The sequence below is a fragment of the Komagataeibacter saccharivorans genome (assembly GCF_003207825.1).
In the GTDB taxonomy this organism is placed as follows: domain Bacteria; phylum Pseudomonadota; class Alphaproteobacteria; order Acetobacterales; family Acetobacteraceae; genus Komagataeibacter; species Komagataeibacter saccharivorans.
This window is the reverse complement of the sequence record NZ_NKTY01000004.1, coordinates 1-182,650: the sequence shown is the minus strand read 5'-3', so window position 1 is coordinate 182,650 and position 182,650 is coordinate 1. Positions and strand designations below refer to the sequence as shown.

At 62.0% G+C, this 182,650-nt stretch carries 161 protein-coding genes, 2 tRNA genes and 1 riboswitch; of the genes, 77 read left to right on the top strand and 86 right to left on the bottom strand.

The genetic code is table 11. The features are described 5' to 3' along the window. Positions 1–280: 280 nt before the first annotated feature. Entirely contained in the window at positions 281–838 is a 558-nt protein-coding gene (locus tag CFR79_RS04645; protein ID WP_102325689.1) for a cytochrome b, read from the bottom strand. A 377-nt stretch (positions 839–1,215) separates the two neighbouring features. Here CFR79_RS04645 and CFR79_RS04640 point away from each other — a divergent pair, with 377 nt between their 5' ends. Beyond that, entirely contained in the window at positions 1,216–1,737 is a 522-nt protein-coding gene (locus CFR79_RS04640; protein WP_110547076.1) for a hypothetical protein, read from the top strand. Positions 1,738–1,786: 49 nt separating this feature from the next. Here the strand turns inward: CFR79_RS04640 and CFR79_RS04635 are convergent, their stop codons facing one another. Both CFR79_RS04635 and CFR79_RS04630 read right to left on the bottom strand, forming a co-directional pair. Further along, the gene (locus CFR79_RS04635) at positions 1,787–2,791 is read right to left on the bottom strand and encodes a ferritin-like domain-containing protein (protein WP_102325587.1); all 1,005 of its coding nucleotides are present in this window, start codon (positions 2,789–2,791) and stop codon (positions 1,787–1,789) included. A 205-nt stretch (positions 2,792–2,996) separates the two neighbouring features. Continuing rightward, on the bottom strand, positions 2,997–3,671 hold the full coding sequence (locus CFR79_RS04630; RefSeq protein WP_102325586.1) for an ATP-dependent Clp protease proteolytic subunit: 675 nt from the start codon (positions 3,669–3,671) through the stop codon (positions 2,997–2,999). A 197-nt stretch (positions 3,672–3,868) separates the two neighbouring features. Here CFR79_RS04630 and CFR79_RS04625 point away from each other — a divergent pair, with 197 nt between their 5' ends. The 11 genes from CFR79_RS04625 to CFR79_RS04575 all read left to right on the top strand — a co-directional run bounded on the left by CFR79_RS04625 (position 3,869) and on the right by CFR79_RS04575 (position 17,934). Beyond that, positions 3,869–4,882, top strand: a complete 1,014-nt coding sequence (locus tag CFR79_RS04625; RefSeq protein WP_110547075.1) for a hypothetical protein — start codon at positions 3,869–3,871, stop codon at positions 4,880–4,882. A gap of 85 nt (positions 4,883–4,967) precedes the next feature. Next, on the top strand, positions 4,968–6,209 hold the full coding sequence (locus tag CFR79_RS04620) for an LL-diaminopimelate aminotransferase (RefSeq protein ID WP_102325584.1): 1,242 nt from the start codon (positions 4,968–4,970) through the stop codon (positions 6,207–6,209). Positions 6,210–6,235: 26 nt separating this feature from the next. After that, positions 6,236–7,570: a homoserine dehydrogenase gene (locus CFR79_RS04615; protein WP_110547074.1), complete on the top strand. Its 1,335-nt coding sequence runs from the start codon at positions 6,236–6,238 to the stop codon at positions 7,568–7,570. 57 nt (positions 7,571–7,627) lie between these two features. After that, the gene (recJ, locus tag CFR79_RS04610) at positions 7,628–9,475 is read left to right on the top strand and encodes a single-stranded-DNA-specific exonuclease RecJ (RefSeq protein ID WP_110547073.1); all 1,848 of its coding nucleotides are present in this window, start codon (positions 7,628–7,630) and stop codon (positions 9,473–9,475) included. Positions 9,476–9,543: 68 nt separating this feature from the next. Continuing rightward, positions 9,544–9,619 (top strand) — tRNA-Glu (locus tag CFR79_RS04605). A 726-nt stretch (positions 9,620–10,345) separates the two neighbouring features. After that, entirely contained in the window at positions 10,346–10,675 is a 330-nt protein-coding gene (locus CFR79_RS04600) for a hypothetical protein (protein ID WP_110547072.1), read from the top strand. A gap of 86 nt (positions 10,676–10,761) precedes the next feature. Beyond that, entirely contained in the window at positions 10,762–12,168 is a 1,407-nt protein-coding gene (locus tag CFR79_RS04595) for an amidohydrolase family protein (protein WP_110547071.1), read from the top strand. A 1-nt stretch (position 12,169) separates the two neighbouring features. After that, the gene (locus CFR79_RS04590; RefSeq protein WP_110547070.1) at positions 12,170–12,445 is read left to right on the top strand and encodes a hypothetical protein; all 276 of its coding nucleotides are present in this window, start codon (positions 12,170–12,172) and stop codon (positions 12,443–12,445) included. 286 nt (positions 12,446–12,731) lie between these two features. Beyond that, positions 12,732–14,186: an MFS transporter gene (locus CFR79_RS04585; RefSeq protein ID WP_258373420.1), complete on the top strand. Its 1,455-nt coding sequence runs from the start codon at positions 12,732–12,734 to the stop codon at positions 14,184–14,186. A gap of 769 nt (positions 14,187–14,955) precedes the next feature. Further along, on the top strand, positions 14,956–16,467 hold the full coding sequence (locus tag CFR79_RS04580; protein ID WP_102325578.1) for an aldehyde dehydrogenase family protein: 1,512 nt from the start codon (positions 14,956–14,958) through the stop codon (positions 16,465–16,467). Positions 16,468–16,653: 186 nt separating this feature from the next. Then, on the top strand, positions 16,654–17,934 hold the full coding sequence (locus CFR79_RS04575) for an NAD(P)/FAD-dependent oxidoreductase (protein ID WP_110547069.1): 1,281 nt from the start codon (positions 16,654–16,656) through the stop codon (positions 17,932–17,934). 36 nt (positions 17,935–17,970) lie between these two features. Here the strand turns inward: CFR79_RS04575 and CFR79_RS04570 are convergent, their stop codons facing one another. Then, on the bottom strand, positions 17,971–18,618 hold the full coding sequence (locus CFR79_RS04570) for a TetR/AcrR family transcriptional regulator (protein WP_102325576.1): 648 nt from the start codon (positions 18,616–18,618) through the stop codon (positions 17,971–17,973). Positions 18,619–18,922: 304 nt separating this feature from the next. Here CFR79_RS04570 and CFR79_RS04565 point away from each other — a divergent pair, with 304 nt between their 5' ends. Together CFR79_RS04565 and CFR79_RS16430 are read left to right on the top strand one after the other, a co-directional pair. Further along, complete coding sequence (locus CFR79_RS04565) at positions 18,923–19,531, top strand: SDR family NAD(P)-dependent oxidoreductase (protein ID WP_456305891.1); 609 nt, start codon at positions 18,923–18,925, stop codon at positions 19,529–19,531. Beyond that, complete coding sequence (locus tag CFR79_RS16430) at positions 19,470–19,685, top strand: SDR family oxidoreductase (RefSeq protein WP_456305890.1); 216 nt, start codon at positions 19,470–19,472, stop codon at positions 19,683–19,685. Before CFR79_RS04565 ends, CFR79_RS16430 begins: the two co-directional genes overlap by 62 nt. Positions 19,686–19,773: 88 nt before the next feature. Here CFR79_RS16430 and CFR79_RS04560 read toward each other — a convergent pair whose 3' ends face one another. Next, complete coding sequence (locus CFR79_RS04560) at positions 19,774–20,712, bottom strand: DMT family transporter (protein WP_102325574.1); 939 nt, start codon at positions 20,710–20,712, stop codon at positions 19,774–19,776. A gap of 318 nt (positions 20,713–21,030) precedes the next feature. Between CFR79_RS04560 and CFR79_RS04555 the strand changes: the two genes are divergently transcribed. Then, positions 21,031–22,932, top strand: a complete 1,902-nt coding sequence (locus CFR79_RS04555) for an FUSC family protein (protein ID WP_110547068.1) — start codon at positions 21,031–21,033, stop codon at positions 22,930–22,932. A 146-nt stretch (positions 22,933–23,078) separates the two neighbouring features. On the opposite strand, the gene CFR79_RS04550 is transcribed toward CFR79_RS04555, so the two are convergent. The 6 genes from CFR79_RS04550 to CFR79_RS15775 form a co-directional block, all read right to left on the bottom strand. Further along, a complete protein-coding gene (locus CFR79_RS04550; RefSeq protein ID WP_258373419.1) occupies positions 23,079–23,669 on the bottom strand; it encodes a hypothetical protein in 591 nt (196 codons plus the stop codon). A 303-nt stretch (positions 23,670–23,972) separates the two neighbouring features. After that, positions 23,973–25,697, bottom strand: coding sequence for a SulP family inorganic anion transporter (locus CFR79_RS04545; RefSeq protein WP_110547085.1), 1,725 nt, complete (start codon positions 25,695–25,697; stop codon positions 23,973–23,975). A 468-nt stretch (positions 25,698–26,165) separates the two neighbouring features. Then, positions 26,166–26,585, bottom strand: a complete 420-nt coding sequence (locus tag CFR79_RS04535) for a MarR family winged helix-turn-helix transcriptional regulator (RefSeq protein ID WP_110547067.1) — start codon at positions 26,583–26,585, stop codon at positions 26,166–26,168. 235 nt (positions 26,586–26,820) lie between these two features. Further along, on the bottom strand, positions 26,821–28,143 hold the full coding sequence (locus tag CFR79_RS04530; RefSeq protein WP_174234099.1) for an MFS transporter: 1,323 nt from the start codon (positions 28,141–28,143) through the stop codon (positions 26,821–26,823). 237 nt (positions 28,144–28,380) lie between these two features. Next, complete coding sequence (locus CFR79_RS04525; protein WP_102325685.1) at positions 28,381–29,157, bottom strand: maleate cis-trans isomerase family protein; 777 nt, start codon at positions 29,155–29,157, stop codon at positions 28,381–28,383. 399 nt (positions 29,158–29,556) lie between these two features. Beyond that, entirely contained in the window at positions 29,557–29,703 is a 147-nt protein-coding gene (locus tag CFR79_RS15775; protein ID WP_165927299.1) for a hypothetical protein, read from the bottom strand. A 101-nt stretch (positions 29,704–29,804) separates the two neighbouring features. On the opposite strand from CFR79_RS15775, the gene CFR79_RS04520 reads away from it, so the two are divergent. Genes CFR79_RS04520 through CFR79_RS04510 form a run of 3 tightly spaced genes read left to right on the top strand, consistent with a single transcriptional unit; the run spans position 29,805 to position 35,769 of the window. After that, positions 29,805–32,996: an efflux RND transporter permease subunit gene (locus tag CFR79_RS04520; protein ID WP_110547066.1), complete on the top strand. Its 3,192-nt coding sequence runs from the start codon at positions 29,805–29,807 to the stop codon at positions 32,994–32,996. Next, positions 32,996–34,183: an efflux RND transporter periplasmic adaptor subunit gene (locus CFR79_RS04515; RefSeq protein WP_110547065.1), complete on the top strand. Its 1,188-nt coding sequence runs from the start codon at positions 32,996–32,998 to the stop codon at positions 34,181–34,183. The genes CFR79_RS04520 and CFR79_RS04515 overlap by 1 nt, the downstream gene beginning before the upstream one ends. Next, on the top strand, positions 34,180–35,769 hold the full coding sequence (locus CFR79_RS04510; protein ID WP_102325569.1) for an efflux transporter outer membrane subunit: 1,590 nt from the start codon (positions 34,180–34,182) through the stop codon (positions 35,767–35,769). Before CFR79_RS04515 ends, CFR79_RS04510 begins: the two co-directional genes overlap by 4 nt. A gap of 82 nt (positions 35,770–35,851) precedes the next feature. Here the strand turns inward: CFR79_RS04510 and CFR79_RS04505 are convergent, their stop codons facing one another. The 8 genes from CFR79_RS04505 to CFR79_RS04470 all read right to left on the bottom strand — a co-directional run bounded on the left by CFR79_RS04505 (position 35,852) and on the right by CFR79_RS04470 (position 45,375). Next, positions 35,852–36,442, bottom strand: coding sequence for an NAD(P)H-dependent oxidoreductase (locus tag CFR79_RS04505; protein ID WP_102325568.1), 591 nt, complete (start codon positions 36,440–36,442; stop codon positions 35,852–35,854). Between the two features lie 107 nt (positions 36,443–36,549). Further along, complete coding sequence (locus tag CFR79_RS04500) at positions 36,550–38,937, bottom strand: beta-L-arabinofuranosidase domain-containing protein (protein ID WP_181417353.1); 2,388 nt, start codon at positions 38,935–38,937, stop codon at positions 36,550–36,552. Between the two features lie 349 nt (positions 38,938–39,286). Further along, positions 39,287–40,615: a type III glutamate--ammonia ligase gene (gene glnT, locus CFR79_RS04495; RefSeq protein WP_102325566.1), complete on the bottom strand. Its 1,329-nt coding sequence runs from the start codon at positions 40,613–40,615 to the stop codon at positions 39,287–39,289. A gap of 81 nt (positions 40,616–40,696) precedes the next feature. After that, on the bottom strand, positions 40,697–42,034 hold the full coding sequence (locus CFR79_RS04490) for an FMN-binding glutamate synthase family protein (protein ID WP_110547063.1): 1,338 nt from the start codon (positions 42,032–42,034) through the stop codon (positions 40,697–40,699). 7 nt (positions 42,035–42,041) lie between these two features. After that, the gene (locus CFR79_RS04485) at positions 42,042–42,728 is read right to left on the bottom strand and encodes a GltB/FmdC/FwdC-like GXGXG domain-containing protein (RefSeq protein ID WP_110547062.1); all 687 of its coding nucleotides are present in this window, start codon (positions 42,726–42,728) and stop codon (positions 42,042–42,044) included. Beyond that, positions 42,728–43,624 carry a class II glutamine amidotransferase gene (locus CFR79_RS04480; protein WP_110547061.1) on the bottom strand — a complete coding sequence of 299 codons (897 nt, stop codon included), beginning with the start codon at positions 43,622–43,624 and terminating at the stop codon, positions 42,728–42,730. Before CFR79_RS04480 ends, CFR79_RS04485 begins: the two co-directional genes overlap by 1 nt. A 104-nt stretch (positions 43,625–43,728) precedes the next feature. Further along, a complete protein-coding gene (locus CFR79_RS04475; RefSeq protein WP_102325562.1) occupies positions 43,729–44,382 on the bottom strand; it encodes a helix-turn-helix domain-containing protein in 654 nt (217 codons plus the stop codon). Positions 44,383–44,406: 24 nt separating this feature from the next. Continuing rightward, the gene (locus CFR79_RS04470) at positions 44,407–45,375 is read right to left on the bottom strand and encodes a LysR family transcriptional regulator (RefSeq protein WP_110547060.1); all 969 of its coding nucleotides are present in this window, start codon (positions 45,373–45,375) and stop codon (positions 44,407–44,409) included. A gap of 85 nt (positions 45,376–45,460) precedes the next feature. Between CFR79_RS04470 and CFR79_RS04465 the strand changes: the two genes are divergently transcribed. The 16 genes from CFR79_RS04465 (at position 45,461) to CFR79_RS04390 (ending at position 61,077) form a co-directional block, all read left to right on the top strand. Continuing rightward, entirely contained in the window at positions 45,461–46,720 is a 1,260-nt protein-coding gene (locus tag CFR79_RS04465) for a sarcosine oxidase subunit beta family protein (protein ID WP_102325560.1), read from the top strand. 7 nt (positions 46,721–46,727) lie between these two features. Further along, positions 46,728–47,015, top strand: a complete 288-nt coding sequence (locus tag CFR79_RS04460) for a sarcosine oxidase subunit delta (protein WP_102325559.1) — start codon at positions 46,728–46,730, stop codon at positions 47,013–47,015. Continuing rightward, entirely contained in the window at positions 47,012–50,047 is a 3,036-nt protein-coding gene (locus CFR79_RS04455) for a sarcosine oxidase subunit alpha family protein (protein ID WP_110547059.1), read from the top strand. The genes CFR79_RS04460 and CFR79_RS04455 overlap by 4 nt, the downstream gene beginning before the upstream one ends. Continuing rightward, on the top strand, positions 50,040–50,621 hold the full coding sequence (locus CFR79_RS04450; protein WP_110547058.1) for a sarcosine oxidase subunit gamma: 582 nt from the start codon (positions 50,040–50,042) through the stop codon (positions 50,619–50,621). Before CFR79_RS04455 ends, CFR79_RS04450 begins: the two co-directional genes overlap by 8 nt. After that, the gene (gene purU / locus CFR79_RS04445; RefSeq protein WP_110547057.1) at positions 50,618–51,496 is read left to right on the top strand and encodes a formyltetrahydrofolate deformylase; all 879 of its coding nucleotides are present in this window, start codon (positions 50,618–50,620) and stop codon (positions 51,494–51,496) included. Before CFR79_RS04450 ends, purU (CFR79_RS04445) begins: the two co-directional genes overlap by 4 nt. After that, positions 51,496–52,407 carry a bifunctional 5,10-methylenetetrahydrofolate dehydrogenase/5,10-methenyltetrahydrofolate cyclohydrolase gene (locus CFR79_RS04440; protein ID WP_102325555.1) on the top strand — a complete coding sequence of 304 codons (912 nt, stop codon included), beginning with the start codon at positions 51,496–51,498 and terminating at the stop codon, positions 52,405–52,407. The genes purU (CFR79_RS04445) and CFR79_RS04440 overlap by 1 nt, the downstream gene beginning before the upstream one ends. Beyond that, positions 52,404–52,910 carry a flavin reductase gene (locus CFR79_RS04435; protein ID WP_110547056.1) on the top strand — a complete coding sequence of 169 codons (507 nt, stop codon included), beginning with the start codon at positions 52,404–52,406 and terminating at the stop codon, positions 52,908–52,910. The genes CFR79_RS04440 and CFR79_RS04435 overlap by 4 nt, the downstream gene beginning before the upstream one ends. A gap of 133 nt (positions 52,911–53,043) precedes the next feature. Next, on the top strand, positions 53,044–53,607 hold the full coding sequence (locus tag CFR79_RS04430; protein WP_254057851.1) for an amino acid synthesis family protein: 564 nt from the start codon (positions 53,044–53,046) through the stop codon (positions 53,605–53,607). Then, a complete protein-coding gene (locus CFR79_RS04425) occupies positions 53,588–54,409 on the top strand; it encodes an alpha/beta fold hydrolase (protein WP_181417352.1) in 822 nt (273 codons plus the stop codon). The genes CFR79_RS04430 and CFR79_RS04425 overlap by 20 nt, the downstream gene beginning before the upstream one ends. Positions 54,410–54,449: 40 nt before the next feature. Further along, positions 54,450–55,484: an LLM class flavin-dependent oxidoreductase gene (locus tag CFR79_RS04420; RefSeq protein WP_102325551.1), complete on the top strand. Its 1,035-nt coding sequence runs from the start codon at positions 54,450–54,452 to the stop codon at positions 55,482–55,484. Positions 55,485–55,508: 24 nt separating this feature from the next. Then, complete coding sequence (locus CFR79_RS04415; RefSeq protein ID WP_110547054.1) at positions 55,509–56,978, top strand: aldehyde dehydrogenase; 1,470 nt, start codon at positions 55,509–55,511, stop codon at positions 56,976–56,978. 5 nt (positions 56,979–56,983) lie between these two features. Beyond that, positions 56,984–57,298, top strand: a complete 315-nt coding sequence (locus tag CFR79_RS04410; protein WP_102325549.1) for an NIPSNAP family protein — start codon at positions 56,984–56,986, stop codon at positions 57,296–57,298. Positions 57,299–57,315: 17 nt separating this feature from the next. Continuing rightward, on the top strand, positions 57,316–58,332 hold the full coding sequence (locus CFR79_RS04405; protein WP_110547053.1) for an ABC transporter substrate-binding protein: 1,017 nt from the start codon (positions 57,316–57,318) through the stop codon (positions 58,330–58,332). Between the two features lie 7 nt (positions 58,333–58,339). Next, on the top strand, positions 58,340–59,200 hold the full coding sequence (locus tag CFR79_RS04400; protein ID WP_110547052.1) for an ABC transporter permease: 861 nt from the start codon (positions 58,340–58,342) through the stop codon (positions 59,198–59,200). Positions 59,201–59,218: 18 nt separating this feature from the next. After that, positions 59,219–60,016: an ABC transporter permease gene (locus CFR79_RS04395; RefSeq protein ID WP_110547051.1), complete on the top strand. Its 798-nt coding sequence runs from the start codon at positions 59,219–59,221 to the stop codon at positions 60,014–60,016. Beyond that, the gene (locus tag CFR79_RS04390) at positions 60,013–61,077 is read left to right on the top strand and encodes an ABC transporter ATP-binding protein (protein ID WP_110547050.1); all 1,065 of its coding nucleotides are present in this window, start codon (positions 60,013–60,015) and stop codon (positions 61,075–61,077) included. The genes CFR79_RS04395 and CFR79_RS04390 overlap by 4 nt, the downstream gene beginning before the upstream one ends. A gap of 554 nt (positions 61,078–61,631) precedes the next feature. Here CFR79_RS04390 and CFR79_RS04385 read toward each other — a convergent pair. Both CFR79_RS04385 and CFR79_RS04375 read right to left on the bottom strand, forming a co-directional pair. Beyond that, entirely contained in the window at positions 61,632–64,157 is a 2,526-nt protein-coding gene (locus CFR79_RS04385; RefSeq protein WP_110547049.1) for a TonB-dependent receptor domain-containing protein, read from the bottom strand. Positions 64,158–65,014: 857 nt separating this feature from the next. Then, complete coding sequence (locus tag CFR79_RS04375) at positions 65,015–65,476, bottom strand: Lrp/AsnC family transcriptional regulator (RefSeq protein WP_102325684.1); 462 nt, start codon at positions 65,474–65,476, stop codon at positions 65,015–65,017. Between the two features lie 107 nt (positions 65,477–65,583). On the opposite strand from CFR79_RS04375, the gene CFR79_RS04370 reads away from it, so the two are divergent. Further along, positions 65,584–67,047 (top strand): aminotransferase class V-fold PLP-dependent enzyme, encoded by a 1,464-nt coding sequence (locus CFR79_RS04370; protein WP_408884558.1) that lies wholly within the window; start codon positions 65,584–65,586, stop codon positions 67,045–67,047. A gap of 44 nt (positions 67,048–67,091) precedes the next feature. Here CFR79_RS04370 and CFR79_RS04365 read toward each other — a convergent pair whose 3' ends face one another. The 4 genes from CFR79_RS04365 to CFR79_RS04350 form a co-directional block, all read right to left on the bottom strand. After that, positions 67,092–68,024 (bottom strand): LysR family transcriptional regulator, encoded by a 933-nt coding sequence (locus CFR79_RS04365; protein ID WP_110547046.1) that lies wholly within the window; start codon positions 68,022–68,024, stop codon positions 67,092–67,094. Between the two features lie 228 nt (positions 68,025–68,252). Next, a complete protein-coding gene (locus tag CFR79_RS04360) occupies positions 68,253–70,505 on the bottom strand; it encodes an MGH1-like glycoside hydrolase domain-containing protein (RefSeq protein WP_110547045.1) in 2,253 nt (750 codons plus the stop codon). Between the two features lie 109 nt (positions 70,506–70,614). Next, positions 70,615–72,045, bottom strand: coding sequence for an MFS transporter (locus CFR79_RS04355; RefSeq protein WP_110547044.1), 1,431 nt, complete (start codon positions 72,043–72,045; stop codon positions 70,615–70,617). 12 nt (positions 72,046–72,057) lie between these two features. After that, positions 72,058–73,002: a DMT family transporter gene (locus CFR79_RS04350; protein ID WP_110547043.1), complete on the bottom strand. Its 945-nt coding sequence runs from the start codon at positions 73,000–73,002 to the stop codon at positions 72,058–72,060. A gap of 265 nt (positions 73,003–73,267) precedes the next feature. Between CFR79_RS04350 and CFR79_RS04345 the strand changes: the two genes are divergently transcribed. Continuing rightward, complete coding sequence (locus CFR79_RS04345) at positions 73,268–74,296, top strand: LysR family transcriptional regulator (RefSeq protein ID WP_220030220.1); 1,029 nt, start codon at positions 73,268–73,270, stop codon at positions 74,294–74,296. Between the two features lie 16 nt (positions 74,297–74,312). Here CFR79_RS04345 and CFR79_RS04340 read toward each other — a convergent pair whose 3' ends face one another. The 9 genes from CFR79_RS04340 to CFR79_RS04300 form a co-directional block, all read right to left on the bottom strand. Continuing rightward, complete coding sequence (locus CFR79_RS04340) at positions 74,313–75,314, bottom strand: amidohydrolase family protein (RefSeq protein WP_110547042.1); 1,002 nt, start codon at positions 75,312–75,314, stop codon at positions 74,313–74,315. Further along, complete coding sequence (locus CFR79_RS04335) at positions 75,311–75,856, bottom strand: 3-hydroxyanthranilate 3,4-dioxygenase (protein WP_110547041.1); 546 nt, start codon at positions 75,854–75,856, stop codon at positions 75,311–75,313. The genes CFR79_RS04340 and CFR79_RS04335 overlap by 4 nt, the downstream gene beginning before the upstream one ends. Positions 75,857–75,866: 10 nt before the next feature. Beyond that, positions 75,867–76,289: a RidA family protein gene (locus tag CFR79_RS04330; RefSeq protein WP_110547040.1), complete on the bottom strand. Its 423-nt coding sequence runs from the start codon at positions 76,287–76,289 to the stop codon at positions 75,867–75,869. Further along, positions 76,286–77,077, bottom strand: coding sequence for a 2-keto-4-pentenoate hydratase (locus tag CFR79_RS04325; RefSeq protein ID WP_102325535.1), 792 nt, complete (start codon positions 77,075–77,077; stop codon positions 76,286–76,288). Before CFR79_RS04325 ends, CFR79_RS04330 begins: the two co-directional genes overlap by 4 nt. After that, the gene (locus CFR79_RS04320; RefSeq protein WP_220030219.1) at positions 77,067–77,888 is read right to left on the bottom strand and encodes a 2-keto-4-pentenoate hydratase; all 822 of its coding nucleotides are present in this window, start codon (positions 77,886–77,888) and stop codon (positions 77,067–77,069) included. Before CFR79_RS04320 ends, CFR79_RS04325 begins: the two co-directional genes overlap by 11 nt. A gap of 5 nt (positions 77,889–77,893) precedes the next feature. After that, positions 77,894–79,390 (bottom strand): 2-hydroxymuconic semialdehyde dehydrogenase, encoded by a 1,497-nt coding sequence (locus tag CFR79_RS04315; RefSeq protein ID WP_110547039.1) that lies wholly within the window; start codon positions 79,388–79,390, stop codon positions 77,894–77,896. A 172-nt stretch (positions 79,391–79,562) separates the two neighbouring features. After that, entirely contained in the window at positions 79,563–81,314 is a 1,752-nt protein-coding gene (locus CFR79_RS04310; protein ID WP_181417351.1) for a Hint domain-containing protein, read from the bottom strand. Positions 81,315–81,439: 125 nt separating this feature from the next. Continuing rightward, the gene (locus CFR79_RS04305) at positions 81,440–82,192 is read right to left on the bottom strand and encodes a class II aldolase/adducin family protein (RefSeq protein ID WP_110547037.1); all 753 of its coding nucleotides are present in this window, start codon (positions 82,190–82,192) and stop codon (positions 81,440–81,442) included. Further along, entirely contained in the window at positions 82,189–83,583 is a 1,395-nt protein-coding gene (locus CFR79_RS04300) for a purine-cytosine permease family protein (RefSeq protein WP_110547036.1), read from the bottom strand. Before CFR79_RS04300 ends, CFR79_RS04305 begins: the two co-directional genes overlap by 4 nt. A 222-nt stretch (positions 83,584–83,805) precedes the next feature. Here CFR79_RS04300 and CFR79_RS04295 point away from each other — a divergent pair, with 222 nt between their 5' ends. Then, positions 83,806–84,066, top strand: a complete 261-nt coding sequence (locus CFR79_RS04295; RefSeq protein WP_110547035.1) for a DUF3311 domain-containing protein — start codon at positions 83,806–83,808, stop codon at positions 84,064–84,066. After that, positions 84,063–85,520 (top strand): sodium:solute symporter family protein, encoded by a 1,458-nt coding sequence (locus tag CFR79_RS04290; RefSeq protein ID WP_110547034.1) that lies wholly within the window; start codon positions 84,063–84,065, stop codon positions 85,518–85,520. The genes CFR79_RS04295 and CFR79_RS04290 overlap by 4 nt, the downstream gene beginning before the upstream one ends. 20 nt (positions 85,521–85,540) lie before the next feature. On the opposite strand, the gene CFR79_RS04285 is transcribed toward CFR79_RS04290, so the two are convergent. The 5 genes from CFR79_RS04285 to CFR79_RS04265 are packed head-to-tail and all read right to left on the bottom strand — an operon-like array spanning position 85,541 to position 91,023. Continuing rightward, a complete protein-coding gene (locus tag CFR79_RS04285) occupies positions 85,541–86,173 on the bottom strand; it encodes a DUF1989 domain-containing protein (RefSeq protein ID WP_110547033.1) in 633 nt (210 codons plus the stop codon). A gap of 36 nt (positions 86,174–86,209) precedes the next feature. Beyond that, positions 86,210–86,716 carry a MarR family winged helix-turn-helix transcriptional regulator gene (locus CFR79_RS04280; RefSeq protein WP_181417350.1) on the bottom strand — a complete coding sequence of 169 codons (507 nt, stop codon included), beginning with the start codon at positions 86,714–86,716 and terminating at the stop codon, positions 86,210–86,212. Further along, the gene (locus tag CFR79_RS04275) at positions 86,706–87,839 is read right to left on the bottom strand and encodes a 2Fe-2S iron-sulfur cluster-binding protein (protein WP_102325527.1); all 1,134 of its coding nucleotides are present in this window, start codon (positions 87,837–87,839) and stop codon (positions 86,706–86,708) included. Before CFR79_RS04275 ends, CFR79_RS04280 begins: the two co-directional genes overlap by 11 nt. Then, complete coding sequence (locus CFR79_RS04270) at positions 87,836–88,642, bottom strand: FAD binding domain-containing protein (protein WP_110547031.1); 807 nt, start codon at positions 88,640–88,642, stop codon at positions 87,836–87,838. Before CFR79_RS04270 ends, CFR79_RS04275 begins: the two co-directional genes overlap by 4 nt. Next, a complete protein-coding gene (locus CFR79_RS04265) occupies positions 88,639–91,023 on the bottom strand; it encodes a xanthine dehydrogenase family protein molybdopterin-binding subunit (RefSeq protein ID WP_110547030.1) in 2,385 nt (794 codons plus the stop codon). The genes CFR79_RS04270 and CFR79_RS04265 overlap by 4 nt, the downstream gene beginning before the upstream one ends. Before the next feature lie 131 nt (positions 91,024–91,154). On the opposite strand from CFR79_RS04265, the gene CFR79_RS04260 reads away from it, so the two are divergent. Both CFR79_RS04260 and CFR79_RS04255 read left to right on the top strand, forming a co-directional pair. Beyond that, a complete protein-coding gene (locus CFR79_RS04260; RefSeq protein WP_110547029.1) occupies positions 91,155–92,411 on the top strand; it encodes an amidohydrolase/deacetylase family metallohydrolase in 1,257 nt (418 codons plus the stop codon). Further along, positions 92,408–93,259: an alpha/beta hydrolase gene (locus CFR79_RS04255; RefSeq protein ID WP_110547028.1), complete on the top strand. Its 852-nt coding sequence runs from the start codon at positions 92,408–92,410 to the stop codon at positions 93,257–93,259. Before CFR79_RS04260 ends, CFR79_RS04255 begins: the two co-directional genes overlap by 4 nt. Before the next feature lie 49 nt (positions 93,260–93,308). Here the strand turns inward: CFR79_RS04255 and argE are convergent, their stop codons facing one another. Genes argE through CFR79_RS04235 form a run of 4 tightly spaced genes read right to left on the bottom strand, consistent with a single transcriptional unit; the run spans position 93,309 to position 96,918 of the window. Continuing rightward, positions 93,309–94,478, bottom strand: a complete 1,170-nt coding sequence (gene argE / locus CFR79_RS04250) for an acetylornithine deacetylase (protein ID WP_102325680.1) — start codon at positions 94,476–94,478, stop codon at positions 93,309–93,311. A 24-nt stretch (positions 94,479–94,502) separates the two neighbouring features. Next, complete coding sequence (locus CFR79_RS04245; protein WP_162900523.1) at positions 94,503–94,910, bottom strand: RidA family protein; 408 nt, start codon at positions 94,908–94,910, stop codon at positions 94,503–94,505. A 28-nt stretch (positions 94,911–94,938) separates the two neighbouring features. Continuing rightward, positions 94,939–96,390 carry a 4-hydroxyphenylacetate 3-hydroxylase family protein gene (locus CFR79_RS04240; RefSeq protein ID WP_102325522.1) on the bottom strand — a complete coding sequence of 484 codons (1,452 nt, stop codon included), beginning with the start codon at positions 96,388–96,390 and terminating at the stop codon, positions 94,939–94,941. Positions 96,391–96,411: 21 nt separating this feature from the next. Further along, entirely contained in the window at positions 96,412–96,918 is a 507-nt protein-coding gene (locus CFR79_RS04235) for a flavin reductase family protein (RefSeq protein WP_110547027.1), read from the bottom strand. Positions 96,919–97,364: 446 nt separating this feature from the next. Here CFR79_RS04235 and CFR79_RS04230 point away from each other — a divergent pair, with 446 nt between their 5' ends. Next, positions 97,365–98,042: a DUF1028 domain-containing protein gene (locus CFR79_RS04230; protein WP_110547026.1), complete on the top strand. Its 678-nt coding sequence runs from the start codon at positions 97,365–97,367 to the stop codon at positions 98,040–98,042. Positions 98,043–98,112: 70 nt separating this feature from the next. Here the strand turns inward: CFR79_RS04230 and speB are convergent, their stop codons facing one another. Both speB and CFR79_RS04220 read right to left on the bottom strand, forming a co-directional pair. Continuing rightward, complete coding sequence (gene speB, locus CFR79_RS04225) at positions 98,113–99,075, bottom strand: agmatinase (RefSeq protein ID WP_102325519.1); 963 nt, start codon at positions 99,073–99,075, stop codon at positions 98,113–98,115. Positions 99,076–99,760: 685 nt separating this feature from the next. Continuing rightward, positions 99,761–100,660, bottom strand: coding sequence for a 3'-5' exonuclease (locus CFR79_RS04220; protein WP_110547025.1), 900 nt, complete (start codon positions 100,658–100,660; stop codon positions 99,761–99,763). A 156-nt stretch (positions 100,661–100,816) separates the two neighbouring features. Here CFR79_RS04220 and CFR79_RS04215 point away from each other — a divergent pair, with 156 nt between their 5' ends. Both CFR79_RS04215 and CFR79_RS04210 read left to right on the top strand, forming a co-directional pair. Further along, a complete protein-coding gene (locus CFR79_RS04215) occupies positions 100,817–101,806 on the top strand; it encodes an ion channel (RefSeq protein WP_102325517.1) in 990 nt (329 codons plus the stop codon). Continuing rightward, on the top strand, positions 101,715–102,920 hold the full coding sequence (locus CFR79_RS04210) for a retropepsin-like aspartic protease (RefSeq protein WP_258373417.1): 1,206 nt from the start codon (positions 101,715–101,717) through the stop codon (positions 102,918–102,920). Before CFR79_RS04215 ends, CFR79_RS04210 begins: the two co-directional genes overlap by 92 nt. A 10-nt stretch (positions 102,921–102,930) precedes the next feature. Here the strand turns inward: CFR79_RS04210 and CFR79_RS04205 are convergent, their stop codons facing one another. The 5 genes from CFR79_RS04205 to CFR79_RS04185 form a co-directional block, all read right to left on the bottom strand. Continuing rightward, complete coding sequence (locus CFR79_RS04205) at positions 102,931–104,760, bottom strand: ABC transporter ATP-binding protein (protein WP_110547023.1); 1,830 nt, start codon at positions 104,758–104,760, stop codon at positions 102,931–102,933. Positions 104,761–104,850: 90 nt separating this feature from the next. After that, complete coding sequence (locus CFR79_RS04200) at positions 104,851–106,188, bottom strand: DUF763 domain-containing protein (protein WP_110547022.1); 1,338 nt, start codon at positions 106,186–106,188, stop codon at positions 104,851–104,853. A 21-nt stretch (positions 106,189–106,209) separates the two neighbouring features. Further along, positions 106,210–106,665 (bottom strand): manganese-binding transcriptional regulator MntR, encoded by a 456-nt coding sequence (gene mntR / locus CFR79_RS04195; protein WP_243705146.1) that lies wholly within the window; start codon positions 106,663–106,665, stop codon positions 106,210–106,212. A 74-nt stretch (positions 106,666–106,739) separates the two neighbouring features. Then, complete coding sequence (gene purU, locus CFR79_RS04190) at positions 106,740–107,621, bottom strand: formyltetrahydrofolate deformylase (protein WP_110547021.1); 882 nt, start codon at positions 107,619–107,621, stop codon at positions 106,740–106,742. Positions 107,622–107,645: 24 nt separating this feature from the next. Continuing rightward, entirely contained in the window at positions 107,646–108,320 is a 675-nt protein-coding gene (locus CFR79_RS04185) for a peroxiredoxin (RefSeq protein WP_110547020.1), read from the bottom strand. Between the two features lie 90 nt (positions 108,321–108,410). On the opposite strand from CFR79_RS04185, the gene CFR79_RS04180 reads away from it, so the two are divergent. The 3 genes from CFR79_RS04180 (at position 108,411) to CFR79_RS04170 (ending at position 111,325) form a co-directional block, all read left to right on the top strand. Beyond that, complete coding sequence (locus CFR79_RS04180; protein ID WP_110547019.1) at positions 108,411–109,334, top strand: MBL fold metallo-hydrolase; 924 nt, start codon at positions 108,411–108,413, stop codon at positions 109,332–109,334. 55 nt (positions 109,335–109,389) lie between these two features. Beyond that, positions 109,390–110,676, top strand: a complete 1,287-nt coding sequence (locus CFR79_RS04175) for an NAD(P)/FAD-dependent oxidoreductase (RefSeq protein ID WP_110547018.1) — start codon at positions 109,390–109,392, stop codon at positions 110,674–110,676. Positions 110,677–110,755: 79 nt separating this feature from the next. Then, positions 110,756–111,325 (top strand): DUF1643 domain-containing protein, encoded by a 570-nt coding sequence (locus CFR79_RS04170; RefSeq protein WP_102325508.1) that lies wholly within the window; start codon positions 110,756–110,758, stop codon positions 111,323–111,325. A gap of 151 nt (positions 111,326–111,476) precedes the next feature. On the opposite strand, the gene dinB is transcribed toward CFR79_RS04170, so the two are convergent. Continuing rightward, on the bottom strand, positions 111,477–112,562 hold the full coding sequence (gene dinB / locus CFR79_RS04165; protein ID WP_110547017.1) for a DNA polymerase IV: 1,086 nt from the start codon (positions 112,560–112,562) through the stop codon (positions 111,477–111,479). 422 nt (positions 112,563–112,984) lie between these two features. Between dinB and CFR79_RS04160 the strand changes: the two genes are divergently transcribed. The 3 genes from CFR79_RS04160 to CFR79_RS04150 all read left to right on the top strand — a co-directional run bounded on the left by CFR79_RS04160 (position 112,985) and on the right by CFR79_RS04150 (position 114,894). Next, positions 112,985–113,674: a YfdX family protein gene (locus CFR79_RS04160; RefSeq protein WP_102325506.1), complete on the top strand. Its 690-nt coding sequence runs from the start codon at positions 112,985–112,987 to the stop codon at positions 113,672–113,674. Positions 113,675–113,787: 113 nt separating this feature from the next. Further along, positions 113,788–114,411: a hypothetical protein gene (locus CFR79_RS04155; RefSeq protein WP_110547080.1), complete on the top strand. Its 624-nt coding sequence runs from the start codon at positions 113,788–113,790 to the stop codon at positions 114,409–114,411. A 222-nt stretch (positions 114,412–114,633) separates the two neighbouring features. Next, complete coding sequence (locus CFR79_RS04150) at positions 114,634–114,894, top strand: hypothetical protein (RefSeq protein ID WP_174234098.1); 261 nt, start codon at positions 114,634–114,636, stop codon at positions 114,892–114,894. Positions 114,895–114,918: 24 nt separating this feature from the next. On the opposite strand, the gene CFR79_RS04145 is transcribed toward CFR79_RS04150, so the two are convergent. From CFR79_RS04145 to secA, 19 genes are all read right to left on the bottom strand, one after another. Then, positions 114,919–115,362 (bottom strand): hypothetical protein, encoded by a 444-nt coding sequence (locus CFR79_RS04145; RefSeq protein ID WP_258373414.1) that lies wholly within the window; start codon positions 115,360–115,362, stop codon positions 114,919–114,921. Positions 115,363–115,749: 387 nt separating this feature from the next. Continuing rightward, positions 115,750–116,475, bottom strand: coding sequence for a response regulator transcription factor (locus CFR79_RS04140; protein ID WP_102325505.1), 726 nt, complete (start codon positions 116,473–116,475; stop codon positions 115,750–115,752). A gap of 131 nt (positions 116,476–116,606) precedes the next feature. Next, positions 116,607–117,416 (bottom strand): bifunctional hydroxymethylpyrimidine kinase/phosphomethylpyrimidine kinase, encoded by an 810-nt coding sequence (gene thiD, locus CFR79_RS04135; RefSeq protein ID WP_102325504.1) that lies wholly within the window; start codon positions 117,414–117,416, stop codon positions 116,607–116,609. Positions 117,417–117,419: 3 nt separating this feature from the next. Next, positions 117,420–118,778 (bottom strand): phosphoglucosamine mutase, encoded by a 1,359-nt coding sequence (gene glmM, locus CFR79_RS04130; protein WP_102325503.1) that lies wholly within the window; start codon positions 118,776–118,778, stop codon positions 117,420–117,422. Positions 118,779–118,828: 50 nt separating this feature from the next. Further along, positions 118,829–119,866: a dihydropteroate synthase gene (gene folP, locus CFR79_RS04125; RefSeq protein ID WP_110547016.1), complete on the bottom strand. Its 1,038-nt coding sequence runs from the start codon at positions 119,864–119,866 to the stop codon at positions 118,829–118,831. A gap of 96 nt (positions 119,867–119,962) precedes the next feature. After that, entirely contained in the window at positions 119,963–121,903 is a 1,941-nt protein-coding gene (gene ftsH / locus CFR79_RS04120) for an ATP-dependent zinc metalloprotease FtsH (protein ID WP_102325501.1), read from the bottom strand. 130 nt (positions 121,904–122,033) lie between these two features. Next, positions 122,034–123,308: a tRNA lysidine(34) synthetase TilS gene (gene tilS, locus CFR79_RS04115; RefSeq protein WP_110547015.1), complete on the bottom strand. Its 1,275-nt coding sequence runs from the start codon at positions 123,306–123,308 to the stop codon at positions 122,034–122,036. Between the two features lie 20 nt (positions 123,309–123,328). Continuing rightward, the gene (locus tag CFR79_RS04110) at positions 123,329–124,090 is read right to left on the bottom strand and encodes a tol-pal system YbgF family protein (protein ID WP_110547014.1); all 762 of its coding nucleotides are present in this window, start codon (positions 124,088–124,090) and stop codon (positions 123,329–123,331) included. Between the two features lie 117 nt (positions 124,091–124,207). Next, on the bottom strand, positions 124,208–124,678 hold the full coding sequence (gene pal, locus CFR79_RS04105; protein ID WP_102325498.1) for a peptidoglycan-associated lipoprotein Pal: 471 nt from the start codon (positions 124,676–124,678) through the stop codon (positions 124,208–124,210). Positions 124,679–124,927: 249 nt separating this feature from the next. Beyond that, on the bottom strand, positions 124,928–126,292 hold the full coding sequence (gene tolB / locus CFR79_RS04100; RefSeq protein WP_102325497.1) for a Tol-Pal system beta propeller repeat protein TolB: 1,365 nt from the start codon (positions 126,290–126,292) through the stop codon (positions 124,928–124,930). A gap of 30 nt (positions 126,293–126,322) precedes the next feature. Beyond that, complete coding sequence (locus CFR79_RS04095) at positions 126,323–127,315, bottom strand: energy transducer TonB (RefSeq protein WP_110547013.1); 993 nt, start codon at positions 127,313–127,315, stop codon at positions 126,323–126,325. Between the two features lie 35 nt (positions 127,316–127,350). Next, positions 127,351–127,788: a protein TolR gene (tolR, locus tag CFR79_RS04090; protein ID WP_102325495.1), complete on the bottom strand. Its 438-nt coding sequence runs from the start codon at positions 127,786–127,788 to the stop codon at positions 127,351–127,353. A 2-nt stretch (positions 127,789–127,790) separates the two neighbouring features. Further along, on the bottom strand, positions 127,791–128,456 hold the full coding sequence (gene tolQ / locus CFR79_RS04085; protein ID WP_102325675.1) for a protein TolQ: 666 nt from the start codon (positions 128,454–128,456) through the stop codon (positions 127,791–127,793). A gap of 201 nt (positions 128,457–128,657) precedes the next feature. After that, positions 128,658–129,077, bottom strand: a complete 420-nt coding sequence (locus CFR79_RS04080; RefSeq protein WP_102325494.1) for a YbgC/FadM family acyl-CoA thioesterase — start codon at positions 129,075–129,077, stop codon at positions 128,658–128,660. Continuing rightward, positions 129,067–130,140, bottom strand: coding sequence for a Holliday junction branch migration DNA helicase RuvB (gene ruvB, locus CFR79_RS04075; protein WP_102325493.1), 1,074 nt, complete (start codon positions 130,138–130,140; stop codon positions 129,067–129,069). The genes CFR79_RS04080 and ruvB overlap by 11 nt, the downstream gene beginning before the upstream one ends. After that, the gene (ruvA, locus tag CFR79_RS04070) at positions 130,137–130,757 is read right to left on the bottom strand and encodes a Holliday junction branch migration protein RuvA (protein WP_110547012.1); all 621 of its coding nucleotides are present in this window, start codon (positions 130,755–130,757) and stop codon (positions 130,137–130,139) included. Before ruvA ends, ruvB begins: the two co-directional genes overlap by 4 nt. Next, the gene (gene ruvC / locus CFR79_RS04065; RefSeq protein WP_102325491.1) at positions 130,754–131,260 is read right to left on the bottom strand and encodes a crossover junction endodeoxyribonuclease RuvC; all 507 of its coding nucleotides are present in this window, start codon (positions 131,258–131,260) and stop codon (positions 130,754–130,756) included. Before ruvC ends, ruvA begins: the two co-directional genes overlap by 4 nt. Positions 131,261–131,268: 8 nt before the next feature. Next, complete coding sequence (locus tag CFR79_RS04060; protein ID WP_102325490.1) at positions 131,269–132,018, bottom strand: YebC/PmpR family DNA-binding transcriptional regulator; 750 nt, start codon at positions 132,016–132,018, stop codon at positions 131,269–131,271. Between the two features lie 57 nt (positions 132,019–132,075). Further along, positions 132,076–134,817 carry a preprotein translocase subunit SecA gene (secA, locus tag CFR79_RS04055; RefSeq protein ID WP_110547079.1) on the bottom strand — a complete coding sequence of 914 codons (2,742 nt, stop codon included), beginning with the start codon at positions 134,815–134,817 and terminating at the stop codon, positions 132,076–132,078. Positions 134,818–135,064: 247 nt separating this feature from the next. Between secA and CFR79_RS04050 the strand changes: the two genes are divergently transcribed. From CFR79_RS04050 to CFR79_RS04000, 11 genes are all read left to right on the top strand, one after another. Beyond that, the gene (locus CFR79_RS04050; RefSeq protein WP_254057996.1) at positions 135,065–135,970 is read left to right on the top strand and encodes a peptidylprolyl isomerase; all 906 of its coding nucleotides are present in this window, start codon (positions 135,065–135,067) and stop codon (positions 135,968–135,970) included. A gap of 97 nt (positions 135,971–136,067) precedes the next feature. Continuing rightward, positions 136,068–137,303: a bifunctional glutamate N-acetyltransferase/amino-acid acetyltransferase ArgJ gene (gene argJ, locus CFR79_RS04045; protein ID WP_110547011.1), complete on the top strand. Its 1,236-nt coding sequence runs from the start codon at positions 136,068–136,070 to the stop codon at positions 137,301–137,303. A gap of 111 nt (positions 137,304–137,414) precedes the next feature. Further along, positions 137,415–138,005 carry an RDD family protein gene (locus CFR79_RS04040; RefSeq protein WP_110547010.1) on the top strand — a complete coding sequence of 197 codons (591 nt, stop codon included), beginning with the start codon at positions 137,415–137,417 and terminating at the stop codon, positions 138,003–138,005. Between the two features lie 192 nt (positions 138,006–138,197). Further along, complete coding sequence (locus CFR79_RS04035; RefSeq protein WP_110547009.1) at positions 138,198–140,789, top strand: mechanosensitive ion channel domain-containing protein; 2,592 nt, start codon at positions 138,198–138,200, stop codon at positions 140,787–140,789. Next, a complete protein-coding gene (locus CFR79_RS04030) occupies positions 140,782–141,516 on the top strand; it encodes a 2OG-Fe dioxygenase family protein (RefSeq protein WP_102325485.1) in 735 nt (244 codons plus the stop codon). The genes CFR79_RS04035 and CFR79_RS04030 overlap by 8 nt, the downstream gene beginning before the upstream one ends. Further along, positions 141,513–142,571: a hypothetical protein gene (locus CFR79_RS04025; RefSeq protein ID WP_110547008.1), complete on the top strand. Its 1,059-nt coding sequence runs from the start codon at positions 141,513–141,515 to the stop codon at positions 142,569–142,571. Before CFR79_RS04030 ends, CFR79_RS04025 begins: the two co-directional genes overlap by 4 nt. A gap of 223 nt (positions 142,572–142,794) precedes the next feature. Next, on the top strand, positions 142,795–143,931 hold the full coding sequence (locus CFR79_RS04020; RefSeq protein ID WP_110547007.1) for an ABC transporter permease: 1,137 nt from the start codon (positions 142,795–142,797) through the stop codon (positions 143,929–143,931). Positions 143,932–143,936: 5 nt separating this feature from the next. Beyond that, the gene (locus CFR79_RS04015; protein WP_371207518.1) at positions 143,937–144,740 is read left to right on the top strand and encodes an ABC transporter ATP-binding protein; all 804 of its coding nucleotides are present in this window, start codon (positions 143,937–143,939) and stop codon (positions 144,738–144,740) included. A 5-nt stretch (positions 144,741–144,745) separates the two neighbouring features. After that, complete coding sequence (locus CFR79_RS04010; RefSeq protein ID WP_258373413.1) at positions 144,746–145,699, top strand: MlaD family protein; 954 nt, start codon at positions 144,746–144,748, stop codon at positions 145,697–145,699. Beyond that, complete coding sequence (locus tag CFR79_RS04005) at positions 145,696–146,373, top strand: PqiC family protein (RefSeq protein WP_110547005.1); 678 nt, start codon at positions 145,696–145,698, stop codon at positions 146,371–146,373. The genes CFR79_RS04010 and CFR79_RS04005 overlap by 4 nt, the downstream gene beginning before the upstream one ends. A gap of 106 nt (positions 146,374–146,479) precedes the next feature. Next, positions 146,480–146,962: a hypothetical protein gene (locus CFR79_RS04000; protein WP_243705150.1), complete on the top strand. Its 483-nt coding sequence runs from the start codon at positions 146,480–146,482 to the stop codon at positions 146,960–146,962. Positions 146,963–146,997: 35 nt separating this feature from the next. Here CFR79_RS04000 and CFR79_RS03995 read toward each other — a convergent pair. Next, positions 146,998–147,071 (bottom strand) — tRNA-Gly (locus CFR79_RS03995). A 116-nt stretch (positions 147,072–147,187) separates the two neighbouring features. After that, positions 147,188–147,268, top strand: a riboswitch (SAM riboswitch). 129 nt (positions 147,269–147,397) lie between these two features. Between CFR79_RS03995 and metZ the strand changes: the two genes are divergently transcribed. From metZ to folE, 3 genes are all read left to right on the top strand, one after another. Beyond that, the gene (gene metZ / locus CFR79_RS03990; protein WP_102325479.1) at positions 147,398–148,600 is read left to right on the top strand and encodes an O-succinylhomoserine sulfhydrylase; all 1,203 of its coding nucleotides are present in this window, start codon (positions 147,398–147,400) and stop codon (positions 148,598–148,600) included. Between the two features lie 86 nt (positions 148,601–148,686). Beyond that, entirely contained in the window at positions 148,687–149,097 is a 411-nt protein-coding gene (apaG, locus tag CFR79_RS03985) for a Co2+/Mg2+ efflux protein ApaG (protein ID WP_102325478.1), read from the top strand. A 60-nt stretch (positions 149,098–149,157) separates the two neighbouring features. Further along, positions 149,158–149,763 carry a GTP cyclohydrolase I FolE gene (gene folE, locus CFR79_RS03980; RefSeq protein ID WP_102325477.1) on the top strand — a complete coding sequence of 202 codons (606 nt, stop codon included), beginning with the start codon at positions 149,158–149,160 and terminating at the stop codon, positions 149,761–149,763. A 45-nt stretch (positions 149,764–149,808) separates the two neighbouring features. On the opposite strand, the gene CFR79_RS03975 is transcribed toward folE, so the two are convergent. Both CFR79_RS03975 and moaB read right to left on the bottom strand, forming a co-directional pair. Further along, positions 149,809–150,384 (bottom strand): DJ-1/PfpI family protein, encoded by a 576-nt coding sequence (locus CFR79_RS03975; RefSeq protein WP_110547078.1) that lies wholly within the window; start codon positions 150,382–150,384, stop codon positions 149,809–149,811. A gap of 16 nt (positions 150,385–150,400) precedes the next feature. After that, the gene (gene moaB / locus CFR79_RS03970; protein ID WP_102325475.1) at positions 150,401–150,964 is read right to left on the bottom strand and encodes a molybdenum cofactor biosynthesis protein B; all 564 of its coding nucleotides are present in this window, start codon (positions 150,962–150,964) and stop codon (positions 150,401–150,403) included. 253 nt (positions 150,965–151,217) lie between these two features. Here moaB and CFR79_RS03965 point away from each other — a divergent pair, with 253 nt between their 5' ends. From CFR79_RS03965 to CFR79_RS03955, 3 genes are all read left to right on the top strand, one after another. Further along, a complete protein-coding gene (locus CFR79_RS03965; protein ID WP_102325474.1) occupies positions 151,218–152,696 on the top strand; it encodes a carbohydrate porin in 1,479 nt (492 codons plus the stop codon). 45 nt (positions 152,697–152,741) lie between these two features. Then, positions 152,742–153,719, top strand: coding sequence for a phosphotransferase enzyme family protein (locus tag CFR79_RS03960; protein WP_110547004.1), 978 nt, complete (start codon positions 152,742–152,744; stop codon positions 153,717–153,719). 211 nt (positions 153,720–153,930) lie between these two features. After that, on the top strand, positions 153,931–154,116 hold the full coding sequence (locus tag CFR79_RS03955; RefSeq protein ID WP_110547003.1) for a hypothetical protein: 186 nt from the start codon (positions 153,931–153,933) through the stop codon (positions 154,114–154,116). A gap of 60 nt (positions 154,117–154,176) precedes the next feature. Here the strand turns inward: CFR79_RS03955 and CFR79_RS03950 are convergent, their stop codons facing one another. The 5 genes from CFR79_RS03950 to budA form a co-directional block, all read right to left on the bottom strand. Beyond that, positions 154,177–154,593, bottom strand: coding sequence for an NUDIX domain-containing protein (locus tag CFR79_RS03950; RefSeq protein ID WP_110547002.1), 417 nt, complete (start codon positions 154,591–154,593; stop codon positions 154,177–154,179). Between the two features lie 86 nt (positions 154,594–154,679). Continuing rightward, positions 154,680–156,374, bottom strand: coding sequence for an alpha-keto acid decarboxylase family protein (locus tag CFR79_RS03945; RefSeq protein WP_110547001.1), 1,695 nt, complete (start codon positions 156,372–156,374; stop codon positions 154,680–154,682). A gap of 83 nt (positions 156,375–156,457) precedes the next feature. After that, on the bottom strand, positions 156,458–158,191 hold the full coding sequence (gene dld, locus CFR79_RS03940; RefSeq protein ID WP_110547000.1) for a D-lactate dehydrogenase: 1,734 nt from the start codon (positions 158,189–158,191) through the stop codon (positions 156,458–156,460). Positions 158,192–158,387: 196 nt separating this feature from the next. Further along, on the bottom strand, positions 158,388–160,079 hold the full coding sequence (alsS, locus tag CFR79_RS03935; protein ID WP_102325468.1) for an acetolactate synthase AlsS: 1,692 nt from the start codon (positions 160,077–160,079) through the stop codon (positions 158,388–158,390). A 72-nt stretch (positions 160,080–160,151) separates the two neighbouring features. Next, entirely contained in the window at positions 160,152–160,955 is an 804-nt protein-coding gene (gene budA, locus CFR79_RS03930; protein ID WP_371207534.1) for an acetolactate decarboxylase, read from the bottom strand. A gap of 236 nt (positions 160,956–161,191) precedes the next feature. Between budA and CFR79_RS03925 the strand changes: the two genes are divergently transcribed. After that, positions 161,192–161,596 (top strand): hypothetical protein, encoded by a 405-nt coding sequence (locus CFR79_RS03925; protein WP_102325466.1) that lies wholly within the window; start codon positions 161,192–161,194, stop codon positions 161,594–161,596. An 86-nt stretch (positions 161,597–161,682) separates the two neighbouring features. On the opposite strand, the gene CFR79_RS03920 is transcribed toward CFR79_RS03925, so the two are convergent. Beyond that, entirely contained in the window at positions 161,683–162,012 is a 330-nt protein-coding gene (locus CFR79_RS03920) for a chaperone modulator CbpM (protein WP_102325465.1), read from the bottom strand. After that, a complete protein-coding gene (locus tag CFR79_RS03915) occupies positions 162,009–162,941 on the bottom strand; it encodes a DnaJ C-terminal domain-containing protein (RefSeq protein ID WP_102325464.1) in 933 nt (310 codons plus the stop codon). Before CFR79_RS03915 ends, CFR79_RS03920 begins: the two co-directional genes overlap by 4 nt. A gap of 280 nt (positions 162,942–163,221) precedes the next feature. On the opposite strand from CFR79_RS03915, the gene CFR79_RS03905 reads away from it, so the two are divergent. Next, positions 163,222–164,955 carry a Na+/H+ antiporter gene (locus tag CFR79_RS03905; protein ID WP_110546999.1) on the top strand — a complete coding sequence of 578 codons (1,734 nt, stop codon included), beginning with the start codon at positions 163,222–163,224 and terminating at the stop codon, positions 164,953–164,955. A 71-nt stretch (positions 164,956–165,026) separates the two neighbouring features. Then, positions 165,027–165,401, top strand: coding sequence for a hypothetical protein (locus tag CFR79_RS03900; protein ID WP_181417349.1), 375 nt, complete (start codon positions 165,027–165,029; stop codon positions 165,399–165,401). A 68-nt stretch (positions 165,402–165,469) separates the two neighbouring features. Here CFR79_RS03900 and CFR79_RS03895 read toward each other — a convergent pair whose 3' ends face one another. Continuing rightward, positions 165,470–166,468: an aldo/keto reductase gene (locus CFR79_RS03895; protein WP_102325461.1), complete on the bottom strand. Its 999-nt coding sequence runs from the start codon at positions 166,466–166,468 to the stop codon at positions 165,470–165,472. Positions 166,469–166,702: 234 nt separating this feature from the next. Between CFR79_RS03895 and CFR79_RS03890 the strand changes: the two genes are divergently transcribed. Continuing rightward, positions 166,703–167,596, top strand: a complete 894-nt coding sequence (locus CFR79_RS03890; protein WP_102325460.1) for a DUF2272 domain-containing protein — start codon at positions 166,703–166,705, stop codon at positions 167,594–167,596. 36 nt (positions 167,597–167,632) lie between these two features. On the opposite strand, the gene CFR79_RS03885 is transcribed toward CFR79_RS03890, so the two are convergent. Further along, on the bottom strand, positions 167,633–168,043 hold the full coding sequence (locus CFR79_RS03885; protein ID WP_102325459.1) for a rhodanese-like domain-containing protein: 411 nt from the start codon (positions 168,041–168,043) through the stop codon (positions 167,633–167,635). Between the two features lie 149 nt (positions 168,044–168,192). On the opposite strand from CFR79_RS03885, the gene CFR79_RS03880 reads away from it, so the two are divergent. The 5 genes from CFR79_RS03880 to CFR79_RS03860 all read left to right on the top strand — a co-directional run bounded on the left by CFR79_RS03880 (position 168,193) and on the right by CFR79_RS03860 (position 173,473). Further along, the gene (locus CFR79_RS03880) at positions 168,193–169,215 is read left to right on the top strand and encodes a cysteine synthase A (protein ID WP_102325458.1); all 1,023 of its coding nucleotides are present in this window, start codon (positions 168,193–168,195) and stop codon (positions 169,213–169,215) included. Positions 169,216–169,297: 82 nt separating this feature from the next. Continuing rightward, complete coding sequence (locus tag CFR79_RS03875) at positions 169,298–170,017, top strand: response regulator (protein ID WP_102325457.1); 720 nt, start codon at positions 169,298–169,300, stop codon at positions 170,015–170,017. 8 nt (positions 170,018–170,025) lie between these two features. Beyond that, entirely contained in the window at positions 170,026–171,579 is a 1,554-nt protein-coding gene (locus tag CFR79_RS03870) for an ATP-binding protein (RefSeq protein WP_102325456.1), read from the top strand. 177 nt (positions 171,580–171,756) lie between these two features. Continuing rightward, a complete protein-coding gene (locus tag CFR79_RS03865) occupies positions 171,757–172,335 on the top strand; it encodes a YqaA family protein (RefSeq protein WP_110546998.1) in 579 nt (192 codons plus the stop codon). Between the two features lie 151 nt (positions 172,336–172,486). Further along, on the top strand, positions 172,487–173,473 hold the full coding sequence (locus CFR79_RS03860) for an SDR family oxidoreductase (protein WP_110546997.1): 987 nt from the start codon (positions 172,487–172,489) through the stop codon (positions 173,471–173,473). Positions 173,474–173,511: 38 nt separating this feature from the next. Here the strand turns inward: CFR79_RS03860 and CFR79_RS03855 are convergent, their stop codons facing one another. Next, the gene (locus tag CFR79_RS03855; RefSeq protein ID WP_110546996.1) at positions 173,512–174,438 is read right to left on the bottom strand and encodes a 4-(cytidine 5'-diphospho)-2-C-methyl-D-erythritol kinase; all 927 of its coding nucleotides are present in this window, start codon (positions 174,436–174,438) and stop codon (positions 173,512–173,514) included. Further along, complete coding sequence (locus CFR79_RS03850) at positions 174,438–176,276, bottom strand: tetratricopeptide repeat protein (protein ID WP_258373412.1); 1,839 nt, start codon at positions 176,274–176,276, stop codon at positions 174,438–174,440. The genes CFR79_RS03855 and CFR79_RS03850 overlap by 1 nt, the downstream gene beginning before the upstream one ends. Before the next feature lie 105 nt (positions 176,277–176,381). Between CFR79_RS03850 and CFR79_RS03845 the strand changes: the two genes are divergently transcribed. Together CFR79_RS03845 and CFR79_RS03840 are read left to right on the top strand one after the other, a co-directional pair. After that, positions 176,382–177,236: a uracil-DNA glycosylase gene (locus CFR79_RS03845; protein ID WP_181417348.1), complete on the top strand. Its 855-nt coding sequence runs from the start codon at positions 176,382–176,384 to the stop codon at positions 177,234–177,236. Positions 177,237–177,417: 181 nt separating this feature from the next. Continuing rightward, on the top strand, positions 177,418–179,400 hold the full coding sequence (locus CFR79_RS03840) for a lytic transglycosylase domain-containing protein (protein WP_102325449.1): 1,983 nt from the start codon (positions 177,418–177,420) through the stop codon (positions 179,398–179,400). Between the two features lie 76 nt (positions 179,401–179,476). Here CFR79_RS03840 and CFR79_RS03835 read toward each other — a convergent pair whose 3' ends face one another. Both CFR79_RS03835 and hpnH read right to left on the bottom strand, forming a co-directional pair. Beyond that, a complete protein-coding gene (locus tag CFR79_RS03835) occupies positions 179,477–180,766 on the bottom strand; it encodes a hemolysin family protein (protein WP_102325448.1) in 1,290 nt (429 codons plus the stop codon). Between the two features lie 135 nt (positions 180,767–180,901). Then, positions 180,902–182,083, bottom strand: a complete 1,182-nt coding sequence (gene hpnH / locus CFR79_RS03830; protein ID WP_102325447.1) for an adenosyl-hopene transferase HpnH — start codon at positions 182,081–182,083, stop codon at positions 180,902–180,904. Between the last annotated feature and the right edge of the window lie 567 nt (positions 182,084–182,650).

The window sequence follows — 182,650 nt, the reverse complement described above, 5'->3', positions numbered from 1 at the left end:
CGCCGCATACCGTTTCCGCGTAACCTTGCCCATAAAACCCGTCCTCGTTCAGGCCAGATGATAGCTTACCGCCCTGTCCGAAAAATGGGGGCCACTTCTATATATGCTTCATCCCAATCACGTCCAAACGGATGAAAACAACAATTTTCTCGCGACTTTCAAAGGCTTGGCGAATTCGAATATATAGGCATATGTTCCTATTTTATACTTGGAATCATCTTGGAATCTGTACGGGTATTCACTTTCCTGAAACGATACCAGATCATTCCGAATTCGGTTTTCAGGGCAGCATCCGTTGAAAAACACGGTCCCGGCAGAACAGAAGGTGATAGAAACCCGCACCGGCATGAAAAAGGGCCACCCACAAAAGCAGCCAGGCATCCCAATGATGCAACCGCGAAAAAAAGACGTGGGTTGCATGGGGCATGGCCGCAAACGGCGCATTGATCGGCACGCCGAACGCCATTACGGGATGCCCGGTGGACCAGCGCGCCATGTAACCCAGCGCAATCTCGCCCCCCAGCAGCACATACAGCAGGAGATGGACGCCACGCGCGATCCGGTCCTGGACACTCACGACGGGAAAGCGGATCGCCCGCCCGCCCGTCAGTCCCCACGCGATGCGCGTTACGAATACGGCCGCGAGCAGCACCCCAAGCGACGTATGGGTGGCAACCAGCCACGGACGCAGCGGCGCGGTGCGGTCCATCAGGTGCCATCCCACCTGTCCCACGACAAACTGTTCAAGCACGAGAAGCGCAGTGATCCAGTGCAGCCAGCGGGTTTCCCGACTGTAACGGACGGGCATGGGGGATGCCGGAATATCGGACGGGGTCATGCCGGTCACCTTATGCTGCACAGGACGGGCAGACACCTGTCCGCCACGCAGGCACGAAAAAGCTGAAAAGGGTCATACCCACCTGTACCACCGACCGGTTACTGCACCCATAATCCAACATTCCGTCCCCTGCTCCGCCTTGTCTCACGGCTGAATCATTCCGCATTGCGGTCGATTGATCTATAGGGCCATCGCACACCATATCGCCAATGATATTGTGGCCAGAGCCATCAGCAGGTCCATGTCCGCCACGCGTCCGGCGCGGCCGTGCCATGCTGCATGGGAACCCCCGGCCTCCACGCGGTTGTCATGACATATAACGGAGCGCACAGTCTGCCCTGTCCGTTATTGACAGATGCCCTGATGGAGAATGAGAGATGACCACGCTCGCCACCCTTCCCCTGACACAGATGATCGTCGTGCCTGACCTGCTGGCGGCAGGGATGGGCACCGTTATGCTTGCATCGGAAATCTCACGCGATGACCAGAAACTGGTCATCCGCAGCCGCCTCGTCTCGCCGGAAGGAACCACGCCGGGCCTGATTCTCATGACAAAGGACGCACGCGGCTATTTTGCGCCGGATGAAAGCTGCGCGGAATTCGTGCGTACGGCGCTCGACGTGACCGAGGCCATGCCCCTGATCCTGACCCGGATCGTGCCCGGTTTCCGCTACAAATACGATGCGGTCGTGCGGGGGGATGTGTGGCAGCTCAAGGATGAAAGCGGCAAGCAGTTCGCCGGGCTGGCCATCGGCTCCTCATCGGAGGAGGAAAGCAAGGTATTCGGCTATGCCCGCATCACGGATGGTCGCATAGGCGACATTGTGCCTGCTACCCGCGTGGCCTATCTGGGCCAGCTTGATTTCGGGGTCGGGATCGTAACCCCTACACTGGGCTAGAAAACGACGGTCCCTCACCTCCCGGCGGGGAGTGAGGGACCAGAGCCATTCAGGCCGCGCCGGGCTGGCTTTCAAGCTGCGCGCTTTCGGGCGTGCGCTTGAGGAAGAAGCGGATGAAGCGCGCAAGGTTGGGCGCAAGCTTCGGCCGCAGCAGGCGCGGATCGTAACCCGCGAAACGGCGCTCATTTTCGATCAGGCAGATGTCGATCATGTCCCGCAGCGGAACATCGACATTCGCCACATCCTTCGTGCCGTTTACGGTGAAGTTGTTGTCCTGCTCGTGCGTGTTGCCATCCGCATCGAATGTCGTGACCATGCCCAGCCGTTCATACAGCAGGAACAGCCACACGCCGATCACCCGCAGTTCAAACCACGGGCGACGCCACAGCGGCATGACGGCACGGTGCCAGGCCAGCCAGTTGGCGAACAGCAGGATATGACGGCATTCTTCCTGCATCACCGGCTCGAACGTCTCGATCAGTTCGGGCGGGAAGAAAGCGGATTTACGGGCAATGGCGAACAGGCCGAACGCGAAGAAACTGTCCACGCATTCAGAAAAGCCGGTGACCATATAGGCCCATTCCACGTCGCGCGGCTCAATGTAAGGCGGTTCGGACGCCAGCGGGATGCCATAGGCTTCCACCATCTTGGACAGGACTTCCTTATGGCGGTTTTCCTCCCACGCATTGCGTGAAAGGGCATCCTTCATGTCGGGGTCCTCGATCAGACGGGCATAGGCGGCCATGCGCAGGCGGGCCTTGCCTTCGGTCTGGACGGCAATGTCCCAGATCGGCAGCGACGTCACGCGCTTCAGCGTTTCGGGGTCCAGCTTCGGCCATTCGATGACCGACGGCTTGTAGGGGTTGAAGGTATCGCGGAACATGTCCGCAACCGCCTTCTTATGCTCCGCCGATCCGGGCTGGAGCGGGCCGGCAACGGGACTGGACCAGTGGCGGGCGTTGAAATCGGCCCTGGCCACGGCGTCGGGCGTGGCGGTTCCCGCATCGCGGGCTTCGGGCAGGTTTGTATAGATGTCAGAAAGTGATTTCGTCATGTCGGCTCGCTGCTCGGAACGGTGTGGTTACGCCGGCCGATGTGGCATTCATCAAACAGCCTGACGTCCTCGTTGCCGGTTTAGGTATCATACTCAACAAGAAACGTAGAACTGTTATCTGGAATTCGCGGGCAAGACCAAAGCCCTGCCCGCGAAACGGAACACCAGCATTAGAAACGTGCCGAAAGGTGCGCCTTGCCCTGGATCAATGCAGATCCGAGATTTTGTCGATTACGCGCGTCACCAGCCCGTATTCGATCGCCTCGGGGGCGGACATCCAGTAGTTGCGGTCGGTATCCTTGCAGATTTTCTCGTAAGGCTGCCCGGTCACGTCAGCGAACAGACGGTTGAGGCGTTCGCGCATTTTCACGATTTCCCGCGCCTCGATATCAATATCGGTGGCGGGCCCGCGCACGCCGCCCATCGGCTGGTGCAGCAGGAATCGCGTATTGGGCAGACAGAAACGACGATCCGGATGGCCGGCTGCAAAAATCAGCGCGCCAGCGGATGCGACCCAGCCGGTGCCGATCATGTTGACCGGGGCAATCGAATCGACAAAGCGGATCATGTCGTGGATGGTGTCACCACTTTCGACATGGCCGCCGGGCGAATTGACATACACGTCGATCGGCTTGTCCGACGTACCGGCCAGCGCCAGCAGGCGGCCCGTTACGTCACGGGCGATCTTGTCGTTGATCGGGCCGAACACCAGCACCTTGCGCTGGTCGAACAGGCGGCTTTCCAGCTCCCCGATGGGGGACGAGAGCGTACGGTTACGATCAGGTTCCTCGGTTTCGGGACCCTGGGGTTCGGGGATATCGGGATCCCTGGGATCTTCATCATCCATACGGACGCGGTGTTTCGGCTGCATGCCGTTCATCGGGTTCTCCCTATTCTCCGGGACTGGCCTGGTCATGACCTTATCCTGCGCTGCCTTGCGTCCGGTGCCAAGTCCCGACCTTGCAATCGGGCAAGATGGATCAGGTGGCACGCCCCCTCTCGCTAAGATCGGGATTGCAGGCTAGTTTGCCCCGGTCATGTTGTGTACGGGCCGTGAAAGGCCACGGGAGCTAGAGATTGGGAAAGCCGGCACCATCGCCAAGTCCGGGAAGATTTTTTTTTCCACCATGCGGATTCGCCATCGCTTCACGGGTTGCCCTACTTGCCCTGCTCGGCACGGGTGTCGCGGGATGCGCACATCATCAGGATACGGTCGACACCATCAGCGACTGGTACCATGAGTATCAGGGCGGCGTGATCGGTCAGCAGCGACCGCCCCCGCCCGGCGCGCATGAAGCCTACCCCAAGGTCGGACTTGGCCCGCACAAAGCCCCCGAACTGCCATCGCAGGACCTGCGCGAAGACATTACCGCCGATCTGGAGGCGCAGCGCGAACTCAACCAGCGGCAGGACGCGATCATGGGGGACATGCCCTCGGTCGCGGATATTCCGCCCATTCCCACCGCCCGGACGAAGGGGAGCCAGTCAGCCTCCCTCAAGACCGCCGACAGGCCGCCACCCGCCGGGACAAACAGTGGCCCGCAGCCTGCAACGTCATCCGGCACGGGCGGGTCCGCGCGGGGCATGTCCCGACAGGCGGAACCCGTGCGTGACAGCGCGGGCCATCTGGTCATGCCGGAAGTCACGACCACCATCCCCGACCAGCCCGAAGCCCTGCCCGCCAACCTGCCGCAGATACCCGATGGCCCGCCGGAACTGCCCACTGTCGGGGGCATCGCCCTGCCCGACAACGCGCAACGCGATGGCATGGACCTGCCCGCCTACAACATCGCATCCCCCGATGATGGCGAATCCGTACAGTTCCTGCCCGGCTCCGACCGGATCGAGGAAGGGGAGGAAGATGTCGTCAACGCCGTGCTGAAGGGGCGTGGCAACCGGTTCGTAATCGTGAACGGCTATGGCAATGCCGCCACCGCCACGGCGCAGGGACAGGCCGCGGCCCTGAACCTTGCCATACTGCGCACGCGCACGCTGACCGGCCTGCTGCTGGCGCGCGGCGTGCCGGCCGACCGCATTGCGGTGCATGCCCATGCCTTTGGCAATGGTGCAAGAATTGCCGTCGTGCGCTAGAGTGCGATCCGGCCCCGCCTGACGGGGTCGCCATACGACCTGATTTCAACCCGGCGCGCGCCGCGTGCCCTCAACAGAGCGTCCCATGACCGAAGAATTTCATCGTATCCGCCGCCTGCCGCCCTATGTCTTCGCCGAAGTCAACAAGGCCAAGGCCCAGGCCCGAGCGCGGGGGGAGGATATTATTGATCTGGGCATGGGCAATCCGGACACCCCCACCCCGCCGCACATCGTGCAGAAGCTGGTGGAAACCGTAAGCGACCCGCGCGCCCACCGTTATTCCGTAAGCCGTGGCATTCCCGGCCTGCGCCGCGCGCTGGCGGGGTATTACGAGCGCCGCTTCAACGTGAAGCTGGACCCGGAAACCGAAGTGATCGCCACCCTCGGGTCCAAGGAAGGGCTGGCCAACCTTGCTTCCGCCATCACCAGTCCGGGCGACACCATTCTGGTGCCCAACCCGTCCTATCCCATTCACCAGTTCGGCTTCATCATCGCCGGGGCGTCCGTACGCTCGATTCCCGCGACGCCGGATGATGAGATGCTGGAAGCGCTGGACCGCGCGGTGCGCCATTCCGTGCCCAAGCCCACGGCGCTGATCGTCAATTTCCCGTCCAATCCCACGGCGTATCTGGCCGACCTTGATTTCTACCGCAAGCTTGTGGCCTTTGCCCGCAAGCACGAAATCTGGATCCTGTCCGACCTTGCCTATGCCGAGATCTATTTTGGCGACAAGGTTCCCCCTTCCATTCTGGAAGTGCCGGGTGCGAAGGACATCGCGGTGGAGTTCACCTCCCTGTCCAAGACCTATTCCATGGCGGGCTGGCGCATGGGGTTTGCTGCGGGCAATCCGCATCTGATTTCGGCGCTGACCCGGATCAAGTCCTATCTGGATTACGGCGCGTTCACCCCCATTCAGGTCGCCGCCGTCGCCGCCCTCAGCGGGCCGCAGGACTGTGTCGCGGAAATCCGCGATATTTACCGCAAGCGCCGCGATGTGCTCATTCAGGGCCTGCATTCGGCGGGCTGGGACGTGCCCTCCCCCGAAGGGTCGATGTTCGCATGGGCGCCCATTCCCGAACGCTTCCGCGAACTGGGTAGCGTCGGCTTTTCCAAGCTGCTGCTGAAAGAAGCTGGCGTCGCCGTGGCCCCCGGCCTGGGCTTTGGCGAATATGGCGAAGGTTTCGTGCGCATCGGTCTGGTGGAAAACACCCAGCGCCTGCGTCAGGCCTGCCGCTCCATCCGCCATTTCATGGCTGAGCATGGCGGCATCGCCCCCACCACGCAGCAGGCTGCCCCGCTGGCTGGCACCCAGTCCGCCCATTCATGACTGCCCTATCGGTTGACGGAAAAGAAATGACATCTCCCCATTCCACATCTGAACCCAGGCCCCTGCGTATCGGTATTGCCGGTCTGGGCACGGTTGGCGCTGGCGTTGTCAGGCTGCTGCGTGAAAACGCGGCCCTGATCCGCGCCCGCGCGGGCCGCGAACTGGTGGTGACCGCCGTCAGCGCGCGCGATCGCACGCGGGATCGCGGGATCGACCTGTCCGGTGTGGCGTGGTGCGACACGCCGGAAGAACTGGCCACCCATCCCGATGTGGATGTCGTGGCCGAACTGATCGGCGGGGCGGAAGGCCCCGCGCGCCTGACGGTCAGCCGCGCGCTGGAAAACCGCAGGCCGGTGGTCACCGCCAACAAGGCGCTGATCGCAATCCACGGCGCGGAACTGGCGTGCACGGCACAGGAAGCGGGCGTGCCGCTCATGTTCGAAGCCGCAGTGGCTGGGGGCATTCCCGCCATCAAGACCGTGCGCGAAGGACTGGCTGCCGACCGGATACTCAAGATCGGCGGCATCCTGAACGGTACGTGCAACTACATCCTGAGCGTAATGCACGAGACCGGCCGGGACTTTGCCGAAATCCTGTCGGACGCGCAGAAGCTTGGCTATGCCGAAGCTGATCCGTCCACGGATGTTGACGGTATCGACACGGCACACAAGCTGGCCATTCTGGCGGGGCTGGCCTTCGGGCGGCCCGTGGTGTTCGCTTCCGTCTATATTGAAGGCATCCGGCGTATCGGCGCGCTCGACCTGCAGTTTGCCCGCAAGATGGGCTACCGCATCAAGCTGCTGGGCATCGCCCGCCAGCATGAAAACGGGATCGAGGCGCGCGTCCATCCCTGCCTTGTGCCCCAGGATGCCTCCATCGCGCAGGTCAACGGCGTATTCAACGCCGTGGTGGCGGAAGGGGCCTTTGTGGGGCGTCTGATGCTTGAGGGGCGTGGCGCGGGCGAAGGGCCAACAGCCACCGCCGTCGCCGCCGACCTGATCGACATTGCCCGTGGCAGCGCCATTCCCGTATGGGGTTGCGACGCCGACAGCCTGACACAGGCCGTGGCCATGCCCAGCAAGTCGTTTACCGGGGAATACTACCTGCGCCTGAACGTGCAGGATCGCCCCGGCGTAATTGCCGACATCACCGCCGTACTGCGCGACAACGGGGTATCCCTGCGCAGCATGCTCCAGCATGCCGATGCGCATGAGGTCCGTCCCGATGGCACGCATGCCGTGCCGCTGGTGCTGCTGACCCACAAAACATCGGAAGCGGCGATGCAGCACGCCCTGCACCATATTGCAGAACTGGCTGCCGTTCTGGACGAACCGGCCCTGATCCGCATCGACGCGGGCTGAAACCCGCTGGCGGGCGGCCACGCGCCGTCCGCCCCCCATATCTGAAGGAAACGGCCAATGTCCGCCGCCGACCTGCTTTCCGTCCCGCCTGCCGCCATGTCCGGGTGCAACGAACCCGAACCGGTCGTGCTGGGGGTTGTCCGCAGCGTGACGGGACGGCGGTGGAACTGGCGCGAGGGCGGGCAGGCAAGCCATACCGACCGCATGGGCATGGCCATATCCCAGCAGGCCAACCTGCCGGAAATCGTGGGCCGCATGCTGGCCCTGCGCGGGATTGCACCTGATCAGGTCCAGACCTACCTGACCCCGACACTACGGGCACTAATGCCCGACCCGTCCACCTTCACGGACATGGACCGGGCTGCCGGGCGTCTGGCCGCCGCCATCCGCAATGGCGAAACGGTCGGGCTGTTTGGTGATTACGACGTGGACGGGGCCTGTTCCACAGCGCTTCTGACCGATTTCCTGCGCGGTCAGGGCTGCACGGTGCTGACCCACATTCCCGATCGCATGACGGAGGGCTACGGCCCCAATACCCCGGCCATTGCCGCCATGCAGGATCAGGGCGCAAGCCTGATCGTGTGTCTGGACTGCGGCACGGCGGCGGTGGACATTCTGGAACTGGCCAGCCAGAAAACCGATGTCATCATCCTTGACCATCATCAGGTGCAGGGCGCGTTACCGAAGGTTCTGGCCACCATCAATCCCAACCGCCCTGACTGTCCTTCGGGCCTGCATGGCATCTGTGCGGCGGCGGTGACGTTCATGACGGCTGTCGCCACGACACGTGTCTTGCGGCAGGAAGGCTGGTTCGATTCCCGCCCGGACCCACAGCTTATGAACAGCCTCGATCTGGTGGCGCTGGCCACGGTCTGCGATGTCATGCCGCTGAACGGGCTGAACCGGGCCTTTGTCGCGCAGGGGCTGAAGGTGATGGCGCGCAGGCAGCGCACCGGCCTGGCCGCCCTGCTGGATGCTGCAGGCGCGCGTGATCCGCTGTCCGCCTTCACCTGCGGCTTTGCCGTGGGGCCACGCATCAATGCAGGGGGACGCATCGCGGATTCGGGCATGGGGTTGCGCCTGCTTCTGTGCGAAGACGCCGCCGAGGCCCAGACGCTGGCCGAGCGCCTGAATTCCGTCAACCACAGCCGCCAGAGCGTTGAAGCGGGCATTCTGGACCGCGCCATGGAACTGGCCGCCGAACAGCGCGAACAGGGCCATGCCGTGCTGGTACTGAGCGGACGGGACTGGCATCCCGGCGTCGTGGGGATTGTGGCCGGGCGTATAAAGGAAAAATTCAATCGCCCCGTGCTGGTCGGCGCGGAAATGGAGGACGGCACCGTCAAAGGCTCGGCCCGATCGGTGCCGGGGCAGGATCTGGGCGGTGCCATCATCGCGGCGCGGCAGGCAGGACTGCTGTCATCCGGCGGCGGACATGCGATGGCAGCGGGTTTCGGACTGCCTGCGGAGGGAATTCCCGCCCTGCACGCTTTTCTGGACCGTCACCTTGCCACCGCCGCCAGTCTGCCCGATGCGGTGGACCTGACCATTGACGCCGTGGTGAATGTCGCCGCAGCGGACGTGGCGCTGGCCACCGACATGGACCGGCTGGCCCCGTTCGGCGCGGGCAATGACGAACCTCTGATCGCCCTGCCCCGCGTACGGGTCGCCTATGCCGAACGTATTGGCCGCGAAGGCAACACCCTGCGCCTGACCCTGCAGGGGGAAGGACGCGGCCCCCGACTGAAGGCCCTGATCTTCCGCGCCAATGAAAGCCCGCTTGCCCCCGTGCTGGAAGATCGCGACATGCCGCCGCTGCATCTGGCGGGCTGGCTGCGGGCAGAAAGCTGGAACGGGCGGACATCCGCCACATTTTTTATCCGTGACGCGGCAATCGCCCAATAATTTCAATATTTTTAAAACAGGGGGTTGACCGCCCCCCTGTGCCGGGATACACACCCCTCACGCCTTTAGTCCCGTTCGTCTAGAGGCCTAGGACACCGCCCTTTCACGGCGGCAACACGGGTTCGAATCCCGTACGGGACGCCAAGCCTTTCAAGGGCTTACACGATACGCAAAGTATCCGCAGGCTTATTCAGATAGAGAATTTGCTTTTGGAAAAGGGAATTGCCCTTTCCTAGCCCTTCTCTTCTCTCGCATGCAAAATCATGAGACAGCAGCAACTGTTTATGCCGTCTGGTTTTTACCTGCGGGCATGCGCATCAACATACCTTTCCATTCCCTGTCAGACCTTCAAAAGTCATAGTCCCGAATTTTTCGGGATATGGTTCTGTCATGCCCGTCACAGATCCCGTCACAGATAAAAAAGCGTCTCGCTTTTTTTGTTAACGCTCATCCCGACCTGCATTGCTACTTTACGGTGCAATGCGTGACCAGAAACCACGTAGGGCGCGCTGATTCGATTACCACCGCTGCTTCCGGGAATGACCGTATCAGTAGTGATCAGGCAGGCATAACCGCATCGCAGCCCTGACGATTACACGCGCGATAGCACCATGCGTATAGCAACGTCCACGCTGACCGGCATTCCGTATGGCACGCCAATTTTTTAATGACGCTGGTCCATTCCACCCGCACGAAAAGGAATTGCCATTGCAGGCGGCCTCACCAGACCGGATTTTATCCCGCCAACGACTTCACCCAAAATGATGAATGGCCGGACACCAGCTACCTGCATGCGTGATGTGCAGCCTGACGCCCCTCCCATGCTTTAGAATATGGCATACTCTGTCATCCTCAGGAGGGAACAGGCCCATGGAACCGTGGACTTCATTCACATTGTTTGGAACATCCGGTACGATTTACCAGTTCCGGCGGGTACCATCCCCCCTGCCTGCACAGGCGGGCATATTCCTGCTGACGACCGTGATGGGATCTACGGTCAAGGGTGGGTCGTGGCAGTTTCTGGAACCCGAAATTGGTATGGTCACCTCCCTTGCTGGTGAATGGGACAGCGTCATCACCCCGGCGCGTGAAGCCAAGGCGGAAAGCGACGATGTACTGATATGCTTTCCCGAAAGCGGAGACGTGCAGGATGCCTTCACCGACCTGACGGAAGGCGGCGCCACGCCCCTGCCCCGCTAGAATCCTTCATCCACCGACACAGACGTGACTGGACGCTGGGCTACACGCAATCAACACTGGGGCACCGCTGGATGGAGAGTTTCGTCATGTCCTGTTATCGCCCCGCGCTGATCGCCCTGCTGACGGGGCTGTTCACCACGCCTGCCGTCGCCCATGCCGCCACGGACAGGGCGGTGCTGCTGCGTCATGCCACTGTGATTGATGGTACCGGCAGCGCCGCGCAGGACAACACGGATATCCTGATCCGCGATGGCCACATCGCCGCGATCGGTCGCAATCTCCATGCCCCCGCCCATACCCGTAAAATAGATCTGACAGGCCAGACGGTGCTGCCGGGCCTGATTTCCGACCACAGCCATGTCGGGCAGGTCAGCGGCACCCAGAACGGGGAAGTCAATTATACCCGCGCCAATATCCTGTCCGCGCTGGCGCAGTACGAACATTACGGCGTGCTGACCGTCACCGCGCTGGGGCTGAACCGTTCCCCCCTGTTCGATGACATGCGCCGGGAGCAGCATGCGGGACTGAACCCTGGTGCCGACCTGTTCGGGGTGGATCAGGGCATTGGCGCTCCCGATGGGGTGCCGCCCGAAAACATGTTCCATCTTGGCGCGGATCAGGTCTTCCGGCCCACTACACCGGACGAAGCCCGTGCCGCAGTCAACAAGATGGCGGATGAAGACACCGACCTTATAAAATTATGGGTGGATGATTTCCGCAATGGCGTGCCCAAGGCGCACGGACTGCCCAAGATGCGGCCGGAAATCTACCGCGCGGCCATTATACAGGCCCATCTGCGCGGCAAGCGGGTGGCAGCCCATATCCATGACCTGTCGGATGCCCAGGCCCTTGTTGCCGCAGGGGTGGACATTCTGGCCCATGGCGTGCGCGACAAACCGGTCGATCCGACCCTGATCAGTGCGATGAAAAAGCAGGGGACCGGCTACGTCGCCACGCTGGATCTGGATGAAGCCAATTACATCTTTGCCGAACACCCCGAATGGCTGGACGATCCATTCCTGTCCTATGGCCTGTCGCCTGCGCTACGCCAGCAGTTTGCCGACCCGGCATGGCGTGCAAAGGTACTGGCCGCCCCGTTGACGGAAGCCTCCCGCAAGGCGCTGGCGATGAACATGCGTAATCTCATGACGCTGTACCAGGCGGGGGTCGCCATCGGGTTTGGCACGGATTCAGGCGCGACCCCTACCCGCATTCCCGGCTTTGCCGAACATAGGGAACTGCGTCTTTCGGTAATGGCGGGCCTGACGCCACTGCAGGCCATCGCACTGGCAACCAGCAATGCGGCCCGCCTCATGCAACTGTCCGACCGCGGCACCATCGCGCCGGGGCAAATGGCTGACCTTATGGTTGTTACAGGTAACCCCGCGCAGGATATTACAGCCATCGACCATCTGACGCAGGTATGGCATCGGGGCCGGCAGGTTCCCGGCCCATTGGCGGGGCAACCTGTCCCTTCAGCCCGACCGGACTGATATGCGTATCGCCTGCCCTTTCCGTACTACACCCTTTTCGCGCCTGCGCCCCGCCCTGTGCCTGCTCGTGCTGGCTGGTGCGCTTGCAGCATGCTCCGGCCCCACGGGGCCGGAACCGATGGGCATGGACGGTCCGATGATCGCCAATAATGACTGGAACGAACACGGTTACGGCATGGGCGATTATTCGGGGCCATATAATGATGGGTTTGAAGCCGAAGGGCTGGATGGCGGCCCGCCCGAATATCTGGGAGACGAGTTTTTCAGGGGACCCTGATCGCTACGGCCCTTGATTAAGCTCCGCCCCAGAATTCATGTGGAACACGATGCCCTGTCGAACTGCATGAAAAGATGAAAGCGATGGCGACCGCGCGTATTGCCATCACATGAATTCTCCTAATCCGGAAATTCCTGCGCCTGTTTGGAAAACATGCAGAAATCATAAAAACGTTTTTGGTGAAGCTTTTTTCAAAAAGCTTCGAAAGACATCCTCCTTTTGAAAGACGGCGACACCCCAAAAACTTTTGCGGATGAACAGCATCCCGCATATGGGTGGAAAAGACATGTCGTTTCGGTTACGCACTGTCACCAACAGTGCGGGCAAGGGGCGCGGCATGGGCAGTATGCAGCAGGGCAGACACGGCATTTCCTCCATGGGAGGAACGGAAAGCGCCGTACATCGCTTCGCCATCATTCCCGTCATTCTGGCGGTGGTACTGTCTGTTCTGGATTACGCCGTTGCGAATATCGCCCTGCCCACGATTTCGCGTGAACTACATGTTTCCGCCGCCGGATCGGTATGGGTGGTAAATGCATACCAGCTTGTCAACGCGATGCTGCTGCTGCCGCTGGCGGCGTGGTCGGAACGGGTTGGCCCGGCCCGATTATGCACGATCGGGCTGGTCGTCATCATGATCGGGTCCCTGATCTGCGCCAATGCGCAGTCGCTGGGCGTGCTGGTACTGGCCCGTGCCGTGCAGGGCGCGGGGGGCGCCTGCATCATGGCCGTCAATACGGCCCTGGTGCGCCTTGTCTATCCGCCCTCCCGGCTGGGGCGGGGGCTGGCGCTCAATGCGCTGGCCATCGCGGGGGGCGTGGCCCTCAGTCCGTCTGTCGCGGCCCTGATCCTTGGGGTGGCATCATGGCGCTGGCTGTTCCTGTTCAACCTGCCGGTCGGGATCGTGACACTCGCGCTGGTGGCCGGGTTCCTGCCACGCGCGGGCGGTCAGCCACGTCGACTGGACTGGGGCAGCATCGTGCTGAACATTCTGGCCTTCGGCGGCATTCTGGTTGGCTGCGACATGCTGGTCCATGGGAATGTCGATGTCCTCTCCCTCGGGCTGGCGGGAACAGGACTTGCCGCCCTGACCGGTCTGGTGCGACGTCAGCACGGACGCGCTGCCCCCCTGCTTCCGGTTGACCTGCTTGCCACTACCGCCTTCCGGACCGGATTCATCACCTGCTTTCTTGGATATATGGCCGCCAATTTCTACATGATCTCCATTCCCTTTGCGCTGACCGGAGTTTTCCACCGCTCCGCCGTGGAAACGGGACTGCTGATTACCCCATGGCCAGTGGGAATGATTGTGGCGGGACCATTTGTCGGGCGTATGGCCGACCGGTATCCGGCGGGCATCCTGTCATCGGCGGGACTGTTTATTGTTGGGCTTGGCTATCTGCTGGTGCGCCTGACACCGCTGGATGCAGGCAATTTTGATATCATGTGGCGCTTTGCTTTCGCGGGTATCGGTTTTGGGCTGTTTGTTGCACCCAACAATAAATCAATGGTCGCCGCATCTCCGCTGCACCGTTCAGGAAGCGCCAGTGGCATGATTTCCGTGGCGCGCATCCTTGGCCAGACGACAGGCGGCATGCTGGTGGCGCTGATCCTGACCGATGTCGCGCATGAGCCGACGTTACGCTGCATGGAATGTGGCGTGGCAACGGCCTGGCTGGGCGCGCTGGTCAGCGTGTCGCGGTTGCGGGGCCAGAACGCGGTAAGGATGCGCGGGAGCTGAACTGTCAGTTCCGGCTGGATTATGGTCAGCCCATGACAGGTCGCAGCCACCGGTAAGCCCAGGCCCCGCTTACTGAACCGGGCAGCCGGATGACATCCGGCATGCGGGACACGCCTGCACGCAATAGAACGTGGCCCCGCCCATCCGGATTGTCACATCCCATATGGATGCCGCGTAGAAAACCGCACCAGACGGGACGCATTACCCGGACTCGGATGGCTGACTACACAGCCGTAACTACCGCCTGCGTCATACGCATGAAACCGCCGGAATCCGGACAGGGGATCATTTCAGACCTGACCGGGCAGGAATCGGCCCTTGCGCCCCGCAAGGCGCTAAAATTCCATTCGCCGGTTTTGTGACACAGGATGTCGAAATCAATAGATATTTATTATTCATTATTATTTAACATACTGTATTTAAACGTTTTTAATTAACACATTATGGCACCAGATGCACACCTCACGGTTACGTTATAATCCGAACGCTTGCGGTACCGGACGTGTCTATATATCACCGTATATAGATTATCCCCCGATACCTTACCGGGGCGCATCAAGGTTCGGTTTGGTTTCCAGGGAGATCACGTCCACAGGTTTCAAGAAATCACACCTACGGTCCGGATCGGTCAATGCCATTACCCATGAAAGTAATGGCGGCCATATCGAACCGAAATACAGTTTTGTAGTACCCTCATTACCTCATGGAATTACATGAATCCATGTCAGGTCTATTAGGGCACGAAGCCTTATCCTGAAGGAATATTCACGTGTCAGCAGATAGCCTCACGGCGGCCCCGCCGTTCAAGTCGCGTTATGGCAACTATATCGGTGGCGAATGGGTCGCCCCGGTTGAAGGTCACTACCTGACCAATACTTCCCCCGTCGATGGGCGCGTGCTGTGTGAAGTGCCCGCTTCCACCGCAGCGGACGTGGAACTGGCACTTGATGCCGCGCACAAGGCGAAGACCGCCTGGGGCCACATGGCACCTGCCGATCGCGCGCTGATCCTGCTGCGCGCGGCAGAGCGCATGGAACAGAACCTGGACCTGCTGGCCCGCGCCGAAACATGGGATAACGGCAAGCCCATCCGCGAGACCCTGACCGCTGACATCCCGCTGGCGATCGACCATTTCCGCTATTTCGCAGGCTGCATCCGCGCACAGGAAGGCACGCTGGGCGAAATCGACGCCACCACCATCGCCTACCATTTCCACGAACCGCTTGGCGTCGTTGCCCAGATCATTCCGTGGAACTTCCCCCTGCTCATGGGTTCATGGAAGCTGGCGCCGGCACTGGCCGCAGGCAACTGCGTCGTCATGAAGCCCGCCGAAAGCACGCCCGCAAGCATGCTGGTGCTGATGGAACTGATCGGGGACCTGTTCCCGGCCGGCACACTGAACATCGTCAACGGTCTGGGCCGTGACGTGGGCGCTGCCCTGTCCAACAGCGACCGCATCGCCAAGATCGCCTTCACCGGTTCCACACCCACCGGCAAGATGATCGCGCATGCCGCGGCGGAACACCTGATCCCCGCCACGCTGGAACTGGGCGGCAAGTCGCCGAACATCTTCTTCGCCGACATCATGGATCATGATGATGCCTATCTGGACAAGGCGCTCGAAGGCTTCGCCATGTTCGCCCTGAACCAGGGCCAGATCTGTTCGTGCCCCAGCCGTGCGCTGGTTCATGAATCGATCTATGAAAAGTTCATGGAACGCGCCCTGCCCCGCATCAAGGCCATCCGTCAGGGCAACCCGCTGGACCCCAACACCATGATGGGTGCCCAGAACTCGCACGGTCATCAGGAAAAGATCCTGTCCTATATCGACATCGGCAAGGAAGAAGGCGCGCAGCTTCTGACCGGTGGCGGCCGTCCGGACCTTGGCGGCGACCTGAACAAGGGATGCTACGTGCAGCCGACCGTGTTCAAGGGCAACAACAAGATGCGCATCTTCCAGGAAGAGATCTTTGGCCCGGTTCTGGCCGTGACCACCTTCAAGACGGAAGAAGAAGCACTCGCCATCGCCAACGACACGCCGTTCGGCCTGGGTTCGGGTGTATGGAGCCGCGACGCCAACACCTGCTACCGCATGGGTCGCGGGCTGGAAGCCGGTCGCGTGTGGGTCAACTGCTATCATGTCTACCCCGCGCATGCGGCGTTCGGCGGCTACAAGAAGTCGGGCATCGGGCGTGAAACGCACAAGATGGTGCTTGAGCACTACCAGCAGACCAAGAACATGCTGGTCAGCTACAGCGAGAACAAGCGCGGTTTCTTTTGATCCGCTGACAAGCTGAAAACCGCCCTGCCCTGAAGGGCAGGCGCAGCGGCCGGACCGGTTTTTTCCGGTCCGGCCGCAGGCCGTCCTGCCCATGTGGGGCGGGCGGCCGGATATGTTTCTATTTATGCGGCAGGCTTCTCCACAGGGGCCGGGATGCTATGCGACAGGGTAATTGGGGGTTTGGGGATGGCACAAAAGTTTCGGGTCGTGATCGTTGGCGGCGGCGTGGCCGGGCTGGCGCTGGCCACCCGTCTGGGCGATTCAATTGGCAAGTCAGGCCGGGCGGAAATCACGCTGGTCGATAAAAGCTTCGCCCATGTGTGGAAGCCGATGCTGCACTGCTTCGCGGCGGGCACGGCGGCCAACGAGAACGACCGCATCAGTTTCCTGTCACAGGCCAGCCGCCACCATTTCGAGTTCTGGCCCGGCGAGATTTCGGGCATGGACCGCAAGGCCAAAACGATCACGCTGGCCCCGGTGATCGAGACGACGGGCGAGGTCATTCTGGAAGAGCGCAAGCTGGAATATGATGCGCTGGTCCTGTCCATCGGCAGCCGCGCGAACGATTTCGGCACGCCGGGCGTGGCCGAGCACTGTCTGTTCATTGACAACCTTGTCGAAGCCAACGGCTTTAACGAGCGTTTCCGCATGGAACTGCTCAAGGCATTTGGCAATAACGAGGAACTGGACATCGCCATCGTCGGCGGCGGCGCCACGGGCACCCAGCTTGCGGCCGAACTGCACAAGGCGCTTGATCTCGCCTCCCTCTACAGTTTTGGCAAGAAGCCGCCCAAGCTGAAGATCACCCTGCTGGAAGCTGGCCCGCGCATCCTGCCCGCCTTCCCTGAATCCGTATCGGCCGCCGCGACCAAGCAGCTTGAGGCCATCGGGGTCGAGGTGATGACATCGGCCATGGTCAGTGGCGCCGATGAAAAGGGCTTCATGCTCAAGGACGGCACCCGCATCCCCGCGACGCTGCGTGTCTGGGCCGCAGGCGTAAAAGCGCCCGATGTCACGCGCAAATTCGGTGAACTGAAGCTGTCGCGCTCCGGTCAGCTTGAAGTCCGTCCCACCCTGCAACTGGTGGAAGACGACAATATCTTCGCCATGGGCGATTGCGCCTTCATTGCCGAAAAGCCGGTGGCCCCCACGGCGCAGGCAGCACGCCAGCAGGCCCATCATCTGGCGCGCTACATGCCCGCATGGATCAATGGTCGCCCGCTACCGGCCTTTGCGTTCCACAACAAGGGCGCGGTCGTCGCACTGGGCGATTACAACGGCTGGGGCACTTTCCCCGGCGGTAAGGTGTTCGGTGGCGGCTGGCTGCGCGGCATTACGGCGCGACTGGTGCATATCATGCTCTATCGCCAGCATCAGTTCGAACTGTACGGCACCTTCCGCGGCACGGTGTCCTGCCTTGTGGACTGGCTGGACGTATTCGTGCGCCCCTCCGTCCGGCTGGACTGAGAACCCGCCACCATATCAATGCAATGTCCCGGCCGGTCAGGCCGGGGCATCCGTTTCGGGATCAGCAGGGTGTGACCATAGCGCGGTCTGCAGCGCATAGGTTTTCTGCAGCAGCGGCACCAGTGCGGGGCGCCCCTTCAGCCTGATCCAGTCATCCAGCGCCGTGCGGAAAATGGCGATGCCGCCACGCGCCATGAGACGGGCGGCAATCTTGCGGTTCCTGCGTACCGGCAGGCGCTTTGCCAGTCCCTCCGCCAGACAGTCTTCCCATTTGCCATATTTCTGAAGGCTGACCGTCTGCAGGGACGGCGTCTTTTCGATCAGATAGACAAAATCATACGTATCCTGCCGGTTTGCAGCGATACGGGGCACAAGGGAAATGAAGGCGTGCATCATCGCATCCCCCGCGGGCATGTCCCGGGGGCAGGCCGCGAGGGCATCGGTCAGGGTCTGGGTCATGCCCTTTGTCCATGCCAGAACGATGTCGCCCTTTGTCTCGAACATGCGGAACAGGGTACGGCGCGAGACCTCGGCCGCTTCGGCGATTTCATCCACCGTTGTCTGATCGTATCCCTGCGTGGAAAACAGCCGCATCGCTTCCGCAATCAGGGTACTGCGCACGCGGGCCTGTTTGCGTTCCCGCAATCCCTGTACCGGGGCATCTGTCATGGCGACGGGCTTCATTCCCTCTCCTCTCGTCCTTATCCATCTTGCCCCACGGCATACGGAACATTCAAGACGCGAGAAAACAGGCGCTCACGCCGGATAATGGCTTCCGGCAATGAAACCATCGTCATTATTACTGGCAACGGCTTCTGCCATGCCGTTCATGTTATGTCGAGACAGGATAGTAACTGAAAAACGACAGAAGCCCGGAAGTCAGTCCCGGATTGTTCGGAACTGGCGACAGGTGTGATCGCCAGTTCAGGGATTATTGGCCCTACCCCGTCCTGTATGCTCGCCACCATTACAGATAATGGAGAGAGACATGGCAGATACCGCACCGATCGCACTGGTTACGGGTGGGGACAGGGGACTGGGCCTGAGCATGATCCGGCATCTGGCACGCCAGGGCGTTGACATCATCCTGACCTACCGGAGCAATCTTGAAGGCGCGCAGGCCGTGGCGGCGGAACTGACGCAGCAGGGCCGCCGGGTCCGCGCACTGCAACTGGATGTGGCCGATACCGCCGGGTTCGACACATTTGCCGGTCAGGTGGCCGAAACACTGGCCCAGTGGCAGGTCAGTCACTTCAATTTTCTGGTCAATAATGCCGGGATCGGGATTCATGCGCCCCTGATGGAAACAACCGAGGCGCAGTTCGATACGCTGGTCAACATCCATCTCAAGGGCGCATTTTTCCTGACGCAGAAGCTCGTGCCACTCATGGCTGACGGGGGCCGTATCCTCAATATCTCGACCGGACTGACCCGTTTCTGCCTGCCGGGCTATGGGGCCTACGCCGCGATGAAGGGGGGGGGTCGAAGTGCTGACCCGCTATCAGGCCACGGAACTGGCGGCGCGGAAAATAACCGTGAACACGCTGGCTCCCGGCGCGATCGAAACCGATTTCGGTGGCGGGGCAGTGCGCGATAACAGCGACATCAATGGCTATGTCGCCTCGGTCACGGCGCTGGGCCGCGCGGGGCGGCCTGACGATATCGGTGGTGTGGTCGCGGCATTGCTGGGGCCGGATACCGGCTGGATCAATGCCCAGCGTATCGAAGCCTCCGGCGGGATGAAACTTTAATCCCTGCTCCGCACCACCGTCCGGCTACGGCATGTCACGTAGCCGGAGCGCCTGTGCCCGGACACCCGGCCTGCCCCTTACCGGGTGATCAGTTCCTGCTGACGACATACTGGGCCTGCGCGCGCTGTTTCGCCGCCCGTCTTTCCTTCATGGCCATGTGTCGATAGCGGATACGCTGGCGTATCCAGTTCAGCATGCCCGAAAAGGTAACGACGACGATCCCGACAAACGTCCAGCCATCCAGCGGTTGATGAAACAGGAAGTAGCTGAAGGCCACGGCCCATAGCATCTGGCTGTATTGCGGCAGCGCGACCCGGTTTGCCGGTGCCCGTTCGGTTGCCATCATCATCAGTAACTGGCCAAGGGCCGCAAGAAAACCGTAGCCGAACAGGAACGCCCATGTTTTTACCCCATGCGGCCAGTGCGCATGGGCCAGCATGAGCGCCCCGTCCCCTATCAGCGGCCCGAACAGGCTGGACCCGAACAGGGAAAGCCGGGGCGTGCTGGTACCTGCCAGCCGGTAGGCGATAACCCCCACGGCATTGGCCACCGCCGCGATCAGCGCGCACAGATGCCCCAGATGCATGGCGCGCACGCCCGGCCGCAGCACGATCAGCACGCCCACGAAGCCCAGAATGACGGCCAGCCACGCCCAGCCGGACACCTTTTCATGCAACAGGGCGACCGAAAGGATGGTGACGAACAGCGGCATGAGAAACATGAGCGAAAGCGCTTCAGGCATGGGCAGCAGCATGAAGGCTTCGACACTGGCGGCGGTGGCGGCGAAAATGGACACCGCCCGCACCAGCCACATGAGCGGGTGGGTGGTGGAGAAGATATCCCGGTAGGATTCATCGGGACGCCGGATGAAGGGAATGATCAGGAAACCGAACACGCCGCCTGAAAACGCGACCTCGAACGGGTCCAGTTGCCCGGCCAGCAGCTTTGAATACGCATCGCTGATCGAGAACGCAGAAAACGCCGCAAATGCCAGCATCATGCCGGAGGAAAGGAAGGCCGTATTCATCTGTCTTGCCTATATGGTACCGCTATTGCGGCATTATGGATAAGAGTGACCGAGAACCAGTGCCGACACAGGGCGACAGCCATGCGTGTGGATATACTGGAAATCGGGCACATTCGCCCCACTCCCGCGGGCCGAAAGCACCAGCAGGTCCGCCGCCCCTGTTCCTGCGCGATTCCGTCCGGCTTCCGGGTGAACCTGAAGGGCCCTTACGCCAAAAAAAACTTCTGATAAATCCTGCTTATGATTTTATCATTATAAAGACTTGGACGAAAAACGCCGTTTTTCGCAGCGTATGCTTTTTTGAAGGTGGAATGCGCCATGAATGCGGAGACGGATGCAGCAGGAAGCCAGACAAAGGCTTTCATCTCCGCCCTGCGCAGCCTCTTTCACAACCACGCCGGTCTGTGGCACGGAAAACTGCGCTGGCTTCTTGCCCCTTCCCCCGCCGATATGGTGTTTGCGCTGCGCACGTCGCTTGCAGCGGCGCTGTCGCTACTGATCGCGATGTGGATGGAACTGGACAGCCCGCAATGGGCGCCGCTGACGGTATGGGTCGTGGCCCAGTCCTCCCGCGGGGAATCCCTGTCCAAAGCACGCTGGCGTGTCGTGGGCACCCTGATCGGCTGTGCCGCCGCCGTGGCGCTGATCGCGGCATTCCCGCAGGCACCGGGGCTGTTTTTTCCGGGACTGGCCTTATGGATCGGCCTGTGCTGCGGCTGCGCCACCTTTTTTGACGGCTATCGTTCCTACGGCCTGCTGGTCACAAGCTTTACATCGGCCATAGTGGCCACCGGGGCCATCACGGCGCCCGATGACGTGTTCAACATCGCCATGTCACGCGGTTCCTACATCATTCTGGGTATCGTGTGTGAGGCGACGCTGGCGGCGATATTCATTCCCGCCCTGAACGAACAGGCGCGCACCCGCCTGCTTGCCCGGCTCCACGCGCTGTGGAGCGAGGTCTCGAAAGATGTCGGTCCCCTTACGCAGGGACGCATCGACGCCGAGACACAGGGCCGCCTGCTGACCGATCTGGTGGGCGCAAACAGCCGGGTGGAATACGACACGCTGGAAATGGGCCCACAGGGCGGCAGGGTCGCGGACCATGCGCGTGCCGCCCTTGCGGACATGATGATGCTGATCGCGCGCGCCCGTGGCATGGCCATTGCCGGGCAGGTGGCGGACATGACGGACAGCCACGGAATCGCGGCCGATCTGGCTGCGGCACGGACCCATATACAGACGTGTGAAACACCCGTTCCGGGCGACAGGTTCCGCTTCGCGCTGCGTTCACGCAGGCTGGCGGTGGAAGCGGTGGAAAATGGCATCCGCGCCGCAGCGGGGATCATGGCCGCGTGGTTGCTGTGGGAGGTAACGGGCTGGCCCGCCGGGGCAGGCTTCGTATCCTTTGTATCGCTGGTCTATGGGCTGCTGGCCACACGGGAAAACCCGCTTCTGGCTTCAAGCCCGTTTTTCAAGGGGGCGGTATGGTGCGCGGCTGTTGCCGCCGTGTTCGTCTTTCTGGTCATGCCTGCCGTGACGGCGCCGGAAACACTGGTGCTGCTGCTGCTGGTCCCGATGACGATTGGCGGCCTTGCGGCGCGCACGCCTGCCACTGCCGGTTACGCGTTTTCATTCAACATGTTCCTGCCGGTGCTGATCGGGCCAGCCAATCAGGGGCGGTTTGACGAGGTCTCCTTCCTCAACGGCATTTCCGCGTTCCTGGGGGCGGTCCTGTTCGCGTGGTGGACATTCCGGCTGGTGCTGCCCTTCCGACCGGACGCACATATGCGGCGCACCGAAGCCTGGACGTGGCGGCGGCTATGGGCACTGGCGGACCGGCGCAACGGGATGTCCGTATATCAATGGCTGTCGGAAAATGCGGACAGCATGGTCCGCTCGGTCCGTAATGCACACGGCGTTTCCCGTCCGGTCGTGCTGGCCCATATCCAGATGCGGCTTGACGCCATGACGGTCGGGATTGAAGTCATCACAGTGCGGGAACTGGCACGCTCGGGCTTCCTGTCCCGATGGCTGGAGCGGCGGCTGCGTGTCTTCCTGCGGGCATGGCAGGATCATGACCCGAAGGCACAGGCCATGGCACGCGCCATCCTGCACGACCGGCACTGGCAGAACCACGATGACCCCTATATTGAACGTCTGGCCGGTGCGCTGAAGGTCATTGCCCGTATGGGCGTGCCATCCGGGCAAGAGACGTAAGCCCCCCCCTGCGCCCCCACTTCTGGACCTGTCGCTCCATTCCCCTTCGCCGCATTTTCTTCCGTCCTGCCGCAACAGGGGATGATGCGGGGATCTGTGTAAGAAAACAAACGTATGGGAGCTCTTAAGAAGTTGGCGGCAACAGATTACTTTGTGGCTGAAACCGGCGTATTCGCAGGCGGCGTTTCCGCCGCCGGGGGGTGGAAGGCCGATACCGGCCCCAATATACCCTTTTTCACATGCCGCATGGACGAAAGGGGACGACGGATACACCCGCGCGTCACGATGGAACACACACCATCCACCCCGATGATTTCATCATCATCGCCACTGTAATGCAGGTCCGTGACCTTATCATTTTCAAAGCGTATGTCGGCAACACAGGTCTTGCCCGCGCCACCCAGCGCCGTTTGCGTCAGGTTCACGATCGTCTGTAACGGAAACAGCGTAGAATCATTGGCAGCGGGAATATTGAGCGTGCGCACATACTCAAATATCTGCACGTTATCATCTATTTTCTTTATTTTGTCCGGGACGCCGACGCAGGACTGTACATCCGTACTGTCCATGCCGATCATGGTCATCTGGGCGCGATGAGCGGTGCGGGAATCCGTATAACCACAGCCCGCAAGACCAGACAGGGGCAACAGCGCCATAAGAAGCGGGACAATACGCCGACCCGGAGAGGATTTCTGGACAGGGGAAATGTGGCTTTGCGTGTAGATCCCGGCTTTCATTTCATCTCTGGCATCTAGGGGTGGGGGACCTGCACCTTCTCTTGACAGGCAGGGCAGCAGACTGAACACCATAATATTCATGCCAGAATTATACGGACTGGCATTTTACAAATGGTAACGATTTCATACTTCCTTCCCTAAAACTGACTATCCACGTCGCGACAGATGCTGAAACGGGCGCACTCCCTTAATGAAAAGTATCCGGGCGGATAATCGTTCCCCTTTCAATACGCACAAAGCCGGAAACAGGTGCAAAACTGCTACGCTGGCCACGTGGAAAGGTGCCATCGCGGGTGTTCGGGTCTATCCTTGCCTGTGGATGGCAGCCTCCCCGCGTGCTTTTACGATCGCCTGCGCTGCCCCGATGGCAGTGTGCAACTGGGTATACAGGTTTTCCGCCCCCACCACCGGCGTAATGCGATGGCGGTCCATGTCCGCCCGCAGGTAGGGACTGACGCGTCCGAATACAACGCCGATATTACGCCGCCGCAGCGCCATAAACAGATCGCGCAGGTCACTGGCTGCGGAAAAGTCGATATCCGTAATCGCGCTCGCCTCCACAACCAGACAGGAAACGGGTGTGGCCGGATTATCCACCAACAGGCGGACATCCGCCACGAACCGCGCGGAATTGGCATAGAACAGGTCCGCGCTGAAACGATAGACAACCAGTCCCGGCGCGGTCTGCTGCCCCGCGGCGACGGCACCAGGTTCCAGCAGGCCGGTATGGGTATCGTAGCGCAGGACCATCGTATGGGGTTCGTAGCTGTGCCGCACATGCCGGAACAGGGACAGGGCGATGGCCAGAAATATGCCCTGTTCCACCCCGATCCCCACCACGGCGGCGGCGGTTGCCATGGCCAGTCCATATTCACCGGGGCTTTCACGCCAGATGGCTTTCATGGCCCGCAGGTCGATCATCCCCAGCGCAACGGTAAAGACGATGGAGGCCAGCACACAACGCGGCAGGTAACGCAGGGGCGCGGTCAGGAACAGCAATACCAGCATCGTAACGGCAGCAAAGGTCAACTGCGCCAGTTGTGTGCGTGCGCCGGCACGGGCGGCCATGGCCGTCTGTGTCGGACTGCCGTTGACGGTAAAGGTCCCGCTCAGTCCGGCCACCGCATTGGCCGCACACAGGCCAAGTATGTCCGCGTTATCATTCACGCGGTCGTGGAACCGCATGGCAAAGGCACGTGATGTCGCGGCACTCTGCGCAATAATCACGAACACGCATGATGTTGTCACCGGCAGAAGCGCCAGCATGTCATTCCACGAAACATGCGGCAGGCCCAGATGCGGCAGGCCACTTTCGATCGGGCCGATTGTCTCGATCCCGTAGCGCGACAGGTCGAACATCATGCTTGCGGCAATGGCCCCCACTACGGTCAGCAGACCCAGCGGCACACGGGGGGCCAGACGATCGCCCAGCATTATCAGTCCCACCACGCAGGCCGACAGCGCCATTGTCGGCATACTGAGCCGGGGCAGATGGGCCAGCATCTGGAACAGTTGCAGCAGGGGATTATGCGCGGTGACTGCAAGACCCAGCATGTCACGCAGCATGGCAAGGGCAACCTGAACGCCGACACCGGCCATGAATCCCACCAGCACCGTACGCGACAGGAAATCGGCAAGGAAGCCTAAGCGAAACAGCCGCGCAACCAGCAGGAACCCCGCACTGAGCAGCGCGACCATGCTGACCAGCGCCATATAATGCGGGCTGCCAGGCGTGGCCATGCGCCCCAGCGCACTGGAAAAGATCGCGGCAGTAGCGGAATCCGCTGCAACCACCAGATGCCGCGAACTGCCGAAACAGGCAAAGGCCACCAGCGGCAGCAGAACCGTGTACAGGCCCGTGACCGCAGGCATCGCGGCGATACGGGTATAGCCGAGCACCTGCGGAATATTCATTGAAGCAAGGGATACGCCCGCGACAACATCACGCAGTCTGGCACGCCATCCGCGCACGGCAACCGACGCGCCTCCCTTCAGCGGCAGATCCGTTCCGCCTGTTGTGCTTCCCATACTACCGGCACCGTCCATGATCCATATAACCAGACCGACAGAACCGGACCGGAAGACACCACAACATGCAGTGAACATTGCTGATTTTATCAGAAAATATACATAATCCACCACCGCCAATACAATACCGGCCGCCATGCCCGCGTGCGTCTTGACGCACTCCACACCCCGGTTCTGCTGCGGAGACCTATCACGCAGCGCCTGGGCATGATTCTTTCAGGATTGATGCGTGACTCAAGAACGCCAGCGACGAAGATTCAGTTGACGTTGAAGGGCATCCTTACTTCGCGCCGTTCTGATGCCGACAGAAAATCGTGGATATCGTCCGCCGCAGGTTCTTCGGCGGGGTCTTGCCTTTCGGACGGACTTCCCCAATCAAAGGTTCCCAGACAGACCATGCGGTATCAGAAACAGCTATGCAGTCCGTCCCATCGTTCAGGATTTAACAGAATCTATAAGTCTATACATCTATGCACCCGCCAGCTTACGCAACACATGCAGCGCGGCGATACGTTCACACGGGTCGAGCGGTTCCAGCGTCAGTTCCGTCACATGGGCGGCCTGCGGGATATACAGGCGGGCGGCTTCTTCTCCCTCTCTGGTAAGGGAGACAAGACGTTCGCGTCTGTCATCGGGGTTGCTGCGTATCCTTATCAACCCTCGCTGTTTCAGACGCAGGCTGATACCGCGCAGGGTTGCGTGATCTATTGCCGTAACCCGGCCAATATACATGAGCGACCGCTCACCCTCGCGGAAAATGGTGGCGATTACCGCCAGTTGCACCGATGTCAGATGCTCGTCGGGAATGGCGGTCTGGAACAGGTGAGTATGACGCTGATAGGCACGCCGCAAAAGATGGCCGATCTGTTTATTGAGATCATATGCCATGACCTCATCATCCCTTCTGTCATTCACCGTCCGCGACCTTTTCCATTCCCGATATCCCGCCCCATGGGCCTTTATTCACCTTCCCTAGCATAACGCGGCCACGGCTTCGCCCGCGTTGGTAGATGGTCTGAAAATAATTCATTAACATATGAAAACAGACATTTCCGGGTGCTGCCTTTTTCTTCACAAAGGCGGTGTTTCATGAAGTTTTTTGAAAAAAGCTTCACCAAAAACTTCATGTCCTGTCCCTGTCTGCGCGGGCAGCCACTTCGGGAATGGACCATACAAGAGCCGCCCCCATGGCAACAAACCCTGCGAAAATAACGAAAATTCCCCACGATCCGGGCGCCATGCTTCTTGCCCACCCAATCAGCCCCGTAGCCATGAAACCCGCCAGATTGGATATGCCGCCAATCAGCGCCAGACCCGCCGCAATGGTTGCGGTATCGGTCAGCAATAGCGAAGGCAGCGCCCAGAACGGGGCCAGCGCACCGATAATACCCATATTCGCCAGTGTAATAAGCATGATGGCCAGCGTCAGGTTGCCACGCGCCAGTGGCAGCAGCGCCATGCTCAGCGCCCCGATCAGGATGGGCACGATGATATGCCAGCGCCGTTCCCCCGTCCGGTCGGAATCCCAGCCGATCAGCATGATGGCGACTGCGGCCCCTATATTCGGTATGGCCGTCAGAATCCCGGTCCGCACAAGGGAATGCACACCTGCATCATGCAGCAGCGATGGCATCCAGAACGCGATTGTATAAAGCCCCAGCAGCAGCGCGCCATCCGCCAGCCCCAGTTTCCATATACGCCGGTCCCACAATGCCGCCTTTATACCCTGCAGCACATGGGCATGATCGGGCATGACGCGATGGGTGATGAGAAGTGTTTTCTCCCGTTCGGTCAGGAACCGGGCATTCTCCACCCGGTCGGGCAGGCAGAAGAAGACCATAAGACCCAGCAGGACCGGCGGCATGGCTTCAAGAAAAAACAGCCAGCGCCAGCCTTCAATGCCGATCGCCCCTTCCATCCGGCCAAGGATCAGACCGGAAACCGGGCCACCAATCACGCTGGCCAGTGGTATCCCGACCATGAACCACCCTGTTACCCGTGCGCGGTAGCCCGGCGGAAACCATTGCGACAGGTAAAACAGGACACCGGGCATGAACCCGGCTTCCGCCACGCCGAGAAGCAGGCGGAGCAGATAAAAGAGGCCAGCAGAATGCACGAACGCCATCGCACCGGAACAGATGCCCCATGTGATCAGGATACGGGCCAGCCAGCGCCGGGCGCCAAAACGGATCATGAGCGCGTTACTGGGTATCTCGCATAAAATATAGCCCAGAAAGAACAGCCCTGCTCCCGCGCCGTACGAAGCCTCGCTCATGGACAGGTCGGACAGCATGCGCAGCTTGGCGAAGCCGACATTCACCCGGTCAAGGTAAGACGCCAGCATACCCAGAAACAGCAGCGGCAGCAGCCGCCACGCCACGCGCGCGCACAGGCGTGGCAGGGCGGGATCGTGTTCACTCATGCCCGTGGGGGAAACAGCATTCATGGCAGTACTCACTAACGCCCATCATGTTTCCATACAGAAACGTAACGCCGCGCACCTTTTGCGTCCCGTCATACCGGACAGGAAAAAGGGGCGACTTTCAGGACCGGTGAAATCCGTTAAACACCTTCATCATGCCCGTCACAAAGAACGGGAATGCCGGGCAGGTATCGGGCAAATGGACACGCAGTTCGACGGGGCATGACGCGCCCCATCTTCACCCACGCGCAGCCGCTACGATCATTTTTCTGCCGCAGGTTGCCAGTAAGCACCTGACAGCAATGCGCCGCCGCCCGGTGCGATGGTTTCCAGCCCAAGCCGGTCCAGCATGGCGTAGGTGGTTGCAACCGCAGCACTCAGCACCGGCTTTCCGGTCAGGGCTTCGATCCGGGGGATGACCGGAAGGGAGGGCATCTGCACGCAGGCGGAGGTTACAATGGCATCCGCATCGGCATAATTCAGTCCGGCCACGATGGACGGCAGCCGCGCCGGGTCATGCCGCGCCACATCCAGGTTATCGGGAATTTCCAGCGCGATGTGGTCGATGACCTCATAACCCTCGTTCTGCAGGTAATCGACCACAAGCCGTGTCAGCGGTTTCATGTAGGGCGCGACCAGAACGATCCGCCGTGCCTTCAGGACACGCAGGCCATCCACCAGCGCGCCTGCGCTGGTTACCACCGGGGCGGGACCATCATTGGCCTGCGTGCATTCATGCAGCCGTTTTTCAGATACCCGGTGATAGCCAAGCCCCATGGACATCGTCGCGACCAGACAGGCATAGCCCAGCACATCCACATGCGCGTCACTCAGTTCCAGCGCGCAGCGGTCGGACTGCGCATCCATGGATGCCAGTTCTTCCTTACGTACGGTCTTCATCCGCATGCGCGCCGAATGAAAGGTGAAGCGTTCGGGCCGGATCAACTGACGTGCGGCCAGAAGGGCCGGGATCTCTGTTTCCATGGTCAGGTTGGAACTGGGGACGATCTGCCCGATACGATAGGGGCGGGTATTCATGGTTTTTTCCTGCTCTGCTGCCATGACCACTCACAGCGGGTTAACATTTCCATATCGTATCAAACAGGCTGCCCTGCTGCGTGGCAATAGAACAATCTGTGTCCTGTCCTGAAATCATGGTCGGACAGCGATCCTTCTGCATCCTGCCACCATACAGGACCGGGCAGGCAATACTGTAATAACCGGACCGTCCATCATGCCATGATGGCAATAATGCGTGTGGTCGTGTTTCATACCGCAACATACCCCAGGCCGCCGATATGTCATGACAAAGAACAGGTTCGACCTGATCTGCACTGTTAATTAAAACATTCAGGTTTCTTAAAAATTACTTTATTAAGTATTGGTAATTATGGAACAAATTACCTGTAATGAAAAATTATTTTAAATATTAACCGTTCATACTTTGTAAAAAAACACGGTATCTGTCGCATAAGCAGATGCCACATGAATCCATCCCGGCATGCTGCCACCAATCACGCCGGAGTGGGCCGCCATGTCTTTTCCCGTCACGATATCCTGTATTCCATAAGTCATGCGTACCATCCGGTCCGTATTCCGTAAATAATACGACAGGACCCGCGCAGATATCGCGGACCGTTCCGCAAAAAACTACGCTTATAATAACATAGGGAATTTTCCATCCCATGAATGCCATCGTAGTCACCGCACTGCGTCGGCCCTATACCTTTGTGGTGCTATCGATCCTTATCGTGGTCTTTGGCATCATGTCGGTATTCCGTACGCCGACGGACGTATTCCCCAATATCCGCATTCCGGTTGTGTCCGTTGTCTGGACCTATGGCGGCATGCTGCCGGAGGAATTCGCGGGCCGCATCATCTATAATTACGAACTGATGGTAACCTCGACTGTCGAGGGTATCGAACATATGGAAAGCAGTTCGTATTACGGGCGCGGCATCGTAAACATATACTTTCAGCCCGGAACGGATATTGGCAAGGCCGAAGCGGAAGTCACCGCCATTTCCCAGACGGTGATAAAACAGCTACCGGAAAACATTCCCTCCCCCATGGTGATGAGCCTTGATGCCTCATCCGTGCCGGTGCTGACGCTGCAGGTCACCTCCGACCGGCAGACGCCGTCCGACCTGTTCAAGCTGGCCATGATCCGCGTCCGTCCCCTGCTGGTGACCGTACCCGGCGCCGTTGTGCCGCAGGCCTATGGCGGGATGGACAGCTTCGTCATGGTATCGCTGAACCAGCAGCAGTTGCAGGCGCATCACCTCTCCGCCATGGACGTGCAGAACGCGCTGCGCGGGCAGAATATCGTCCTGCCAGCGGGCGACCAGAAAATCTCGTCCACGGACTGGATGGTCCAGACCAACGCCACCCCGCGTTCCATGAAGGAACTGGGCGATATTCCCGTCAAGCGCGTGGGCAACGCCGTAATCTACGTGCATGACGTAGCCGAGGTCTATCGCGGCGGCCATCCACAGACGAACCTCGTACTGGTCAAGGGCCAGCAGGGGGTCGAGATCGTTGTCATGAAAAGTGGCGATGCCTCGACACTGGATGTCGTGGCGGGGGCCAAGGCGCTGCTGCCGCGTATCCAGAAACTGCTGCCGCCCGATGTGAAGATCAGCATTCTGGGGGATGCGTCGATCTTCGTGAAGGATTCGATTTTCGACGTGGTACGCGAAATGCTGACCGCGGCCTTCCTGACCGGCATGATCGTGCTGCTGTTCCTTGGCTCATGGCGGCCGACCGTCATCATCGCAACATCCATCCCGCTTGCGATCCTGTGCGCCATTATCGGCCTGCACTGGGCGGGGCAGACGATCAACGTCATGACGCTGGGCGGTCTGGCGCTGGCGGTGGGCATCCTGGTCGATGACGCCACCGTCATGATCGAGAACATCGACGCGCATCTGGAAATGGGCAAGCAGCTTGAACCCGCCATTATCGACGCCGCCAACCAGATCGTCATTCCTACCTTTGTCGCCACCACCTGCATCTGCATTGTCTGGCTGCCCCTGTTCGGGCTGAGCGGCGTGGCAGGCTGGCTGTTCATGCCCATGGCGGAAGCCATCATCTTCGCCATGATCGCGTCCTTCATCCTGTCGCGCACGCTGGTGCCGACCATGGCCAAATACCTTCTGGCCGGGCACAGCGTGGCGGGACATGGGGATTCCCATCACTGCGAACCACAGGTCCACAACCTGCAATATCCCACCCGGCTGCCCGAACGCTTCCAGCAGGCGTTCGAACGCGGGTTCAACACATTCCGCGAACAGTATGCCGGCGTCCTGCGCCGGGCCATTGAACGGCGGCAGCGCTTCGTGGGCATCTTTCTGGGTGTGTCGATATGCTCGATGGGGCTTTATTTCATGGCCGGGCGCGACTTCTTTCCCGAAACCAGATCCGGCACGCTCCAGATGCACATGCGCGCCCCACTGGGCACCCGTATCGAGGTCGCGGGCCGCGAAGCTTCACTGGTGGAAGACCGCGTCAGGGCGCTGTTTCCCGGCAAGGTCGATACCATGATCGAAAACTGCGGCCTGCCTGAAGGCGCGCATAACCAGGCCTTCATTCCCACCCCAACCATCGGCACGCAGGACTGCGACATCACCATCGCCCTGAAGGACGAGGAAACGCCGGTATGGGATTACCGCGCCGTCCTGCGCCGTGACCTGTCGGCGCGTTTTCCCGGCACGGTCTTTACCTTCCAGCCTGCCGACCTTACAGCCAAGATCCTGAATTTCGGCTCGCCTTCGCCCATTGACGTGCAGATTTCGGGGCCGGACCTGCGCGACAATTACGAATACGCCCGCCAACTGGTCAACCGGCTGCGGCTGGTACCCGGTGCGGCCGACGTGACCATCCAGCAGACCATGAAAACGCCCACCCTGTTCGTGCAGGGCAACCGCACCTTCGGGCAGGCCACCGGCATGACGGAAGCCGATCTGGCCAACAACGAACTCATGACCCTGTCAGGCAGCCAGACGGTAGACCCGCAATACTGGCTGGACCCGCAGACAGGCATCACCTTCCCGCTGAATGTCTATGTGTCACAGGATCAGCTTACCCATTTCAACAACCTCATGACCATACCGGTGGATAAGGGCGATGGCGATCCGCAGGGGCGGCACATGCAGCTTCTGGGCGGGATCAGCAACGTCACGGCAACCGGCACGCCGGGACAGGTCTCGCATTTCAATTCCATGCCGGAAGTTGACATCTATGTCTCCGCCGAAGGGGCGGATCTGGGTCAGGTCACAAAGGGCGTGGAACGTGTGCTGCACGAAACACGGGGCATGGTCCCCTCCACCGCGGCGGTCGCCATCCGGGGCCAGACCGAAACCATGCAGCATTCCTATGTGGAACTGATCTTCGGGCTGGTGGTGTCGGTCATGCTGATCTACCTGCTGATCGTGGTCAATTTCCAGTCGTGGCTTGACCCCTTCATCATCATCACCGCCCTGCCCGGCGCGCTGGCGGGGATCGCATGGGCGCTGTTCCTGACCCATACGCGCCTGTCCGTGCCCGCGCTGACGGGGGCGATCATGTGCATGGGTACGGCCACGGCCAACTCCATCCTTGTCGTCTCCTTCGCACGCGAACGGATCGAGGAACATGGCGACGCCCTCCGTGCCGCGATCGAGGCGGGGTACGGCCGTATCCGTCCCGTCCTGATGACGGCGCTGGCCATGATCATCGGCATGGTGCCGATGGCGATGAGCAATTCGCAGAACGCCCCGCTGGGCCGCGCCGTAATTGGCGGGCTGCTGGTGGCCACCGTATCCACCCTTCTGTTTGTGCCGTGTGTTTACGCAATCCTGCACAACCGCCCGACCCGGAGCCGGGAGGAAATGAACTGATGTCGACCGCAAAATCATCGAAAATCATAATAATGGCTGGTGCCGCCGTGTTTCTGGGCTGGTGTGGCTACCTGCTGGTCGAACGCGTGCATCACGCGGGCGAGCTGCGCCGCGATGCAATGGCGGCTGCCGTGCCGGATGTCATGGTCATCTCGCCCCGTCCCGAAGCACGGCAGGTCAGCCTTGACCTGCCCGGCACGATCGACGCGTGGTACCAGGCGCCGATCTACCCGCAGGTGTCCGGGTATGTGCGGATGTGGTACAAGGACTACGGCGCGCATGTTTCAAGCGGCGACGTTCTGGCGGAAATCAACACGCCCGGCCTTGATGCCCAGTTCGCGCAGGCACAGGCCGACCTTCAGTCCTCGCAGGCGAAATACGACCTTGCCGTGGTAACGGCGCAGCGCTGGCGGCTTATGGGCAAGTCACAGGCCGTGTCCGGGCAGTCGGTATCGGTGCAGGACGCGAACGAAAAATCAGCCGCCGCCGATCTGGAGGCCGCGCGCCATAATCTGGACCGCTACGCGGCGTTGGAACGGTTCAAGGTGATTGTTTCCCCCTTCGATGGCGTGGTGACAGAACGCGCCATCAACGTAGGCGACTACGTGCATGAAGGGGGTGGCAACCTGAACGCCAACGGGGGGGCTAGCGAACTGTTCAGCGTGGCGGACACGCATCAGATGCGCCTGTTCGTCTCCATTCCCGAAAACATGTCCTACATCCTGCAGCCCGGCCTACGCGCGCAGGTGCATGTGCCGCAGTTTCCCGACCGGGTGTTCGAGGCCCGGTTCCTGACCGTATCAGGCGGATATGATCCCGATACCCGCACCAGCGTAAGTGAATTCATCATCGACAATACGGACCATGCACTGTGGCCCGGCACGTTTGCCGCCGTCAGCCTGAGTGCCCCGGAACAGTCAGGCCACCAGAGCATACCCACCGGGGCGCTGGTGTTTCAGGAACATGGCATGCAGGTCGCGGTGGTGGACGGACAGGATACGGCCCATTTCCGTGGTATTTCGGTCGGCCGCATGGGGGATGGGTCAACGCAGGTCCTCTCCGGCCTGTCGCCTTCCGACCGGATCATCGACAACCCGCCTGCCGACCTGCTGGAAGGCGAGAAGGTCCATGTCGTCCAGCCCGCAACCGGATACAGCAACGACGCATCTGAAAAGGACGATGAATGATGGTGCGTGACATCCGCCGTTCCGTATCGATGGGCGGGGCCTGCGTCCTGTCGCTGCTGTCACTGGCGGGGTGCGATCTCGCACCCGCCTACCATGCGCCCCATTACGTCATTCCCACCACATGGGAAGGGCAGGCCCCGTTCGGCGTGGCCCACCCCATGGATGACAGCATCCGCGCCGGATGGTGGACACGCTTTGGCGACCCGCAACTCGATACGCTTGAGGCCCAGGCGACCGACCATAACGGGGATCTGCAGGCGGCATCCGAACGCTTCCTGCAGGCCCGCTCCATCGTAAGCGAGGCCCGGTCCGACCTGCTTCCGCATTTCGGGCTGGCGTTCGGGGGAAGCAACAACAAAAGCTCCGCCGAGCGGCTGTTCCGCTACAAGGGGCCGATTACGGATTCGGATGAATTCTATGGCGGCATGGCGTCGTGGGAGCCGGATTTCTGGTCCTCCATTCGCAATCGCATAAGGCTGCAGAAAGACTTCGCACAGGAACAGGCCGCCGAATATGCGGCAGCACGTCTGAGCCTGCAATCGGAACTGGCCACCGATTATTTCACCCTGCGCGGACTGGACGCGCAGGCTGCGATCTATACCCAGTCGATCGGGTATTACGAGGAATCCCTGCGGGTCACGCGCACGCGGCTGGCGGATCAGGCGGCATCGCGGCTGGATGTGGCCCGCGCTGAAAACCAGCTTTACACCACGCAGGCCCATCTGCTGGACATTCAGGCCCAGCGTGAGGTGATGGAACATGCCATCGCGGTTCTGGTCAACGTCGCGCCCTCCGCCTTTCATCTGCCGGCGGACAGCCACCTGAACGCCACCCGTTTCGCACTCAGCCCCGCCATGCCTTCCGAACTGCTGCAACGCAGGCCGGATGTCGCCATGTCGGAACGCCAGATGGCGCAGGCCAACCGCAGTATCGGGATCGCACGGGCGGCGTTCTACCCGCATGTCTCGTTCCATATGGATGGCGGGTTTGACGATAACGGCTTCAACCTGGCCAATCTGGCCAACAGCATGTGGTCCTACGGTGCCACCGTTACCATGCCGGTATTCGAAGGCGGGCTGCGCCGCGCACAGTTGCAGCAGAGCTGGTCCGCCTATCGTGAAACACGCGACCATTACCGGGTAACCGTGCTGAACGCGTTCCGCGACGTGGAAGATGGCCTGTCGCGCACCAACCGGCTGGATGGTGAAAATGGCCGCCTGCGCGCCGCCGTGGGGGCTGCCAGCCAGACGCAGGACATTACGATGAACCTGTATAAAGGGGGGCTTGCCGCCTATCTGGACGTATTGATCGCGCAGGTCAGCACGCTTGATGCCCGCATCCAGCAGGTGGAAGTGCAGACGCGCTACCTGCAGGCCCAGATCGGCCTGATCCGGGCATGTGGCGGCGGCTGGGATGCGGCGCAGCTACCCGCGCCCAACAGCCTGTTTTCAGTCGATCCCCTGCAGTATTCCGGCCTGCATAACGCCCGTGCGACCGGCGATGTGCCTGCCCCCCATACGCATGGCGCCGACCCGGATGACAACCTGACCGGTCCCGTGCTGTCCCCCACACTGGAAAACCACTAAGGGCGCGTTTTCAGCCCCGGCTTCATCCTTCAGACCCGGTTTCCCCGCCGTTATGGCAGGGGAACCGGGCCGGTCAGGGCCGTCAGGCTGCGTTACCGAATACTTCGCCCAGATGCTGGCGGTAGCGGCTGAGCGTCATGTCAACCGCAGGCGCCTTGATCACATCAGTGGCCAGAAAAGTAGGCAGCCCGGACATGCCAAGGAATTCCAGCGCCTTGTGAAAGGGAAAGAAAACGGCATCAACGCCCCTGCCCTCAAAGAACTGGGCAGGGTCGGTAAACGCCTCCTGCGGGGCGTTCCACGTTGTGGAAATCATGTAGCGCCGGTTATCCAACAGCCCGCCGGAACCATAATGACGTTCGGGATGCGCCCGGCTACGACCGTCATTTGCATAAAGACGACCGTGTCCCGCCGTCAGGACCTCATCAAGGTATTTCTTTACCGTCCATGGCACGCCCATCCACCATGCCGGAAACTGGTGGATCAGCGCATCGGCCCACAGGTGATTTTCAATCTCCGTTTCAATATCGTATCCCGCGTCAATGGTCGTCCGGCGGATCTCGAAACCTGCGGCGGTCAGATGTTCGGCTGCAATGTCATGCAATGTGGCGTTCAGGCGGCCATGGGAATGGGCGAAAGCCTTGCCGCCGTTTATGAGAAATATCTTTTTCATTCGGTACCATTTTCCAGACAGTCACACGGCGGGGGCTTTAGATACCCCACCCGCGTTCGGGACCGGAAAGATGGCATACTGGCCGTCACCACGTAAGACGGCGACGATCAGGCGTGGATGGTCTGCACGCCAAATACCTGCCCCACCCCGCGCGCACCCGCGCCGACAAAACTGACTTCGACCTGCCGCCGTCGCGCAACAATGTCGGGCGGGATGTCATAGCGGTGCCATGCGAAAACGCCGGGGTTACGACCATCCAGATTTTCCGTCGCAATGACATGGCCGTTCACCCGCACGGTGAACAGGCGGTTGACATCATCGTCGTAATACAGGACCCGCAGCGCCACGGGATGCGTGCCCACATGCAGGTTCACACGCATGTCCGTCGCGGTAATCCATCCTGCCCGCCCCAGACGATTACACATCACCGCGCCACGCATGGCATGCGGACGCGCCGGATCGACAGCATCAACCACCTGTGCATCATCGGCATCGCGCGTTGCGGCAAGCAGTTGCTGGCGGAGCGCAGGCGTCCATGCCGCTACCGGAATGCAGGGCAGATAAGGCGCGGCCAGCCGTGCCTGCATCTGCGCAAATGGCCGCAGCACCAGTTCACCGGGCCATGCCCCCTGCCCGGCTGACAGGGCCGCCACGCGAAAGGCGATGCCATTCCCGTCATTCATCCGAACGGGCAGGGCGCACACATCATCAGCAATCAGCGCGGGCTGGGGCTGTCGCCATGGCCATTCCCCACGCGCTGACCCCAGATCAGCAGCAAGCAGGAGCGGTCCGTAGAAAAAGGCCGATGGGGCCAGCACCCCACCACCGGGGGCGGGTTCCTGCCGCAGGGTAAAAACGAGTGCCATACCCAGCGTATCCCCCGCCCGCCACACACGGCGGATGCGCACATACCCGTCCCGCTCCACGACAGCAGCAACTGGCCTGCCATTAAGCAGCAGACGCGGCTGTCCCGCCCAGCGGGGCACACGCAGCGCCAGCGTGAACGGATCGGTCCCCGTAACCTCGCGGATGGAAAGCGTCACCTGCCCATCCAGCGGATAACGCGTATCCAGCACGATCCGCGCGCCCCGTTCATGCCATTCCAGTTCGGATGGAATGAACAGGTTGAGCGTAATTTCATCCCTGCCCCGTTGCCACCAGATCGACTCCCCATGGCGGGCATGGCTTTCCATCCCCGTGCCCACACAGCACCAGAAATCATCGGCAGGCATGGAAAAATCACGCGCAGCACCCGTTCCCATCGGCAGCATATATGTAAACATGCCGGTCTGCGGATCATGCTGGGCCATGATATGGTTCAGATGGGCGCGTTCATAATAATCAAACTGCGCCGCATCAGGGGACCAGCCATGAATATGACGGGTCAGCTTGAGCATGTTGTAGGTGGCGCAGGTTTCACACGTACGGGCATTGATATGCGCGCCCATATCCCCCGGCCCATGTGGCCCCGCCGTCGTAAAATATTCGAAATCACCCGTCCCGCCGCAGGCATAGGACCGCCGGTCAGTGACTGAAGACCATAGCGTGCGCGCAGCCACCGCCGCCTGCCTGTCACCCGTGGTTTCATACACCCGCGCCGCGCCAACGGTCTTGGCGATCATTGTATTGGCGTGCAGTCCGTCCAGTTCATCCCGACCGGCACAAAGGGGCGCCATGGTGGCGCGATCGCTGATCCGCCGCACCAGCGCACGCCAGCGCATATCGCCAGTGCGGGCGTAAAGTTCGGCCATGGACTCATTCAGACCGCCATATTCACACGACAGGACCTGTTGCGTCCGCGCGTCATCCAGCGTGGCGAATATGCTGTCAATATAACCAGCCAGCCCCAGCGCCACGTCCCGCGCACCGGGGATAGCGCATAACCTGTCCACATCCAGCAGGCCCGCCAGAAGTTTGTGCCAGTTATAAAGCGGCGCCCATGCCCCGTTCAGGCTGAAGCGTTTTGCGCGGATATCGCCCCGGCGGATTTCATCAAATACATATATGCCGGGTTCAATTTTGCCCTGCGGGGTGCGCCGGGTGAACGCGCCCACAAACCCGTCACCCCGCGCGCGCTGGCATGCTGCCAGTTCCGCCACGATATAGGCGATACGCTCCCCCGCCCTGTCGCAACGCGCCTGCACGCGCACATAGCCCAGCGCACTGAGATAATGCCCCAGCGTATGCCCGGCTATCGTATCGGATTCCCAGCCGCCATAAACCGGGGCACGGGGTGCAAGTCCCGCCTGCATGCGAAAACCCGACAGCAGGCGGTCGGCATCGAGCGACAGCAGATAGCGGCGGTTTGCCTCCATCGCATCAAGCCACGGTGAAGGCAGCAGGGTCACGCGATCGGGGCCGAAGGGCATGCTGCGCGGCTGCACCCGGTCGGGCACCATTGCCGCGAGGGCGTCAAAACCCGCTGCATTACTGCCTGCCACGACCACGGCATTGCCGATGACGCGCCGCCGCGTCAGCCCTCCGCCCCCCGCCATGTCAGGCATCCGGCCCGCGGCGGGCCATGCTGCTACCAACGTGATGGCGGAAAGGGGTCAGTGCTGTCATATCGTCCTGATCCTGCGGTGCATGGCAAATGATGCGATGACAGTGCCATGCCAACCATTACGATCAAGTATCTTTTTTGTATATTACAGGGTCAGGGCGGGATCAGGGCCCATGCCGTGCAGCCTTCATCTTCCGAAGCTTTGTGAAAAAGCTGTACAAAAAACTTTCTTATGATTTCTGGATGTTTTCTGGACAGCCTTTTCAGGCAGCCTTTATGGCCGGTTGCACCGGTTATCCACGCGGCGACCGGCCATAAAGTATAAACCCTGCTTATACCATTCAGCAGTCCAGTGTCGTCTGCCGCTCCCATTCCGACAGATGACCGCAATGGGCGTTCCATTCCGCCATTTTCAGCCGTGCATACGGCTCGACCAGTCCCTTACCCAGTATACGCGGCATCGCATCGGATGCGTCCAGCGCCCTTACCGCATCCAGCAGGTTCAGGGGCAGTTTCTTGGCATCCTTTACCTTGTGGCCTTCGGTATACATGTTGATATCCAATGGCGCGCCCGGATTGATCCTGCGTTCCAGACCATCCAGTCCCGCCGCCAGCAGGGACGCCTGCAGCAGATACGGATTGGCCGCACCATCGGGCAGGCGCATTTCAAAACGTCCCTTGCCCGGCACACGGATCATGTGGGTCCGGTTGTCGCCGGCATAGGTCACGGAATTGGGCGACCATGTCGCACCCGATACCGTGCGCGGCGCATTGATGCGCTTGTAGGAATTGACCACCGGGTTGAGGAACGCACACAGCGCATCCGCATTCTCGATCAGGCCACCGACAAAATTATAGCCCTGTTCCGACAGGCCCAGCGGATCGTTTTCCGCGTAACAGATGTTCGTGTCGCCATTCCACAACGAGATATGGGCATGGCAGCCGCTGCCCGTCAGGTGCATGAAGGGCTTGGGCATGAAGGTGGCCCGCAGGCCATGCTTTTCCGCAATGGACCGCGCCATGAATTTGAAGAACACATGCCGGTCGGCGGTGATGAGGGCTTCATCAAATATCCAGTTCATCTCGAACTGGCCATTCGCGTCTTCATGGTCGTTCTGGTACGGCTCCCAGCCAAGGCCGAGCATGGCGTCGCACAGTTCGGCAATCACATCGTACCGCCGCATAAGCGCCGATGCATCGTAACAGGATTTGGCCGCGTTATCATGCGCGTCACCAATGGCCTGCCCGTCCGGCGTCAGCAGGAAGAATTCACATTCCACGCCCGTCTTGACCGTCAGCCCATGCTGCGTGGCACGCGCGATCATGCGCCGCAGGGTATTACGTGGTCCCTGTTCGACCCATTCCCCGTGCATTTTCAGGTCGGAGGCCAGCCAGCCGACTTCCGGTTTCCATGGAAGCTGGATCAGCGATGACGGATCGGGCACCGCGACAAGGTCGGGATCAGCGGGAGAAAACTCGAACGCGGCGGCAAAACCGGCAAAGCCCGCCCCGTTTTTCTGCATGCCCTTTATGGCCGCAGCCGGGACCAGTTTCGCGCGCTGCGCACCGGACAGATCCGTAAAGGAAATAAGAAAATACCGTATGCCCCGCTCTTCAGCCACGGCGGCAAGGTCAACGGGTTCACGCCCGCTGGTCGTATCTTGAACCATCACCAGAACTTCCGTTTATCCAGTATTGCGCAAAAGAAAGAGAAGGGACGCCCCCTGTCAGGCGACGTCCCTGCAATCACTTCAGAAACTGCCTTTTCCGGGGTACCATTCCGTACCGGCCAACGGAATTCGGGTCATTGCCGCCGCTTCCATGGTGAGGGCGACCATGTCTTCGGGTTCGAGGTTATGCAGGTGGCTCTTGCCGCAGGCACGCGCGATCGCCTGCGCTTCCATCGTCATGACGGACAGGTAATTGGCGATACGCCGCCCACCCAGAACCGGGTCCAGCCGCGCGGCCAGTTCGGGGTCCTGCGTGGTGATGCCTGCGGGGTCGCGTCCGTCCTGCCAGTCATCATAGGCACCGGGAACCGTGCCAAGGCGGGCATATTCCTCGGCCAGATCGGGGCTCTGGTCCCCCAGCGCGACAAGGGCCGCCGTGCCGATGGCGACCGCATCCGCACCCAGCGCCAGCGCCTTGGCCATGTCAGCGCCGCTGCGGATACCGCCGGACACGATCAACTGCACCTTGCGGTGCATGCCCAGATCCTGCAGCGCCTGCACGGCAGAACGGATGGCCGAAAGGATGGGCAGGCCCACATGTTCGATGAACACTTCCTGCGTCGCCGCCGTGCCACCCTGCATGCCGTCCAGCACGACCACGTCCGCCCCGGCCTTCACGGCCAGCGAGACATCGTAATACGGACGGCTGGCGCCGATCTTGAGATAGATCGGCTTTTCCCAGTTGGTGATTTCACGCAGTTCCTCGATCTTGATTTCAAGATCATCGGGACCGGTCCAGTCGGGATGGCGACAGGCGGAACGCTGGTCGATCCCTTCGGGCAGGTCGCGCATCTTCGCAACACGGCTGGAAATCTTCTGTCCCAGCAGCATGCCGCCGCCGCCGGGCTTCGCACCCTGTCCCACCACGACCTCGATCGCATCGGCGCGGCGCAGGTCATCGGGGTTCATGCCGTAGCGCGACGGCAGGTACTGATAGACCAGAATGGAGGAGTGTCCGCGCTCCTCGGGCGTCATGCCACCGTCACCCGTGGTGGTGGACGTTCCGACGGCGCTCGCGCCACGCCCCAGTGCTTCCTTCGCCTGTGCCGACAGCGCGCCGAAAGACATGCCCGCGATCGTTACCGGCGTCTTGAGGCGAATGGGCTTCCTGGCGAAACGCGTGCCCAGCACGACATCGGTATCGCAGCGTTCCCGGTAGCCTTCCAGCGGATAACGCGAAATGGATGCGCCAAGGAACAGCAGGTCATCGAAATGCGGCAGCTTGCGCTTCGTGCCCGCGCCACGGATGTCATAGATGCCCGTTGCGGCGGCACGCTGGATTTCGGAGATGGTGAACGGGTCGAACGTTGCTGAAAAACGCGGCTTTGTCCGGGGGATTTTCTTGCTGTTGTCTGTCATGATGGCCTCAGTAAGCAGCGGCGTTATCAACGTGGAAGTGATACAGGCGGCGGGCGGACCCGTAGAGACGGAAGCTGTCGGCCGGATATTCCGTAATCCCGGCGCGATCGAGCAGGGATTGCAGATGGGCCAGATCCTGTGGCGTCATCTCCTTTTCCTCGCAGTCCGCGCCAAGGCTTTTCACGTCACCGCGCACGAACAGCTTCGCTTCGTACAGGCTGTCCCCCAGCGCCTCGCCCGCTTCGCCGCATACGACCAGCGTGCCGGACTGCGCCATGAACGCGCTCATATGCCCGACCGAGCCACGCACGACGATGTCGATCCCCTTCATGGAGATACCGCAGCGCGCACCAGCGTCGCCATCGATGACCAGCAGCCCGCCATGACCGGTCGCACCGGCGGCCATGCTGGCGTTGCCCGATACATGCACGCGACCGCTCATCATGTTCTCGGCCACGCCGGGACCGGCATTGCCGTTGATGGTGACATTGGCGCGCTGGTTCATCCCGGCGGCGTAATAACCCGCCTGCCCGTCCACCAGCACATCCACCGGCGCGGTCAGCCCGACAGCCAGGGCATGACGGCCGCGCGGGTTACGGATAACCCATGCGCCGGTTACGTCTTCACCCTGCAACTGGCTGTTTGCATCACGCAGCGTGCATTCCGCCAGATCGATTTCCTGCATGTTGCTCATTATGCGTGTTCCCAATGATAGACGCGCTGGGGCTCGGGTTCGAAAACGGTTGCATTCCCGATGCCGGGAAGCTGGGCGAAGGCACGGTATTCGGAAGCGAACGCCACGTAATCATCCGTTTCGGCCATGACGGCGGGCTTGCAGGCCACGGGGTCACGCAGCACGGCAAAACCGTCGCGCGTGCCGACAACGAAGGTATAGAACCCATCCAGATCGGCCAGCGAAGCGGTCAGTGCTTCATCCAGCCGCTCACCGCGCGACAGCCGCCATGACAGGTATCCTGCCGCCACTTCCGAGTCATTTTCGGTCTCGAATGTCAGCCCTTCGCGCACGAGCTGGCGGCGCAGGGTGTTATGGTTCGACAGCGAACCGTTATGCACCAGACACTGATCTGGCCCGGTGGAAAACGGGTGCGCGCCTGCGGTCGTGACCGCGGATTCCGTCGCCATGCGGGTATGGCCGATGGCATGGGTGCCGCTCATGCCCGCAAGGTTGAAGCGCGTCGCCACATCTTCGGGCAGGCCGACACCCTTGTAGAGTTCGATGCTATCGCCGCTGGCGACAAAGGATACGCCATGGCCGAATGCCGCAATGAACTGGCGCACGGTCTTTTCATGTTCGGTGGGCACTGTGATGACCGTATGATCGTCACGCGACAGGAACGTAACCCCCGTACCGGCACAGGCCAGCAGGCCCTTTTCAAACGCCGCCATATCGGACGGGACAAGGCCGCGGACCGTGATCTTGGTCTGTCCATGCCGCGCGCCGCCGTAAACCGCGAAACCCGCGCTATCGGGACCACGCTCCGTCATGACCCGGAGCATCTGCGCGGTCAGCAGGCCCAGTTCAGGTTGAAGCGCGGGATTTTTCAGAAATAACCCAACGATGCCACACATCGTCATTCTCCGCCGAGAGAGGAAAAGATGCAGTCATCAAGCCTGCATCCCCTGCCCCTGTCAACTGGAAAGAATAAAACTTTCCTTTCTGGAAAAGTATGGTGTCATTCCGACTGGCGGGAATAGATGATGATCGAAAGATATTTCATTGGTTTTTCAAGCAGAACCTCGGGACCATGCGGTGCCTGGCAATCGAACAGCAGCGTATCGCCCGGTCCCATGTCATAGGATTCGTCGCCATGGCGGTACAGCACGCGCCCGCTGAGCATGTAGATCAGTTCCACCCCCTGATGGCGGAAACTGGTATAGGGATTGGCGTCCTCATGCAGTGTGATGAGATAGGGTTCAACCACCGTGCCCCCACCCAGCAGATGGCCAAGCAACTGGTATTCATGGCCCGCTTTCGTACCCCGGCGTTCGATCACCACGCCATGCCCCGCCTTGACGAATGAACAGTCACGCTGTTCCTCAAACGTGGCGAATAGCTGGCTCAGGGGGACATTCAGCGCGCGGCAGACCGATTGCAGCGTGGCCAGCGAAGGGGAAATCTGCCCGTTTTCGATCTTTGACAGCATGCCCAGCGAAATTCCCGCCGCGCTGGCCAGATCGGCGCCCGTCAGTTCCGCGCGGCGGCGCAGCAGACGGATCTGCGCGCCCAGCGATTCCTCCAGTGTCAGTTCCCGTACGGGACCGGCGGAAGACCCGGTGGTCAGTTCTGCTGCGGTTTTCTCGGATCGTGCTTTACGGGCCGTGGCCATACGTGGTCTCCAGAAAAATATCCATCAGGACAGGACGTCCATCTGGGCGGCAAAGGCCGGGAAATCCTCCGCCAGTTCGCCAAGTGTGCGCTCCATAAGAACAGCCCGGAGCGTTTTAGCAAAATCCAGTGGCAGACGGCCAAATTCACGCCGTCGCGCCACCAGCGTCAACCGCCGCCGCAGCCCGCCCACGGGCAGCCTGTGACAGACCAGCCCGCATGACGGATCATACCCCGCTTCATACAGGCACAGCGGCGTGGTGATCGCCACGCCCCCCAGCCGACACGCCGCCAGCACGCCATCGGGGCGGTCAAATTCCTGCCCGAAGGGGATTTCCAGCTTCAGCCTGCGCAGGTAGCGTTCCACCTCGCCCCCCGTGCGGGATCGTAGCGAAAACCGCACGAATGGCCGCGTGGTCAGCAGGTCGGCCAGTTCCGCGACTGTCGTGGGGGCTGCGACCTGTGCGGGGCACAACAGCAGGTATGGTTCCTCGAACAGTGGCCAGCGTTCGAGATCGGGGATGTCCTCCAGATTATCCACGCTCAGGATAAAATCGATCTGCCGGGTCAGCAGGGCGGCGGCATGGGATTCCGTAAGCCCCGCATAGACGATCAGCCGGTCCACGCGCGCGCGCATGAAAGCCGAGACATCGCCCATCACCGCACGCGACAGGGAATCCACCACGCCGATCCGCAGTTGCCGCACCCGGCCCGAACGCATTTCCTGCAGCCGCACCGCAATCTGGCGCATTTCTACCATAAGGCCCGTGGCATACTGGCGCAGCACGGTACCAGCGGCGGTCAGCGCCATGGGCCGCACGCCCCGGTCGAACAACTGTGTGCCGATCCGTTTTTCCAGATCGGCGACCACCTGCGACACGGCGGGCTGGGTAACGCCCAGCATCCGTGCTGCGGCCGCCATGCTGCCGTTATCGCACACCGCCAGAAAGACATTGAGGGCGGACAGGTCAAAAGGGGGATCGGGAAGCGCCATGGGATCATACCATAAGCAAAATTTATACTTTCTCCAGCACGAAACGCGTTACCGTCCCTTTCGATAACGGATTGAAGATGTCGTAATGCCAAGCAATCGCTACTCCCTCTTTTCCCTTCTGCGGGAAACGCTGCGTGGCCATACCGGCTGGCAGCCCGCATGGCGCGATGCCACGCCACAGGCGGCGTATGATGTCGTCATCGTAGGCGGCGGGGGCCATGGCCTGGCCACCGCGTACTATCTGGCGCGACGATACGGCATAAAGCGCGTGGCCGTGGTGGAAAAGGGCTGGATCGGCAACGGCAATATTGGCCGCAATACGACAATCATCCGTTCCAATTACCTGCTGCCGGGCAATGTCCCCTTCTATGAATGCGCCATGAAGCTGTGGGAAGGGCTGGAGCAGGACATCAATTACAATGCGATGGTCAGCCAGCGCGGCGTGCTCAACCTTTTCCATAACGACGCACAGCGCAATGCGTATATCCGCCGTGGCAACGCCATGCGGCTGAACGGCGTGGATGCCGAACTGCTGGATGCTCAGGCCGTGCGGCGCAAGCTGCCCTTCCTCAATTTCGACAATGCCCGCTTTCCCATACAGGGTGGCCTGCTGCAGCGGCGCGGTGGCACCGTCCGCCACGATGCCGTGGCATGGGGTTATGCCCGCGCGGCCGACCGGCTGGGCGTGGACATCATCCAGAACTGCGAAGTCACCGGTATCCGCACCCAGAACGGGCGCGCGGTGGGCGTGGAGACAACGCGCGGCTATATCGGCGCGGGGCGCGTGGCTCTGGCCTGCGCGGGCAATTCATCGCGCGTGGCCGCCATGGCCGGGCTGCGCCTGCCGATCGAAAGCCATGTATTGCAGGCATTCGTAAGCGAAGGACTCAAGCCCTTCATCGACTGCGTGGCCACCTTTGGCGCGGGCCATTTCTACATCAGCCAGTCCGACAAGGGGGGCTTGGTGTTTGGCGGCGATATCGACGGCTACAATTCCTATGCCCAGCGCGGGAACATGCCGGTGATCGAGGATGTGTGCGAAGGTGGCATGGCGCTGATGCCCCGGATCGGGCGCGTGCGGCTGCTGCGCCACTGGGGCGGGCTTATGGACATGACCATGGATGGCAGCCCGATCATTGACCGCACGCCGGTCGACAGCCTGTACCTCAATGCAGGGTGGTGCTACGGCGGCTTCAAGGCCACGCCGGCTTCAGGCCTGTGTTTCGCGCATCTTATCGCCCGTGACGAACCCCACCCGACGGCAACCGCCTACCGGCTGGACCGCTTCGCCCGGGGCGCGGTGATTGATGAAAAAGGCATGGGCGCACAGCCCAATCTGCACTGAGGTTCCGATGCGTTTGAACTGCCCCTGCTGCGGACCGCGCGGCCTGGAAGAATTCACCTATCGCGGCGACGCCACCGTCCGCCGCCCCGAAAGCCCAACGGCGCCCGCGCAGGACTGGGTCGATTACGTCTACCTGCGCGACAACCCCGCCGGGCCGCACCGCGAACTGTGGTACCACGGCGCGGGGTGCCGTTCGTGGCTGGTCGTCACGCGCGATACGCGCACGCATGCCATTTCGGACGTGGTCCGCGCGGTGGATGTCGCGCGCGCAGACAAGGAAGGCGCTGGATCATGAAACTGCTCCGTCAGGGGAAATCATCCGCATCGGGCGATCCGTCGCAATCCATGCGGACCACCACGGGCAATGGTATCGACACCAGCCGGACCATACATTTCACGTTCGATGGCAGACGTTACGCGGCCCATCCGGGCGATACGCTGGCTTCCGCCCTGCTGGCCAATGGCGTGCGCCTTGCGGGACGGTCCTTCAAATATCACCGTCCACGCGGCATCCTGTCCGCCGGGGCGGAAGAGCCAAATGCCCTTGTGGAACTGCGCACCGGCGCGCGCCGCGAGCCGAACAGCCGCGCCACCGTGACCGAACTGTTCGACGGGCTTGAGGCCGCCAGCCAGAACCGCTGGCCATCGCTGGCCATGGACGCGCTGGGGATCAACGGCGTGTTTTCACCCGTATTCACCGCCGGGTTCTACTACAAGACATTCATGTGGCCCGCCGCCTTCTGGGAAAAGGTTTACGAACCCATGATCCGCCGTGCCGCCGGTCTGGGCCGTGCGGCGGATGAAGCCGATCCCGATATTTACGAAAAGGCCACCACTTTCTGCGATGTGCTGGTCGTGGGCACCGGCCCCGCCGGGCTTGCGGCGGCACTGACCGCGGGGCGCACGGGCGCACGCGTTCTGGTGTGCGAGCAGGACAGCCTGCCGGGCGGCCGCCTGCGCGCCGAACATGGTGAAATCGGCGGCATGCCCGGATGGCAGTGGGCCGAACAGGCAATGGACGAACTGCGCCAGATGCCCGAAGTGCGGATCATGACCCGCACCTGCGTTTTCGGCACCTATGACGGCGGTACCTATGGTGCGCTGGAACGTGTGGCCGACCATGTGCCCACACCCGCACCGGACCAGCCGCGCCAGCGCCTGTGGCGCATCGTGGCCCGGCACGCCATTGTAGCGACCGGCGGGATTGAACGGCCCATCGTATTCCCCAACAACGACCGCCCCGGCATCATGCTGGCGGGGGCCGTGCGGACCTACATCAACCGTTTTGGCGTCACACCCGGCCAGCGCGCCATTGTCTACACCAATAATGACGACGGCCTGCGCACCGCACGCGACCTGCACCGCGCGGGCGCCACGATCGCCGCCATTGTCGATGCCCGCACGACCGAAACGCCACTGGCGCGCGACATGGCGCAGCTTACGGGTGCGAAACTGTTCATGGGGGGCGCGATTGCCGATACCTATGGCCGCCTGGGCATCCATGCCGCCGTCATTCGGGAACATTCGGGCCTGACGCAGCGCGTGCCGTGCGATCTTGTCGCCATGTCCGGCGGATGGAACCCCGAACTCAGTCTGACGACACATCAGCGCACGAAACCGGTTTATGACGAGACCCTGTGCGCCTTCGTCCCCGGCACGATGCCTGCTGGCATGCGGAGCGCAGGCGTGGCGAACGGCACGTTCGCCACGCCCGACTGCCTGCGCGAAGGGACGACCTGCGGACAGGACGCGGCACAGGCCTGCGGGTTCAGCGCCACCGTGGCCGACCTGCCCGCAGCCGGGACAGAAAGCTACGCCATCGTCCCGCTATGGCACGCCCTGCCGCTGGACCGGCCAGCCAGGACAGGCAAGGCGTTCATCGATTTCCAGAATGACGTGACGGCGAAGGATGTGCGGCTGGCGGCGATCGAAGGGTTCCGTTCGGTCGAACATCTCAAGCGCTACACCACGCTGGGCATGGCCACGGATCAGGGCAAGACGGCCAATGTCAACGCGCTGGCCCAGATGGCCGAACAGACGGGCAGCAGCATCGCCCGGACCGGCACGACGATGTTCCGCCCCCCCGTGCAGCCCGTCGCCATCGGGGCGCTGGCCGGCGCGGCGCGGGGCAGGCATTTCAAACCCGATCGCCTGACACCGACCCATGACTGGGCCACGGAACAGGGCGCGGTCTTTACGGCCAACGGTTTGTGGCATCGCGCCCAGTGGTTCCCCCGACCGGGCGAGACGCACTGGCGCGACACCGTCAACCGGGAAGTCCGCACCGTCCGTACGGCGGTCGGCTTCTGCGATGTCACGACACTGGGCAAGATTGATATTCAGGGCCCGGATGCCGCGACTTTTCTGGAACGGGTTTACGTCAACGCATGGCGCAGGCTGCCCATCGGGCGGGCGCGCTACGGCCTGATGCTGCGCGAGGACGGATTTGCCTATGATGACGGCACGACCGCCCGACTGGGTGAAAACCACTATGTCATGACCACGACCACCGCCCATGCGGGTTCGGTCATGCAGCATCTGGAACTGTGCCATCAGTGGCTGTGGCCCGAACTGGATGTGCGCTTCATCTCGGTTACGGATGAATGGGCGCAGCTTGCCATTGCCGGGCCGAAGTCACGCGATGTGCTGCGCCATATCGTCGATCCGGCATTCGACATTTCCAACGAAGCCTTCGGTTATATGGCCGCTGCCACCGTCACCATCTGCGGCGGCCAGGAAGCGCGTCTGTTCCGTCTGTCCTTCTCGGGGGAACTGGCGTACGAACTTGCGGTGCCCGCACGCTTTGGCGATGCGCTGGCGCGGCTTCTGATGAAAGTGGGCGCGCCTTACGGGATCGCGCCCTACGGCACGGAAGCGCTTGGTGTCATGCGTATCGAAAAGGGGCATCCCGCCGGGCCGGAACTCAATGGCCAGACCACGGCGCACGATCTGGGCATGGGCCGGATGCTTTCGACCCGCAAGGACTTTATCGGACGCGCCATGGCCGCGCGCCCTGCCCTGACCGACCCGGCGCGTCCGGCCCTGATCGGGCTTGTGCCGGTCAATGCGGGCGATGAACTGGTCGCGGGCGGCCACCTGCTGCCCGCAGGCGCGCAAGCGACCGCCGCGCATGATCAGGGCTGGGTTTCCTCCGCCGCGTGGTCGCCCACGCTGAACGGCTGGATTGCGCTCGGCTTCCTGTCCAACGGCCCGGCGCGTCTGGGCGAGACGGTCATGGTCCATAACCCGCTGGGCAATAGCGTGACCGCCGCGCGGGTTGTCTCACCCGTATTTGTCGATCCCAACGGAGAACGGCTGCATGCCTGAAGTCCTCCACCCCCGCGACGCCGTATCGCCTGTTCCCCTGACCGCCCACGGCGTGACGCTGCGGGCCGGGGCCATGCGTGAAAGCGTAAGCCTTGCCGCCTTCCGTGGTCAGGCCGACACCCTGCGCGCCTTTGTCGGCAAAGAATTTGACGTCGATCTGCCCGATACGCCGCGCAGCGTCGAAAATGCCGATGGCATCACCTTCATCTGGGCAGGCCCGAACCAGTGGCTCCTGCGCGCCGCGCCGGGCACGGACCTGCTCACGCGACTGTCGCCATGCGCCGCGTTCGCGGCCCTGACCGCGCAGGGTGACAGCCGCACCGCCCTTGAACTGCGCGGACCGGGCGCACGCGCGATCGCAGCCAAACTGGTTCCGGTCGACCTGCATCCGCGCGCTTTCGCCGCCGGTGACGTGGCCCTGACCCTTGCGGGGCATATTGCTGTCATCCTCCGTCAGGTGGACGACACGCCGTGCTACGAATTCCTTGTTTTCCGCAGTCTGGCCCAGAGCCTGCACCATGAACTCCACACCGCCATGCTTGGCGGCATTCCACAAGCGGACCGTATTTCATGACTCGCAATGCGACTTCCCCGGCCATTTTCATCCTGACACTGAGTTGCCCCAACCGCCCCGGCATCGTGGCCGCGATCAGCCAGCAGCTTTACGAACTGGGCGCCAACATAACCGAAGCCCAGCAGTTCGATGACACGGACAGCAACCGCTTCTTCATGCGGATTGTCTTTGAAGTCACCGCCACGGACAATATCGGGCAGGGCCTGCGTACCCAGATCACCCGGATAGCCGACACCTTTTCCATGGAATGGTCGCTGACCGATACGCAGCACCGCCAGAAGGTCCTGCTGCTGGTCTCCCGCTTCGACCACTGCCTTGTGGACCTGCTGTATCGCTGGCGCATCGGCGAACTGCCGATTGACCCCGTGGGCATCATTTCCAACCATCCGCGTGAGACGTTCGCGGATCTGGATTTCTACGGCATCCCGTTCCACTATCTGCCGGTCACGAAAGAAACGAAAGCCGCGCAGGAAGAACAGATCTGGACGATATTTAACGAAACCGGGGCCGAACTGGCCGTTCTGGCCCGTTACATGCAGGTGCTGTCCAATGCGATGGCATCCCGGCTCAGCGGGCGGTGCATCAACATCCACCACTCCTTCCTGCCCGGTTTCAAGGGCGCGCGTCCGTATCATCAGGCGTTCAGCCGGGGCGTCAAGCTGATCGGGGCCACCGCGCATTATGTCACGAGTGACCTGGATGAAGGCCCGATCATCGAACAGGATGTGGAACGCATCTCGCACGCCGATTCACCCGATGACCTGATCCGCAAGGGTCGCGACATCGAACGGCGCGTGCTGGCCCGTGGCGTGCGTTTCCATATCGAACGCCGCGCGCTGATGAACGGCAGCAAGACCATCGTGTTCACGCCCTGATGTCCGCGCAACCATCCATACACCCGGCACAGGTGATCGCGGGCAAGGTCCATGCCGCCCACCTGACGGACACGACCCGCGCGGGTGTTGCCCGGTTTGTGGAAACGCATGGCTTTCCACCCGGTCTGGCCGTGATACAGGTGGGGGAAAACCCCGCCAGCACGATCTATGTACGCAACAAGGTCCGCAAGACCGAGGCCGTGGGCATGCGTTCGGTTGCCCATCATCTGCCCGCCAGCATATCACAGGCCGCCCTGCTGGACATTATCGCGCGCCTCAATGCCGATCCGTCCGTGCACGGGATTCTGGTGCAGTTGCCGCTGCCCGCCCATATCAGCCGCGATGCGGTGCTGGACGCCATCGCGCCGGAAAAGGACGTGGACGGGTTTCACGTCGCCAATGCGGGCAAGCTGGCGGTGGGGCGGCGTGATGGCCTGATCCCCTGCACGCCCATGGGCTGCCTGATCCTGCTCAAATCCGTACGGAAAAACCTTGCAGGGCTGCATGCGGTGGTCATCGGCGCATCGAATATCGTGGGCCGCCCGATGGCAAGCCTGCTGCTGGCGGAAGGCTGCACGGTTGTCGTCACCCATCTCAAGACCCGTAATGTCGCCGAGGAGACACGCCGGGCCGACATCGTCGTCGTGGCGGCGGGCCATGCCGGACTGGTGCGCGGCGACTGGATACGGCCCGGCGCGCTGGTGATCGATGTCGGTATCAGCCGCATCGAAACACCGCAGGGCACGCGCATCGCGGGCGATGTCGCATTTGATGAAGTCGCCCCGCATGCGGGCGCCATAACCCCCGTGCCGGGCGGCGTAGGCCCCATGACCATTGCCTGCCTGCTGCACAACACGCTGCGCGCGGCGCAATCGGCACAGGCCGGAAAGCAGAAAGGTTCACCCCCATGATCGATCAGTCCCTGTTCCGTGAGGCCATGTCCCATCTTGGCGCGGCGGTCAGCATCATCACCACCGATGGCGATGCCGGGCGGGCGGGCATGACGGTTTCCGCCGTATGCTCGGTCACGGATACGCCGCCCACGCTGCTGGTCTGCATCAACACACGCAGCCGGTCGCATGATGCATTTGTGAAAAACGGCGTCATCTGCGTCAACGTCCTCAGTTCCGGCCATCAGGAACTGTCCGGCCTGTTCGCCAGCAAGGCGGATAACGAGACACGCTTCGGGCAGGCGCGCTGGCATGAACGCACGGACGGCGCGCCGGTGCTGGAAGATGCCATCGTCTCCTTCGACTGCACGATTGAAAATGTTTCCACCGTGGGAACGCACAGTGTCCTGTTCTGCGTGGTGCGCAATATCGAAATCGGGACGGATGGCGCGGGGCTGATCTATTTCCGCCGTGGCTACCACCCGATCGGCATGGTCGGGGCGGAACAGACCGGCGCGGCCTGAACGGCCGGAAAATGTTTCGGTGACAAAAAAATAATTTCCTATTCCCGCCTTCATTATATTAATCTCAGGAAATAAACTTTCCCTTAAGACAACTATCGGGAGGAACGCCCAGGTGCTATCACTCAGAAAAATCGTGTCTTACAAAGAAGAAACCCTGATCGAAGGGGGGCGTGAGGCACCTGTTCCGCTACAGCTTTTCGCCGTGGCGGCAGTCCTGAAAAACCCGTGGGCGGGACGTGGCTTCGTCGAAGACCTGAAACCGGAAATCCACGCCATCGCCCCAGCACTGGGTGAACTCATGACCGCGCGCATGCTGGAAATGACCGGTGGCGGCGACCGGATCGAAGCCTACGGCAAGGCTGCCGTGGTCGGCACGGACGGGGAAGTCGAACACGCTTCCGCGCTGATCCACACCCTGCGCTTTGGCAACCATTACCGGCGTGCGGTGAACGCGCAGTCCTATCTTGCCTTCACCAATACGCGCGGCGGCCCCGATGCCCCGATTGCCGTGCCGCTTATGGACAAGAATGACGCGGGCCGACGCTCGCATTACCTGACCATCCAGTTCTCCATCAACGATGCCCCGGCGCATGACGAAATCGTGGTGGTTCTGGGTGCCTCCATCGGCGGTCGCCCCCATCACCGCATCGGTGACCGGTATCAGGATCTGGCCGAGCTTGGCAGCACGCATGGCTGACGAAATCCGCCACCACGAGGGCACACGCTACCGCATTGCCGGACCCGCCACGGGTCAGGCCACGCAGGGCACGATCGTATTCGTGCATGGCGTGGGCATGAGTCTGGACTTCTGGGCGCCGCAGATTGATTTTTTCGCGCCCCGATACCGCTGCATCGCCTACGACATGCTGGGGCACGGTCTCAGCGCCCTGCCGCCGGAACAGCCCACGCTGGCGGATTACAGCAACCAGTTCACGCGCCTCATGGATCATCTGGACGTGCCATCCGTCTGTCTTGTCGGGCATTCCATGGGCGCGCTGATCACGATCGAGGCGGGCCTGCGCGCACCGGAGCGGGTAAAGCGGCTCATCGCCATGAATGGCGTATATGACCGCACGGTCGAACAGAAAGCCGCCATCGCCGCGCGGGCCGCAGCCCTGAAGCCACAGACGGGCGAACAGGACTGGGGACCGACGCTGGACCGCTGGTTCGGCCCCGAACCCGCACCGGACGCAGCCCCGAAACGGGCAGCCCTCGATCACGCCCTTCGGGCCATCCAGCCCGAAGGATATGCCCGCACTTACCGCCTGTTCGCCCGGTCCGATAGCGCCCATGTGGGCCGCCTTGGGCAACTGGCGCAGCCAGCCCTGTTCCTGACGGGGGAACTGGACCCCAATTCCACGCCCGCCATGTCGCAGGCCATGGCGCAGGCCGCCCCATACGGGCAGGCCGTGATCCTGCCGGGCGAGCGCCACATGATGAGCTACGTCCACCCGGACACGAGCAACCGGGCCATTGCCGATTTTTTCCAGCCTGGCTGAACCAGCACTGCCTGATTGCAGCCGTCGGGAGTATGTATCAATGAAGTTTTCGCTGTTCGTTCATATGGAACGCTATCGCGCCGACCAGACCCATGCCGAGCTTTTCGATGAACTGGAGCAGCTCGTCCGGATCGCTGAAGAAGGCGGCATGGAAACCGCCTGGATTGGTGAACATCACGGCATGGAATTCACCATCGCCCCCAATCCGCTGATCAATATCGCCTACCTTGCCAGCAAGACATCGCGCATCCGGCTGGGAACGGGCACGGTGATCGCGCCCTTCTGGCACCCGATCCGTCTGGCGGGGGAAGCGGCGCTGACCGATATCGCAACCGGTGGGCGGCTGGATCTGGGCGTGGCGCGCGGTGCCTACGCCTTTGAATACGAACGCATGATGCCGGGGCTGGATGCCTGGACGGCAGGCCAGCGCATGCGTGAGATGGTGCCCGTGCTGAAAAAGCTGTGGGCGGGCGATTACGCGCATGAAGGCACGTTCTGGCAGTTTCCCAAGACCACATCCGTACCGAAGCCGATGGGCAGTGAAATCCCGCTGTGGCTTGCCGCGCGCGACCCGAACTCCCACGCCTTTGCGGTGGAACACGGCTGCAACGTGCAGGTCACGCCGCTTGCATCGGGCGATGAGGAAGTGCAGAGCCTGATGGACCGCTTCAACGCAGGCTGCGCGCAGCATCCCGATGTGCCGCGCCCGCAGGTGATGCTGCTCATGCACACCTATGTCGCCGCCGATGAGGCCGATACCACGCAGGCAGACCATGAACTGAGCCGCTTCTACTGTTACTTCGGCGCATGGTTCAAAAACCAGCGCCCCATTGAAAATGGCCTGATCCAGGAACTCAGCGACGCCGAAATGGCGGAAATGACGATGTATGCGCCCGAAACCGTTCACCGCAACCTTGTCATCGGGCAGCCCGATGAAGTGATTGCGCGGCTGAAGAATTACGAAGCCATGGGCTACGACCAGTACAGTTTCTGGATCGACAGCCTGATGCCCTTTGAACGCAAGAAGGCATCGCTCGAGCGGTTCATCAGGGATGTGATGCCCGCTTTTTCGTAACGCATCGATGACAGGATCGCAGGCGTGCAGACTTTCCAGCATTATATCGACGGCCGTTTTGAAGATGCGTCAGCCACGTTCGACAGCATCAACCCCGCGACCCGCCAGCCATGGGCGCGCATGCCGCGTGCGCGTGAAGCGGATGTGGACCGTGCGGTCCGCGCGGCCGACCGGGCCTTTCGCGCGCCGCAGTGGTCTGGCCTGACCGCCAGCCAGCGTGGCAGGCTGCTGTTCCGCCTTGCGGACCTGATCGAAGCCGAAGCACCACATCTGGCGGAACTGGAAACGCGCGACACCGGCAAGATCATCCGCGAAACGCGCGCGCAGATTGCCTATGTGGCGGAGTATTACCGTTATTACGGCGGTCTGGCCGACAAGGTCGAAGGGCGTTACATCGATATCGACAAGGCGGATACGGAAGCCTATCTGCGCCGCGAGCCCATCGGGGTCGTCGCCGCCGTCGTGCCATGGAATTCGCAGCTTTTCCTTTCGGCGGTAAAAATCGCCCCGGCGCTGGCGGCGGGCTGCACGGTCGTGCTCAAGGCATCGGAAGATGGTCCGGCCCCGCTTCTGGCCTTTGCCCGGCTGGTGGACAAAGCGGGCTTTCCCCCCGGCGTGATTTCGATCCTGACCGGCTTTGGCGATGACTGCGGGCGCGTGCTGACCAGCCACCCGCTGGTATCACGCATCGCCTTTACCGGTGGCCCGGAAACGGCACGCCATGTAGTGCGTAACAGTGCCGAAAACCTTGCTTACCTGACGCTTGAACTGGGTGGGAAGTCCCCTGTGGTGGTCTTTCCCGATGCGGATCTGGACAGCACGGTCAATGCCATCATATCGGGCATTTTTGCCGCCAGTGGCCAGAGCTGCGTTGCCGGTTCGCGCCTGATCGCGCACCGCGCCATCCTGCCTGCCCTCCTGGCACGGCTGAAGGAACGCGCCGAACGCATCCATATCGGCACGCCTGATGACATGGCGACCGAAATGGGTCCCCTCGCCACCGAACGTCAGGTCACCCATATCCAGGACCTGATCGCGCGCAGCGTTGCCGCAGGCGCCCGGCTTGTAACCGGTGGCACACCACCCGGGCACCATGGGGAAGGCTATTATTTCCGCCCCACGATCCTGTTGTGCGAAAACGGCGATACGCCGTGCCTGCGGGAAGAATTCTTTGGCCCCGTACTCAGCGTCATCGCCTTCGATGATGAAGCGGATGCGGTGGCACAGGCCAATGATACGCCCTACGGACTGGCCTGCGGTGTTTTCACCCGCGATCTTGCCCGCGCCAAGCGCATGACGGCGGCGCTGCGCGCGGGGATCGTATGGGTCAACACCTATCGCATGGTTTCGCCCATGATGCCCTTTGGCGGCTACGGCCTGAGCGGGCTGGGGCGTGAAGGCGGGATGGAAGCCATGCTGGACTATACCCGCACCAAATCGGTGTGGATACGCACCAGCGATACCCCCATCTCCGACCCGTTTGTAATGAGGTGACCGCCATGATTTACGAAATCAGAACCTACACCCTGCGGGCGGGTGGTGTTGCCCCCTATCTCAAGGCCGTGGCCGAGGAAGGCATCGCCATACAGCAGCCGCATCTGGGCACCCTGATCGGCTATTTCTTTTCCGATATCGGGCCGCTGAACCAGATCGTGCATATCTGGGCCTATCAGGACCTCAACGACCGTACGGCGCGGCGCGCCCGACTGTTGCAGGACCCGGCATGGCTGGCCTTCATGCCCCGTATCCAGCAGCATATCGACACGATGGAGAGCAAGATCGTCCTTCCGGCATCCTTCTCGCCCCTGCAATAACGTACGTGGCCTGACGCATGCGACGGATCGTACTGACACTGGCCATGATGATGGCGCTGCCTGCCGTGATTCCTGCGGCGGCCTATGCGGTCGATGCCCCCGTTTTTACCAGTTGGGGGGGATCGACCGAAGCCATGCAGGCACGGAACTGGCTGGAACCGTTTACAAAAAAAACGGGTATTCCCGTTCTCAAGGACGGTCCGACCAATTACGGCAAGTTCCAGGCCATGGTCGAAAGCGGTAATGTGGCGTGGGATGTCGTGGATGTGGAAGCCGATTTCGCCGCCAAGGCCGCGCGCGACGGGCTGCTTGAACCACTGGGCCTGCCCGCATCCGACCTGATGCAGATCGATCCGCGTTTTGTCAGTCCCTACAGTGTGGGCAGTTTCTATTTCTCGTTCGTGCTAGGGTATGCGAACCCGCAAGGACCGCATCCGGCCAACTGGCGTGAGTTCTTCGATATCGCGCATTTTCCGGGCAAGCGGGCGTTGTACAAATTCCCCTCGCCCGGCGTGCTTGAAATCGCATTGCTGGCCGATGGCGTGCCGCCGGATCAGCTTTATCCGCTGGATCTGGACCGCGCCTTCCGCAAGCTGGACACCATCAAGTCCGCCATCCGGTGGTGGAGTTCGGGTGCCCAGTCCCAGCAGATGATGGCGGCGGGTTCTGTCACCGCAGGCATGTTCTGGAATGGCCGCCTGCGCGCCCTGCAGGAAGGGGGCGTGGATGTCGGCATTTCATGGGAGCAGAATATTACTGTGGCCGACATGCTGGTCATCCCCCGTGGCGCGCGCCATGCCGATGTGGCGCGGCAACTGATCGGCTATGCCATCTCGGCCGCGCCACAGGCTGCCTTTGCCCATATGACGGGCTATGCACCGATCAATCTGGCCAGTCTGGCACTGATGACGCCGGAAGACCGGATGGCCGCCCCGCAGGCCCATGCGGACAGTCACATAGACCCCGATATCGCGTACTGGGCTGCCCATCATGATGAAATTGCCCGCCGCTGGTACGCATGGCAGGCGGAATAGGCAGGGCATGAGCATTTTCCCGACCAGACGCCTGCGTGTGGCCCGTGGGCCATGGCTGGAAAGCTATGGCCTGCTTCTGCCCGGCCTCATCTTTCTGGCCGTGTTCTTTGTCATTCCGCTATGCCTTATGCTGATGCTCAGTTTTACCGTGCCATCGCTGGGGCTGGAGCATTACCGCACGCTGTTTTTCACGTCCGCATACCGACGTATTTTTGCCAATACGTTCCTGCTGGCCACGCTTGTCACAGCGGTCTCCCTCGCGCTGGGCCTGCCGGTCGCATGGTTTCTGGCCATAGCCCCCCGGCGGTGGAGCCAGCCGGTGCAGCTAGTGCTGATCCTGTCGATGTGGACGAACCTGCTGGCACGGACCTACGCATGGGTTGTGCTGCTGCAGGATACCGGCCCCATCAACCAGACCCTTCTGGCCCTGCACCTGATTGCCGAACCACTGCCCCTTATGAACAGTCTGTTCGCCGTGACCGTAGGCATGACGTATATCATGCTGCCCTTCGTGGTCTTTCCCCTGCGCAACCGGATCGCCATGCTGGAACCCGCCCTGTTTCAGGCCGCCACATTATGTGGCGCATCGCGGATGACCAGTTTCCGGCGCATCTTCCTGCCCGCAATCGCCACCACACTGGGCAGCGCGGGTGTGTCGGTATTCGTAATGTCGCTTGGGTACTACGTAACCCCTTCCCTGCTGGGCAGTGAATCACGCATGGTTCTGGCCGAACTGATCGCGCAGCTTGTGCAGTCGGTTCTGGACTGGGGGCTTGCGGGGGCGGCGGCCCTTGTCCTGCTGGTCATGACGCTGTTCCTGTACGGCGTGCAGCGGCGGCTTAACCGCCAGCCCCACACGACCCCATAGCCAGAGGCCAAGACAGCCATGCTGCTTTCCTTCGAAAACCTTGGCCCATGGCGGATCGCGCTGGGCATCATTGCCGCCCTTGTAACCGCTTTTCTTGTCTGTCCGCTGGTGCTGATCGTGATGCTGTCATTCGACTCATCACCATGGCTGGTCTTTCCCCCCCCGCACTGGACGCTACGGTGGTACCGCGAACTGTTTACGGACCCGGACTGGCTGGGTTCCTTCATGGTCAGCCTGGAGGTCGGTCTTACCGTCACCGTGCTGTCCGTCCTTCTGGGCCTGATAACGGCCATTGGCATATCGCGCACCAGAACGGCGTGGCGGCCGGCGTGTGAGACGGCGTTCCTCATGCCCATGATCCTGCCGGTGGTGGTGACGGCAATCGCGCTCTATGCGTTCTTTCTGCGTATCCATCTTAACGGCACATTCTGCGGGTTCGTGATTGCTCACCTGATCCTCGCCCTGCCTTTTTCGGTCGGGGCCATCCTGAACGGGCTTGCACATATCGATCCGGCGATTGAAAACGCCGCCGTGCTGTGTGGTTCGTCCCGTACCTACGCGATCATGCGTATTACGCTGCCCAGCCTGCGTCCGGCGCTGTTTTCGGCTGCGATCTTTTCCTTCCTTGCATCATGGGATGAAGTCGTGGTGGCCATTTTCATGGCCAGCCCGTCACTTCAGACCGTGCCGGTCCGCATATGGGGCAATCTGCAGCAGGATCTCTCGCCCGTCATCGCCGCCGTATCGACCGTGCTGATTGTACTGAGCGGGCTGTTCATATTCGGCGCCAATTTCATGAAAAGTGAGAAAAAATGACGGCCTTTCTCAGCATTCGCAATCTCCATAAATCATATCACGGGAATGTTGCCGTCCAGAATGTCTCGCTTGATATCCGTAAGGGGGAGTTCGTGACATTCCTCGGCCCGTCCGGGTCAGGAAAAAGCACGACCCTGTATGTGATCGCGGGCCTTATGTCGCCAACCGGCGGCGACGTGCTGGTCAATGGACGCACCATTCTGGATGTGCCGTCCAACCACCGCAATATTGGCATGGTATTCCAGAAATACACGCTCTTTCCCAACATGACCGTGCGCGAGAACATTGCCTTTCCACTGGTCGTGCGCAAACGCCCCCGCGATGAAATTGAAGCCCGCACGAACGAAATGCTGCGGCTGGTCAGGATGGAACAGCTTGCCGGGCGTTACCCCGCGCAGATGTCGGGCGGGCAGCAGCAGCGCGTGGCCATTGCCCGCGCCATGGTCTATGAGCCTGAAATCCTGCTGATGGATGAACCCCTTTCGGCGCTGGACAAGAAACTGCGCGAGGAAATACAGGGCGAGATCAAACGCGTGCATGAACGCACGGGTGTCACGATCCTGTATGTTACCCACGATCAGGAAGAAGCCCTGCGCCTGTCGGACCGCATCATCCTGTTCAATACCGGCAGGGTGGAACAGATCGGCACCTGCACCGATCTGTATACATCCCCGCGTAGCAGGTTTGCGGGGCAGTTCCTTGGCAATTCCAATTTCATGCCTGTCGAGATCATGGATGCGGCAGCAGGCACGATCAGGCTGCCCGGTGGGGCATGTGTTGAAAACGTCCGTATCTGCGACAGTGGGGATGTAGACCATCCGCTGCTTATGATGCGGCCGGAGGATCTGACCTTTCGTAAGGCCGGAGACTGTGCCAGTTCGTTTGATGGACAGGTCAGGAGTTCGTATTTCCTTGGCAATGTCATGAATTACGAAATAGGAATTCCCGGCGATTACACCCTGACAATGCGTGTTTACATTGATGGCACCGAACACCCACCCCAGACGGGCGACAGGGTATCGGTTGGCTGGCTACCCCATAAGGCCATTGTCTTCCGGTAACCGTTCATGAAACAGGACACCCGCATGATATTGATGCGGGGCTGACCTCATCGGGCTGGACAGGAAAAGTTGCTGGACGTCGCCTTTTTCCAATAAAGATGACGTCTTCCGAAGCTTTTTGAAAAAAGCTCAACCAAAAAATTCCTTATAATTTCTGAATGTTTCCAGACGGACCTTTCAAACAGCCTCTGAACAGTTGGGGCTGCATGTCCGGTAACTTACATCTTCACAAAAGTTTATGTGGCACGGTATTTAAGTGGACAGCACTGCTTCCCGACTACTACCGCAGATAACAACTCTGCCAGAACAGTGAGGCGTAGGGGCGCCATACGCACCGACCGGCTCTTAAATAGAGCCTAAATATTACCGTCAGATTCTGGAGCGCTCCCCATAACACCCCTGCCCCGTAGACAGAACTGTCCGATGCGCATGGAACTCATCCAGCAATAAAAAAGGGCACACCAGGTCCATACGGACCGGTGTGCCCCTGTTCGGGCTTTTATGCTGTCCGGTCCTGCCTCACGTCATGGATGTGAGGCAGGTTTTACGATGGATCAGAAGTCGACGGAAACCGAACCAAAGAACATGCGCGGCGCACCGAACAGCATGGACTGGTTGGTATAACCACCCGTCATGGCGTTACCGTTTTCGCCCATGGTGGAGATCCAGTGGGTGTTCGCAAGGTTCTGGATGTTGAAGGCGAAGGTCACATCCTTCATGAAGTCCATGTGCTTGTTGTAACGGCCCATGTTGCCCATGCGGTACTGCATGCCCAGATCTGACATCCAGTAACCGGGAATGTTGTAGTCACCGGTATAGTCATAGCTACGCTTCCCGGTGTAGCTGCCATCCATGTAGAACAGGGCGTTCTTGTAGGAATAGGACAGACGGCCCTTATACATGAAGCGCGGATAGTTGACGACGCGCTTGCCTGCCGTGGACGGACCAGTTCCTGACGAGTTGAAGTTGTCGTCATAGACCGCGTGGTTGTAGCTGACGCTGTTGGTCAGCGACAGGCTGCGGAGCATGCCACGTGTGAACGGATGCAGCGTAATGGCGGCATCGACACCGTTCATGGTCACGCTGCCGGTATTGATGACCGCATAGCCACTGGCGTTCTGGACGGACTGGCCCGCAACGCTGACGGCCTGCAGACGGTTATGGAAGTTGGTGCGATAGGCATAGACCGATGCATCAAGCAGGCGATGCGTGAAGCGGTAGCCGATGGCGAACGTCCAGTCATATTCCGGGTGAACGCTGTTGATGTTCGTGTTGTACGAACCCTGAGTAACGGCGAACGGGGAATTCGACAGCTTGTAGCCCGATTCCGCATAGGTATGAACGTTTTCGGAAATGTCGAAGAACAGTTCATGGTTATGCAGGAAGTGCCAGTCCACGCTGACATGCGGCAGGAAGGGACGTGCGATCGTCTGGCTGACGCCGGACGTGATGCCACCAACATTGCCGTAATAGTACTGGTTCAGGTAGCCATCGCCCACGCGGGTCGTGTTCAGCAGCGCCTTCATGCCGAAATGCAGGGCAAGGTTGGGCAGCGGATTGTAGGTATCCATCACGAACGCGGTGAATGTGTTCGTGTTGTAGTTCTGGTTGAACAGTTCCTCAACCGGGTTCTTGAAGTGGTTCAGCGGCTGATTGATCGAGCCGGAAAGCTGGCCATTGGCCAGAACCGTCGGCTGACCATACATCCACATGGATGATGAATACGCGTTGTTTTCATACCAGACACCACCGGAAATGTGGTTGTGCGCCACATCGTACTGAACCTTCGATGTGATGCCGAAGCGCTCGATCGACGGCTGCTTGACGATTTCACCCAGGGCGGAAGTATAGCCATAGGTCTGGTTCAGGTGGGTATAGTAGGACGGATCGTAGCCATTGCCATTATTGCCGATCGGCAGGCCCCAGGTGGTCTGGTTGCTTTCACCCTGACCATAGGCCGTCGTGATCCAGCGGACATGCTTGGTCAGCGCCAGATCGGCCTTGATGTAGCCCATGATGTCGCTGTTGTTCGTGGCGCCGTCGTAATAGGCCGCGTCACCCTTGTCGGAAATGCTGCTGTTCGCAAGGTTCGACGGATAGTTGCCATTCGCGGCATTGCTTGCCGCAATGAAGCCACTCGTACCGCCATTGTAGTAGTTGGAGTTATAGTAACCCAACTGCTGCTGCATCTGCGGCGATTCATCCTGCGGCGTGAACTGGTGCAGGTCACCCCAGTCGAAGAAGGCGACGAGCTTGCTGTCGTTCCCGATCGGCTGGACCAGCTTGGCGTTGACCTGCTGGTAGAACTGCTCACCATACCCACGCCATACCTGCGCGTCCTGACGCATGTAGGACGCGAAGAACTTGGTGCCGGAGCTGTTCAGCTTGCCGCTGTCGAAGCGTACGAAGGTATGGTAGTTGTCATAGCTGCCGAAACCCTGCGTGACCTTGCCACCCATCTTGTCCTTCGGGTCGCTTGACACATAGGCCAGCGAACCGCCGAGGTTGTTGGTGGCGGCGATATCTTCAGCGCCCGCGGACTGAGAGACATCAATACGGTCCACGTTTTCCGAAGATACGGCCAGTGTGGGCGAAGGCGGACCGTTATAGTTACGATAGGTCATTTCACCCAGCGGCATGCCATCCAGCGTCATGCCGATTTCCTGCTGCTGGAAACCATGCATGTACAGCTGCTGCGACCAGGTGTTCGTGCCCTGCGGATCATCCGAATTGAACATGATGCCCGGCATGGTCGACAGGGCCTTCATCGGGTTGGTGCCCGGTGCCTGCTGCTGGAACATGGCCTGTCCCATGGATACGACCGTTCCATGCGGACGCAGATGACTGGCATGAACACTGAGCTGCTCAGGGTTGCTGTGGGAGACAACAGCCGTGTTGCGCGTCGTATGCCGGACAGGCGTTCCCGTGGTGGAAACATGGGCCGCACCGGAATGGGTGGTGTTGCCACCCGCTGCCGTCGTCTGCGGTAACGTCGAAGCGGCGCGCGCGCCTTCATCCGTTACGCCAGCGATCACTGTAGTCAGAAGCAGGACGTTCCATAATGAGCGTCGTTTGTTCATGAAGCCTCCGCAGCACCTGTAAACGGCCCCGCGCAGGGCCACACATTGGCGTTTCGTTCAAAATTAAGTCAGTCGAGAGCAACATTGATGAATTTTTCAACCCGCCCGTGGAAATATGTTCCACCAGTTTCGATGTCGATATCAACCGGTTTCGATATCGATATAAGGAATCGAAAAACCGATGTGGCAAACAGGTCACATGATGTGGCGCGCCAGAAGGAATGCTCATCATGGAAATTCGGACTGTTCCGTGTCGAAATTCACATGCCCCTTCTGCCACAAACGCAACAGGAGGAAAATGGACGCATCGGATAAGTATTTAATAATAGACGGAATAATCCACAATACGGCTGAAAACCGGGGCAAATTCTCCCCTTTCCCATCAGGGCACACACATGCACAAAATCATTTTTTTAACGAAATGGTGGAGGAACAAATCTTTTTGCATATCGGAAATTCGTATCACGTATACGAATCGTGATGTGGCGCAGCAGATACACCTGGTCGCTCACCCGCATGCGTAATTTCGATTCCGGAATAATAAACGGAACCTGCAACCTTTGGGAAATTACCACGTTACAGATTCGCAACAGAACCCGCCACGCCACCTGTTCCATGGTCAGTTCCCGGCGTTTCCCCACGCGCAGAAGATATCATCCGGCCAAAACGCCTTTCCTGCCTGAAGGTTCCTTCATCCCCCGACAGTCCTGCACGATCACCATATTACGATATCAGGTCGTAACGAACAAAGGAAACGCAGTTCATTACAAGACCGGTTCATCCCTATGTATCTTTCCGGTCAGCGGAAAAACCCCTCCACTGGATCGGCAGGGCAACATCCCGCACCGCAACCGCCTTCAGACCGGCAGGTCACGGTTCGCGGATATGGCCTCCATCGCCATATAGGATGTGACCGTATCCAGATCCACGCGGCTGATAAGGGTACGATAGATCGTATCGAACGATTCCATATCCTGCGTGATGATCTTGAGCATGTAATCGTAATCGCCCGCGATACGGTAGAAATCGATGACATTGGGAATGGCTGTCACGGCCTTGTGAAACCGCTCCAGCCATTCGCGCGAATGATTGCGGGTCCGCACCATGACAAAAACGGTCAGGCCAAGCCCCAGCCTTGCCGGATCAAGCCGTAGCGTCTGGTTGCCAACCAGACCGCTTGCCCGCAACGCATTCAGCCGCCGCCAGCACGCATTCTGGGACAGGCCAACAATGTCCGCCAGTTCGCGCTGCGACAGGCCCGCGTTCTTTTGCAGGGCCCGCAGGATGGAGCGATCAAATTCATCAGGTTTTCTGCTCATAAACGATCGTATGACCACATATTCAGCAAAAACAACCATGAAATAGGGAAAAAATCCCTACGGAACCCCATTAACATCATCCCGCAATGAAGGCGGTGGGTTGTGCGATGCAAGTGGATGACATGTCGATATCGGAATTCATGGCTGGTCTGCAGGACGCTGGGGTGGAGGGGTTGCGCGCGAGCCTGATTGGTGAAGGCGCACCCGTTCCGGGGCCGTTTGGCCCAAAACCCCTTGTCTATGCCGATTACGTGGCATCAGGCCGTGCGTTGCGACAGGTCGAGGATTTCGTAACCCATCGCGTGCTGCCCTATTACGCGAATTCCCATACCGAGGCCTCGTTCTGTGGGCGCTACATGACCCGCATGCGTCAGGCGGCACGGGCGCATATTGCACGGATATGTGGGGCGGAAACCGGGTTTTCCACCGTGTTCTGCGGTTCGGGGGCAACTGCGGGACTGAACCGGCTGGTTCACCTGTTCGGGGTATCCGATGCCGTGGGGACGGGACCACGTCCGGTCGTCTTTCTCGGGCCGTATGAACACCATTCCAACATCCTGCCATGGCGGGAAAGTGGTGCGGATATCATGGTGATTGACGAAGCGCCGGAGGGTGGTCCCGATCTGGACCATCTCGAACGGGCGCTTGCAGCGACAGATCCCGACGCCTTGCGGATCGGCGCCTTTTCGGCGGCATCAAACGTGACCGGGATCATCACGGATGTCGATGCGGTCACAAGGATGCTCAGGGCACATGGTGCCCTGTCCGTGTGGGATTACGCAGGCGGTGGCCCGTATCTTCCCATCGACATGAAGGCCGGTACCGCCTGTGAGAAGGATGCCGTGGTAATGTCACCCCATAAATTCGTGGGTGGGCCTGCGGCATCGGGCATCATGATCGTACGTGATGCCACAGTCAGGCGTACGCGGCCGGTTTTTCCCGGTGGAGGAACCGTAAGGTTTGTCTCCCCATGGGGACATGATTATGCCGAAAGCCTGACCAGTCGGGAAGAAGCCGGCACGCCCAACGTCATCGGCGATGTCCGCGCCGGGCTGGCCTTTCTTGTCAAGGAAGCGATGGGGCAGGACTGGCTTGATACGCGACATGCAACACTGCACAAACGCGCCCTGCAGGCGTGGCAGCACAATCCGCATATCACCATACTGGGCAACCCTGCCGCCAGCCGCTGCCTGCCGATCTTTTCAATACAGGTTCACGATACCCGTCAGGGTGGCCTGATCCATCAGCAACTGTTCACCCGCATGCTGTCGGACCTGTATGGCATTCAGGCCCGTGGCGGATGCGCCTGCGCGGGTCCATACGCGCATGATCTGCTGGGCATCGACCAGCCCATGTCGGAAGAACTGCGCCAGAACATCCTGAACGGAAACGAAATACGCAAACCCGGCTGGACGCGCCTGAATTTCTGCGCCCTGACCGATGACCACAAAGCAGATTTCATCATCCATGCGGTCAACGAACTGGCATCCAGCCCCTACCCCATGGTCGATGCCTATGCGTGCGACATGGAAACCGCCCGCTTTCAGGCCATGACGACGGAAATGGCATAATCCCTGAATGGACCATGCGGGAGAAGTCCATCCGCATGGCCCCGTTACGGTTCGGTGCCGGGCATTTCATTACCGACAAGGTAGGTATCGCAGATTTCGCGCAGCAGGGTCAGGCGGGGATTGTTCCAGCCATTATCAATTGACGCCAGTCCGTACCGCAACACCGGAACATCATCGGAAAGGCGCAGATAATAAAGGGGCGACCCGTCGAGAGAGGCCCTGTTGCGCGGCCTGACATTCAGCAGGCTGAACCCATGCCCGTGGGCCACCAGACTTCTGACCGTGTCCATGCAGTCAACACATTCAAAATTGTGCAGTTCGATATGGCTGCGCGCAAAAATCGAGACGAAATAATCCCGTGATACCGGCAGGTTCAGCAGAATGAACTTCTGGTCCATGACTTCCTGCAACGCCACCGTTTCCCGCAACCGCAGCGGATGCGTCTCCCCCACCAAAACGAAGGGCGGCAAGGCAGCGCAGGGATGGAAATCGACATCGGGATCAAGTTGCAGGTCGTAGCATATCATCGCGCATATATCGCCGCGCCGCAGCTTTTCTGTCAGATCCCGGTGGTGCCCCGTCATGATGCGCAGATGCGCCTGCGGGTAACGGGTCTGGAACACCCTATGCAGCAATGGACCGACAAACGGGTAAAGCGTGGACATGCAGCCAATATGGACTTCGCCCGTCACCTTGCCGGACAGGCCGGACATGGCGGCTTCAAGGTCATGCGCCTGCTGCAGGAAGGAACAGGCTTTCTGAAGGAACGCCTCCCCTTCCGGTGTCAGGGACAGGCCGCTGGCATGGTTACGCAAAAAAAGCTGTATGCCGAAGCTGGCCTCAAGACTGGCGATAGCGGCCGAGATGGAAGGTTGGGAAATATGGATCTGTCGCGCCGCCGCCGCGATGGAACCGGTATTGGCGGTGGCGACAAAATAGCGCAGTTGCCGAAGGGTGTAACGCACCGGCGGTATCATATACGTTCCCTACTGGTCCGGACACATGCAGGCGCGCCAGACACGACCATACGCTCAAGTCTTACCATGGGTCGGTTTCCCTGCCTTGGCAAGGGGATGGCGTGAGCCATACCTGCGGCCGATCTTACGGACCGTGCTGCGTACAGACTGTCCTACAGGCAACATCCCCGCCCTGTTATATCCGACGTTGAAGAGCACTGCCTTATTACGCCGAGAACAGACCGGACATCATGCACCCGGCGCAATCGCCGCGGCGATGGTCGGGGTATAATGCACCGACACCGTTGCCCCCGCGCCGATATCATCCAGTGCGATCAGGCTGCCTGTTGCCGTATCGCCCGTTATGGCGACGCCATGTCCATTTACCTGCGCGGCGATCGTCTTTTCGGGTGAAACAAACGGCAGGCCCAGAATAATCCGCCCCGATCGCGCAGGCGCAAGGCGGCAGGAAAACATCCCCTTATCCAGCACGATATCCGTCATGCGCCCCACCATATCGCAACACAGCAGAACGCGCGCACCACGCATGAGGCGCATCACACCGTCACGCACCACCAGTGTAAGCGCACCCAGCGGGGATTGCACCGGCCCCAGCACGGTATCCTGACCCGTAATAGTGATTTCCCAACCGGTCCACGGGTTAAAATCCATGACCTCCGCCACACCAAGCATGGGCAGCATCGCACCCCACGACAGGAACAGGTCGGTATCGGGCTGGTCCGATGCCTCCCCGTCAATGGCGCTGTAATTCTCGCCCGATATGCGCCGCGTGGTCCATGACTGGTTGAACAGCGCCATGCTCTGCGCCGCAAGGCGGGATGCCTGTTCATCAAAACCGTAACGACGCAGGCCATGCCAGACGAAATAATTCACGTTCGGCCAGATACGCCCCCGCCAGTATACGTTATCGGCAAAAGCAGGATCATCGCGCGTGACATTGGGCAGCACGTATTCGCCGCCGAACGTCGCCGGATCTTCCAGATGCCGCAGCAGGCTGTGCGCCTGTTCCGGGGTCGCCGCACCGCAGATCAGCGGATAGAAACTGGTCGGTCCCAGACTACGGACAAAACCACCATCGCGCTGACGGTTGGCGAAAATGCCACGCGTCTCATCCCACAATTCATCACGGATCAACGCGCGGCCTGAGGCTGCAAGGGCGGCGAATTCGGCTGCTTCCGTATCATGACCCAGTTCAGCCGCGATCAGCGCCAGCATTTCCGCATCCAGCGCCAGCGTGCAGTTCAGCCCGACATCCAGCAGCGACAGCGTGCGTGTGTGCGGATCATACACCGCTTCATCATGGGTAGGGGAATTATCCATGCCCGTTTCGTTGCGCGCGCCAAAATGGGTGCCCTTGTACAGCCCTTCCCCCACGGCAGAGGTTCCGCACGATACCAGCCCCCGCCCATCGGGGTCACGATGGGTGCGCCACCATCGCTGGTTTCGCACCAGCGGGCCATAGACCAGTTCCAGCAACGAACGATCGCGCGTGCGCAGATACATCATCCATGCCATGAAGGCCCCATTCGGGGCCTGTGTCCGGTCAACCCATGCATCGTTGGACGTGACGATGCATGCGAAATTGCCCTGCGGGGTGGCGCTGGCCATCGCCACGGCCATGTTTTCGCGCGCAATACCCGTATCGAACAGGCCCGTCATCAGCGCAGCATAGGTCTGATCGTTGAACCAGACCGCGAATTTTCCCAGATTCCATATCCGGCTGACAGAAGTATAGGGCCGGTGATTGATCCCGTCATAAACCGTGTTCCATGCCATCACGTCACGCACCGCATCCAGCGCGCCTGCGTGCATGCCTGTCTGGACCGGCAGGCAGGCATCCCCTGCTGGCGCAGCCAGCGCAGCACGGGCGTTGCGTATGGCAAGATCGGGGCAGTCGGCCACGGCTGCGGCAAACGCATTGCTGCGCATCATTTCCAGGTTGAAACGCAGTGCAATAACACGTCCGCAAATACCGCGCGTGGCGGTGTGGAAATAGCCGTTCGTATCGTAATCCGCCGCCACGGCTTCCACCGTATCATGTGCCGTGACCTGCACCGCCTCCTCACGCGTTACAAGGGCGACATGGCGGGTGTCCACACGGATGACGGCCGCCCCATCCCGATAGACAACTTCCTCCCCCTTCGCACCCGACAGGCATAACGTCACCCAGTACCGTAATCCCCATTCCCCCGGCACGCGGCCATTCCACTCCCCCCGCACCGCGTACGGATCAGCCCGGTCATAACGGAAATCCAGATGCGTGCCCGCGTGGCGCGTTTCAAATTCGATCCATGCGCCATCCGCCGCATGCCGTCCGAACACGATATCCGCACCGGGCGGCAGGAGTGTCGCCCTACGCTGGCTGGTGGAATACAGGATCGGGGTAAGCTTTACGCCCAGCGGCAGGAAGGTCAGTTCCGCAGGGCGGTCGGACCATGTGTTCCATGCCCTTTGCACGGGTATTGTTGGATCGACAATCATCCTGTCGCACCTATCCTTCATCACGGGTTGCGTATGGAGCGGATTTCAGTTCGGAAACAGAACAAGATCGGAGTGCCGGGCCATCGTCAAGGGCGCCCGGCGTCCCCGGTCATGCGCCGGCATGCGCACGCAGCCTGATCGCCATGACCTCATCCTCGGATGGATAGAACCACACCAGAACAGCCGACACGCAGGCAATGAAAATGGGGACGCCGACAAACCCCATGCAGATGAACGCCCGCGCCTGCGGGGACTGCACCGCCAGACCAGAGACATAACCACCCCAGCCCAGCATGGCCGCCGACAGCGCACCGCCAGCAGCCCACGCGACCTTGCCCATGAAACTGTTTATGGAATAGGTCAGACCAGCCGCCCGCACCCCCGTCAGCACTGCGCCAAGATCGATTGCATCCGCAATCATCGCGTAAAATACCGGCAGCGTCATACCTTCAAAAAAACAGGCAAGACCAAAAACCGCGCCCAGCAGCACCGGTCGATTGGGCGCGGATACAAACACCACCAGACACAGCGCCGACAGCCCGTAGGGCACCGCCACCGTCGCGCGCTGCCCGATCCGGCGCACCAGCCAGCCCGAACAGGTCACACCCAGCACCTTGCCAATCCCCATGACCGAAATCAGCAACCCGCCAAACGTCGCGGGCCGACCAAGAACCGCCGTGGCGTAATAAAGCGACAGACCGTAAAACGCCGTAAGGTTGATGTAAAACAGGCTGAGCACGACCGTTACCACCACCCATGCCCGATTGCGCAGCAGGGACGCCAGCATGACACGCAGCGGGTTATGGGCAGGCTGCAGGACATAACGTTCCGTGCATGTAAAGGCAGGCACCATCAGCACCAGCCCACCCAGCAGCCCGATCACCGCCATCGCCGCCGGATAGCCGATGCGTTCATTCCCGCCACCCAGCCAGTGGACAAGCGGCAGCGTGACCGCCCCCATGAAAAAGGTGCCGCCCGTCGCCCCCATCATACGGAACATGGCCAGGGAAAGTCGGTCACGACCATTGCGCGTCATGACATTGGGCAGCACGCCGTACGGCACATTCACCATCGAAAACACGATGCCCATCAACAGGTAGGTTCCGTACGCCCATGCCAGCCGCCCGCCCGCACCCACCGGCAGGCGGATAAAGCACAGCAGCAGCGCCAGCCCCAATGGTAGCGAAAACCATTTCATGTAGGGGCCGACACGGCCACGGAACAGCCTGCGCCGGTCGATCATGTAACCGATGCACGGATCGGCCACGCTGTCGACCACACGCGCGGCCAGCATCAGGATCGCAACCTGACCCGCGGCAAGGCCACAGACATTCACATAGAAATACAGCAGGTAGGACCCCGTAATGCCGAACATGGCGTTACCGGCCAGATCACCACAGGCGTAGCTCATACGCTCGCCCAGCCCAAGTTGGAACGGAACCGAAACATCATGGGCTACGGTCGGGCGGGACGATGGCATGCAGACATTATCCTTGCTGTGGATGGTGGCCAGCACGACGGTGCGCAATAACGGCACCATCGTGCGCGCCCTTCACGACCGTCGCATGATCAGCGCAACGCTGCCAAGCACCACCACAATCCCGGCAATGGACAGCAGCGCGGGCTGTTCACCCAGAACGGCCCACCCCAGCAGCAACCCCACCACCGGGTTGACATAGGCGAAGGTGGACGCAATTTCCGGCGAAAACGTGCGCAGGACCACCACATAGGATGCAGGGGCGACCACACCGCCGAAAATGACCAGATAGACGAATGCGCCGATCTGCGCGGGCGCAGGATAATCCGGCAGTGGCGCGCCCCGCACCCACAGGACAAAAGCCAGCAGGCATGATGCGCAGGCCATCTGGATCGCCGCCGTCCATTCCGGCGCCAGCCGTCCGGCGAGGGGACGCTGCAACACCGTACCCAGCGACCACGTCATGGCCGAAAGCTGCAATACCATAACCACCAGCACCGGATGTGGCCCTGAAATGCCGCCATGCCCGGAAATGACGGGCCAGACCACCATGAACAGCCCCCCCAGTCCGGCCAGAAGCGCACCCACCACCCGCATGGATGGACGGGTCCGTGACACCACGCAGTCGAACAGCGCGCACCATAACGGGATCGACCCCATCGACATGACGATAAAGCCAGAACTGGCATAGGGCGCGCAGGATGTCGCCAGCGTATTGCCACCTGCCCACATGAGCATGCCGGTGCCGATACAACGCACCAGATCGGGCCAGCGCAGGCGCTGGGGCAGGCCGTGCCGGTACAGGGCCAGTGACGCCAGAATCAGCGCGCCACACCCTTCGCGCCCGAACTGGATATGCAGCGGCAGGATATGCCCCGCCCCGTGGAGGCATATTTTCACCATAAGATAGGTGCTGCCCCATATCACATAGATCATCAGAAGATGGACGTAGGCCACCGATGAAATACCAGTGGTCCTGCTGACCCCGCCAAGCGGCGGGCTGGACGCGGATGCGGTCACTACGGGCTCCGGTTACGCGCGCGATGCGCGACGATGGACAGGAATGTTTTTCTGGGCGGCGGCACGACCGGGCGCGATTCCGCATCCGCGTGCGTCACAACACGCCTCCCATACGGCATTCGTTTCGTCAAAGGTATAATGAATACGTATACGACAGGGCCGCGCCCCGCCTTGCGCATGGATAAGGATGCACCGCTGGACCCGGCCTGACGCATCACGGCGTATCTGCCACGCAAGGGGATGACTTACCCGTTGCAGCAGAAAAATGTTACGACCCATTATCGAAACATACCGTGTCGCGGCCATGCGGAAGGGGAACGCCCTGTCGGATCATCTTATTGCCCGTCTGGGCTTTCGCCACCTGCGCATGGTCATGGCCATAGCCGGGACCGGATCGCTTGCGGCAGCGGCGCGCCAGTTGAACATGACCCAGTCGGCGGTGACGAAAGCATTGCAGGAAACGGAGATGCTGTTCGGCACCCGCCTGTTCGCGCGCACCAGTTCGGGCACCACCCCCACCGCACAGGGTCAGGTCCTGCTGGCGCATGCGCGCGTGATGATGGACATGTTCATACAGGCCGCCGCGGACGTGACCAGCCCCGATCCCACGGGTGGCCGTGTGATGGTGGGCACGTTGCAATCCGCATCGGCCGTGCTGCTGCCCCGTGCAATCGCCCTGCTGCGCCGGGAACGACCGGGCCTGACGGTTTCCGTCATCGAGGGGACGAATGACGTACTGGTACCCGCCATGCTGCGTGGTGAAATCGACCTGATCGCAGGCCGCATTCCCGATACGCGCGAACATGACCATCTGGCCGATGAAATCCTGCTGCATGATGTCGCCTGCATCGTCACCCGTCCTGAACATCCCCTGACGCGACGCGGGGCGCTCCACCTTGCGGACCTGGCGATGGCGGACTGGATACTGCCCCCGCCGGGAACTGTACTGCGCCAGCAGGTGGATCAGGCATTTCACGACGAAGGCGTGCCGCCGCCGCGCGGCGCGGTGGAGTCCGTATCCCTGCTGACCAATCGCGGCCTGCTGGCGGCGGATGATTATGTGGCCGTCATGCCGTGGCAGAGCGCCCAGATCGAAACGCAGGCGGGCCGGATGGTGCTGCTGCCCATCCTGCTGCGTGCAACCATAAGCCCCATAGGCATCACCACCGGACTGAACAGCAGCCGCACCGCTGCCGCCCGGTACATGATCGCCGCACTGCGCCGCGCGGTGGACGACGTGCCCACCTGCCCGCTGCTGGACGAAGGAACGGATTTCCCCGGCCCCAGGGCGTAAATGCCCCCGGCCCTGTTCACACGTTGCGGGACAGGCCCAGAAACGCCGCCGCATTGCCCCCCAGTATCCGCGCACGTGCATCCGCACCGAGGAACGTGGCAGACCGCACAAGGCCGCCAACCGGGCTTTCCCCCAGCGGAAAGGGATAGTCCGATCCCAGCATGATCCGCTCATCCCCCATCACGCGAACCAGAAGTTCCAGCGCGTCGGGGTCAAACACGGCGGAATCGACATGGAAACGGTCCACATAACTCGATGGCAGATTGGGACAGTCGACGCGCACGATGTCCCGGTTGCGCCACGCATTATCAACACGCCCCAGCAGGTAGGGAAAACTGCCCCCGCCATGGGCGAAACACAGCCGCAGATTACGCGGCAGACGCTCGAACGCGCCCGACAGGATAAGGGAAAGGATGGAAAGCTGCGTTTCCGCCGGCATGGACACCAGCCATGGCAGCATGTACGGCCCCATCCGCGCATTGGTCATCATGTCCCATGGATGGATCAGCAGGGGAATGTCTTCCTGCGCGCAGTGATGCAGGAAGGTCATGATGCCCGCGTCATCCAGACCACGGTCACCCACATGGTTGCCGATCTGCACCCCGACATGCCCGCTGGCCATGGCGCGCGATGCTTCCCGGCAGGCCATGTCGGTATCCTGCAACGGCACCTGCGCCAGCGCACGCAGCCGCGTGGGAGCGTGGGAACAGATTTCCAGCGCCGCGTCATTGAATATCCGCGCACAGTATTCGGCCTGCGCCGCTGGCCGACCATAGGCGAACAGGATGGGTGTGGCGGAAATGACCTGAATGTCGATACCGTCCCGATCCATTTCCGCCACGCGCCGCTGCGCGTTCCAGCACGCATCGTAGACCGGGCGGAAATCGCGCGTGCCCAGCATGAGCATCGCATGTTCATCATCGACATGACGCATCCATGGCCAGTCGGGCGTGCCGAAACGCGCCTGCAGGTCCGGCCATGCCGCAGGCAGGAAGTGGGAATGAAGGTCAATGATCATGGCAGCCTGACCCAGCCGTCGGGTGCTGTCCTGCCCGGATGCAGCGCGCCGCATTGCGGACAGGTGCGCTGTTCGGTGCTGGCGTAGAACGCATCATAAAGCGGGGGAATATCGGTCACGAGGCTGTGCAGCCGCACCTCCACCCTGTGAACCAGCGCGCCGCATTCAAAGCAGTACCACTCGAACCCGTCCATCTCGCCTGGGGGACGGGCGTTTTCGATCACCAGGCCGACCGATCCCGGCATGGGACGCTGGGGCGAATGACGCACATGCGGCGGTAGCAGGAAAATCTCCCCTTCGCGGATCGGGACATCGTAATGCTGGCCGCGATCCACCACCTTGAGCACCATGTCACCCTCAAGCTGGTAAAAGAACTCATCCACCGGATCATCATGGAAGTCCGTCCGCTGGTTCGGACCACCCACCACCGTCACCATCAGTCCGGTGTCGGTCCATATCTGCTGGTTGCCGACCGGCGGCTTCAGCAAGTGGCGGTTGTCATCGATCCATTTACGGAAACTGAATGCCGAAAGCTGTGTCATGTGAAATCCCTCACGCCGGACCGGGTTGCGGGTAAAAGGCGGTTACCTTCATCTCGATCAGCAGATGCGGATGGGGCAACTGGTGAACGGCCACCGTGGTACGTGTCGGCCCGTCAAAGCCGAAATATTCGCCATACACCGCGTTATAGCCGCCAAAATCGTTCATATTGACCAGAAAGGTGGTGACATCCACGCAATCGGCCAGACCGGCCCCTACCGAGCGCAGGATCGCGTCGATATTTTCGATTACCGCGCGGGTCTGCGCGCGGATGTCCAGATCGGTCGTGCCCATTGCATCCACGCGCACGCCTTCAAAACTGTTATCGGGGCGGCGGGAGCTGGTGCCCGATACGAACAGGAAATCCCCTGCGCGCCGCAGATGGGGAAAACGCCCGCGCGGCACCGCGCGCCCCGCGACCACACCTTCCGTCATGACCGTTCCCCCGTTGTTGTGAAGCCAAGACGCCCCAGCGACTGCACCGTGGCCGAGACATGGCAGCCCGGCCTTAGCGCCACCGCTGCCGTCGCCGCACCCGCCAGCACGATCTCGCCCGCTTCAAGCCGCGCGCCACGTTCGCCCGCCAGTCGCGCGGCTTCCATCAGTCCGCGCAACGGATGGCCAAGAATGGCGGCGGACGATCCAGTCTGCACCACCTGCCCGTCCAGATGCAGGACCATGCCAAGGTTGGAAAAATCCATCCGCGCCGATGCAGGCTCGCCCAGCACGAACCCGCGGGCGGACGCATTATCCGCCACCACGTCCACAACATTGAAGCGGAAGTCCCGATAGCGGCTGTCAATGATTTCCAGCGCAGGCAGGACCGCCTCGATCGCGTTACGCGCTTCCGTCGTGCTGACGGGACCACATAACGGGCGGCGCAGGATAAAGGCCAGTTCGGTTTCCACACGGGGATGAATGGCCGTGGACATGTCGAATACCGCGCCATCGGGCAGTTCCATACCAGCCCCCAGCCGCCCCCATATCAGGTCGGACACGCCCATCTGCCGCATCTTGGCGCGACTGGTGAAGCCCATCTTGACGCCAGCGATCCGCTCGCCGCGCGCAATGCGCAAGGCGGCAAGCTGCGCCTGTATGGCATAGGCATCGTCCAGATCCAGTTCCGGCATCTGCACCGTTACCTGTTCGATCGCCTGACCCTGCCGCGCTGCATCATCCAGCCGCCGCGCCACGGCGCGTATGGTGGTGGCGTCAATCGCCATGGTGTTCCCCCTTTGGCGCAAAGCGGACGCTGACTGCGCCCAGACCATTGATGCGCACGTCAAAACTGTCGCCGGGCCGGGCTGCGACCATCGGCCCCAGCGCACCCGACAGCACCACTTCCCCCGCGCGCAGCGGCATGCCGCGCCGGGCCATTTCAGCCGCCAGCCAGCGCAGTGCGTTAAGCGGGGAACCCATGCACGCCGCCCCCGCGCCGGTCGAGACCTCGCCCCCACGACATTCCATCACCATGCCGCAGGCATACAGGTCCACATCACGCAGGGACCGTCGGTCCTGCCCCAGTATGAACAGGCCGGACGACGCGTTATCAGCAATGGTATCCGCCACGGTGATATCCCATCCGGCGATGCGGCTATCCACGATCTCGATGGCGGGCAGAAGGTAGTCCACGGCGGAAATGACCTCCGCCATGCCGGGATCGACATGGGGCAGGTCACGCGACAGGACGAAGGCGATTTCGGCCTCGCACCGGGGCTGCAGGGTTGCACCCACGGGAATGATCCCGTCGGGTGCCACTTCCATATCGGCAGTCAGGACACCGTAATCGGGCTGGTCGATACCGAACTGCTGCTGCACGACCGGGGCGGTCAGGCCGATCTTGCGCCCGACGATACGTGCCCCCGCCGCCACACGGGCCGCGACCAGCGCACTCTGCACGGCATAGGCGGTATCGACGGCAGCAGCCCCGCCGATCAGGTCACGCACGGGCGCGCAGGCCACGCCGGTACGCGCAGCGGTCTGGAGTTGACGGAACGCACGTTCCGCCGTCCCGGTCAGGACTGGCATGTTCATGGGTGTCACATCCTGATGCAGATATTTGTGGTTTCGGAATAGAAATCCAGCGAGCGAATGCCCCCTTCCCGTCCGATACCGGACAGTTTCACGCCACCGAACGGCGTGCGCAGGTCACGCAGGAACCATGTATTCACCCAGACGATCCCCACATCGATCCGGGCCGCCACACGGTGCGCGCGGCGCAGGTCGTTGGTCCATACGGCTGCGGCCAGACCGTAGGGGGAGTTGTTGACTCGCTGCAGCACCTCCGCCTCCGTATCGAAGGGGGCGACGTGGCAGACAGGGCCGAAAATCTCCTCCCGCACGCAGGCGGCATCATCGGGCAGGCCGGTCCAGATGGTGGGTTCGATAAAGGCCCCGCCATCACGCTCATCACCAAACCACGGCATGTCGCCACCGGTCACCACACAGGCCCCATCACTTACGGCACGGGCGTAATACCCCAGAACCTTCCTGCGGTGCGCATGGGAAATCAGCGGGCCGATCCCCGCGTCGCTGTCTGCCCGCGCGGGGGACAGGGCTTCGGCCCGCACCCGCAATGCCTGCACGAAACGCTCGAAAAGGGGGCGCGCCACATAAACCCGTTCCGTCGCCAGACAGACCTGCCCGCAATTGGAGAACGCGGAACGGGCGACACCGTCCGCGGCTTCCTCCACATCCGCATCAGGAAAGACGATGGCTGCGTTCTTGCCGCCCAGTTCAAAGGATACCGGCTTAACACCGGGTGCCGCCGCCTGCATGATGGTGGTGCCGGTGGAACTTTCACCCGTAAAGGTAATGGCGTCGATACCGGGGTGACGGGTTATGAAGGCGCCTGCGGAATCCGCGCCGAAACCATGCACCAGGTTGAAAACCCCCGCCGGTATGCCCGCGTCATCCATGACCTGCGCCAGCAATGTAGCGGTATAGGGTGTTTCTTCCGATGGTTTGGCCACAACGGCATTACCGCATGCCAGCGCAGGCGCCAGTTTCCATGACAGCAGCAGCAGCGGCAGGTTCCATGGCGCGATCACACCAACAACACCCACCGGACGACGACGCACGTAATTGAGCGCGCCCGCGCCATCGGCTGTATCGGTATGGTAGCTTTCGCTGCCCATTGTGGCGATCAGGTCGGCAAAAAAGCGGAAATTGGCGATCCCGCGCGGCACGTCGATGGTGCGGGTGTGATGCGTGTCCTTGCCGGTATCGGCTATCTCGGCGGCGACAAATTCCTCAAATCGCGCTTCGATGCCACTGGCCACCGCGCGCAGGGCGGCTACACGCTGTGTTACCGTGCTGCGGCCCCACGGCCCGGTTTCCAGCGCCTGCCGTGCGGCCTGCACGGCGCGGTCCACCTGCTGCGCATCGGCCTCGTTCACATAGGCGATGGTCGCGCCATCGACGGGGCTTATGTCGTGGAACAGCCGGTCCGTATATTCGAACTGGCCATTGATGAAGTTGCCCAGAAGCGGCACGCCCTCATGGGTCCGCATCGGTCTGTCTGCGTGCAGGGACATGCTGCGTCCTCGTAATATCTGAATGGAGTATTCAGATGGAAACGGGACACCCGCAATGGAATTTACTTCAGACCCACATGAACGTTCGGAATACCATGCACCGTTTGTGTAACGGAATGATCATTACCGTGCCGCGGCCCTGTTCCCGCGAAGCGGAACAGGGATGCCCCTGTCAGGCGCTCAGGCGTGTCAGGCCGTTTCCTTCATGCGTGGTCTCCACAATACGATAGGGACCGGCGGCCAGTATTTCGATACACAGCAGCGCCTTCAGCGCATGCTGCCGCCTGCCCAGTTCCACAACCGCCTTCCCGTCCGTCCAGCGACGGTCCGCGCTGCCGCTATCGTGCCATCCATTCGGGGCGTCCAGACCCAGATGTGCGGTAAGGGCGCGCGCTGCATTGCCCTCAAACAGTCTGATGTCACGGATCAGAACACCAAGATGCCGACGGTCATCGACATAAGGCCCCATTGTGTCACACGGTCGGCTGGTGCGCGACATGATCCGAATTTCCTGCACGTCAGGCGGAATCATGAAAAAGGTGAAACCCTTGGCTTCGCGCATCGCACGGATGACCGCACCGCTATCCGTTACCAGATGCAGATCGGCATCCGCCGTGGTTTCCAGCACATCATGGCGTGCAGGGATGTCACTGGCGCATGCACGGGCGTCGATCATGTCAAAAAGCGGCCTGACGAAATCCTGCGACACATCCAGTGGCGCCGCACTGTCCCGCGCCCATGTCTTTTCCTGCCCCGGAAACCGGACAACCGGTCCCGTCTGCCTGAAGCCATGCCGGTTTCCTGTATCCAGATAGCTTTCCGTCAGCATGCCATCCACCGTAATGATGGAATGGCTTTCCGTTTCAAGATGATAATAGGTATAGGTTGATATGGTGCGGTCGTAATAAATGCTGCGGTTATTGACCAGCATGCGCACCGGCAGGAAGCGGCCATCAAAGAACAGGCAGTGTTCGGGCGTGACAAGCATATCCCTGTAGGGAACACCGCTGGCGATGGCATCTTTTACGATGCGTACCGGATACCCCGCCTCATCGGGATAGGGGCCGGGTTTCACGCTGGCCGTGGCGGTTCCCGTCCATATGACGGGACGGAACACCTGCCGTCCCTCATGATGGACCAGAATTTCATCACCCACGCGGATTTCTTCTATGGCTACATCGCCCTGTGCCGTACGCACCATTGAACCGGACAGGAAACAGACCAGCACCGTGCCTGCGCCATCCGTATCGGCCACGGTGCCGAGATAATTATCCGTCCCCGGATCGGTATCCTGATACTGCCCGTTCAGGTCCAGGGTATCACCATTGGAAAATGTTACGGTCGACGTGCCCAGAAAGCTGTCATAATCGACACTGGTTATGGTGGCTGGCGCGCCATCGCTTTCCACAATGATGCGGTCGCCCGTGCCGAACCCATTGATACTGGCGCCATCAAGCAGGGCGAGACCGCCACTGGACCCGGCAAGATTGAGCGTTCCGCCGCCCCCCTGAAAATTGAGGGTCAGGCCACTGGCGGCCGAGATCACGCCGTTACCATCAAATGTGCCGCCATTGGATATGTTGATGGTCACACCCGACAGCGCGGTCAGCAACCCACCGGCGAGACTAACATCCCCCCCGTCCGCATCCACGATCACGCTGGTACCCAGCGCCACCGTCCCGGCCGTGACCGTAACGGATGTATTGTCCCCTGCGGTTACCGTGTAGGTACTCAGCGCCGTTATGGGCGTATCGAGCAGTCCATCAAGGGAAACATTTGCCGAAACCGGACTGCCATCACCGGATTCAACATCCATGCTGGCAGAGCCCAGAACACCGAGTACGGAGGTGGGGGCAAGCGTATAGGACCCACTTTCCGTAACCGTATTGTCGGTGTCAAAATAGGCATTCCCGATATTTCCCATCTGCCCTGTTCCCATCCGCCAGAGGTTACGTGGATTGTGGGCGATCGTTTGCGCCCATCCTCTCGTCTCATACAGATATGAAAAAAGGGTTTCCGGCCGCCCCGATAACGGCGCGCTGAAATGACCTACGCCGCGTATCCGGGCAACAGGCGGTCCAGCCGCCGCTTCATGGCCGCCAGATGCACGGCAGCCGAAGTTTCACGTTCCATCACCATCTGCCCGACCGCGCGGGCCACGACATCAGGCGCCACAGGGCGAAGTGGTGCGCCCATGGTACGGGCCAGATACTGGTCCCGCGCGGCGATTTCCAGATAATGCAGGTCATACAGACAGGCGGCGACATCCCGCCCGATGACCGATACCCCATGATTGGCCATCAGCACCACGTCGTGATCGCGATGGGCCGCGACCAGCCGCAGGGCTGCATCCTCATCCAGAACCAGCCCTTCATATTCTTCCAGATAGCCCACGCGCCCGACAAAGCGCATCGCACTTTGCGTAATGGGCAGGATGCGCATATCCGTAAGGCTGGTCAGCGCCGTGGCATAGGGCATGTGGGTATGCATCACACAGCGTGCCCGGGGCACCCCGGCGTGGATGCGCGCATGGATGTGAAAGGCCGTTGGCTCCCACATCCCCTGCCCCGCGACGATGCGCCCCGCAAGATCGACCCGGATCAGGCCGGATGCCGTCACCTCCTCAAACAGCGGGCCGAAGGGCTTGAGCAGGAATTCCCCCTCCGCCCCCGGCACGGCGGCGGAGAAATGGTTGAACACGCCGTCATCGCCCCCTTCAAGTGCGACAGTGCGGTAAGCGGCAGCCAGATCGACACGCAGCGCGTGCTCTGGCGTAATGTCCGCCGTCCCGCGCGTGTTCATGATACCTGCCGGACGCCAGCGGCCACGCGCCCCGCGCGCAGGCGGCAGATCACGTAATAAAGCGGGCAGACCACGATCAGCCCCACCATCCACGACAGGTCCGCCCCCCCCAGCGCACGCGCGGCAGGGCCGGTATACAGCGTCGAGGAAATGAAGGGGACCTGCACCAGTGTGCCAGCCACGTAGCAGAACAGGGCCGTCCCGTTCCATCGCCCGTAAATACCGCCATTAGGGCGAAAGAAGGATGCCACATCATATTCGCCACGGTGGATCAGGTAATAATCGACCAGATTGATCGCCGTCCACGGCACCAGCACATACAGCAGCAGAAACAGGAAGTTCATGTAGTTTTCAAGGAAGTCGGCCTGCGCATTCAGCGCAACCCCCGTCCCGCACGCAAACAGCGCGAAGCAGAAGATCACCCGCGCCCCCGCACCGGGCCGCCATCCAGCGCGGAAGGTCTGCAGCACCGTAATCGCGGCCAGCATGCCACCGTAGATATCCAGCGCCCCGCAGCACGCCACCGTAACCGAGAACACCAGCACGGCGAACCAGCTCAGCCCGCCCAGACTGTGCGACAGGGTTGCGATGACATCCCCCCCATCGGCCAGGATACCGAACAGCGCGCCCAGCAGCATGGGGAATGTCGCCCCCGTCACCACGCCGCCATACGTACCCCAGAATGCGGGCACCGCGCCGGTATCGCGTGGCAGGTAACGCGAATAATCCGAAACATAGGGCGCGTAGGAAAGCTGCCACAGGGCCGCGACCGACATTGCGCCAAGGAAGTCATGGACGGAAAAACTGCCACGGGACATGAAATCGGCAGGCAGGCCCTGCACACCGATGATCCAGATAAAGCACAGCACCAGCGTAAAGGCCGACAGGATCGACAGGTAACGCGCGCAGCGATGGATCATGTCATAGCCGCATATGGCGACCAGCAGGCTGGACGTACCGATCAGCAGGATGGCAGCCGACTGGGGCACGACGGGAAACTGGCTATGGACCGACCGGCCCCCTATGGTCACGTTGGACGCGGTATAGCCCGCATACATCAGGATCACGATGACCGTGACCAGCACCGCGCCATAGGTACCGAACTGCCCACGGGTCTGGACCATCTGCGGCACGCCCAGACGGGGCCCCTGTGCCGCATGCAGCGCCATGAACACCGCGCCCACCAGGTTGCCGACAATCAGCGCCATCGCCGCCGAACGGAAATCAAGATGGAACGCCGTCGTCGCCAGCGATCCGGTGATGATTGTCAGGATCTTGACGTTGGCGCCAAACCATAAGGTGAAAAGGTAGCGCGCCGTGCCATGCCTGCGATCGGGTGGAATGGGATAGATGGTTTCGTTTTCGATATAGGATGGGGTAGGGCTTGCCATTCACGCTCTCACAGACAGGGGGCAGGGCATAATCACGCGGCCTATGGCGTGCAGGGACATATCGTTAACGCGATAATGTCAGCATGCGAACGGTATGAATGCAAGCACGTCACGGCCTTCTGAAGTCAGTATAGGCAAATTCTTTACAGACATGGTTTTTTTCGTAACGATACCGTACGGAATCCCGGCTCTGTTTACGCACCCTGACCATGGAACACGCTATTGACAGGCACGACGACCCCACACACCCCCGCGCGCCGTACCCGGCTGAACACGCTCATCCGCATGGTCGTGGCACCCGTGCCTCTGGTCATGATCATGGCGGGCAGCGTGCTGGCCAACCGTTACCGGCCCATGGTGCTGGGCATGCCCTTCTTCGTGTTCTGGACGGTGGTGTCGGTGTGCATGTGTTCCGTCAGCATGGGGGTGATCTACCTGCTTGATCCCGCCAACCACGGCCACGATGGGGATGACGCACCATGAACGTGGCGCTGCTTATCATAATGGGCACCATTGCGGGCGCGCTTGCGCTGGGCCTTATGGCGCGGCGCGGCATCCGCATGGACCTTGAACAGTGGAGCGTGGGTGGTCGCAGCTTCGGCCCGGTTTTCATGTTCGTGCTGATGGCAGGGGAGGTGTTCACGACCTTCACCTTTCTGGGGGGCGGGGGCTATGCCTACGCGCATGGGGTCGCGGCACTGTACATGGTTGCCTACACCGCGCTGGGTTTCGTGCTGTCTTACTGGCTTCTGCCACCTGTATGGCGAATCGGGCGCAGGCACGGACTGCTGACGCAGGCCGATTTCTTTCGTGTCCGTTACGACAGCAAACCGCTGGCGCTGCTGGTGGCAGTGGTGGGTCTGGTTTCCATGATCCCCTATCTTGTACTCCAGCTCAAGGGGCTGGGCATCATCGTGCAGGCCACGTCCTATGGCCTGCTCTCGCCCTCGCTTTCCGTATGGATCGGGGCGAGCGTCATGTGCGTGTATGTCGTGGTGTCCGGCATGCATGGATCAGCATGGACCGCTACGGTCAAGGATGTGCTGGTACTGGGGATTGTCGCATTCCTGGGGCTGTACATGCCATGGCACTATTACGGTGGCATGGGGGCGATGTTCGACCGTATCGGACAGATGCGGCCTGACCTGCTGACACTGTCCACCAGCGGGTTCAGCCCGTCATGGTACTGTTCGACCATCATCATATCCGGGCTTGGCATCTATATGTGGCCGCATACGTTCGGCTCCGCCCTGTCGGCGCATGCGGCGCGCAGCTTTCGCCTCAATGCCGTGCTGATGCCGCTTTACACGCTGGTCATGATCCTTGCCATGATCGTGGGCTTCGCCGCCATCGGGCAGGTGCCCGGCCTGACAGGCGGTCAGATCGACATGGCCCTGCTGCGCCTGTCGATCCAGACCTTTCCGCAATGGTTTGTCGGGCTGATCGGGGCGGCGGGACTGCTCACGGCAATCGTGCCCGGTTCGATGATGCTGATCGCCACCGCTACACTGGTAGCCAACAATATCTACGCCATGGTTTTCGTCCCCCGGGACCGTGCGCGGGTGGGACGCATGGCGCGCATGATGGTGCCGGTCGTAACACTGGTTGCGGTCTGGTTCGCGCTGGACAGTTCCATCAGCATCGTTGGGCTGCTGATCATGGGCTACAGCTTTGTCACCCAACTGTTCCCATCACTCGTAGCCAGCCTGCCCGCGCGTCGCATCGTCAATACGGCGGGAGCCGGGGCGGGCATATGCGTGGGGGTTACGGTTGTCATGATTACTGTCCTGACCCATGCCACCATGGCCACGATGTTCCCTGCCCTGCCCGCCTGGATACGCGATATCAATATCGGCAGCCTTGCGCTGGGGCTGAACATCATCACCATGCTGGTGGTCAGCCGCCTGTCAGGCGCGCGATACAGCGCAAAGGCATGATCCGCCACAAGGCCATCACGTCACACGGCTTCGCTTACGATGACCTCGATCGGGGTTGGCGCAAAGCCTGAACAGGGGTTGTTCTGCTGCGGGCAGTTGGACAGGACAGCCAGAACCGGCATATGCGCGCGCAGGGTCACGTAATCACCGGGGCGGGAGATCCCTTCAGCAATTTCAAGCGCCCCGTCGGAGGCGAATTTCACCCGCATGAAGAAATTGACGTTGGAGACGATTTCCGATGGTCCCAGCCCCCATTTTGACAGTTCGGAAATGAAATTGGTGCGGCAGCTTTCGGTTTTTTCCACGCCATAGCGCAGGCGATCCATCTCGCAACTGCAGCACCCGGCCAGCGTATCGTGAAAACCGCATGTATCCTCGATAACGGAAAACATCTTCTCCGCCCGGTCGGAATACATATCCGTTCCCTTTGTTACGTAAAGCGAGCGGTTCAGCTTGACGGTATTGGGAACATTCAGCCGCGCATGGGGCGCATGCGCCGTAAAGCACAGGAAATCCACCGCCTGCTGGCCGTGCAGATCGACAATGCTCAGAAACTGCCCCGTAGCCAGCACGCGTGACCACGGCTTTTTCGGCGCAACGGTCTCCCGGTGAATGACGCGGCTTCCTTCGGGCAGGGTCAGGACAACAGTCATGCACGCGGTCTCCCTGGCATCAGGACGGGCGGGGGATCAGCCGATACGCATGGGCGCACGGCCATATTCGTTGCCGGCGATCACAAGCCGGGTCAGCGCATCGAGGAAGGCATCCCGATCCGCCCCTGTCAACGCGGCAATGGTGCGCGCATGCGCCCGGCGGGCGGGCTCGGCCATTTCTTCCAGCAGGGCCGCCCCGGTTTCGGTCAGATAAACCCGCTTGAGCCGCCGGTCGCGCGTGGTGCGTTCGCGCCGTACCAGCGCACGTTTTTCCAGCCGGGCCAGCACATTGGCCAGTGTGGCGCGATCCACGCCAACTTCCTGTGTCAGTTCGCTCTGGTCCAGTCCCGGTCGCGCCTGCGCCACGCACATGATGCTGTACTGCACCGGGGTTATGCCGAACACGCCGCATTCCTCGGCAAACAGGGCGACATGGATCTGGTGCAGCCGACGGATCAGGAATCCCGGTCGTGCGCCAAGCTGCGCCATATCGCCCATCCAGCCCGGTGCATCGCCACGGGCGACGGTAGGTTCATGTGTCATGACCCCACGATACCAGCCGCCGCAGGGCGCGCCAAATAATCGTTAGCAGCAGCCGGCCCGCACCCAGTCGTGCAGGCGGCGGAGGGGCTTCCTCATTGCGCAGACGGGCCTGAAGGTTCAGACCGACGGTGCGGGCGATTTCATTGGCGAATACCTGTACCACCGGCCCACGCCCAAGCTGCGCCAGCGGCCCGCGCAGGGCATAGTGCATGTCGATTTCCACCCGGCTGGCCTCATTCCCATCCGGCACAACGGTAAAATCCGCCTGTCCCGACAGCCGTGTGCCACTGGCCTGATCGCGCCCCTGACACGTCAGTGCGCCGCGCATCGCATCCGTTGCGTACCTTACCGTCGCTTCCCCCTGGAAACTGGCCTGAATCGGGCCAAGGCTTGCGGTCATTTCCCCGCGTAGCTGATTGCCTTCCCGCGACAGCAGGCGTGCCCCCGGCACGCAGCCGACCACCAGTTCCGGGTCACGCACCGCATCCCATACCGCACTGGCAGGCACGCCGATGCGCAGGACCTGCCGCATCCGGTTGGGGGTATTGCCACCTGTGGCCCCCTCCGCCATCGGGGCTGTCATGGGGATGACGCCCTCATCGCGCTTGCGGCGGGCAAAGGTTGCGGCGGGCAGCCTGGGCGGGATAGCGGCCTGAACGCCCCGTCGCGTCTCAAGCACGCGCATGATCGCGCGCACGATGCCACCATACCCCGTGCAGCGGCACAGGTTGCCCGCCAGTTCCAGCCGCACGCGTTCGCTATCCGCATCAGGCAGGCGCGTGACGATATCGCGCGCCGTCACCAGCATGCCCGGTGTACAGTAGCCACATTGCAGCGCGTGTTCGGCGGTGAAGGCGGCGCGCAGTTGCGCCATCACATCATCCGTGGCCAGTCCTTCGATACTGCGCACGTCCCGCCCGCTGCATGAATGCGCCAGCGTGATGCAGGCCCGCACGGGCTGGCCATCCATCACGACGGTACAGGCACCGCATACGCCATGTTCACAGCCGACATGCGTACCGGTCAGCAGCTCGGTCTCGCGCAGGAAATCAGCCAGACTGGTCCGTGGCGTCGCATCCCCCGTGCAGGGCCTGCCATTAAGCGTGAGTGTAAGTGTGCTCATGCGCGCGTTCCCCTGTGTGCCTGCATGGCCTGTTCCATTGCACGCCCGGCGATCACCGCCTGCATGCGGCGTTCGACGGGACCAAGTCCCGCCCCCTTCAGCGCGCCTTCGACCGCGGCCGGATCGGCACGATCCCCTTCCAGCACGACGGGCGGCCCACCGGTCGCCCCGATGACCATGCGCCTTACCCCGTGCGTGGGGTCCAGCAACACGGCGCACATGGCATGCGCGAATTCGCCCGGTTTGCGGCACGCCTTGACGTATCCCCAGCCAAAATCCGCGCCGGGGCGGGGAATACGTATGGCTTGCACGATTTCACCGGGTTGCAGCACGGTGCGGAACGCACCGGTGACAAAGCCCGACAGCGGCACCATGCGCCCGCCACGCGGGGTCCATGTCAGCACCAGCGCACCCAGCGCGCCCAGCGTGCACAGCCAGTCCGCGCCCGGATCGGCATGACACAGGCTGCCCCCCATCGTGCCGCGCGTGCGGACCGCCCGATAGGCGATATTGGCCGCGATCCGTGACAGTATCCCGCCGGGCAGGTCGGGCGTACGCCCATCCTCGATTGCCGCATGGGGCGTGGATGCGCCAAGGGTCAGGGCATCACCCGCATCCTCCACCCCCTGACATTCCGCCAGACCATGCAGCGCCACAATCCGCGCGGGACGGGCCACACGGAAATTGAGCATCGGCCCCAGCGACTGCCCGCCCCCCATGGCTCGCGCGCCTTCTGTCGCCAGCATGGTGCTGGCCTGTGCCAGCGTCGCGGGCTGATCGAAGGCAAAATCGACAGGCTTCATGAGGCAACTCCCTGTTCGCGCGCCATCAGGGCGGACACGATCCGGTGCGGCGTGATCGGCAGGCGATCCATGCGCACACCCAGCGGGCGCAGGGCATCATTGACCGCGTTGGCAATGGCGGCTGGTGGCCCGATCGCCCCACCTTCCCCGATGCCTTTCTGCCCGAATTCAGTATAGGGCGAAGGCGTAACCATATGATCGATGCGCAGCAGCGGCACTTCCGTAGCACCGGGCAGCATGTAATCGGCCAGCGTGGTGGCCAGCGGCTGCCCCGCCGCGTCGAAGGGCATTTCCTCATACAACGCAGTGCCGACACCCTGCGCCAGACCGCCATTGACCTGACCATCCACGATCATGGGATTGACCAGCACGCCCCCATCCTCGCAGATCGCGTAATCAAGGATCTTTACATCCCCCATCTCGGTATCGACCGACACGACAACCGCATGGGCGGCGTAGCTGAACGTGCCGGTATCACGCCGGGTCCGGTAGCCGCCCGTCACCTCCAGCCCGGCGGGAGAGACATCGGCAGGCAGTTCCTGTGGGCGGAGGTACCAGGTGCGCGCGACCTCCGCTATGGTTACGGTGCGCTCCCCGCTTACGACCGCGCCGTCCACTATCCGCGTATCTTCCGCACGCACCTGCAGCAGTTTGGCGCCAATGGCCACGATGCGTTCGGCCAGTTCGCGGCAGGCGGTGGCAACAGCGCCCCCAGCCATCACCATGCAGCGCGACCCCCACGTGCCGGTTGAATAGGGTGTCAGCGCCGTATCGCCATGCACCACCTGAATCCGCTCAATCGGAATGCCCAGCACTTCGGCGCCGACCTGCGCCAGCGTGGTTTCCAGCCCCTGCCCGTGGGACTGGATGCCCACACGCAGTTCCAGCCCGCCATCGGGCGTAAGGCGGGCGACCGCCTGTTCAAAACCCGGCACCATGGGAATGCCCCAGCCATGGTAGACCGAAGTGCCATGCGCCCCCTGTTCGCAGAAGATCGCAATCCCCAGCCCCAGCCTGACCGGCCCCTGCATCGCCGCCTGACGCGCACGCACGCCGGGCACATCAATCGCCTTCACCACGCGGCGCAGGGCTTCGGGGTAATCGCCGCTGTCGAAATGTTTGTTGGTGATGTTATCAAAAGGCATGAGTTCGGCAGGCACGAGGTTGCGCAGCCGGACCTCCCACGGTTCAAGACCGGCCTGCACCGCAATATCGTCCATGAGGCTTTCAATCGCGTAACACACGCCCGCGCGCGCAACCCCGCGATAGGGGACGATCCCGGCCTTGTTCGTCGCCACCGAACGGGTATGGCAGCGATAGCCCTGCATGCGGTACGGACCGGGCAGGATGCTGGCCACCTGCGCTGCTTCCAGACAGGCGGAAAAGGGATAGATCGAATACGCCCCGGCATCGACCGAAGCATCGGCATCCACCGCCAGCAGCCGCCCGTCACGATCGGCATAGGCGTTGAGTTCATAATGATGTTCGCGGCAGTTGGCATTCCCCGCAAGCTGTTCGCGCCGGTCTTCCAGCCAGCGTACGGGATGGCCAAGATGCCGGGCAAGGAAGCCCGCGCAGACTTCCTCGGGCAGAAGAATGCCCTTGTAACCAAACCCCCCGCCCACATCGGGGGCAATGATGCGTACCTGCTCTTCTGAAAGACCAAGACAGCCCGCAAGCCCCGTGCGCACGATATGGGGCATCTGGGTCGATGTAATCAGCACAAGCTGGTTAAGCCGCGACTCCCACCGGGCGATGACGCCGCGCCCTTCCATGGGGGACATGCACTGCCGCGCTGTGCGCAGGGTGCGTTTTACATGGATCGGCGCGGTGCGGATGATTTCGTCCACGTCCCCCGCCACCTGCGTCTGCAGGAACAGGTTGTCGCCCCAGTGGTCATGCACCAGCGCCGCACCGGGTGTTATGGCATCCAGCATGTCCGACAGGGCGGGCAGTTCCTCGTAATCGACAACCACGGTCGCGGCCAGATCCTCCGCTTCCGCCCGCGTGGGGGCCACGCATACGGCTACGGCTTCCCCCACATGACGGACCTTTTCATACGCAAGGGCATACTGCGCGGAGGATTTGAAACCCGGCAGGCCGGAATTGGCGATAATCGGCTCCACCCCATGCAGGTCGGCGGCGGTGAATACGCAGTCCTCCCGCCCCGCTGGTTTGTGGATCGCGCCCAGCCGCGCATGGGCATAGGGGCTGCGTACAAAGGCCAGTTCGCGCATGCCGGACAGGCGGATGTCGCCAACGTACTCCCCTGTTCCACGCAAGTAACGATCATCTTCCTTGCGTGGGACGGACTGACCCACGCCCTGTTTATTATTATGTCCGGGAAAGCTGTTGCTTCGGGGGGCATCATCTGTGGTCATTACGCCTTATATCCCTGATCGCACGCCCGGCGGGGACCGGGCGGGGTGAAGAATCGCGGCGGGCCGCATATCAGGCTTGCACGCCCGTATATCGTCAGTATACTGACTGTTAATAGCGGCGGAGGCAACCAATGAATTCGGCATTTGACACGCTTTTGCGTGGTGGCACCCTTATCGACCCGATGACCGGACGCCACGGCGTGGCCGATATCGGCATTCGCGATGGTCGGATCGTGGCGATCGAATCCACGATCGGCCCTGATGCCGCGGCACGCGAGACGCATGACGTATCGGGCAAGATCGTGACGGCTGGCATGATCGACACGCACGGTCATATCTATGAACATGTAACCGGTCGCTTCGGCCTGAATGCCGATCTGGTGGGCGTGCGTTCGGGTGTCACCACACTGGTTGACCAGGGCGGACCAAGTTGCATGACCATTGGCGGGTTCCGTAATTTCATTTCCAACCCGTCGGACAGCAGGGTGCTGTGTTTCCTGTCCGCCTATCTGGTGGGCGGGCTGGAAGGCCACCTTTACCCCGAACTTTATGGCCCTGGTCAGACCAACGTCGAACATTCTGTGCGCGCCGCGCGGGAAAATGCCGATCTGGTGCGCGGGATCAAGGCGCATTGCGAACTGGGCGGCGTATCGCGCTGGGGGCTGGATGTCATCCGCATCGGCAAGCGCATCGCGCGGGAAGCGGGCATCCCGCTTTATATCCATCTGGGCCAGCTCTGGCCGATGAAGGAGGACGCACCCGATATCAACCCCGATGAAATCGTACGCGAACTGATGCCGCTGATGGAACCGGGGGATATTCTGGCCCATCCGTTCACGCGGCATCCGGGTGGTTTCATTTCAATGGAAACGGGGGAAGTGCATCCCGTGGTATGGGCCGCGCTGGAACGCGGCGTAACGGTGGATGTCGGCCACGGGTCGCATTTTTCATTCGACATGGCGCGCACGGTCATGGCGGCAGGCATCCGTCCCTACACGCTGGGGGCTGACATGCATGGCTATAACGTGCGCGTCCCCTCCGCCACCGATCTGGACGACCGGGGCCGCAATCCCTTTGCCGGGGTCGCGCCGTTCAACCTGACCCATGCGATGTCGAAACTGCTTTATCTTGGCATGCCGATGGATGAGGTCGTGGCGACCGTCACATCCAATCCCGCGCGGATGCTGGGCATGGCCGATACGCTGGGATCGCTTCAGGTCGGGCGCGAGGCGGACATTTCCGTTCTGGATCATGTGCGCGGTCGCTTTACCATGTCCGACAACAGCGGCGTCAGCGTGGAGGTGGATGAAATGCTGGCCCCGGCATTCTGTCTGCGCGCGGGCAAAATGCACAAGGCGGACAGCCCGCTGATCCCGCCGCTGGCATGAACCCGACCGAAGAATGGGGGCGGCTGGATCAGGCGGCGCGCGACGCGGCATACGACAACGCCGCCGCCGTGGCGGACAGCCAGACATATATGAGCGCGCTGCGGGCACAATCCGCCCGCATGCGTGCGCACAGCCTGCCGGGGCGGGTGGATGTCGCCTACGCCCCTGGTGCGCGCACCGTATGGCAGCTTTATCCCGCCACCCGGCTGGATGCGCCGTGTCTGGTATTCATCCATGGCGGGTACTGGCAGATGAACGCACCGGAAGGCTTTGCCTGCCTTGCCGAAGGGCTGCGCGCGCATGGCTGGTCGGTGGCAATGGTGGGGCACACGCTGGCCCCCGAGGCATCGCTGACCACCATTACGCAGGAAATTGATACCGCGCTGACATGGCTGGACCGGCATGGCCCCACCTATGGTCTGGCTGGCCCACGGCTGCTTTCGGGCTGGTCGGCGGGCGGGATGCTGGCCGCATTGATGCTGGGGCACAGGGCGGCCACGGCGGGACTGGCCATTTCGGGCATATTTGAACTGGGGCCATTGCGTGACACCAGATTCAATACGGCGCTACGCCTGAGTGATGCGGAAGTGGCGACACTTTCCCCGCTGCGCCTGCCCGCATGTGAAAAACCGCTGGCCATTGCCTATGGCAGCCGTGAACTGCCCGCCCTGTGTCACGACAGTATCGCGCTACATCGGATGCGCGCGACCCGGCACTGTCCCGGCCCGCTGGTGCCCGTGGCGGGAGCCGATCATTTCACCGTGCTGGATGCCCTCCGCCACCCTGAGGGAGAACTGGTGCGCGTTGCACGGATGATGCTGCCATCTGAAACAGCCTTCCCACCATAAAGAAGTTTTTGGTGAAGCTTTTTTCAAAAAGCTTCGGGTAACGCCGCCATCACGCCCCCGGTTCCGCACACAGATCGTCAAGGATACCCGCAAGGAAGCGATCCCCTTCCGCCAGTTCGGCAGGCAGGATGTATTCATCGGCCTTATGCGCGCGTGAAATCGAACCCGGCCCGCAGACAATGCACGGAATACCCAGTTCGCTTTCGAACAGTCCCGCTTCCGTGCCGAAATCTATGACACCCGTTTTATTCTGCCGCGCATGGCGCAGGCCGGTTGCCAGAATCCCGCCGTCCCCTGAACTGGCAAGACCCGGATAGGCATTCACGATCTCGACCGTGATCCCTCCCCTTGCCCCATCATCGGTAATCCGCCGGGCGGCATCATGCAGCCACGCGACGTAATCCGCACCATCATATCCCGGCAGAAGGCGGATTTCCGCCATGATCACGCAGCGGTCGGGCACGATGTTCAGCGCCGTGCCCCCGTCGATCAGGCCGATCTGAACGGTGGAAAACGGCACTTCAAAACGCCCGTCATGCGTTTCCACCTGCCGGATATGATCCTGCAGCCGTCCGGCCGCGATGACCATTTCGGATGCCAGAACAATGGCGTTCTGCCCCCTGAACGGATTGGCGGAATGCGCGGCGCGGCCATGGCATGTTATCTTCAGGGCGATCTTGCCCTTATGCGCGACGGCGACCCCCATTTCCGTTGGTTCGCCAACCACGCAACCGGTGGCGGTCACACCCTGTTGTCCCAGTGCGCGCAGCAGGGAGCGCACGCCAAGACAGCCCAGTTCCTCATCATGCGAAATGGCCAGATGCAGCGGGCGACGCAATGTCCTGCGCCCCGCACTGGCGGCTGCCGTCAGCATGCAGGCAAGAAAACCCTTCATGTCGCTGCTGCCACGACCGTAAAGCCTGCCATCGCGCGCGGTCAGCCGGAACGGATCGGTCGTCCAGTCCTGTCCCGTGACAGGCACGACATCCGAATGGGCGGACAGGATGATGCCATCCGGGCTGTCCGGGCCAATTGTGGCGAACAGGCTGGAACGTCCCTCCGCATCGCCTGGCACGCGTTCGACCCGCGCGCCGGTGGCGACAAGATACTGTTCCACCCAGTCGATCAGGTCAGCATTGGACGTGCCGCAGATGGTTGGAAATGCGACAAGACGGTCCAGAATGGCGATCGTGCCGCTTTTGTCCGCGCCAGACTGCATGGGCCGGTTTTCCCCTGTCATCGATCAGTCAAGCTGGGCGATGATATCAACTTCCACAAACCATTCCGGCCGCGCCAGCGCCACGACGACAAGCCCGGTAAACACGGGGAATACACCGCGCAGATACTGGCCAAGGGTGCGATAGACCACTTCCCGATAGCGGATATCGGTCAGATAGACCGTCACCTTGCAGATATGGCGTGGTTCGGCCCCCGCTTCGGACAGGAGGAGAAGGATATTCTCCGCCACCTTGCGCGCCTGCCCTTCCGGGTCGCCGACCGCGACATTCTCCCGCGTGTCGAGATCCTGCGGTACCTGCCCGCGCAGATAGACCATCTTTCCCGCCACGACCGCCTGACACAGGTCGTTATCGAGATTCTGCTCGGGATAGGTTTCGCGCGTGTTGAACGGGCGAATGCGGCGATGTGTCACCGTAGCTGGCAGATCGGTCATGATATCCTTACTTTCCCACGACAGCATCACTGAGACCGGCGGATTTTTTCACGAAATCCAGCGACGGGTTCCAGTCGAAATTACGATACACAGCCGCCAGATGCGCAAATGGCGGTGACTGCGCGAAAAGCTGGAATGTCAGGCGGTGCCCGGCATAATCGGAATTGAGCAGATCGCGCGCATAGGCCAGCAGCCTGCGCCGGTCATCCGCCACCCAGTTTTCGTTAATGGTATAGAATTTCTGCAGCCACGGCCCCGTTTCCGGGTCGGCAAAGGCCGCCGCATCCGGCGTGACGCAGATCTGGCCGCCGCACAGTTCGCGCGTCAGGTGCATCATTTCATGCAGTTGCGAGCACGCCAGCACGCGCCCGCTCATCAGCAGGGACTGATTGGGCATGAGCAGCCCGCCGGGGCTGGGTTCCGCCATGGCGATGGCGGCGGTCAGGTGCGCGTTGATCCCCTCGCGATAGCAGGCAAGGCGTGCGAGTTTTTCCTGAACGGCCTGCTGCCGGTCCAGACCGGTCTGGCGCACGTTGAACAACGCGGTGCCGATCATCATGTCCGCCAGTTTCAGGTTACGCTGCACGAACGCGAATGCGCTGTAGCGATGCAGGGTGGCGCGGATGAAGGTCGCCGCCTTCGTATGGCGATAGAACAGCACATTTTCCCACGGGATCAGCACGTCATCGAACACCACGAGGGCTTCGACCTCATCAAACCGGTTGGAAAGGGGATAATCCGTCTCCGGCGCGCGACCGGCAAAGCCGGTACGACAGATGAATTTCAGGTTGGGCGAGGAAAAGTCACACACGAACCCCACCGCGTAATCGGACAGGGCGGAATCCCCCCAGTTGGCGATGGTGGGTTTGGTAAAGGCCTGATTGGCGTAGGCCGCCGCCGTTTCATACTTGGCGCCACGCACGATGATCCCGGCATCCGTTTCCTTCACCACATGCAGCAGCATGTCCGGGTCCTGATCCTGCGGGCGCTTGGAACGGTCGCCCTTGGGATCGGTATTGGCCGAAACATGGAACGGATCGGCATAGATCGCCCTGGCTACATGATTGCGGATATTCTGGGCAAAGCGCGGATCGACCTCGTTCAGCAGGTCCTGCCCATCGTACAGGGACCACATCTCCCCGATCGTCTCATCACCCACGCGGGTTACAACGCCTCCGACCTCGTTGAGAACGGTATCGGTGGACAGGCGCTTGTCGTCCCAGTCCTGTCTGGTTTCGGGTAATTTCAGGCCGATTGCCGAACGGTTCCCCTCCCCATCGACATAGGTCATCCGGTCACGGAACGCATCTTCATGCTGCATGTCGTAAATACGTGCGCGTATATTGACGATGGGGCGGAACATCGGATGGGTGGTCACATCATTGACGCGCTCCCCATTGACCCAGATGCGCCGGCCGTCGCGGATCGAATCAAGATACTGCCTGCCTGTGCGGATCATCGGCGAAACCTTCCGTCTGTCTTAATGGGAGAGAATGGAAACCGGGCGGCAGAATTCACGCCGGTAATGAAGAAGTGTGTGGGCATCACGGGAATTCACGCTTTCGACCGCGCACAGGAACACCATGTGGGAACCCGTGGGGATGGTGGCCGTGATGGCGCAGGAAAATGTGGACAGCGCATCATCCAGCACCGGCAGCCCCGCATCATCGCGCGCCCATGTGGCACAGGCGAAATCAAAGGCGGAAAACCGTCCTGCCTGCCCCGCGAAGACAGCCGCGATTTCGCCCCCCGTCTCGGTCAGGACATTGACGTTCATGCGCCCGTTCCGCGCCAGTGCGGCAATCATGGGACTACGCTGGTTGATGCATACCGATATGACCGGCGGATCGGCGGAAACGGAGTTGAAGGAACTGACCGTCAGCCCGAACCGGCCACCCGGCCCATCGGTGGTCACGACTGAAACCGGGGTCGCGACACTGCGCATTGCGTCGAGGAACTTCTCCTTCAGGGGGGGTGTGTCTGTCATGTCCGTACCTCGCACCAGTCCGTGCCGGATACGTGCCCGTCTGGCGGTTCACGTTCATTGCCGACCTGTCATGATCCTGTGCCGGAACCGGCAGGGGGCAAAGAATTAAATCCCGATCCCGCCCATCGGATTTTCCGATCCCCTATCGTGCGCACATGGTTTCTGGTGACGTATGAATTTTGAAATACTGTTATATTTTCATATGTCTTTTGTATTTCATCCTGCTGAATACAGAGACCACTCATCATACCGCAGCCCCATGAGGCGGATAACCTGGACCCTTGAAATCCATGCCGATCACTATAGGCTTCCGATACGTTAATTATTCCGAAATTATTCCGATCAGGAAAAGACGGGACCCGCCCCAAAGTATTGATACCCGAAGCCGGATTGATGAACGCACAAGCAGAGCGGTTCATCCGGCATGGTAAAATGACAGGAACCGCATGACATTTTCAGTTGTCGCCAGATGCGCGCGTACCGGACAGTTCGGGATCGCCGTTTCGTCCTCCTCCCCCGCAGTGGCCAGCCGTTGCGCGTTTGCACGCGCCGGTGCCGGGGCTGTCGCCACGCAGAACATTACCGATCCTTCGCTGGGTCCGGCAGGGCTGGACCTGCTTGAACGCGGCGCCACGGCGGAAGAATGTGTCGCCATACTGGTGCGCAGATCGGAATTCGCGGCTTACCGGCAGATTTCGGCAATTGATGACACCGGCCTTACCGCTGTCTGGTCGGGTGAGAAAACACTGGGCCTGTACACATCAGCCACCGGGCACAATGTCGCCTGTGCTGGCAACCTGCTGGCCAATGACACGGTTCCTGCCGCCATGGTCGAAGCCTTTTCGGCCACGGACACGACGATGGAACTGGGACAGCGGCTGGTCACAACCCTTGCCGCCGGGCTGAAGGCGGGCGGGGAAGCAGGACCGGTGCGATCGGCGGGGATGCTGGTTGTCGATACCCATAGCTGGCCGCTGGCGGACCTGCGGGTTGACTGGCATGACACACCCATCGCGCAGCTTCAGGATCTGTGGGATCTGTGGCAGCCACAGATGCGCGACTATACGCTGCGCAGCGTCAATCCGGTGGAATCCCCCTCCTACGGTGTGCCGGGGGACGAATAGAAAGCGGCTTTCATGCCCGGCCCGGAACAGGCGACGCCCTCACGTTACCTAACGTGAGGGCAAAGAACCGTCAGGCTGGCGTCTTGCGGAAATGCAGGATGCGCCCGATCAGGTTGAGCAGCACCTGTGCTGCCAGAATGGATGTGATGTTCGACGGATCATAATCGGGGGCGACTTCCACAAGGTCGATGCCCACGATACGCCCGCGCTGCGCCAGTCCCGCCAGAAATTCCAGCACTTCGTAATACAGGAATCCGCCATGGCTGGGCGTGCCCGTACCCGGCGCGATTGAGGGATCGAAACCGTCAATATCCAGCGACAGGTAATAGTTCGCCCCTGCCGGGATACGCTCCAGCAGGGCTTCCACCCCCATCTTGCGGACCTGCCGGACGCTGAGGATATCCGAACCGAAGCGCCGCGCATCATCATATCCTTCCCGCGCGGTGGAGGAGACATTGCGGATGCCGATCTGCGTCATGCCGGTAACATAAGGCTGTTCCGCCGCCCGACGCATCGGGTTGCCATGACCGTGCCGCACGCCCTGACGTTCATCCACGAAATCCAGATGCGCATCAATCTGGATCAGATGGATCGGTTCCTGTTCACTGAAGGCGCGGATACAGGGGATATTGATCGAATGATCCCCGCCCAGCACGACCGGCAACGCGCCTGCGGCCAGTATGGCCCGCACGCCTGCTTCGATATTCGCGTGGCTGCGTTCGGTATTGGTATGGACGATATCGGCATCCCCGATATCAACAATGCGGCAGCCTTCACCATACAGGTAGGTGGCGTCATCTTCATGATCGTACGCACCCGCATGACCGAAGGCGAACAGGGTCGATGCCTCCCGGATGCCGCGCGGGCCGAAGCGGGTACCGGCACGCCACTGCGTGCCCCCATCAAACGGCGCGCCCATAATGGCGACATCCGCATCGATCGCGGACCAGTCGGTCTGGATCGGGTATTTGCCAAAACTGCAGATACCGACAAAAGGAAGATCAAGGCGACCTGAATCGTAGGCGTTACTCATTTACTCGCCGTCCTGCCGTAATGGCGTAAGAAGTTCAAACATCATCAGTACGCCTGCCAGCAACGCGACACCCGTCCACGACCGGCTTCCGTTCAGAACGGGACAGTGGACCCGACATCTGACAGAGGATGCACGCCCCCGAAACCTGTCCACGACAACAGCCCGATATCCGTCAAACCGAACCAGAGAGGCACGGGACTGAAACCGTATCGGATGCCCGGACATGTGCAGCGCGCCTGCTGGCCTGCACTGTAGCGGTTACGCTATCAGCGGGTATTGTCTTTATCAAGTCGTAACAAAAACATACCCTGCCTGCCGAAGCACATAGATATGACAAAGCGACATTTCATTAATATTATGAAACAGTTATATCCAGACTGCATGGTTTAACCGTACAGTCCAATCTCCCTGAAACACCTGATAAATAAAAGTTCTGGTGAAGATTTTTCAAAACTTCAGAAGATACGCCTTATAAAAAAGACGACACTCAAAAACAGTCTTTTACCTCCCCAATAAATGTCATTCATGCCCCGCAAACATACACGGCCAGCCCGCTCAAACGCATTCACCGGGCAGACAACCATGCGGGTTACATGAATATCACAGGCCCCTTAATTCTCCCCAACCTGTTCCGCAATCAAATCATTCATCCCGAACGGACGGATGCAGGAAAGTAGCTTCCCCCCTAACACCGTGTTGAAAAACGGTCCCATGGCGTAATGCGGGTTACGGGCAGATCAACGGGGCGGGCGAACACTTCGGCAGACAGGAAGGCCAGTTCCGCCGTCACGTCCCCTTCCGGCAGGGAAATGGACCATGCGCGCGGATTGCCGTCCGTGCCGTCATTCCAGCGATAACCACGCTGGCGCAGCACGTCCTTATATTCATAGGGCGCATTTTCAGCCCAGATCCGGCACCGCACCTGCCGCGCGTTTTCCAGCAGCACCGACAGTGCCGGACGACCGGATACCGGCAGTTCGCGGTCAAGAATGGCAATCCCGGCCTGACAGTCATCCGTCGCGCGATGTCCGTCAAACCAGAAACCTGCCTGCATCCCCAGATAGGACAGCTTGCGCCCCTCGTACCCTTCGGCAGCCCAGTCCACATCGCGCATGGAACAGGCCCAGGGCTTGGTTGTGAATACGGGACTGAAGCGCTCGGCGAACTTGCGGTCAAAATCTGCATTATGTGCGATAATAAGTGAAGCGGGCGCGACAAACCCGGCCACTTCTTCAGGCGTTACGGACTGCCCCGCCACCATTTCGGACGTAATGCCGGTCAGGGCCGTGATCTGCGGCGGGATGGGGCATGATGGCTCCCGCAGGCGACTGAAGGGTTCCAGACAGCCCAGAATCCGTCCCTCCAGCGTGTAGACGAAAGGAACGATCCCGAATTCGATGATCTCGTCCTTCGCCGCACTCAGCCCCGTGGTTTCAAGGTCCAGAAACATGCCGAGCCGCGTAACGGAAGACTGCGGATAGTCCGCCAGCATGCGGGGCGCGAGCGGGCGGAGAATGCGGTACTGTCCACTCCCCTCCAGCGTGGTTGCCATATGTTCCATCTGTTCGGGGGTCAGTTCCGTCATGTGCCGCCTCCTGCGCCGTGCCAGTCATGGATATGCGAACAGCGCAGGGCCCTGTCTACCCGGCACCCGTTGCTGCACCGCAATGCTTGACATATTATGACATAAATCAGGTCAGCCGGTCCTGACACAACACGGCACATACAGACTGGATACGCCATGGCACAGAACGCCGGGCCACCGTACACACCGCCCCTGCATGCTTCCACCACCGGGGGCACGCGGCACCATAAATTCATGCACCACCGACTGGAAGACCGTGGGCATGATACGGTCGTGCGGGTGGGGCATGTGGACCGCATCTGGTCTGACTTCTATCATCATGCCCTGACCGCGCCGTGGAGCCGCTTCTTTTATGGCTCGCTACTGCTTTATGTGGGCGTCAATATTGTATTCGCCCTGCTTTACATGCTGGACGGCGCGGGTGTAAGCGGCGCGCATGCAGGCAGCTTTGCCGATTACTTCTTCTTCAGTGTCCAGACCCTGTCCACCGTCGGCTATGGCGCCATGACACCGGTCAGCCGCACGGCAAACCTGATCGCAACGGTGGAAGTGCTGGGCGGCATGATGATCAACGCGCTGGCGACGGGACTGGTCTTCGCCCGTTTTTCGCGCCCGCGCGCACGGATCATGTTCAGCCAGCAGGCGCTTATCCTGACAGAAGACAACCAGCTTCATCTTGATATCCGCATTGCGAACTGCAGGCGCAGCCCGATCCTGTCGGTAGATGTCGAATTCGCCCTCGCCCGCCTGATCCGTACGCCAGCGGGACGCGTGGTGCGGCAGTTCGATCCCCTGCCCCTGCAGCAGTCCCACATACCGGTGCTGCGCTTCGCGTGCACGCCCACCCATGTCATTACCGAACACAGCCCGCTTTATGGCCTGACGGAACACGACCTGTCAGCGCAGGAAGCCGAAATCATCATAAGCCTGACGGGAACGGACGAAGCATCGGGACAGACCGTTTTCGCACGATCCGCTTACGGATTTGACCGGATGCTGTATAATCATCGTTTCGTCGATATTATAAATGCCGGGCCGGATGGACGGATCACCGTTGACTATACCCGCTTTGACCATACCGAAGCCCCGCAGGCCGAACATACCGCGACGCCGGGAGATATGGCGGACCAGCCAGAAGGGCGGTGAAGCCATCCGTCTGTGCCGGGCAATCATGCTGGCAGGCATGTCCGTGGCCTGCGCCGTGCCCGCCCGTGCAACGCCCCATCATCCCCCCGCCGCCGCGCAGGCGACACCGCAACCCCGGCCCGATTACGACGGCCTGCCGGATGCCTGCCTGACCCATGTCATTACGGTGCCCCTGCTGACCAATAGCGGCAGTCCGATCATTCCCGCCACGTTCAACGGCGTGAACGGTCTGGCCTATATCAGCATCACGCAGGGCCGGGTCGGGGTCTACGCCCGCACGCCCACCGATTTTCCCGTTCAGGCCCCGGTCGATATCCAGACCATCGCCGGGTCCGGCACGACATACACGACCGTCCTGCATGACCTGCGCATAAGCAACGGCGCGGCACAGGACGTGCCCGCGCTGCTGGAGGGCATGCGCATCCCCCAGATCGGCAATCAGGACGTACTGGGCGTGATCGGGTACGACATCCTTAGCAACTACAATGTCCTGCTGGATTTTCCGGCCCGGCGCATGATCCTGTTCCTGACTGCCGATACCCCGGACTGCGCACCCGGACTGGACTGGCTGGGGGCGGGCAGCACCAGCGTCATCATGCTGCCCGACGCCACGGGGCGGCTGACCGGCCTCCTGATGCAGGTGGGCGACCGTCCCGTACGCATGGAAATCGAACCAGGGGCAGATTTTTCATCCCTTTCACGCAGGACCGCGCGCGAGATCGGGCTGACCAAAACGATACTTCATGACGACATGAACGTACGCACCAATGCCGGAAAAATCCTGAACGGGCACAGGCATCATTTCGATAACATCACCATCGGGTCATGGCATGACCTGCCGCTGGATGCGAATATCGAGAAAACCAGCTACAACGTGCTTGGCATGAACTTCCTGCGGCGCAGGCGCATCCTCATCTCCTTTCCGCAGGGCATGCTGTTCATGACCCCGCAGCAGAACGTGCCCGACGACCGGGGACAGGCAACGCATGGCCTGCTCAGCACCCGCACCGCCGTCGCCCGCATGGTCGATACGCCGCCCCCTGCCCCCGACAGCACGCCCGCTGCAGGCGCTGCACCCGCATCACCGGCCACTACCACCAGCCCAACGCAATAAAAGCAGCCTTTCAGGGCAGCATATCGCCCCCATGGGCCAGCAGGCGATCACGATAGGGGCCAGGCACGCGCTCCAGCTCCGCCATACTGCCCTGCTGGGCAATCCTGCCACGTTCCATCACCACAATCCGGTCGAACCCGCGCAGGGTGGACAGGCGGTGGGCCACCGCAATTACGGTGCGTCCCACCATCAGCCGCTCAAGCGCCGCGTGGACATGGCGTTCGCTTTCGCCGTCCAGCGCACTGGTGGCCTCATCCAGAATCAGGATCGGCGCATTACGCAGGAAGGCCCGCGCAATCGCTATGCGCTGGCGCTGGCCGCCTGACAGCATCACACCGCGTTCTCCCACCACCGTATCGAAACCATGCGGCATGGCGGCGATGAAATCGGTGCAGCCTGCGGCTTCCGCCGCGGCACGGACCTCGCCCTCGGTCGCGTCGGGGCGGCCATAGCGGATGTTTTCACCCACCGTGCGGCGCAGCAGGTACACATCCTGTGGTACGACCGCCATCGCGGCCCGCAGGCTGGCTTCATCCAGTTGCAGGATGTTGATGCCATCCATCTCCACGGCACCATCCTGCACGAAACGCTGTCGTTGCAGCAGGGCCAGCACGGTACTCTTGCCCGACCCCGAAACCCCCACCAGCCCGACGCGGGTGCCCGCGGGAATATCAAGGCTGAAATGCGACAGGACGGGCGCCCCACCGGGATAGGCAAAGGTCACATCGTGCAGCCTGACATGCCCCCGGCACGCGGCGGAAGGCAGGATGGCCGTCTCGGGCACACCGCTTTGTTCATGCGGGGCAAGCAGATGCCCCAGCGTTTCGGACAGGCGGGTGACATGTTTCATCGCCTCCACCATCGAAAAGGCGAAATCGCGCGTGCAGTTCAGGATCAGGAAACCCAGCGTCGTCACCATCACCACATCACCCGTGGTGGCCCTGTGCATCCGCCACAGCAGCACGGCCCATATCAGCAGGCCCGTGGTCATGACCGCCGTGACAAGCGAATGGATCATGCGCAGCTTTTCCATATAGCGCAGCGAACGGCAGTGCAGTCCGGTCTCGCCGCGTATGCGCCGGCGCATGCGGGCATGTTCCGAATCGATCATGCCATAGGCGCGCACAAGCTGCAGGTTCTGCATGACATCAAGCATTTCGCCATCCACCTCCGCCGCTTCGGCGGCATAGGACAGATGCAGGTCCTGCCCCCGCCCCGCCAGCCGGTATATGACCAGTCCCACCAGCATGGTCATGGCCACCAGCACCAGCGCCATCCACGGACTGACGGTGCCAAGGGTGGCGATGGCCAGAAGAAGGTTCAGCATGGAAGGCAGCAGGTTCCACGCCCCCATGTTCTCCAGCGCCACGACCGCGCTGGCGGCCGCCGAAACCCGCGCGGCAAGGGAGCCGGACAGCCTGTCGGCAAAATAGGTGGCGGCATGACCGGTCAGGTAGCGAAACAGGTCCTGCCGCACATCGCCGCCCACGCGCACGAATTCACCCGACGCCAGCCACCCCGCAACACGCCATGCCGCATTGTCACATATGATCGTGACACAGAACAGGATGATGGAAACCCATACGGCCACCGTTCCCTGCCCGCCTTCCGTCATGCCGTTGACCAGATGGCGGATGATGGCCGACATCCCCACATTGCACGAGACCGCCACCACAATGGCGGTAATGATGACCGCATGCCCGCGTGCATGCAGCCGCACGTAATGAAGGATGAAGCGCAGCGGCCGGTACCGGTAACGCCGCAGGGCTGTAATGCGTAGCATATCGGACTGCGTGGCGGGAACGGATGATGAAGGCGGCGTATGATCTGGCACTGTCATGAATGATGCTGCCCCTGTGGCATGACGGATGGATTATCCGCACTTCCGCCGTATTTGGCCCCGTATCATGCCTGCATGACACATACACCCCTAGCCCGCGTGGCGGGACGCATCACGATCGGTTCCCTGCTGGTCCTGTGGCTGGTCCTCATGGCGCATGATCCTGTCCCCCTGCCCTTCTGAAACCCGCCGGGGCGGTGGTGGTTCATGCCCGAATACGGAGCGGCCGCCATATTCGTGCGAACGCCCGCGTTCTTCAGCCATGATGGCGGAAAAGGACGGGCCACGCGCATCACGCTCCAGCCGCCGCGCCGCGCTGTCCAGACGGCGTATGGCGTCCAGCCGCTCCTCACGCCCCAGTTTCGCTGCCGTCACCGCAGCCTTCATGACCGACAGGGTCCGGTCATAAACCGCGACCGGAACAGGATAGGGGTGGCGGTCCTTGCCACCATGGGCAAGGGAAAACCGCGCCGGATCTGAAAACCGGCACGGTGCGCCATGCACCACTTCCGCCACCAGCGCCAGTGCGCGCACCGTCCGCGCGCCAACGCCGGGAACACGCAGCAGTTCGGTGAAATCACGCGGTCCCGCTTCGGTCGCCGCAGCCAGCGCGCCGTGCAGGCGACGCATGTTCACGTCCTCCGGCCGGACATCGTGATGGGCAGGCAGACACATATACGGCAGTTCACCCTGCGCCGGGGCGGGTGGCGGGGCCAGCCCCTCGATCCGCATGAGTTCCCGCGTCAGCCGGTCCGGCCCCAGATCATGCAGCAGGTCCACCTGTCCCCGGCGGGAGGCATCCGCCCGCCGGTCCGTCAGGTTCATGATCGTGTCACCCGTTGCCCGGCCATCTATGGCTGCATGCGGGGCTTCGACAAAATTGCCCAGACCCTCGGACAGCCAGTGATAGCGCCGCGCCATGCGCCGTCCGGTATGCATGCCCTGCTGCACGACGGTCCACTTCCCGTCCGCCGCAACAACGAAGCCATGCAGGTACAGATCAAAACCGTCCTGCACGGCAGCACTGTCAACCTTGGCCACCATGCGGCTGGTCGCCACAAGCGGCGTGGCATCCAGACCCGTTTCCTGACCCACCGCCAGCAGTTCATCGGGCGTGCGGCGCGAATGCCGCCCACGCCCGCCACACACATACAGCCCCAGTTCACCCGAAAGCGGCGCGAGCCCGCGCTTGAGCGCACCGATCACGCTGGTTGTCATGCCTGACGAATGCCAGTCCATGCCCATGACCGCGCCAAAGGACTGGAACCAGAAGGGATGGGCAAGGCGGCGCAGGAATTCATCGCGCCCGTAATGATGGATGACCGCCTGCGTGATGACGGCCCCAAGGCGCGCCATGCGCTGTCCCAGCCATGCGGGCACCCGGCCCGTATGCAGCGGCAGGTCGGCCGCGCCCGCGCGTCTGGTCATGGCGTCCCCTCCCGCAACGGGTCAGCCGCTGCGCTTCTTCCTTGCCGCCACGAGAAAATCGGCCAGCCCCGCCTCAAGCGCCTGACTGAAGGCCGCCAGCGTTTCAGCCCCCACGTAATGCTCCATGCCCTCGGCATCAATACGGGCATTGGCGTCGCTGATCCCCAGCGCGCGCAGAAAGCGTTCGACCGTATGGTGGCGCTTGCGACTCTGGGCCGCCATGTCATGTCCGGCATCCGTCAGGAATATGCCCCGGTATGGACGGCGCGTGACCAGACCATCCGCTTCCAGCCGCACCAGCATCTTGGCCACCGTTGGCTGCGATACGCCCAGCCGCGCCGCGATATCGACCTGCCGCGCTTCCTGACCGTCATTCAGCAGATCATCGATCAGTTCCACATAATCCTCGATCAGCGCGGTCTTGCGCGCAAGGCGCGCCTGACGGAACCCGGCTGACTGCATATCGGGGTCAGGCATCGCCTGCACGCGCTGCGCTGCCACTTTCCGCGCGGGGCCCGCGCCATGGTTCCCATCAGGTGTCAGGGGTGGTGTCATGGGCTGAAAACGATTGTCTTGTGGCCGGTGGGGATAACCCGCCGTTCGGTAAAGTAGCGCACGGCGCGCGCCAGAACGCGGCGTTCGATGTCGCGGCCCTTGCGGATCAGGTCATCGGGGCTGTCGGCGTGGGTGATCCGTTCGACATCCTGCTCAATGATCGGCCCTTCATCCAGATCAGGGGTTACGAAATGGGCGGTGGCACCAATCAGCTTCACCCCGCGCGCGAACGCCTGATGATAGGGCCGCGCGCCCTTGAAACCGGGCAGGAAGGAATGATGGATGTTGATGCACCGCCCCGCCAGCCATGCGCTCATCCGGTCTGACAGGATCTGCATGTAACGCGCCAGAACCACCAGTTCCGCCCCGGTATCGCACACGATCTGTTCGATACGGGCTTCCTGTTCGGGCCGGTTGGCGGATGAAACGGGCAGATAATGGAACGGCACGCCTTCCATATTGATATGGGCGTATGTCTCGCGCGGGTGATTGGCGATGATGGCGACCGGTTCGATCGCCAGTTCACCTATGCGCCAGCGGTACAGAAGATCGACAAGACAGTGATCGAAACGCGAGACCATGATGACGGTACGGGTGGGCCGCGCGCTTTCCCGCAGCGACCACTTCATGTCCAGATCGGCGGCGATCCCGGCCAGCACGCCCTCAAGCGTGGCCAGTTCCGGCTCACTGGCGGGCAGGCTGAACACGATGCGCATGAAAAAAACATGGCTTTCCTGCTCGTCAAACTGCTGTGCGCCTGCAATGTCGGCACCCAGATCAAACAGGGCGCGACTGATACCTGCGACAATGCCCGGCCGGTTCGGGCATGACAGTGTCAGGACATAGGAACGGCAGGATTCTGGCTTGTGCGCGGACATGTTTCCCCCTTGGCTGGCACGGCGCTAGCGTGCCGGCGGGCGGCCCGTATCGGGCATGACATCATAGAACCAGCGCGTGCCCGCGCTGCATACGCCGGACTGCGTGGTGGGGACAGGCCTGACCACGTCATCGCCGGGTTGCCAGCCTTCGGGTGTCATGACCGTATCGCCATCGCTGCGGCGCAGGGCCTCGACCAGACGCAGCAGTTCTTCCACCGACCGGCCAACCGACATGGGATACCACACCAGGGCACGGATAACGCCAGCGGGGTCGATCACGTAGGTCGCGCGCACCGTCGCACTGTTCCGGGCCGTGCGGTCCAGCATGCCGTAGGCACGCCCCACCGCCATGGACGGATCTTCCACCAGCGGGAAAGGAATCTCGATCCCCAGCCTGCTCTGGATTGCTTCCAGCCACGCCAGATGGGCATACAGGCTGTCCACCGACAGGCCCAGCAGCGCACAGTCCAGTTTTGCAAAACGGTCCGCAGCCTGAGCCAGCGCAATGAATTCGCTGGTGCAGACGGGCGTGAAATCGGCCGGGTGAGAGAAAAACAGAAGCCACTGCCCGCGGAAATCCGACAGGCGGATATCCCCTTTGGTTGTACGGGCCTGAAAATCAGGCGCCACGTCACCGATACGCAACGGGCGCATGTCCATCACATGGCCGGTTGCGGATATGCTGCCCTCGCTGCTCATGTCCTGCCCTTTTGCATCTGCCGCGCCTTGACGCAAGCCATCTTATAACATACATTTATTATGTAATTTAGAAATTATGGAAGGCGTTCCATGCCAGACCCTGTCATCACGGCAGCAGCCAGCCAGATCGCCACCTGTCGCGCGACGGGACAGGTTCCGGTCATCAGGACCTTTTTTGACATCCCGACCTTCACGGCCACGCATGTCGTCCATGACCCGGCCACGCGGGCCGCCGCCATCGTGGACAGCGTGATGGATTACGACCCGGCATCGGGCCGGACCGATCCCGCCTTCGCGCAGGAAATCGTGGATTATGTGACCGCCGAAAAGCTGAAGGTGGAATGGATTCTGGAAACCCATGTCCATGCCGACCATCTGTCCGCCGCCCCGTGGCTGCAGGAACGTGTGGGCGGCAAGCTGGGGATCGGGGACGCCATCATCCGCGTACAGGGCATTTTCGGACGGCTGTTCAACGCGGGCACCCGCTTTGCCCGCGACGGGTCGCAGTTCGACCATCTGTTCCATGACGGGGCGCAGTTCAGGCTGGGCACGCTGCCGGTCACGGCCATGCATGTACCGGGCCACACCCCGGCTGACATGGCCTATGTGATCGGGGATGCCGCCTTTATCGGTGATACGCTGTTCATGCCCGATTACGGCACCGCACGCGCCGATTTCCCCGGTGGGGATGCCCGCATGCTGTACCATTCCATCCGGCGGCTGCTCTCGCTGCCAGACGAAACGCGCGTGTTCCTGTGCCACGACTACAAGGCGCCGGGACGCGACGACTACGTATGGGAAACCACCATCGGGGCGGAACGTCGCCATAACGTCCACGTTCATGAAGGGGTGGACGAAGAGACGTTCGTGAACATGCGCACCGCGCGGGACGCCACGCTGTCGCTGCCGAACCTGATCATGCCGTCCGTGCAGGTCAACATGCGCGGCGGCAACCTGCCTGAACCCGAAGACAATGGTGTAAGTTACATAAAAATACCGGTCAATCAGGCCTGACAGCGCCGCGCCCCGCCATTTCCGGTTTTTTCATTACTGAGTACGGAGACCATTCATGACAGATACCGCCGCATCCGCCCCCAGCCTGTCCAGTTCCGCACGGGGCCTGACCTATGATGTCGTCGTGGTGGGCGGCGGGGCCGCCGGGCTTTCCACCGCGTCCAGCATCCTCAAGCGCCGGGGCGGCATCACGGTCGCGATCATCGAACCCTCGGGTTCGCATTTCTACCAGCCGGGCTGGACGCTGGTGGGTGGCGGCGTATTCAAGCAGTCCCAGACCCGCCGGTCGGAAAAGAAGCTGATCCCCGCCGGAGCGGACTGGGTGCAGGCGGCGGCGACCGGTTTTGAACCCGACGCCAATCTTGTCCACCTGTCGAACGGATCGTCCATCCGCTACAACGTGCTGGTGGTTGCGACCGGCCTTACGCTGGACTGGGACGCGATACCCGGCCTGACCGAAACGCTGGGCCGCAACGGCGTGACCTCCAACTACCGCTATGACCTTGCCCCCTATACGTGGCAGCTTGTGCAGACGCTGGGCCGTGGCAACGCCGTGTTCACCCAGCCGCCCATGCCGATCAAATGCGCGGGCGCGCCGCAGAAGGCGATGTATCTGGCATGCGATGCGTGGCGTCGCCGTGGCCTTGCGGATAACATCCACGTCTCTTTCCACACCGCAACGCCGGGGCTGTTCGGGGTGAAGGAGTTCGTTCCCGCCCTGATGGAATACATCAAGCGCTACAACATCGATCTGGAACTGAAATCCCGCCTGACGAAGGTGGACGGGGCCAGCCGTATCGCAACATTCGAGAATGTGGGCGAGGACGGCGCCAAGGCCACGGTCGAGACGGAATTCGACATGCTGCATGTCGTCCCGCCCCAGCGCGCGCCGGAAGTCATCAGCAGCAGCCCGCTTGCGGGCGATGGTGGCTGGGTGGCGGTCGATCCTGCAACGCTGCGCCATGTGAAATATGAAAATGTCTTCGCGCTGGGTGATGTTGCAGGCACGTCCAACGCCAAGACAGCCGCCGCCGTGCGCGTGCAGGCCCCGGTGGTCGCGGTCAACGTGCTGGCCACGCTGGATCACCGCCCGATGGTTGCCGATTACGATGGTTATGGCGCATGCCCGCTGACGGTCGAACGCGGCAAGATCGTGCTGGCCGAGTTCGGCTATGGCGGCAAGCTGGAGCCGACCCTGCCGACATGGCTGCTTGATGGCCGCAAGCCGACCCAACTGGCATGGTTCCTCAAGGAATGGGTGATGCCGGTGCTGTACTGGGATGGCATGCTCAAGGGCCGTGAACTCATGGTCGCACCGCACAAGATCGGCACGCCGCGCTGAACCAGCGGAACTACTGTCTTACCATACCATGGCCGCGCGGGGGTGGACCTCCGCGCGGCCATGCGTATGAATACCGCCCATGAATACCCAGCAACCGCCCCGCCACCATGTGGGCCATTCCCGCCCGCTGCGCCTTTCCGCCGATGTGGTCAGCCATGCCATTTATGGCGGACCGGACAAATGCTATCGCTACACCCTGACCCGTACATGGGACCCGGCGCTGCCGGCGGTGATGTGGCTTATGATGAATCCCTCCGTCGCGACGGAGGATGGCGATGACCGCACCGTGGCCAAATGCCAGCGCTACGCCCGCGCATGGGGATATGGCACGCTGCTGGTGGGCAATACCTTCGCCTATCGCTGCACCGACCAGAAACGCCTGACGGAAGTGCCCGATCCGGTCGGCCCGGATAATGACCGCCATCTGCTGGAGATGGCGCGCAAGGCCGATCTGGTCATCGCGGCCTATGGCTCGCCCCTGCTCAAGGGGCTGCTGGCACGCGGGCCGGAGGTGGTGCGCATGCTCCAGCAGCACGGGATTACGGTCAGCGCCATGCGCCTGAGCCGTCGCTCCGGTCGGCCGGAACATCCGCTGTACCTGCCCGCCGACCTGCGCCCCGAACCCCTGCCGCCGGTCCCCGCTGCCTGATTTTTACAACAGGCGGCAAGACATGGAGGCCATATCCCGCGTCTCCCCCTGACCAGATCACCGAATCCGGCCTGCCTTCTACAGGTGCAGGCTCCTGGGAAAGACGACGGACAGCCTGCTTTCCTGTCGCTGCCATCCGTCGTCCAGGATGTTACCCGAACAGGGCAAGCTGACGGGGGGCAGGTTCCTCCCCGGCTTCGCGCAGCCCGGATACGGTGACCCCCAGCAGCCTTATGCCGCGCCGGGGTGGAAAGCAGGGAGCCAGCAGATCCATGGCGCGCTGTCCCAGATCGGGCGCATCGCGCACGGGTTCGGCTTCCGTGCGCCCGCGCACGATCTGCCTGAAATCGTTATATTTGACTTTCACGGTCACGGTAATGCCGGTCAGGCCGCGCGTCAGGCATCGGCCCCAGACCCGTTCCGACAGATCGGCAATCGCGGCCTGCGCGCCGACCCATTCATGGATATCGGCGTCAAATGTGCGCTCCGCGCCTACCGAACGGCGGGGCCGATTGACCTCTACGGGACGTTCATCAATGCCACGGGCGATGCCGTAATAGAAATCCGCCGCCTTGCCAAAATGCCGCAACAGTCGTGACAGGGGCTGCGTGCGCAGGTCAAGGCCGGTGCGGATACCCAGCGCGTGCATGCGCGCCGCCGTGGCCGGGCCAATACCGTGGAAATCCTCCACCGGCAGGTTCGCTACAAAATCGGGGCCCATGCGGGGCGTAATCACGAACTGACCGTTGGGCTTGCGATAATCCGACGCCAGTTTGGCCAGGAATTTATTGTAAGATACACCCGCTGATGCCGTCAGGCCCGTTTCATCATGGATCTGCGCGCGGATTGCCGTGGCAATGGCCGTAGCGGATGGATAAGCCTGCAGGGGATTGGTTACATCCAGATAGGCTTCATCCAGCGAAAGCGGCTGGATGACCGGCGTAAACCGGGCAAAGATTGCATGGATCTGGGCTGATACCGCGCGGTACACATCAAAACGCGGCCGGACAAATACAAGATCTGGACATTTGCGCTGGGCGGTGACGGACGGCATGGCCGACCGGACCCCGAAACGCCGGGCTTCATAACTGGCCGCGGCAACAACACCACGACGCCCCGCGCCCCCTACGGCAAGCGGCCTGCCACGCAGGTCCGGATTGTCACGCTGTTCGACCGAGGCATAGAAAGCATCCATATCGACATGGATGATACGGCGCGTCACTTCCTGCCGGTCCATCACGGCGCACCGCGACCGGAACAGGGCAACATGCCTATGGACCGTATGGCCACACCCCGCCGGGGCATGGCCGATACGGCATTACGGCAGATCAGCCGTTGCACTTCTTCTTCTTAAGGAAAAACACGATCAGGCCGGCGATCGCGCCGAAAACCAGAACGCCCTTCAGGCAGGGGGACTTGGTGGGGCATTTGGTAGCACATTCAGACATGGTTCATTCCTTGGTCGATACATCCGTTCCGAACGGGAACGGCATATCTTCATACTACCGCATGGCGGAAACATGACCATACCGCATTTCACATTCCATGCGCCCATTCCCGTCCGGCATGCGATGACAGGGCAGCCGCATTGCATCGCTATGGCTTCTGTTCGCGCAGGGGGCACGCAATGATACCACGATAAAGACCGGAGTATGAACCATGAAGAAATTCGCCTTCCTGCCTGCCTCCCTGCTCATGCTCGGTACGGTGATTGGCGCCGCCCATGCGACCCCGTCCGCCGGGCGTGCGGTCAACCGCGACTTCGCCAAGCTGTCGATCGATGGCAGCCGCGCCTTTGACGATATCGCCATGGCCCGCAGCGCGCTGGCCAATAATGACATTGCGGGCGCCCAGAAGCTGCTGGTTGACGCCAACAACGCCCTGACCCGCGCCAAGAGCGACAACCGGGTGTTCATGAAGGCCGAAGCCCAGCTGGTTCCGGCGAAAAAAGCCCCCAAGGGTGCGCCCGCCCCGTCGGCTGCGCCGGGAACCCAGCCCGTGGCATGGCTGCCGGTTGATGGCGAATACATCGTGACCGAGGATCTGGAGCCCACCTCCCCCAAGGGTGCCGCAGTGACTTCCGCCAATACCAGCCTGAACAAGGGCAAGCCCGGCCAGGCGGCGCAGACCCTGCAGGTCGCGGGCGTGGATGTTGATTTCGTGCTGGCCATCGCCCCGCTGGATGCCAGTGCGAGCGATGTCTACCGCGCAACCAACCTGCTGACGGGCAAAGACGTCAAGAATGCCGATAACGCATTGCAGGACGCACAGAACAGCATCCGCTTTGTATCCGAAGACATGGTCGGCACCCCGGCAGGTCAGGGCGCTGGTAAAAAAGCCGCCCACTAAGACCCGGCCCAACGCCCAGGTCCGTGTATTCCATGATCCTGCCCCACCCGGTTTCCACCACAGGCAAGCCGGGTGGTCGTGAGGGTCAGATGGAACGGGGCAGGCTGTTTCCCATGCGACTCGTCATTATTCTGGGTGTGGCCTGCGCGGCGATGACCGGCCTGTTTCATCCCGCATGGGCGGGCGGTCGCATCCAGATCTGTCTGGAACAGCATACGCTGGATAACAGCTTCATACAGGATACCCCGGCCCGCGGGCCGGTACTGGTGCCGGCGGGGACTGCCCTGAACTATGCGGGCCATGCCTTCGGCCCCGCATCCGATCCGCTGGACCGTGCACACGCCCCGCCGGATGGGGATGGCTGGCGAGGCATTTCTGCTGCGGAAGAAACGCGCAGGCGACAGCTACAGATGGAAGATATCGGCGGCGACACCAGCTATCGTCGTCCGCAGGCGGCACTCATGACCACACATGCCGTGACACTGTCACATGCGCATCCGTGCGCCATGGTTGGTGCGACAGCCCTGCTGTCAGATGACTGGACATGGACAATGGATACCATTCCGGCACGGCCCGACATGTATTTTCAGGCTTACGGCACGGTTCATGACGATCAGCTTGACCCGACATTCAATAACGATGCCGATCCCTTCCAGTGGACGGCGGCGCATGGCGCACTGAACGCCATCGTAACGCAGACCATTGACCAGTCGCTGACGCTGCGCTCCCCCGATTAGGGGCGGAATCGCTCTGGCGGTTATACTTCTGTTATACTTTTGCTGAACGGGCCTGTTTCGACTCCGTCATCAACATCGTGACGGCAGAGTGGCCTGTAATAATGGCAATATCCGTATTCTACATCTATGCAGCGTGTGGTGCTGCATCATAACATGGGGGATAGCGTTATCACCCTGTATACGACAGCCTTACAACCGCTACCGGCAATGATGGAGAACGGGATGGCCCTTTACCAGTCCGCGCAATTTGTTGATACGTGGACCGATCCTGAATTCGACAAGATCCATCCCCCGCGCTCGGTGGCGCCCCATTCGGGTATTTACCGCTGTGTCGGCTGCGGGGTGGAAATAGCGGCGACCGAGGGACAGCTTCTGCCCCCCATCCATGCCCATCCGCACCGCCCCGATACACGCGAAGCATGGCAGATGATCGTCTATGCCGACCATCGGCCCAAACCCACCGAAGTTCCGCCCGTCAGATAAGGCGGGTGCGGACCCGCCTGCGTATTACCACCAGCCGCCGCCCCACGGGCCGCCCCAGCCGCCGCCGCCCCAGCCCCACATGCCCCAGTTCCACGAAGCATCCTGGTATGTATCGGCGGTCATCTGCTGCTGGTCCGCCAGATTCTGCGCCTGCACGTAGGACATGTAGCGTCCGTAAGCCGCCTGATTACCTACATAAAGACAGTTGCACACCTTGGGATCGGAATAGATGTAGAGCATGTGATCCCCGAACGATTTCTGCAGAAACCGGTTGGGGGGCAGCTTCTGCAACATCGTCTGCCGTTCGGCATTATCAGCGGGGCGCGCCACGAAACCCGCTGCCGCAAGGCTGTTTTCCTTATCCACGATCCGGTCATGCGCGCTTTCGCATGCACTCAGGCCCGTAGCTGCGGCAAGCAGCAGCGCACTGCTGGTGAATAGATGTCTCAATGCCTTTTTGTTACCCATCGCCTGCTGCCCGTTTCTATCCTGTTAATTCCCGCATCCTGTCCCATCACGGGAATGGAATAAAGATGCCACAGAAAAAGCATATGCATTATTCTGCCCAACTTTGATTTATCTCATGTCTGGGCAAGGAATACCAATGCGATAACAATAGGGCGATGGGGGCATCGCACATCGAATCATCACTTTAGACTTGGCAGGTTTCCCAGATGATGGGGAACCTGCCTTTTTTTGTTTTACCAAACAGTATAGCAGCCCATTGCGTTTTTTTCAGGGCAGACGAGGCCCTGATCATCCCGGCAATTCCCCTAAAATCGGGATAGCTTCTGGATAATCAGGGAATTTCAAGCAACTACATCTTAATCATGGGCAGGTCGGTCCGGCCTGTATTCAGCTCGCCTGCACCGGCGTACCGGACGGGGTCGCAGGCACGGTAAAGGGCGCCCCATCATCCCGCAGGACATAGCCCTGCCCCCATACGGTGGAGATCAGTTGCCCGCCCCCGGCGGCCTGCAGTTTCTTACGCAGCTTGCAGATGAAAACATCGATGATTTTCATTTCCGGCTCATCCATGCCGCCATACAGATGGTTCAGGAACGCATCTTTCGTCAGCACCATCCCCTTCCGCAGCAGGAGCAGCTCAAGGATGACGTATTCCTTGCCGGTCAGATGCACCAGCCGCCCCTGCACCCGCACTTCACGACTGTCGAGACACAGTTCCAGTTGTCCCGCTCGCAGGGTGGGCTCGCTGTACCCCTTCGAACGGCGAATTACAGCCTGCATCCGGGCCGTCAGTTCCATGGATTCGTAAGGGCGCGTCACATAATCATCGGCCCCGGTTGAAAAGGCCTTCACCTTGGCGGTAGCGGCTTTCTCATCAGACAGGATGAGTACCGGCGTCGGCACCCGCGCCACCCGGCTGACACGGATCACCTCGTACCCATCCACATCGGGCAGGCAAATATCCATAACGGCCAAATCATAGTTATAGGATTTTAACATTCCCAGCGCATCATGCCCCGTGTCGACATGATCTACTGTGAACCCCGCTCTTTCCATGTGCCGGCAGGTCTCTTCGGCTTTCAGGGCATTCGGTTCAACAAGCAAAATCCGCATATCGACCATCCAGTAGATATTTACACTTCATCTACCTATAGGTGCATCGGTATTAATGAACAACCTAAAGTTGACTATATATTACCGCTTTCTCATGAATTTTATGTATATCAGAAGCGGCTTCTAATTAATTAATAATTAATGTTCTGATGCGCGATGCCAACAGCATGGTTAAGGGGCCCCGCACCCGCCCCATAACCTGGCGCTGCAAGAATTGCCTCGCGCACATAAGCGCGCGCGCGCATGACAGCATCACGTAATGTCATGCCCTGACCCAGCCCGGTGGCAATGGCGCTGGCAAGCGTGCAGCCCGTACCATGCGTATGGCGGGTGTGAATCCGATGCGAGACGAATTCCTCAACCTCTCCTCCCGGTCCCACCAGCACATCCACCAGTTCGTCGCCCGACATATGCCCACCCTTGAGCAGCACGGCCTTTGGTCCAAGCGCCAGCAGATCACCGGCGGCGGCCAGCATGTCCCCACGATGCGCGATGGAGCGGCCCAGCAGGGTCTCGGCTTCCGGGATGTTGGGGGTCAGGATGGATGCAAGCGGCAGCAGGCGCGCGCGCAGGGTCGCAAGCGCACTGTCATGCAGCAGCGCCGCCCCACCCTTGGCGACCATGACCGGGTCCAGCACGTAAGGAACATCGGGGCCTGTCACCAGCACGTCCGCTATGGCCTCGATCACCTCGGCCCGGTCGAGCATGCCACTCTTGAAGGCGTCCACACCCAGATCATCCATGACACACCGCATCTGGGCTACGATGAAGGACGGCGGCACCGGCATGACATCATGCACGCCCTGCGTATCCTGCGCGGTCAGGGCCGTTATGGCCGTCATGGCGAAACCACCCAGCGCCGTCACCGTCTTGATATCCGCCTGGATGCCAGCGCCACCCCCGCTGTCACTGCCCGCCATGATGAGAATGCGTCCGCGCATGGTTCAGTCCGCCATCTGGATCGCGGTAATGGCCTCGCACATATCCTCGACCACGGCTTTTACCAGCGCTTCATCCTCGGCTTCCGCCATGACGCGGACCAGCGGCTCGGTTCCGCTCTCACGCAACAGCAGCCGCCCGCGATCCCCCAGCCGCTTTTCCGCCGCCGCACGGGCTTCCTGCACCTTCGGGTCATGCAACGGGCTTTTCCCGGCGAAACGGACATTGCGCAGCAACTGCGGGTAAGGCTGGAACAGGGTGCAGACCTCGCTGGCAGGGCGACCGGTCTCCACGACTTCGGCCAGAACCTGAAGGGCCGCGACCAGTCCGTCGCCCGTTGTGGCAAAATCGGACAGGACCATATGCCCGGACTGTTCGCCGCCAATATTGGCCGACAGTTCGCGCATCTTTTCCACAACGTAGCGGTCGCCCACCGCTGTGCGCACCAGTTCCAGCCCCTGCGTTTCCAGATACCGCTCCAGCCCCATATTGGACATGACGGTCGCCACGATATGGCGGCCAGCCAGCCGCCCCTGCCGCGCCCATGACTTGGAAATGAGGGCAAGGATCTGGTCCCCATCCACCAGACGTCCCTTTTCATCCGAAATCAGGACACGATCGGCATCACCATCAAGGGCAATGCCAATATCAGCCCGATGACGCAGCACTGCCGCGCACAGGGCTTCGGGCCGCGTGGAACCACAGCCTTCATTGATGTTGATGCCATTGGGATCGCAGCCGATCCGCACGACCTCGGCCCCCAGTTCCCACAACGCCGTCGGGGCCACGCGGTAGGCCGCGCCATTGGCGCAGTCAATCACGATACGCAGGCCATCAAGCCGCAGTCCGCGCGGAAAGGACGATTTGGCACTTTCCACATACCGCCCCGCCGCATCGTTCAGCCGTGAAGCGCGACCGATCTGGTCGGGTGCGGCCAGCCTGTCGGTCAGATCGGAATTCATGGCCGCCTCGATCCGGGCTTCCATCTCGTCGGACAGCTTGAATCCATCGGGACCGAACAGCTTGATGCCATTATCGCCATACGGGTTATGCGATGCGGAAATCATCACCCCCAGATCCGCCCGAAGCGAACGGGTAAGCATGGCGATGGCCGGTGTCGGCATTGGCCCCACAAGGGTCACATCCATGCCGGCGGACAGGAAACCCGATACCAGCGCGCATTCGATCATGTAGCCCGACAGACGCGTATCCTTGCCCAGCAGAACGCGGTGGCGGTGCGTGCCGTGGATGAAATGCAGTCCTGCGGCCTGCCCCAGCTTCTGCGCCACTTCGACCGTCATGGGAAAGCGGTTGGCCGTCCCGCGAATGCCATCTGTGCCGAACAGCTTTCTTGTTTTTACCATGACGGGGGATCTCCGGATACGTTCTGGTCGTACACGACCTACCTTACCTGTTATGACCGATCCAGCCCCTGCCTTACGCGCATGGCCTGCATCATGGCTGAAACGTTGTGAACCCGCATGACGATACCGGGAAAAACCATTCCCGGCAGCGTGGCCGCCACCGTTCCGGGATCGCGGCGGGACGCATCGGGTTCATGGCAGATTTCCCCAATCATGCGCTTGCGCGAAACACCAAGCAGAACGCGACAGCCCAGATTAGAAAGAATGGGCAGACGTGCCAGCAGTTCCAGATTGCCAGCACCTGTCTTGGCAAAGCCGATGCCCGGGTCCACCACCATGCGCGTACGTTCTATGCCCGCGGCCACGGCTTCATCCACGCGGCGGGACAGTTCACGCGTCACATCTGCGGCGACATCGTCATAAACCGCGTGCTGCCGCATGGTCTGGGGCGTGCCGCGCATGTGCATGAGGGTAACCGCACACCCATGCCGCGCGACAACCGCACGGGCCAGCGGGTCATGCGTCAGGGCCGAGACATCGTTGACCATGCTGGCACCGGCCAGCAGGGCCTGATCCATGACCATGGCCTGACGGGTATCCACGGAAATATGCAATCCATCCAGCGCGGAACATGCCCGCACCGCGCGGATGACCGGGCCGATGCGCCGCCATTCCTCCTCCGCTGCGACGGGTGGAGCGCCGGGACGGGTACTTTCCCCACCAATATCCACGATCCGGCAGCCCTGCGCATACATGGCCTTTATGGCGTCGAACGCGGCCTGCGTCGTGTAATGCTGGCCACCGTCACTGAAGCTGTCGGGTGTTACGTTGATGATCCCCATGACCTGCGACCCCGGGGGCAGGCCCGCATCGGATACGGGGGCGGTGATCCGGGCCACAACATCCGCCCATTGCGACGGGATGGCGGATACCGGCACGACCCGTCCCGCTTCCCCGCCCCCGATCAGGCGGGCAACGGCGAAAGCGTGCGTTCCCTGTCCCAGCCACAGCGCAATGCCTGCCTCAACCGCCTGCCGGGCGGCAGTACCGTGCAGCAGGCCAAGGGGTTCGATCAGCCGGTCGTCCATTGTTCCTCTTCTATCCAGTTTTTCTATCACCAGATACAAAAATGGCGGGGCAGCCCAAGGCTACCCCGCCATATATTCAACACCTGTAAGACAGTTCTAGCTCGCCGGGGCTGCGCCAACCCCACCATTGCCTTCCGGCGAAGGCAGCGGTTCGACCGGCGCTGATGGTGCAGAAGGCGGCACTGATGGACGGCGGTTTTCCGGCATCGGGTCATCGACCACCACACGCTCGATCTTCTCGCCACGCAGCACCTGCCGGATTTCCTCACCCGTCAGGGTTTCATATTCCAGCAGGGCCTCACCCAGACGGTGCAACTGATCGATATGATCCAGCAGCAGGGTGCGCGCGCGGTCATAGGCCGCATCGATCAGCTTGCGCACCTCGTTGTCGATTTCACGCGCGGTTTCCTCGGACACGTTCTTGTTCTGCGTCACACTGTGACCAAGGAACACTTCCTGCCCGTTGCCACCATAGGCCACCATGCCGAGCTTTTCGCTCATGCCCCATTCCGTAATCATACGGCGGGCCACGTCTGTCGCCATCTTGATGTCACCCGATGCGCCGGTGGAGACATTATCGGGGCCAAAGATGATTTCCTCCGCCGCGCGGCCACCCATCGCCAGCGTCAGCTTGCCAATGCACCATGAACGGCTTTCGGAATAACGGTCCTTTTCCGGCAGGCTCATCACCATGCCCAGCGCACGACCACGCGGGATGATCGTCGCCTTGTGCACCGGATCGGAGCCGGGGGTCAGGATGCCAACCAGAGCATGGCCACCTTCATGATAGGCGGTCATCTTCTTTTCGTCCTCGGTCATGACGAGGGAGCGGCGCTCGGCCCCCATCATCACCTTGTCCTTGGCGTTCTCGAACTCCAGCATGGCGACCGTACGCTTGCCAAGGCGGGCAGCCATGAGCGCCGCTTCGTTGACAAGGTTGGCCAGATCGGCACCCGAAAAACCGGGCGTGCCACGGGCGATGACCTTGGGGTCCACATCGGATGCCAGCGGCACCTTGCGCATATGGACACGCAGGATCTTTTCACGGCCCGCCACATCGGGGTTGGGCACGACCACCTGACGGTCAAAACGGCCGGGACGCAGCAGGGCGGGGTCAAGCACGTCGGGGCGGTTGGTCGCGGCAATCAGGATCACGCCCTCATTGCTGTCAAACCCGTCCATTTCGACCAGCATCTGGTTCAGCGTCTGCTCACGTTCATCATTGCCACCGCCGAGGCCCGCGCCACGATGGCGGCCGACGGCATCGATTTCGTCAATGAAGATGATGCAGGGGGCAGCCTTCTTGCCCTGTTCGAACATGTCACGCACACGCGATGCGCCAACACCCACGAACATTTCAACGAAGTCGGAACCGGAAATAGTGAAGAACGGCACGTTCGCCTCACCCGCGATGGCGCGGGCCAGCAGGGTCTTACCCGTACCGGGGGGGCCAACCAACAGCACACCCTTGGGGATCTTGCCGCCCAGACGGGTGAACTTCTGCGGATCGCGCAGGAAATCCACGATTTCCTGCAACTCGCCCTTGGCTTCATCAATGCCCGCCACGTCATCAAAGGTAACGCGGCCCTGCTTTTCGGTCAGCATGCGCGCGCGCGACTTGCCAAAGCCCATGGCGCGACCGCCACCGGACTGCATCTGGCGCATGATGAAAATCCACGCACCGACCATCAGCAGCAATGGCGCGTAATTGATCAGGTAGCGCAGGATGGGATTGGTGTCGCTTTCGAGCGGCTTGGCCGCAACCTCCACCCCTTTTTCCGTCAGGCGCGGAATCAGGGTCGGGTCCTGCGGGGCATAGGTGTCGAACGAGGTGCCATCCGTCAGGGTGCCGGTAATATTATGTTCCTGCACCACAACAGACCGGACATGCCCGCTGTTCACGTCCCCGATGAAATCGGAATATGCCAGTTGCTGCGATGCGTGCTGCACGCTTCCGGGCTGGAAAACGTTAAACAGCAGCAGCAACAGGACGATGATGATAACCCACAGGGCCAGGTTCCGGCCAAAATTGTTCATCTTGCCTACTGTTCCATCCGCTGGCCCCTTCGCATTACCCGACAGAGGGCAGACGAACAGGCGCCACGTTCACTACGTTTATCATACATAGGACGATCAAGGGATATTCACACCCCCAATCCACCACCTTTTATTGCCCGGCCCCGACAGGCAGGGCGGTCGGGCGGCCAAACAGGGCACCCGAAAAGGCGGGATGGGGGGGCTGGTTTACAAAAAACGCATCTGCGATGCCGTCATGCATGCACAGTCCCATATGCGGCACAGCCATAACCCGCCCATCGTGCCACAGGGCCGGCAACGTACGCAACACGCAGGCCGGCCACCCGGAACGCACCTGCCCCGCAGGCCACCAGCGCGCTACCGGCCCCGCTGCGCCGATATACATATCTTTCGGCACGTGTCGGGCCCGCAGCACGAAACGCCTGTCCCACACAGCGCCTGTCCCGGCGGAGACGCAGGGCGCCATCGCTGCTTCCTCACGCGCCAGCAGCCATTGCCCGTCCCGCCATGGCACGATCATGACACCCGCCAGCGTCGCTGCCCGTGGCGCATGGACCAGCCCCGCCACCGCGTCCCGCCTTGGCGGATAATCACGTCCCCCCACCACCCCGATCAGGGCGGAAAGAATGCGGGGCGGTGCCAGACCGGCAGGCAGCACGACCCATCCACCCGGATGGAACCGTGCATGCTGCGCCAGCCACAACGCATCATCGCGGTCCTGCGCCATGCGGGCCTGCCCCGCCTGCCGCGCCTGTGCAAGCAGGCTGCCGCCCAGCACCGCGTCCTGACGCAGGGCCTGCCGGGCACGGGCGCGCTCGGTCCGCAGATTGGCATTGGATGGATCTTCCACCCATGTCACCCCTGCCGCGCGCACGGTAGCGTACAGCGCGGACTTGGTGAAAGCCAGAAGGGGGCGGACAAGCCTGACATCGGTAACGGGAAGGGCCAGCGCCATCCCGGCCAGACCGTCCTGACCGCTGGCGGCACGTCCGCGCATCATGACCGTTTCGGCCTGATCCCCGGCATGATGCGCCACCAGCAGATCCAGCGCCCCAAGATCGCGACAGGCGGCAAAAAGTGCCTGATAGCGCATACGGCGTGCGCGTTCGGCCATACGGGAGCCACGTTCCAGCCCCTCAAGGGTCAGCAGGCGGGCCTGTATGCCCAGCATGGACAGGCGCGCGACCGTCTGTTCCGCTTCAGTCCGGGATTCCGCGCGCAGTCCATGGTCCACGACCAGCGCGATCACATCGGCCCGCCACCGCCGGGCAAGGATGGCCAGCGCCATACTGTCCGCCCCACCCGATACGGCCACCGCCACAGGTATCCCCTGGCCCGGCCATGGGCCAAGTTCGGTCATGATGGCGTCAAAGCCCTGCTGGCCTACCGGTTCAGCCGCTTCCATTCTCTGGAACCGGATGGCGGTCAGTTACACCTGGCGCGCTTGCGATAGACCTGTTCAGCGGATTTGATGCGGTCGGCAGGCTGGGGAAACTCGCTGGCCAGCTTGTCCAGCGCCTGACAGGCGGAAGCCCTGTCATTGAGCGCCACAAGCGTTGCCGCCACACCCAGCAGGGCGCTGGGGGCACGCGCGCCATGGGGCGCACGGTTATAGGCATCATAATAGGCCAGCGCGGACTGCCGGTACTGCTTCTGCCCGGCCAGCGACTGGGCCAGCAGGTATTGCGCATCGACCTGCTTTGCACTCTTGGGACCAGACAGGACCTGCTGCGCATCCGCCTGCGCCGTAACGTAATCATGCTGCATCAGCGCATCGGTCCCCGCCTTCAGCAGATCGTCCGGCGTGCGTTTTGCCGCAGGCGTTTCCGTGGCCGCCGGTGCGGTAGCAGAAGCAGCCGGAGATGCGGAAGCCGCCGCCCCGCCAGCAGGGGCCGCGCCATGGCCATGCTGCATGGCGAAATTCATGTCATCGATCTGCTTGCTCAGCGCTGCATTCTGCTGCTGGACCTGATTGGTCAACTGGTCGATTTCACCGCGCATGTCGCGCGCTTCCTGTTCCAGCGTGTTGACGCGGTCGAGCAGCTGCAGGGTCAGGTTGCCGCTGTTGTCATCAGCGCGCGCGCCACCAAGGCAGGCCAGCGATACGCCACCCGCCAGCATACCCACCCTGCCCCACTGACGGGACCGGGCAGCGACTGAAAGGAAACATGACAACACAGACCGCATGGACCAAACCCTTTTGCAACACTACGCATGCATACCTAAAACAAAACCGGCCGGGCGATAAGCGCCCGACCGGTTTCATACTTATTCCATTACGTCATGGGACGCAGGGGCAGTGGATTACTGCACCGACGTGATGGCGTTACGGTTCTGGGCCCATGCCTGCTCGTCGTCACCAACGGCGGTCGGACGGTCCTTGCCGTAGGAGATCGTCGTCAGGCGCGAGCCATCGACGCCCTTGGCAACCAGATAGTCGTGGGCGGCATTGGCGCGACGCTCACCCAGGGCGATGTTGTATTCCTCGGTGCCGCGATCATCGCAGTTACCGGCAATCTGCACGTGCACCTGCGGGTACTTCGCAAGCCACGCCGCCTGCTTGTCGAGGGTCGCCTTCGCGTCGCTCGACAGGCCGCTCTGGTTGAGCGGGAACAGAACACGGTCACCAGCCGTCGCCACCAGATCAGCTTCGCTGCCCGGAGCCGGACCAACCTGCTGCGTGGCGGCACCCGTATTCACATTCTTGTTCGCGTGATCGGAACAGGCTGCCAGGAAGAGGGCCATACCAGCCGCGCCAAAAAGCTTCAGTTTCATTACTTTTGATCCTGGATCGGTTTCTTGCGTCGAAACCATTTGTTGAATTTCCGGATTTAAATATGGGACGGCCCCGAGTCTCGTTACGTCCTGTTAAACACAACTGTAAAAACAGAGACTCGCGATCGCTGGAAACCACCGCCAGCATACATTTGGCAAGAAGTTTCCGTCAATGTCAGGCAAACACATACCGGCCATTTGATATCCACGCAGGTTCCAGAATAGTGCCCGCCCAACATATTGTAATTATTACTTATTCAGCGGCGACCATGCCGGATCGGACGCGCTTCCCGCCGGCAGGGCGCGTTCATGGAAGCCGGTGATATCAATTGTGCTGATACCTGTTGCAAATCCGGCACCATTTGCCCCCCCCGAACTCTGCCGGCAGAAGGCCAGAACACGGCCATTGGGGCAGAAGGAGGCGCTTTCCACCGTGAAGCCTTCCGTCAGGATACGCTCCCCCGTTCCATCCGGCGCCATGACGCCAAGCGAGAAGCTGCCATTGGCAATGCGCGAGAAGGCGATCAGATCCCCGCGCGGGGACCAGACCGGCGCGCCGTAATGGCCGTGACCGTAGGAAATGCGCTTCGCATCCCCACCCGAGGCGCTCATGATATAAAGCTGCGGCGAGCCGCCACGGTCGGAGTTGAACACGATCTGCGTGCCATCGGGGCTGAAGGACGGGCTGGTGTCGATCGCGCCGGAGGCCGTAAGCTGCCGCCGCGCCATGCTGGCCAGATCCACCACATACAGGTCGGACCCGGCTCCGCGCGTGACCGACAGGATGACGGATTGCCCATCGGGCGAGAAACGGGGCGCGAATGAAATACCCGAGAAGTCACCAAGCAGGCGCTGCTGGCCGGTACCAAGGTTGAACAGGTAAACGCGCGGCCTGTAATTGGCATAAGACAGGAAGGCGAGCTCATTATTGGCCGGGTTGAAACGCGGCATGAGCGTCAGCCACTGGCCATTGGTCAGGTAACGGCTGTCCGCCCCGTCCTGATCCATGATGGCGAGGCGGGTGGTCTGGTGCTGGCGCGGGCCGGAACGTGCGATATAGGCGATGCGGGAATTGAAGTATCCTTGTTCACCCAGCATGCGGCTGTAGATCACATCGGCAATGATATGCGCGATACGACGCCAGTCCTGTGACCCGGCGGTATAGGCCGTGCCCTGAAGCTGGTTGCCCGTCAGCACATCCCACAGGCGGAATTCCACACGCAGCGAACTGCCCTGATCCACGACCTTGCCCGTCATGGCCGCACGCGCGCCCAGTGACTTGTAGGTGGAGAAATCCGGCGTGCCCTGCGGCATGGTGGCGCTGATGGGACGGAACAGGCCGCTATTGCCCAGATCGGCGGAAATCACATCCGTAATCTGCTGGGCCACACCGCTGCCCAGCGAGGGCAGGACGATGGGGATGGGGGCGGTCCGGGCCTGATCCACCGTTATTTCCGCATCGCCTGCCTGCGCGCGCGCCGTGCCGGAGGCGAATAGCGGTGTCGCCACCAGTCCCCCCGCCACACCGGCCGCCATGAACCCACGTCGCCCGAATGCCGCCGCCAGCCGTGCTGCGTCATCATCAGGAATCAATGGCTTTACGCTTGACGTCATTTTCTTCTCCTCGCCTTCGTCCGCTTGAGGTCAGGGACGGAATACGAATTTCAGTTGCCGGGTCTGGCCCAGCAGGTTCTGCGGAATGGGCAGCTTGGCACAGGTGGGACTGAGCACCGCATCACGCGCGCGTTCCGCCAGCGCACGATATGAGGGGTCGGAGTCCATCTGGGCCTGCGTCTGCGGTGCGAATTCCACCAGTCGCGCCGTGCCGGTCCCGTCCACGGTCACGACCAGATGCGCCACAAACTGGGCATAATTACGCGCGGCCGTATCTTCCGAATAACAGCGGCGCACGGAACTGCCGATCGCCTTCTGTTCGGCGGAACTCAGCGCACTGGTGATATCCCCGTCCGGCGTACCGCCGCCATCCGGCGCCCCGCCCTGCGCCGGGTTGGGGCGCGCCTTGGGCGGATGGGTCTGTTTCTGGTCCGCACGGAAGGAATCCAGCGTCGCGAGCAGGGAATGCGTATCGGGCACGCTCTTCTTCACTTCATTCGGCTGGGTTATGCGCGACGGCGGCTGCACCTTGGGCGGGGCATCGGGCTGCGGCTGGGCCGATGGGGGCACCGGTGCATGCGCGGGCGCGGGTGCTGCCTTGGGCGGTGTCGGCGGAAGCCGCACGGCATCGGGCGACGGCTGCTGTTCACGCGGGGGCGTGGGGGCATCCGGCACGGGTCTGGGCGCCTGCTGCGGTGGCGGCATGGGCGGTGGTGGCGGCGGCGGCGGGGCCGCTTCCTCATTGGGTGCCTTTTCCGGCGGGGTGGGCGCGGGCGGGGCTTCCTGCTTTACCGGCGCGGGGGCCGGCGCAGGTTTGGGGGCCGGCTTTTCACCCTTATGGGGCGCTGATGTGCCGCCATCGTTCGTGAATTCCATCTCGATCGTAGGCGGCGGGGGCGGCTCTCTGGGAACCGGCATGGGAAGCTTGAGCAGTATGCCCAGCAGCAGGGCGACATGCAGGCCCCCCGATACCAGAACGGAGCGACGCATGAGGATACGCTCGGAACGACGCGGTGGCACCACGATCAGACGGCTCCCGGTATCAGTTTGGGTTTGGTTCAGTTACCGCCGCCGGGCGGCTGCTGCGCAAGAAGGGCGACATGCGTGAATCCACCCGCCGTGATCTGACCCATGATCTGCATCACGCGGCCATAATCGATATGGGAATCACCCCGGACGAAAATGCGGTGTTCACGGTCATTCTGCGCCGCCGCCTTGAGCTGATCGACCAGTTCGGCCTGCGACACCGGATCATCGCCCAGATACAGATCGCCGTTGGAGCGGATCGAAACCGTGATGGGCTTGGTATCGGTATTGACCGGCGCCGCATCCGTCTTGGGCAGATCGACATTTACGCCGCTGGTCATCATCGGCGCCGTCACCATGAAGATGATGAGCAGCACCAGCATGACGTCAACCAGCGGGGTGACGTTGATTTCGGCCATGAGCCGCCGCTTGCGCCGCCGCCCACGCAGATCGCCCAGGCTTGCCCCCATGGTCAGGCGCCCCTTTCTTCTGACTGGCGCGACAGGATGGCGGCGAACTCGGTGCCGAAGGCATCCAGCCGGTCCTCGAACACGCTCATGCTGTTGCTGATCACGTTATAGGCGATCACGGCGGGAATGGCCGTAACAAGGCCGATAGCCGTTGCGAACAGGGCTTCGGAAATACCCGGCGCCACGACCGACAGGTTGGTGTTGTGCATCGCCGCGATGGAGCCGAAGGCGTGCATGATACCCCACACTGTGCCGAACAGGCCGATGAACGGGGCCACCGGCCCGATGGTGGCAAGGAAAATGACCCAGCGGTTCAGCCGGTCCATTTCACGCGTGATGGTGATGGCCATGGCGCGATTGACGCGGTCCTGCACGCCGCCATGCACCAGATCGATGCCGGCGATACGGGATGAACGCCGCCATTCCCCCATCGCCGCGCCGAATACGGCGGCCATAGGGTGGACCGGCTTGGCCCCGTCGGATTCGTACAGATCGTCCAGACTGCCGCCAGCCCAGAACCGCTCCTCGAAATCATTGCCCAGCCGGGTGACCCGGCGGATGGTCGTGAATTTGTCGAAAATGATTGCCCAGACAATCACACTGCACGTCACCAGCCCGACCATGACCAGCTTGACGACAATCGACGCGTGCATGAACAACGCCCACATCGACAGATCGCCCGCTGCGGCCCCGAGATTCGCCGCGTTAACCGCTTGGTCCAAATACGCCTCCTGCACACCTTGGCCGTTCGCTCAAACACGAAGATTGCCCATTTAGCAAGCCACGGCCAACCCGCTTTCCGCACAGCCCTGCGTCATGGTCAAGCCATGACACGAAAACAACGCAGAGCGTGCATGCCTTTGCGTTGTTCAGGCTACGAGTGCGCGCAGAAGATCACGCCATCGCGGCGGAAATCGGGCAGCACGCCCGTCACCGGCACGAATACAGGCCAGACGGACATCCAGCGTGCCGCAGTCGGCCCCGGCTTCATCCGCGCCAACCCGGTGGAAATCCTGCACCAGCCTGCAACTGGCGGCACCCAGTTCCGTCATGCGAGTCGTGACGCATACGATGTCATCCAGCCGTAGCGGCGCGCGGTAATCCATGGCGGCATGGCGCACCACGAAGGCCAGACCATAATCGGCCAGCAGGTCGGATGCCGCCTGCCCCTGCGCGCGGATGGCCTCGGTCCGGGCGCGTTCGGCCAGTGCAAGATAGCGGGCGTGATAGACCACGCCGCCTGCGTCCGTATCTTCGTAATAGATACGGAAATCAATTTTATGTTCCATCCGGTCCGTCTCCCATGCCCCCGTCCGCCAGCAGGTCACCCTGCCCCGGCATGCGCGCGGGTGGCTGCAACCCGAGATGGCGCCAGCCACGTTCACCCAGCATCCGGCCCCGGCTGGTCCGCAGCACGAGTCCCTCCTGAATCAGGTAGGGTTCGATCACATCTTCCAGCGTATCGCGGGCTTCGGCGAGAGCAGCGGCCAGCGTTTCCACGCCAACGGGGCCGCCATGATGAAATTCGGCAATGCGGCGCAGATAACGGCGGTCCATGCCGTCCAGCCCCATCGAGTCGACTTCCAGACGTGACAGCGCCGCATCGGCCAGTGCGCGGTCAACCGGCCCGCGCCCGGCCCGCGCCACGGCGGCAAAATCGCGCACGCGGCGCAGCAGGCGCCCGGCAATACGCGGCGTGCCACGGGAACGGCGGGCGATTTCCTCCGCCCCTTCCGGGGTCAGGTCGAATTCCAGCTTGCGCGCGCCGCGTGTCACGATCTGGCACAGTTCTTCGGGCGTGTAGAACACCAGACGCAGCGGAATGCCGAAACGGTCGCGCAGCGGGGTCGCCAGCAGTCCCGCCCGCGTGGTGGCGGCGACCAGCGTGAAGGGAGACAGGTCGATCCGCACCGAACGCGCCGCGGGCCCCTCCCCGATAATCAGGTCAAGCTGGAAGTCCTCCATCGCGGGGTACAGGACTTCCTCGATGGCGGGGTGCAGGCGATGGATTTCATCAATGAACAGCACGTCGCGGGGCTGAAGATTGGTCAGGATCGCGGCCAGATCGCCCGCGCGCTGGATGACCGGCCCGGAAGTTGCGCGAAAGCCCACCCCCAGTTCCCGCGCCACGATCTGCGCCAGCGTGGTCTTGCCCAGCCCCGGCGGGCCATGCAGCAGCACATGGTCCAGCGCATCACCGCGCTGCCGGGCGGCGGCGATGAAAATGGCAAGGTTTTCCCGGCTGGCCTTCTGTCCGGTAAAATCATCGAGCGTCTGGGGCCGCAGGGAGCTTTCGTTGCCGTCTTCCTCCCCCCGGCGGGCGTCGATCTCACGCTCGGGATGGCTGCTCATCGGGCCAGTTCCTTCAGGGCATCACGGATCACGATATCCAGATCGGCCTTGCCGTCCAGCCGGTCGATCACCCGTTCCACGACCGGCTGGGCCTCCGCACGGCGAAAGCCGAGACCGGACAGCGCCAGCAGCGCATCCGCCGCAATCCCCCGCGCGGCAGGAACGGTGATGGTCGCGGCCGAAACCACTGTCCCCGCGGGCAGGCCGGTTGGCATGCCTTCGCACTTGTCACGCAGTTCGGTCACGATACGTTGCGCCAGCCGGGCACCGACCCCGCCCGCACGGGTCAGCATGGTCTTGTCGCCCGTGGCGATGGCGCCCATCAGTTCCGGCGGCGGCAGGACGGACAGGATGGCCAGCGCCACCTTCGCCCCCACGCCCTGCACGGTCGTCAGCAGGCGGAACCATGCGCGTTCCGATGCCTCGGCAAAGCCGTACAGCAGGATCGCGTCCTCGCGCACTACGGTTTCCACCAGCACGCAGGCCAGTTCCGGGGGCTGGGGCAAGGTAGCCAGCGTGCGGCTGGACGCCTGCACCAGATACCCCACGCCACTGACGTCAATCACGCAGCGATCCGCTTCCACCTGCGCCAGCAGGCCACGCAACTGCGCGATCATGCCATCCTCGTGGCGCGGGCGATGTGGGCAGCACTGGTGCGGTGATGGGCATGGCAGATGGCCACGGCCAGCGCATCGGCGGCATCCGCGCGCTTCAGCAGGGCGGTTGGGAGGATACGGCGGACCATCATGCTGACCTGTTCCTTCGTTGCCGCACCGGTTCCCACCACCGCGCGCTTGACCGTTTTCGCCCCGTATTCGGATACGGGAATATCCAGCAGCATCGGCACCAGCAGCCCTACGCCACGGGCATAACCCAGCTTAAGCGTCGCGGCCCCGTTGCGATTGACGTAGGTTTCTTCCACCGCTGCTTCATCGGGGGCAAAGTTGCGCGCCAGTTCCAGCAGCGCGTCATGAAGCTGGCGCAACCGTTCCGGCACGCTATGCGCCGATTCGGTGGCGATCACCCCATCGGCGACATGGGTCAGCCGGTTATCCTGCGCATTGACCACGCCCCAGCCTGTAAACCGCAGGCCGGGGTCAATGCCAAGAATGCGGACCACGGGCCGGTTCAGGCCGACAGCTTTTCAGCCACGTCGTCCGGCACGTCGAAATTGGCGTACACCGCCTGCACGTCATCATGATCTTCCAGCGTGTCAATCAGCTTGAACACGCTGCGGGCCTTGTCTTCATCCAGTTCGACCGTGTTGGACGGACGCCAGTCCAGCTTGGCCGAAGCCGGTTCGCCAAAGCGGGTTTCCAGCGCGTCACGCACGGCGAAGAAGGATTCGACCGGACAGGTCACTTCGTGCATGCCGTCCACGGTCTCGACATTTTCCGCACCGGCTTCAAGACCGGCTTCGATCAGGTCGTCCTCACTGGCAGCATCAAGCGGATAGGTGATGACGCCAAGCCGGGTGAACATGAAGGAAACCGAATTCGTCTCCCCCAGCGAACCGCCATGCTTGGAAAAGGCCGCGCGCACGTCGGATGCAGTGCGGTTGCGGTTATCGGTCAGCCCTTCCACGATCACGGCGACACCGGCGGGGCCGTACCCTTCGTAACGGACTTCCGCGTAGTCATCGCCACCGCCGGCACCCGATGCCTTCTTGATCGCGCGCTCCACCGTATCCTTGGGCATGTTGACTTCACGCGCGGCGGAAATGGCGGCGCGCAGGCGCGGATTCATGGCCGGGTCAGGCATGCCTTCGCGCGTGGCCACGGTGATTTCACGAATGACCTTGGCAAACTGCTTGGCCCGCTTGGCATCCTGCGCGCCCTTGCGGTGCATGATGTTCTTGAATTGGGAATGACCCGCCATCGTTCGTCTCTGATCCTGTCTTTCGTCTTGTATTCGTGCCTGCCTGCCGGGGGCTGGTCAGACCAGCCGCCCGTGGCAGTGCTTGTATTTCCTGCCCGACCCGCAGGGGCATGACGCATTGCGTGAAACCTCGCCCCAGCTTGACGGGTCATCAGGCATGACCGCAGCCCCGCCGATCGGCGTCGCCATGGACGGATCGGGCTGGCGGCCCGTGGCATCGGGCATGAGACCCGGTCCCGGTTCGTTTTCCAGCCCCGGCACTTCGGGATCGGAATGGATTTCAGCCACACCCGCGAACGGATTGTCGATGGGCGGGGGCGCCATTTCCACCCGCGCCATGGTCGAGGTCACGCGCACGCGCAGGTGTTCAAGCATGGCATGAAACAGTTCGAATGCCTCATGCTTGAACTCGTTCAGCGGGTCTTTCTGACCATAGGCCCGCAGCCCGATGCCCTGCCGAAGCTGATCCAGCGCCAGCAGATGTTCCTTCCACACCGCATCGAATGTTGTCAGCAGAACCTGCTTTTCAACATAACGCATGACGGACGGGCCGAAATTGGCCGCGCGGCTGGCCTGCGCCTGCGCCGTGGCCTGTTCGATCCGCTCGGTTACGACCGTGCTGTCCACGCCGTCTTCCTCCGCCCACTGCGCAATCGGCAGGGACAGGTTCAGCGTGGTCTGTATGTCCTGTGTCAGTTCCTCTTTCAGCCACTGTTCGGGGAACGACTTTTCGGGGATGCGGCGGGCGACCAGATCGTGGACCACGTCTTCGCGCATTTCGGTGATGATGGCGGAAACATCCTCCGCCGCCATGTATTCCCGGCGCTGGGCATACACTTCCTTGCGCTGGTCATTCATCACGTCATCATATTTGAGCGTGTTCTTGCGCATGTCGAAATTGCGGGCCTCGACCTTCTTCTGCGCGCGCTCAAGGGCCTTGTTGATCCAGGGATGGACGATGGCCTCCCCTTCCTTCAGGCCCAGCTTCTGCAGCATGTTGCCCATGCGGTCCGTGCCGAAGATGCGCATGAGGTCATCTTCAAGCGAGATGAAAAAGCGCGAATTGCCCGGATCGCCCTGACGGCCCGCACGACCACGGAGCTGGTTGTCGATCCGGCGGCTTTCATGCCGTTCCGTGCCGATGACATACAGTCCGCCCGCAGCCTTTACCGTGGCATGGTCGCGGGTCACCTTCGCGCGCAGTTCCTGCTCGCGCATGGCGCGTTCTTCGGGGTCTTCGATACCGCCAAGCTGCTGGCTGATCAGCATGTCCACGTTGCCGCCCAGCTTGATGTCCGTCCCGCGCCCGGCCATGTTGGTGGCGATGGTGATCGCACCCGGCGCACCGGCCTGCGCCACGATCTCGGCTTCCAGTTCATGGAAACGGGCGTTGAGCACGTTATGCTCGATCCCGTTCTGGCGCAGCAGGGAGGAGAGGTATTCACTCTTCTCGATGGAGGTGGTGCCAACCAGCACCGGCTGCCCCGATGTGCTGCTGATTTCCTTGATGAGGTTGCTGACCGCCTCGTATTTTTCCCGCGCGGTCAGGTAGACCTCATCATCGTCGTCCTTTCGGGCGACGGGCAGGTTGGTCGGGATCTCGATCACTTCGAGCTTGTAGATATCGGCGAATTCGTCCGCTTCCGTCATGGCGGTGCCGGTCATGCCGGACAGGCGCGGATACATGCGGAAATAGTTCTGGAACGTGATGGAGGCCAGCGTCTGGTTTTCCTGCTGGACCTCCACATGTTCCTTGGCTTCCAGCGCCTGATGCAGGCCGTCCGAATACCGTCGGCCATCCATCATGCGGCCGGTGAATTCATCAATGATGACCACCTTGCCACCGCGCACGATATAATCGACATCGCGGGTGAACAGCGTGTGGGCACGCAGGGACTGCTGGACGTGATGGATCACCGCCACGTTGTGACTGTCGTACAGGCCGCCCTCCTGCAGGACGCCCGCCTGCCGCAGCAGGTCCTCCACCTGTTCCGCACCTTTTTCCGTCAGGATGACGGAGCGGAATTTCTCGTCCTTCTCATAGGCTTCGGGGTCGGCCACCAGGGCCACCATGACCTCGTCCACCGCGCGGTACAGGTCGGAACTGTCCTCCGCCGGGCCGGAGATGATGAGCGGGGTGCGCGCCTCGTCGATCAGGATCGAGTCGACCTCATCCACGATGGCATGGTGGAAGGGACGCTGGACCATGTCCTCCACGCGATACTTCATGTTGTCGCGCAGGTAATCGAAACCGAATTCGTTGTTCGTGCCGTAGGTGATATCGGCGCGATAGGCGGCGCGGCGCTCCTCCTCGGCGATGTTGGGCACGACCACGCCGGTGGTCAGCCCGAGGAAGGAGTACAGCGTGCCCATCTGTTCGGCGTCACGGCTGGCCAGATAGTCGTTTACCGTCACCACATGCACGCCACGTCCGGCCAGCGCGCTGAGATAGACCGCAAGTGTAGCGACCAGCGTCTTGCCTTCACCCGTGCGCATTTCCGCGATCTTGCCATCATGCAGCACCATGCCGCCGATGAGCTGCACATCGAAATGGCGCATGCCCAGCACGCGTCGGGAGGCTTCACGACAGACGGCAAAGGCTTCAGGCAGGAGGGCGTCCAGCGTTTCGCCCTTCGCGATCCGGTCACGGAATTCCTGTGTCTTCGCGGTCAGGGCCGCGTCGTCCAGCGCCTGGATCTGCGGTTCCAGCGCATTGATCGCGGGCACGCGCCGCTGATATGATTTCAGCGCCCGGTCATTGGCGGTTCCGAACAGAGCGCGGGCAATACTGGCGAACATGAAGACCTTCCCGGAATGACATTCCCGCGCACCCGCCACAAAACCGGCAGGGCGGGGACAGGCGTGGCGGATAAAATTCTCGCGCGGAGACATGAGATAGGACCCACACCGCAACTGGTCAACCGATGGACCACAGCGATGCGGGTGGAATGGCGAAAAACAGCCATCGGGCATCCGGCCCTTGCAGGCCGGGCCGCCCTTCGTCATGATGCCTGCCGAACGCGTTCATAACTAGGGTTTTTTGCACATGCGGACGACCGGTCCGGCAAAGGCTGTCGCAACGATGGCCCTGCTTGCTTCCTCCTTCATCATTCCTCCTGCATTCGCGGCCTCCCCCGCTCCCGCGGCAGCCAAGCCGGCCACAACCGGCACGGCGGACCAGAATCCGGTCCTCGCCAGCGTGAACGGACAGGACATCCGCCTTACCGACGTGCGTCAGGCCATGGCCTCGATGCCCGAGCAGCTTCGCAAGCTGCCCGATAACATCATCGTGCCGATCCTGCTCAACCAGCTTGTCGATCAGCGCGCCATCCAGATCGCCGCGACCAAGTCCGGCCTGGACAAGCAGCCTGACGTGCGCCAGCAGATGGAAACCGCATCGCAGAACGCGCTGCAGAACGCCTATCTGTCCGCACAGGTCACACCGGCGCTGACGGATGACGCCATCAAGGCGTATTACGACCAGAATTACGCCAACAAGCCGGGCGCAGAAGAAATCCACGCCCGTCACATCCTGGTCCAGACCGAAGCCGAAGCCAACGACATCATCAAGCAGCTCAAGGGCGGGGCCGATTTCACCCAGCTTGCGACCAAGCTGTCGAAAGATCCCGGCTCGGCCAAATCGAATGGCGGCGATCTGGGCTGGTTCAAGAAGGGTGACATGCTGCCCACGTTCTGGGACGCGGCATCGGCCATGCAGCCCAACAGCTTCAGCCAGACCCCGGTTCACACCCAGTACGGCTGGCACGTGATCCAGGTGCTGGGCAAGCGCACGGCAGCCACCCCCACGCTTGAAGCGACACGCGACCAGATCCGCCAGAAGCTGATCCAGGACGGCGTGCAGAAAGCTGTGAGCAACGCACTGGCGCAGGTCAAGGTCGTCCGCTTCGGACCCGATGGCAAGCCGCTGCCGGAAACGCAGCCCACGCACTGAACGGTCTGCCGCCGGGGTGGGGATGCGCAGGCATCTCCACCCACGGCCTTTCCCCTGTTTCCCATCTTCCGCTGTCATTCCAGGATCGTGACTGACCATGGCCAACGCCCTGCCCGTGTCCCCCCTCGCCCGGCCACTGCCTGAACTGCCCCCACTGGCGGGTGTGCGTTTTGGCGCAACCGAGGCCGGCATCCGCTACAAGGGACGCACCGATCTGGTCATGGCGGAATTTGCGCCGGGTACGACGGTGGCCGGTGTCTATACCCGCAGCAAGTGCCCCGGCGCCCCGGTGGACTGGTGCCGCGCCGCGATGGCCGATGGCCGCGCCCGCGCGCTGGTGGTCAATGCGGGTAATGCGAACGTCTTTACGGGCCGTGCCGGTTTCGAGGCGACGCAGGCCAACGCGGCCGATGCCGCCCGGCTGGTGAACTGTGCCGCAAGCGAAGTCTTCCTTGCGTCCACCGGCGTCATCGGCGAGATCCTGCCCTACCAGAAGATTTCGGCGGCACTGCCGGGCCTGCACGCCACCCTGTCCGAAAATGGATGGGCGGATGCCGCGCGTGGCATCATGACCACGGACACATTCCCCAAGGCCGCGACCCGCACGGCGCGCATCGGGTCCACCACCGTACGCATTCAGGGCATCGCGAAGGGCAGTGGCATGGTGGCGCCGGACATGGCGACCATGCTGTCTTTCGTCGCCACCGATGCGAAGCTGCCCGCGGGCGTGATCCAGTCCCTGCTTACGGACGGGGTCAACCGCAGCTTCAACTGCATTACCGTGGATTCCGATACCTCCACTTCCGACATGGTCCTGCTGTTCGCCACCGGACAGGCGGACAATGCGGAAATCACGCAGGCGGATGCGCCTGAACTGGCCGATTTCCGCGCGGCCCTCGATTCCCTTCTGCTTGAACTGGCGCTGCTGGTCATCCGCGACGGGGAAGGCGTGACGAAGATGATGCACATCACCGTCACGGGTGCGACTTCCAATGAATCGGCCCACCGGGTTGCGATGGCCGTTGCCAATTCCCCGCTGGTCAAGACCGCCGTCGCCGGTGAGGACGCGAACTGGGGCCGCGTTGTCATGGCGGTGGGCAAGTGCGGTGAACCCGCCAACCGCGATACGCTGAGCGTGGGCATTGGCGGCACATGGATCGCGCAGAACGGCACGGTCGTATCGGATTATGATGAAACCCCGGTCGTCGCCCACATGAAAGGGCAGGAAATCGAAATCACGATCGACCTTGGGCTGGCCAACGGCACGGCACAGGCGTGGGGTTGTGACCTGACACACGGTTACATCGACATCAACGGTTCCTACCGCAGCTAGCCTGCAGCGTGCGCCGGTCGGGCGCGCGCTTATTTTCCTGTTCCGTTCCGCGCGCCGCGATGGCATTGCTGTTGGGGTAATTCCATTGCAGCCAGACAGGAACGCCCCTGCATGATGTACCAGTTTGCCCGCCCTGATCCCCACCCACAGGATGTCTGGACCTATGGCGGGTTCTGGATCCGGGTCGTCGCCTATGTGATCGATTCCATCGTGGTATGGGCGATTCTGGCCCTGCTGGGGCTGCTGCTGGTTCCCCCCAGCCTGTCCTTTTCCATATTCGACCCGCAGCCGATTGGCGGCAGCGGGGGGGATTACCGCATTTCCTATATCCAGCACGCGGACTACGCCATCCTGTCCACCACGCCGCACATGCACTGGAACGGCAACGGGATGTTCGAGCTGATTTCCCTGCTCCTGCCCGCCGCCTATTTCATCGTGTGCGAGGCATCGACCCTGCAGGCCACGCCGGGCAAGATGGTATGCCGCCTGCGGGTGACTGACCTGCATGGCAACCGCATCACGCTGCTGCGTTCCGCCGGGCGTTATTTTGGCAAATACCTGTCGGCGCTGATCCTTGGGATCGGCTTTCTCATGGTCATGTGGACGCAGCGCAAGCAGGGTCTGCATGACATTCTGGCCGGTACCTGCGTCATCCGCCGCGAAGCCCGCGCCCCTGCGCCGCCACCCCCGCTATGGGGCTGAAACGGGGAAAAGGCACGACGGCATGCAACCTTGGTGCCCGTGGCAATCTTTTATTACTCTGATATCGGATTCTTTTACGGCAACCTGATGCCCGGTCGCGTGCCCCGACACACGCGGCAGCATGGTCGTTACGGTGGGGCGAGTGTCGCCCTGTTGTCGGGTTTCCTATTTTCCTGGAGGTGAACAATCGGCATGCCGGCCCAATTTGCGACTAAAGCCCATCCCGTGCCACGCCGCGCCATACGGGGCGGCATCCTGACAGTCCTCGCTCTTCTCATGCTGGTGTTCACGCCCTGGTTGTCGCAAGGCAGGGCGGCGGACCCGCAGGCAGCCCCGGCCACCGCCAGCACGCAGGGCATCAACGCCCAGCAGGCGCAGCAGGTTCTGTCGGTCATGAATGACCCGCAAAAGCGCGAGGAGTTCACCCGCACGCTGGAAGCGATCGCCAAGGGCCTGCCCGCACCGGCACCGACACCCGCACCAGCCAAGGCCGCACCGGCACCCGCCGCCAGTTCCGATGTGTCGCTCGAACCCGACAGCATCAGTTCCCAGACCATGAATGAACTGACCCACATACGCGACATCGCGTTGCAGCAGGGCCAGAACTTCATGGCGCTGTTCAAGGATCTGGCCTTTGTGGGCCGCTGGGTCCATTCGATCCTGTCCAATGCGGATTCCCGGCAGATCCTGCTGGATGCGCTGACCCGTGCGGGCATCATTTTCGTGCTGGCCCTTCTGGCCGAACGCGGGCTGTCCATCGCGACCCGCAAGCCACTGGCCGCCGTAACCGCCCGCGCGGTCGCGACCGAAGCGAACCTGAACCGCCGCCTGACGACGGAAGACCAGCAGGAAAACAGCCAGCCCGTGTCCCCCGCCGCAACCGGCGCGGACGCGAAGGCGGAACAGGAAACCGAACAGACCCGCAAGCAGGACGACCGCAAGCAGCATGAAACGCTGCGCGTCATCACGCGCATTCCCTATTCGCTGCTGCACTTCCTGATCAAACTGCTGCCCGTCGCACTGTTCTTCGGGGTGGGTTACGCCGGTTCGGCGCTGCTGACATCCACCCATCAGGCCGCAATGGTCACCATCACGCTGACGAACGCCTACGCCATCGCGCGCGTGATCTACCTGCTGCTGGAAACGGTGTTCGTTCCCCATTCCCCCACCATCCGCCTGTGCAGCGCGTCGGACGCCACGGCACGCATGGTCACGCGGTGGTGGAACTTCCTTGTCGCAGCGCCCTCCATCGTGGTCTGCCTGTCCACGCTGGGCACGGTGTTCGCCATGCCCGCGCGTGGCACTGAAGCCATCATCCGCGCGGTCGTGCTGATCGAGCATATCCTTATCGCGATCTTCATCTGGCGCATCCGCTACCATGTGGGGGCGGCGCTGCAGCCTTCCTCACGACTTCAGGAAAAGCCGTTCTGGCTGTTCGTGGGCCGGATGGTCCGCTTCTGGTGGATCCCCGCCATGTTCTTTGATCTGGCCCTGTGGCTGGTCTGGGCCACGCAGATCCGCGGTGGCTATACATGGATCCTGCGCACCCTTTCGCTGACCATCATTGTCATCCTTGCCGCCCGCCTGCTGTCGGTTCTGGCGTTCAGCCTGCAGAACAGGATTTTCCATGTGCCCGAGGCCACGGAAAAACGTTATCCGGGCCTGCAGGCACGGGTGGACTATTATTACCCGATCGCGCGCCGCAGCCTGTCCATCATGCTGATATTCGTGACCGTGGTGCTGCTGCTGCAGTCCTGGGGGCTGCCGGCCATCGGCTTCTTCCTGCATGGCACGCTCGGCCCGCGGATCGTGGGCGCGATGCTGACGATCATGATCGCCTACACCATCGCCATCGTGGTGTGGGAAGTCGTCAACGCGATGCTGCAGAACCAGATCACCCGCTTCGAGACATCGGAACAGGCATCGCGCGCCACACGGCTGCGCACGGTTCTGCCCATCATCCGCACGGTGCTGCTGACCTTCATCATCATCATCGTGACGGTGACCACCCTGTCGCAGATCGGCATCAACGTGACCCCGCTGCTGACGGGTGCTGGCATCATGGGTGCGGCCATCGCCTTCGGTTCGCAGAGCCTGGTCAAGGACTTCATCACCGGCTTCTTCATGCTGGTGGAAAACGCGATGCAGGTGGGCGACTGGGTTACGGCGGGTAGCGTTTCGGGCACGGTGGAACATCTGTCCATCCGCACCCTGCGCCTGCGCGCGGTGAACGGGGACCTGCATATCATTCCGTTCTCCTCCGTCACGTCGATCGCCAATACATCGCGCGATTACAACCTTGTGGTGGTCAGCTTCATGCTTGACCTGTCGGAAAACCCGCACCGGGTCAGCGCGATCCTGCAGGATGAACTGGCGAAACTGCGCAAGGACCCGGTATATGGGCCGCTCATCAAGTCGGATTTCGCATTTCTGGGTCTGGAGCAGGCGGACGGCAACGGGGCCAAGTTCCTCGGTTCCATCCGCACGGCGGCAGGCGCGAAATGGAAGGTCTACCGTGAATATTACAGCCGTCTGGGCGCGCGGATGGTCAAGGAAAAGGTTGCCTTCCCGATCCCGACTTCCGTCAACCTGCTGGCGAACAGCCCTGCTGGCGCGCTGCGCATGAACATGGAAGAAAACCCGGAAATGATTGCGCGGGCATCACAGGCCATCGCAGCCCCGGCCAGGCCCGAACAGGCCGACGCCCCGGCTGCCGATGGATCGCATAAGGAAGGCGGCGGTGACGCCAGCGGGGCGGAAGGAAAAGATTCCACCCATGGCTGATGGCACGACTTCCCTGCTGACGCGGCTGGAATCCCCCCTGCGCATGGACGGCTACGCCTTCGTCCCGGCAGGGGAGATGCTGCCCCTGCTGGAACATTATGGCCTGCGGGACTGGGACAGCTTCGCCAGTAGCTGGAACCGGCTGGGACTGGACCGCTACATGGCCGATGGCGGCCGCTACCGCCGCCGTCGCCATGCCACGTTTGCCATCAGCGATGGTGGCATCCAGCGCAAGAAACACCAGCCCCATTACCAGAGCCGCGATTACAACGAACTCAATGGCGGCATCGAACGCTGGTTCCGCGCGGTGGAACCGGAAACGGGCGCGCATCCGGCCCTTCTCGCCATCCTGCAGCTCATGCACCGGATCGTGACCGACCTGAGCGATCCGGCCAGCCTGCCCGATATCTGGCACACCGAAATCCACCAGTTCCGCATAGAGGCATCGGATGACAGTCCGGGCCAGCCCACCCCCGAAGGGCTGCACCGCGATGGTGTGGACTGGGTGATGGTGGTCATGATCCGGCGCGAAAACGTCATGAGTGGCGAAACGACAATCCATGACCTGCAACGCACCATGGTTGGCGGCTTCATGCTCGACCAGCCGTTCGATACGGCCATTGTCAACGATAACCGCGTCTATCACGGGGTCACCGCCGTACGGCCGCTGGACCCGTCGCGCCCGGCCTATCGTGATGTACTGGTCGTGACGTTCCGCCATCAATGACGCCTGCTCCACCGGGGCGGGACAGCCGGTGGCGACAGTTCTGCCTGCTCGCCCTCATCACCATCGTGATGGCGGGCGGCGGACTTTACCTGTTCATCGTAACCGTTGACCCGTGGGATGCCCTGCCCCTTTCGCCCCGGTTCGCGCGCGTGCCCGTTACATCCAATGCGCGCTACACCATGCCCGCGCTGGCGCGTAACCCCCGGTTCGATTCCGTGGTCATCGGCACATCGACCAGCCGCCTCATGCAGCCTGCCCTGCTGGACCGGGCATTCGACGCCCATTTCCTCAACATGGCCATGAACAGCGCCAGCCCGTGGGAACAGGCCCGGGAACTGGACATGTTCCTGCGCCATCATCCCCGGCCGCGCATCGTCATGATCGGGATTGATGCGGCGTGGTGTCATGAACGCCCCGGCAGCCTGACATCTCCCAACCGCCCGTGGCCGGAATGGATGTACGGCCATCCGGCATGGACGGGCTACCTGCATATGGCCAGTCTCTATGCCCTGCAGGAAGCCGCGAACCAGTTCCTGTGGCTGGCCGGGCTGAAAGCGCAGCGTTTCGGGACCGATGGCTATACCAGCTTCGTCCCGCCCGACGATCATTACGACCCGGCCCGTGTGCAGGCCGTCTTCGCACGCTGGGCACCGCCCGACAACACGCCCGCCCCGCCCGGCATGGCCGACACCCCCCCGGCCACCATGGGTCTTCTGGCGGAAATGCTCGAACGCATGCCAGCTTCCACCCTCAAGATCCTGTGGTTTCCGCCCGCATCATCCATGCTGCACGGAACGGCAGGCAGTATTGCTGCAGCCCGGCTGCAGGCCTGCAGGCTGGGGGTGAGCCGCCTTGCGGCACGGACGCCGGACACGGTGGCGCTGGATTTCAACCACGACAGCACACTTACGGAAAACCGCGATAATTTCTGGGACCCGCTGCATTACCGCATTCCCGTGGCGCAACGCCTCATGACCGACATCGCCGCCACCATCCGCACCGGCCGGGCGGATGATGCCATCATGGACAGGCTGCCCGCCGATGCCCCGCGCTAGACCATCCCCTCATGCACGCCAAAGCCATGCACTGCCATCGCGTAGCCTCCCCGGTGGCGGGGCTTGTGCCATGCGGGTCATCTGGTATGGGAACTAGAGATTGTACAGGAACCCGGCCATTCGCATGCGCGACGCAGGCAGGTGACAGGAACGGAATTCGTCTGGCGCCCGCCGTCCCCGCGACCGGGCAGGGGCGGTAGCGGCACTGAGGTTGGAGAGACAGGTGAACACGTCCGTCAATGATGCACCACAATGGCATCTGCAGCCCGAGGCGAACCGGACCCTTGTCACCCTGTCAGGAGACTGGATCGCGCAGGACGGGCGCGTGCCCGACTTTCCCCAATCCGCCCTGAAGGATATCCCGCCCAACGAACCGGTGGAATTCAGCACCGAACATCTGGGGAAATGGGATACATCGCTGATCTCCTTCCTGTGGGAACTCATGCGCGACGCACGCGAGGCGCATGTGGAACTGCGCATCGACACCCTGCCGGAATCCGCGCACAAGCTGCTGGACCTGCTGCCTGAAAATCCGCCGCAGCCGCCACCACCTGCCAGGCACGCCTTCGCGCCGGTTGCCGCCGTGGGCCAGTTCACGCTCGATACGCTGAACGAGGTCGGCTGCGTAAGCGAGATGGGGGCGGATGCCGCACGCGGCGGCATTGCCACCGCGCTGGGCCGCGGGATGATGCGCACCGTCGATCTCATGTCCGACCTGAACGCGGCGGGACCGGCGGCCCTGCTGATCGTGGGGGTGGTGAACTTCCTGGTCGGCGCGATCCTTGCTTTTGTCGGTTCGGTGGAACTGCACAAATTCGCGGCGGACATCTATGTCGCCAGTCTGGTTGCGATTGCCATGGTGCGCGAGATGTCGGCCGTCATGACCGCCATCATCATGGCGGGCCGGACCGGCGGCGCCTATGCCGCGCGCATTTCGACCATGCAGGGTAATGAGGAAATCGACGCGCTACAGGTATTCGGCATCCCGGTTTCCAATTACCTGATCCTGCCTTCGGTTCTCGCGCTCGCCTTCACCATGCCGCTGCTTTACCTGTATGGCTGCCTGATCGGCATGCTGGGCGGGTTCTGCGTGTCCTACATCATGCTGCATGTCTCGCCGCTGGGTTACTTCCACGAAACGCTGGGCGCCCTGCCGCTGGACCAGTTCACCTTCGGCTTCATCAAGAGCTTCGTATTCGGCTCCTTCATCGGGCTGACCAGTTGCCGCATCGGGCTGAAGGCCGGGCGCAGCGCGGCTGATGTGGGTATTGCCGCGACCAAGGCCGTGGTTGTGGGCATCGTGGGGGTGATCGCGCTGGATGCGGTCTTCGCGGTCATCGCCAATGTTATCGGGATCTGAGCGCCATGAATAACCAGATGCCCTCCACCGACGACCGTCCGGCCCTGATTACCGTCAATGACCTGACGCTGGCCTTCGGCCCGCGCGTGATCCAGCATGACGTGTCGTTCCAGGTGAAGCGCGGCAGTATCTTCGCCGTCATGGGTGGGTCGGGCTGCGGCAAGAGCACCCTGCTCAAGAGCATGATCGGCCTGCTGCGCCCCACTGGCGGCACGTACAAGGTGGAAAAGGACGATTACTGGGCGGGCGACGACGCCAGCCGCATCCGCATCGGGCGGCGCTTTGGCGTCCTGTTCCAAAGTGGCGCGCTGTGGAGTTCGATGACGGTGGGCGAGAACGTGGCCCTGCCCATGCAGATGTTCACAAAGCTGGAAGCCCCCGTCATCCGCCGGCTGGTGGAACTGAAGCTGGGGCTGGTTGGCATGCTGCATGCCATTGACCAGTATCCATCGGAACTCAGCGGCGGCATGCGCAAGCGCGCCGGGCTGGCGCGCGCCATGTCGCTGGACCCGGATATCCTGTTCTTTGATGAACCTTCCGCCGGGCTTGACCCGATCACCTCCGCCCGGCTGGATGACCTGATCCTGAACCTGCGCGACGGGCTGGGGGCCACGATCATCATCGTCAGCCACGAACTGTCCAGCCTGTTCCACATTGCTGATGACGGCATCTTCCTTGATGCCGAGCAGAAAACCGCAATCGCCCACGGCTCCCCCACATGGCTGCGCGATCACTGCGACGACCCGATGGTCCACGCCTTCATGCACCGTGAACAGCTGGACAGTTCCAGCTCCCACGGAAACGGGTAATCCCGATGGCCGGCAGGCAGACGCTGATCGGCTCGGCCGTACTGGGGTGTGGGGCCATTGCGCTTGGCATTCTGGTGGGCAGCGGCAGCCTGCCCCTGCCGGGGCGTGGCAGTGAGGCCATCGTGGTGTTTGAAGGCCCGACTAACGGGCTGGATATCGGCTCGCCCGTCAACCTGCGCGGGGTGACGGTGGGCGCGGTCGAAAGCATGTCGGTCCGGGTCAATCCGGTTGATCACAGGACCTACATGCCCGTGACCATCCTGTTCGATCCGGCACACACGCCGGGCAGAGGCGACCTGCCGCCGCTATCCGAACTGGTCCACAGCGGATTGCGGGCCGAAATGGCGCTGCACAGCCTTGTGACGGGACAGACCGAGCTTGATCTGGACATGTCGCCCACCACCCCCGCCGTGATGCATCCGGGCATGAGCCACCTGCCGGAAATACCGATGGGCCAGACGGCGCTGCAGCAGATGGAAAGCATGCTTGTCGCGACATCCGTCAAGCGGCTTCAGGGGGATCTTGCGGCTGCAATCGTGAGCATCCGCAGGCTGGCGGCGGACATAAACCGCGACCTGCCGGGCATGATCGCCAGCATCCGCACCACATCCACCCATAGCGAGGACGCGGTGCGCAGCATCCGCGCCGCCATGGCCGACATACAGAACCAGTCAGCCCGCACCATCAATGCGATGGACAGGCTGATAACCGCCAATGATCACCAGTTCGCCGCCCGCCATGCGGAGCTGGAGGCCCTGATCGACAATACGCACCACACCATGACACAGGCGCGTGAAGCCCTTGCCAGCCTGCGCACCCTGACCGACCCGCAATCGCGTGACAGGCTCAATCTTGACGCTACGATGCGCGACATCATGGAAGCCGGTTACGGGCTGCGCGGATTCGCCAATGAAGTCGAAAGTAATCCGCAACTTCTGCTTATGGGACGCAACCAATGAAATCGCGCCAGCCCGCTGTCTCCCCTTCCCGTCTGCATCCGGCCCTGCGGGCGGGTGGCGGCCTGCTGCTTTCGGCCCTCATGCTGTCGGCCTGTTCCTCGGCGCCGGTGCGCTTCTACACGCTGGGGGCGCCTGCCATCGCAACCGGGGCGCTGTCTCCCACCACGACCAGCCAGCCGATCACCGGCGCCACCCCGGTCATCGAGGTCGAGCGCGCCCGCCTGCCGGATTATCTGGACAGTCAGGACATCATGGTCCGCGACGGGCATGAAATCGTGCGTAGCGGGCTGGGCCGGTGGGCCAGCCGACTGTCGGTGGGCGCGACAGACCTGATTACCGCCCGCCTTGCCCAGAAATGGCCGGACATGTTCGTAACCGACCAGCCGCAGCCGGACCGCCCCACGTGGCGGCTTCAGCTCAATATCAGCCGCCTTGATGTCAGCCGGGATGGCAAATCCGCGCTCAATGCGGACTGGGCCATCATTCCGGAGGATTCGCGCGCCAACATCCTGCGCAACCGCACCGTCATCGTCACGGACGGCAATACCAGCGGGAACGCCAATATCGCCGGGGTGACGGAAAACCTGCTCAACGAACTGAGCAACCGGATCGAGGCGAGCTGGCCCACCGGGGAAGCCTCCACCCCCGCCGGACATCAGCACGGCCGACACTGATCCATCGGCAACGGGGACGGTTTTCGTGCCCCGAACACGGCTGAAACCTTCCCCCGCACGGGGCATTGGGTGCATAACCTTATGTAACCAAGGGAGGGTTTCCCCCATGCCGCGTGCCTTTTCCATTTCACCGCTTGCAGGCGGGCTTGTCGCATCCATGCTGCTGGCGGCAACCCCGGGCATGGCGCGGGCGGCTGGCGCGCCTGTCATCCTGGCGCAGCATCCCGGCACGGAACTGGACCGTCAGGCCCGCAGGCTGATGGTGGAAGACCTGCATACCGCCACCACACATGGCGAACGCCCGGTGCTGCTGACCGGATCGGGACAACTGTCCGATGACCCGTCGCGCACGGCGCTGTTCGTGCAGGTGCAATCCGTCAGCCTGTGCGGATCGGCGGGCTGTTCCACATCGGTTTACCTGCCCGATGCCCGGCGCAACTGGACACGGGTGCTGGATTCCGTAAGCGGGCCGGTCGTCATAACACCCCAGACCCATGACGGCATGCACGACCTGCTGGTCGATGGTACGGACCGCTGGGTCTGGAATGGCACGACCTATACGGACACGCAGGCCACCACAGCCCCGTAAGGGTGCATCAGGATCGCCGGATTTTTCAGGGAAAATGGAGCGGGTGAAGGGAATCGAACCCTCGTATGCAGCTTGGGAAGCTGCCGTTCTACCATTGAACTACACCCGCATGCGGGCTTTCTATACTGCACAAGCATGGCAGATGCAATCACCCCCATGCAGCACGGGCAGCAGTTGACGCACCCGGCCCTGATCCGCAATAAGCATCAATGTCCGGCGCGCCATGTGCCGGGCCCTCGTGATTTGATATGGCCGGCTTGCGGCGAGGTAAAACATACGCGCTAAAGAGGCCTGATCCCGTCGGCAGGGCGCGGGTATCATGGTTTCCACGGTCGTGAACCGCCCTTGCGGGCCTGGCTTGGCGCACATGACCCGTGCGCACGGGTCGTGGTCCGCATATCCAGACCACCCTGTTTGCAGGAATTCACATCCGTCATGACTGACCAGCCTGATCCCAGAACCCTCCGCCCGGCAACGCGCCTGATCAATGCGGGCCTTGAGCGCACCCCCTACGGTGAAACCAGCGAGGCGATGTTCCTGACCTCCGGCTTTGTGTACGACAACGCCGAACAGGCGGAAGGCACATTTACCGGCGATGTCTCGCATTATCAGTATTCGCGTTTCGGCAACCCGACCGTATCCAACCTTGAACGCCGCCTGTGCGACCTTGAAGGCGCGGAATCCTGCGTGCTGACCGCCACGGGCATGGGGGCCGTCTCCTCCGCGCTGCTGGCGCAGGTGCGTGCCGGTGACCGGGTCGTCGCATCGCGCGCCCTGTTCGGTTCGTGCCACTGGATCGTAGCCGAACTGCTGCCCCGCTACGGTGTGGAGACGGTGTTTGTCGATGGCGGCGATCTGGCCGCATGGAAGGATGCGCTGTCCAGACCCACCAGCGCCGTGCTGCTGGAAAGCCCGTCCAACCCGATGCTGGATGTGCTTGATATCCGCATGATCTGCGATCTTGCCCACAAGGCGGGCGCCATCGTGGTGGTGGATAATGTTTTCGCCACCCCGCTGTACCAGAAGCCGCTGGAACTGGGTGCGGACGTGGTCGTGTATTCATGCACCAAGCATATCGATGGTCAGGGCCGCGTGCTGGGTGGCGCGGTTCTGGGTAATGCCAAGTGGATTGACGAGGTGCTGCGCCCCTTCACCCGCAATACCGGCAACAGCCTGTCCCCCTTCAACGCCTGGGTCATGCTCAAGAGCATCGAGACACTTGCCCTGCGCGTGAACGCCATGACACAGAATGCGGCAAAGGTGGCCGACTTCCTGGCGGACGCACCGGGCATCGCGCGCGTGTTCTATCCGGGCCGCAAGGATCACCCGCAGTATGAACTGGCGCAAAAGCAGATGTCCGCCGGTTCCACGCTGGTCGCGTTCGAGGTCGAAGGCGGCAAGGAAGAAGCCTTCGCCTTCATGAACGCCCTGCGCGTCATCTCGATTTCCAACAACCTTGGCGATGCGCGCTCCCTTGTCACGCACCCGGCCACGACCACACATATGAAGCTGGCCCCCGAAGAACGTGCCCGCCTTGGCATTACCGATGGCGCGATCCGCTTTTCCGTCGGGCTGGAAGATGCCGACGACCTGATTGACGACCTCAAGCGCGGCATTGCGGCGCTGGCAAACCGCTAACCCCCGAGGAGTTCCCCTCCATGAGCAAGAACAGGCCTTTCCCTCCCCCCGGTGGGGAAGGAGCGGAGTCCCCGCTGGGCGAGACAATGGACAACGCCCCCTGTTTCGAGGCGACGACCGACAATGTGCGCGTGGTGGTCCAGACCTTCTGGCTTGATGACCAGTCGGAACCCGATGAACACCGCTATGTCTGGGCCTACCGCATCCGTATCGAAAATCAGGGTACGGAAACGGTCCAGCTCCTGCGGCGAAGCTGGCGCATCGTGGATGGACAGGGCCGGATCGAGCGGGTGGATGGTGATGGCGTGGTAGGCGAACAGCCGCTTATCGACGCCAGCGCCAGTTTCGAATACATGTCAGGTGCCGCCCTTGAAACGCCCACGGGCTTCATGGGGGGCACTTACCACATGATCTGCCCGGCCAGCCGGCAGCATTTCGATGTCACCATACCCGTGTTCAGTCTGGACAGCCCGCACCACCCGACCATCCTGCACTAGCAAATTCCCCCTCTGCCGCGCATTCCCAAGGGACGCGCCCATGCAACAAGAACCCACATAATGAACGCCATCGATTCCCGCCCCTCCCGCACGGATGCAGAAGAAGCCGTACGCACCCTGCTGCGCTGGGCTGGTGAAGACCCCGACCGCGAAGGTCTGCGCGATACGCCCGAGCGGGTCATAAAATCATATGACGAATTCTTCTGCGGTTATGCCGAAGACCCCGTCGACCTGCTGCGCCGGACCTTTTCCGAAGTGGAGGATTATGACGAAATGGTCCTGCTGCGCGATATCCGCGTGGAAAGCCATTGCGAACATCATATGGTGCCGATCATCGGCGTGGCGCATGTGGCCTATCTGCCGCGCAAGCGCGTTGTCGGGATTTCCAAGCTGGCCCGCGTGGTCGATGCCTATGCCCGGCGTTTCCAGATCCAGGAACGCCTGACAGCCCAGATCGCCAACACCATCAACGAAGAACTCCAGCCCTACGGCGTGGGCGTGGTCATTGAGGCATCGCACCAGTGCATGACCACACGCGGCGTGCATCGTCCCGGCGTGTCGATGGTGACAAGCCGCATGCTGGGCACCTTCCGCAGCAATTCGGACACAAGGCGGGAATTCCTGTCGATCCTGAACCGTCCGCCCATGAACAGCAGCGGCATCTGAACATGACAGCGCCGGGGCCGCACATGACGCGCCCCGGCAGACGGTTCAGAGCGTGACCTTCGCCCCAAGCACGGCGATGAACTGCGCAAGCCATGCGGGATGGGCAGGCCATGCGGGGGCGGTCACCAGCCTGCCATCCGTTATCGCCGCGTCCATGGCGATATCGGCGTAAACGCCATCCGCCAGTTCCACTTCCGGGCGGCAGGCAGGATAGGCCGACACCTTGCGGCCCGAAATGATGCGCGCGGCAGCCAGCAACTGACCTGCATGGCAGATGGCGGCGATCGGCCTGTCGGCAAAGGCGCGGACCAGTTCGATCACCCGCGCGTCCAGCCGCAGGTATTCGGGCGCCCGCCCGCCGGGCAGCACCAGCCCGGCATAATCCTGATGGCGGATTTCATCGAAACTGGCGGTCAGGGCAAAGCGGTGGCCCGGCTTTTCGCTGTAGGTCTGCGCGCCTTCGAAATCGTGAATGGCGGTCAGGACATGCTCGCCCCGGCTACGGCCCGGACAGACCGCATCCACCTGGTAGCCCAGCATGGTCAGCGCCTGAAACGGCACCATGACCTCATAATCCTCGACATAGTCGCCAGCGAGAAGCAGCAGTCTGGGTGTGGCCATTATCCGTTTCTTTCCTTCAGTGCCCGTGTCCAGCATCCGGGCCGGGGGCAAGATGTTCACGCAGGCGGGGCATGAGTTCCACGAAGTTGCAGGGCACATGGCGACTGTCGAGCTGCCAGACGAGAATATCGTCCCACCCGTCCTTCACCGCGCCGGACGAACCGGGCAGCGCGAACAGGTAGGTTCCCCCCGCCACCCCGGCCAGCGCACGGGACTGGATCGTGGACGTGCCGATCTTCTGGTAAGACAGCATGCGGAACAGTTCACCGAACCCTTCGATACGCTTCTCGATCACCTGCCCGAACGCTTCGGGGGTGACATCGCGCCCGGTTACACCGGTGCCGCCGGTCGAGATGACGACATCAACCTGCTCATCCGCGATCCAGCCAGACAGGGTGGCAGCGATCTGGCGCGCATCATCGGGCACGATGGCGCGTGCGGCCACGATATGCCCGGCACCGGCAATGCGGCTGGCAAGGATATCGCCCGACCGGTCCGTTTCCGGTGTGCGGGTATCGGATACCGTCAGGACCGCGATGCGGACCGGCAGGAAGGGTCTTTTCATATCAAGGCGCGACATGCGGCCATGTTCACCATTCCGGCAGCCAGACGTCAACGGTCCGGAACGCCCGGGGCCTGCTGGATATAAAGAAATCAGTAATATGTGAGAAGAAGCGTAAACTTACGATGTATTTGTGCGTTGCACAAAAAGATATAACAAAGATTAGCGAAGCACTGTATCAATATATTGCTATAACAAAAAAATCCTCTTTACGATTATTTTACATACCTTTAGTTTTTTCATAATTCCCCTCCCAAGGTTTATAATAGGCATGAAATATGCTATCGATGTGCGGATGATCAGAACATTTACCCGCTTTTTAATACCGTTCCCCCTGTTTCTTCTGGCGCTTTTCACCCTGAGCGCGCCCGCACGGGCGCAGGCCATCGCGGGTGAAGGTCAGGGCGTCGTGGGCTCCCAGCCCAGCCTGAACGTCAATTCCCGACGGAATGTTTCCGTACAGGACCCGGGGCAGTTTTTCAGCGCGCCCTACGGCAACCAGCATTTTTTTGGTGAGTGGGCGGGGCTGCAGCCCTTCCTGCTGCGCCATGGCGTGCATATTGAAGCCGACGTTCATGAAGAACTGGCAGGCAACTTCCGCGGCGGCGCCAAGCAGGGCGTGACGGATGCGGGACAGGTCGGTGTGGAAATTGACATCGACTGGAACAAACTGGCGGGTGGCCCGAAGAATTTCTGGACGCATACCATGATCGTGAACGGCCATGGCCGTAACGACAGTACCGACTACATCCACGATTCCCTTGCGGGCGTGCAGCAGATCTATGGTGCCCGTGGTAACGTGGTCGCCCATCTTGTCTACATGTATGCCGAACAGGCGCTGTTCCATAACCGGCTGGATATCAGCGCGGGCTGGATTCCGGTGGGCAGCTTCTTCGCCGCTTCCCCCCTGTACTGTGACTTCATGAACGTATCGATATGCGGCAACCCCGCACCGGGCAAATACGTGCCGGGCGGGCGTGACTGGCCTTCGGGCAACCTTGGTGTGGTGATGCGCGTCATGCCCACGGTCGATACCTACATCATGGCCGGTATGTTCGCGGTTTCACCCCATGCCTATAACGGCGGCATTTCGGGCTGGTCATGGGCGCAGAGCGGCCTTGGCAAGTTCTCTACCCCGGTGGAAATCGGCTGGCTGCCCGAATTCGGCCGCAACCACCTCGCCGGTCACTACAAGGCGGGTTACGGCTATGACAACTCGCAGTACAATGACCTGTATTCGGATATTAACGGCCACTCCGCCGTCCTGACGGGCCTGCCCTTCCGCAAGCAGTCCGGTGTCAGCACGGCATGGTTCCAGGCCGACCAGATGATCATGCGCAATGGCGCGGGCCCCACCAACGGCCTGATCGCGCTGGCGGGGTACATGTATACTTCGGGCAAGATCTCGGCGATGAAGGACCATACCTGGGCCGGCATCGTGGAAACCGGTGCGCGGTGGGGCCGTCCCCTCGATACGCTGGGCGCGATGTTCCATTATTTCGAGATGAGCCGGGCTTCGGTGCTGCAGCAGGAATCCTCGATCCTTGCAGGGACGCCGTTCCTCACCAACCAGTGGGGCAAGGCGTGGGGCATCCAGACGCATGAGAATGTTTACGAGCTTTTCTACAACATTCACACCGCGCGCGGCATGAGCTTCCAGCCGGATTTCCAGTATATCAACCGCCCCGGCGGCACGACCACGTATCATGATGCGGCGGTGATGGGCCTGCAGTTCAACTGCATCCTGTAAAACGGTCTTCATCCCCACGACGACGCGCGGTATGGGAGGCGGATCATGACCGATTCCCTCCCCCTGCTGGCCCATGCCGCACTGGCGCATTATGGCCTGCCCGATGCGCAGGCCAGCCTGCTTTCCATTTCCGAAAACGTCATGTTCCGTGTCGATACGGCCACGGGGCAACGCTACGCGCTGCGCCTGCACCGTCCCGGCTACCACAGCGTGGCTGAAATCAACAGTGAACTGGCGTGGCTGGATGCCCTGCGCGATTCCGGGGTGGAAGTACCGGTGCCGGTGCCGGGGACCGATGGCGCGCGTATCCATACGCTGCCGATGCCCGATGATACTGTCCGCCATGCTGTCATGTTTGCATGGATGGATGGGACCGAACCCACACCCGATATTGATCCCGCAGCCTTTACCCGTCTGGGCCGCATCACCGCCCGGCTACATGACCACAGCCGACGCTGGGTGCGGCCACAGGGGTTCATCCGCAAGATATGGACACCGGACACCATGACCGGCCCCCATGCCCTGTGGGGCCAGTGGGAAGACGTTCCGGGCATGACGGATGCAGCACGCGAACTGATCGCGGACTGCCTGATACGCATCAATGCGCAACTGGACGATTACGGCCAGCCGGGGCAGCGATTCGGGCTGATCCATGCCGACCTGCGGCTGGCGAACCTGCTTGTCAGTGATGACCGGACGCGCCTGATCGACTTTGATGACTGCGGCATAAGCTGGTTCATGCAGGATCTGGCAGCCGCCCTGAGTTTCCATGAAGATCACCCGCAGGTTCCCCGCTGGATCGATCACTGGCTGCGCGGGTATGCGACAGCAGGGCATATGGATCAGGCCGATCTGGCTATCCTGCCCGCCCTGATCATCCAGCGGCGAATCCAGCTTCTGGCATGGACCGGCACCCATCGGCATACCCGGCAGGTCGAAAGCCTTGGCACCGATTGGTTCCCGCGCACGCTTGGCCTGTGCCGTGCATGGGCAGATGGCCGGTTCCTGCGCCATATTGGCTGAAATCCGCGCCTGAAATCCCGCATCCGTCCGCCCGGTCATGATGCTGGACGCGCGATATAAATTTAAATTTATATGAAGAAATTCTTTTTGGACCAGCTATGTCTTTTATGCCCTATTTCCAACATATATGACCGCTATGTAATGTGTCGTTCGGTTAACAGCCATCCAGCCGGAGCACGACCTGTCCTTGGCACCTAGCGGAAAAGCAGCAATGACCCCTGCAATCAACACAACCGCCCCGTCCCCCGCAACGGCGCCCGTTCCGGCCACGGCCCTGCCCATGGCAGTGGATGAACTCCCGATCCGGTCGCAGACCACACGCATGATCTATTCCCGTCATCGCCGTGCGCTGCGCGATTATGCCCGCAAACTGGACCGGACTGTCGAACCGTCCTGATCCCGGTAGGGGTTTATGCCCCACTCACGACCACAATCAGACAGGCTCCCGCCGCATCGTTCAGGCTGATCGCTGCCGCAAGGCGGCCAGCGCCTGCCGGGTTGGCGTCGTAAGATCGTCCGGCAGGCAGTCGGGCGCGAACCATTGCGGCCCTTCATGCTTTTCCGGCTCCATCAGGGCCGGCTCCCCCTGCCATGACGTGACCAGATAGACCGGGGAAACCCAGTGATGGCCGCCGATGGCGTCCATTTCCTCCACCAGGCACAGCAGGTCGCGCGCCTGTATGGTTATGCCCAGTTCCTCATGAATTTCGCGTTCAGCCGCATGGGCTGTCGTCTCATAGGGATCGACTTTTCCACCCGGCAGGCCCCAGCATCCCGCTTCCAGCCCCCGCAGGCGGCGTAGCAGCAGGATACGGCCATCACTGTCGATAATAGCCGCGCCACAGCCTACGCGCGGTCCGGTCGTGTTCGCCATGTCCTGCCTCTCCCGTAAAGATCGCGTGCCCCCATACGACAGGGGGTGCCCGAAGGCACCCCCTGAAACCTGAAAATCCCTGCCGCCTAGCGCGCTGCGGGCGGGCGGGCATTGGCGGTGGCTACACGCCGCCCCCACGAAATCAGGTCGCTGGTGCAGTCATCACGGTCGATCACACATTCGATCAGGGTTGGACCATCCCGGTTCTCAAGGGCGGCCGCAATCGCCTTTTCCATTTCCGCCCCGGTGGTGGCGCGGAAACCCTTGCCGTGGCCATCTTCCGCGTTGAATACGGACATAAGCCCCGCATAGTCCCAGTTCTTGATGTTGTTGTACGGGCCATCGTGAATCTGGACCTCAATGGTGTAGCCGCGGTTATTGATCAGGAAAATGATGACCGGCAGCTTGAGCCGGACCATCTGTGCCACTTCCTGCGCGGTGAGCTGGAAGGACCCATCGCCAATCATCGCAATGATCCGGCGTTCCGGTTCCGCCACCGCGTAACCGAACGTGGCCGGCACCGACCAGCCAATATGGCCCCACTGCATTTCCAGTTCCACGCGCGCGCCACGTGGCAGCTTCATCTGGATGGCGTTGAACCACGAATCGCCGGTTTCCGCGATGACCGTGGTATCGGGCGTCAGCAGGTTCTGGATCTGGCGCGCCATTTCCGCACGGACCAGCGGCGCGGTGGGGGCGGCAGGTGCAGCCTGTCCGGCCGGGGTGTGGATGCGACGGTATTCAACCAGTGTCGCATCCTTTTTCGGCTGGCCTTTCAGCCGTTCGATCAGGGCATCGATCACGTCACGCAGATGAATTCCATCAAATGCCTTGCCCCCGGCGGCAATATGGCGGCCATCCATCAGCGCGACATTCTCGCCCTTCGGCCATGCCGTCCAGCCCACGGTGGAATAGTCGTTGAAAACTGGCGCAAGGCACAGAATGCCATCGGACCAGTCGAATATCTGCTGCGCCTTGGGGCTGCTGACATCGCCCCAGTACGTGCCGACATAACCTGCATGATCTTCGGGGAAGAAGCTCTTGGCGGCGGCCATGGTCGCCACGGCGCAGCCCAGCGCATCGGCCAGACGGATGGCCGCATCCTCGCACCCTGCGGCGCGCACGCGGCTGCCGATCAGCATGACAGGCTTCTTGCGGGCCGCGATGAAGCTGGCCAGTTCATCCACCGCCAGGCGCAGGGTATCCGCATCGGACGGGGCATCGGCCAGAATGGCGCCCACCGGGCCGGGACGTGAGCAGGGCTGCGGGGCGATATTGCACGCGATCTCGATATAGGCGGGCTTCTTTTCGCGCAGGGCGGTGCGCAGCGCATGGTCGATCAGGACCGGCGCATCCTCGGCGCAGGTGATGGAAACGGCGGCGCAGGTCAGCCGTTTGGCGATTTCAAGCTGGTAGCTGTAATCGGGCGTGCCGATGGTGTGGTGCAGGATGTGCCCGCTGCCATGGTCGTTGGAATTGGGCGCGCCCGAAATCAGGATGACGGGCAGGTTTTCGGCATAGGCGCCACCAATGGCGTTCAGCGCGGACAGCGCGCCCACGCTGAAGGTCACGACCGCCGCCGCAGCCCCGTTTGCGCGGGCATAGCCTTCGGCGCTGAAGCCGCAATTGAGTTCGTTACAGCAATAGACCTGTTTCAGGCCGTCGATTTCCAGAAGCTGGTCCAGCAGGACGAGGTTGTAGTCCCCCGCCACTGCAAAATGATCCTTAAGCCCGATCTGTGTCAGACGTTCACCAAGATAATGGCCGACTGTATATGTCATTATTCAGACTTTCCTTCCCTTGTGCGGGCGCATGCGCGCCCGTCCCCATCGGGTGGGGAACACATGCCGAAAGGACGGCAGAACTAGCCCAGACTTTCGGCAACCCAGTTCCGGCGCTTGGTGGCCTGACCGATACCGGGATTAAAACAGTTGCATGGATCAAGCTGGCGGTAATGGGCCAGCACATCGTCAGGCGCTGCATAAAGATGGCCGAAATTATGCTCCGCCGGATAGCGTGCGCCACGCCTGTCCAGCAGCGGCAGCATCCGGTGTTCCAGCGCCATGCAGTCATAGCCTTTGCGCACCACGTAATCCTGATGCATTACGTGGCACAGGTAATGACCATAATACAGTTTGACGATGATTTCGTCCTCGATGTCCTTGGGCAGCACCTCGAACCATTCCCGGTCGTTCCGGCGCAGCGCCACGTCAAGGGCCACAATGTTCTCGGTCGTGTCGGTATGGACATTGCGGTAACGGATCGCGGCGCCAGCGGCGGCAAAGCGGTGCAGGAACGCCTTGGAACCTTCATCGGGGGTACATTCGAAAAAGTCCCCTTCATGCGTCGCGAAATGGCTTTTCAGGAAATCACGCGCTTCCTGCGCGCCTGAAGCGCTGACCTTGAGCATCAGGTGGTGTTCAAACCGGTCACGGTAGTCGCGCATCCGCGCGGGCAGATGCTGCGGAAAGAAACGGCTCATGAACTGCATGGCGCGGTCACTGAAATGCTTTGGCAGGAAGCTGAAGCGGTCAGCAATCCGGTCGAACGCATTCTTCATGGCAAACATGGCCGGCAGGCGTTTCGTGCCGATCATCCGGATGATGACGAAGGTGTCCTTGCCATACTTCTCGGCAATGTTGAATGCGTCGCGATGCAGGTATTCCCCCGCGATCGGCAGTTCCGTGAAGGAGGACAGGATATGGCGGCGCACATCTTCCAGTACGTCCGTCGCGTTGGTGCCGATATAGAAAACAACCGGGTTCTTCTCGGCCTCGAACGTATCAAGGCGGACAGCGAACAGCCCCAGCTTGCCCGCACAGCCCGACCCTTCGTGCAGGCGGCGCAGATCAGCGTTGTAGCGGGCCGGGGTATCGGCATCCACTTCACGCACATGCCGGGCGTAATCATCGTCATGCCCGCGCCCGGCCTGCCAGTTGATGCTGGATTCGGGAAAGTTGCCTTCCTCCACCCGGCGCAGGATGTCCTCGGGATCATCGCCCAGTTCGATGCCCAGATGGTTGACCAGTTGCAGCCGCCCCGTTTCGGACACCTGCGCGAACAGCGCCATGTCGGTATAGGCCGGGCCGCGGCGGACCAGCGCGCCACCCGAATTGTTGCTGACGCCACCGAAGACCGATGCCCCGATACAGGACGATCCGATAACGGAATGCGGCTCGCGCCCGATGGGGGCGAGCATGTTCTCAAGCTGGTCCAGCGTGGCGCCGGGCAGGCAGACGACCTGTCTGCCATCGCCGATCAGGTGGATCGTACGCATGCGCATGCTGTGCACGATCACGATGTCACGGTCATAGGTGTTGCCATCGGGGGTGGAACCACCGGTCAGGCCGGTATTGGCCGCCTGCATGATAACGATGACGCCAGCCTGCACGCAGGCCTGAAGCACGCGCCACTGTTCCACCAGCGAACCGGGCATGACAACCGCAAGCGCCCGCCCTTCCCCGAAGCGGAATCCACGACGGTAGGGCAGCGTGGCCCCGTCCTCGGTCAGCACATGGTGATGACCGACGATATCCTTGAGTTCCGTAACCAGATCCACGCCCGTAAGCGATGACATGTCCTGTGCCATTTCCAGCATTCTTCGTTTTCCTAGATACCATGTACAAAACGTCAGCCTGCTTTAACGGATCAGGCACGTTCATGGTATGTGGCTGTCAGTCTGGCATGTTCCGCATGATGGCACTTACGCATAAAATGCTCATGTCATATGCCCGGACAGACCGGCCCGCCGCCCGTTCGGGCTGTTGCGGGCCGGATTTTGTGGCAGGGCGTCCTTACGCCGCCGCCGATGTTTCACCCAGTGTGGCCAGCGGCTTCATGAGCAGGTGATTCTGCGAATAATCGACCGGAACCGAGATCACCACCGGCCCTTCGGCTTCCATGGCTTCGCGCAGTGCGCCCGCCACGCCATCGGCTGACTGGACGGCAATACCCTTCGCCCCGCAGGAACGGGCGAACATGGCGAAGTCGATGGGTCCGAATTCCACACCGGAACCACGACCGTACTTCTTCTTTTCCTGCATTTCCACCATGTTGTAGGCCTGATCGACCCAGACCATGTGAATGAGGTTGCACTTCAGCCGCACCGCTGTTTCCAGCTCCATGCACGACATCATGAACCCGCCATCGCCGGATATGGAAATCACCTTCTGCGCCGGGTTGACCAGACTTGCGGCAATGCCCCACGGCAGGCCGACGCCCATGGTCTGCTGGCCGTTGCTGATCAGCATCTGACGCGCGCGGAAGGACAGCAGGTAACGCGCCAGCCAGATGTGGAAGGTGCCCATGTCCAGGCACATCGTGACATCGGGGGTGATGAACTGTTCCAGTTCACGCACGATCTGTAGCGGATGGACCGCCGTGTTGCTCGTGCTGCGCGCGCCAGACAGCGCGGACAGGCGCGTGGCGTGATACTGCGCCAGGATTGTTTCAAGCTGGGGGGCACGCGGCAGCCTGCCCGCCTGGGCTGCAAGGGCGCGGACGGATGCGGCGATATCGCCAACCAGTTCAACCGCCGGGTCGTAATGGGTGTCGAGTTCGGCGGCCACTACATCGACATGCACGATCTTGCGGCCATTATCGACATTCCACAGCCACGGATCGTATTCGATCGGGTTGTAGCCGATGGAAATGACCAGATCGGCCTCATGCAGCAACTGGTCGCCCGGCTGGTTGCGGAACAGGCCCACGCGGCCACCGAAACGGTCGGACAGTTCCTGCGATACCGCCCCGGCAGCCTGATAGGTACCAATAACCGGCGCGCCTGTTGTCGCCACCAGCGCGCGCACCGCGTCGGACACGTCGGGACGGCTGGCCAGCAGGCCAAGCAGGATGACCGGGCGCTGGGCCTTGCGCACCAGCGCCAGCGCCTCGTTCACCGCCTCGACAGGGGCGGCACCCGGCGTGGGCAGCTTGCGCCCGGCCAGAACATTGCCCTGTGCCGGCATGGACAGGATATCCATGGGCGTACTGACGAAGGCTGCACCCGGGCGGCCACTTTCGGCAAAGCGCAGGGCGTTGGCCATCACTTCCGACACGGCGGCGGGGGACGTGATTTCCGCGCTGTATTTGGTGATCGGCTGGAACAGGGCGACGGTGTCCATGCTCTGGTGGGTCAGCTTCAGCCGGTCGGCCAGCTTGACCGCGCCGCCAATGGCCAGCACCGGATCGCCTTCGGAATTGGCGGTGGCCAGACCCGTCACGAAGTTGGACGCGCCAGGGCCGGATGTGGCGATCGCAACGCCTGCCTTGCCAGTCAGCCGCCCGATGCCGCCCGCGATGAAGGCGGCGTTCTGTTCATGACGGGTCACCACCGTTTCGATGGGCGAGTCGACCAGTGCGTCGAACAATCGGTCCACCTTCGCGCCCGGAATGCCGAATACATGGGTGGTGCCATGCGCAACCAGATTGCGCACGATCATGTCCGCCCCGCACTGTGGCGCGGGCGACTGGGTCTTGTCAGTCATGATATGGTATCCTGAACCGTTGGCGCCGCAGCCCTGCGCGCGCGATCATCTCAGTGGGGCGGGGGATGATCCCTAGCCGCCCTCGGCCACGCGAATGGCTTCGTGAATGTTTTCGGGGGAGAGGTTGGCGCGCGCGAACTGCTCCGTGCGGGGAAGCTGGATTTCCACATCGGAAATGACCCCGACTTCCAGCCGACCCTTCAGCACCGCGTAATCGGTCAGGTGCCCGCCACGACGCCCGTCTTCCGTCAGGAAGTGCAGGTGATAGCCCGCAACATTGACGCCCTGCATGTAACCCGGCGTGCGGAAACCGAGCATGGTGCCGGTGGAGGCCCCGAGCTGCATGGTCGGCTGGCGGGCAACCACGTCCAGCATCGGCGGATAGGGACGGCACTGGCAGAATACGGTGCGGGTTTCGACACGTTCGAACATGCCGGTAAAGCGCACGGCAGCAAACAGGTTGGGATTGTTGACAAGCTGGTCGACAATCGCCTCGAAGCCTTCCTTGTCGCGCGCCGTGTCGATCATGTACTCCTTCTCCGGGTTGAAGAAGGTGACGCAGGCGAATGGCGTCTTGAGATCGCCCGGCACGCGCCCGGCCTGTCCATCGGCGCGGAACTGGTGGATCACGCTGTCATTGACGATCATTTCGCCATCCAGCGCGTTGAAGGTGCCCAGCCCGAAATTGCCGTGCATCAACAGTTCGTCAAGCGTGGTTTCGCCATCGTACACCGCGTCCAGCAGGGCCGCCATTGTCGATGTCTGATAAAGTCGGTTCATGCGGGGACGTACACCCGTCGCATCCGCGGCGCTGGACCGGGTATCGACATCGCCCAGCGAGTAGCATTTCAGCTTCAAGACCTCAGCCTCCTGCAACGGAAAAGGAATGCGTCCGGCATCCCCCGTCTTCCGGTCATATGTGATTGCCCGGTGATGGTGCTGCACGCAGGTTCGTACGTCCAATATATATTCAAGGCTATTTCCATACATAAAATATATGGCAATCTCCATGGGAAGCCCGTCTCATCCCGCGCCATGCGGGGGACCGGCTTGCCCTGTGTGCTACACGCCTGCCATTGTGGTCCGTGAATGAAGATCAGGATGACTGCATTATGAAACCACTTCACATGGCCTTTGCCGCGCTGGCCCTGACGGGCGTTGTCGCCAGCAGCGGCGTGGCCCGCGCCGATGATACCGACCCCAAGCCCCCCTATGGTCCGGGTGCGTATACCGGCGAATGGACAGCACTGGGCCTGAAGCCCGTCACCATTACCGCCAACAAGGCGACAGGCCCCGCTGCGCGGCTCTATCTCACGCTGCCGGACGCGCTGAACAAGATTACCGGGCTGACAGGCCGCACGATTGAAATGAAGGTGCAGGACGCCACATCCCTGCGTTCGGTCAATGACGATCCGCACGCCATCTTCCGCCTGACCTCGCCCAACAGCGCCGATCTGCGGATGCAGGGCACAAAGCCGGGCCAGAAGCTGGACCTGCCGCTCAGCCGCGCCGACTGAAATCAGGGCGACCTGAAAAAAACACCCCCGCACCACGCTGTGGTACGGGGGTGAGCAGGCAGGGACTTACCTGACCGTGGACCGGGTCAGTCCTGCATGCTGGCCAGCAGGGCGCGCACCCTGCCGCGCAGTTCGCTTTCCCGCGGCACGCTTATGATCTCACGCAGGCGCAGCATCTGGCGGCGCGCGGCATAAAGCTGGTCAAGCAGGGACAGCACCACGGGCATGCTTTCGGCATTGACGCCCATATCGTCGCGCAGTTCGACAATCAGACGGGCGCGTGCCTCGTCAATCTCGCGGAAAAGGTAATGTCCCGGCGCGCCCTCGGGCCGCAGCCATGCATTATCGATCCAGCCCTGCACATCCGCCGCCGGCACGTTGCCGATGCGCACGCACAGGGTTTCGAGCGTGATCATGCCTTGGCCTCCCGCTGCTCCGCTGTCCCGCCGGGTGTCCAGTTCTTCAGGAAGTCCTCAAGGGCCTGATCCACCTTGCCGATGGTGACCTGAAGCTTCACGTACAGGTTGCCCGCTTCCTTTCCGCCATGCGCCTTGACCCCGCGCCCGCGCAGCCGCAGCACGCTGCCACTGTCGGATTTTGGGGGAACGTTCATCTTGACCGATCCCGCAGGCGTGGGAATGGTGATGCTGCCACCCAGCACCGCCGTTTTCAGGTCCACCGGCAGCGACATGCGGATGTCATCGCCGTCACGTTCGTACGTGCTGTCGGGCGCAACCGTAATGGTAATCAGCGCATCGCCCGCCGGGCCGCCCTGCTGCCCCGGATCACCCTTGCCGCGCAGGCGCAGGACCTGTCCATCGGTAATGCCGGGCGGAATCTTCACGTCCAGCGTGGCGCCACCGGGCAGGGTGATGCGCGACGTACCGCCATTGACACAGTCCAGAAAGCTGACGGTCAGCGCATACTGCCGGTCATTGCCCTTGCGCGGTCCCTGCGGCCTGCGACGGAAGCCGCCACCGCCGCCCTGACCGAACATGGTGCCGAAGATATCGCCAAGGTCATCTTCCGAAAACTGGTTGCCGCCGTAATGGAAGCCCTGCGGCCCCTCCGCATAATCGCGGTAGCCGCCGCCACCACCGCCAAAGCCGAATCCCTTTTCCTGGCCGCTGGCGTCGATCTCGCCCCGGTCGAAGCGGGCGCGCTGTTCCTCATCGGACAGGAGGGCGTTGGCAGCCCCCACGGCCTTGAAGTTCTCTTCCGCCACCTTGTCGCCCGGATTGAGGTCAGGATGGTACTTCTTGGCCAGCTTGCGATAGGCCTTGCGTATGTCATCCTGGCTGGCCGAACGGGCTATGCCGAGTACTTCGTATGGGTCCTTGCTCACTTAAAAACCATCCCTTCGTCAGGAACCTGCCAGCCTGGCCACGCCACGCCCATCCCCGAACATCATGATACGGCCTTGCGGCCAGTCTTCCTTCAATAATGGGAAGTGGAGGAGGACGGGTCAATGAAGGGCGGTGAAATCTTCCGGGCTGCGGTAACGCATGGCTGGCAGAAGAAAATAGCAAAGCAGAGAATTGATAATAACATCTTTTGTATTTTTAATTAAACGAAAAATGAAGTATTTGCCTTAAACAATAGAAATATAAAAAGACTCAACCCCGATGCATGCCGTTTTCCTCACTCTTGCATTACTGACCGTGACCGGTATCAGCAGCCTGATATCGCGCGTGGGTCGCATTCCCGTGCCGCTGCCCCTGATCCAGATCGCGGTGGGCGCCATCGCCGCACTGGCGGGGCTGAACATCGGCTTCGATCCGGACATGTTCCTGCTGCTGTTCATACCGCCGCTGCTTTATGCCGATGCCTACCGCATGCCGATGCGTGAGTTCGGGGAGCTGCGCAACATCATCATCATGATGGCGCTGGGGCTGGTGGTGTTCACCACGCTGGTATGTGGATATTTCATCCACTGGCTGATCCCGCCCATCATGCTGCCAGCCGCCTTCGCGCTGGCCGCCGTCATGTCCCCCACCGATGCGGTATCGGTGGGCAGCATGATCGAAAGCGGGCGGGCGCCGGCGCGCGTGGTGCATCTTCTGCATGGGGAAGCGCTGCTTAACGACGCATCGGGGCTGGTCTGCTTCAAATTCGCCGTGGCGGCGGCCATGACCGGGCTGTTTTCGTTCCAGCAGGCGCTGGGCAGTTTCATTTTCATGTCCATGGGCGGCATCCTGATCGGCATCATCACCGCATGGCTGGCCTGCCGGGCGGAACATGTGCTGCTGGTACGCGGCTATGACGACCCGCCCACCCATATCACGCTGGCGATGATGCTGCCGTTCGGCATCTACCTGATTGCCGACGCGATGCAGTGTTCGGGCATTCTGGCCGCCGTGGCGGGCGGCATGACGGTCAAGTTCACCGGGGTAATGAATGAAGCGCGGACAGAAACGCGCCTGAAGGCCACCACGGTATGGGACATGGTGAATTTCACCTTCAACGCCGTGATCTTCCTGCTGCTGGGCCTTCAGTTGCCCGATCTGGTTACGGGGGGCGCGCGGATCGCGCGGGCGGGCGGGGTATCGCCATGGTTCCTGATCCTGGCGATCATCGGCATCCAGCTCATGATGAGCCTGATCCGTTTCGCGTGGATATGGATCTCGATTTCGGCGCGGCGGCTGTTCGCGCATTTCCGCCATCGCAAGACGGTCATCCCCTCCGCCCGCACCGTGCTGCTGATGACGGTGGCAGGCACGCGCGGGGCCATTACGCTGGCGGCCGTGCTGTCGCTGCCGGTGGCCAGTGCGGCTGGCCCCGGCTTTCCGGGGCGGGAACTGCTGGTCACGCTGGCGGCGGGGGTGATCATCTGTTCGCTGCTGCTGGCCAGCCTGTCCATCCCGCCCCTGCTGCATGGCATCAGCACGGATGAAAATGATCCCGCCCTGCATGAACTGGACATGATGCGCATCGAACTGGCGCAGACCGCGATCCAGACCCTGCATGCGGAACAGGCCGCACTGGCACAGCAGGAACTTGTGGTCACACCTGACAAGGAAGAATCGATCGACCTGAAACAGGAAGCCATTGGCCGCCTGCTGCACGAATATCAGGACACGGTGCACAGGCTGGACAATTCACGCGCGGCGGAAGCCAGCATCCGCGCCACCGCCATCCGTGAAAAGCGCGCCGAACTGGCGCTGCGCTTCCGCATCATCCGCCACATGCGCGAACGCCTGCACATGCGCGTCATCCAGAAACGCATCAATGATGAAACCGAGTGGACGATCAATCAGGAACTCGACTTCATTGAACAGGAACTCCAGATCGAGGCCCGATCCCTTCCCCGACCCGACAGTGCCCCCCACGCAGGGCACGATCACGCTGGCACGACCTGACACGAAACGGCAGGGCGGCTATATCAGTCCCCCAGACGACCCTGCCCCTGCGCACAGGAGATACAGCCCTCATGCCATCCATCCACGCCATGACCGCCGGTGTCCTGACTGCTGGCCTGTGCGCTGCCGCCGTGACCGCACCCTGCGCCCATGCCCGTTCGCACCATTTCAGCGTGCGTGAACACCATATCCACGGCAATTCCCCGTACGGGTATATCAGCGGTTATGAGCCCGTCCTTCCCAGGGAAAACCCGCGCTACGCCGCCGCCGAACAGAAATGCGAGGCCACATCCGCAACCGGCGCGATCTTCAGCGGGACCGGCGGCAGCTCCCAGATTTCCGCGGGGGGCAGCAACCACAAGAAGTTCTTTGCCCAGTGCATGGTCGAAGAAGGGGTATGGAAAGCACGCTACGACAATAACGTGGGTGGTATTGTCAGCCCATAATGCCGGGTGGTGAAATATCCATCAGGTAATCCGGGGCAGCACACTGGCCACCCCGGTCCGGCATCAGCCTAGCGGCCCGGCGGGGCCATGAACTCCGGCCCTACGGGGTCCTTGATGCAGGTGTTCAGGATCGTATCGATATCGCGCAGGTCCGCGGCACTCAGACTCCAGCCCATCGCATCCGCGACGGCGGCAATCTGGTCCGGGCGACGCGCGCCCCACAGGGCGATGGTCGGTCCCTGATCCAGAACCCAGCGGATGGCCAGCGCCAGCAGGGACTTGCCGTGGCGTTCGCGCGCGAAATCCTGCAACTGCCGTACGGCTTCAAGATATTGCGCGAAACGCGGCGACTGGAACTTGGGATCGGCGCTGCGCAGGTCGTCGGGGCCGAATTCGGTCTGCGCCGTCATCTTGCCCGACAGAAGGCCACGGCACAGCGGCCCGTATGCCAGAATGGCCAGCCCGTGCTGCCGGGCATAGGGCAGGATATCATGCTCCATCGCGCGTTCGAACAGGTTGTAAGGCGGCTGCACGGCGGACAGGGGCGCGAATGCCCGGAATTCCTCCATCTGCGCGATGGTGAAATTACTTACCCCGAGGGCCAGCACCTTGCCCTCCTGCACCAGGGATTCCAGTGTGCGGGCGGTTTCCTCCATCGAAACGGCGCTGTCGGGCCAATGCACCTGGTACAGATCGATGTAATCCGTGCGAAGCCGACGCAGCGAATCCTCGATTTCCTTACGGATGCGCGCCGCGGATGTGTTGCGGAAGGGCTTGTGATCTTCCGTCCAGTCCAGACCGACCTTCGTTGCAATGGCAACCCTGTCGCGCCGCCCCTGCAGGGCCTGACCCACAACCTCCTCCGAATGGCCGAAACCGTATACGGGCGCCGTATCGATCAGGGTAATGCCCAGATCGACCGCTTCCTGAATCGTGGCGATGGCCTGCCGGTCATCCGGGCCACCCCACATCCACCCGCCAATGGCCCATGTGCCAAGGGCGATGCGCGATACGGGATTCTTCAGGCCACGGATCGTGGTTGTTTCCATAACAGACGCTTCGGGCATGAACTGCTCTCCGTGTTTATGTTGCGGGCGCAACCGTACCGCATGCCGTGGCGAGACACCATGGCGTCACCTGCCCCCGCGGCGGCCGGGCGGCAGGCCGGTCGCTCCCTTCCCAACACGATCGGGCGGGCAGGTGTTGCAATTTTTACGCGGCCACAAGCGGCAAGGCCCCTTCCGTCAGTCCGGTTCGCGCCGTATGGATGGACAAGCCGCCTGCAATGGAGAGAGCCAATTTTGCGCAAGATAGCCCTTCTCGCCCCACTGGCCTGCCTTGCAGCCTGCGCGCATGGCCCGGACAGCCACCCGACGCGGGCCGTAACGCCGGTTGCGCAGTACGCCAACGGTTCGGGACCACTGGCCGTCAATACCCATGTGCCGGATTTCGCCACCCGCAATTACGAGCCTTTTACCCGGCAGGACGTGGTGGCCATAGCGCTGCGCGAATGGCGGCTGTTCGGCCAGCCGGTCAATGATGACGACCCGCTGGAACGCCTCGAACCCACAACGCCGCTGGTCAAGCCCGAACGCACGCCCGGCCTGTGGCAGCGCGTGGGGGAATACTGGTGGATCGGGCAGGACCCGCAGGAAACCGAAGCGTCATGGGATGGCAAGCATGATGCGGACGGACATATAACCGACTTCGTGCATGACGGGCTGTATGCGTGGTCGGCGGCCTTCATTTCCTATGTGATGCGGGTGGCGGGCGCCAATGACCGCTTCGCCTATTCACCCAACCATTCCACCTACATCAACGCGGCGGCGGCGGGGGTGGAAAAGGGTGTGACGGCCCGCAATCCCGCCCGCTACGCCCCGAAGCTGGGTGATCTGCTGTGCGTAGGGCGCGGAAGCAGCAAATCCGTACGCTTCCGTGACCTGCCGACTGCGCAGGGCTTCCCCGCCCATTGCGGCTTTGTTGTCGCGACCGGACTGAACGATGCGCCCTTTGGTCGCGAAATCAGCATCATCGGCGGTAACATAGATGACGCCGTGGCCCTGACGCATGTGCCCGTAGGCCCCGATGGCCGCGTGTCCGACCGCAGGGGCCAGAGTCTGGACCCGCGTTATCCGTGGTGTGCCGTGCTGCAGGTCCATTACGATGCGGACCGCGAACCGCAGGCCGACCAGTAGGGAGCAGACCCCACGGGCCAGCCCGCAGCCGTCACGTCAGCCGCGTGACCAGGGCAGTTCCGATGCCTGCCATCCGGCAAGGCGGCCACGGTGGCCGGTTGCATCCTCCGGCCCTTCGAACCCGTCGGCCACGTTGTACACGTTGTGGTAGCCCGCATCATAGGCGGCGTGGGCCGCGGCCATGCTGCGCGCGCCGGAACGGCAGATGAAATAGACCTCATCCGTCTTGCCGATCCCCGCCTTTTCCAGCGTGGCGATGAAGTCGGGATTGACCTGTCCCGCCGGGGGAAGCTGCCAGCTATCGCGCACCAGTTCCTTGCCCGCACCGGACAGGTCGGGCACGCCGATATGTTCCCATTCCATGGGCGTACGCACGTCCACAAGATGGGCGTTGGGGCGGCCACGCACCGCCTCCCATGTGGCGGAAGGTGAAATATCGTCAATCATTCCTGTTTCCTTTCATCGGCAAAAGCTGTTTTAGGGATATGCCAAGCCCGCCGCATTCCTGATAGTAAGGAATGCAATCCGCACGGCCTGACCGCCCTGTAGCCAGCCGTGCCACATCATATGATCCAGACCAGTGAAGGTGCTGCCTTATGGCCGAAAGTGCAAATCCCGCCTCATCCCTCTCATCGGACATGCCGGCTGCCATAGGCCATACGCCCCTGATCCGCCTGCGACGGGCATCGGAAGCGACGGGCTGCGAAATCTACGGCAAGGCGGAATTCATGAACCCCGGCGGATCGGTCAAGGACCGTGCCGCCCTCGCGATCATCGACGATGCCGAACGCCGTGGCGTGCTCAAGCCCGGCGGCACGATTGTGGAAGGCACGGCAGGCAATACCGGGATTGGCCTGACGCTGGTGGCCAATGCGCGGGGTTACCGCTCCATCATCGTCATGCCGGAAACGCAGAGCCAGGAAAAAATCGACTTCCTGCGCATGATCGGCGCGGACCTGCGCCTTGTGCCCGCCAAGCCGTTCCGTGATCCGGGCAATTATGTCCATGTCTCGCGCCGTCTGGCCGAAGAAACCGGCGGCGTATGGGCCAACCAGTTCGACAATACCGCCAATCGTGAGGGCCACCGCCACACCACCGCCCCCGAGATATGGGAACAGATGGGGGGGCGGATCGACGCCTTCACCTGCTCGTGCGGGACGGGCGGCACGCTGGCGGGGGTTACGCTGGGGCTGGAAGACATGGCAGCGAAGGCGGGCGTGGACCGTCCGCGTGTGGTGCTGGCCGACCCGGAAGGCTCGGGCCTGTATGGCTGGGTGAAATCGGGCGACCTGTCAGTTAGCGGTTCTTCCATTACCGAAGGCATCGGCCAGTCGCGCGTTACCGGCAATCTGGAAGGGCTGCATTTCGATGATGCGGTGCGCATCCCCGATGCCGAAGCGCTGGAGGAAATCTACAGCCTGCTGATCCATGAAGGGCTGTCGGTTGGCGGTTCGGCCGGCATCAACATCGCAGCCGCCATCCGCGTGGCGCGCGCGATGGGGCCGGGGCACCGCATCGCCACCATCCTGTGCGATGGCGGCGCGCGGTACCAGTCCAAGCTGTTCAATCCCGCTTTCCTGCGCAGCAAGAGCCTGCCTGTTCCGCAGTGGCTGGCCTGATATCAAGGGGTTGCGGCAGGGGTAATTGCAACGGAGTGAAACATCTGGTGCGGCGATCCGCGCGGTGATGTAAACTGCGAAAATGACCCCGCTGCCGCACATCCTGATCATTGATGATGACCGTGAAATCCGTGACCTGCTGGCACGGTTTCTTGAACGCAACGAACTGCGCGTCACCACCGCGCGCGATGGGCATGAAGCCCGTCGCCGCTGGGCTGAAGGCCATTACCAACTGGTCATTCTTGACCTGATGCTGCCCGGCGAAAGCGGGCTGGACATCTCGCGCTGGCTGCGCACGCAGGCCAATGTGCCGATCGTGATGCTGACCGCCATGGGCGATGACACCGACCGGATCATCGGCCTGGAACTGGGGGCGGATGATTACGTCCCCAAGCCCTTCAACCCGCGCGAACTGCTGGCGCGCATCCGTGCCGTGCTGCGCCGCGCATCCGACACGCCCGATCCGCGCAGCGTGCCGGTGCTGCATACCCTGCGGTTTGCGGGCTGGGCGCTGGATACGGGCCGCCGCCGCCTGCTCAACCCCGATGAAGTGGAAGTCCCGCTGACGGGGGGCGAATATGACCTGCTGCTGGCCCTGCTGGAACGCGCAAACCGGGTCATGACGCGCGACATGCTGTTCGACCTGCTGCGCGGGCGACAGGCGGGACCGTTCGACCGCGCGATCGACGTGGCCATAAGCCGCCTGCGCCGCAAGCTGGAGGATAACGGGCGCAACGCCCAGCTTATCAAGACCGTGCGCGGGGGTGGCTATGTCCTTGCCGCGGAAGTCGAGCGTCTCTGACAATCCGCATGTCTGCTTTCCCGCAGTCCTTCCTTTCCGAACAGAAAACCGAAACATCCCCCACCGGGGGCTGGTGGCAGCGCCTGCGCAGGCGCCTGCTGCCACAATCCCTTGCCGCGCGCACCACGCTGCTGCTGATCGGCGGCCTTGGCGTCATCCAGATCATCGGCCTGACCATCCATGCCATGGACAGGTTCGATTTTGACCAGCGCATGATAAACGCGCAGGCGCGCAGCAAGGTCTTTACCTATTACCGCGCCATTGTGGAAACCGCCCCGTCAGACCGGGCGCGGGAACTCGCCGCCCTGCCCCTGCCACCCGGGGTCACCATAACCCTTACCCCCGGCCCCGAGCCGGACATGGTCAACGGGGTGGTCATGCCACCACACGGGCCGCACCGCATGCACCCGCCCGAAGAAGACTGGCACGACCACATGCCATTCGAGGGCGACCGGCACGACCATCCCCCCTTCGGCCCCGGTGGTCATGACGGGCCTGATGGTCCGGGCGATGGAGACCCGGGGCTTGGTCCCCTGCCCCAGTCCCTGCGACCCGAGCAGGTGATGATTTCCCCCGATACAAGGGGACGCAGGCGCACCATTGCCTTCCTGCTGCCCGATGAACGGCGCTGGGTCACGATCCATTACATCCAGCCCCGGCCCAGCCTGTTCCGTTCCCCCACCTTTCCCATCGCATTCCTGATCATGACCTTCACGGGCGGTCTCCTGATCCTGTGGGGGGTGCGCCGGCTGATCGCGCCGGTCAGCACGCTGGCCGCCGCCGCCGAGGAACTGGGTCGCAATGTAAACGCGCCGCCCATGCCCGAGGATGGCCCACGCGAAGTGGCGCGCGCCGCCCATGCCTTCAACACCATGGCGCACCGCATCCGCCGCTACCTGATGGATCGCACGCTTATGCTGACCGCCATCGGCCATGACCTGCGCACCCCGATCACACGGCTGAAGCTGCGGGCCGAATTTGTTGAAGATGACGAAATGCGGGCCAAGATGCTCAGTGACCTTGATGAGCTTGAATCCATGGTCGCTGCCACCCTGGCCTTTGGCCGCGATGCCGCACAGCGCGAACCGATGGGCCAGATCAACCTGACCGCCCTGCTGCAGACAATCGCCGATGAAGCCGCCGAGACCTGTCCCGACATGGCGGACCGGATCGCCTTCGTATCCGAAATGCCCGATGTGCATGTCCGCGCGCGCCCCATGGCGCTCAAACGCGCGTTGAGCAATCTGGTCACGAACGCCATAAAATACGGTGGCGGCGTGCAGATCGTGCTGTTGCCGCCCCGGCCGGGGGAAGGCGAGGACGCGGATGAATCCCGTGTCACCATCCTGATTGAGGATGACGGCCCCGGACTGCCGACCGAAGATCTGGAACGCATGTTCGACCCCTTCGTCCGCGCCGAGCAGAGCCGTAACCGTGAGACCGGGGGAACAGGGCTGGGCCTGTCCATTTCGCGCAACATCATCTGGGGACTGGGCGGCGATATCCGGCTGGGCAACCGCCAGCCCCATGGCCTGCGCGTGACCGTCACGCTTGTCTGCTAGGCCGGGATTCCCGGACCTGACCCCAGGGTGAATGCCGCGTTCCAGAAGCGCAGAAAGGTGGACGCTGAGGGGACCGGACAGCCCATCGGGTACAATTTCACGTCATATGTGAAGTCCGGATAACCACCATGCAATAAGTCCTTGCGGCACGCTGGCGGGAAATGGCATTGCCAGATCATGCTTGATCGCCTGTATGCCCGTATCATTGCGCTGGCTGCCAGCCCGCACGCCGTTATCTGGCTGGCGATCATCGCCTTTGCCGAGGCCAGTTTCTTTCCGCTGCCGCCCGACATCATGCTGATCCCCATGGTGCTGGCACGCCGGGACCGCGCATTCCGGCTTGCCTCCATCTGCACGACGGCCAGCGTGTGCGGCGCGGTACTGGGGTGGGTTATCGGCGCGTTCCTGCTGGAATATGCCGCCATGCCCATCGTGCGGCTCTATCATGCCGAACATACATTACTATCCCTGCAGGAACGCTTTCGCGAATGGGGCATCTGGATCATCCTGATCAAGGGGCTGACGCCCATCCCGTTCAAATTCGTCACCATCGCCAGCGGGGCGGCCCATCTTTCGCTGCTACCGTTTCTGGCCGCCTGCGCCATTACGCGCGGGGTGCGGTTTTTCCTGCTGGCGGTCCTGCTGCGCCGCTTTGGCGCGCCGATCCAGAACTTTATTGAAAACCGCCTGCCGGTCGTGGCCGCGATGTTCGCCGTGGCCCTGGTGGGCGGCATACTGGCCCTGAAATATATCTGACCCGCGAACAGGGCGGGCGCGGCCTGCCTGCCGGGCAGTGTTCGGACCAGACTGGCCGTGATAGGGTAGGCGCATCCTGATCCTGTCCTGCGCGGGCCAATACCGGTCCCCTGGACAATCGACGATTTATCCATGGTGGGGAGCACAGTTCATGCCGCAGCAGGTTGCTGTCATTACCGGAGCGGGCGCGGGTATCGGTCGCGCCACGGCACGCACACTGGCCCGTGCCGGGTGCGATGTCGCCCTGATCGGCCGTAACCTCGACCGGCTGGGCGATGCGGCAGCCGAACTGCGCGAACTGAACATACGCACCCATATCGCCTGCGCCGATGTGGCCGATGCAAAGGCTGTCGAGCAGGCCGCCGAGGAAATCGAGGACGTCCTTGGCCCCATCACGCTGTGGATCAACTGCGCCGGGGCCACCGTAACCGGACAACTCGCGGCACTGGACGCCGATGAAATCCGCCGCGCGACGGAAGTCACCTATCTGGGCACCGTCAACGGCACCCGCGCGGCGCTGGCCCGGATGCGCAGGCGCGGACATGGCACCATCGTCAACCTTGACCGGCTGGCAAGCCTGCGCCCGCCGCCGCTGCAGGCGGTTGAAAACGGTGCGCGTGCCGCCGTGCGCGCGTTTTCCGAAAGCCTGCGCCCCGAAATCCTGCATGATGGCGACCGCATCCATATCGCCATGGTCCACCTGCCCGCGATCAACACGCCGCGTTTTTCATGGACCCGCAACCATACCGGCAAACACCTGAAGCCGATGGGACCGGTCTATGAACCCGAAATCGCGGCCGAAGCCATCTGCCGCGCGGCGTTCGGGCGTGAACGCGATATCTGGGTGGGCCTGTCGGGCGTGCGGAACTGGGTGCTGAGCACATTCGTGCCGGGCCTGTCGGACCGCTGGCTGGCGGGCAAGGGCTACGCCAGGCAGATGGAAAAGGTGGCCGTGACGGGTGATGAACCCGATGACCTGTACAAAACGGTGCCCGGCGCCTATGCCGCCCATGGCCGTTTTGACATGATCACCCGCAAGGCCATGCCGCTGCTGCTGACCACCCGTCATGCGCAGTTCGCCACCGTGGCGGCGTTCATGGGTTTCGTGCTGTTCGCCCTGCGCCGCAGGCGTCACTGACGGGTCAGGGGCGCCATACCCGCGCCCCGCCCTCTTTTTCAGGCGTGCAGGGAATCGGCGGCAGTCGCCAGCCGTGCGCCGCTACGGCACAGATCGCCCGCCCATACCCACCAGTCTGGCTGGCTGATCGTCGCACCCGCGGCCTGTGCCGCCGCGGGACTGTCGAACAGGGCGTAGCACGTAGCCCCCGAACCGCTCATGCGCGCCAGACGACAGCCGGGGGCGTTACGCAGGGTGGCGAGGACGGTTGCGATTTCCGGGCAGATGGCGCAGGCCGCGTCCTGCAGGTCATTGGTCTGTTCCGACAGGTCGCGCACCATATCCGCCAGTGTGTCCCAGCGTGCGGGAAGGCTGGCACGCGGCGTGAAGACCGGCGCACGGGTCCTGAACACCTGCGGGGTGGAAACGCTCTGCCCGCAATTGACCAGAATCATGCCGCAGGGCGGCAGGGCGGGAGCGGGTGACAGTTCCTCCCCGATTCCCTCCATCCGGGCGGAAAGCTGGTCCAGACAGACCGGCACGTCCGCGCCCAGCCGGGTCGCCAGCGCCATCAGGGCGTCGCGGGGGATGGACAGGTTCCACGCCCGCAGCAGCAACCGCAACGCCGCCGCCGCATCCGCCGAACCACCGCCAATACCCGATGCCACCGGCAGTTCCTTGCGCAGCACGATCCGCACATCCGGCAGGTGGCGCGCAGCCTCAGCCCCCAGATGTTCGCGCAGCAGCGCGCCCGCACGCACAATCAGGTTATCGGCGCTGTCATCACGCAGGCCGGGGGAAAACGTGCCTTCGACATGCAGGTCCACATGGCCGCCCAGTCCCGCACCCCGGCTCAGGCGCAGTTCATCCGCCGCCCCCGCGAAGACGGCAAGACTGTCCAGCAGGTGATAGCCATCATCACGCCGTCCCGTAACATGCAGGTACAGATTGATCTTTGCATGGGCCAGTTCGTGCACAGAAGACATTAGTGATGGGTTCCATTCGTGTGGGATGAAAGGGAGGCGGGCGCCACTGCCGGCCTGAGATCGGCCGGGAGCGCCCCCGCCGCCGAAACGCCGCCATTCTTCCACGCCGTGGCATAGGCCAGCGCCGCCGTGATCTTGCGCCTGTCCTCCGGGTCGGGCTGGAACTGGATGGCGTTCTGCCATTCATTCACCGCTTCCAGCCTGCGTCCGGCCATCCAGTAGGCAACGCCCAGATGGTAGTTGATGGCCGGGTCCTGCGGCATCTGCTCGACCGCCTGTTCCAGCAGCGGCAGCCCTTCCGCCACATGGCCAAGCCGCATCAGCACCCAGCCCACGCTATCGCGAATCTGGTTGTCAGATGGCGCAAGGGCGAGGGCGCGGCGCAGGTAGCTTTCCGCCATGGCGGGGTTTTCGCCGTGTTCGACCATGGAATAGCCAAGGTAGTTCAGCAGGTCCGGCTCGTTGGGAGCAAGCTGGAGCGCCTGCTGGAGTATGGTGCGTGCCTGCGGCCAGTGGTTCTGGCGTTCCTGGGCTATGGCCTCGCCGAACAGCAGCCGCCAGTCATCGCCTTCCAGCCGGTGTGGCGTCAGGGCGATGGCGTGCTGGTAGGCATCAAGGGCTTCGGCCCATTTCTGCTGGTCCAGCAGCGCATCGCCAAGGCTGGACCACAGCATCCGGTCGCCCGGCGCCTGCCGCAGCAGGTCGCGCAGTTCCTGCGCCGCCTGTTCCTTGTGTCCCATGACAAGGTCCAGATCCGCCTGTTCCGTCCGGTAGACAGGCTGCAGGGGATCATCGGCGGGCGCGCCCTCCAGCGCTTCACGCGCCTGCCGGTCCTGCTTGCGTGCATGCAGCATGGAGGACAGGAGTATCCGCGCTTCCGAATCCGCCGGGTCCAGCAGCAGCGCCATGCGCAGCATCATCTGCTCGGTACCCCGCAGCGTGCCCAGTTCCATGGCGGCATCAGGCTGGCGGTCATCATCCGCGCCATCATGGGCATAAAGCTGCTGGTCGATCAGCAGGGCAACCAGACCGTAAGCCTGCGCCAGTCCCTGCACCGGACGGGTCACCACAGGGCGATGGATCATGGCCATGATGTTGGCCCGCGCCGTTTCCAGAACCGGCATGCCGGCGATACGCTGGTTGACCAGCGCCTTGGCTTCCGCCTCGCGCCCCTGCGATACCAGCCAGTGCGCCATGACCAGCGTGGTGAACAGGTCGCCCCCCGCCATGCCGGTGGACTGCCCGAACAGCACATCGGCGCGCATCTGCCGCCCGCCAAGCTGCGCGATCAGTGCCGCATGCAGCGTGTAATATCCCCCCAGCGTGCGATCCATGCGCGCGGGTTCAAGCACCGCCAGCGCCTCATCCGTCTTTCCCGCCCCCTGCAACGCCCAGGCGTGCAGCAGCGGGCGCAGCAGGCCCATGATCTGGTCGGACGGGGCCTTGACGTAATGGGTTACCGCGTCATCCCATTTACCCGCCAGTGCCGCCGCGTTGCCCATGGCCAGTTCCGGCATGACGCCGGGCGGCTGCGCGGGGGCGAGCGCCCCGGCTTCAGCGCTGCCCGCCAGAATGCTGTAGAAAAAGGCCCGTTCGCTGAACAGGCTGAAATTCGGCGCCAGACGGGCGGCGGCGCCGAACGCGCGGGCCGCCTGCGCGTTATCGCCCTCGCTGGCGGCAACGCTGCCGACCAGCAGGTTCGTGGCCAGATCCTGCTGCCCGGCCCGGACAATGGCGTCATCCGGCGTGGCGGCCCGCATTTCCCGGTTGGGAATCCCGGTCAGGAGCGGTACAACAAGGGAGGCCACGACCATGCGTGACAGACGAGGTAAGAGCATGACGCCAGAATCTACCGCGTGCGGCGTCCGCTGCCAAATCCCGCGCCCGAAGGCGGGCTGGCGCGTCTTTGCATTACCTGTGTCGGTACGGGGTATATCCATCCGATGACTGATTCCATGACCCTGTTGCGTCTGTATGTGGAGTGGGGCGCCGATGACGCGCTGGATATCCACCCGCATGACCGGATGGCGCACCCGGCCACGATACACCACGCGGCCCCGCCTACCCAGCCCATCCCCATACAGCCAGACCGGGGGAATGGACATAAAAATCACCCATCCCGGCCCGCCCTTCCCCCGCGCGGGACGGCAAGCGCCATCGATCAGGCGGTCGCGGCGGCACGCGGGGCGGCACAGGCGGCCCGGACGCTGGAGGAACTGCATGCCGCCATACGCGGTTTTGGCGAATGCGGCCTGCGCGACACCGCAACCCACAGCGTTTTTGTGGAAGGACCGGCCAACGCCCCCCTCATGCTGATTGGCGAAGCCCCCGACGAGGACGAGGACCGCAGCGGCCACCCCTTCGCGGGGGAAAGCGGGGCGCTGGTCAGCACCATGTTCGCCAGCATCGGCATCGACCGCGCCAGCATGCTGGCGGCCCCCGTCATTCCATGGCGGCCACCCGGTGGACGCCCCCCTTCCGCCGCCGAGACACGGATCTGCCTGCCCTTCATCCAGCGCGCCATCACGCTGGCCCGTCCCAGACGGGTGATCCTGATGGGGAACCTGCCGGTTTCCATCCTGCTGAACCAGCGCACGACCGCCGCGCGCATGCGGGGCCGCTGGCGGGAAATCACCCTGCCCGCCGACCCGGCGGACCCGGCCGCCACACACGGCGTGCAGGCCCTGCCCATGCGCCATCCGTTGCAGTTGCGCGCGAGTGCCACAGCCCGACGCGATGCATGGAAAGACATGCTGATGATACGCGAAACACTGGAGAGTGTATCTGCCGTGCCATAAAGCGTAATAGCATAATGTTTCCGGGATATTAGCCTACAGAAAAGCAGGTATTCATTCCGCATTTCCTGTATGTTTCCCGCTGTTACATCTTGCATTCCCATCTGTTCTGAACACTTATTGACGGCTGCAATCGGGGCTGGCTATTGCTTTCCATCTGCATTGCGCCTACATCCCCACCGCTATGCGAGGGACAACCAATACCCCCCATCATGCGGTAACGGCTTTTCTGGCCGGTGCGGCATTTCTGGCAGGGGCGGCGTTCGCGCCGCTGCGTGCCCAAACAGTGGAAGCCAGGGCGACGGATCAGGATCCGGCTCCCGCCGGTGACCATAACGAGGAAACGGCACTCGCCCTTCCACGCCTGCCCGCACATGGTAACGCCGGGGCGCCGCGTCCCCTGTCCCCTGATGACGTGAGCCGCATCCGCCGGGTCTTCAAACTTCAGGCCGACGGCCAGTTCGACGCCGCCATCCGCGAAACCGCCGCCATCCATGATGACACCCTGCTGGGCGACATTCTGGCCGCGCGCTATCTCAACCCCGCCTATCATGCCGATGCGGGGCAGTTGCGCCTGTGGCTGCGCACGTTCTCGGGCCTTGCGGATTCACCGGCCATCTATTCCATGCTGGCCGCCATGCCGAACCGGGGCGGCCCGCTGCCCCCCGCACCGGCCCGCAACGCGCTGGACAGCAACAGCAGCCATCCACCGCCCCATATCCACCTGCCGGAGGAGGACGATCCCTCCCTGCGGGTCTTCACGCGCAACAGCCTGCTTGACCATACCGTGCGCGAACGCGCGGCACAGGGGCCCAAGGGCGCGCGCAGCGCCCTGCACCTGATCGCCATCACGCCGGGGATGAACGACCTGTACGCCGCCCATCTTCAGGCGGAAATCGCCATGACGATGTTCAGCGCCGGTGAAAACAGGCTTGCGCTGTCCATTGCCCGCGACGCCTTTGCAAAATCGGGCCAGCGGCTGGGACTTGCGGGTTACGTCGCCGGTCTGGCCGCGTGGCGGCAGGGACGGCCCGACGCCGCCGAACCCCTGTTTGAAGCCGCATCCCGCGCACCGCTGACACCCGGCGGCATCCGTGCGGGGGCAGCCTACTGGGCCGCCCGCGCCCACCAGACCACGGGTGATGTCGCGGCCTATTCACCATGGCTGCACCGCGCGGCGGCGGCACCCCATACATTCTACGGCCAGCTTGCGTCCCAGATACTGGGCCTGCGCACGTCAGCCGGTCGCCCGGCCCATACACCCGACACCATCGGGACGGAGGCCCCCCTTACCCTTGCCACGGACCAGCAGCCTGTTCACGCAGGCAGCCCCGTACTGGGGGAAATCGACATAGAAGCGGTAGCCGCCACCCCTGCGGGGCGACGCGCCTTCGCCCTGTTGCAGGTGGGTGAGCGTGACCGGGCGGAAGCAACGCTGCGCCGCATGTGGCCTGACATCCAGAACGACGCCGCCCTGTGCCATTCCACGCAGATGGTGGCGGATGCCATGGGCATGAAAAGCCTGTCAGCCCAGATGATCATGCTGATGGACACCAATGAAAGCGAGCACAGCACGCATGATGCCCGCTTCCCCCTGCCCCCGCTGCAGCCCGAGCATGGCTTCCGGATGGACCCGGCTCTGATCTATGCCCTGACGCGGCTTGAATCCAATTTCGACAGCAATGCGGTTTCAGGTTCCGGCGCGCATGGGCTTATGCAGGTGATGCCGGTTACGGCTGGGTTTGTCATGCATGACAGGGACCGCTTTACCCGCCGCCCCGCCGCACTGCATGACCCCGCCACGAACCTCGATATCGGGCAGCGCTACGTGCTGTATCTGGCGCAGCTTTCCACGCAGGCCGATGGCAGGCATGTTCCGCCGGGTGGCGACATGATCCGTATGCTGGCCAGCTATAACGCCGGTCCGTCCGCCATTTCGCGCCGGAGTGCGACGATGGATGAGGATGAAGATCCGCTGCTGTATATCGAAAGCCTGCCCAATAACGAAACGCGCGATTATGTCCGCCGCGCCTTCACGTATCTGTGGATCTATGCCGACCGACTGGGTCTGGCGGCGCCGTCGCTTGAGACACTGGCGAAGAATGAATGGCCCGCTTTCGGCGCGGAAGTCGCTATGAGCGGACACGCAGGCCACACCATTCACTGATAATGACGGTCGTATGGCTGTAAAAAAGGGGGTGCATCCGGGCTGGATGCACCCCCTTTTTGTCAATGGGCCGGCTTCAGTTCTCGGCAAGAAGCTGGCGGCTGGCCTGCACCCGCACCACGCGGCGGCCTTCCATTTCCAGCACCTCGAACAGCCAGCCCGAAAACACCACCTTGTCGCCACGGGCAGGCACACGGCGCAGCAGGGCCAGAATCAGGCCGGCCAGCGTGTGGTAACTGCCTTCCGCCGGAAGATCGGACAGGCCCAGACGGTCCTTGACCTCATCGGCGGGCATGGAACCGTCCAGCACCAGCACGCTGTCCAGCGCCAGACGCTGCGGCGGCGTATTGCCCGGCTCATGCTGTTCACCCACGATCGCGCCGAACAGGTCGGAGGACGTCACGATCCCCTCGAACGAGCCATATTCATCCAGCACCAGCGCCATCCCCAGCGAGGAAGCGCGCATCCGCTCCAGCATGTCAAAGGCGGACAGCGTATCGGGGACCGATATGGGATGGCGCAGCCCGATTTCGATCGACGGGCTCTTGCCATCCAGAAAACGGTCCAGCATGTCCTTGGCCAGAATGATACCCACGGGATTATCCACCCCGCCCTCGCACACCACGATGCGCGAATAGGTGGTGGAGCGCAGGATCTGGAGCAGTTGCGCGCGTGATACATGCCGCTCCACCCAGCACAGTTCGTTGCGTGGGGTCATGATGGCGCGGACGGGACGTTCGGCCAGACGCAGCAGGCGCTCGATCATGTCGCGCTCCTCCTGCTCCAGCACGCCCGCCTGCGCCCCTTCGGCAATATAGGCGCGCAGTTCCTCCACCGAGACGGACTGGCGGATCGCCCCCCCGATTCCCATGATCTTCAGCACCAGTTCGGAAGACCGCCCCAGAAGCCACACGACCGGGCGCGTCACCCACGCCATCCATTCCAGCAGGAGCGACAGACGGGCCGCGATCAGTTCCGGCTGCCGCAGCGCAATCTGCTTGGGTACCAGTTCACCCAGCACCAGCATGACGGCGGTAATGGCGCTGACCACCAGCAGCATGGCGACTTCATCGGCGATGGACCGCAGGGCGGGAATCCGCGCCAGCCAGTGGCTGACCCCCGCTTCGATACTGCTGCCGCCAAAGGTGCCCTCCAGAATCGAGACAAGGGTCATGCCGATCTGGACGGTGGGCAGGAAACTCTGCGGATCACCCGCAAGCTTCAGCGCCCGGTCAGCCCCCGCCGTGCCGTCGCGTGACAGAATGGCCAGCCGCGCGCGGCGGGCGGAAATAAGGGCCAGTTCGCCCATGGCAAAAAGCCCGTTGAGCAGAACGAGGCATAATATGACAATCAGTGAGACAAGCATGATCCCACGATCCTACAGCATAATTTCCCCGGCTGGCACAGTTCCCTGCGCATGGCCCTGCACGCAAAAGAAAAGGCGGAGCCGAAGCCCCGCCTTTTCCCGATCCAGTTACACAGGATAATCCCCGCCGGAAGATCAGTCCGCCGCGTCCGCCGTTTCCACGGGTGCGGATACGCGGTTCACGCGCGGCGCAGCCGCAGGCTTCTTGCGGGCCGCGAGTTCTTCCATCTTGGCATCGACATGCTGGGTGAACATGTATTCCGCCGGGCGCTGGTTCTCGAGCGAGATTTCGGGCGCCATCGGCTTTTCCGTCTCGGGACCGAAAAGGGCGACCTTGGCAATGTGCCAGGGGCGACGGACGGCATCCATAACCGCGGTCGATTCATAGCCCGAATGGACCATGCAGTCGGCGCATTTTTCGTAATTGCCGGTACCGTAGGCATCCCATTCGGTATCGGACATAAGCTCGTCAAAGCTCTTGGCGTAGCCTTCACCCAGCAGGTAGCACGGACGCTGCCAGCCAAAGACGTTACGCAGCGGCTTGCCCCACGGGGTGCAGTGATACTGCTCGTTACCCGCAAGGAAGTTCAGGAACAGCGGCGACTGCGTGAAGCGCCACTTCTTGCCCTTGCCCAGACGGAAAATGTCGCGGAACAACTGCTTCGTCTTCTGGCGGTTCAGGAAGTGTTCCTGATCCGGCGCACGCTCATAGGCATAGCCCGGCGCGGTCATGATGCCATCGACGCCCATGGCCATCACTTCATCAAAGAAGGCGGCGACGCGCTTGGGATCGGCACCGTCGAACAGTGTGCAGTTGATCGAAACGCGGAAACCGCGCGCCTTGGCCTTCTTGATGGCGGCTACGGCACGCTCGTACACACCGTCCTGACAGACGGATGCATCATGCATTGCCGGATCACCATCCAGATGCACGTCCCACGAGAAGAACGGACCCGGCTCGTAATCATCCATCTTCTTTTCCAGAAGAAGGGCGTTCGTGCACAGGTACACGTACTTCTTGCGCGCCGTCAGCCCGCGGATGATCTCAGGCATTTCCTTGTGCAGCAGCGGCTCACCGCCAGCAACGGCGATAACCGGCGCACCGGCCTCGGTATCCGCATCAAGGCATTCCTGAACGGTCATGCGCTGATTGAGGATCTGGGCAGGGTAGTCGATCTTGCCGCACCCGGCGCAGGCCAGGTTACAGCGGAACAAGGGCTCGAGCATAAGCACGAGCGGATAACGTTTACGCCGCGTGATATGCTGCTTGACAACATAGGCGCCCACGCGGACTGCCTGCATAATAGGAACGGCCATGAAACCTCTGCTCCTGCACCGGCTCAACCGCCGGTTACATATTCCAAGTCTGGTAGGCGGACTATGGACACATCCACCCACGAGAAAACAAGTCCAACCTTACCCAGCCGTGCATCCAGAGCATGCCGAGGTTGCGGACTTGTACGACACATGAAGCCTTTCGCGAGGGTATAGGACAGAAACCATCCTGTATTCAATTGCTATCGCCTTCGGTGTGGCCAATTAACAACAGTCAGGGAATTAGAGACTGTATTTGCACGCTTAACCGGAGTAACACAGCCCGATTACGCTACGGTCGCCATGGTTTTCATGCCATGAGCCGCCATTCATCGCCGCCGGGGCAGCCCTGTCCGGCCCCATCAGACCGGGGCGGACGGGCCAACCGAAAACCGGGTCGGTTCCTCCCCATCATATGGGGGAAGGGTCGACACAGAACAATGGACGCGAACATCATGGACCAGCCCAAACCCGCGATTCCGACCCTTGGGCGCTATGCGCAGCTTGACCGGGTGCGCGCGCCGCATGACATGCGCAACCTTTCGGTGGAGCAGTTAAAGCAGCTGGCGG

Bases quoted from the DNA above. Each gene is read 5' to 3' on its own strand.
- CFR79_RS04585 (WP_258373420.1), top strand. From the start codon at position 12,732: ATGTCGTTTCGGTTACGCACTGTCACCAACAGTGCGGGCAAGGGGCGC.
- CFR79_RS04470 (WP_110547060.1), bottom strand. From the start codon at position 45,375: ATGGCGCTTCCCGATCCCCCTTTTGACCTGTCCGCCCTCAATGTCTTT.
- CFR79_RS04260 (WP_110547029.1), top strand. From the start codon at position 91,155: ATGAATTCGGCATTTGACACGCTTTTGCGTGGTGGCACCCTTATCGAC.
- CFR79_RS04180 (WP_110547019.1), top strand. From the start codon at position 108,411: ATGCCAGACCCTGTCATCACGGCAGCAGCCAGCCAGATCGCCACCTGT.
- CFR79_RS04600 (WP_110547072.1), top strand. From the start codon at position 10,346: ATGGAACCGTGGACTTCATTCACATTGTTTGGAACATCCGGTACGATT.
- CFR79_RS04140 (WP_102325505.1), bottom strand. From the start codon at position 116,475: ATGCGGATTTTGCTTGTTGAACCGAATGCCCTGAAAGCCGAAGAGACC.
- CFR79_RS04200 (WP_110547022.1), bottom strand. From the start codon at position 106,188: ATGACCAGACGCGCGGGCGCGGCCGACCTGCCGCTGCATACGGGCCGG.
- CFR79_RS04565 (WP_456305891.1), top strand. From the start codon at position 18,923: ATGGCAGATACCGCACCGATCGCACTGGTTACGGGTGGGGACAGGGGA.
- CFR79_RS04555 (WP_110547068.1), top strand. From the start codon at position 21,031: ATGAATGCGGAGACGGATGCAGCAGGAAGCCAGACAAAGGCTTTCATC.
- glnT (WP_102325566.1), bottom strand. From the start codon at position 40,615: ATGGTTCAAGATACGACCAGCGGGCGTGAACCCGTTGACCTTGCCGCC.
- CFR79_RS04050 (WP_254057996.1), top strand. From the start codon at position 135,065: ATGCGGACGACCGGTCCGGCAAAGGCTGTCGCAACGATGGCCCTGCTT.
- CFR79_RS04325 (WP_102325535.1), bottom strand. From the start codon at position 77,077: ATGGCGATTGACGCCACCACCATACGCGCCGTGGCGCGGCGGCTGGAT.
- CFR79_RS04505 (WP_102325568.1), bottom strand. From the start codon at position 36,442: ATGAAAAAGATATTTCTCATAAACGGCGGCAAGGCTTTCGCCCATTCC.
- CFR79_RS04590 (WP_110547070.1), top strand. From the start codon at position 12,170: ATGCGTATCGCCTGCCCTTTCCGTACTACACCCTTTTCGCGCCTGCGC.
- CFR79_RS04275 (WP_102325527.1), bottom strand. From the start codon at position 87,839: ATGAGCACACTTACACTCACGCTTAATGGCAGGCCCTGCACGGGGGAT.
- CFR79_RS04305 (WP_110547037.1), bottom strand. From the start codon at position 82,192: ATGAACACGCGCGGGACGGCGGACATTACGCCAGAGCACGCGCTGCGT.
- CFR79_RS04615 (WP_110547074.1), top strand. From the start codon at position 6,236: ATGACATCTCCCCATTCCACATCTGAACCCAGGCCCCTGCGTATCGGT.
- tilS (WP_110547015.1), bottom strand. From the start codon at position 123,308: ATGGAAGCGGCTGAACCGGTAGGCCAGCAGGGCTTTGACGCCATCATG.
- CFR79_RS04480 (WP_110547061.1), bottom strand. From the start codon at position 43,624: ATGTGTGGCATCGTTGGGTTATTTCTGAAAAATCCCGCGCTTCAACCT.
- CFR79_RS04390 (WP_110547050.1), top strand. From the start codon at position 60,013: ATGACGGCCTTTCTCAGCATTCGCAATCTCCATAAATCATATCACGGG.
- CFR79_RS03960 (WP_110547004.1), top strand. From the start codon at position 152,742: ATGACCGATTCCCTCCCCCTGCTGGCCCATGCCGCACTGGCGCATTAT.
- argJ (WP_110547011.1), top strand. From the start codon at position 136,068: ATGGCCAACGCCCTGCCCGTGTCCCCCCTCGCCCGGCCACTGCCTGAA.
- purU (WP_110547057.1), top strand. From the start codon at position 50,618: ATGACTCGCAATGCGACTTCCCCGGCCATTTTCATCCTGACACTGAGT.
- CFR79_RS04300 (WP_110547036.1), bottom strand. From the start codon at position 83,583: ATGGCAAGCCCTACCCCATCCTATATCGAAAACGAAACCATCTATCCC.
- tolR (WP_102325495.1), bottom strand. From the start codon at position 127,788: ATGGGGGCAAGCCTGGGCGATCTGCGTGGGCGGCGGCGCAAGCGGCGG.
- CFR79_RS03905 (WP_110546999.1), top strand. From the start codon at position 163,222: ATGCATGCCGTTTTCCTCACTCTTGCATTACTGACCGTGACCGGTATC.
- CFR79_RS04440 (WP_102325555.1), top strand. From the start codon at position 51,496: ATGTCCGCGCAACCATCCATACACCCGGCACAGGTGATCGCGGGCAAG.
- CFR79_RS04460 (WP_102325559.1), top strand. From the start codon at position 46,728: ATGCGTTTGAACTGCCCCTGCTGCGGACCGCGCGGCCTGGAAGAATTC.
- dinB (WP_110547017.1), bottom strand. From the start codon at position 112,562: ATGGACCGGCAGGAAGTGACGCGCCGTATCATCCATGTCGATATGGAT.
- CFR79_RS04535 (WP_110547067.1), bottom strand. From the start codon at position 26,585: ATGGCATATGATCTCAATAAACAGATCGGCCATCTTTTGCGGCGTGCC.
- CFR79_RS04155 (WP_110547080.1), top strand. From the start codon at position 113,788: ATGCGACTCGTCATTATTCTGGGTGTGGCCTGCGCGGCGATGACCGGC.
- glmM (WP_102325503.1), bottom strand. From the start codon at position 118,778: ATGGTAAAAACAAGAAAGCTGTTCGGCACAGATGGCATTCGCGGGACG.
- CFR79_RS04280 (WP_181417350.1), bottom strand. From the start codon at position 86,716: ATGACACATGAACCTACCGTCGCCCGTGGCGATGCACCGGGCTGGATG.
- CFR79_RS04395 (WP_110547051.1), top strand. From the start codon at position 59,219: ATGCTGCTTTCCTTCGAAAACCTTGGCCCATGGCGGATCGCGCTGGGC.
- CFR79_RS04320 (WP_220030219.1), bottom strand. From the start codon at position 77,888: ATGAACATGCCAGTCCTGACCGGGACGGCGGAACGTGCGTTCCGTCAA.
- pal (WP_102325498.1), bottom strand. From the start codon at position 124,678: ATGAAACTGAAGCTTTTTGGCGCGGCTGGTATGGCCCTCTTCCTGGCA.
- CFR79_RS03860 (WP_110546997.1), top strand. From the start codon at position 172,487: ATGCCGCAGCAGGTTGCTGTCATTACCGGAGCGGGCGCGGGTATCGGT.
- CFR79_RS04465 (WP_102325560.1), top strand. From the start codon at position 45,461: ATGCCAAGCAATCGCTACTCCCTCTTTTCCCTTCTGCGGGAAACGCTG.
- apaG (WP_102325478.1), top strand. From the start codon at position 148,687: ATGGACAACGCCCCCTGTTTCGAGGCGACGACCGACAATGTGCGCGTG.
- folE (WP_102325477.1), top strand. From the start codon at position 149,158: ATGAACGCCATCGATTCCCGCCCCTCCCGCACGGATGCAGAAGAAGCC.
- CFR79_RS04435 (WP_110547056.1), top strand. From the start codon at position 52,404: ATGATCGATCAGTCCCTGTTCCGTGAGGCCATGTCCCATCTTGGCGCG.
- ftsH (WP_102325501.1), bottom strand. From the start codon at position 121,903: ATGAACAATTTTGGCCGGAACCTGGCCCTGTGGGTTATCATCATCGTC.
- recJ (WP_110547073.1), top strand. From the start codon at position 7,628: ATGTCCGCCGCCGACCTGCTTTCCGTCCCGCCTGCCGCCATGTCCGGG.
- CFR79_RS04000 (WP_243705150.1), top strand. From the start codon at position 146,480: ATGCCGCGTGCCTTTTCCATTTCACCGCTTGCAGGCGGGCTTGTCGCA.
- CFR79_RS04060 (WP_102325490.1), bottom strand. From the start codon at position 132,018: ATGGCGGGTCATTCCCAATTCAAGAACATCATGCACCGCAAGGGCGCG.
- CFR79_RS03925 (WP_102325466.1), top strand. From the start codon at position 161,192: ATGAAACCACTTCACATGGCCTTTGCCGCGCTGGCCCTGACGGGCGTT.
- purU (WP_110547021.1), bottom strand. From the start codon at position 107,621: ATGTCCGCGCACAAGCCAGAATCCTGCCGTTCCTATGTCCTGACACTG.
- CFR79_RS15775 (WP_165927299.1), bottom strand. From the start codon at position 29,703: ATGGTACGCATGACTTATGGAATACAGGATATCGTGACGGGAAAAGAC.
- CFR79_RS04145 (WP_258373414.1), bottom strand. From the start codon at position 115,362: ATGGGTAACAAAAAGGCATTGAGACATCTATTCACCAGCAGTGCGCTG.
- CFR79_RS03950 (WP_110547002.1), bottom strand. From the start codon at position 154,593: ATGGCGAACACGACCGGACCGCGCGTAGGCTGTGGCGCGGCTATTATC.
- CFR79_RS04635 (WP_102325587.1), bottom strand. From the start codon at position 2,791: ATGACGAAATCACTTTCTGACATCTATACAAACCTGCCCGAAGCCCGC.
- CFR79_RS03895 (WP_102325461.1), bottom strand. From the start codon at position 166,468: ATGCCCGAAGCGTCTGTTATGGAAACAACCACGATCCGTGGCCTGAAG.
- CFR79_RS04080 (WP_102325494.1), bottom strand. From the start codon at position 129,077: ATGGAACATAAAATTGATTTCCGTATCTATTACGAAGATACGGACGCA.
- CFR79_RS03900 (WP_181417349.1), top strand. From the start codon at position 165,027: ATGCCATCCATCCACGCCATGACCGCCGGTGTCCTGACTGCTGGCCTG.
- CFR79_RS04230 (WP_110547026.1), top strand. From the start codon at position 97,365: ATGACATTTTCAGTTGTCGCCAGATGCGCGCGTACCGGACAGTTCGGG.
- CFR79_RS04290 (WP_110547034.1), top strand. From the start codon at position 84,063: ATGAACGTGGCGCTGCTTATCATAATGGGCACCATTGCGGGCGCGCTT.
- CFR79_RS04160 (WP_102325506.1), top strand. From the start codon at position 112,985: ATGAAGAAATTCGCCTTCCTGCCTGCCTCCCTGCTCATGCTCGGTACG.
- CFR79_RS03920 (WP_102325465.1), bottom strand. From the start codon at position 162,012: ATGATCACGCTCGAAACCCTGTGCGTGCGCATCGGCAACGTGCCGGCG.
- CFR79_RS04030 (WP_102325485.1), top strand. From the start codon at position 140,782: ATGGCTGATGGCACGACTTCCCTGCTGACGCGGCTGGAATCCCCCCTG.
- dld (WP_110547000.1), bottom strand. From the start codon at position 158,191: ATGCTGGAAATGGCACAGGACATGTCATCGCTTACGGGCGTGGATCTG.
- CFR79_RS04420 (WP_102325551.1), top strand. From the start codon at position 54,450: ATGAAGTTTTCGCTGTTCGTTCATATGGAACGCTATCGCGCCGACCAG.
- CFR79_RS04525 (WP_102325685.1), bottom strand. From the start codon at position 29,157: ATGAATACCCGCCCCTATCGTATCGGGCAGATCGTCCCCAGTTCCAAC.
- CFR79_RS04035 (WP_110547009.1), top strand. From the start codon at position 138,198: ATGCCGGCCCAATTTGCGACTAAAGCCCATCCCGTGCCACGCCGCGCC.
- CFR79_RS04025 (WP_110547008.1), top strand. From the start codon at position 141,513: ATGACGCCTGCTCCACCGGGGCGGGACAGCCGGTGGCGACAGTTCTGC.
- CFR79_RS04575 (WP_110547069.1), top strand. From the start codon at position 16,654: ATGGCACAAAAGTTTCGGGTCGTGATCGTTGGCGGCGGCGTGGCCGGG.
- CFR79_RS04040 (WP_110547010.1), top strand. From the start codon at position 137,415: ATGATGTACCAGTTTGCCCGCCCTGATCCCCACCCACAGGATGTCTGG.
- CFR79_RS04645 (WP_102325689.1), bottom strand. From the start codon at position 838: ATGACCCCGTCCGATATTCCGGCATCCCCCATGCCCGTCCGTTACAGT.
- CFR79_RS04400 (WP_110547052.1), top strand. From the start codon at position 58,340: ATGAGCATTTTCCCGACCAGACGCCTGCGTGTGGCCCGTGGGCCATGG.
- CFR79_RS04595 (WP_110547071.1), top strand. From the start codon at position 10,762: ATGTCCTGTTATCGCCCCGCGCTGATCGCCCTGCTGACGGGGCTGTTC.
- CFR79_RS03965 (WP_102325474.1), top strand. From the start codon at position 151,218: ATGAAATATGCTATCGATGTGCGGATGATCAGAACATTTACCCGCTTT.
- CFR79_RS04520 (WP_110547066.1), top strand. From the start codon at position 29,805: ATGAATGCCATCGTAGTCACCGCACTGCGTCGGCCCTATACCTTTGTG.
- moaB (WP_102325475.1), bottom strand. From the start codon at position 150,964: ATGTCGCGCCTTGATATGAAAAGACCCTTCCTGCCGGTCCGCATCGCG.
- CFR79_RS04570 (WP_102325576.1), bottom strand. From the start codon at position 18,618: ATGAAGCCCGTCGCCATGACAGATGCCCCGGTACAGGGATTGCGGGAA.
- CFR79_RS04310 (WP_181417351.1), bottom strand. From the start codon at position 81,314: ATGGGAAATATCGGGAATGCCTATTTTGACACCGACAATACGGTTACG.
- CFR79_RS03880 (WP_102325458.1), top strand. From the start codon at position 168,193: ATGGCCGAAAGTGCAAATCCCGCCTCATCCCTCTCATCGGACATGCCG.
- CFR79_RS03885 (WP_102325459.1), bottom strand. From the start codon at position 168,043: ATGATTGACGATATTTCACCTTCCGCCACATGGGAGGCGGTGCGTGGC.
- CFR79_RS04270 (WP_110547031.1), bottom strand. From the start codon at position 88,642: ATGAAGCCTGTCGATTTTGCCTTCGATCAGCCCGCGACGCTGGCACAG.
- CFR79_RS04170 (WP_102325508.1), top strand. From the start codon at position 110,756: ATGAATACCCAGCAACCGCCCCGCCACCATGTGGGCCATTCCCGCCCG.
- CFR79_RS04485 (WP_110547062.1), bottom strand. From the start codon at position 42,728: ATGAGCAACATGCAGGAAATCGATCTGGCGGAATGCACGCTGCGTGAT.
- CFR79_RS03870 (WP_102325456.1), top strand. From the start codon at position 170,026: ATGTCTGCTTTCCCGCAGTCCTTCCTTTCCGAACAGAAAACCGAAACA.
- CFR79_RS03955 (WP_110547003.1), top strand. From the start codon at position 153,931: ATGACCCCTGCAATCAACACAACCGCCCCGTCCCCCGCAACGGCGCCC.
- CFR79_RS04620 (WP_102325584.1), top strand. From the start codon at position 4,968: ATGACCGAAGAATTTCATCGTATCCGCCGCCTGCCGCCCTATGTCTTC.
- metZ (WP_102325479.1), top strand. From the start codon at position 147,398: ATGACTGACCAGCCTGATCCCAGAACCCTCCGCCCGGCAACGCGCCTG.
- CFR79_RS04005 (WP_110547005.1), top strand. From the start codon at position 145,696: ATGAAATCGCGCCAGCCCGCTGTCTCCCCTTCCCGTCTGCATCCGGCC.
- argE (WP_102325680.1), bottom strand. From the start codon at position 94,478: ATGCAGTCTGGCGCGGACAAAAGCGGCACGATCGCCATTCTGGACCGT.
- CFR79_RS04255 (WP_110547028.1), top strand. From the start codon at position 92,408: ATGAACCCGACCGAAGAATGGGGGCGGCTGGATCAGGCGGCGCGCGAC.
- CFR79_RS04530 (WP_174234099.1), bottom strand. From the start codon at position 28,143: ATGAATGCTGTTTCCCCCACGGGCATGAGTGAACACGATCCCGCCCTG.
- CFR79_RS03865 (WP_110546998.1), top strand. From the start codon at position 171,757: ATGCTTGATCGCCTGTATGCCCGTATCATTGCGCTGGCTGCCAGCCCG.
- CFR79_RS04285 (WP_110547033.1), bottom strand. From the start codon at position 86,173: ATGACTGTTGTCCTGACCCTGCCCGAAGGAAGCCGCGTCATTCACCGG.
- CFR79_RS04340 (WP_110547042.1), bottom strand. From the start codon at position 75,314: ATGATCATTGACCTTCATTCCCACTTCCTGCCTGCGGCATGGCCGGAC.
- folP (WP_110547016.1), bottom strand. From the start codon at position 119,866: ATGGACGACCGGCTGATCGAACCCCTTGGCCTGCTGCACGGTACTGCC.
- CFR79_RS04220 (WP_110547025.1), bottom strand. From the start codon at position 100,660: ATGACGGAACTGACCCCCGAACAGATGGAACATATGGCAACCACGCTG.
- CFR79_RS04175 (WP_110547018.1), top strand. From the start codon at position 109,390: ATGACAGATACCGCCGCATCCGCCCCCAGCCTGTCCAGTTCCGCACGG.
- CFR79_RS03875 (WP_102325457.1), top strand. From the start codon at position 169,298: ATGACCCCGCTGCCGCACATCCTGATCATTGATGATGACCGTGAAATC.
- CFR79_RS04365 (WP_110547046.1), bottom strand. From the start codon at position 68,024: ATGATACCGCCGGTGCGTTACACCCTTCGGCAACTGCGCTATTTTGTC.
- CFR79_RS03945 (WP_110547001.1), bottom strand. From the start codon at position 156,374: ATGACATATACAGTCGGCCATTATCTTGGTGAACGTCTGACACAGATC.
- thiD (WP_102325504.1), bottom strand. From the start codon at position 117,416: ATGCGCGGACGCATTCTCATCATGGCGGGCAGTGACAGCGGGGGTGGC.
- CFR79_RS04455 (WP_110547059.1), top strand. From the start codon at position 47,012: ATGAAACTGCTCCGTCAGGGGAAATCATCCGCATCGGGCGATCCGTCG.
- CFR79_RS04360 (WP_110547045.1), bottom strand. From the start codon at position 70,505: ATGATTGTCGATCCAACAATACCCGTGCAAAGGGCATGGAACACATGG.
- CFR79_RS04265 (WP_110547030.1), bottom strand. From the start codon at position 91,023: ATGACCACAGATGATGCCCCCCGAAGCAACAGCTTTCCCGGACATAAT.
- CFR79_RS04355 (WP_110547044.1), bottom strand. From the start codon at position 72,045: ATGGTGCCGTTATTGCGCACCGTCGTGCTGGCCACCATCCACAGCAAG.
- alsS (WP_102325468.1), bottom strand. From the start codon at position 160,079: ATGACTGACAAGACCCAGTCGCCCGCGCCACAGTGCGGGGCGGACATG.
- CFR79_RS04450 (WP_110547058.1), top strand. From the start codon at position 50,040: ATGCCTGAAGTCCTCCACCCCCGCGACGCCGTATCGCCTGTTCCCCTG.
- CFR79_RS04550 (WP_258373419.1), bottom strand. From the start codon at position 23,669: ATGAAAGCCGGGATCTACACGCAAAGCCACATTTCCCCTGTCCAGAAA.
- CFR79_RS03855 (WP_110546996.1), bottom strand. From the start codon at position 174,438: ATGTCTTCTGTGCACGAACTGGCCCATGCAAAGATCAATCTGTACCTG.
- CFR79_RS04345 (WP_220030220.1), top strand. From the start codon at position 73,268: ATGTTACGACCCATTATCGAAACATACCGTGTCGCGGCCATGCGGAAG.
- CFR79_RS04515 (WP_110547065.1), top strand. From the start codon at position 32,996: ATGTCGACCGCAAAATCATCGAAAATCATAATAATGGCTGGTGCCGCC.
- CFR79_RS04405 (WP_110547053.1), top strand. From the start codon at position 57,316: ATGCGACGGATCGTACTGACACTGGCCATGATGATGGCGCTGCCTGCC.
- secA (WP_110547079.1), bottom strand. From the start codon at position 134,817: ATGTTCGCCAGTATTGCCCGCGCTCTGTTCGGAACCGCCAATGACCGG.
- ruvB (WP_102325493.1), bottom strand. From the start codon at position 130,140: ATGAGCAGCCATCCCGAGCGTGAGATCGACGCCCGCCGGGGGGAGGAA.
- CFR79_RS03840 (WP_102325449.1), top strand. From the start codon at position 177,418: ATGCGAGGGACAACCAATACCCCCCATCATGCGGTAACGGCTTTTCTG.
- CFR79_RS04385 (WP_110547049.1), bottom strand. From the start codon at position 64,157: ATGAACAAACGACGCTCATTATGGAACGTCCTGCTTCTGACTACAGTG.
- CFR79_RS04490 (WP_110547063.1), bottom strand. From the start codon at position 42,034: ATGACAGACAACAGCAAGAAAATCCCCCGGACAAAGCCGCGTTTTTCA.
- CFR79_RS04235 (WP_110547027.1), bottom strand. From the start codon at position 96,918: ATGACAGACACACCCCCCCTGAAGGAGAAGTTCCTCGACGCAATGCGC.
- CFR79_RS04475 (WP_102325562.1), bottom strand. From the start codon at position 44,382: ATGGCCACGGCCCGTAAAGCACGATCCGAGAAAACCGCAGCAGAACTG.
- CFR79_RS04630 (WP_102325586.1), bottom strand. From the start codon at position 3,671: ATGAACGGCATGCAGCCGAAACACCGCGTCCGTATGGATGATGAAGAT.
- CFR79_RS03975 (WP_110547078.1), bottom strand. From the start codon at position 150,384: ATGGCCACACCCAGACTGCTGCTTCTCGCTGGCGACTATGTCGAGGAT.
- CFR79_RS04315 (WP_110547039.1), bottom strand. From the start codon at position 79,390: ATGTCCCTGCACGCAGACAGACCGATGCGGACCCATGAGGGCGTGCCG.
- ruvA (WP_110547012.1), bottom strand. From the start codon at position 130,757: ATGATCGCGCAGTTGCGTGGCCTGCTGGCGCAGGTGGAAGCGGATCGC.
- tolB (WP_102325497.1), bottom strand. From the start codon at position 126,292: ATGACGTCAAGCGTAAAGCCATTGATTCCTGATGATGACGCAGCACGG.
- CFR79_RS03835 (WP_102325448.1), bottom strand. From the start codon at position 180,766: ATGCTTGTCTCACTGATTGTCATATTATGCCTCGTTCTGCTCAACGGG.
- CFR79_RS03850 (WP_258373412.1), bottom strand. From the start codon at position 176,276: ATGCTCTTACCTCGTCTGTCACGCATGGTCGTGGCCTCCCTTGTTGTA.
- mntR (WP_243705146.1), bottom strand. From the start codon at position 106,665: ATGCCTGACCCCGATATGCAGTCAGCCGGGTTCCGTCAGGCGCGCCTT.
- CFR79_RS04545 (WP_110547085.1), bottom strand. From the start codon at position 25,697: ATGGGAAGCACAACAGGCGGAACGGATCTGCCGCTGAAGGGAGGCGCG.
- CFR79_RS04370 (WP_408884558.1), top strand. From the start codon at position 65,584: ATGCAAGTGGATGACATGTCGATATCGGAATTCATGGCTGGTCTGCAG.
- CFR79_RS04015 (WP_371207518.1), top strand. From the start codon at position 143,937: ATGAATAACCAGATGCCCTCCACCGACGACCGTCCGGCCCTGATTACC.
- CFR79_RS04150 (WP_174234098.1), top strand. From the start codon at position 114,634: ATGGCCCTTTACCAGTCCGCGCAATTTGTTGATACGTGGACCGATCCT.
- speB (WP_102325519.1), bottom strand. From the start codon at position 99,075: ATGAGTAACGCCTACGATTCAGGTCGCCTTGATCTTCCTTTTGTCGGT.
- CFR79_RS04500 (WP_181417353.1), bottom strand. From the start codon at position 38,937: ATGGCGGGGGGCGGAGGGCTGACGCGGCGGCGCGTCATCGGCAATGCC.
- CFR79_RS04510 (WP_102325569.1), top strand. From the start codon at position 34,180: ATGATGGTGCGTGACATCCGCCGTTCCGTATCGATGGGCGGGGCCTGC.
- CFR79_RS04110 (WP_110547014.1), bottom strand. From the start codon at position 124,090: ATGCGGTCTGTGTTGTCATGTTTCCTTTCAGTCGCTGCCCGGTCCCGT.
- CFR79_RS04335 (WP_110547041.1), bottom strand. From the start codon at position 75,856: ATGACACAGCTTTCGGCATTCAGTTTCCGTAAATGGATCGATGACAAC.
- CFR79_RS04410 (WP_102325549.1), top strand. From the start codon at position 56,984: ATGATTTACGAAATCAGAACCTACACCCTGCGGGCGGGTGGTGTTGCC.
- CFR79_RS04185 (WP_110547020.1), bottom strand. From the start codon at position 108,320: ATGAGCAGCGAGGGCAGCATATCCGCAACCGGCCATGTGATGGACATG.
- CFR79_RS04560 (WP_102325574.1), bottom strand. From the start codon at position 20,712: ATGAATACGGCCTTCCTTTCCTCCGGCATGATGCTGGCATTTGCGGCG.
- CFR79_RS04640 (WP_110547076.1), top strand. From the start codon at position 1,216: ATGACCACGCTCGCCACCCTTCCCCTGACACAGATGATCGTCGTGCCT.
- CFR79_RS03845 (WP_181417348.1), top strand. From the start codon at position 176,382: ATGACTGATTCCATGACCCTGTTGCGTCTGTATGTGGAGTGGGGCGCC.
- CFR79_RS04215 (WP_102325517.1), top strand. From the start codon at position 100,817: ATGGCACAGAACGCCGGGCCACCGTACACACCGCCCCTGCATGCTTCC.
- CFR79_RS04240 (WP_102325522.1), bottom strand. From the start codon at position 96,390: ATGATCCGCACAGGCAGGCAGTATCTTGATTCGATCCGCGACGGCCGG.
- CFR79_RS04330 (WP_110547040.1), bottom strand. From the start codon at position 76,289: ATGACGGAAGGTGTGGTCGCGGGGCGCGCGGTGCCGCGCGGGCGTTTT.
- CFR79_RS04010 (WP_258373413.1), top strand. From the start codon at position 144,746: ATGGCCGGCAGGCAGACGCTGATCGGCTCGGCCGTACTGGGGTGTGGG.
- CFR79_RS04375 (WP_102325684.1), bottom strand. From the start codon at position 65,476: ATGAGCAGAAAACCTGATGAATTTGATCGCTCCATCCTGCGGGCCCTG.
- CFR79_RS04205 (WP_110547023.1), bottom strand. From the start codon at position 104,760: ATGACAGTGCCAGATCATACGCCGCCTTCATCATCCGTTCCCGCCACG.
- tolQ (WP_102325675.1), bottom strand. From the start codon at position 128,456: ATGTGGGCGTTGTTCATGCACGCGTCGATTGTCGTCAAGCTGGTCATG.
- hpnH (WP_102325447.1), bottom strand. From the start codon at position 182,083: ATGGCCGTTCCTATTATGCAGGCAGTCCGCGTGGGCGCCTATGTTGTC.